This is a genomic window from Sphingomonas sp. BL-S-28, from assembly GCF_055521515.1.
The window spans coordinates 2,142,182-2,369,804 of sequence record NZ_CM145484.1 but is presented as its reverse complement, the minus strand read 5'-3'; the positions used below and the strand labels follow the sequence as shown (position 1 = coordinate 2,369,804).

The following is a 227,623-nucleotide window of genomic DNA, read 5'->3' as shown; positions in this document are numbered from 1 at the left end:
TGTTCGGCCGCAGCTACGGCGTGGAAGCGGAGCGCCATGTCGACCGGATGTGGGGCGATCTGATGGACGCGCCCTCCTCCAACTGGTCGGAGCGGATGTACCAGCGCCTGCTGCCGCCGGTGCCACACCTGCCCGAGAACCGGCAGCGCCACTGGCTCTATTTCAAGCTCTGGCCCGGCGTCGCCTTCGACATCTATCCGGATCAGGTCGATTTCATGCAATGGCTGCCCACCGGCCCGGAAACCTGCATGATCCGCGAGATCAGCTACGTCTTCGACGATGACCGCCGCGAGATGCGCGCCGCGCGCTATCTCAACTGGCGCATCAACCGGCAGGTCAATGCCGAGGATACCCAGCTCATCACCCGCGTGCAGGCGGGCATGGCCTCGCGCACATTCTCGGTCGGACCGCTGTCCGACAAGGAAGTGTGCCTCCGCCACTTCTGCAAGCGCATCCGTGAACTGATCCCAGAGGCCCGCCAAAGCGAGCGGCCCGCATCCGGCTGGAGCCAAAAATGACCCAGAAATACGATGCTGTAATTATCGGCGGTGGCCACAACGGCCTCGTCTGCGCGTTCTACCTCGCCCGCGCGGGGCTGAGGGTGCGCATTCTGGAACGCCGCGACGTGGTCGGCGGCGCAGCGGTGACCGAGGAATTCCATCCCGGCTTCCGCAACTCGGTGGCCAGCTACACCGTCAGCCTGCTCCAGCCCAAGGTCATCGCCGACATGCGGCTGGCCGACTATGGCTATCGCGTGATCGAACGCCCGATCTCCAACCTGCTGCCGCAGGAAGACGGCGGCTATCTCAAGCTGGGCGGCGGGCTGGAACGTACGCAGGCGGAGTTCCGCCGGTTCTCCAAGCACGATGCCCATGTGCTGCCGGCCTATTACGATTCGCTGGAAGTCGTGGCCGAAGTACTGCGCGATCTGGCGCTGAAGTCGCCGCCAAATGCCGGCGATGGCTGGCGCGGACTGATCGACGCGGCGCTTCAGGGCCGCAAGCTGGCGGGCCTTTCCATCAAGTTGCAGCGCGATGTGCTGGATCTCTTCACCAAGTCCGCACGCGGGCTGCTGGATGGCTGGTTCGAGAGCGAGGCAGTGAAGGCCGCCTTCGGCTTCGACGCGGTGGTCGGCAACTACGCCTCGCCCGATACGCCGGGCAGTGCCTACGTGCTGCTGCACCATGTCTTCGGCGAAGTGAACGGCAAGAAGGGCGCCTGGGGCCACTCGGTCGGCGGCATGGGCAACATCACCCGCATCATGGGCGAAGTCTGCCGCAAGCTGGGCGTGGAGATCAGCCTGGAAAGCCCGGTGGATCAGGTCCTCGTCGATGGCGACAAGGTTGCCGGCGTCCGGCTTGAAAGCGGTGAGGAGATTGCCGCAACCCGCGTGATCGCCAATGTCGGGCCCAAGCTGCTCTATGGCAAGATGATCGCGCAAAGCGACCTAAAGCCCGATTTCCAGCGCCGCATGAAAAGCTTCAAGGCGGGCAGCGGCACGTTCCGCATGAACGTGGCGCTTTCCGAACTGCCGAAGTTCACTTGCCTGCCGGAGCCGGGGGAGCATCACCAATCCGGCATCATCATCGCGCCGACGCTCGACTACATGGACCGCGCCTTCCTGGACGCGAAGACCTATGGCTGGTCGAAGAAGCCGATCGTGGAGATGCTGATCCCCTCAACCGTGGACGACAGCCTCGCGCCCGAGGGCCAGCATGTCGCCAGCCTGTTCTGCCAGCAATTCGCGCCGGAGCTTCCCGATGGCCGCGACTGGGATGCCGAGGAAGACAAGGCGGCGGACACCATCATCGATACGGTGGAGGAATATGCACCGGGCTTCCGCGCCTCCATCCTCGGCCGGCAGGTGCTCAGCCCGAAGGGGCTGGAGCGCAAGTTCGGCCTGGTGAACGGGGACATCATGCATGGCAATCTGACGCTCGATCAGATGTGGTCGGCGCGGCCGGTATTGGGCCACGGCGCCTATCGCGGGCCGATCAAGGGGCTCTACATGTGCGGTTCGGGCGCTCACCCCGGCGGCGGTGTGACCGGTGCGCCCGGCCACAACTGCGCGCATGAAGTGATCGCGGACAAGGGCCGTTTCGGCCGCTTCCGGACCTGAAATCGGGCAATTCGTCCGTTCGAGGGGGCAGTCCACCGCTTCCACGATTGGGGTTTAGGGCAAACGACATCAGGTAGGCCGCAAGGTCGCCAACTAACCGGATTGTCGTTTGCCCCAATCATTCATTGCCGATGCGCCGCGCAAATCCGCCGCGATTTCGATCGCACGGGTTATCTGCATCCTCGGCGTCGTCTACGTCCATGCGTGGACCGGCCTGACCGGTTACGACCTGCAACTGGCCAAGGGTTCGCCGCAGGAAGATTTGCGCTGGGTGTTGATGGACGTGTTCGGACGCAGCGCGGTTCCGCTGCTGGGCCTGATATCGGGCTGGCTGGTCGCTTCGTCCAACCGCACGCGGGACTGGCCCACGCATGTGGCGCGCAAGGCGCGGACGATCCTGCTGCCGATGGTGCTCTGGAACGCGCTGGCGCTGGTGCTGGTATCGGGTACGGCATGGTTGCTGAACCTGCCGGCGCCGACGCCGCATTCGCTGGACTGGATTTTCGAGGAAGTCTTCGTGGCCAGCCGCAATCCGGACATCAATGTGCAGATGCCGTTCCTGCGCGACCTTTTCGTCTGCATGATCGCCGCACCGCTGCTGGTAAGGTTGGCCAATCCGTGGCTGGTGGCGCTCGCATCGATGGCGGCGGTCTGCCAGATCCTTGGCCTGGGCGCGCCCGTGTTCATGCGCGCGTCGATCCCGTTCTTCTTCCTGCTGGGCATCCTTGCACGGCGGGGGCATGTGGCGGACCGGATCGCCGCGTGGCCGCTGGGAACGGCGCTGTTGCCCTTCGCACTGCTCACCTGCGTCCAGCTCTACGGATCGCTGCGGCTTGACGTCGATCCTGCTACGCCGGAAGCGGCGATGCTTGATCTGTCGGTCAGGATCGCGGCGGCCGTGGCCTACTGGCGCGTGGCATGGGCGCTTTCGAACAGCCCTGCCCGTGCGTTCCTGCTGCGGATCGAGCCCTTCGCCTTCTTCCTGTTCTGCTCGCACCTGATCCTGATCTGGCTGGGCGGGCCGGTGCTGGGGGCGCTGTTCGGCAAGCTGGGGTCGCCGCTCTATCCGGTCTACCTGCTGACCCAGCCGCTGATCCTCTTGCTGACCGTGATCGTACTGGGCACTCTGCTGGTTCGGGCAGCACCGGGCCCGGCGCGAGTGCTGAGCGGAGGCCGCCTGACCGCGGCGTAAGCCTCCATCAGGCGGTCAACGCGCAATCGCCCGTAACCCACGTGCATCCTTCAGCACGACCAGGCGCATCCAGCCTTTGCGCTCCGGCACGATGGGGCAGACCCTGAAGTCGCCCCAGAGATCCCGCTCGAACCCCGGCTGAAAGCGGCGAACGGACGGCGGGAGAATGTCCAGGCTCTCGCTATCGTCCTCTCGTTTGGCCGATGTCACGCCCAGAATCCGGCGCGTGCCCTTCGGCCAGATCCGAAACGTGGGATTGCCGTTGTAGGTCGAAAGGCGACCGGAAACCCATTCGCAAGGGAACGGGGCGGATTGTGGAGTCACGACACCGGCCGAAGCCAGTGTAGGCCCCAAAAGCAGGCCCAAAAGCAGGCCTAGATGAGAGATCGCCGAAATCCGATACTGCATCCGCGATCGCCTCCCTGCCCTATTTCTCCAGCACGCCCGCCTTCATCACGTGAGAAACCTTTTCCAGCACACTCACATCACGAAGGGGATCGCCCTCCACCGCGATCATGTCGGCATATTTGCCCAGCGCGATGGAGCCCAGTTCGCTTTCGTGTCCGATCAGGGTCGCCGCATCGATAGTTGCGGCCCGGATCGCCTGCATCGGCGTCATCCCGTACTTCACCATATAAGCGAACTGTCGGGCATTAAGGCCGTGCGGATAGACGCCCGCATCGGTGCCGAAGCCCAGCTTCACACCCATCTTCACCGCTTTTTCAAAGCCGTCGCGCTGCGTCTGCGTGGTCTCGCGGTTCTTGCGCAAGTATTCGGCGGGCCAACCTTCCTTGGTGCCCTGCTGGTCGATCCAGTCGCCATCGTAGATATCCATCACCAGCCAGACGTCCGCGTCCTTGGCCATCTTCAGGCCTTCATCGTCGATCAGGCTGGCATGCTCGATCGAGTGCACGCCCGAACGGATCGCCGCCTTGATCCCTTCCGCGCCGTGGGCATGGGCCGTGGCGTAGGAGTGATGCTCCTTGGCGACCGCCACCACCGCGCGCATTTCGTCCTCGGTCAGTTCCACCTGCCCCGGCTCGGTACCGATGGCGAGGACCGCGCCGGTGGCGATCATCTTGATGAAATCCGCCCCGTGCTCGAACAGGAACTCGGTCTTTTCGTGCGCTTCCTGCGGATTGCGGATCACGCCGTAGCGCATGTCCGAAGGGAGCTGGTCGTTGGGGATCACGCCGTTAAGCTCGCCCCCGCCGCCCGGCTTGGTGATGTAGGCGCCCGCCACGAACATGCGCGGCCCCGGCACGTCGCCCTGGGCAATCGCATCGCGCAGGGCGACATCGGTGAGGCCGCGATAGGTGCCGACATCGCGCACGGTGGTGAAGCCGGCGTCCAGCGTCACCTTGGCATTATGCGCCCCGATCAGCGCGGTAAGCTGGGGCGAAGTCCTGTAAGGCGCCGCAACATCGGCGCTCTGCCCGGCATCGGCAAGGTGGGTGTGCAGATCGATCAGCCCCGGAAGCACCGTATAGTTCGACCAGTCCACTTCCTTCGCGCCCGAAGGCGTCTTGCCGCAGGCGTCGATACGCGTGACGCGGCCGTCAGTCACCGTCACGCACTGCCCCGTGCGCGTGGTCTGGTAATCGACGTCGATCAGCCGCCCCGCGCGGACATAAAGCGTTTCCGCCGTGGCGGGCATTGCCAGAATGCCCGCCATGAACCCCGCAAGAAGCGCCCCCCGCTTCGCCCCGTTTATGCTCACTTGCTTGCCAGATCCTTGTACATCGACAGGTAGTAGGTGATGCCCGGGCGGATATTCAGCAGCGGAATACGCTCATTGAGGCCGTGGGAGAACTCGTCCGAATCCTTGATCATGGAGGCGGCAGCGCCGTAGCTGGGCACGCCGAGCGCGCGATACCACATCGAATCCGATGCGCCCGAAGCCTGCGAGGGGATGATCGCCACCGGTCCCCAGGCCGCCGTCACCGCCTTGCGCGTGGCGCCGATGAAATCCTGCCGCATCGGCGAGGCGGGGGCCATGGTGGAATCGTCGCCCGTCACATCGGTGAACTTGGCGGCGGGCATGGCTGCCACTTTCTCCAGCTTCGCCATGATCTCCTCGCGCGTGTGACCCGGGAAGATGCGGCAGTTGATGTTGGCGGTAGCCCGCTGCGGCAGGGCGTTGCGGGCATGGCCGCCCGACAGCATCGTAGGCACGCAAGTCGTGCTGACCCGGCCGACATTTGCCGGATCGGCGCGCAGCACGGCCAGCGCGGCGGGATCGTTGGGGTTTGCCGCGAAGTCACGCATCGCCTTGGCCTTCTTGGGATCGGATTCCAGCCTGGCTGCCTCCGTCCAGTAGGCGCGGGTCACGTCGTTGAGTTCGGGTTTGAACTTGTAGGCGCCGATGCGCGTCAGCACTTCGGAAAGCTGGACGATGGCATTGTCCGGACGCGGGGCTGAGCTGTGGCCGCCGGGATTGGTCACTTCGATCTGGTAGTCGATGTAAGTCTTCTCGGCGCCCTGCCATGTCCAGAAAAGCGGCTTGCCGGTCTCTTCGGACAAAGTGCCTGACGAGCCATCGACATTGAGCACCATTTCGGCGTTCTTCAGCTTTTCGGCGATCAGCTTGGAGGTTGCCATCGTGGTTTCCTCGTCGCCCGAATAGGCGATGACGAGGGTGCGCTTGGGCTTGAAGCCCTCCTTGCGCAGCTGGATCATCGATTCCATCGCCAGCACCGCTTCGAACTTGGTGTCGCTGGCGCCCCGGCCGTAGAGGTAGCCGTTCTCCACCACGGGCTTGAACGGATCGCGCTCCCAGTCGGCCGGCTTGGCTTCCACCACGTCCATGTGGGCGGAGACGACCAGCGGCTTCAGCGACGGGTCGCTGCCCTTCCACGTGGCGATCAGGTAGGCGGTGTCCTTGTAGGGGACGATCTCGATGTCGCTGGCGCTCCAGCCCGCTTCGATCAGGCGCTGCTTGAACAGCTCGGCCACTTGCGGGGTCTGGTTGCCCTCCCCTTCCACCGATCGCAGGGCGATGGCTTTCTTGGCCATGTCCAGCACGTGTGCCTCTGCGTCCGGATAGGCCTTGGGAGCGGCCTCTGCGCCCGATGCAAGCGCCATGGCGCCGAGGGAAGCCACGGTGAAAAGGATATGCCTCATGGAAATTGCCCTGCCCTGAATTGCGATTTTGCCCGAAGGTTTTGTTGCCCGGGGGCCGAGAGAATCGGCCCGGAAGTCAACACTCTGTCGCATTCGCAGGGGCGGCGCACCTGTTTTGGTGCGCCGCCGGAAAGTTCGAAAAGTTTTACGCGATGTCGAGCGCGCCGGTCAGGTCTCCGGGGGCGACGCCGCCTGCCGCGAGCATCGCATCTTCGCGCATTTTCAGGCCTTCAAGCTTCTCCAGCCCAAAGCGGCGGGTGAGGAAGCGGGCGATGGAGCCGGTGTCGTAGATCGTGTGGTCCACCGTACCCTTCGTCGCGTGGGGAGAGACGATCACGGCGGGGATGCGCGTGCCCGGGCCCCAGCGGTCGCCCTTCGGCGGGGCGACGTGATCCCACCAGCCGCCGTTCTCGTCGAACGTGATGACGATCAGCATCTTTTCCCACTGCGGGCTGGCGCGCAGGGCATCGATAACGGCAGCGATATGACGGTCGCCCGCGTCGATGTCCGAGTAGCCGGCATGCATGTTGAGGTTGCCCTGCGGCTTGTAATAGCTGACCGCAGGCAGCTTGCCCGCCGCGGCATCGGCCAGGAACTTGTTGGTGCGCGCAGTGCTGCCCTCACCGCCGTCCCGCAGGAACTTCGCGCGGTCGGCGGTGCCGGGGGCGAAGCGGTCGTAATAGTTGAACGGCTGGTGATGCGGCTGGAAGTTCGGGCGCGACGGGAACGAGGCATCGTTCATGTGCCCTTCCAGCGCGGCATTCCATCCGCCTGCGTACCAGGCCCAATCCACCCCCTTGGCGCTAAGCATGTCGCCGATGGTCTTGTGCTTCTGCGGCACCAGCGTGTGCGCGCTGTCGGCATTGGCATAGCCGGGCTTGTCGGGATCCAGCTCATAGGTCGGTGCGTAAGGGGGCAGCATCGTGTTGACCGCCCAGAAATCCGGCGAAAGCGTGTTGGGGCCGAATACCGCCGGGCCGTCAATCGCGCTGGCCGGCGTCTTGGGATCCAGTTTCAGGCGCGTGCCCTTGGGATCGTTGCCCTCCAGCTTGGCGATACGCTTGGCGGCGGGGCTCTTGTCCGCATCCGGATAGAACGGCGGCTGCGCGGCGATCAGGTACTGGTGGTTGAGGAAAGACCCACCGAAAGCCCCCATGAAGAAGTTGTCGCAGAGCGTGAACTCACGGGCGATCTGCCAAAGGCGAAGCTGCGCACGCATGTCGCCGTAATGGCCCATGACCAGCGCACCGCTATCGCCCCAGGCCACGAACTGGTCGTTGGCGCCGCCATTGATTTGCATCTGGTTGTGGTAGAACGCATGGACCAGATCGCGGGTAACAAGGCCGTGCGGCAGCGGATCGCCCTCCGGCGTTTTCAGCGCGAAGGGACCGTTGGGTATCGGCGCAAGGTCGTCCGGCCCGATCTGGTATTCGGTATGCTCCACCACCTGTTTGGAGGGCACGAGGCCTTCCCAAATCTTCGGCAGCTTTTCCATGACCTTGCCGTCGCGGTCGCGTTGGAGAGTGCGTTCGGCGGGTACTTTGGAAAGCGGCTGCTGCAGGCCGGGGAAATCCGCAAAGAGGTTGTTGAAGCTGCGGTTCTCCGCAAAGATCACCACGACCGTATCGATCGCCGCACGCAGCTTCGCATCGCTGACCGGGCCCGAGGACGATCCCTTGGCCGGTTTCGCCTCCGCCGATTCGACCGCGCCGCCGGCAACGGCAGCAGCGCCGAGCGCGGCAGCAAGGCCGCCGAGGAAATCGCGGCGGTCGGGATTGCCGGACTTGGGATCGGCGGGATCGAAATCGGACATAGGGGGTGCCTCGAAAGGATTGGAAATCTGGCACTCTGTGGGACGGTGACTGCCCCCGCGTCAACCGTCCCACCCGTCAATTACGTAAATGCAATCAGGCCTTGGCGAAGCGACGCTCGCCCCATTTGACCGCCAGCGTGGTGCTGTCCGTGCCCGCCGTGGTGCGCTGGGCGATGGTGGACATGAAGTGCCAGGTGCCGCGCACCTGATCCGAGGTCACATCCAGAGAGACATAGCCACGGCGGCTGACGTCGGTGAACGCCAGCTGCGGGTTGGCCTCGCGCATCGAAGTGGCAAGCGCCTTGGGCGTGGCCGAAGGCAGATAAGCCTCGTAGCCTGGAGAAGTGACCGAGTGTCCGGCGTACTCGACACCCGCCGCCACGCCGCCGCTCGAAAGCTCGTTGCCCCAGGCATTGTGGCTGTCGCCCGAGAGCACGACGAGGTTGCAATCCGCCTCTTGCGCCGCCTTCAGCAAGCGTTCGCGGGCAGCGGGATAGCCGTCCCACGAATCCATGTTGAACGGCAGGCCCACCTTGGCAGCGGCGGCAGCGGCCATGAGCTGCCCGCGCACTTTGGCATCGCCGCCAGCCGGCACGAAATCGGCCAGCGCGGCGGGAGACTTCAGCGATCCCATGACGATCTGCTGGGCCAGGATCTGCCAGCGCGTGCCCGCCTTGGCCGAAGCCGCAAAGCCCTTGTAGAGCCAATCCTCCTGCACCGCGCCCATCAAGGTGCGCTCGGGCGACATCCACGGCCCGTCGCGGAACGCCAGCAGCGCCTTGGCAACGTCCGGGCCCTTGAATGCCGCTGCCAGATCGAGTTGCTTCATGCGGGAAGATACGCGCGTTTCAGGGCGGAACAGCGTGGCTAGCGAACCGATCTCATAGCTGCCCCAGTCCGCGTCGGAGATCGGCATCCATTCGCGATAGGCCTTCTCCGCCGCCGCCTTGCGCGCGGGCCAGGGGCCTTCGGTTTCAGGCTGATGATTCTCGGCACCGTCCTTGTAGGCGTCGTTGGCGAACTCGTGATCGTCCCACTGGACGATCATCGGGAAGCGGCGATGGAGCGCACGCAAGTCCGGATCGAGGCGATAACTGGCGTAGCGCAGGCGATAGTCGACCAGGCTGACGATCTCGTTCGCCGGCTCGATCGGGCGGCCGGCCATCGGATGCTCGGGATATTCGCCCAGCTTATATTCGTAGAAATAGTCGCCGACGTGGACGATCAGGTCCAGATCGTCTCGCGCGGCGGCGTGGGCATAGGCGTTGAACCAGCCGAACGGCATGTTCGAGCAGGAGAACAGGCCAATGCCGAAGCGGTCCACCTCACCCACCGGCAAGGTGCGCGTGCGGCCGACTTCGCTCATGGTGCCGTCCGGCGCGATGAAGCGGTAGAAGTACCACTTGCCCGGTTGCAGCCCGCCGACGACCAGCTTGGCGCAGTTGTCGCGGGCGGGAGAGGCGACGACCTCGCCCCCGCTGGCTACCTTGCGGAACTGGTCGTCCTCGGCCAGTTCGCAGCGCAGTTTCGTTTCGCCGCTGCCGACATAACGCGTCCACAGCAGAACCGAATTCGCGGCCGGCTCACCGCTGGCGACGCCGTGGGTGAAGCCGCGCGCGGTGAGGATCTGGGCAATGCCGGGCGTCGAAAGCGCGGCAAGGCCAAGCGCGCCGGCCTTGATGAGGAGGCGGCGGTCGAGAGCAAGGGTCATGGGGGGATGTCCTGTCTTCGAAAGGTCAGTAACGCGCGGTGAATTCGATGCCGTACGTGCGCGGCTCGGCCGGGATGAAGGTCGGGTGGCCGAACGAACCGCCGGTGTTGCCGGCATCCAGCAGGTACTTCTCGTCACCCAGATTGCGCGCGAAGCCCGCCACCTGGAAACGCCCGTCCATGAACGAGACGCCGCCACGCACGTTCACCAGCGTCACCGCGTCCTGGCTGATCGCTTCGGTGTTCGGGATCTCGAAATAGATCTTGCTGCGATAAGTCACGCTGGGCGTCAGGAACACGCTGGTGCTCTGGGTCACCGGCACGTTCAGGTTGAGGCCCGCCGCCCACTGCCACTTGGGCTGGAGGCGGAACTGGTCGCCCGCATAGGCGCCGTTCGAGGCATTGTCGTCGATCCCGCCGCTGATGAAGCCGACATTGCCGAAGGCGCTCAGCCAATCGGTGAACTTCGCTTCCAGTTCGGCTTCCACGCCCAGGTTCGATGCCGAACCGGCGCTGCGGGTGACGTTCTGCCCGTTCTCGATCACCGAGACCTGGAAATTGCTGTAATCGTCATAATAGACACCCAGCGATCCGGAGAAGATCCCCGCCGAGCCCTTGATGCCCGCTTCATAGTTCCACACCGTCTCCGCCCGGATTAGGTCGAGATCGGCAACCGGCCCGGCAGCCGCCGAAAGCTGCACCACCGGCGAGCGGCGGCCTTCGGAAATCGTGGCGTAGAGGTTGAAGTTCGGCGTAAGGTGGTAGAGCGCATTGAAGCGCGGCAGCACGGCGGCGTAGGAGCGCTGGGCATAGTAAGTCTGGCCATCGGTATCGACCAGCGGCAGCAACGGCTGGCCATAGACCGGCGCATCGGGCTGATAGGCGGCATAGCCCGAACGGCGCTTCTCGATCAGCACGCGCGCGCCGGCGGTCAGTTCCAGTTGCGGCACCGGCTTGAAAGTCACGTCACCGAACATCGACCATGACTGGTTGCGGCCCTTGTTCTCATACCAACTGTTATAGGGAACGGCGGTATAGGCGCCGCCCGTCAGGTAGGAGGTTGCCAGCGCCCCCGTCGCCACATTGGACGAATTCACGCAGCCAAGGCCTGGGATCAGGTTCGCCGTGCACTGGAGATAGGTGCCCACTTCGGAAGAGAGCGGCACGTACTGGTAGCTGTCCTCGATGAAGTAGTTCCACCCGAACGAAGCGCGCCACTGGTCGTCGCTGTAGGTGAAGCGGCCTTCGTGGCTGGCCTGCCAGCCCTTGGCGCGTTCTGCGAACTCCAGATACCAGGCGGCCGAGCCATCGGCATCGAACACTTCCAGCGCGTCGAAATGGCGATAGCCATTGACGGTGGTGAAGTTCCAGCCGTCCGCGAAATCCCAGCTTGCCGTGAGGTTCACGTCATAGACGTCGCGGTTGAGGCCCAGCTTGTCGCTGCCCAGCACCTCAGCCGAATAGGGCGAACCGCCGAGATAAGCCGGGCCGTAAAGTCCGTCGACCGCCGTGGAGCCAAGGTCCTTGGACAGGAACGGCGTGCCCGAATTGCGCTGGCGGTCGTAGGTGAAGATCAGGTCGGCGGTGAAGTTGCTGGCCGGCGTGAAGCGCAGCGAACCGCGCAGGCCAAGCTGGTCCTGCCCATAGAGATCGTCCTGATCGGGGGCGAGGTTCTTCACATAGCCATCGCGCTTCTTCCACTGCCACGCGATGCGCCCGGCGATCACGTCATTGCCGGCGTTGACGAAGCCTTCCAGTCGATAGGCATTCAAGTTGCCATAGCCGCCGGTGACTTCGGCCGAGAGTCCCGGCTGCGGCTTGGCCGAAACGAGGCTGATCGCGCCGATCGTGGCGGCCGTGCCGAACAGCGTCGCCTGCGGCCCCTTCACCACTTCGATGCGATCAAGGTCATAATTGCCCTGATAGGCCCCGCGTGAGCGGGAGATGTCGACGCCGTTGTAATAGAGCGTCACGCGCGGCCCCTGCTGGGCCGAACCGCTGTCGGAGGTGATGCCGCGGATCACGAAGCCGGGGTTATTGGCGCTCTGGATCTGGATGTTGAGGCCCGGAACATAGGCCGAAAGCTCGCCTATATCGGTCACGCCAAGCTGGCGCATCCGCTCTCCGCTCGCGACCGAGAGCGTGATCGGCACGTCCACCGCACGCTGTTCCACCTTTTGCGCGGTAACGACGATCTGGTTGGAATTACCATCTGCAGCATTCGCCGTGTCTGCCGCAGCCTCTTCGGCAAATGCCGCGCCCGGAATGCTGGCCAGAGCCGTGCCCGCCATCAGTGATGCGATGCAAATACCGAATTTCATTGCCATTTCCCCTGAGCCCTGAAGCGATTTCACGACCCGGGCGTTAACGGCTGGAAATGAAGCTTCAATGGCGATCCGTCCCTCTCGGCGCAATCGACGATGCAAGGAACGCAAAGCAACCAGAAAACGAGACCATCGTTATCCGTCCATTTCTGAAAAGCCTCAAAAGACTTGCTATTGAGAATGAATATCAATAATCTGAACCCCAACGGAAACGCGAGAGGAACTGATACCGTGAGATGCCCTGTCGCTCGTCCCGCCTTTCATAATTCTACGGCTATCCGCCCTCTGCTCCTTTATCGAAGGAGGGCGGCATGAAGCCGATCACCGGTCTTGCGCCGCTGCTGGCCTTGCTTTCCGCAGGCCCGCTGGGGGCGACGGCATGGACGCTGCCCAATTCGGACGTGCAGTTCGTCCCGGCGCCAGACGGTCACGTCTATCGCCTTCTGGTTTCCTGGCCCGAAGGACCGCCGCCAAGGCAAGGTTGGCCAGTACTCTGGCTGCTTGATGGTGAGGACAACTTCGCCGTCGCCACCATGACCGCGCGGCGAATGTCCCGCACAGATGGACTGATCGTTGCCATCGAATGCGATCATCGACCCCGGCGGACCGAAGACTACACCCCCGCCGTTCCGGGCTACCGGATACCCGAAGGCTTTCCCGCATGCGGACTTCCAACCGGTGGGGCGGAGCGCTTCCTCGATCTGATCGAAGAGGTGTTCCGCCCACTGGTCGAAGGCCGCTGGCACCTCGATCCGGCACGCCAGACGCTGGCCGGGCACGGCCTTGGCGGTTTGCTGGCGCTCCATGCGATGTTCACCGGCAGGCCCTACTCGGCCATCGTCTCGGTCAGCCCGTCGCTCTGGTACGGCGACAACAGCGTGGCCGCAGGTGAGCGCACGGCAGATCCTCGCCTGAAGACGCGGCTGCTGATCGTCAACGGCGCAGAGGGGAACGATTTGGACGATCACGGCGGGGCAGCTGCGGAGGCGCTTGCCACGCGCTGGCAGCGGCGCGGCGCCGAGGCGGAACACCTGTCCCTGCACGGGAAATGCCATGGCTCGACAATGCTGGCCGCAATGGGGCCAACGGTAACTACGGCGTTTTCGGCAAGTCGGTATCGGGCCTGATCGCCCGAAAAATAACGCTATTTTCCATAATGTTGTCGATCTTTCGGTCCCTCGTGGGCCGGCAGATCGGCAACGCCTGTTTGGCAAGCGGCGGATGTTGGAGTATGGAACATATAGAGAACAATTGAGCGATTCGGATCATGCCCGTCAAGACCTTCAAACTGGCGGAAAAGGCCATCGAACGGCTCCCTCAAGCCGATGGAGGAGCCCTGCCGGCCATGGACGCCTGCCGGCTGCATGAGATCCACGCGAATGGGGATGATCGGGCCACCGCCCTCGCCTTCGCGCTGTGCAAAAGCGGCATCGGCCCGAACGGCGCGGCAGTGCTGGTGCGAATGTCCCGCGCACAGCTGCGGACGCTGCCCTATGGGCAAGGATTGGTATCGCTCGGCCTGAAACCGGCCCGCCTGCTCCTGGTGGAAACCGAAAACGAACTCGACCTCCTGCGCGCCGGGCTGGAAGCCGCACGTTGTCCCGGCGTGGAATTGGTTCTGCTGGAAACGAACGGGGCTTTCGCGAAGTACGACCTCACCGCCAGCCGAAGACTGGCGCTGGCGGCGGAACAATCGCGCAATCGGGTGATCGTGCTGCGCCAGGATGCGGAACCCCGGTCCAGCGCCGCGCAGACCCGCTGGTCCATCTCCAGCGCGCCTTCCATCCCGCTTGAAGCCGATGCGCCGGGATGGCCGGCGATGGAGGCCAGACTGCTGCGCTGGCGTGGGGGTGCAGCAGGCCGCACGTGGCGGCTGGAATGGAATACGGACGATGGAACATTCCGCGATACGGGCTGGAATACAGGCGAAGGGAGCGGCAAGGATGGAGGCGAAGTCGCGCCAGTGTCTGGCGCTGTGGTTCCCCTATTTCGCATGCGAGAGAGTGCGGATGGCGGCGGGCCTGACTATCCACGCGCCGCCTGAACCACTCGCCCTCGTCTTGCGCACCGGCAATGCCCTGCGCCTCTCCGCCGTGGATGGCTTCGCCGTAAAAGCCGGGCTGGAAGCCGGGATGACGCTCGCCGATGCGCGGGCACGCTGCCCTACGCTGGTGACCCGGCCCGCCGATCCGGTGCTGGACGCGCGCGAGCTTGACCGGCTGGTCAGGGCGATGGTGCGCTTTACTCCCATGGTCGCAGCCGACCCGTCCGACGGCATCGTGCTGGACGTAACCGGCTGCACCCACTTGTTCGACGGCGAAGGGGAACTGGCACGACAGGCAGTGACCTTGGCAGGCTACACCGCGCGCCATGCCTTGGGCCCGAACGCCACGGCGGCGCGGGCTCTGGCGCGGCATGGGACCGGAAACGGGGATGTGCAGGCGCTGCCGGTTTCCGCTCTGGAACTGCCCGATGATGCTCTGGCCGCCTTGCGCCGTGCCGGCCTGCAGCGGATCGGCGACCTTTCCAGACGCCCGATGCAGACGCTGGCGGCGCGCTTCGGGGAGGAAATGGTCACCCGCCTGCGCCAGATCCTGGGCGAAGCCGCCAGCCCGATCGCTCCGCGCCACATCACCGCGCCGATCCGTCTGGAAACGCGCTTTCCCGAACCGCTGATCCGCACCGACGACGCACTCGATGCCGTGGAAGACCTGCTGGAACAGGCCGCGCAGGATATGGAAGCGCGCCAGTTGGGCGGCCGCCGTTTCATCGTCACGCTCTGCCGCAGCGACAATGCGCGGCGGCGGCTGGCGGTCGATACCGGCCGCCCCGAACGCGATCCGGCCATCGTCCTGCGGCTGCTGCAGGAGCGGATCGATACGCTGTCGGACCCACTCGATCCCGGCTTCGGCTTCGATTCGATCGAACTGGCCGTATCCCGCACCGATCCCCTGCCCGCCCGCCAGATCGCGCTGGAAAATTCGCGTGAGGAAGCCAGCGACGATCTTTCCGCGCTGATCGATCGGCTGAGCGTCCGCCTCGGCCCCAATCGCGTCCGCCGCCTGACACCGTGCGACCGGCATCTGCCGGAAGTCGCGCAAAGGCTGCTGCCCGCGATGGAGGTAAAGCCCGCCGATTGGCCGATGCAGGAAGGCCAGTTGCCGCGCCCGGCGCTGCTGCTCGATCCTCCGCAGCCGGTGGACGTCATCGCCGGCGTGCCTGACGGTCCGCCGCAACGGTTCCGCTGGAAAGGCAAGCTGCACGAAGTCCGCCTTGCCGAAGGGCCGGAACGCATCGGCGCGGAATGGTGGCGCAAACGGACCGGCCACCTTTCTGAAGGCAAGCAGCCGACCCGCGACTACTACCGGATCGAGGATGCCGAGGGCCGCCGCTACTGGATCTTCCGGCACGGCCTGTTCGAGGAAACCGCCAGCCCGAAGTGGTATCTCCACGGCCTGTTTCCATGACTGCTTCCCCGACAGATCAGCCGCCCTTCATGGAGCCGGTCGCCGCCAGCAATTTCAGCTTCCTGCGCGGCGCTTCCCATGCCGAAACGATGGTCGCCCGCGCCCATGCACTGGGGATGACCGGGATCGGCATTGCCGACCGCAACACCGTGGCAGGCGTCGCCCGCGCGCAAAGGGCCTGGGAACAACTGGGCGGTCCGTCCGGCGGGTTTAGGCTTATCGTCGGTGCCCGGCTGGTCTTTGCCGACGGCACGCCCGATATCGTCGCTTATCCCATGACCCGCCACGGCTGGGGCCGACTGACGCGCCTACTCACCCTCGGCAATCTTCGCGCGGACAAAGGCAGCTGCATCCTCCATCTGCCGGACCTGCTGACCCATGCGCAGGATATGGCGCTGATCGCGATGGATGGCGATGCCGCCCTGCTCGAAACCCTGCGCGCAGCAGCGCCCCGGCTCTGGCTTGCCGCCACCATGCCCCGCGCCGGCAGTGATGCCCGGCGTCTGGCGCAGCGGATGACGCTTTCCGCACGCACCGGCGTGCCACTGATCGCGACCAACGATGCGCTGTTTGCCACGCCCGAGGACCGGCCTATGCAGGACGTTCTCACCTGCATTCGGGAAGGTGTAACGATCCAGGCCGCCGGCCGCCGCCTTGCCCCAAATGCGGAACGTCACCTGAAGCCCCCGACGGAAATAGCACGCCTGTTCCGTGTCTGTCCGGAGGCCCTGACGGCAACACAGGACTTGCAGAACTGCATAGAGTTCACACTGAAGCAGTTGGTCTACGAATATCCGCACGAGCCGGTGCCGGAAGGCTGGCAACCGCAGGAGTGGCTGGAACATCAGGTGATGGAAGGCGCACGGGTGCGTTTTCCGGAAGGACTGCCGCCGGAATACCGGGCTGTGCTCGATGAGGAATTCCGGCTGATCCGGGGCAAGAACTACGCCTGCTATTTCCTCACCGTTCACGACATCGTGCGATACGCCCGCAGCCTCAGTCCGCCGATCCTGTGTCAGGGGCGCGGATCGGCAGCCAATTCGCTGGTCTGCTTCCTGTTGGGCGTCACCCCGATCGATCCAGTGGAGCAAAAGCTGCTGTTCTCCCGCTTCCTTTCCGAGGAGCGCGACGAGCCGCCGGACATCGACGTCGATTTCGAACACGAACGGCGCGAGGAGGTGATCCAGTACATCTACAAACGCTATGGCCGCCATCGAGCGGGGATCGCCGCTACCGTCATCCGCTATCGCCAGCGCAGCGCCATTCGTGAGGTGGGCAAGGCGCTGGGCCTGACGGAGGATGTGACCAGCCGCCTGTCCGGCACCGTGTGGGGCAGTTGGGGCGGGGAGGAACTGCCCGAGAGCCGCCTTGCGGAAGCCGGATACGATCCCGGCAATCCCGAACTTGCCCGCCTGCGCGACATGGTGGGCCAGTTGCTGGAATTCCCGCGCCACCTTTCGCAGCATGTCGGCGGCTTCGTGCTGAGCGAAGGGCCGCTTGAGGAACTGGTGCCGATCCACAATGCCGCGATGGAAGATCGCACGTTCATCGAGTGGGACAAGGACGATCTGGAATCCCTGGGGCTGATGAAAGTGGATGTGCTGGCGCTCGGCATGTTGACCGCGATCCGCAAGAGCTTCGATCTGCTGCGCGATCATGGCCTGCGCGACCTGACGCTGGCAACCGTCCCGCGTGAGGACCGGGCGACGTACAAGATGCTGCAAAAGGGAGACAGCATCGGCACCTTCCAGGTCGAAAGCCGCGCCCAGATATCCATGCTGCCGCGCATGAAGCCTGCGGAACTCTACGATCTGGTCATCCAGGTTGCCATCGTGCGGCCCGGCCCGATCCAGGGCGGCATGGTCCATCCCTACCTGCGGCGACGCAACGGGGAGGAAAAGGTCGACTTCCCGGGACCTGAAGGCGAAATGGAAAGCGTCCTTAAAAGAACGCTGGGCGTGCCGCTGTTTCAGGAACAGGCGATGAAACTGGCCATGGTCGCAGCAGGTTTCACGTCGGCCGAAGCGGACGGGTTACGCCGCGCCATGGCCACGTTCCGGCATAACGGCACCGTCCATCATTATCAGCCCCGACTGATCGAAGGCATGGTGAGCCGCGGCTACCCCCGCGAATTTGCCGAACGCTGTTTCGAACAGATCAAGGGCTTCGGCGAATACGGCTTTCCCGAAAGCCATGCGCAGGCTTTTGCCTGGCTGGCCTACGTCTCCTCATGGCTGAAGTGTCACTATCCGGCAGTGTTCACCTGCGCCTTGCTCAATAGCCAGCCCATGGGCTTCTATGCCCCCGCACAATTGGTGCGCGACGCACAGCAGCATGGGGTTGAAGTCCGTCCGATCGACGTCAACGCCAGCGAATGGCACAATACCTTGGAAGGAGAGCGCGTGCTGCGCCTGGGCCTGCGTCAGATCGACGGTTTTCGCAAGGAATGGGCCGAAAAGCTGAAGGAAAAGCGCGCGGAACGCCCCATCGCTTCCATGGAAGACATCGCCCGCCGCGCCGAATTGCCCTCTCGCGCGCTGCGCCTGCTGGCGGATGCCGATGCGCTCGGGTCGCTGGGACAAAGCCGGCGTGAGGCGGGATGGGAAAGCCGCCGCGTTCCGCCCATGCAACTGCCTTTGTTCGCCGCGCTGGATAGTCCCGAACTGGGCAAGGAGCCTGAGGCACCGCTTCCCGTCATGTCGCCTTCGGAAGAAGTGATCGCCGATTACCAGACGCAGCGCCTCTCGCTGAAAGGCCATCCCATGCAGTTTCTGCGCGGCCATTTCACGCGGCGCGGTGTGGCCGATTGCGCCACGATCAATGCCGCGCGCGACGGTACGAAAGTGCGCGTGGCGGGCGTGGTTCTGGTGCGACAGCGGCCGGGCAAGGGCAATGCAATCTTCATCACGATCGAAGATGAGACCGGCGTGGTCAATGCGCTGCTATGGGCGCGTGAAATGGAACCACAGCGCCGCGCGCTGATGGCGGCCCGCCTGATGGTGATCGAAGGGGAAGTGCAACGCAGCAAAGAAGATGTGGTTCACCTGATCGTCAAGACCATCACTGACGCCACAGATGCCTTGGATATGCTGTCGCACACGCAGAAAGGCAAGTTCGACCACGGACACGGCGACGAGATCGATCACCCGGGCCATCCTCGTGGGCCCGGTTATCCTCCCGGGACAAACCATCCTGGTGGGCAAGCCACCGGATCCAGCGTGCGCCATCCCCGCAACGTACGTATTCTGCCCCGGTCGCGCGATTTCCACTAGCGCCGAAAAGGCGATGGGGCAGGTAACCAGGCGGATAGGATCAGGGACTGATCGGCGCCGCTCCATTCTGTTCCGCTGCGATAACCGCCGATCCCTGAAACAGGTCGATTGCCATCTGGACGTGCACGGCAATTCGTTCCTGGCCCGCTTCATCCAGCAGATGCAGCGCTTTCTCCAAGTGCTCCAGAATATCTCGCGCATCATCCAGCGAGATTTTTTGTCCGCCCATTTTCGACCTTTCGATATGCGTATCGGGGGCTAACACGCATACCGCGGGAGCGCGACCCACACCCGTGGTATATTTAGATATTCAGGTAATTCTGAAGATATTCGGTCATTATGGTGTACCCCTTTGGGGTAAGATTCACAAAGGTGCGCCTGCCATCCGTGTGATCCACCGTCCGGATCACAAAGCCCGCATCCACCAGAAGCGATATCCAGCGAAGCGCTGTGGTCGATGGAACCGATGATGCGACGCACGCGGAGGTTATCGAAATCTTGCGCCCCTCACACGTTGAAGCGAAGAGATCGAGGAGAAGATCCCAAGCCGGCTCACCAAACAAGTGAGCGGGCATCAAGGCATCCCGTTTTCGGCGACTGCGGTAAATCTGCCGCGCGGCCCTTCCCAATTTTTCTGCGTCGAATTCGCCGCACCCTGAAATTTGCCCAAGAACATCGGGAACATATCGCTCCCTGTCATGTTCTCGAAGCATCGGTGTCAGGATTTGTAAACCACCTACAAGGCTGGAAAGGCTTTTCTCTATCGCATCAAGCCTGTGATGGAAAACATGCTCACTGCCATGAGCCATGCCCTCATCCTGATTCCCTGTTTGATTATTTTCTAGTGAGCTCAATAGATCAGTCCCGACTGTCGCACGCGCAAATGCAAGGGCGAGATTGCACACCAGGTACAACGATCAGAACGCGAATAGGATGCTGAGTGTCAGAAAGTTAATCCGCAAGGGCCCATCGCAGCAATAATTGCGGGAACTATCCTGGCGGTCGCACGCTTTCCCCCACCCGGCAAAGCCCGCGATGTCAGCTTTTTATTCGCCTCCAGTAGGGATGCAGGGGTGCCTGAAAGTCGCAATCGGCGCATGGCATGCGTCCTGTGGACCTAGCTGTTGAGTGCCGCCGACAGCCGGACGTCCCCGCCACACGGGCAGGTTCATCTCAACAACCCGGAAAACCACCGTTACCGGCAGAAATTGCACACCAAAATTCGCATGATTTGGCATTTGCGGTGCAATCCGGGATTGATCGCACGAGAGCGGGTAGTTATCGGATTGCCCACGGAATGTGATCAGTTCCCCACTTTCGCCTTCAAGGCGGATCGCGGAGAGCCCGGCCATTTTCCGATGCGGCACAAACCGCAGTGGCCCCGTAGCTCAGCCGGATAGAGCGACAGATTCCTAATCTGTAGGCCGCGCGTTCGAATCGCGCCGGGGTCACCACTTTCCCTCAGACTACATATCGCGCCCTCACCCGTCGCCGGAGCCACCTCACCCATGCCCCGGATTGGCCGGAGCATGGGCGTGGATTGGCGCGACTTATGCCGTGGCCGGTTGCGGGCGATTGGCGATCAGGTTTTCGACGACCGAGGGATCGGCCAGCGTAGAGATGTCGCCAAGGTTGGAGAAATCGTTCTCGCCGATCTTGCGCAAGATGCGGCGCATGATCTTGCCCGAACGGGTCTTGGGTAGGCCCGGCGCGAACTGGATCACGTCCGGCGTGGCGATCGGGCCGATCTCGTGGCGGACCCACTTGATCAGTTCCTTGCGCAGCGCCTCGTCCGGCTCGACTTCGGCGTTGCAGGTGACGAAGGCATAGATGCCCTGCCCCTTGATCTCGTGCGGCATGCCGACGACCGCCGCCTCCGCCACGGCCGGATGGGCGACGAGCGCGGATTCGATCTCCGCCGTGCCCATGCGGTGGCCGGACACGTTGATGACATCGTCGATGCGGCCGGTGATCCAGTAGTAATCGTCCGCATCGCGGCGGCAGCCGTCGCCCGTGAAGTAATAGCCGGCAAATGTGGTGAAATAGGTCTGGAAGAAGCGTTCATGATCGCCCCAGACGGTGCGCATCTGGCCCGGCCAGCTATCGGCGATGACAAGGCAGCCATCGGTTGCACCGTCCAGCACCGTGCCGTCGTTGTCGAGTAGCATCGGTTTCACGCCGAACATCGGCTTGCTGGCGGAACCGGGCTTGAGCGCGGTGGCGCCGGGCAACGGGGTGATCATGGCGCCGCCGGTCTCGGTCTGCCACCAGGTGTCGACGATCGGGCAGCGCCCCTCGCCCACGACCTTGTGATACCATTCCCACGCCTCGGGATTGATGGGCTCGCCCACCGAGCCGAGCAGGCGCAGGCTCTTGCGGCTGGTCTTCTTCACGAAGTCATCGCCCTCGCGCATCAGTGCGCGCAGTGCGGTGGGGGCGCCGTAGAAGATCTCCACCCGGAACTTGTCGACCACCTGCCAGAAGCGGCTGGCGTCGGGGAAGTTGGGCACGCCTTCGAACATCACCGTGGTCGCGCCGTTCATCAGTGGGCCGTAGACGACGTAGGAATGCCCGGTCACCCAGCCGATATCGGCCGCGCACCAGTAGATCTGGCCGGGGCGGTAATCGAAAACGTATTCATGCGTCATCGATGCCCAGACCGAATAACCGCCGGTGGTGTGGAGCACTCCCTTAGGCTTGCCCGTGGAGCCGGAGGTGTAGAGGATGAACAGCGGATCCTCGGCGTTCATCTCCTCGGGCGGGCAATCGGCGGACTGCTGCGCCACGGCCGAGGCCCAGTCGATATCGCGGCCTTCCACCATCGGTACGCCGGCGCCGGTATGGCTGAGCACGATCACGCTCTCCACGCCCGGGCAGGCCTTCAGCGCTTCGTCGACATTGGCCTTGAGGGCGACCTTCTTGCCGCCGCGCAGCCCCTCGTCGCTGGTGAGGACGATACGGCTGTCGCAGTCCTGAATACGGCCAGCGAGAGCGTCCGGAGAGAAGCCGGCGAAGACGATCGAATGGATCGCGCCGATGCGCGCGCAGGCCAGCATGGCGACGGCAGCCTCAGGCACCATCGGCAGATAGATGGTGACGCGCTCACCCTTCTTCACGCCGCGCGCCTTCAGCAGGTTGGCGAAGCGGCAGACCGATTCGTGCAATTCGCGATAGGTGATGCGGCGTTCGGGGTTCTTTGGATCGTCCGGTTCCCAGAGGATCGCAATATCATCGCCGCGCGTCGCCAGATGCCGGTCGAGGCAGTTGGCGGAGAGATTCAGCGTGCCGTCGGTGAACCAGGAAATGCCGAAGTCCGCCTCATGAAAGCTGGTCTGCTTTACGACGCTGAATGGTTTGATCCAGTCGAGACGCTGGGCTTCCTCGCGCCAGAAACCATCGGGATCGTCGATCGAACGCTGATACAACTCAAGGTAGCGCGCCTCGTCGATCAGGGCGTTCTTCGCCCATTCCGTGGGCACGGGGTAGATGGCCTCGGCCATGATGCATTTCTCCTCTCCGGTGGAGCTTTTCCGGCAATTGCGGACCTTCTGCCAGCATCTGGCAGGCCCGCGCAATCGCTTCGACAACAGACATTAGAGATTGGCGGAACGAGTGCCAGTTGCAACCGGCCAATTCGGCATTTCCGTCCGCCCAATGGTGTCCCGCAGTCGAGACGAAACGCAGCGGATTCGTGCACTTGCGCACCGGTCCACGCGGCCGTGGGCGACATGCGGCGCGGCCTGTGCTATCCCCGCACCCGCGTCGCGACCACAGCGGCGGGATCGTGAGGGGAATGGAACTGATCCAGATCAAGGCCCTGCCCCTCGCCGCGATCCAAGGTACCGGCACTTCTCGACCCAGCACTTTTCTGCGGAGTCTCGTCCATGTCCCTCAATGACGTCATCACCCTTCCCACCCGTTCCGGCATCGAACTCGAAGTCCGCCCCGCCAACGAGAGCGACGAAGCGGATCTGACATCCTTTTTCGAACAGGTGACCGACGAAGACCGGCGCTTCCGCTTCTTCGCAGCGGCAGACCGGGTGAGCGCGCAGCAGATCGCGCCGCTGGTCACCGCCGATCACTTCCGCACCGAATCGTGGCTGGGCGTGAACAAGGCCAGTGCCGAGATCGTGGCGTCCGGCGTGCTGGCCTATGACGATTCGCTGGAAACCGCCGAAGTGGCGATTTCCGTGCGCGCCGATCACAAGGGTAAGGGCGTGGGCTGGGCCATGCTCGATTTTCTGGGCAAGCAGGCCGAAGCCCGCGGCTGCAAGCGCGTGATGTCGATCGAAAGCCGCGAGAACAGCGCCGCCATCGAAGTGGAGCGCGACAAGGGTTTCAGCCCCGAATCGTTCCCCGGCGATCCGACGCTGGTGGTGCTTTCCAAGACTTTCGGCTGACGGGTTTGCTCCAGTCTGGCGCTATTCGTCAGCGGCGCTAACCCCTTGGTAAGCCTCGAACTTGCAAGACAGCTATCCATTTGGCGGAGGTTGTCTTGCAAATCGTTTCCCCCCACGACGTGGATCAGCTTGAACGCGGGGCCCGCGTGGACCTTTCGCTCCTGTGCGAAGTGCGTCAGGGCACGCGCCCCTGGAAGGTTGCCCGTCTGGAGGATCTTTCGCCCGGCGGTTTCCGCATCGCCTGGCTTCCCGATGCGCGCGAAGACATGCCGCTGCGCATCCGCATTCCCGGCCTTCAGATGCTGAGCGCGCGGATCTGCTGGACCAGCGGCAACACCATCGGCTGCGCTTTCGCAGAACCACTCCACACCGCCGTGTTCGAACACATTGCCCGCGCTGCAGGGGCCGGGAGCACGGTCTGAGCTCAAACGAAAAGGGCGAGCCTTCGCAGGCCCGCCCTTCGCATTTCCGCTACTGGTCGCTGCCTCAGATGTGAAGCGCGCGGCCGTAAGCTGCCAGAACCGATTCGTGCATCGCTTCCGAGATCGTCGGGTGCGGGAACACGGTCTGCATCAGTTCGGCTTCGGTGGTTTCCAGCGTCTTGCCGACGACGTAGCCCTGGATCATCTCGGTCACTTCCGCACCGATCATGTGGGCGCCCAGCAGTTCGCCGGTCTTGGCGTCGAACACCGTCTTCACGAAGCCTTCCGGCTCGCCCAGCGCGATGGCCTTGCCATTGCCGATGAACGGGAAGGTGCCGGCCTTCACGTCGTAGCCCGCTTCCTTCGCCTTCGCTTCGGTCATGCCGACCGATGCGATCTGCGGGTGGCAGTAGGTGCAGCCCGGGATGTTGTTGCGATCAAGCGCGTGCGGATGGACGTCCTTGTTGCCCAGTTCCTGAGCGATCGCCTCAGCCGCGGTAACGCCTTCATGGCTGGCCTTGTGTGCCAGCCAGGGGCCGTCCACGCAGTCGCCGATAGCCCAGATGCCCTTGACGTTGGTGCGGCCGTAGTCGTCCGTCTTGATGTGGAAGCGCTTGTCCGGCTCGATGCCCAGATCTTCCAGACCGATGTTCTCGACGTTCGGCACGATGCCGATGGCGACGATCATGTGGCTGAATTCATGCGCAGCGGCCTTGCCGGCCTTGTCGGTGATGGTCACCTTCACGCCGTCCTTGCCAACGGCCAGATCGCTGGTCTTGGCGCCGGTCATGATCTTCATGCCCTGCTTGGTCAGCTGCTTTTCGAGGAAGGCCGAAACGTCGGCATCTTCCACTGGCACGATGCGGTCCATCATCTCCACGACCGTGACGTCAACGCCCATGTCGTTGTAGAAGCTGGCGAATTCGATCCCGATCGCGCCCGAGCCGATGACCAGCAGCTTGCTGGGCATTTCCTTGGGCGTCATCGCGTGGCGATAGGTCCACACGCGCTCACCGTCCGCCTTGGCGTTCGGCAGGTCGCGGGCGCGGGCGCCGGTGGCGATGATGATGTGCTTGGCGGTGAGGGTTTCGGTGCCCTTCTCGCCGGTCACTTCCAGCTTACCGGGCGCGACAAGCTTGCCGGTGCCCATGTGCACGGCGATCTTGTTCTTCTTCATCAGGTGCGTGACGCCCTGATTCAGCTGCTTGGCAACGCCGCGCGAACGCTGGACGACGGCATTCAGGTCCGCCGTGATGTTGTCGGCGGCAAGGCCGTAGTTCTTGGCGTGCTTCATCTGGTGGAACACCTCGGCCGAGCGCAGCAGCGCCTTGGTCGGGATGCAGCCCCAGTTGAGGCAGATGCCGCCGAGCAGTTCACGCTCGACGATGGCGGTCTTCAGGCCAAGCTGCGCGGAACGGATCGCCGCGACATAGCCACCGGGGCCCGAGCCGAGGACGATGACGTCATAGGTATCAGCCACTGTCTTACTTCTCCTGATCGATGACGCGCGGTTTGCCGAATTCGTTCACCGCGACGAAGGTGAACACGGCCTGCGTCACCTTCACTTCTTCTTCTTCATGCCGATGGCGGCGCCACGCCTCGATGGCGATCGTCATCGAGGTGCGGCCGACCCGCTTGATCTCACCATAGACGGAAACCTCGTCACCTACCTTTACGGGCAGGTGGAACTGGGTGCCGTCCATGGCGACGGTGACCGCGCGGCCGCGCGAACGGCGGGCGGCGATCAAACCGGCCCCCATGTCCATCTGGCTCATCAGCCAGCCGCCGAAGATGTCGCCATAGGCGTTGGCATCGGCCGGCATTGCCGTGACCCGGATCACCGGGTCACGCGGGCAACCGCTGGTCTTGTCTTCCATCTCAGGCAACCATGCCCAGCGGCGTTTCGATATATTCGCGGAAGGCGGCCATCAGGCGGGCACCGTCGGCACCGTCCACCGCACGGTGGTCGAAGCTGCCGGTCGCGCTCATGACGGTGGCGACGCCCAGCGAATCGTCGGGCATGACCCACGGGCGCTTCTCACCCGCGCCGACGGCGATGATCGTCGCCTGCGGCGGGTTGATCACGGCCGTGAACTGCTTGATGCCCATCATGCCCATGTTCGAGATCGAGGCGGTACCGCCCTGATACTCGCCCGGCTGCAGCTTGCCTTCCTTGGCGCGCTTGCCAAGGTCCTTGGTCGCCTTGGCGATTTCGGAGAACGACTTGCCGTTGGCGTTCTGGACGATCGGGGTGATCAGGCCGCCCGGGATCGAAACGGCAACCGAAACGTCGGCACGGGCATACTTGATCAACTCGTTACCCGCGAAGGTCACGTTGCACTCCGGCACGTCGATCAGCGCGCGGCCAAGGGCCTTGATCAGCATGTCGTTGACCGAAACCTTCACGCCCTGCTTTTCGAGCATGGAGTTGATCTCGGCACGCAGGGCCATCAGCTTGTCGAGGCGCACGTCCACGGTGAGGTAGATGTGCGGCGCTTCCTGCATCGACTGGGTAAGGCGACGCGCGATGGTCTTGCGCATGCCCGACAGCTTTTCGACGGTGTGCGGGATGCGGTCGTCAAGCAGAGCGCGGGTTTCGGCCGCCATTTCGACCGAAGCGGGCTTCGCTTCGCCAGCAGGAGCGGCAACGGGTGCAGCAGTCGGAGCCGGAGCGGCAGCCTTCGGCGCGGCGGTGCCGGGCTGAGCGGCTTCAACGTCGGCCTTGACGATGCGGCCCTTGGGGCCGGTGCCGGAAACCGAAGCGAGGTCGACGCCCTTGGCGACGGCAACGCGCTTGGCAAGCGGCGAGGCGACCACGCGGCCGTCCTTGCTGGCCGGAGCAGCAGCCGGTGCCGAAGCGGCGGGAGCCGGGGCAGCAGCGGCAGCAGGCGCAGCGGCCGGAGCCGGAGCCGGAGCGGCAGGCGTATCGGCCTTGGCGGGGGCGGCGGCAACGGCGCTGGCGTCTTCGCCTTCACCGGCGATCACGGCGATCACGGTGCCGACCTTCACGCCTTCGGTACCTTCGGGCACCAGAATCTTGCCGACGACGCCTTCGTCGACGGCTTCGAATTCCATCGTGGCCTTGTCGGTTTCGATTTCGGCCATGATGTCGCCGGAGTTGACGGTATCGCCTTCCTTAACCAGCCATTTCGCCAGTTTCCCCTCTTCCATCGTGGGGGACAGGGCGGGCATCTTGATCTCGATGGGCATGGAAGCTTGTGAGTCCCTTGTTATCCTGGGGAGGTGTGCGGGGTTGGCCTTTCCTTGGACAAGTTGCGCGCAGCATACAAGCGCCTTCGCAATCCTTTCGCCATTCGTGATCCCTTGCGCAGAGACCTGAATGGCCTGATAAGCGCATCCCAAGGGGATCAAGGCTAAAAATCATGCGCGTCTATCTGGTTATTGTAGACGAGACGGAAGAGGCGCTGGTCGCCCTTCAGTTCTCCGCCCGCCGCGCGGCCAAGACCGACGGCGTGCTGCATCTTCTCGCTCTGGTACCGCCGCAGCCGTTCAATGCCTTCGGCGGCGTACAGGCCACGATCGAGGAAGAAGCCCGCGCGCGCGCGGAAACGCTGGTGACGGCGGCGGCCGGAAACCTGCTTTCCCAAGGTGCAAAGATGCCGGTGATCTCCGTCCGCATGGGCGAGGATATCAAGATCGTGCGCGAATACCTGAAGGAGCATCCGGAGGTTTCCGCACTCGTTCTGGGCGCGGCGAAGGAAGGCGGTCCGGGGCCGCTGGTCGCGCACTTCACTGGGGCCGGCCTTGGCCACATGCCCTGCCCCGTTTTCGTGATCCCGGGGACGCTCGATGCCGAAGCGATCGAGCGCCTGAGCTAAGCCCCAGATTTATCGGCTCCGGATCGGAGCCGATTGCCTCACTTCTTCTTCCGGCCTTGGTGCCGGATGTTGCCGGGCCGCCCGCGCTGGCCGACGAAGTGCTTGCCCTTCTTCTTGAGCGGCTGCGCCTGCGGCCTGCCGCGCTGTTCGATGCGGCCGCCGCCTTCTTCCAGTTCGAACTTCAGCGCGCCGGTCAGCGGATTCGCTTCCGCCAGTCGCAGACGCAAGATCTGGCCGACGGCGTAGCTGGTGCCCGTGCTTTCGCCTTGGAGGACTTGCGCCTTCTCGTCATAGGCGAAGCGCTCGTCGCCCAAGGTCGAGACCGGGACGAGGCCATCGCCGCCGAGGCTGATGATCGTCGCGAAGAAGCCGAACTTCTGCACGCCGGTGATGCGGGTGTCGAAGACCTGCCCGACGCGGCCGGACAGCCAAGCCGCCACATAGCGATCGATCGTCTCGCGCTCTGCCTCCATGGCGCGGCGTTCGGCGGTGCTGATTGCCTCACTGACGCGACCGAGATCGTCGCGGTCGCGATCGGACAGGCCCGAAGTCGCCGGGATGTCGCCATCCGGCTTCGGCTGCTCCAGCCCATAGGCATCGACCAGCGCGCGGTGGACCAGAAGGTCCGCATAGCGGCGGATCGGCGACGTGAAGTGCGCATAGGAGCCGAGCGCAAGGCCGAAGTGCCCTTCATTGCGCGGCCCGTAATAGGCCTGCGTCTGGCTGCGCAGGACGGCCTCCATGATCAGCGCCTTCTCGCTCTCGTCCGCGATGTCCTTGAGCATGCGGTTGAACAGGCCCGGCGTGATGACCTGCCCCAGCGAGAGCTTGCGGCCGAACGTCGCCAGATAGTCCTTCAGCGTGGTCAGCTTCTCGCGGCTCGGCGTCTCGTGGATGCGATAGACGACCGGCGCGACCTTGGCTTCCAGCGCCTTCGCAGCGGCGACGTTGGCGGCGATCATGAAATCTTCCACCACGCGGTGCGCATCGAGCCGTTCGCGAATGGCGATTTCGGCGATGCGTCCCTGATCGTCCAGCTTCACGCGGCGTTCGGGCAGTTCGAGTTCCAGCGGGTCGCGCGCGGCACGGGCTTCGGCCAGCAGCTTCCAGCAGGCCCAAAGCTGCTTCAGATGCTCGGGCGCGCGGTCTTCGTCGATGCGGGCCTGCGCCTCTTCATAGGCGATCACCTCATCGATGCGGACAATGGCGCGGGTGAAGCGCCATTCGGTCACCTTGCCCTGCGCGTCGACCTTCATGTGGCAAGCCATCGCCGCGCGATCTTCGCCCGAACGCAGCGAGCAGACGTCGGCACTCAGCACTTCGGGCAGCATCGGCACGACGCGGTCCGGGAAATAGACCGAATTGCCGCGCCGCCGCGCCTCGCGGTCGATATGGCCGCCGGGGCGGACATAGAACGAAACGTCGGCAATGGCGACGAGCGCATCGAAACCGCCCTGCTCGTTCGGCGCCGCCCAGATCGCGTCATCATGGTCGCGCGCGTCGGAGGGGTCGATGGCGACGATGGGCAGGTGCCGCAGATCCTCGCGCTTTTCATGGCTGAGCGGCATCTTCGCTGAGCGCTCTGCCTCGGCAATGGTATCGCCGTCGAAGTGGTTGGGAATGCCGTGCTTGTGGATCGCGATCAGGCTGAACGCCTTGGGCGCGAGCGGTTCGCCCAGCACTTCGGTAACCTTGACCGAAGGCCGCGCGGAACGGCCGATAGGCTCGGCCAGCACCAGTTCGCCCTTCTCGGCACCGCCAAGATCGGAAATCGGTGAGGAGTTGCGGATGCGCTTGTCGACCGGGGCCAGCCAGGCCTTGCCCGCAGCGTCGATCTCGACCACGCCCAGCATCTGTTCGGAGCGCAGCATCAGCTTCTTCATCGGATAGGCACGCCAGCCGGTGGGCGTCTCTTCCGTGCGGGACAGCACACGGTCGCCCTTCTTCAGCGCCGAGCGGCCCTTCTCGATCAGGCGAATGCGCGGCGGGGGGGTGGCGTCGTCCGGCGTCCAGGTGTCAGGAATGGCGATGGGCTCGCCCTCGTCCACATCGACGATGCGCAGCACGGTCACCTTGGGCAGGCCGCCCATGCGGTGGAAAGCCGTGCGCTTTCCGTCGATCAGGCCTTCCTCGGCCATATCCTTCAGCAGTGCCTTGAGCTGGATCTTCTCCTGCCCCTTCAGCCCGAAAGCGCGTGCAATCTCGCGCTTGCCGGCCGGCTCCGTGGCGTTCTGGATGAAATCGAGCACCTGCTGGCGCGTGGGCAGGCCGGGCTCATGGCGCGGTTTCGACGACTTGGGCGTCTTGTTCATGGGGCGAGGCATAGTACCGCACTTGGCGGCAAACCAAGGCAATTACAATCCATGTCAGCCTGGCTGCACCTGCGCGCTCTCCGTGCACTCCATATTTGTGCGGATTGGCGGAATGGCCATACAACAGTATTGTTGGATTATTGCCGAACGGGGGATCGTCATGCGCCATCAGCCACAGTCACGCAAATACGCCATTCTTCTGGCCGGAGCCGCGATTTCGCTTCCCGGCACCGCCTTGGCCGAGCCCAATGCAGTGGACGGCCTTGTCGGCCCGGTATTGGCCGGCGCACCGGATGCAGCGACGATCAAAGCGCGATGCGATAGCCTGATGCAAGCGATCGACGCCCGCACTGCCCAACTGGAAGCCGAAAGCGGACCGGCGACTATTGGCGGCACGCTCCAGAGATACGATGATATTTACGATCTCATTTTGGCGGGCGCGGGCGAATCCGTTCTCTATCGCCAAGTCATGGCTGATGCCCCGCGGCGTGATGCAGGCGCAGCCTGCGAGGTTCGGATGCAGGCGGCGACCAACCGGATCGGCCTGTCGCGCCCCATCTACGATCGCCTCAAAGCCATTGATGCCTCGCACGAGGATGCGGCAACGCGATATTACCTCGCCAACATCCTACAGAATTTTGAAATCGCCGGCGTCGGCGAACCAGCGGATCGCCGCAAGGCCGTCCAGGCCTTGCAAGATCGTATTTCCGCCAATGGAACCGCTTTTGAAAAGGGCATTGCCGACGCCAGAAAGACGATAGAGGCAACCCCATCCGAACTGGCTGGACTACCCGCCGATTTCATCGCGACCCACCCGCCCGGCCCGAACGGCAAGGTCATCCTGTCGACCGACTACACCGATGTATTTCCGGTGATGTCCTATGCTCGCAGCGATGCCCTGCGCGAACGACTGCAACGCGCCAATCGTACGCGCGGCTATCCGGAGAACGATGTCCGCCTGACAGCCATGCTGAATGACCGAGCGGAGCTGGCCGCAGATCTTGGCCGCAGCGATTTCGCGACGCTGGTGCTGGAGGACAAGATGCTGAACACACCAGCCAAAGTGGAGGGTTTGCTTTCAGGGGTCGACGAAGTCGCGCGCCCTGTCGCTCAGCGAGACTATGATCGCCTGCTCGCCGAACGGCGGCGGGACGAGCCCGGCGCCAAAGAGGTCGATCTTTGGCAGTACGGGCTCTATTCGCAGCGCGTGCTGCAGCGGGATTATGCTTACGACGCGCAGGAAATGCGCAAATACTTGCCTTATGGCAAAGTGCGCGACGGCATCCTGAAACTGACGTCAGACCTCTTCGGCGTGCAGTTCCGTCCATGGACTACCGCCAAGTGGGATCCGGGTGTCGAAGCCTACGAGATGTTGGAAAACGGCACGGTGATTGGCCGGTTCTACTTCGATTCCCACCCACGCCCCGGCAAATACGAACACGCGAACATGATAGCGCTGCGCGTTGGCCTTTCCGACAGGACCGTCCCCATGGGAGCGCTGGTCACCAACCTTTCCGCCGGCAATAGTGGAGAGGCGCTTATGGAGCATGACGACATGGTCACGTTCCTTCACGAGTTCGGTCACATGCTACACCACATCTTTGGCGGCCAGCAGCAGCGCTGGGCCGGGCAATCGGGCGTCGCCAACGAATGGGACTTCGTGGAAGCGCCGTCACAGATGCTGGAAGAGTGGGCATACGATTACGACACGCTGGCCACTTTCGCCGCCGATGGTTCGGGCAAGCCCATACCGCGTGATCTGGTTACCCGGCTCAATCGGGGACGCTACTTCGGGCGTGGCTTCGACGCCCTGCGCGAAGTCGGCTATTCGACGATTTCCCTGCGCCTTCATCAGTCGCCGGCACCTGCAGATCTTGGTGCGAAAACGCGCGCGCTCTACGCGGCCTACGTCTTCGGTCCGGTGCCGGAGTGGTATCAGATCCAGGACAGCTTCAGTCACCTCAACGGCTATTCGGCGATCTACTACACCTACACCTGGTCGAAAGTGATCGCGGACGACATGTTTACCCAATTCCAGACGCATGGCCTGCGAGACCGGGCGACGGCGAAACGGTATCGCGATATCGTGCTGGCTCCCGGCGGAACACGCCCTGCCGCGCAACTGGTGGAGGCATTTCTGGATCGCCCGATTGGCCTGGACGCATTCAAAGCCGAACTTGCGAAGGATATGTGACCGGCAGCGCTTACACGCTGAGGCCGGCTTTTAGGGCAGTCGATCCAACCGCGTCGGATAGACTGCTCTAAGTTTTTGGTTTGGCGTTTTTCCCAGCCATCAGGTGATCCCACCCGATTGGAGAATGCTCTAGTGAACCGGCTCTTTCGCTACAGCCTCGATCGGGGATTTCACCTTCTCGGTCATCTGCGATTTGATCATGAGCTGCCAAGAAGACACCGCCAACACGCAAGCCAGCAGCGGTTGCAGCACCTTGTCCGGTGCGTGGGATGAAAGGTAGCTGCCCACGATCACGCCGGGGATCGAACCGATCAGCAGATTGCCCAGCAGCACCAGATTGACGTCGCCGATGATCCAGTGCCCCGCACCCGCGATCAGCGCCAGCGGAACGGCATGGGCGATGTCGGAGCCCACCAGGCGCGAAACCTGCAGGCGGGGATAGAGCACCAGCAGAACGGTAACACCGATGGCGCCCGCGCCGACCGAGGAGATCGACACGGCAAGGCCAATTACTGCCCCCAGGATAATGGTCCCGGCGGCAACCTTGCCGGCAGGAACCGGTGGCTTGTTTTCGGAAACGAAGCGCGTCAGCCACTTGCGCGATGCCACGGCGACGGCGGTGACGAACAGCAGCAGCGCCAGCGAAAACAAGATCACGTTCTCGGTCGATTTGCCGATCTTGCCGATGTAGGCCAGTACCAGCAGCGTGACGATCGCGGCGGGAATGCTGCCGGTGGCCAGGCGGCGAACGATCGTCCAATCCACCGTTTCGCGCTTTCCGTGAACAACCGATCCGCCGATCTTGGTAATCGCCGCGAACAACAGATCTGTACCCACGGCCGTCTGCGGGTTCACGCCGAACATCAGCACCAGCAGCGGCGTCATCAGAGATCCGCCGCCCACGCCGGTCAGACCCACGAGCACGCCGACCAAAAGGCCCGCAATCGCGTGCATCATGTCAAAAGGGTGGGTCATAGGCCGTTAACTCTTTCCAACGCTCGTCACTCCCCCGCCCGTGCATCGAGAAGGATGTGCCACGCAGCGAAACACCAGGATTTCCGGCCACTTCAAGGGCCAGCATGCCTGGAGCTGGGATTTTCTACTCATTCACTAGAGAATGACAATAGGGGCGAAATTGCCAAACTGCTCCGGTTTGATCCCTATTCCGGAGAAGCAAGAGGATTATATCCTCCGCCCGGAACTGCAGCGGCAACCGGGCTTTCGCTGCCATCGGCAGCTATCGCATTCACGCCGAGAATCCAGTCATCGCCGCGCAGCCCGTCGAGTTTAACACTCGTCGCGGCGGTTTTTGCGACCACGGGCTGCGCTTCCCAGGCCGCTGCATCGGTGCGGCGCCGCCATACGGAATAGGCAACCGCGCCGGGCACTGGCTTCCAGGTAACGTCCGTCCAGGTCTTCACCGCAGCATCGGCGGTCGGCGTCGGCGGCATGGGCGCCTTCGCCAGAGCCGCCAGCGCGGCGATGTTGAGACGGGTCACGCGGGCGAGATAGGGGAAATCCATCTCGTCGATCGTGTCACCGAACTTAACGCCGTTTTCGGTGCGCAAATCCTGGTGCTGATGGTTGTAATCCTCAATGGCGACCGAAAAGCGTACGGCCGGGTTGCCCTGCTCAAGGAACGGCAATTGATCGCCGCCACGGCCCATGCGGTCCGCCCGCCAGACCTGTCGCACTTCCAGATCGTCCTGCACGCCGCCGGCAAGCCCGGCAATGAAGCGCGAGATGTTGCGCGAAGGGCTGTCGTTCTCACCACCGAAACGGCGTGCATCGGCGCGAGTCTTGTCCGTGGCATCGGCGCGCGGGCCTTCGGAGAACAGGCGCACATGCGTATCGTCGACAAGCCCGTCCGCCCCGCGGCTGCCGCCGACGATGTCGTTGTTGAGCACCGCCTTGACCGTCCAGCCCTGCTTCTTCGCATAGTCCGCCAGCAACTTGCCGCCGTACAGCCCCTGCTCCTCGCCCGAGAGCGCGGCATAGACGATCGTGGTGGGGAACTTGCGCTTGGACAGCACCCGTGCGGCTTCGAGGACCAGCGCGGTGCCCGAACCATCGTCGTTGGCGCCGGGGGCGTCGCTCTTGATATCCATGACATCGGTCACGCGGCTGTCGATATGCGCTTCGACGATCACGACTTCGTTCGGGCGTTCGGTGCCCCGCTGGATGGCGACCACGTCGACCATCTTTACCGGCGTCGGAATGCGCGTGCCGCTGACCATGCTTTCGGGCATGACGACTTCCAGGCAGTTCCCGCAGGCCTTGGACGTCTTGCGGAATTCATCGGCCGCCCAGCGCCGTGCCGCGCCAATGCCGCGCTTGGGGTCGGTGTCCGACGACAGCGTATGGCGCGTGCCGAAGGAGACCAGCTTCTCCACATCCGCATGCATCCGCGCTTCCGAAACGTCCGCCGTGGCAGCCGGAGCGTCGGCCGCCATTGCGGCGATCGGGCTGAAAATGCTGGATGAAAGCGAAAGTGCGACCAGGATCTTGTTGTTCATGGCGCGCTTGTCGGGCCTTGCGCCGCGCTTGGCAAGACCCGAGCCGGCATCAGAACCGAACCGGAGCCGCTCCATAGCGATTGGCGCCGGGCGTGGAAGGCCAGACGCCGAAGACGATCACGATCAGCAGCGCGGCCCAACCCATCAGGCTGGCGCCGACGAACTTGGACTGAAAGCCGAGGATACCAGCCGGATCAGCCTCCGACATCCGGCTCATCGCGCCGATGATTTCATCCATCTTCGACCAGACGAGCGCCGTCGAAGCGAAGGACAGGGCCAGGGCGATCAGCGCGATCCAGCCCGGTCGGTTCGAATCGTGCAACCTGCGCATGAAGGCGGCCAGCAGCAGAAGCCCGGCGATAACCGACACCACGGCGCTCAGCGTCATCGAGGTGCGCATGTAACCGGCCATCTGCGCCATCATGCGGGCCTGAAGCTCGGTCTCCGACGCGCCCTGCTGCGCAGCGCTGAATGCACCGCGCATCATGCCGCCCATCATCGGCATGGAGATCAACATGCCGGCGGCATATCGAATGATGAACAGGAAGAGGACGTAGAACCAGAAGGTCTGCCGCGCATCGCGGCCCTTGAAGTTCAGGAGGTTCGACAGGTTGTACTTGATCGATCTCAGCACGCCCTCTTCCTTTCAGTTCATCGGTTGCACCACATCAGTAAGAGCGCGCCACGTAGATGCGCTCAACAGCCGGGCGGCCGGTGAACACGCACGTGCCGGTGGCCGCTTCCTCACCCAGCGGCGTGTTGCGCATCGTCAGCTTCAGCGTCTTGAGCTTCTGCACGACGGCTTCCAGTTCGGCGCCGGTGGGGCGGGCCCATTCGACTTCGACCCAGCCCGGATAGCGCTTGTCGTCCGAGAAGAACGCCGAAAGCTCGTCAAAGCTGCCCAGGCGGGTGACGTTGGCATCGCGGCGGCTCTTGGCTTCTGCATAGAGCGACGCCTGGAAGTCCTCGATCTCCGCCGCGGCGCGGGCGATGAAGTCGTCCTTTGCCATGGCGACGAAGTTGGCCTTGGCCGCTTCGTTCCACAGCTTGTCGCGGCGCAGCATCGAGATCTGCCCACCCGCAGCATCGCGGCCGCCGATTTCGAGGATCAGCGGAACGCCCTTCTTCACCCAGGCCCAGCGCTTCTGCGTGGCCTTGCCCGGGCGCTTGTCCAGCAGGACACGCACGGATTCGCCCAGCGCGGACTGCTTGACCAGAGCCTTGCGCAGTTCCTCGCAATAAGCGAGCAGCGCTGCGTCCTCGTCATTGTCGCGCAGCATCGGCAGGATCACGATCTGGTGCGGCGCCACCATCGGCGGCACGCGCAGGCCGTCATCGTCGCCATGGACCATGATCATGCCGCCAACCATGCGGGTGGACGTGCCCCAACTGGTGGTGTGGGCGTATTGCTGCGTGCCTTCCTTGTCCTGATACTGGATGCCGGAAGCCTTGGCGAAGCCGGTGCCGAGGTAGTGCGAGGTGCCGGCCTGCAGTGCCTTGCCATCCTGCATCATGGCTTCGATCGAGTATGTGGCAACGGCGCCGGGGAAGCGTTCGTTCTCCGGCTTTTCGCCGGCGATCACCGGCATGGCCAGCTCGGTCTCGGCAAAGTCGCGGTACATTTCCAGCGCGCGCAGCGTCTCTTCCATCGCGTCTTCGCGGTTGGCGTGGGCGGTGTGGCCTTCCTGCCAGAGGAACTCGCTGGTGCGCAGGAACATGCGGGTGCGCATTTCCCAGCGCACGACGTTGGCCCACTGGTTGACCATCAGCGGCAGATCGCGCCACGACTGGACCCAGCGCGCCATGGCCGCACCGATCACCGTTTCCGAAGTGGGGCGAACGATCAGCGGCTCTTCCAGCTTGGCTTCGGGATCGGGCACGAGGCCGCCCTTCCCGTCACCGATCAGACGGTGATGGGTGACGACTGCCATTTCCTTGGCAAAGCCTTCGACGTGCTCGGCTTCCTTGGAGAAGAACGAAAGCGGGATGAACAGCGGGAAGTAGCAGTTGGTGACGCCGGCTTCCTTGATGCGGTCATCCATCAGGCGCTGGATACGTTCCCAGATGCCATAGCCCCATGGCTTGATGACCATGCACCCGCGAACACCGGATTCCTCAGCCATTTCAGCTTCGGAAATCACTTCCTGGTACCACTGGGCGAAATCGTCCTCGCGCTTGACGGAGAGGGCGTGGCGAATGGCGGACACTGAGGCTCTTCCTGCTTGCATCGATGCGGGCGGACCATCCGCCGCATTCGGGCCCGTCGCGCCGGAAAATCACCGGCGCATCGGGCCCTTGCGCAGACCCTTATTTGCCCAGCGCGTCAAGCCTCTTCTGGATTTCCGCCATCTGATCGCGCAGCGCGGACAGATCGCTCTTGTCCTCGGCGGGCGGTGCCTTGGGCTCCGGCTTTTCGGCGCCGGGCATGAAAGCGGCCGCGGCAGCCTTGAACATCGCCATGTTCTGTTCGGCGAGCTTCGCCAGCGGATTGTTGCCAAGGCTGTCCTCGAACGCCTTGTGCAGCTTACTCTGGTTGGCGCGGAAATTGTCCATCGACGCTTCGAGGTAGTGCGGCACCAGCGACTGCATCGAATTGCCGTACATGCTGATCAGTTCGCGCAGGAAGTTGACCGGAAGCATCTGCTCCCCGTTCGATTCTTCTTCCATGATGATCTGCGTCAGGATCGTGTGCGTGATGTCGGTTCCGGTCTTGGCGTCCAGAACCTTGTAGTTCACACCCTCACGCGTCATCTTCGCAAGATGGTCAAGCGTGATGTAGCTTGAAGATCGTGTGTTGTAGAGGCGACGGTTAGCGTATTTTTTGATTATTACGGTGTCGTCTTCGTGCGAACCCGCTTCTGGCATGACCAATCCCCGATTATCCTGGGCCAACCCCCAATTGATTTAGAGTTGCACGATACCACTCCGCATTGTCGCAACGCAACACAATTTGCTGCGCAGCAAAATCCGAATCAGCGTCCAAAACGGCGGCCGAGCGTGGTCAGCAATTCATATTGCGAAAGGCCGGAGATCGCGGCGGCTTCAGGCAGGGCATATTGTGCAGTCACCCAATCGCCCTCGCCAATGTCCGGCGCGGCGGAAAGATCGATCGCCGACATATCCATGCTGACGCGGCCCAACACCGGCAGCCTTATGCCATCGGCCGCGAATACGCCCTTGCCCGACCAGCAACGCAGATAGCCATCCGCATAGCCGATCGCGATCGTGCCCACGCGCATGGCGCGGGGTGCGGTGAAGGTGGCGTTGTATCCCACCGTCTCGCCCGCCTGCACTTCGCGCACCTGCAGCACTGCGGCCTGCGGGCGGACGACCTGGCGCAGCAAAGGTGCCATCTCTCCGCGCGGAATGCCGCCGTAAAGCGCGATCCCGGGGCGCGTCAGATCGCCGTGGTAATCCGGGCCCAGCGCAATGCCGCCACTGTTGGCAAGACTGGCGCGCGAATGCCCCACCATGCCACGCGCCTCATTCCAGAGCGCGCACTGGCGGGCGTTGAGATCGGTTTCCTCTTCGGCGGAAACGAGGTGCGATAGCAGCACATCGATATCCAATCCCTGCACTGCCGCATCAGCCAGTTCGCCCAGCGACACACCCAGGCGGTTCATGCCGGTATCCACCATCAGGTGACAGCGGCCGCCGCCTCCCGCCATCCAGCGCTGCGCCTGCGCCTGCGAATTGAGCACCGGCACCACGCCCGACGCGCGCGCGAAAGCCATGTCTCCATCATTCAGCGGCCCATGCAGCACCGCGATTCTGCTGGGATCGACAAGGCCGATCAGTTCGGCGGCCTCCCCCCAGTGCGCCACAAAGAAATCCCGACAGCCAGCCTTGGCCAGCACGGGAACAGCCTCTCTTGCACCCAGGCCATACGCATTGGCCTTCACCGCCGCCCCCGCCTGCGCTGCGCCCGACAATCCGTTCAGCGCACGCCAGTTGGCGGCAAGAGCTTCGCGGTCGATGTCGAGACGAAGGGCAGGCGTCGGAAAGTCAGGAAGCCCAGGAATGTTTAGCATGGTCACCATAATCGCGCGGAGGGCCGCCCCGCAGCCCCCACAGCGAGACCACGAGGGCGAGTGCAACCACCCCCCAGGTGTACCAGAGGCCCTGGTAAGGGTTGCCGCTGCTGGCGACCATGTAGCTGGAAATCAGCGGAAGGAAACCGCCAAAGCATCCCGTGCCAATGTGATAAGGGATCGACATCGAGCTATAGCGGATTCGCGGCGGGAACATTTCCGAAAGCAGCGCCGCCACCGGGCCGTAAGTGGCGCCGGAAAGCGCCATCAGCACGATCAAGACCCCGCCGATCGTCAGCGCTTCCCCGATGCCGGGGCGGACTTTCGCGAAATCGTATCCGGATTGGCCCAGCCAGTGCTGCAGCATTTTGCCACGCGCCACTTTGTCATCCCACGGATAGTGCTCAAGCGGCAGCCTTCTTTCCGCGACCAGCATCTTCAATTCCGGCGCCGCATCCAGCCGGTAGGAGACGCCGATACCGGCCAGATCCCCCAGCAATCTTGCGCAAGGCGTCGCCTGCTCCGCCTTGAACGGATTGTAGCGGCAATCCGGCCCGGCCACGAAAACCGGTGCCTGTTCCGCCGCGTTGGCCAGCCCCGGATTGGCGTAGTTGCCGATCACCCAGAACGCCGGGAACAGCAGCAGCAGCGTCAGTACATAGCCGATGACGATCGGCTGCTTGCGGCCGACGCGGTCGGAAAGGCTGCCGAAGATCACGAAGAATACCATGCCCACCGCCGCCGAGATGCCGACGATGATCTCGGCACTGGTCTCCTCCAACCGCATGGCGCCTTTCAGGAAGCCCAGGGCCGAGAACATGGCGGTGTACCAGATCACTGTCAGCCCGGCGGCAATGCCGAATAGCGCGATAAAAATCCGCTTGGGATTGCCGGGGTAGGTGAAGCTTTCCTTGAACGGATTGCCGGAAATCTCCCCCTCTTCGCGCATCGCCTTGAACACCGGGCTTTCGGAGAGCTTCAGGCGCATCCACAGCGAAACGCCCAGCAGCACGATCGACAGCACGAAAGGCAGGCGCCAGCCCCAGGCTTCCCAGGTTGCCGTGCTCATCGCCGCCTTGCAGGACAGCACGACGATCAGGCTGAGCACGAAACCGCCCACGACGCTGGCCTGGATGAAGCCGGTGTGAAAGCCGCGCCGATGCGGCGGGGAATGTTCCGAAACGTAGATCGCCGCGCCGCCGTACTCGCCGCCAAGGGCAAGGCCCTGCAGCACGCGCAGCAGCAGCACGATGGCGGGCGCGGCCATGCCGATGCTCGCGGCCGAGGGGATCAGGCCGACACCGGCCGTGGCAACGCCCATCAGGGTGACGGTGACGAGGAAGGTGTACTTGCGCCCCAGTCGGTCACCCAGAAAGCCGAACAGGATCGCACCCAGCGGCCGGAACCCGAAGCCCACCGCGAATCCCGCCCATACCAGCAGCGTTTCCAGCGTGACGTTGCCCGATGGAAAGAAGGTCTTGCCGATCACCGCGGCGAGCGTGCCGTAGATGAAGAAATCGTACCATTCGAACACGGTGCCCATCGACGAGGCAGCGATGACCAGCCTGATGTCGGAGGCGCTCGGTTCCTCTGCATGCGAAAGCTGCGCGGCTTGTGCCATAGATCCCCCAAGCCCTTTCCCCGGGCCCATTCCCCGGGGCCGTTCGACCAGTCTAGCCCGTCGCGCCGTCCCCGGAAAGCGCCGAAAGAGCGGCCTTCCACGGCAGCATCACGGCACCGTGCCGCGCCGGATAATCGCGCGCCGCAGCGATGCTGGAAAGGCCCGGCCAGTCGGGCAGAGGCGCTTCACCGCCAAGCCAGTTGGCGATGGCCTGCGCGGCTTGCGCAAGGTCTGCCTGCGAGCGGCCCTGCGCGGCATCGGCAAATATCGCCGCCGCAGCCTGCCCGATGGCGCAGGCCTGACTGCGCACACCGATCCGCTCAACCCTGCCCGCCTCATCCAGCGCCAGACCTAGGGCGATGGTGCTGCCGCAACTGGGGGAGCGCGCTTCCGCCTGAAACGGTAGATCCCCGTCCCAGCCATGTGCCGCCAGCCGTATGGTTAGGCCCAGAACTTCGGGCGTGTAGAGAACCGCGGTGGACACCGGCCCGCTCAGGCCCCGCTGTCCTGCGCCGCCTCTGCCGCGTGAGCCTCACGCCGGCGTTCGGCCAGCATCTTCACCAGCGCTTCGCTGCTGGCGTTGATGAAGGAATAGGTGCGCGCCTGCTTGATCCAGTCGGGCCGTCCAGCCGCACCCCAGATCGTGTCGTAGCCCAGCACCAGTACGGAGAAGCCCAGTACCGCGATCAGCACGCCCTTCACCGCGCCGAAGCCGAAGCCCAGCACGCGGTCGATAGGGCCCAGCAGCGAGGCACGGCTGGCGCGGCCCGCCCAGTTCGCCACCAGCTTCACCGCCGCGAACGGCACCAGCAGCAGGATCGCAAAGGCCAGCACCGGCGTAGCCGATCCACTGCCGGTATGCGGCTCCAGCCAGTGGGCCAGCGGCGTATGCATCGTGCGGATGGCGATGACGGCGAAAACCCAGGCGCCCAAGGCAAGGATTTCCTGCACGAAACCGCGCATGAACCCCGTGATGGCGCCAACGCCGACGATGACGAGAACTGCAATATCGAAACCGGTCATGGTATCCGCGAAACTAGAGCCTGCATTGCCGAAGAGGAAGCACCCAGATGTCCTCCGGCTTTGCCGCAGGCTCTAGGCATCTGCCAGAATACGGTCAACGAGGTTGGGCAACATGGAAAGCCCTGTGAAATCCAGCCCCTTTTCGGGATTGGCGGTCGCCACCGGGCCATAGGCGCGACCGAAACCGAGCTTGGCCGATTCGCGCTGTCGGATCGATGAATGGGCCACGGGGCGAATTTCACCCGCCAGCGAGACTTCGCCGAACCAGACGGTGTTCTTCGGCAGCGGCCGGTCGCCCAGCGCCGAAACCAGCGCAGCTGCCACGGCCAAGTCCGCCGCCGGATCGGCCAGACGATAGCCCCCGGCCACGTTCAGATAGACTTCCGCGCTGGAGAAATTGAGCCCGCAGCGCGCCTCCAGCACCGCCAACAGCATCGCCATACGGCCCGAATCCCAACCGACCACGGCACGGCGCGGTGTGGCCCCGCTCTGCAACCGCACGATAAGCGCCTGAATTTCGATCAGTACCGGCCGCGTGCCTTCCATCGCCGCGAAGACCGCACTGCCCGCCATCGCGTCCTCTCGGCCGGACAGGAACAGGAGCGAAGGGTTGCCCACTTCGGCAAGGCCGGCACCTTCCATGGCGAAGACGCCGATCTCATCCACCGGGCCGAATCGGTTCTTCAGGCTGCGAAGGATGCGATACTGGTGGCTGCGCTCCCCCTCGAAGCTCATCACTACGTCCACCATGTGCTCCAGCACGCGCGGGCCGGCGATATTGCCGTCCTTGGTGACATGGCCGACAAGGATCAGCGTAACGTCGTTTTCCTTGGCATAGCGGATCAGTTCGAAGGCGCAGCCGCGCACCTGACTGACCGTACCCGGCGCACCCTCGATCGTGTCCGAATGCATGGTCTGGATCGAATCGATCACCAGCAGCGTGGGCGCATCCATCATGCCCAGCGTCGTCAGGATGTCGCGCACCGAAGTCGCCGAGGCGAGCTGGATCGGTGCCTTGGACAAGCCTAGGCGTTCGGCGCGCAGACGCACCTGCCCGGCCGCTTCCTCGCCGCTGACGTAGACCGCCGCACTACCCGAATTGGCGATATGCGCCGCCGCCTGAAGCAGCAGCGTGGACTTGCCGATGCCCGGATCGCCGCCCAGCAGGATCGCGGATCCGGGAACAAGGCCGCCACCCAGCGCGCGGTCGAACTCGGCAAGGCCGCTAGCCCGGCGCTTGGGCAGTTCGCCCGGGGCATCGAGCGGCGTGAACAGGATCGGCCGCCCGCCGGACGAGAGATCGTGCTTCGAGGAGAACACCGTCTGCGGCGCCTCTTCGGCCAGGGTGTTCCACTCTCCGCAATCGGCGCACTGGCCCTGCCAACGGGTAGTGACGCCTCCACAGGCCTGACAGACATATCGACGTTTGGGCTTTGCCATGGCGCATCGATTATCTGGAACGGAATGAGAACGCAATTGCCTTTCGCCACGCCTCGCTCCACATTAAGTCCATGCGCCAGAAGGAACTGCGGATCGCGCTTGTCTGCTACGGCGGCGTCAGCCTTGCCGTCTACATGCATGGAGTCACCAAAGAGCTGTGGAAGGCCCTGCAGGCCAGTCGCGCCTATTGGGCGGATGACCTGGCGCCCACCGGCACCACGGCCATTTACCTGAAGCTGCTGCGCCGGCTTGAGCAGGCCGGGAACCTGCGCCTGCGCGTGCTGTGCGATATCGTGGCTGGGGCCAGCGCGGGCGGCATCAACTCGATCTTCCTCGCGCAGGCGATCCACTCGGGACAGTCGCTGGAACCGCTCACCGACCTCTGGCTGGATGTGGCCGATGTGGACGAACTGCTCGATCCCGAGGCACGGCCATGGTCCGGGCGCTCCAAGTTCTGGGCGCATCCCATCGCTACCTACTTACTGAACCGACCGGGCAACGCGGTCAGCGCCAGCGTCGCGCCGGAAACGCGACAGGAAGTGCGCGACAAACTTTCGCGCCTGATCCGGTCGCGCTGGTTCGAACCGCCGTTCAGCGGCATTGGATTCTCTCGCCTGCTCTATCGCGCGATGTCGGCGATGAAGGACACCAGCGGCCCTGCCCTGCTGCCCATGCGCCACCCGATCGACCTGTTCGTCACTGCCACGGACTTCAAGGGTCATCTGGAAACGCTGCGGCTGCACTCGCCCGAACTTGTGCTGGAAAGCGAACATCGGCTGACCTTCGGCTTCCGCGCACCCGGCGGCGCGCAGGAACTGGCAGCACTGCCCGAACTGGTCATGGCCGCGCGTTCCACCGCCAGCTTCCCGGGGGCCTTTCCGCCGCTCCAGCTGGAGGAAATCGACCGGCTGGTCGCCGAAAACGGCATCGACTGGCCGGGACGCGATGCCTTCTTGCGCCGGATCATGCCCGAGCATGCGGCGCGCGGCGATCTCGATTCGGTCTCGCTTATCGATGGCTCGGTGCTGGTGAATGCGCCTTTCGCCGATGCCATGCGCGTGCTGCGCAGCCGGCCCGCCACGCGGGAGGTGGACCGCCGCTTCGTCTACATCGATCCCGCTCCCGACCGTGTCGGCGCCGACTTGCGCCGCGACACGCGCCCCCCGGGCTTCTTCACGACGATCTTCGGATCGCTCTCTTCGATCCCGCGCGAACAGCCGATTCGCGACAATCTGGAAGCGCTGGAGGAAGAATCGCGCGAAATGGCGACGCTGCGCGCCATCGTCCGCGCCCTGCGGCCGGAGATCGAAGAGACCGTCGGCAGCCTGTTCGGGCATACACTGTTCCTCGACCGGCCGACGCCCAAGCGGCTCGCCGCGTGGCGCGCGCGGGCGCAGCAGGCGGCGTTCGAACAGGCGGGCTTTGCCTATCACGGCTATGTGCAGGTGAAGTTCACCGGCGTCGTCACCATGCTGGCGCGTCTGGTGTTCGAGGCGGCACCGGCGCTGGGCGTGGGATCCACCGCGCCGATCGCGGACCGGCTCTACGCCTATCTCTCCGAAAACGGCATCGACCGGATGCAGCCTTTGCGTGGCGGCACATCGCCGGGCATGGCTGCCTTCTTCCGGATGCAGGACATCTCCTTCCGCATTCGCCGCCTGCGCCTGCTCGCCCGGCGAGTCACGCAGGAATGGAGCCTCGACGGCGACGTCGACGAGAGCCAGCGCGATGCCGCGCGTGAGGCGATCTACGGCGCGCTGGCGCTGTGTATCGAGGCTGAAGCGGTCTCGTTTCTGGGCAAGGAATTCGTCGAACGGGCCGAAAGCGTGTTCGAGGATCCGGGCGCCCTGCTCGATCACGTGGCAGACCGCCGCAACCTGCTGGAGATCGATGCCCGCGTGGACGAAATCCTGGCCGAGATGCTGTCCACGATGCCGGCCGGGCTGCGCAAGCGACTGCTCCTCGCCTATCTGGGTTATCCCTTCTACGATACCGTGACGCTGCCTTTGCTGCGCGGCGAAGGGCTGGACGAATTCGATCCCATCCGCGTCGACCGTATCTCGCCAGAGGACTGCCATGCCATCCGGCAGGGGCCGATGCTGCGCGGCAGCGAGTTCTACAACTTCGGCGCCTTCTTCAGCCGCGCCTATCGCGAGAACGACTACTTGTGGGGGCGCCTGCATGGGGCGGAGCGGATGGTGGAGCTGCTCGCTTCCACGCTGGAAGGCGAACATGCGCTGGACGAGCGGGAACTGGACGGCTTCCGGCGCGAGGCATTCCTGGCCGTATTGGCCGAGGAACAGGGGCGGCTGAATGCCGATCCGGCGCTCGTGCGGAATATCCGGATCGAAGTGCTGCGCCGGGTTTGATCGGAAATACCCTACTTTCGTCATTGCGAGCATAGCGAAGCAATCCAGAGCGGCGCGGAACTGCCCTGGATTGCTTCGCTATGCTCGCAATGACGAGAGCGGGTAGAGCAGGAAGCGCCTGTACCTACCCCAAAAAGATCACGCCGCCCTCGCGTGGGCGAGGACGGCGTGACGAAATTCATCGGTGAAGGACCTTGCCGAAATTACTCGGTCAGATCGTTCCACGCTTCCTTGATGCGGTCGAAAAAGCCCTTTGAGCCGGGGCATTCGTCGCCCGTCTCGGTGGACTGCAGTTCGCGCAGCAGTTCCTTCTGGCGCGCGGAGAGCTTGGTGGGCGTTTCCACCGTGATCTCGATAACCAGATCGCCGCGGCCACGGCCTTGCAGCACGGGCATGCCCGCGCCGCGCTTGCGCAGCTGTTTGCCGGACTGGATGCCCGCCGGAATATCCAACGTGATCGGCTCGCCATCGATACCCGGGATCTCGATCGATCCGCCCAGTGCCGCCGTGGTGAAAGTGATCGGCACGCGCGTCAGCAGCGAAGTGCCGTCACGCTCGAACACCTTGTGGCGCTTTACATGGAGGAAGATGTAGAGATCGCCCGGAGGCGCGCCGAACGGCCCGGCCTCGCCCTTGCCGGCAAGGCGGATGCGGGTGCCCGAATCGACGCCCGGTGGAATTTCCACTTCCAGCGTCTGCGGACGATCCACGCGGCCTTCGCCGCCGCAGGCGCGGCACGGCTTTTCGATCACTTCGCCGCGACCGTGGCAGGTCGGGCAGGTCCGCTCCACCACGAAGAAGCCCTGCTGCGCGCGCACCTTGCCGTGGCCGGCGCACATATTGCAGGTGCGCTTGCCGGTGCCGGGTTCGGCGCCGGTGCCGTGGCAGGGATCGCAGCTTTGCGAAACCTCGATGGTGATCTCGGTGGTCTTGCCGTGGAACGCTTCGTCCAGGCTGACTTCCATATCGTAGCGGAGGTCCGCGCCGCGGCGCGCCTGCTGACGCCCACCGCCACCGCCACCGAAGGCGCTGCCGAAGATGGATTCGAAGATATCGCCGATGTCGCCGAATTCGGCACCCATGCCGGGGCCGCCGCCGCCACCCATGCCCTGCTGGAATGCGGCATGGCCATAGCGATCGTAGGCCGCCCGCTTCTGCGGGTCCTTCAGGCAGTCGTAAGCCTCGCTGATCTGCTTGAAGCGCGATTCGGAATCGTCACAGCCCGGATTCTTGTCCGGATGGAAACGCATGGCGAGCCGGCGGTAGGACGACTTGATCGTCTTGTCGTCGGCGTCACGCGATACTTCGAGCAGTTCGTAATAGTCGATTTCGGTAGCTGACACGTCTCGTTATTCCCCGCGTGCGACCTGGCCGCCACCGTCACATTGGGTAACGATGGCGGCCACGCTTGTCATGAGGACTGGTCAGCCCTTGTTGTTTTCGTCGACTTCCGAGAACTCGGCGTCGACGACATCGTCGTCACCACCGGCCGGAGCGGCGTCCGGCGAAGCAGCCGAAGCCTGCTCCTTCTCGTAGATGGACTGACCCATCTTCATCGCGACTTCGGTCAGCGCCTGCGACTTGGCCGTGATGTCGGCGGAATCGCCGCCTTCGATCGCTGCCTTGGTCGCGGCGATGGCCGCTTCGACTTCCGACTTCAGGCCGGCGTCGATCTTGTCGCCATGTTCGGCGATCTGCTGCTCGGTCGCGTGGACGAGGCTGTCGGCGTTGTTCTTGGCCTCTGCGGCCTCACGACGCTTCTTATCCTCTTCGGCGAACTTCTCGGCATCCTTGACCATCTGGTCGATGTCGTTGTCCGACAGACCGCCAGAAGCCTGGATGCGGATCTGCTGTTCCTTGCCGGTGCCCTTGTCCTTGGCAGAGACGTTGACGATGCCGTTGGCGTCGATGTCGAAGGTCACTTCGATCTGCGGCACGCCGCGACGTGCCGGCGGAATGCCGACGAGGTCGAACTGGCCGAGCATCTTGTTGTCCTGCGCCATCTCGCGCTCGCCCTGGAACACGCGGATGGTCACCGCCTGCTGGTTGTCCTCGGCAGTCGAGTAGACCTGGCTCTTCTTGGTCGGGATCGTCGTGTTGCGGTCGATCATCTTGGTCATGATGCCGCCCAGCGTCTCGATACCCAGCGACAGCGGGGTAACGTCCAGCAGCAGCACGTCCTTGACGTCGCCCTGAAGCACGCCGGCCTGGATCGCGGCGCCCATGGCGACGACTTCGTCAGGGTTCACGCCGGTGTGCGGATCCTTGCCGAAGAAGTCCTTCACGACTTCGCGCACCTTGGGCATGCGGGTCATGCCGCCCACCAGCACGACGTCGTCGATATCCTTGGCCGAAAGGCCGGCATCGGCGATCGCCTTGCGGCAGGGTTCCAGCGTGCGCTGGATCAGGTCCGCAACCATCTTTTCAAGGTCGGCGCGGGTAACGGTTTCGACGAGGTGCAGCGGAGTGGTGGCGCCGCCTTCCATGCGTGCGGTGATGAAGGGCAGGTTGACCTCAGTCGTCGCGGTGGACGACAGTTCGATCTTCGCCTTTTCGGCCGCTTCCTTCAGACGCTGCAGAGCGAGCTTGTCGCTGCGCAGGTCCATGCCTTCCTTGGCCTTGAACTTGTCGGCCAGCCATTCGACCAGCTTGGTGTCGAAGTCTTCGCCGCCCAGGAACGTGTCGCCGTTGGTCGACTTCACTTCGAACACGCCGTCGCCGATTTCGAGGATCGAAACGTCGAAGGTGCCGCCGCCAAGGTCGTAGACGGCGATGGTCTTGCCGTCCTGCTTGTCCAGACCATAGGCCAGCGCAGCCGCAGTCGGCTCGTTGATGATGCGCAGCACTTCAAGACCGGCGATCTGGCCGGCGTCCTTGGTCGCCTGGCGCTGCGCGTCGTTGAAGTAGGCGGGCACGGTGATGACGGCCTGCGTCACGGTCTCGCCGAGGTACGATTCGGCGGTTTCCTTCATCTTCTGCAGAGTGAAGGCAGAGATCTGCGACGGGCTGTAGTCTTCGCCCCCGGCCTGGACCCAGGCGTCACCGTTCTTGCCCTTGACGATGTGGTAGGGAACCAGCTCGGTGTCCTTCTTGGTCACCGGGTCGTCGAAGCGGCGGCCGATAAGGCGCTTCACCGCGAAAATCGTGTTGTCGCCGTTGGTCACGGCCTGGCGCTTCGCCGGCTGCCCGATCAGGCGCTCACCATCCTTGGTGAAAGCGACGATCGAGGGCGTCGTGCGCGCGCCTTCGGAATTCTCGATAACCTTCGGCTTGCCGCCGTCCATCACGGCCACGCAGCTGTTGGTGGTGCCGAGGTCGATACCAATTACTTTTGCCATTATCCCCATTCCTCACGTCAGTGGATGACACCGCACGGATGGCCTCCCTCAAAAGAGGCAAGGCGGCTTGCACGGCTCGATGACGTTCAAAGTCGTCGATCGGGCATATAGGAGCGGTTTGTGTTGGAACAAGAGCGTTGCAATGGCATTAGGCATGCGAAATTTTCATGGCCCGGCAAAACCATGGCGCACCAATCCATGAACGGGCCGACCAAAGGATGCCCTCGCGTGAACAAGACCCGTTCGCTTAGCCTTATCGCTGTTGCCCTGTTGACGTCGCTTGCAGCCTGCAATCAGGAAACCACCGGATCTCAGGCCGCTCCCAGCGCCGCCGCCAGCGATGCGAATGCCGGAATTTCCGCGCGCGATGGCAAGCTGATGCTTCCGGCAGTGGCCGGACGCCCCGGCGCGGCCTATTTCACCGTTCGCAACGACAGCGCCAGCCCGGTAGCACTCACCGCGGTCGAAATCGTCGGGGCCGGCAAGACGCAGATGCACGAGACCAGCGGCGGCACGATGAAATCGGTCGATTCGCTTCCCATCGCGCCGGGTGCCGAGATCGAATTCTCGCCCGGCGGCCTGCACGTCATGGTCTTCGATATCTCGGGCGGCCTGAAGCCGGGACAGACGACCGACCTGACGCTGATTTTCGCGAATGGCGAAAAACTGAAGATGCCGGTGATGGTGGACACCATCGGCGGCAGTGACGACATGGATGGAATGGGCCCAATGGCGCCGACCAGCAATGGCGGCGCAACGACCGGTGGCGATGGTGCACCGGCGTCGGGCGCGATGCCCGGAATGCATCACTGAGCCTCGACCAGATGGCCGCTTGCCCTGCCGGCGGCGAACGGGAACTTTCCGCAGGAGAGCGCGCGCTTATCGCCGAAGTTTTCGGCGCTGCGATCGACTGCACGTTCGTTCGCGTGCGCCGCCGCCGGTGGTTTCCGTTTCAGCCTCAAAACGTGGTCATGGCGCCTTGCGGCCACTTGCATTTCCACCCCCGCTCGCCGCTCTATACGGACGATTTCGCGGCTGCATCGATCGTGCTGCAGGGACTATTCATCCATGAGATGGTTCATGTCTGGCAAACCCAGCGAAAAGGGCGCTGGTATTTGCCGCTCATGCGCCATCCGCTCTGCCGCTACGACTACAGCCTGAGACCTGGATGGCCGCTGGAGCGTTACGGCATCGAACAGCAGGCCGAGATCGTACGCCACGCCTTCATGCTGGCGCGGGGATGGCAAGTGCCCGGCGCGCCGTCACTGGACAGCTACCGGGCCATATTACCATTCACGAGCGGCGATCAGCAGTCGCGATCCCAGTAGCGGTTGCCATTGCGGTCATAGCGATAGCACCCATTATGCTTCTTCTGGGTCGAGCCCACGACGGCGCCGGCCGCAGCGCCAACGGCTGCACCGGCAGCGGCATCGCCGGCAATTGCGCCGACACCCGCGCCCAGCGCACCACCGGCAAGGGCTCCCTCACCGCCATAGTTGCTGGCGCAGCCGGCCATCCCGAGCGCCGCGACGGCAACGATGGGAATCATGAACTTGCGCATCAGATTTCTCCCGTTTCAGGTTCCATGCCTGAGCAACGGGCTGCCTGCGGCGCAGGTTCCTTCGAAATGTGCAAATAGTCGACAATGTGATGCCGCTCGTCGCCCTTATACCCCGCGCAGTTGCTCGATAAGATTGCAAAAACTGCCGAGAAAATCCGTGGAATCCGACACCTTCTCACTGTTCGGATAGTATCGATCAACTCCGAAGCCCATGCCGAGCGCGCCCATCGAAACAGCTTTGCGGGCCGTAATCTCGGAAATCGTATGCAGTATATGCCGCTCAAGAAACCCGGCGCCATTCTCGGTCAATGTTGAATCGTCTACGGGAGCACCATCGGAAACCGTGATCAGCAGTCGCTCTGCCTCTCCCCGCGCGGCCAACCTCGCTTCGGCCCAAGCGAGAGATTCTCCATCAACATTCTCAAAAAGCGTGGCTGGATCATGCATGGCAGACCAGCGCTCCGCATAGTTAGGCTCATCGAAATCCTTGTCGATGGAATGCAGCAACGCGCAAAGTCTGCCCGGATATTCAGGTTTCCCTTCCTCTATCCAGGTCAATCGAGGTGCTCCGCCCCGCCAGCCGAATGTCGTAAAACCATAGATTGCGAGCGCGACGCCGACAGATTCGCAAATTTCTGCTATAGCGCGCAACTGCCCGGAAAGCGGCGCGATCTGATTTCTCATCGATCCGGATCGATCCACGAGAATGCAGATGGCCGTTTTTCCACTGCACTGGTCGAGCAGTCTACTAAGGCGCCGAGCTGCAACACTGTTGCTCGCGTCGTGAAATGCCTTGTTGGCAAGCTCGTCACGTTCGCCCGGAGAGCCTAGCGCCCATGCGGAATTTTCGTGCCACGCGCCGACTTCCGCCAACGCCGCCTTTACGGCATCGCCTGGCAAGATCCGGTCGAATGCCGTCGTGTAGATACGATAGGGTAAATCAGGCCGGTCAGGCTTCGGCCCACTTTTAGGACGAAGCCTGCGCGTAAGCTCGTGCTGCAGCCACGCGGCGCACAGCACAACCAGGAGGATAGCAAGCCAACTTTCCATCCTCCCGGCTGAGGATCAGTCCGGCTTCTTGGCCACAGCCACCATGGCTGGGCGCAGCAGACGGTCCTTGATCATGTAGCCCGACTGCAGTTCCTGAATAACCGTGCCCGGCTCGGCATCCGCCGAGGGAACTTCGATCATCGCCTGATGCTGGTTGGGGTCGAGCGGCAGGCCCATGGCCGCCACGCGGGTGATGCCGTGGTTGCCGAAGACCTTCTCGATCTCGCGGCCGGTCGCCTCGATACCGGCGATGACGCCCTTCAGCTTCTCGTCCTCGCGCAGTTCGGCAGGAATCGCCGAAAGCGCGCGCGAAAGGTTGTCGGCCACCGAAAGGATATCACGCGCAAAACCCGTTGCAGCATAGGCGCGGGTATCGGCAATGTCCTTTTCGAGACGACGACGCACGTTCTGCGTTTCGGCGCGTGCGTAGAGAGCCTCTTGCTTTGCCGTTTCGAGTTCTTCGCGCAGTTTGGCGAGTTCGGGATTGTCGATCATATCCGCGGGCACACCCTTCAGTTCTTCGGCGATGGCCGATTCTTCTGTCGACTGCGTCTTTTCTTCGGTCATTATTGTTTGGTTCCAGCTATCCGATGAGCTTGCCCAGGCTCTGGGCAGTGAAGTCCACCATGGGGACTACGCGCGCATAATTCAACCGAGTCGGTCCGATAACCCCCACCACGCCGACCACCCGCCCATCACGATCGCGATAGGGAGAGGCGATCACGGAGGAGCCGGAAAGCGCGAAAAGCCGGTTTTCCGATCCGATGAAGATGCGCGTCGATTCGGCCTCCCGCGCGATGTCCAGCAGTTCGGCGACGGACTGCTTGTTCTCCAGATCGTCCAGCAGCGAACGCACACGCTCCAGATCGGAGAGCGCGGTTTCGTCCAGTAGATTGGCCTGCCCGCGCACGATCAGCACCGGGCGGGCCAGTGCATCCTCGCTCCACACGGCAAGGCCGCGCTCGACCAGATCGCGGCTCGCCGCATCCAGCGCCGATCGACCCGAGGCGATATCACCCCGCATCGCCCGCGCCGCCTGCGCCAGCGTGCGGCCGGACAAGTGGGCGGAAATGTAGTTGGAGGCCTCTTCCAGCGCGCCTGAGGGCAAGTCGGGAGGTAAATCGAGCACCCGATTTTCCACCACGCCATCCTCGCCCACCAGCACGGCGAGCGCCCTGCCAGGCCCAAGCCCCACAAGCTGAAGCTGCATGAGTCGCGGCTCCCGCTTGGGCACCATGACCACGCCGGCACCGGAAGACATGCTGGACAGCAGCGTGCTGGTCGCCTCCAGCGCGGCCTCGATCGGACCGGGAGCGGCGATGCGGCTTTCGATCGCGAGCCGTTCCTCCACCGTGGGTTCGGCCACTTGCATGATGCCATCCACGAACAGCCTAAGGCCTGCCTCAGTGGGCAAACGCCCCGCGCTAGTATGCGGCGCGGCCAGCAATCCGAACGATTCGAGATCCGCCAGAACCGAACGGATCGAGGCGGAGGATAGGTTCACGCCGCCGGCCCCGGTCAGCGCCTTCGATCCCACCGGTACGCCAGTGGCAAGGTAACCCTCAACCACGAGACGGAAAATCTCGCGTGCGCGGGTGGTCAGTTCGGTTATCGGCGGGCTTGGCATCTCTCTTACAATTTAGGCAATGCTCTTGCAGCCTCAAGCCTATTCCGCCTAGGGGCCTCTGGTAATCCACGATCCGAATTCGAGCAGAGGAAAATCCATGCGACCTTCCGGCCGTGCGCCCGACGAGATGCGCGCTATCGACATCCAGACCGGTTTCACCAAGCACGCCGAAGGGTCGGTGCTGATTTCCTTCGGCGATACGCGCGTGCTGGTCACCGCCTCGGTCGAGGAAAAGGTGCCGCCGTTCCTGCGCGGCAAGGGTGAAGGCTGGGTAACGGCCGAATACTCGATGCTGCCCCGCGCCACCCACACGCGCGGTTCGCGTGAAGCGGCCAAGGGCAAGCAGTCCGGCCGCACGCAGGAAATCCAGCGCCTGATCGGCCGTTCACTGCGTTCCGTGGTGGACATGAAGAAGCTGGGCGAGCGCCAGATCGTGCTCGACTGCGACGTGATCCAGGCCGATGGCGGCACCCGCACCGCCTCGATCTCCGGCGCATGGGTTGCCCTGCGCCTTGCCGTCGACAAGCTGATGGCCGAAGGCAAGATCAAGGAAGACCCGATCCAGGGCCGCGTCGCTGCGATCTCCTGCGGCATCTGCGATGGCACCCCGGTGCTTGACCTCGATTACATCGAAGACAGCTCGGCCGATGCCGACGCCAACTTCGTGCTGATCGAAGGCGGCAAGATCGCCGAAGCGCAGGCCACTGCCGAAGGCGCGACTTATGACGAGGAAGGCCTGCTGCGCCTGCTGCGTCTGGCCCGCATCGGCTGCGACCGCATCTTCGCAGAGCAGGCCAAGGCCGTCGGCCGCTAACTACCCAAATCCTCCCGCCGAACTCGCTCAAGCGGGCGCAGCGGGAGGAACACCGGAAGCACACATGACCCGCAAGCTTGGAAACACCCGCCTTGTCATCGCCACGCACAATGCGGGCAAGCTGAAGGAAATCGCGGCCCTGCTCGCGCCCTACGGCATCGATTGCGTATCGGCGGGCGAACTCGGCCTGCCCGAGCCGGAAGAGACCGGCACGACTTTCGTCGAGAACGCGCTGCTCAAGGCCCATGCCGCCGCCAAGGCCGCCAATCTGCCGGCGCTGGCCGACGACAGCGGCCTTTCGGTGGTCGCGCTGGACGGGCGCCCCGGCGTCTACACGGCGGACTGGGCCGAACGGCAATGGTTCGAAGGGCCTTCCGGTCGCGACTGGTTCATGGCGATGGGCAAAGTGGAAGGCCTGCTGTGCGAACAGGGCGCGGACGTGGACCGTTCCTGCTGGTTCTCTTGCGTGCTCGCCATCGCCTGGCCGGACGGGGAAGAGGCTGTCTATGATGGCCGCGCCAACGGCACGATCACCTGGCCGCCGCGCGGCAAGATGGGCTTCGGCTACGATCCGGTCTTCGTGCCGGAAGGCCATGAGATGACCTTCGCCGAGCTTGCCCCCGAGGATAAGCACAAGATCAGCCACCGCGCGGATGCCTTCGTAAAGCTGGTCGCGGTGCAGTTCGCGGACTAAACTGCCGTTCCATGGCCCGCGCGCTCTACATTCACTGGCCGTTCTGCCTCGCAAAGTGCCCCTATTGCGACTTCAACAGCCATGTCCGCGAACGGGTGGAGCATGATCGCTGGCAGGCTGGCCTGCTGGCGGACATGCGGCACGAACACGAAGTGGCAGGCGGAGAGCCGCTGTCGTCGATCTTCTTCGGCGGTGGCACCCCTTCGCTGATGCCCCCTGCCCTCGTCGCGCGCCTGCTGGACGAAGCGCAGAAGCTCTGGGGCTTTGCCGAGGGGATCGAGATCACGCTGGAGGGCAATCCGTCCTCTGTCGAAGCGGCGAACTATGCCGCGCTGGCCGATGCGGGCGTCAACCGCGTCTCGCTGGGGCTTCAGGCGCTGGACAACGATACGCTGCGCTTTCTTGGTCGACTTCACGACGCTTCGGAAGGGCTGAAGGCGCTTGAAGTGGCACAGAAGCAGTTCTCCCGCGTCAGCTTCGACCTGATCTATGCCCGTCCGGGCCAGAGCCTCGACGCGTGGCAAGCCGAACTGGCGCATGCGCTATCCTACGGCACCGGACACCTCTCGCTCTACCAGTTGACCATCGAACCGGGCACGAAGTTCGCGACGATGGTGCGCCAGCATGAGTTCGAGCCGCTGGACGAGGATGCCTGTGCGGACATGTTCGCGTTGACCCGCGAAATGACCGCCGCCGCCGGCCTGCCCGCCTACGAGATCAGCAACCACGCCCGCCCGGGCGAGGAAAGCCGCCACAATCTGACCTATTGGCGCTATCAGGACTATTGCGGCATCGGCCCCGGCGCCCATGGTCGTCGCGGCGGTGTGGCGACCACGCGGCATCGCAAGCCGGAAAACTGGCTCGAAGCCATCGACCGCTCCGCGCACGGCATCAACGAAACGCGCGATCTTGGCCGCCGCGAACAGGCGAGCGAGGCCATGTTGATGGGCCTGCGGCTTGACGAAGGCGTCGATCTGGACGCTCTGGCCGCGCGCTTCGGCCTTGCCACGGCCGACCTTTGCGTGGCGTCCAAGGCTGCGTTCTATGAAATGCAGGGCCTCGTCTGGCGCGAGGGCAGCCGCCTTGGCGTGACAAATCAGGGCATGGCGCTCCTCGACGGATTGCTCGCCGAACTCGTCCCGGCCGATCTCGTCGAGATATGACGGCGAAGGCGGATCTGCTCGAAGCCTGGGGCGATCACCTCACCCACGCCCGGCGGCGCAGCCCGCACACCTGCCGCGCCTATATCGCCACCGCCGCGCGGCTGATCGACGGGATCGGCGGAGAGATCGATTGGAACGCGCTTTCCCGGCTCGATGCCGGCACCCTGCGCCTGCATCTGGCCGAGCGGCGCGGCGACGGGATCGGCAACGTTTCTGCCGCGCGCGAACTTTCCGCGATCAAGAGCTTCCTTGCCTTTGCGCGTGAGCAAGCAGGCGTGCCGGAACGTGCCGGGCCACGCGTGCGGGGGCCGCGCGTCAAAAAGGGCATCCCGCGTCCGGTCACTCCCGACGAAGCCGTGAACCTTACCGCCATGGTGGAGGAAGACGCGCGAGAGGAATGGATCGGCGCGCGTGATCGGGCCGTTCTGCTGCTGCTCTACGGCGCGGGGATGCGCATTGCCGAGGCGCTCTCGCTGACCGGCGCGGCACTGCCGATGGGCGAGACGATCACCGTCACCGGCAAAGGCAACAAGCAGCGCGTCGTGCCGCTTTTGCCGATCGTGCGCGAAGGCGTTGCCGATTACGCAGCCAAGTGCCCTTGGCCGCTGGGCCGAGACGATGCGCTGTTTCGCGGCGCCAAGGGCGGCCCGCTGTCTCAGGGTATGGTCCAGAAGGCGATGGCCCGTGCGCGCATCGTGCTGGGGCTGCCCTCCACCGCGACGCCGCACGCGCTGCGCCACAGCTTTGCAACGCACTTGCTGGGCGCCGGCGCCGACCTGAGAAGCCTGCAAGAACTGCTCGGCCATGCCAGCCTGGGATCGACGCAGATCTATACGAAAGTGGACGCGGCAACGCTTCTGGACGTCTATCGCAACGCCCATCCGCGCGGACAGGACTAAAGCAAGGCCCGCCTCCAGAGGAAAGCGGGCCTTGCTTTAGGATAGTCAGATCGCGCCTTCGTCCGGCGCCAGCAGGAAGCGCCAGATCACCGCGCCGATAGCCGCACCGATCAGCGGCGCCACCCAGAACACCCAGAGCTGGCTCACTGCCGCCGTTTCGGCAAACAGCGCCACGCCGGTAGAGCGCGCCGGGTTTACAGAGGTATTGGTGACGGGGATCGAGATCAGGTGGATCAAGGTGAGCGCAAGGCCGATCGCCAGCGGCCCGAAGCCTGCCGGCGCGATCCGGGAGGTGGAGCCGAGGATCACGATGATGAAGCCCGCGGTCAGGATCATCTCGATCAGCAGTGCGGAGTGTAGCGAATAGCCGCCGGGCGACAGTTCGCCATATCCATTGGTGGCAAAGCCGCCGGGCGTCCAGCCCGCCTTGCCCGAAGCGATCGCATAGAGCGCGGCGGCGGCCACGATGGCGCCGATCACCTGCGCGATCCAGTAAGGGATCAGGTCCTTCCAGTCGAGCCGGCCGCCAACGGCCATGCCCAGCGAGACCGCCGGATTGAAATGTCCGCCGGAAATCGCGCCGACTGCATAAGCCATCGTCACGACAGTAAGCCCGAAGGCCAGTGCCACACCGGCAAATCCAATGCCAAGTTCAGGAAAGGCCGCTGCAAGGACTGCCGAACCGCAGCCCCCGAAAACAAGCCAGAACGTACCGAAGAATTCAGCTGCCAGTCTCTTGGACATAACGCCTGCTCCCCAATGGTTGCGGGCGAAGAATACGTCAGTATCCTTAATCAAGATAGCCGGGAATTACACTAAGCCGATAAACAGCTTCATTTTTTCAACTTGGGGATCGTTTGGCCTGTTTGAAAATTCGCTTAAGGCGAATTTTGCGGCACCGGCCCACTCCCCCACCCGACCTCCCACGAGTGTATCCTGATGGGAGGTCGGGTGGGGGAGTGGGCCGGTGCCGCTCAAAAATGCCCCTCGGGCATTTTTCAATCCAATTATCAGCGCGTTGGCTTCCAGCTTATTACACGCCAAAGATACCAAACGACCGTTACCGCTGCGAGCATCAGCGTCGCCCAGCCGATCCACGTCGCAGCCTCCGAAAAGCGCCGGCCCAGCCACAGCCCGCCCATCAGCAGCAGCGTGTTCCACACCGCCGCGCCGGCAGCCGTGTAGACCAGAAACCGCAGGTGCTTCATGTGCGATAAGCCGGCAGGAACGGAGATCAGGGTGCGGAACATCGGCATGAAACGCATGACGAAAACCACCCAGTGCCCGTGGCGCCGGAAGAACTGCCCGGCCCGTTCTACGTCATGCCATTCCATCGTCAGCCAGCGGCCCCAGCGGTCCACCAGGGGCTTGAGGCGCTCATAGCCGAGGCGATCGGCGATCAGGAACAGGATATAATTGCCCAGCGTGCAGCCGGCGGTTCCCGCCAGCAATACGGGGCCAAATGTCATCGTCCCGCGTGCCAGCGCGATCCCGGCGACACCCATGATGAGTTCGGACGGGATCGGCGGCACCAGGTTTTCCAGCATCATCAGGAAGGCGATGCCCCAATAGCCGCCGCCCTCGATCAGCCGGATAACCCATTCATCCATGACGGCGTTCCCGCAGCTTCACATCACCATCACATCGCGGCGTGGCGGACCTCGATCGCGTCCCAGATCAAGGCGCCGGTATCGGTGCCGTTGAAGCGATCGATGGCTACGATGCCGGTGGGCGACGTCACGTTGATTTCGGTCAGCCACTTTCCGCCGATCACGTCGATCCCCACGAAAACCAGACCGCGCGCCTTCAGTTCCGGGCCCATCGCGGCGCAGATTTCCTCTTCGGTCGCCGTCAGCTGCGTCGCTTCGGCCGAACCGCCGACGGCAAGATTGGAACGGAATTCGCCTGCGCCCGGCTTGCGGTTGATGGCACCGGCGACCACGCCGTCCACCAGCACGATGCGCTTGTCGCCCTCCGAAACGTCGGGGAGGAAGGGCTGGACCATGAACGGCTCCACCCAGGCGTTCTGGAACATTTCCACCAGCGCGCCCAGATTGCTGCCGTCTGCCGGTACGCGGAACACCGCCTTTCCGCCATTGCCGTGCAGCGGCTTGACGACGAGATCGCCGCCAAGACCGGCCGCGACCTGACGTTCCTGGAATGCGCGCACATCCTCGATCCTGCGGGCGATCAGCGTCGGCGGCATGAAGCGCGCGAAATCGAGCACGAAGACCTTCTCCGGCGCATTGCGGACCGAAGCGGGATCGTTGGCCACCAGCGTCTTGCCGGCCAGCCGCTCCAGCAGGTGCGTTGCAGTGATGTAGCCCAGATCGAACGGCGGATCCTGCCGCATCAGCACCACGTCGATATCGTCGACAAGGTCGATCAGGCGATAGTCGCCGCGCGTATAATGCGCGCCTGCAACGCGCTGCACCGTCACCGGCGCGCCCCAACAGGTCAGCCTACCCCCGGCGCCATAGGAGGCGTCATAGGCCAGCGTGCGCACATCGTAATGGAACAGCGTATGCCCGCGCGCCTGCGCGGCCAGCATCAGGGCAAAGGACGAATCGCCCGCGATGTTGATCTTCTCAAGCGGGTCCATCTGGACGGCGATGCGCAGGGTCATGAAATTGGTTCCTTGGGGGAATTACGGGGGTGGCACTTAATGAAATTCACCGTGGCTTGCGAATAGTTTCGTTGTTGTCCCTTTTCGCATTTCCATGATCGCAACCAGACCCCCCGCTGTTACCCGTGGGGTTGCCATGCATTGACGATCCTGCGCGGCCAGCACCCCGGCGCCAGCAACAGGACATCTATCCTGAGGCTGTCGCCGGGTTTCTGGTATCGCGCCGCCAGCCCTTCGGCAGCGGCGGCCACGCGGCGCAGGCGATAGGCATCGATCGCCTGATCAAGGTCTTCTGCTCGGGCCCGCCACTTCACTTCGACGAAGCACAGCGTCCGCCCCCGCCGCGCGACGAGATCCACCTCGCCCCGCGCCGTCTTCGCGCGCCGCGCCACGATGCGCCAGCCGCCGAGCCGCAAGTACCAGAGCGCCAGCGCCTCGCCGCGCCGGCCCTGCCGCTCCGCATGGGCGCGCCGCTCGCTCACTTCAGTTCGAGCGCCCGGGCATAGAGCGTCTTGCGATCAAGCCCCGTCGCCTTGGCAACACTGGCCGCCGCCTGCGAGGGCTTGGCTTCCTCCAGCGCGGCGCGCAGCAGTGCATCGACATCGATCTCGCCGATTGGCTCGTCACCCGGTGGGGCCACCAGCAGCACGATCTCCCCCTTCGGAGGATGCGCGGCATAGTGCGCGATCAGGTCCTGCGGTGAACCGCTGCGGCATTCCTCGAACTTCTTGGTCAGTTCGCGCGCCACGGCCACCTCGCGCCCCGGCAGCACCGAATCGATGGCGGTCAGCGAATCTTCCAGACGCGGCGCGGTTTCGTAGAAAATCAGCGTGGCTGGAACTTTCGACAGTTCCGCCAGCACACCCTCGCGCGCCTTGGCCTTGTTGGGCAGGAAACCGGCGAACAGGAAGCGGTCGTTGGGCAGGCCTGAAAGCGTCATCGCCATCACCGCCGCATTGGCGCCGGGCAGGCTGGTGACGGCAATCCCGCGCTCCCGCGCGATGCGCACCAGACGGTATCCGGGGTCCGAAATCAGCGGAGTTCCGGCATCGCTGACCAATGCCACCGGCGCATTTTCCATCAGCGCCAGCAACCGCTCGCGATCACCCTCCCCGGCATGATCGTCATAGCGGATCAGCTTCTGCTTGATGCCCAGGTGGTGGAGCAATTTGCCCGTCACCCGCGTATCCTCGCAGGCGACCGCACTCACGCCTCGCAGCGTCTCCACGGCGCGCACTGTAATATCCCCAAGGTTGCCAATGGGGGTTGCCACTATGTAGAGCCCCGGCGAAAGACTGTTTTCCATCATCGGCCTCATGGCCCAAGGACCACGGGAGCGGCAAGCAATGTTCGACAAGAGCCTGAATGGGCGACCCAATAGGCGTAATTTTCTGGCCGGGGCCGCCATGGCGCTGCTTGCCGGTTGCGCCGTCGTTCCCAAGGCTCCCGCGCCCGCCCCGGCGCCGACGCCCGCCCCTAGCGGCGACAATGTGATCGCCAGCGACAACGAACGCCACCGCATCGCGCTGCTGGTGCCCACCACCGGCACGAACGCCGGCGTGGGCCAGTCGCTGGCCAATGCGGCGAACATGGCGATTCTCGATACCGGCGCGAAAGACTTGCGCATCACCGTCTACGACACCGGCACCAATCCCGGCGATGCCGCGCGGCGCGCCGTGGCGGACGGCAACAAGCTGATTCTGGGCCCGCTACTGTCTGACGATATCGCCGCCGTGCGCACGGTCGCCAAACCGGCGAAAGTGCCGATCATCTCCTTCTCCAATGATGAGAAGGCGGCCGAGGCGGATGTCTTCATCATCGGCAACCTGCCCGGCCAGTCGGTCGCCCGCACGGTGGCTTATGCCCGCCAGCAGGGCATCTCCAGCTTCGCCGCACTGGTCCCGCGCGGCGAATATGGCGAGCGGGTAAGCAGTTCGCTGCTCATCACTGTGCGCGCCAATGGCGGCACCGTGCTGGCCATGGAAAACTATGACCGTACCGCCGCCTCGATCAGCGCCGCGGCGACGCGCATCAAGGCCAAGGGCGGCTTCGGCGCGCTGCTGATCGCCGACAGCGGCAGCCTCTCCGCCCGAGCGGCAACCACGTTCCGCGCTGCCGGCGGCGGCACCGGCGTTCGCCTGCTGGGCACCGAACTGTGGAGCGGCGAGAAGGAACTGGCGACCTCCCCCGCGCTGAACGGCGCGTGGTTCTCCACCGTGTCCGACGCGCGTTTCGGCCAGTTCGCCAAGAGCTATCGCGCCCGCTTCGGCACCCAGCCGTTCCGCATCGCCACGCTCGGCTATGACGCGGTGCTGCTGACCCTGCGCGTCTCGCGCGACTGGAAGCCGGGCACGATCTTCCCGACCACCGCGATGTTCGCGCCGGACGGCTTCCTGGGCGTGGACGGCGCATTCCGCTTCAATCGCAACGGCCTGATCGAACGCGCGCTGGAAGTTCGCGCGGTGCAGGCGGGTGCGGTCAAGGTGATCGACGCCGCCCCCACCGGCTTCGCCAAGGGCAAATAAAAGGGTGAAGCGGGGCGCCATGGCGGCGCCCTGCCCCTTTGTTCTCTTTTTATTCCAGTTTTCCCCAAGCCTCTGCGGAAAAGCGTGACCTGCCCGCTTGATCGCGGATTTTCCGCCTGCCTATAGTCGCGCCCATGTCCGACGACCTCTTCGACAAGCTCCCCTCCGCGGGCGGTGAAACCTACGACGGTTCGGCGATTGAAGTGCTGGAGGGGCTTGAGCCCGTCCGCCGTCGCCCGGGCATGTATATCGGCGGCACGGACGAGCGTGCGCTGCACCACCTCGCCGCCGAAGTGCTCGACAACGCGATGGACGAAGCCGTCGCCGGGCACGCCAACCGTATCGAAGTGACGCTGGAAGAGGAGCCGGGCACCGCCGGGCGCCTGACCATCACCGATAACGGCCGCGGCATCCCGGTGGACGAACACCCGAAGTATCCGGGCAAGTCGGCGCTGGAAGTGATCCTTTCCACCCTTCACTCGGGCGGCAAGTTCTCCGGCAAGGCCTATGCCACCTCGGGCGGTCTGCACGGCGTCGGCATCTCGGTGGTCAACGCGCTTTCGGTGAAGACGCGCGTGGAAGTGGCGCGCAACAAGGAGCTGTTCGCACAGGAATTCTCGCGCGGCGAAACGCTGGGTCCGCTTCAGAAAGTGGGCGCCGCACCCAACCGCCGCGGCACGGCCGTCACCTTCACGCCCGACACCGAGATCTTTGGCGATCAGAAGTTCAAGCCCGCGCGCCTGTTCAAGCTGGTGCGTTCGAAGGCCTATCTCTTCGCCGGCGTCGAAATCCGCTGGAAGTGCGCACCCGCGCTCGCGGTGGACGGCATCCCGGCCGAGGCTACCTTCCAGTTCCCCGGCGGCCTTGCCGACCATCTGGCCGAGCAGATCGGCAGCCGCGAATGCGTGACCACACAATTCTTTTCCGGCAGCCAGGAATTTCCGCGCGGTGAGGATGGCTCCGAACAGGGCCGCGTCGAATGGGCGATCGCCTGGCCGCTCTATTCGGACGGTTCGTACTCCTGGTACTGCAACACCATCCCGACGCCCGATGGCGGCACCCACGAACAGGGCCTGCGCGCCGCGCTGACCAAGGGCATCCGCGCTTTCGCGGATCTTGTCGGCCAGCAGAAGAAGGCCAAGGACATCACGCCGGACGATGTGGTGACCGGCAGCGAAGTCATGCTCTCGGTCTTCATCCGCGATCCGCAGTTCCAGAGCCAGACCAAGGACCGCCTCACCAGCCCCGAAGCTGCGCGCATGGTGGAAGCGGCCGTGCGCGATCACTTCGACCACTTCCTCACCGACAATATGGAGCGCGGCAAGGCGCTGCTGGGCGCGGTGATGGAGCGCATGGACGATCGCCTGCGCCGCAAGGCGGAGCGTGAGGTAAAGCGCAAGACCGCCACCAACGCCAAGAAGCTGCGCCTGCCCGGCAAGCTGACCGACTGTTCGGGCGAAGGCGACGGCGAGACCGAACTGTTCATCGTCGAAGGCGATTCGGCAGGCGGCTCCGCCAAGCAGGCGCGCAACCGCAAGACGCAGGCGATCCTGCCGATCCGTGGCAAGATCCTGAACGTCGCCAGCGCCACGGCGGACAAGATCCGCGCCAATCAGGAAATCGCCGATCTTGGCCTTGCGCTAGGCTGCGGCACCCGCAAGGACTGCAACGCGGACGACTTGCGTTACGACCGCATCGTCATCATGACTGACGCAGACGTTGACGGTGCGCACATCGCCACGCTGCTGATGACGTTCTTCTTCCAGGAAATGCCGGATATCGTGCGGCGCGGGCACCTCTACCTCGCCCAGCCGCCGCTCTATCGCCTGACCTCGGGCTCCACGTCCGCCTATGCGCGCGACGACGAGCACCGCGCAGAGCTGGAAAAGACCGTGTTCAAGAACAAGAAGGTGGAAGTCGGCCGCTTCAAGGGGCTGGGCGAAATGAACCCCCAGCAGCTTCGCGAAACGACGATGAGCCCGGACAGCCGCTCGCTGATCCGCATCACCCTGCCGCCCGAATACGAAGGCCGTGCGGCAGTGAAGGACCTTGTCGACCGCCTGATGGGCCGCAACCCCGAACACCGCTTCATGTTCATCCAGAACCGCGCGGGCGAGATCGATCCGGAACTGATCGACGCCTGAGGAAGTCTTCCCGTGCCCGTTATCAAGTTCACGATCCTTTCCGGCGTAGCGTTGGGCGCATTCGCATTCACAGGCCCTGCGCTGGCTGCCGCGATGCCGGATGCGCCAGCATCGTTTCCCGAGCTGGCGACTATGCCGCCGCGGGCATCTGCGGAACTGATGCCTGCCAACGGCAGCCCTTACATAGTCGCCGTGTCGGTAGTGGTAGACGGCACGGGTGCGCCCGGAACATGCACCGTCACCCATTCGAGTTCCTCGCAGGCGGCAGACGACGACGCCTGCCGCCGGATCATCAAAGCGGGTTTCACGCCTGCCCATGACGGCCAAGGCCATGCCGCCGCAGGCACATGGACAGGCTACATCAGTTCCGGCACGCGCGAGCAAATAGCGAACGCAACGCCTTCCGGCCTGCAGACTGCGGCGGACGGCCAGAATGTATCTGCGCGGATCAAGATGATCTACCCGCCTGCGTCCCTCAAGAAGGGGCATGAGGGAGCGACGCAAATCAATGTCGTTCTTTCCAGGATGGGTTTCCCGGTCATTTGCCAGGTGCTCCAATCCTCCGGCTACGACGATCTCGATCAAGCCAGTTGCGATGACGTCTTGGAATACGGCTGGTTTCAGCCGGCCATCGACGCCAAAGGGCAACCATTGCCGAGATCGTTTGCAACGGTGATCAACTGGAAGCTGACGTCCTAACAGCCCGTTCGTCCGATCAGCCCGGCACAGTGCCCCGTGCCGGGCGTGGATAATGCCGCAGCCAGAGTTCCGCCACGATCAGGTTCGGCACCCAGCACAGCCACGCAATGGCGATATAGGCCGTCAGGAAATCGATCCCGATAATCTGCGAAAGCGGCAGATAGAGGCGCAGGGTTACGGCGGCGAAAGTCAGGGCGAAGCTGCGAATCATCCAGCGCCGATGCCGCACGAAATCGCGCCTTAAGGCAGCCAGCCAGCCCAGCGCAGTGCACGTTAGCCAGCTCAAGGCAAGAAGGAAGAAGCCCGTACCGGCAACCGGGCCGGCCGTCGTGCCCCACGCCAACGCTGCGCCCGCCAAACCGCCCCCCACGCAGGCGCAGACGTAGATCCTCCCGATCCAGCGATGGAGACCGCGCGCCCGGCTCCGCCATTTCGCGATGAACTGCCACGGCCCGGCCAACAGCGCGACGCCGGCGAGCGAGGCATGGGCAATCAACACCGACACACCTGCACGGTTATGCGCAAGGTTCGAGCCGATCGCCGCAGTGTCACGAAACAGGTAACTCAGTCCCCAGAACGCCACCGCCGTCGCCAGCAGCCCCGCCAGAACCCGGCCCGAAAGGCCGATCCAGCGCATGGGCCGGGCGGGTGCGATACTCATCGCCGACTCAGCGCATCCGCTTGATGAACAGCCCGCTCTCGCGCTTCTCGGTCGCGAAATTGGGAAGCGTCTGCACGAGTTCGGACAGGCGAGAGAAGCCGTAGCTGCGCGCATCGAAGCTGGACCGGTTGGCCACCCGTTGGCCGACTTCGGAGAGGCTGGCATAGCCATTCTCGTCCCGCTTGCTGGCCTTCCAGCCCTCCCCGATCAGCTTGACCAGATCGGCATCGACCGGCGGCGCGGAAGTTTCGGCCTCGCTGTCCTCGGCATCGGCGGCAGGCAGCGCTTCGAGGTCGATGAAGCGGGTGCAGGCCTCGCGAAAGGCCTCGGGCGTGCGGCTGGTGCCGAAGCCATAGACCGGCGTGCCGTTCTGGCGGATGCGGATGGCGAGCGGCATGAAGTCGCTATCGCTGGTCATCAGGCCGAAGCCATCGATATGGCCGCCGTAAAGCAGATCCATCGCGTCGATGGTCATCTTCATGTCGGTGGCGTTCTTGCCCTTGGTCACGTCGAACTGCTGCTGCGGCTCCAGCGCGTGGCGATGCACCAGCTTCGACCAGCCCTTCAGCGAAACCTTGCTCCAATTGCCGTAGACCCGCCGCACATTGACCGAGCCGAGATCGCCAAGAATGGTCAGCGCCGCTTCCAGATTGGCGGGCGAGGCATTGTCGGCATCAATCAGCAGCGCGATGTTGCGCGCGGCGCGCGGCTTGGTCTCGGGCAAGTCAGGCTCCTTCCGGTTGGGGCTCCTCGTCGCAATGCGCGTGGGCGCGCGAGGTTGCCCGCCGCCAGATTACCGCGAAAAAGACCAGCAGCACCAGCGGCATGATCGGAAGCGAAAGGTTCATCGCCAGCGGTCGCGCGAAGGCAGGGGCGATGAAAGCCAGCAGCAGGGCCAGCTTTTCGTAAGGTGCGAAGCCGCCACGCAGTCCTTCCCCCACCAGCCAAAGCATCGGGAAGGCAAGCAGCACCATGTCGTAATCGAGCACGAAAGGCGTCGCCAGCGGAGCCCCCGCCAGCACCAGCGCGGCAAGCCCTGTTCCCCAACGCCTGCCCCACGCGGCCATGACCACGAGGGCGGCCACTATGGCCGTGATCACCCCTTGCACCGCATAGGCCGCGACCGTCGCCACACCCAACAGACGCAGAGCCGCGAACGGGCTGACCATCTTCCCGAAGCCCACGGCCCCATCAGCCATGGCCGCCTGCGCCCGCGTGGATGCACCCAGCCAATGCACCCACAGCTCAGACCCGAAAGCCAGTGCGGAGAGCCCGGCCAGCGTCAGCGCGGCAAGGCCCGCAAGAAGAATCACCCGCCATTCGCGAGAGGCCAGCAGCGCCAAGGGGACCAGCAGGCCGAACTGCGGCTTCACCGTCGCCAGCCCAAGGCAAAGCCCGGCCAGCAGCGGTTGCCGCCGGACCATGACCACTCCCGTGCCCAGCAGTGCGGCGACCAGCCAAGACGTCTGCCCATGGGTAATGACGATCGGCATCGTCGGGAACGCCGCCAAGGGCAGCCAGAACGGCAACCGGCTTTCCAAGCTCCGCCACCAGACCCGTACGGCGGCGCAGTAGAGCATACCCGTTGCCAGCAACCATGCCGCCAGCGCCGGGAAATACCCCAGCCAGCCCAGTGGCCAGCAGAACGGCAGAAACGAAGGCGGGTAAAAGAATGCGGTATAGCCGGTCGGCGAGGCGAAAAATGTCCGCTGCGCGGCGATATGCGCCGCTGCATCGTAAGGATCGCCATGCCCGATCAGCATCCGCCCGGTCGTCCAGAAACTGATGAAGTCGCTGCCCAGAAGGAAGCCGTTGGCGTCCACCCCGCCATGCGACGTGGCCAGCAGCCAGACCACCATCGCCGCGTTGAGCAAGGCGAGCAGGAGCAGGTATCCCCGCACCCGGTCCGCGCCCAGCCAGTTCATTTCGCGCAAGAAATCAGCCCCCATAAGCGGGTTGATTGCAACGCCCCGGCGGCGAAGTCCATGGGCTCCGCACATCGCTTGATCACCAGCGCCAGCCCCCTGCATCCTATCGCTCTGCACTCCATGCCATTAGCCCCGAAAACGTAATGCCTCGATCAGCAACGCAAAAGCAGGCTTGGGCTGCCGCCGGCTCGGATAGTAGAGATGATAGCCGGCGAAGGGCTCGCACCAGTTTTCCAGGACGCGGACGAGTTGCCCACGATCGATCGCATCCTGCACATAATCGGCGGGAACGAATGCCAGCCCGAAGCCATCGATCGCAGCATCGATTATCACGTCGACATTATTGGAGGTGAACTGCCCCTCGACGCGAACATTGAGTTCGCGACCGCCCTTCTCGAACTCCCAGGCGTAGAGGCCGCCCGCAGTGGTCAATCGCAAGTTGATGCAGCTGTGCGCTGCCAGGTCCTGCGGCACTCGGGGAATACCACGGGCTTGCAAATAGTCCGGAGAGGCGACTGCGGCCATCTGCAATTCCGGCCCAATTCGCACCGCGATCATGTCGCGCGCCACCTGCTCACCCAAGCGCACGCCGGCATCGAATTTGTCCTCGACGATATTCCGTAGCCCGGAATCGACACTGAGTTCGACCTCGACCTCAGGGTAGTCGCGCATCAGCTTCGCAACGGCGGGCCAGAGCACTGTCCGTGTGGCATGACTCGGCGCGGTAATGCGGATCAGGCCCGCCGGCTTCTCGCGAACTTCCCCCAGAAGGTCCAGTTGATCCTCGATCTGAGCGAAGGCCGGTGCAATTCCCGCAAGCAACCGCTCTCCTACATCGGTGGGCGATACACTCCGTGTGGTGCGCGAAAGCAGGCGCACGCCAAGTCTGGCCTCCAGCCGCCGGATCTTGTGGCTCAATGCCGACTGCGAGATACCCATCTTGGCGGCTGCGCGCGTGAAGCTGCGTTCGTCGGCAATGGCGATGAAGGCATTCAGGTCGTTCAGTTCGTCGCGCTGCATTGATGACTCATATCGATAGCTGCATGCGGCAATGATGCACTAATCATCAGGCTGATCGCAACGTATCTTCGGATCGTCCACCAGGCGTGCCCGGCACTACCGGCCGGCGGCAATGGATCATCAAGGAAGGACTCCCCCCGATGAAACTCATCCGCAACGGCACCCAGCCCTCGATCAAGGGCCCGGCCGACTGGTTCACCGGCAACGTGCGTATCGACAGCTCGTTTCAGGGTGAAGCGCCTGCGCGCGCCGGCGGCGCCATCGTGACGTTCGAACCCGGCGCGCGCACCGCGTGGCACACCCATCCGCTCGGCCAGACGCTGCTCGTCACGTCGGGCTGCGGCTGGACCCAGTGCGAAGGCGAGGCAATCGTCGAGATCCGCGCCGGGGATATCGTCTGGTGTCCGCCGGGCCACAAGCACTGGCACGGCGCCACTCCGACCACCGCGATGACCCATGTCGCCATCGCCGAAATGCTGGACGGCCGCGCGGTAGACTGGCTCGAACATGTGACCGACGAGCAGTATCTCGCCGGCCCGGCACAGGAATAAACCCAAGACATGACCGGTACTACGGCGCCGGCCGGCCTTTCCCCGCACAGTGTGGGAGAAGCCGGCGATCACGGTTGGCGCGTCCTTGGCATTCTCTGCCTACTGATGGGCTTCGCCTCGATCTCCACCGACATTTACCTGCCCGGCATGCCGACGATGTCGCGCGCACTCGGCGCGGACATGGGGACGGCCGAGTGGACCGTTTCCGGCTACCTGATCGGGTTCGCGCTGGGGCAGTTGTTCTGGGGCCCGGTGGGCGATCGCTTCGGACGCAGGCTGCCGGTCGCGATCGGCATCGTCCTGTTCGTCCTCGGCTCTGCCGGCTGCGCGTTGGCGACAAGCATCTGGTGGGTGATTGCCGCGCGCGTGGTGCAGGCGGCAGGTGCATCGGCCGGCGTCGTGCTGGGCCGCGCGATGGTGCGCGATCTCTATCAGGGCCCACGCGCCGCCAGCATGATGTCCACCCTGATGACGGTCATGGCCATCGCTCCGCTGATCGGCCCGCTGCTGGGCGGACAGGTCCTGCTGGTCATGGGCTGGCGCGCGATATTCTGGGTGCTGGTGGGGATCGGCACAGTCACGCTGGCCCTGCTGAGCACCCTGCCCGAAACACTGCCGCCAGAGCGCCGTCACCGCGTCAGCGCGGGTCAGGCGATCGCCCGCTACGCCGCCCTGCTGCGCAATCGCCGCGCCATGGCCTATGTCGGCGCAGGCGCGTTCTACTACGCCGGCATGTTCGCCTATATCGCGGGATCGCCCTTCGCCTACATTACCTATCACGGCCTGCCACCGCAGTATTACGGACTGCTGTTTGGCCTCGGCATCATCGGCATCATGGGTTCGAACATGGTCAATGCCCGGCTGGTTCATCGCTTCGGCGTCGATGCGATGCTCAAGGCCGGAATCGCATGGGCAGCGGCAAGCGCGCTGCTGGTCGCGATAGCGACATGGACGGATTTCGGCGGCCTTCCCGGTCTCGTGCTGGCGCTGTTCCTCTACATCTCGGCAACCGGGCTGATCGTCGCCAATTCCATCGCCGGCGTGCTGGAGCAGGCACCGCAGGGGGCCGGCGCGGCCTCTGCGCTGGTCGGTGCGGTCCAGTATGGCAGCGGCATCTTCAGTTCGGCCCTGATCGGCGGCTTCGCCAACGGTACGCCCGCGCCGATGGGGACGATGATACTGGTCACCGCCCTCGCCAGCCTTGCCTGTCTGGCAGGTCTGCGCACTTATGACTCGTCGTTATAAAAGCATGCCGGATACTGCGGATAATCGCCTGCCGCGCCCTGCATTACTCTCCGCCGCGAACGGAAGGAGCGGACTACCATGAAGACCCGCAAGCTGGGACAGCTCGAAGTCAGCGAACTGAGCTATGGCACCATGAGCTTTGCCGGCACTTACGGCGCATCGCCCGCCGAAGACGAAGCGATCCGCGTCATTCGCGGCGCGCACGAACTGGGCGTGACGATGTTCGATACCGCCGAAGTCTACGGCCCGTGGACTAATGAAGTGCTGGTCGGCAAGGCACTGGCACCGATACGCAGCGAAGTCGTCGTCGCCACCAAGTTCGGCTTCGATGTCGATCCCGACAGCGGCGAACGCCGCGGCGGCCTCAACAGCCGGCCCGAGCAAATCCGCAAGGTTGTGGACGCCAGCCTCTCACGGCTCGGCATGGACCACATCGACTTGCTCTACCAGCACCGCGTCGATCCCGAAGTGCCGATCGAGGACGTCGCCGGAACCGTGGCGGAACTGATTGCGGCGGGCAAAGTGGGCCATTTCGGCCTGTCCGAAGCCGCCGCCGCGACCATCCGCCGCGCTCATGCGGTATGCCCGGTCGCCGCGATCCAGAGCGAATATTCCCTCTGGACCCGCGAACCCGAGCCCGAAGTCCTGCCGCTGTGCAAGGAGTTGGGGATCGGCTTCGTGCCGTGGAGCCCGCTCGGCGCCGGTTATCTCACCGGCAAGATCGACGCTGCCACTCCCATCGGCGAAACCGACTTCCGCGCCGCTTCGCCCCGCTTCACCCAAGAGGCGCGCGACGCGAACCAGGGCCTTGTCGAACTACTGAAGCAGATCGCCGAAGCCAAGAGTGCGACGCCCGCACAGATCGCACTGGCATGGCTGCTCGCCCGCGGACCGTTCATCGTCCCCATCTTCGGCACTCGCCGCCTCGAACGCATCGAGGAAAACCTGGGCGCCGCAAACGTGGAGCTGACAACACAAGACATGGCACACATCGAGCAGGCCTCGGCTGCCATCACGATCGAAGGCGCGCGCCTGCCCGCCGCCGTGCTCCAGTTCTCCTATCGCTGAGTCCCTCGGGTCGCGCCAGGATTCGCGAAAATCCGGGGCTTTCCTGCGGGAATGCCCCGGCACGTATTCTGAAAGGAAGCGCCAATGGCCGAAGTCATAGTCGTCATCGGTGCCGGCTCGATCGGCATCGCCATTGCCCGGCGTATCAGCACCGGCAAGCATGTGCTGCTGGCGGACCTCCGCGATGAACCGGTCGCGGCAGCCGCCAAGGTCATGGCCGATGCAGGGTTCGTGACGAGTACGGCCACCGTGGACATTTCCTCGCGGGCCTCGGTGGAAGCGCTGGTGGCTCAGGCCACTGCCATTGGCGACGTCAGCGGCGTCATTATCGCTGCGGGTCTCTCGCCCTCGCAGGCACCGGCCGAAAAAATCCTCGCGGTCGATCTCTACGGATCGGCGCTGGTGCTGGAACTGTTCGGCGATGTGATGGCCAAGGGCGGCAGCGGGATTGTCGTCGCCTCGCAGTCGGGGCACCGCCTGCCTGCGCTTACGCCAGAGGAAGACCGCCTGCTGGCGACCACTCCGGTCGAGGATCTGCTGGCACTGCCGATGCTCCAGAGCGACCGGATCACCGATCCCCTGCTCGCCTACCAGTATTCGAAGCGCTGCAACGCCCTGCGCGTGAAGGCCGAGGCGGCGACGCGCTGGGCAGCACGTGGGGCTCGGGTTAATTCGATCAGTCCCGGCATCGTCATGACCCCGCTTGCCCGCGATGAACTGTCCGGCCCGCGCGCGGGCGGCTACCAGCGCATGATCGACGGCTCCCCCGCCGGGCGCGCCGGAACGCCGGACGAAATCGCCTCGCTCGCTGCCCTGATGATGGGGCCGGACGGGGCCTTCATCAACGGCGCGGATTTCCTCATCGATGGCGGCGTTACCGCATCGTGGTTCTACGGGGCGCTCCAGCCGGAGTAACCCGGGCGCCCCCGGCGCGAACGGCTCAGATGAGCGGGTCAGTCGTCAGGCAGGTTCAGGCGCCGTCATCGATGTAGCCACGCGCCATCGACCGGTTCGAGATAGCAGTACCGCTCACGTTTTCGCGGTGACGACGCCGATACTGCGAACCGCTCGGGGGGTCGGCGGAACGCTAACGCCACACCCCCACCAACGAACCTTCACCAATCAAGACAACCCCTTGCACCATGTCGCGACAGGTCTGTCGGACAGCGAATATAGACGTTGCTACAATGTTGCATTTGCAAATCATTCGCATTAGGTGCCGCCCGACTTAACGACGCCGGCTTCTCCAGCGCGCCGACTCAGGGGGCTTAAAATGATCACCAGAACCACAAATCGCATGCGCTATTGCGTCTCATCCGCACTGGCGCTCGGCCTGCTGAGCTTCGGCAGCGCCCACGCCGAAACCGCGCCAGAGGATCCGGAGCAGGACTCGATCGTGGTGACGGGCGAAACGGAAACCACCGGCCTCAGCCTCTCATCGCGCGAGACCCCGCAGTCGGTCACCGTGCTCGACAGCGTCCGCATGGAAGAGCAGGGCCTCTACGATATCTCGGCCGTGATGGAGCAGATCGTCGGCATCCAGTCGAACCGCTCCAGCGCGCTCGGCACCGACGGTACCAACTATACCGCGCGCGGATTCGCCGTGCAGAACTACCTTGTCGACGGGATCGCCCGCCCCACCAATCTCTACGGCTTCACCGAAGATACCGCAGACATGATCGCCTATGATCGGATCGAGGTGATCCGCGGCTCGGCAGGCATGATGACCGGCACCGGCCAGCCTTCGGCAGCAATCAACATGATCCGCAAGCGCCCCAGCACGGACTTCAAGGCCAGCGCCGCCGCAACCGTCGGTTCCTGGGACATGTATCGCATCGAAGGCGACGTAAGCGGAAAGGTAACCTCGGACGGACGCATTCGCGCGCGCGTTGCCGGGGCCTGGCAGGACAACGACACTTTCATCGACCGTGAACATGCCAAGCGTCAGGCGCTTTATGGCATCGTCGAGGCCGATCTGACGCCCACCACACTGCTTACCGCGGGAGTCGAGTACCAGAATTTCACCAACACCGGCGCCTCGCGCGGCGGCCTGCCGCTGTTCTACACCGATGGCACCAAGACCGACTTCGCCCGTTCGACCAACGGCGGCGCCGACTGGTCCGATTTCAACCGCAAGAGCGTGAACATCTTCGCCTCGATCGCACATGATTTCGACAAGAACTGGCACCTCCAGATCGACGCCGAGCACAAGTCCGGCTCTTATGACGAGACCATCGGCTATTTCTTCGGCACCGCGATCGACAAGGACACCGGCCTTGGCGGCACGCTCTATTCCACGCGCTGGGCGTCCGATCTCACCCTGAACGCCGTCTACGCCAACTTGCGCGGCAGTTTCAAAGCGCTGGGCCAGGAACAGCACATCGCGCTGACGCTGAGCCATGCCCAGTTCGATGACGACCAGACGCTCTATCCCGGCTGGTGGTCGGGCGGCGACTACATGAAGTCGGTCGATGCCTTCGATTTCTTCGCAACCGGCGAAACCACCAAGCCCGACCTGACGACCATCCAGGGCTATGGCGGCAACCGCATCCGCACCACCGCCGCTTCGGGCGTCGCGCGGCTCAAGCCGATCTCGCCGCTGTCGGTGATCGTGGGCGGACGCTTGACCTGGTGGGAGCAGGACAGCTACTCCCAGGATCTCACGGGCCCCCGCACCTGGACGCAGGGAACGCACGAAAAGGCCGTGCTGACCCCTTACGCCGGCCTCGTGCTGGACCTGACCAAAACCGTCTCGGCCTATGTCAGCTACGCCAGCGTTTTCGAGCCGCAGACCCAGCGCACCGTCGATGGCGACATGATCGCCCCGCTCGAAGGCAATACCTACGAAGCGGGCCTCAAGGCCGACTTCCTCGACGGCAAGCTGAGTGCCAGCGCCGCCGTCTTCAAGATGAAGCAGGACAACTACGCGCTGGCAGACGGTCCCGGCATCTTTGCGCCGGACGGCAGTGCCGCCTATCACGCAGTCTCCGGCATGAAGTCGTCGGGCTTCGAACTCGAAGTCAACGGTGAGATCCTGCCCGGCTGGCGGGTCGCGGGTGGCTTTGCCAATGCCCGGGCCGAGGATCGCGACGGGGTTCGTCAGATTCCACAGATCCCCAAGAACACCTTCAAGATGTTCACGGCCTACAGGCTGCCCGGCGCACTCGACGCCTTGATGGTGGGCGGCAACCTGAAGTGGCAGAGCAAGACCACGGCAGATGGCACGGGCCCCAATGGGGAGCTTTACACGCAGGGCAGCCTTGCCACGCTGGACCTGCTGGCGAACTACCGCTTCTCGGAACACTTCTCGCTTGCCGCGCATCTCGATAACGTCTTCGACAAGAAGTACTATTCGGGCCTTTATATCGGCAGCGCCCGCTATGCGACGCCCCGCGCCTTTACGCTGACGCTGCGCGGCACGCTGTAAGGACCGCGCAGTAACCATCACTCACCACCGCGCGTGACCCCGCCGCCTTTCCTTTGCCGCGTGCACCGTTCCCACCGAAAGGGTGGGCACGGTGCACCGGTGCGCGCGGTCGCCCTGGTCATCACGGCAGGGGTTCACCTGGCGGCAGCAGCCGTTGCCGCCATCACCTTCGGCTGGCTGCAAGCGGGCCCCCGGGACCACACGGCGGCGGTGCCCAGGCTCGTGACGTTCGACGTACATGCGCCGGCACCATTACCCGAAAAACCGAGTGCCCACGCGGTTCGCCGACGACATTCACCGGCATCGGTCAGCGCAGAGATCGCCCTGCCCCTTCCCGCCCGCACCGTGGCGATGCTCCAGACAAACGCCTCCGACGCGCCCACCGCCGCCGGCGGCAGCCTGTCGGACAATCTGCCCGACGTCGCCCTGTCCTATCGCCGGGCACTGATCGCGCAGCTGGAAAGCCAGCGCCGCTATCCCTCAGGATCGCTTCGCCATAACGCGCAAGGGACCGGCTCCCTGCTCTTCCGCATCGACCGTGAAGGGAATCTGCTCGATGCAGTGATCGTTTCCGGCACGGGACATGCCGCCCTCGACCAGGCAGCGCTCGGCATCGTTTCGCGAGCAGCGCCGTTCCCGCCGATCCCGACCGGGCTTCCCGACGAACTCGCCATAACCCTGCCAATCGCCTTCCTCATCGATGATGCGCTGGCCTCGCCGGTCATGCCGTGACCGGGGGCGATGCGGCCATCGTCGGTTGCCATCAGGCGGCTCTGTCCGCCTATGTGCGCTCGCTCGTGAATTCGCCGCCGGTTGCCGCCGATATCGTGCAGGAGACCTGGGCGCGGGCCATTCCGTCGCTGCGTTCGGGCCGGGTCGAGAACCCCCGCGCCTTTCTCTACCGCGTGGCCCGCAATCTGGTGAACGACCGGGCGCGGGACAACGGCAAGTGGCGGCCCTGGCTGGCGGAGGAAGAAGCCGGCATCGCCATTGCCGATGACAGCCCCGACGCCGAACGCCACGTCCTTGCGGCAGACCGCCTGCGCATGGTGCGCGAATTGGTCGACGGGCTGCCAGCCCGGTGCCGGGAAATCTTCATTTTGCGCAAGTTCGATGGCTTCGATCAGGCCGACATCGCCGACCGCCTCGGCATCACGCGGGGCGCGGTCGAGAAGCAGTTGCGGATCGCCCTGCTGACGCTGGCCACCCGCCTCGGCGAAATCGAGGAGGAGGAAGCGTGATGGCCGATGCGCTCCGCAAGATAGACTGGTTCGTGTCTGGCGTCGTGTTTGGGGGCTCCGTTCCGTCATGGTCTATGACGACACCCAGCGAAGGGACGGAACCGTGACCGAAACCGCGCCCCGCGCCGCCATTCCGGCCGCTATTGCCGAAACCGCCGCCGACTGGATCGTCCGGAGGGACGGGGGAGAATTGTCGGCCGAGGATGAGCAGGCCTTTCAGGACTGGCTCACCGATCCTGCCCATCGCCGCGCCTTCGAACGACTGGAAGACCTCTGGGGCCTGATGGACAGCGATCCGGCGCCTTCCTTGCCTTCGCTCCCCGCCAAGCGCCGGAGCCTGCTGCGCCGCAAACGCGGTTCCGCCGTGGCTCCCGCACGCAAGCCGCAGCGCTGGGCCGGTGCCGCCGTCGCCGCATCGATAGCGCTGGTGGCCTTCGTCTCGTTCGGCGACTGGCCGACCCGCCTGCGCGCGGACTATGCCACTGGCGTGGGCGAACGGCGTATGCTGACGCTGGAAGACGGCTCACGCATAACGCTGGGCAGCAGTTCGGCCATCGTTCACGACTTTTCCGGCGCCAGCCGCACGGTTCGCCTGCTCGAAGGCAGCGCGTTCTTCGAAGTTGCGCCAGACCGCAGCCGCCCCTTCACCGTCGAGGCTGCAGGCGGCAGCGCCACCGCGCTGGGCACGGCTTTCGCAGTGCGCGAACGGGACGGCACGGCCGAACTCGTGGTGACCGAACACCGCGTCCGGGTCATCGGAGGCGGCCGTTCCGGCATCGTCGATGAAGGCCAGCGCGTCGATTTCGGCGCGGAGAAACTGGGCGCTATCGAAGCCGCCGGACATGGCAGCACTGCCTGGACGCAGGGCCAGCTCGTTGTGGTGAACCGCCCCTTGCGCGAGGTCGTCGCGGAAATCGCGCGCTATCGGCATGGCTATCTCACCGTCGCTGGGCCCGCGGCGGACGTGAAGGTCAGCGGCGTCTACGATCTCGACCACCCGCTCGCCGCCGTGGACAGCATCGAGCGCAGCCTGAAGCTCAGGTCTTTCCGGCTTTCGGACCGGCTGATCGTGCTCCACCGCTGAGGGGCGCAAAAAACTTTGCAGCCCTTAGTCGTGTTTTCCCGCCCCACCCCGTCTCCATTATTGAGAATGGATCGCAACATCGTGATTGCGCCGTCTCGCAACCATGTGGGGGTCAATTCGATGTACGAGAAAACGGGTCATGGCGGCGCACGCCTGCTGATAGCCGCACTGCTTGCCGGCACCACGCTGACCGGCGGCATGACCATGTTCGCATCCAGTGCGATGGCGCAAGAGAATCGAATCGTGAAGGGCGGCGCGAACGCCTATGCCATTCCCGCCGGATCGCTGAGCGACGCGCTGAACAGCTTTGCCCAGCAGAGCGGATTGCAGCTGAACTACGACGCCTCGCTCACGCAAGGACGCCAGTCGCAAGGCCTGAACGCGACGCTGCCGTGGCGCGACGCGCTGGCGCGGCTGCTGTCCGGCACCGGTCTGGTGGCGCGCGCCAACGGCCCCGCCGCCGTGACGATTGCCCGCGCCACCACCGGGGCAATGACGCTCGATACACTGCTCGTCTCCGCCAGCACGGAGCCCGCCGTGGCCGCCGCCAGCGAGGAACGCACTTTCGACGCAGGGGACGACGCGCAGCGGGGCGATGCCATCCTCGTGCTCGGCCATGACGACAGGATCGACGCGCGCTCGGCCTCCGGCCCCTGGGGCGACAAACTCGTCATCGATACGCCCTATGCGATCAGCGTGCTTTCGCAGGATCTGATCGAAAGTGTCGTGGCCGGCGACATGGACCAGATGTTCAAAATGAACCCGGTGGTCCAGAATTCCGCCCCATCGACCGTCTACGGCACGCCCTATGTCACCATACGCGGCTTCGATTCCCAGAAGGGCGTGGTCGACGGGGTCCGACTCTCCTCCACGCTGACCGGCATTTCCATGGAGGAACTCGCCAATGTCGAGATCATGAACGGCCTGTCCGGCTTCCTATACGGCGTCGGCAACCCGGGCGGCGTGACCAACTACGTGCTCAAGCGGCCGACTTACACGCCCACGCGTGACATCACCGTAGGCGACTATGGCAACAGGCAATTCTTCGTCCACGCCGATCTGGGCGGCAAGATCGACCGGGACGGCGTGTTCGCCTACCGGCTGAACCTCTCCTATCAGGACGGTGAGACGGCGAAGAAGAACCAGAACATCGCCCGCAGCCTGTTCAGCGGCGCGGTGGACTGGAACGTCACGCCGGACCTGCTGCTGCAAGTGGAAGCGGCGCATACCTATTACCGCATCGACGGCATCGATTCCCGCTTCTACGCCTATGCCGACACCAATTATACGGCGATCGACCATTGGATCGAACCGCTGGACGCCAGCAAGACCTGGACGCCGGACTGGACTTATCTCCAGATCAAGACAGACCGCATCGGCACCAATGCCAAGTGGAAGCTGAACGACACTTTCAGCCTGCGCGCGGCCTATCTCTACAAGCGCGATGCGCAGGAATCGATCAACGTCTATCCCGCCTATTTCGAGGACGTGGGCTGGAAAGTCGGCTGGGCCTCGCGCAGCGCGCCGTCCTACAACATTGCGCAGGGCGCCTATGCCTATCTCGACAGTGAGTTCGAGACGCTGGGCATCAAGCACCGCCTGACCCTGGGCGCTTCGGGCGACATCCTGCGGGTGAAGCGGCACGTCACCAACTCGGTCAGCGCCGGTTTTTCGCCGGCCTTCACCGACCCGAACGACATGAACAGCTGGGCCATGCCCGATACGCTGAACACTTATTCGTGGGGCGCGCTCTACAAGTCCAGCCAGTCGCAGAACACCAACGTGATCCTGGGTGACGACATCCAGTTTACCGACCAGCTCAGCGCAATGCTGGGCGTAAACCGCAGCACCGTGAAGGCCCGCAACTTCGGGGCGACCGGCGCGCGCACGTCCAGCTACAACGAAAGCGCCTATACGCCCACGGTCTCGCTGGTGTTCAAGCCGGTGGCGCGCGTGACGACCTACGCGACGTACATGGAAGGGCTTGAGCAGGGCTCGACCGTCCCTGACGACGCCGCGCTCTACAACAATCCGGGCGAGATCATGAAGCCCTACGTCTCCAAGCAGTACGAGGTGGGCGCCAAGTACGCCCCGATCGACGCGCTCATCATCACCGGCGCGCTCTATCGGATCGAGAAGGCCAATTCTTACGACGAGACGGTGAACGGCAAGATCACCCGCACGCAGGACGGTGTGGAGGTCCACCAAGGCGTGGAACTGACGGTGACCGGGCATGTCACGCCCCGGCTCAACGTGATGCTGGGCGGCACCGTGATGGACCTGAAAGTCACCAAGACCAGCACAGCCTCGCTCTTGGGCAAGAAGCCCACCGGCGTCAGCGACATGCTGGCGAAAATCTACGCCGATTACGAGATTCCGGGGCTGGACGGGTTCTCGATCAGCGGCGGCGTCTACCACGCCGGCAAGATGTACAAGGACAGTGCCAACCTCCAGAAGATCGACGGCTACACGATCGTCGACCTGGGCATGCACTACAAGACCGAGATCGACGGCCACCCGATCCGCTTCGACCTCAACGTCGCCAATCTGGGCGGGCTCGATTACTGGGCGACCTCGTCCCAGCTCGGCGGCCCCCGCAATGTGGCCTTTGCGGTCAAGTACGGGTTCTGAGTGATGACGGACCGGGATAGATACGCGGTGGCCGCGTCATGAAGCAGAGCCTGCGCCAGTCGATGGCATGGCTGCACACCTGGGCCGGACTGGTGCCGGGCTGGGTACTCTACGTCATCTTCGTGTTCGGAACGGCAGCGTTCTTCCAGCACGAGATCGACGCCTGGATGCGGCCCGAGCTGCCTTCCGAAACGCGCGTGTCCCCGCGCGCCTTCGCCTCTGCCGACGCGGTGCTCCATTCCCGCGCGGCAGGGGCGGAGAGCTGGTCCATCTCGCTGCCCGCTGCGCGCGGCGGCAGCGGGCTGGACGTTTCGTGGCAGATGCCCGGCCAAGGTCGCCGCGAAGGGACGCGGATCACGCTGGATCCCGCGACCGGCGCCGAAATCCCGGTTCGCGAGACGCGGGGCGGTTTCTTCCTCTACCGCTTCCACTTCGACCTCCATTTCATCTCGGTCATGTGGGCGCGCTATCTGGTCTGCGTGGCGGCCATGGCAATGCTCGTCGCGATCCTGTCCGGCGTGGTGACGCACAAGAAGATCTTCACCGACTTCTTCATGCTGCGCTTCCGCAAGGGGCAGCGCAGTTGGCTGGACGCGCACAACGTGACTGCCGTGCTGGCCCTGCCCTTCCACCTGATGATCACTTACACCGGCCTTGCCACGCTGCTGTTCACGCTGATGCCCTGGGCGATTTCGGCGAACTTCCCGGACCGGCAGGCCTTCTATGCCACCACTTATCCGCAAGGACCGGAGCGTGAGGCCAGCGGCGAACCCGCGCCGATCGCCCCGATCGGCCATATGATCGCGACTGCCCAGTCCCGCTGGGGCGGCGCGATGCCGACCTATCTTTCCATCGACAACCCCGGCGACAAGGCCGCCATGGCTACGCTCTATACCGCCAAGTCCGATTGGGGGAACGGCCGGTCGGACACGGTCTATCTCGATGCCACGAACGCGGCAGTGCTGCCGTCCACGCCGGCATCGCCCGGCGGCGCCACCGCGACGCACCGCGTCATGGTGGACCTGCACACGGCGTGGTTCGCGGGTTACGGTCTGCGCTGGCTCTACTTCCTTTCCGGCCTTGGCGGTGTGGCCATGGCGGCGACCGGGCTGTGCCTGTGGTGCGTGAAGCGGCGTCTGAAGCTGCCCGATCCAAATCACCCGCATATCGGCTTCCGACTGGTGGAACGGCTCAACATCGGCTTCATTACCGGAGCACCGATCGGGATCGCGGCCTATTTTCTCGCCAACCGGCTGCTGCCCGTTTCCAAGGCCGACCATGCGGACTGGGAAATCAACGCCCTCTTCATCGCCTGGGGCGGAACGCTGGTCTGGGCCTTCCTGCGCCAGCCGCGCCGCGCATGGCTGGAGACGTTGGGTGTTGCCGCCATGCTCTACGCGGCCATCCCATTGGTCAATGCGGCAACCACCCCGCGCGGCCTTGCCCGCAGCCTGATGGCGGGCGACTGGACGTTCGCCAGCTTCGACCTTGTGATGCTGGCGCTGGCCGCCGGTTTTGCCTTTACAGGCTGGACACTTGCCCGCCACAAACCGCGAGCGATGCCCGCGCGAAAACGGCGCAGCGGCGAGGAGGCAACTGCATGACCCATTTCATCGTCGCCGCCATGACGCTCGCGGGCTTTGCGCTCCTCCTCATGGCGATGGCGCGCCACCAGCAGGACTGGCTGCGCCGCAAACTGCCGGCCCAGACCGGTCGCCTGCTCCGCCTTGGCGGTCTTGCCGTTCTGATCGCCGCGTTCGCCGTGGCGGGCTTCGGCTTCGGCTGGGCCTACGGCACAGTCGCGTGGTTCGGCTGGCTGTCGTTCGGTGCCGCCCTCACGCTCACCGCCCAGACCAATCGCGAGCGTATCCTCGCCCGACTGCGCCGATGAAAGGCTCGAAAAACCCATGATCAAGCCCTTCGGCCAGTTTCCGCTGCGAGAGGCCACGCGCCACCGCTGGTCGGTCGCCTCGCGCACAATCGCCGGAACGCTCGGCGCTTATGGGGTGACCGCGCTTGGCACCGTGGCGCTTTCGCTGGTCCTCGCCGCACTCGGCATGGCCCGCGCCGAGGCGGTTACCGCCGCCACGCTGGCGAGCTACGCGGTGTTCGCGGTGGTGGCCATGGCGGTGTTCCACGCCGCCAGTCCCGTGCGGGCCTGGGCCTGGCTGATCGGCGCGGCCGTGCCGCTGGCCCTGATTTGCTGGCTGCTGGCGGCCACGCGATGAACCCGTTTTCCCTGCTCATCGCCGGTGCCGCGGCAATGGCGTCCGGCACGCCCGGCGAAGAGCCCCAGGCCGGCGATCCCGCGCCGACCAGCACGGCCCATGCCGTCACGCCCGCCGGGCCCGATCCGGTCTACCCGGCCGCGTTCTACAAGGCTTTCCAGCCCCAGACCGCGCTGGACATGTTGGAGCGCACGCCCGGCTTCATCCTGAGCGAGGGCTCCTCGCTGCGCGGTTTCGGCGCAGCGGCGGGCAATGTGCTGATCGACGGCCAGCGGCCAACCGTCAAAGGCGGCGGAATTACCGAAGTGCTGCGCCGGATCGCCGCCTCGCGCGTGGAGCGCGTCGTCCTCCTGCGCGGCAGCGATGCGGCAGAGGCGCAGGGCCAGACACTCGTCGCCAACCTGATCCTGCGGGCCGATGCCGGCGGTTCCGGCAATGCCTCGCTCGCGCTGGCGCACACGGCCGATGGCCATATCTCGCCCAACGCGCGGGTCAGCTACGCCCGGCGGGTCGCGGGTTGGCAGACGAACGTCGAACTGTCCGCCGAAACGGTCCGCTACCCCACCCACGCCGTCTATCTGGAGCGCGATGCCAACGGCACGCTGACCCGCACCCGCAACGAACGGATTTCGGCGAACGCGCCGCAATACGGCTTTGCCCTGTCCACCTCCGGCGACGTCGCGGGGGGCACGCTGACCGTGAACTTGCGGCTCGGCAAGGACGGCTATTCGTCCCACACCGACTACGACATCTTCGCCGGTACGGCCGACGGCCCGCCCGATTCCACCCGCAAGATCGCCTACCGTGAGAACGGCCGCAGCGGCGAACTGGGCGCGGACTGGACGCGCCGGCTGGGCAACGACTGGAGCACCAAGCTGGTCGCGCTTGGCACCATCGAACGCTATGTCACGGCGGACGATCTGGCCGATCCCGGCTATCGCAGCGTGTCCGAACAACGCGAGAAGCCGATCGAACTCGTCGGCCGCGTCACCGTCACGCGGGAGGGCGATCATCCGGTCCGCCCCGAACTGGGCGCGGAAGTCGCGTACAATCGCCTTACCAGCACGCTCGACTATGCCGAGGATACCGGCGCCGGGCTTGTCCCCATCCCGCTCAGCAATGCCGATACCCGCGTGTCGGAACAGCGTGCAGAGGCTTTCGCGAATGTGACGGTGGGGGTGGCCAAGCGGCTGTCGCTGGAAGCCGGCATGGCCATCGAATTGTCGCGCATTACCGTCAGCGGAGAGGCTGCCAGCCAGCAGAGCCTGTCCTACCTGAAGCCCTCCGCCGCGCTGGTCTGGTCGCCTTCGGCCGAAACACAAGTGCGCATCGGCATGCGGCGTACCGTCGATCAACTCGATTTCAGCGATTTCGCCGCTTCGGTGAATCAGACCGATGGCCGGCCGCTGGGCGGCAATTCCCAACTTCGTCCGGCGCGCATCACGCGAGCCCTGGCGCGGCTCGACCATCGCTGGGGCAAGGGCGGCGCACTGGCGCTGGAAGCCTGGTACCAATGGCACACCGGCCTGCTCGGCTATGTCCTGCTCCCCAGCGGGGACGAAGCGCTGGGGACGATCGGCAATGGGCGCCAATGGGGCGTTACCGCACAGGGCACGCTGCCGCTCGAAGCGGTAGTGCGCGGCGCGCGGCTGACCGTGGACGCGACACTGCGCCGCTCGCGCATGCGCGATCAGGTTACCGGCCAGATGCGGCCCATGGATGACGTGATCCCCCGCAGCGTCAGCGCCGAATTTCGACACGATCTGCCGAAACTCAAGTCATCATGGGGCGTTACGCTGGCCGCCGCCGAATATGGCGACGTCTTCTACACCGCAGAACAACTCCGATGGCGCGATGGGACGAGCTGGGGCGGCTATGTCGAGACGACGGCACTCGCCGGGTTCAAGACGACATTGGCCGTCGCCGCGCTGGGCGGCCAGGATTTCTATCGACTAAGACGCTTCTACAACCCCAGCCGCGCCGCGACCTATACCGGCAGCGAAGAACGCCGCCGCCACCAAGGCGCGACTGTAACCCTGACAGCAGCGCGATCGTTCTGAGCACGTTCCTGAGCGTGCCAGGCCGTTAACATCGCCCGGCGGCGTACAATCCGTAATGCACACGAGCTGCCTTGATCGCAGCGGCAAACGAGAGTGTGCCTTCCAAAATTTCGTCATCGGCCGGGCCCAGCGGCGCTTGCTTGTAGCCCACCCCGACGCGCCAACACACCGGTAAAACGCCCCCGCGCTTCCCGCGCCGGTATCCTAAATGCACTTGCGTATCGACACCCCGCCAGTGCACACCCTCGGGCAACTTGGCCCGCGCAGCGCGGGTTGTCAGCGGGGCTCTTTGAGCGTTTTCGCCATATCGTTCACGTCAAACCATCACATATGCGTCAAATATACGTGCCCGCACGACACTAGACATTCACGAACGAAATTGGCGGAAATTCAGCGTTTTTTTGGGATAATTACGGATGAGCGTGGATCATAAGACCGGCAATTCACAGCGTTTCGAAGGCACCAGCAGCTACGTCGCCACCGACGATCTGAAAGTCGCAGTGAACGCCGCCGTCCTGCTGCGCCGCCCGCTGCTGGTGAAGGGAGAGCCCGGCACCGGCAAGACCGTGCTGGCCGAACAGATCGCTGCCTCGCTAAACGCACCGCTGATCACCTGGAACGTCAAGTCCACCACCAAGGCGCACCAGGGCCTCTACGAATACGATGCGGTAGGCCGCCTGCGCGACGGGCAGCTTGGCGACGCCCGCGTCCACGACATCAACAACTACATCCGCAAGGGCAAGCTGTGGGAGGCGTTCACCTCGCCCCGCCTGCCCGTGCTGCTGATCGATGAGATCGACAAGGCCGATATCGAGTTTCCCAACGACCTTCTGGCCGAACTCGATCGCATGGCCTTCGATGTCTACGAAACCGGCGAGCACGTTGCCGCTGCCGAGCGCCCGATCGTCGTCATCACCTCTAACAATGAGAAGGACCTGCCGGACGCCTTCCTGCGCCGCTGCTTCTTCCACTACATCAAGTTCCCGGATCGCGAGACGATGCAGGCCATCGTCGACGTCCATTTTCCCGGCATTCAGAAGACGCTCGTCACCAAGGCGATGGAGATCTTCTACGAGTTGCGCGAAGTGCCCGGCCTGAAGAAGAAGCCCTCCACCAGCGAGTTGCTGGACTGGCTGAAACTGCTGCTGGCCGAGGATATGCCGCTGGACGTGCTGCAGAACCAGGACGCGACCAAGGCGATCCCGCCGCTTCACGGCGCCTTGCTGAAGAACGAGCAGGACGTCATGCTGTTCGAAAGGCTCGCTTTCATGGCGCGCCGGGGGAACTGACAAGATGACAGCACCTTATACCGGACGCTGCGCCTGCAGCGCCGTCACGCTCGACATAGTGGGCGAGCCCATTGCCACGCGCCAGTGCTGGTGCCGCCAGTGCCAGCAGCTGGCGGCGGGCAGCCCGACCAATAACGCCATCTTCAAGGTTGAAGACGTCGCGATCGAGGGCGATCTTGCTTCGTCCACGTGGAAGGCCGCCAGCGGCAATACGCTCACGTTCCATTTCTGCCCCAAGTGCGGCACCCAGATTTTCGCACAGAGTTCGGCGCGTCCGCACTTGCAGACCATGCGCCTCGGCGCGCTGGACGCGGGGCATGGATTGAAGCCGGAAATGGTGATCTGGACCGACGACGCGCCGGAATGGGCCCATTTCGATACCGCGCTGGAAACATGGCCGCAGCAACCGCCTCCGCCGCCGTCCGCCACCTGATAGGGTAGGCATGACGGGCTCGCATACCCGCTTTGCCACCATCCGCGTGCGGCTCGAAGCGTTCGAGCCGCGCGCCGGCTGGCGGGCTTGGCTTTATGAATTCCTGCTGTTCGGCTTCAAGCAAGGCTGGGCCTGCCTGTTCGGCGGACTGCTGCTGGCGCTGCTGGTGGCCACCCACTTGTTCTATCCGGCCGATGCGCCGCTGGCCCGTTACGATTTCCTGACGCTGGCGGCGCTGGCGATCCAGATCGCCATGCTGGCGCTGCGGCTGGAGACCATGGACGAGGCCAAGGTGATCCTTGCCTTCCACGTGGTCGGCACCGTGATGGAACTGTTCAAGACGGCGCATGGGTCATGGGAATATCCCGAGGCAAACCTGCTGCGGATCGGCGGTGTACCGCTGTTTTCCGGCTTCATGTACGCCGCCGTCGGCAGCTATATCGCCCGCATCTGGCGCATCTTCGATTTCCGCTTCACCGGCTATCCGATCGAGGCGGCATCGGTGGCGCTGGCCGTGGCGATCTATGTCAACTTCTTCGCGCATCACTGGTTGCCGGACGTGCGGATCGCGCTGTTCGCGCTACTGGGCGCGCTCTTCCTGCGCACGCGCATCTGGTTCCGCGTCTGGCGGGAGGATCGCTGGATGCCGTTGCTGCTGGGCTGGTTTCTGGTCGCGCTGTTCATCTGGTTTGCCGAGAACCTGGCGACGTTTTCACAGGCCTGGATCTATCCGAACCAGCGGCACGGCTGGGCCATGGTCCACTGGACCAAGCTGGGCGCGTGGTATCTGCTGATGTACATTTCCTTCGTGCTGGTGGCGCTGGTCCATCGCCCGAAGGCCCGCGCGGTTTCCTACCCAAGCCCGGAGGGTGTAGGTTCCGCATCATGAGCCTTTCTCACTTCATCGCCGCCCTGGCCCACTTTGGACCGTCATTTTCGCAAGGTGACACTTCGGCCCGAAAGGTCTCACACGGATGCACAAAGTGACACTTAAACCTTTGATTTCACAACAAGGTGACAGTTCGCTTCACCATGCGTTTCGTGTCAACCAAAGCGGAGCGTCGCCATGCTGCTGAACTTCGTGGAGGAGCTGCGCGCCGCCGGTATTCCCGCCTCCCTGAAGGAGCATCTGGTGCTGCTGGAAGCGCTGGAGCGTGACGTTATCGAGCGGACGCCCGAGGCGTTCTACTACCTCAGCCGTGCGACCTTCGTGAAGGATGAGGGCCTGCTCGACCGGTTCGATCAGGTGTTCCAGAAGGTCTTCAAGGGCGTGCTGAGCGACTACGGCCAGCAGCCGGTCGACATCCCAGAGGACTGGTTGCGCAAAGTGGCGGAGCGCTACTTCTCCGAAGAGGAGATGGAGCAGATCAAGGCGCTCGGCTCCTGGGACGAGATCATGGAGACGCTGAAGAAGCGTCTGGAAGAACAGGAAAAGCGCCACTCGGGCGGCAACAAGTGGATCGGCACCAACGGCACCTCGCCGTTCGGCCATTCGGGCTACAACCCCGAAGGCATCCGCATCGGCGGTGAGGGCAAGCACGGCCGCGCGATCAAGGTTTGGGAAAAGCGCGAGTTCGCCAATCTGGACAACACCCGTGAACTGGGCACGCGCAACATCAAGGTGGCGCTGCGGCGCCTCCGCCGTTTCGCCCGCGAAGGCGCGGCCGAGGAACTCGATCTGGACGAGACGATCCGCGGCACCGCCAAGCAAGGCTGGCTGGACGTGGTCATGCGGCCGGAGCGGCACAATGCGGTGAAAGTGCTGCTATTCCTCGATGTTGGCGGATCGATGGACCCGTACATCGAGATGATGGAAGACCTGTTCAGCGCCGCCAGCGCCGAGTTCAAGAACATGGAGTTCTTCTACTTCCACAACTGCCTCTACGAAGGCGTGTGGAAGGACAACCGCCGCCGCTGGTCTCAGCGCACGCCGACCTGGGACCTGCTTCACAAGTTCGGGCATGACTACAAGGTGATCTTCGTGGGCGACGCGGCGATGAGCCCTTACGAAGTCAGCCATCCCGGCGGTTCGGTGGAGCACATGAACGATGAAGCCGGCGCGGTCTGGCTGCAGCGTGTGGCGCAGACATATCCCGCAACCGTCTGGCTCAACCCCACACCGGAGATCCAGTGGGGCTATTCCAGCTCCACGCGGATGATCCGAGACCTGATGGGCGGGGCGATGTTCCCGCTGACGCTGGACGGGCTGGACGCGGCAATGCGGGAACTGACGCGCAAGAAAGCCTGATCGCGCTTTCCTACGCGAACGGATTGGGCAATTATCCACCGCAGACGGAATATTGGAGTGCGACGATGAAGGAAGCCCTGCTGATCCTCGCCCTTGGTGCCCTAACTATGGGTGCCGCTCCGCCAGCCGGCTTGGACAAGTCCGCCAAAGCCAAGGCGACATGCGCCTACACCATCCAGCAAGCCAATGCGGCAGCGGGCCACGCCACGCCGCGTGCGGATGAGCCCAAGCCCGGCCTGATCCGCGCGGTGGACAAGCGTCTGGGCGGTTGCCCCGTTCTGGTGCTGGCCGACGGCAAAATGATGGCCCCGCCCGCCTTTACCGACGGGCCGGCCCGCAAATCACCGGCTCAATAGAGCAGCAAGTCGGCGATCTCGGCCTTCCACGCCGCCTCGTCCGCGCCAGCCGCGGCATCGAGGTCGCCCGGAAGCGCATCGGGATTGTCGACCCACTCGCGCAGGCCTGGGCCGCCATTGATGACGTCGATGGCAAGGCGCGTGAACTCGTACTCGTATGGGAAGTCGCGCCAGATCGGATAGTCGGGATAGAGGTTTCGGATCGCCTTGAACGCCAGCGCCTGCAGCCGCCAGGGACGGAAGGCGTGATGGTCGTAGAACTTGCCTTCCGCATGGATCATCAGGCCGCTGCACAGGGTCTTGGCATGCTTGTGGAAGGTCGGTTCGAACCAGCATTCGCGCAGGGCGCAGCCTTCGAGCCACTCGGGCGCAAAGCGCTGCATTTCGGCCAGAACCGCCTTGGCATCGATATCGGGCGCGCCGAACAGCACTTCCAGCGGGCGGGTGGTGCCGCGGCCTTCCGACAGCGTCGCGCCCTCGATCATGACCGTGCCGGCATAGGCGCGGGCCATGTTGAGGTTGGCGGCATTGGGGCTGGGATTGATCCAGATACGGTCCTGCGGCCATCCGAAGCCGGGGCCTTCAGGCTGCCAGCCTTCCATCGCGACCACGCGGTAATCGACATCGAGCTTGAAATGGCGGACGAACCAGTGGCCCATCTCGCCAAGCGTCAGGCCATGGCGCATCGGCATCGGGCCGGCGCCGACGAAGCTCTCCTGCCCCGGCAACAGCGTCAACCCCTCGACCGGGCGGCCGGCGGGGTTGGGACGATCGAGCACCCAGACGCTCTTGCCCTGCTTTTCGGCGGCTTCCAGCAGGTAGAGCAGCGTGGTGACGAACGTGTAGATGCGGCAGCCAAGGTCCTGCAGGTCGAACAGGAACACATCGGCACTGTCCATCATCGCCTCGCTGGGGCGGCGGACTTCACCGTAGAGGCTGTAGACGGGGATGCCGTAAGTCGGATCCAGCTCGTTGGCGGTCTCGACCATGTTGTCCTGCTTGTCGCCCTTCAGCCCATGCTGCGGGCCGAAAGCGCTCGTGACGTTCACGCCCGCCGCGATCAGCGCGTCAAGCGAGTGGACGAGGTCTTCGGTCACCGAAGCGGGATGGGCGACAAGCGCGACGCGGCGCCCTTCAAGGGGTTTGCGGAGTTCAGGGTCTGCCAGCAGGCGGTCGATACCGAATTTCATGGCGCGGTGGGTGCCGCAAGCGGGAGTGCGAAGCAAGACGGATCGTGGAAATCGGGCGCATCGCCGCTGTGGGAAAGCGCCCAATAACTCTTAATGCCACCCTCCTCCTCGATCACCGCCGTGAAGCCGTGGTTCTGCGGCAGCGCGGGCAGGCCGCCGACCGGGATGGCGGCATCAAACACGGCGATGTCCGATCCCTTGCGCATCGTGCACTCGGGCTCACGCGGCATCGGCCGCTCGGTCATGCCCTCGCGGCGGCCGGTGAAGTCGTAGACGTTCCAGCGTTCGGAGGGCGATAGGTTGATCTCGACGTAGGATTGCTCACCCGGTGGCTGCAGGAACAGTTCGAAACAGGTGGTGTTCCAGAGCCCCTCCGCCCTGCCCTTGCCCGCGAATGCCGGCACCACCAGCTTGCCCGCGCCCAGAATCCGCCAGCGCACGCGCAGCCAGGTATCGTCGAAGCCGATGACGCGGGCTTCGACCGAGCGGACGAGAACGGGTGGGTGTGCCGGGTGGCAGATAAGGTCGGACATGGCGGCCTCCGTAATGGCCCGTGTGACGGGCTGGCAATCCGGATTGCGCCGGATTCGGCCGGATATCACCACGCACGCGACCAATCGCTTCATATCCGGCGCCCCTCATGCTAGGCGCCCCGCTCCCATTAACAAGAAGCACGGTCATGACCTACAAATCTTCCCTGCTCCGCGTCCTCGAAGAGCGCGGCTACATCCACCAGACGACGGATGCCGAGGGCCTCGACGCTCTCGCAGAGAAGCAGATCGTGCCGGGATATATCGGCTTCGACGCCACCGCAGCGTCGCTCCACATCGGCAGCCTTGTGCAGATCATGATGCTGCGCCGCCTCCAGCAGACCGGGCACAAGCCGATCGTGCTGATGGGCGGCGGCACCACGCGCATCGGCGACCCGACGGGCCGCGACGAGAGCCGCAAGATGCTGTCTGACGAGACGATCGAGACCAACATCAAGGGCATCTTCTCGATCTTCTCACGCCTGCTGAAGTTCGGTGACGGGCCGACCGACGCGGTGATGGTGAACAACCAGGACTGGCTGGGCCAGCTGGGCTACATCCAGCTGCTTCAGGAAGTCGGCACGCACTTCACCGTGAACCGCATGCTCTCGTTCGATTCGGTCAAGCTGCGCCTTGAACGCGAGCAGCCGATGACTTTCCTCGAATTCAACTACATGATCCTGCAGGGCTACGACTTCCGTCACCTCTGCAAAGACAAGGACGTGCGCCTGCAGATGGGCGGCTCCGATCAGTGGGGCAACATCATCAACGGCGTCGAACTGACCCGCCGCATGGACAGCAAGGAAGTCTTCGGCCTGACGACGCCGCTGCTCACCACGGCGGACGGCGCCAAGATGGGCAAGTCGGCCGCCGGCGCGGTCTGGCTCAACGAGGAAATGCTGCCCAGCTACGACTTCTGGCAGTACTGGCGCAATTGCGACGACCGCGACGTGGGCAAGTTCCTGCGCCTGTTCACCGACCTGCCTCTGGACGAGATCGCCCGCCTCGAAGCACTCGAAGGCGCCGCAATCAACGATGCCAAGGTCGTGCTGGCCAACGAAGTGACCAAGCTGTGCCGTGGTGAGGATGCCGCGGTTGCTGCCGAAGCCACCGCGAAGGCCACTTTTGCCGGCGGCGGACTTGGCGAGGACCTGCCCACGCTGGAAGTCTCCGGCGAAGGCGTTCGCGTGGGTGCGGCGCTGACCGAACTCGGCTTCACCGCCTCCAATGGCGAAGCCAAGCGCAAGATCGGCGAAGGCGCCGTGAAGCTTGACGATCTGACCATGGACGATCCGGGCTTCCTGATCGAAGTCGGCACCGGAGAAACCCGTAAGCTGAGCCTCGGCAAGAAGAAGCACGCAATCCTGCGCGGCGCTTGATCGCTGACAAGGCACGTTTCACCCCGGCGGATATACAATATTCGCCGGGGTTTACGGATTGTTTGCCATTTTGATGCACTTTGCTGCCTCACGGCCATAACCAGAGGCGGACAAGAAAATGAGTGCAGGAGCACAGCTCTCTGTAACCGACAAACGGCGCGCGGCGCGCCACCCTGTCGATCACAAGCTGATTGCCGAACATCGCCGACTGGGCGACGTTCATCTGCATATCGTCAACTTTTCGGCCCAGGGCTTCATGTGCAAGGGCGAACTGGACCTCGATCGCGGTGAGCGCGTTGTGATGCGCCTGCCCGTCGTCGGCCGCATAGAGGCCCATATGATCTGGTCGCACGAAGGCCGATCCGGCTTCCAGTTCGAGCGAATCATCCGCATCGACGACTTCCTCAAGCTGGTCGACACCACCCAGCCCAATCCCAGGTTGCGCCCCCGCCGCTGACGCTTCGCCGCGCCCCAGCGCAGCCACGTATCGCGATTTGAAAGGTCGCCTGGATCGCTTCGGGCGGCTTTGGCGCGTGATGAAACTCGATCCGCGAGACCGGCCGCGTCACGCCAATTCTCTGGCAGGCACCTTGCCCGGCATGCGCGTCACCGCGTGCCTTGCTTATTGATAGTAAAGAGAACCTATCGACGGGATTTGCGGCGTGGCTTGGCAAGCCCGCGTCATGCTGCCATGCACCCGATCGTGAATACGCCTCCCGACTCTGCGGGCGCCACCGCGCAGCCCACGCCGCCCCCCAGTTCGCCCTTACGCATCGCCGACTATCGCAAGTTCTGGCTGGCCCGGTTCTTCCAGGTGCTGGCGTCGACCGGCATGGTCGTCATCATCGGCTACCAACTCTACGACGTTGCCCGGTCCGACTATGCGATGTCGATCACGCAGGCTTCTTTCCAGCTCGGCCTGCTGGGCTTCGCGCAGTTCCTGCCGATCTTCCTGCTGACGCCGATCTCCGGGGTGATCGCGGACCGGTTCGACCGGCGGCGCGTGGCCGGACTGGCAATGGCTATCGACATCATGGTCGCGGTGGGGCTGGGCATTGCCACCACGCTGGAATGGCGCAGCCTTCCGGTACTTTACGTCTTTGCCGCAGTGCACGGTGCCGTCCGGGTCTTCGTTTCCCCGTCGATGAGCGCGATCGCCCCGAACATCGTGCCTTCGAACCTGATCCCGCGCGCGATCGGCTTCAACTCGATCGCCATGCAGGCCGGCACCATCATCGGCCCGGCCGCTTTCGGCTTCCTCTTCGCAAGCCACCACGCGCTGCCTTACTGGATCGCCGCCATCCTCACAGCAATGTCTGCCTGCAGCATCCTTGCGATCCGCAATATTCCGCCGGTCGCCACGGACGCGCGCAAGGCGCATCCGCTGCGCCAGATCGTCGATGGCTTCAATTTCATCTGGCACGAACGCTTCCTGCTCGGCTGCATCACGCTGGACTTGTTCGCCGTGCTGCTGGGCGGTGCGACCGCGCTGATGCCGGTCTTCGCACGCGACATCCTGCATGTCGGGCCGGAGGGCCTTGGCCAGATGCGCGCGGCGACGGCCGCCGGTGCCGCTGTCGTGGCGCTGTGGCTCTCTTTCCGTCCGTTGGCCAGCAATGTCGGCGTGAAGATGCTGGTCTCGGTCGCCGCCTATGGCGCGATGACGGTCGGCTTCGGGCTTTCGCGCAGCTTCGTGGTCTCGCTGGGTTTTCTGGCGCTGATCGGCGCGGCGGACATGATCTCCGTCTTCATCCGCAGTTCGCTGGTTCAGCTTCGCACCCCAGACGACAAGCGCGGCCGCGTATCGGCCATCTCCGGCCTGGCCATCTCCGCCTCGAACGAATTGGGCGAGATGCAGTCCGGCGTGGCGGCCGCCCTGCTCGGCGCAACCGGCGCTGTTGTCTTCGGCGGGACCGCTGCCATAGTCATTACCGCCATCTGGGCCTGGGGCTTCCCTGAGATCCGCCGGGCCCGAACCTTCGCACCACGTTGGGAGCACGCATCATGAAGGCCGAAAGCATTCTCTCCACGATCGGCGATACGCCGCACATCCGCCTGTCGCGGCTGTTTCCGGACCATGAGGTCTGGGTCAAGGCGGAGCGCGGCAACCCCGGCGGTTCGATCAAGGACCGTATCGCCCTTGCCATGATCGAAGCTGCCGAAGCCGACGGCTCACTGAAGCCCGGCGGCACGATCATCGAACCTACCTCGGGCAATACCGGCATCGGCCTGGCCATGGTGGCGGCGGTCAAGGGTTACAAGCTGATCCTCGTCATGCCCGAATCGATGTCGATCGAGCGTCGCCGCCTGATGCTGGCCTACGGTGCCACGTTCGACCTCACTCCCCGCGAAAAGGGCATGAAGGGCGCGATCGAACGGGCCAAGGAACTGATTGCGGAAACGCCCGGCTCCTGGATGCCGCAGCAGTTCGACAATCCGGCAAACGTCGCCGTCCATGTCGAAACGACCGCGCAGGAAATCCTGGCCGATTTCGCCAGCGATCCAATCGACGTGCTGATCACCGGCGTTGGCACCGGCGGCCACATCACCGGCTGCGCCGAAGCACTCAAGAAGGCATGGCCTTCGCTGAAGGCCTATGCGGTAGAGCCCACGCTTTCCCCGGTCATCTCGGGCGGCCTGCCCGGCCCGCACCCGATTCAGGGGATCGGCGCCGGCTTTATTCCCGGCAACCTTCACACCCAGTCGATCGACGGCGCGATTCAGGTGGATGCAGCCGACGCCAAGGACTGGGCGCGCCGCTGCGCCACCGTGGAAGGCATGCTGGTGGGCATCAGTTCCGGCGCTACGCTGGCCGCCATCGCGCAGAAGCTGCCCTCGTTGCCCGCCGGTTCGCGCGTGCTGGGCTTCAACTACGACACCGGCGAGCGTTACCTCTCGGTGCCGGACTTCCTCCCCGAGTAAAGAGACGGCCGGAGCAAATTGATGGACGCTATTGCCTATACCCACGCAGGCGTGGACCTTACCGGGTGGCTCGCCCGCCCGGAAGGAACGCCCCGCGCGGCCGTGATCGTATTTCCCACCATTGCCAACTACAACGCGCCCATGGAAAAGCGGGCCCGAATGCTGGCGGAACGCGGATACCTCGCGCTGGTGGCGGATTTCTATGGCGAGCCGGTGGAAAGTTTCGAGGCGTCGTTTCCGCTTGCGGAGAAGCTGCGCAGCGATCTCGACCATTATCGCGGCCGGATTGCGGCCGCGATCGATACCCTGCGCAGCTTGCCTGAAGCGGCGGACCTGCCGCTGCTGGGCATCGGATACTGCATGGGCGGCCAGGCCGTTCTCGAAGCCGCGCGCGATGGACAGGACCTGCTGGCCGCCGTCAGCTTCCACGGCACGCTTTCCACGGCCCGGCCGGCCGAACCCGGCACGATCAAGCCGCGCATCCTCATCTGCCACGGCGATGCGGACCCGCTGGTCCCGCGTGAGCAGGTTGTCGGATTCTGGGAAGAGATGGACCGTGCCGAGGCCAACTGGCACTTCCATTCCTATTCCGGGGTTCGCCACGGCTTCACCGATCCCGGCAGCGACGCGCGCGGCATGGCGGCGATCAGCTACGATGCCAGCGCCGACCGCCAGAGCTGGGCGGCCATGGTCAGCCTGTTTGACGAAATCCTGGGCTAGAGCGGTTTCCGACCCATCAGGTGATTCAACCTGAATGGAAATGCTCTAACTGAAACGCTCACGAAGCAAGATCGTGGCCGCCGCATTCGGGCGGCCACGATCCCATCATCCGGCCTTAGCAGCCGTGCGACTTGTCGCCACCGCCGTGATGGCCGTGGTCGTGGTCGTCATCATCGTGACCCCAACCCCAGTGGTTGCCGCGATCGCGGCCCCAGCGGTTGTCATTGTCACGACCCCAACCCCAGCGGTTGCCGTTGTCGCGGTCGCGACCCCAGCGGCTGTCGTTGTCGCGACGGTCGTTGTCCCTGCCGAAATAGCTGGCCAGATTGTACTTCTGGCTGCTGACGACAGAGTTGGCGGGTTTCTGATCCGCCATCGCTACGGTTGGAACGCCGGCCAGGAGGCCGACGGTCATTGCAACGATTGTCACTCGTCGGTTCATGACATTTCCCTTCCTTCAAATGCCCCGCGGAGCCCATCAGGCTCCCCTCTCCCTCATGCCGACGCCGGGAGGGCAAACGCTTCCGCTGCTAGGCCCCGCCGCAGGCATGCGCACCCGTCGGCTGGTGACGGGGCAGGACACCAGCCTCGAGCAGCCACGCGATCATTCGTTTTCTTCGTGGGACAGCGAAATTTCGCAAGAAATCAGCACCGTCGCGGAAGAGCTTTGCCTTCCGGCATCATCCATACGAGCCCATTGCGTTCATCCGGACGAATGATGGGCTAAGCCGAAATTGCCACGCTCACGGCTGCTTTGCACAACTTGCCGAAAGGCAAATCAAATCACCATTTTATATGGTTAACAAAGCGGTAGCCATAATTTCGACCTTTGCCGCTGTACAACAGGGTTGTCGAACGCGAACTTCAGCTTTCGAATGATTCGAGAACGTTACCGTCGAGTCGGCGGTAGAAGCAACTGCGCGCACCGGTATGGCAGGCCGGGCCCTCGGGCTGCACCAGCAGTTCCAGCGCGTCCTGATCGCAATCGACTCGAATTTCCTCGACGCGCAGGAAATGCCCCGAAGATTCCCCCTTCAGCCAGAGCCGCCCGCGCGAACGGGAATGGAAGTGGGCAAGCCCCGTCTCCCGTGTCTTGGAAAGAGCCTCTTCATCCATGTACGCGACCATCAGGATTTCGCGCGTGCGGGAGTCGACCGCGATCGCGATCAGCAGTCCATGTGCATCGAACTTTGGAAGAAATTCACGACCTTGTTCGCGTTCTGCCTTGCTGATCTCTCGCATTCTGGAAATTTCCCTCCGCTTTTCCTGCAGGCATCGAATGTTGCAGGATAACCACAGCCGGTGATCAAAATCCCCCTAACGCCCTCAAGCCTCTTTTCAACCCCCGGGTTTACGTCGATTGTCGCCTTGCAGCTGGGGGGCTGCTTCCGACCATCAGGTCGCTGACCGGTAACTTAGCCTCGGGCCAAAGTTATCAGGAAACAAGCGCCACGGTTCAGGGAATGTTGGCCGATCTGGCCGACGCAGAATGAGGGATCGGACTAGGCGGCCTGCAGGGGGGCCGCCGAACCGCGAAAGCGGGGTCTACCAGTTTCGTCACGAGAACGCCCGGAGCCTTATGGTTCCGGGCGTTTTCGTTTGCCGATTACGCGATATCCAGCGCCTCATCCAGCACACGGGCAAAGCACGCGATCACAACCCGTTCGGCACCGCCACGCTTGAGCGCGGACACGCAGGCCTCGCTCGTCGCCCCACTGGTGAGAACGTCGTCCACCAGCACGATCCGCGCGCCTTTCACTCTGGCCCGATGACGCGAAGGAATGGTGATCGCTCCGGACAGCGCACGCTGCCGCGCCTTGCGGCCCAGGCCACCCAGCGAAGGCGTGGCCTTGCGCCGTTCCAGCAGATCGACGGCAAGCCGCGCGCCCCTCAGCCGTGCGATCGTCCGGCCGAGCTCTGCCGCCTGGTTGTATCCACGATGCCAGATCCGCCAACGATGCAGCGGTACCGGCACGACCATCCACTCGTCGTCGATCTGCGGCAGACGCGCGGCCATGAAGCTGCCCATCATGCCTGCCAGCGCAAGGCGGTTTCCGTGCTTGAGCCCAAGGATCAATTTGCGGGACGTGGCATTGTACAGCGTGGCCGCCGCAATCCCGTCGTGACGCGGCGGCTGCGCCATGCATGGCGCACAGATCGCTCCATCGGGAATATCGTCAGGAAATGGCCGTGCGCAGGTGGCGCAGCACGGATCCCCAGGTATCGCCAGCGTTTCCCAGCACGCCGGACACAATCCGATCTGCGCCGCGATTGCCGCCCCGCAAAGGGGGCAGCGCGGCGGATAGATCAGATCGATCACGGGAGCAAAGGCGGCGAACAGCGACATCGGTTCGCCAACCTATGGCGGCACGCGCCAAGCTCAAGCTACAAGCTGTTCATCCGGCTCTTGCGCTTCTGGATGGTTGCGCGAGGCGCGCCGACACGGCAGGGAGCGCGGGATGGCTGAAACTGCTCCCCCCGCTCCGCCGCGCATCTTCGCTCCCGCCCGCCGCATCGCCGCCCGCCGCCGCGCGCTGGCGCTTCAGCAGTTGCCGGACGCTCCGCACTACCTACTCGACGACATGGTCGAGGATGTCGAGGAGCGCCTCTCCTTCCTCCGATTCGAACCAAAGCGCGCGCTTGTCATCGGCGACTGGACCGGAGCCTTGGCACGTTCGCTCACCGCCCGCGGCGTCGAAGTCATCGAAGCCGAACCGGCAACGGGGTTCAACGAAGAGACCCCCTACCCCTTCGATGGCTTCGACCTGATCGCCAGCCTTGGCACGCTGGATACCGTGAACGACCTGCCCGGCGCGCTGATCCACGCCCGCCGCGCCTTGGCGCAGGGCGGAATGCTGATTGCCAGCTTCCTGTCATCGGGCAGCCTGCCGCGACTGCGGGAGATCATGCTGGCCGCCGATGGCGACCGCCCTGCCGCCCGCATTCACCCGATGGTCGATGTGCGCGCGGGCGGACAATTGCTCCAGCGCACGCTTTTCGCCGATCCGGTGATCGACCAGCGCCCGCTTCAGGTCTCTTTCCGCAGCCTGGAGCGCCTGATCGGTGATCTTCGGGCCCAGGCGCTCGGCGGCGTCCTCGCAGACCCCGGCGCGCCGCTCGGAAAGGCGGCACTGGCCCGGGCACGCGATGCCTTCTCGGCCGCCGGCGAGAACGGGCGGACTACCGAGACTTTCGAGATCCTCACCCTATCGGGTTGGAAGAAATGAGAAAAAGGCCGGGATTTCTCCCGGCCTTTTCATTTTCCAATGCGGCGATCTCAGGCCAGTGCAGCCTGCGCCGCAGCCAGTCGCGCGATCGGCACGCGGAAGGGCGAGGCGCTGACGTAGTCGAGGCCCACCTTCTCGCAGAACGCGATCGATGCCGGATCGCCACCATGCTCACCGCAGATGCCGAGCTTGAGATCGGCATAGGTCGCGCGGCCACGCTCGGCGCCCAGCTGCACGAGCTGGCCGACACCCTCGATATCGAGGCTGACGAACGGATCGCGCGGATAGATGCCCTTTTCAACGTAGGGGCTGAGGAAGCGCGCGGCGTCGTCGCGCGAAACGCCCAGCGTGGTCTGCGTCAGGTCGTTGGTGCCGAACGAGAAGAACTTGGCCTCTTCCGCGATCTCACCCGCCATCAGGGCAGCGCGCGGCAGTTCGATCATGGTGCCGACCATGTAGTCGAGCGTGCGGCCCTTCTCGGCGAAGACCTTAGCCGCCGTCTCGTCGACGACCTTCTTGAGGATCTGCAACTCGCGCTTGGTGGCGACGAGCGGGATCATCACTTCCGGCACGATGGCCTCACCCGAAGCGGCTGCGACTTCGCAGGCGGCTTCGAAGATCGCACGAGCCTGCATCTCGTAGATTTCGGGGAACGTGATGCCCAGGCGGCAACCGCGATGGCCGAGCATCGGGTTGAACTCGTGCAGTTCGTCCGCACGGCGCTTCAGCGTATCGATGCCGATGCCGATCGTTTCCGAAAGCTCTGCGAACTCGGCATCGCCGTGCGGCAGAAACTCGTGGAGCGGCGGATCGAGCAGGCGGATGGTGACCGGCAGGCCGGCCATCACCTCGAAGATCGCGATGAAGTCGGCACGCTGTTCGGGCAGCAGCTTTTCAAGCGCGGCACGGCGGCCGGCTTCGTCTTCGGCCAGGATCATCTGGCGCACGGCCGAAATGCGGCCGGCGTCGAAGAACATGTGCTCGGTACGGCAGAGGCCAATGCCTTCGGCACCGAACTGGCGGGCCATCTTGCAGTCGGCCGGGGTCTCGGCGTTCGTGCGCACCTTCATGCGGCGGTGCTTGTCAGCCCAGACCATCAGCGTGGCGAAATCGCCGGCCAGTTCCGGCTCGATGGTCGGCACTTCGCCGGCCATGATATCGCCGGTCGCGCCGTCGAGCGTGATCACGTCGCCTTCCTTCAGCTCACGGTTGCCCATGCGCAAGGTGCGGGTCTTCATGTCGATCGACAGGCCCGAAGCGCCGGAAACGCAGGGACGGCCCATGCCGCGCGCCACGACCGCCGCGTGGCTGGTCATGCCGCCACGCGCCGTAAGGATGCCCTTCGCGGCGTGCATGCCGTGAATGTCCTCAGGGCTGGTCTCGACGCGGACGAGCACCACGGCCTCGCCCATTTCCGCACGCTTTTCGGCAGTGTCAGCATCAAGCACGATCGCGCCCGAAGCCGCGCCCGGCGAAGCGGGAAGACCCTTGCCCAGAATGTCGCGAGCCGCCTTGGGATCGAGCGTGGGGTGCAGAAGCTGGTCGAGCGCCATGGGATCGACGCGCTTGATCGCGGTTGCCTCGTCGATCAGGCCTTCTTCCACCATGTCCACCGCCATCTTGAGCGCGGCCTTGGCAGTGCGCTTGCCCGAACGGGTCTGCAGCATCCACAGCTTGTTGCGCTCGACGGTGAACTCGATGTCCTGCATGTCGCGGTAGTGCTTTTCGAGAAGCTCGAACACCGCGGCAAGCTCGGTGTAAGCCTCCGGCATTGCCTCTTCCATCGACAGCGGCTTGGCACCGGCCCGCTCACGCGCGGCCTTGGTCAGGTACTGCGGCGTGCGGATGCCGGCGACGACGTCCTCACCCTGCGCGTTCACCAGCCATTCGCCGTAATAGGCCTTTTCGCCGGTCGCCGGGTCGCGGGTGAAGGCGACGCCGGTGGCCGAGGTATCGCCCATGTTGCCGAAGACCATGGCCTGCACGTTGACGGCAGTACCCCAGTCGCCCGGAATGTCGTTCAGGCGGCGATAGACCTTGGCACGGTCCGAATCCCAGGAATCGAACACCGCCTGGATCGCGCCCCAAAGCTGCTCATGCACGTCCTGCGGGAACGGGCGGCCGAGTTCTTCCTCGACGATACCCTTGTATTCCTTGACGATGGCCTTCCAGTTCGACGCCGTCATCTCGACGTCGTTCATGTAGCCGTTGTCTTCCTTGGCGATCTCCAGCGCTTCTTCGAAGCGGCCATGATCGAGGCCAAGCACGACGTCCGAATACATCTGGACGAAGCGGCGATAGCTGTCCCACGCGAAACGCTCATCGCCCGAGGTCTGCGTCAGGCCCTCAACCGTGGCATCGTTGAGGCCGAGGTTCAGGACGGTGTCCATCATGCCCGGCATCGAAACGCGCGCGCCCGAACGGACCGAGACGAGCAGCGGATCGGCGGCATCGCCGAAGTTCTTGCCCACGGTCTTTTCGATATGCGTCAGCGCCTCGGCAACGTCGGCGCGCAGTTCGGCCGAGAAATCGCCGCCTTCGGCAAGGTATTTCACGCATTCTTCAGTGGTAATGGTAAAACCCGGAGGAACCGGCAGGCCGATCCCGGCCATTTCGGCAAGATTAGCACCCTTGCCGCCGACTACGACTTTGTCGCGCGCGCGTGCGTCTTCATTTTTGACACCGCCGCCGAACGTGTAGACCTGCCTGCTCATCTATCCCCTGACTTTCCTGTCCTGGTTGATAAAACTCTTCGAGAACCCGGTCCGAAGTACTGTGGACCGCTCCCTAGCCTTCGATCTTCGAAAAATCCGCCACGTTGTGCACTGCAGCACGGAATCGATCAAGCAAGGCCAGCCTTGAATGGCGCTTGACCGCGTCCGCGTCGTTGACGGTGACATGTTCGAAGAAAGCGTCAATTGGTGCCCGCAGCGTGGCGAGCGCGGACATCGCGGAAGCGAAGTCCTCACCCTCAACCGCCTTGCCGGCCTGGGGTTCCGCCGCCGTCAGCGCGTCGATCAGCGCCTGCTCGGCAGGTTCGGCGGTGTAAGGCAGCGCGCCTTGCGCCGCGTAGACCCCCTGCATGTCCGGATGATCGACGTTTTCGAGCGGGTCTTCGTCACCCGTGTGCTCGATCGCGCCAGTGCCGTTCCAGTCTTCTTTCTTCAGGATGTTGGCGGCACGCTTGTAACCGGCGAGCAGGTTCACACCGTCGTCAGTCTGCACGAAAGCCTGAAGCGCATGAACACGGGCGAGCAGGCGAACGAGATCGTCCTCGCCGCCAAGCGCAAACACCGCGTCGATCAGGTCATGGCGGACGCCGGCTTCCTTCTGTTGAACCTTCAAACGCTCATCAAGGAAATCAAGGAACCAAGCCAGAGCGCCATCATCCAGTTCACGCTTCCGGGCAAGTTTCGTGAATGGTACGCGAAGACCCGACTTCAGGATCGTCGCAATCACCCCGAGCATAGCGCGTCGAAGGGCAAATGGGTCCTTAGAACCTGTCGGATAGAGGCCGACAGAGAAGAAGCTAAACAGCGTGTCCAGCTTGTCCGCCAACGCGACGGCCACCGTCACCGGGGCGATGGGCACCTCATCGCCCTGCCCGACCGGCTTGTAGTGATCGCGGATGGCATCGGCCACGGCGTTCGGCAGACCTTCGGCGCGGGCGTAGTATCCGCCCATAAGCCCCTGAAGTTCCGGGAATTCGCCAACCATCTCGGTAACGAGATCGGCCTTGGAGAGTTCCGCTGCCTGACGCGCCAGTGCAGGTTCGCAGTTCGGCACCACGCCTTCGCTCGCCAGCCATTCGGCCAGCTTGGCGACGCGCTCGACCTTGTCGGCGACGGTGCCCAGCTTTTCGTGGAAGGTGATGCGCGCCAGCTTTTCGGCGTGGACCGAAAGCGGGGTCTTGCGATCCTGCTGCCAGAAGAACCGAGCGTCGGACAGGCGCGCGGCCAGCACCTTGCGGTTGCCGTCGACAATGGCAGTGCCGCCATCGGTCGCGACGATGTTCGCGGTGCAGATGAAGGCGTTCGCCAGCGAGCCCGAAGCGTCCTCGCAAACGAAGTACTTCTGGTTCACGCGCGCGGTAAGCTGGATGGTTTCGGGCGGAACTTCGAGGAAATCTTCCTCGAAACGGCCGAGCAGCGGCACCGGCCATTCGGTGAGGCCGGCGTTCTCGATAACGAGGCCCTCGTCCTCCACCAGCACCAGACCAGCAGCGGTGGCCGCCTCGCGTGCCTTGGTGCGCACGATGTCCTGACGTTCCTCATGGTTGACGAGGACATGAGCGATCCGCAGCTTGTCCGCATAGTCATGCGCGCCGCCGATGGTGATCTCACCCGGAGCATGGAAGCGGTGGCCCTTGGTGACGTAAGCGGAGGCAACGCCGCCAACCTCGCACTCGACCAGATCCTCACCCAGCACCGCAACGATACCCGAGAGCGGACGCACCCAGCGCAGCGATTCGGTGGAGAGCGAAGCCGCGCCCCAACGCATCGACTTCGGCCAGGGAAACGCGCGCACGATGGCCGGGATCGCCTCTGCCAGCACGTCCTTCACCGCACGGCCGGGCTTTTCGACCACCGCGAAATAGGTGTCCTTGCCCTTGAGGTCGCGGACTTCGAGCTGGTCTTTGGTAAGGCCGGTCTTACGCAGGAACCCTTCGAGGGCCTGCTCGGGCGCGCTGGTGGCGGGGCCCTTGGTTTCCTCGTGGACGGCTTCGGTCGCCAGCGGCAGGCCATGGGCGATCAGCGCAAGGCGGCGCGGGGTCGACCAGACGGTGACGTCGCCCACGGCAACGCCGGCCGCTTCCATTTCCTTGCGGAACAGCTTTTCCAGATCGGCACGGGCGCCGGCCTGCATGCGCGCGGGGATTTCTTCGCTGCGCAATTCGAGAAGGAAGTCGGTCATGCGCTCCACCCCGGGAACTTGGCTTCCCACTGGTCCTTGTTCTTGTCGATCCAGGCCTTGCACGATCCCTTGGCGAGTTCGCGCACGCGGCCGATGTAGCTGGCGCGCTCCTGCACGGAGATCACGCCGCGCGCCTGCAGCAGGTTGAAAAGGTGCGAAGCCTCGATCGCCTGGTCATAGGCGGCCAGCGGGATTTCCGCCTCGATGCAGCGCATGCATTCCGCCTCAGCGGCCTTGAAGCCGGCGAACAGCGCATCCGTGTCCGCGATCTCGAAGTTGTACTTCGACTGCTGCTGCTCGTTGGCGAGGAATACGTCGCCGTACGTCACGCCTTCGTTGTTGAACTTGAGGTCGTAGACCCAGTCCACGCCCTGAATGTACATGGCAAGGCGTTCGAGGCCGTAGGTCAGTTCACCCGCGACCGGCTTGCAGTCGTAACCGCCGACCTGCTGGAAATACGTGAACTGCGTCACTTCCATGCCGTCACACCAGACTTCCCAGCCAAGGCCCCAGGCGCCCAGCGTCGGGCTTTCCCAGTCGTCCTCCACGAAGCGGATATCGTGCGCCAGCGGATCGACACCGATCGCGACAAGGCTCTGCAAGTAGAGTTCCTGCAGGTTCTCCGGATTCGGCTTCAGGATCACCTGATACTGGTAATAGTGCTGAAGGCGGTTCGGGTTCTCGCCATAGCGACCGTCCGTGGGGCGGCGCGAAGGCTGGACGTAGGCCGCCTTCCAGGGCTCGGGACCGAGCGCGCGCAGCGTGGTCGAGGGGTGGAACGTGCCCGCCCCCATGCGCATATCGTAGGGCTGAAGGATAAGGCAGCCCTGCTTGCTCCAGAAATCATGGAGCGTCAGGATCATGTCCTGAAAGCTGAGCGGCTGTTTGGCGGGGGTCGACATCGAAATTCCGTCAAAACTCTTGGGCTCGCGGCCTTTGGCGGATCGAACCGGGCAAATCAACCGCGCAAAACGACGGTGTGATGACTGAGAGCGCTACCCTGAGGAGGCCGGGCCCGCTAAGGCCATCCCCAACGCGCCGTTAATGCCGCGTTTGTTCCTGGCGCTTCATGGAATAGCGATGAAATTCTCCCGAAAGTTCCGCCTTCGCCTTGCCGTAGCAGGTCTGCTCGGCCTGTTTGCCACTGCCCCCTCGCTGGCGCAGGAAGAGGCGCCCGCGCGCCCGGCAATGTGGAAGATCGCGGACAAGGACACCACGATCTATCTCTTCGGCACGATCCACATCCTGCCTGAGGGCACCAACTGGTTCACAGGCCCGGTGAAAGATGCGTTCGATTCGTCCGATCTGCTGGTGACGGAAACCAAGGTCGATTCGCCTGATGCGCTGCAAAAGCTGTTCGTCGAAAAGGGAATGCGCGCCGACGGCACGACCCTGCGCGCCAGCCTGCCGGCCGATGAACGCGCCGCGTTCGAGAAAGCGCTGGCCGGCATGGGTCTTCCGGCCGAAGCCTTCGATTCCTTCGAGGCATGGTATGCGGGGCTGCTGCTTTCACTGTTGCCGCTCAAGGCCGCCGGCTTCGACAAGGCCAACGGCGTGGAGACCCTGATCGACGCCAAGGCCGACGACGCACACAAGGCGCGCCAGACGCTGGAAACGCCGGAATACCAGATCGAACTGTTCGACGACATGCCGGTGGACAGCCAGAACCGCTATCTGGGCGAAGTCCTGGACCAGCTTCCCACCCTGCGCGAGGATGTCGCCAAGGTCGTGGCAGCATGGAAAGCCGGCCGGGCGGACGAGCTTGCCAAATTGCTGAATGAAGACGAATCCGACTTAGCCATGCGCAAGGCCTTCATTACCGACCGAAACGCGGCCTGGGCGAAATGGCTGAAAATGCGGATGGCGCAGCCTGGCACGGTCTTCGTTGCCGTCGGCGCCGGGCATCTTGCCGGCGAGGGCAGTGTGCAGGACCAGCTTGCAAAGGCCGGGATCAAGGCCACGCGGGTTCAATAAGAGGGTGCAATAACAAGATGATGCGCTGGCTTCTGGTCGCCCTGACACCCATTCTGCTGGCCGCGTGCTCCCCACAGCCGGAGCCCGCCACCCCCGCTCTTTGGCGCGTGGAAGGTCCGGGAGGTCAGCAGGCATGGCTGTTCGGCACGATCCACAGCGTGAAGCATCCGCTTGCCTGGAAAACCCCGGAGGTCACCAAGGCGCTTGCCGGTTCTGACACGATCATGGTCGAAGTGAGTAACCTTGCCGACGAGAAGGCTGTTGCCGCAACATTTGCACGCCTTGCCAGAAGCTCCGATGAACCCATTCTTTCACAAAGAATTTCTCCGGATAGGCGCCCTGCACTCGCCGCCCTTCTCAAGCGCGGCGGCTATTCCGATGGCGACTTTGCACAGGTCGACACATGGGCGGCCGCGCTCACCCTCGCCCGTATCGGCGCCAGCGATGATGAAAGCCGCAACGGCGTCGATCGGGCAATAATGGAACAGGCCAGCGGCAAGCCCGTGGTCGAACTCGAAGGCGCCGAACGACAATTGGGCCTGTTCGACAGCCTGCCCGAAACCGACCAGCGTGATCTGCTCGCCTTCGTGGTAACCGATCAGCAGGGCGACGACGATAGCCGCCTTGCCGAAAGCTGGCGCAAGGGAGACATGGTCGCCATCGAGCAGGAAACGCGGCGCGGCATGTTGGCCGATCCGGAATTGCGCGCGGTGCTGTTCACCGGCCGCAACCGCGACTGGACAGGCAAGATCGCACAGGCCATGCAGGACGGGCAGCATCCGTTTGTGGCCGTCGGCGCGGCACACATGGCAGGTCCCGAGGGACTGCCCGCAATGCTCGCTGCACAAGGCTACAAGGTCACCCGCGTTGAGTGACGGCAATGAACAGCCCGCGCCTGAGCCCCTCGATTCAGGACCATTCGACATCATTGGAGATGTCCATGGTTGCGCGGATGAACTGGAAGACCTGCTTACCAGCCTGGGATACCGGGTCACTTGGAGCGATCGGCAAGTAACCGTTACGCCGCCATCGGGCCGCCGCGCGATATTCCTGGGCGATCTGGTCGATCGCGGGCCACGATCGCCGGACGCATTGCGCATCGCCCGGCACATGGTGGAGGCCGGAAAGGCCCTGGCGGTGGTCGGCAATCACGACGACAAGCTCGCGCGCTATCTCGCGGGACGGAAAGTTATGATTGCCCACGGACTTGCGGAGACTATCGAGCAGTTGTCCGAGGAAACGCCCGAATTCCTGACCGAGATGCAGGCATGGCTCGGGGAACTGCCCAGCCACCATATTCTCGACGACGGAAAGCTGATCGTCGCCCATGCCGGCTTCAAGGAATCGCTGCTTGGCCGCACCGGCAAAGCGGTGCGTGCCTTTTGCATGTATGGCGAAACGACCGGCGAGATCGACGATTTCGGGCTTCCCGTTCGCGGCGATTGGCCCGCCGGCTACACCGGTTCCGCCACGATCGTTTACGGCCACACACCTGTTGCCGATGCGATATGGCGCAACAGAACGATCTGCATCGATACGGGGTGCGTATTCGGCGGCAAGCTCACGGCCCTGCGCTATCCCGAACTCGAACTGGTTTCCGTTCCAGCCAGACGCACATATTATGAGCCGAGCCGCCCACTGCCGAAGTGAGCCACCCTGCACAGGGCCACCGCGCTTGCATTTCCGCCGATTTCGCATTAAGGGCGCGCTTCCCGTCATGGTCATCCCTGGAGGCGTGGCGGGAACGGCGCGGGCCGATGAGCGGTCCGATGCCGATCTATATCCAGTTTTGAAAGGCAAGTCCCATGAGCGATACGCTTAACCTGCCGGCCGAGACGCGTGAACGGGCTGGCAAGGGAGCCTCCCGTGCTCTGCGTCGTGATGGCCGCGTTCCCGCCGTCGTCTACGGTGGCAACGAAGAACCCATCGCGATCCACGTCGAGGAAAAGGAGCTGGTCCGCCAGCTCATGACCGGCCACTTCTTCAACTCGATCATCGAAGTTGAAGTTGGCGGCAAGAAGCTGCGCACGCAGCCCAAGGACGTTGCCTTCCACCCGGTCACCGACCGTCCGCTCCACGCCGACTTCCTGCGCCTCGCCAAGGGCGCGACCGTGCACGTGAACGTGCCGGTGGTCTTCGCCAACGAAGACGCTTCGCCGGGCCTGAAGCGCGGCGGCGTGCTCAACGTCGTCCGTCACGACCTTGAACTGGTCTGCGACGCCGACAAGATCCCGCACGAAGTCACCATCGACGTGACCGGCTTCGACGTGGGCGAATCGATCCACATCAGCCACGTGAAGCTGCCCAAGGGCGTTGCTTCGGCGATCACCGACCGCGATTTCACCATCGCGACGATCGCTGCCCCCTCGGCTCTGAAGAGCGCCGAAGGCGACACGACCAAGGAAGAAGCCGAGTAATCGGATAATTCCAGAGATTGGCCCCTCCCGCCCCGGCATGCCCGGCGCGCGGGTGGGGCCTTTTGCTTTTTCGGGATCAGTTACGTCATGCAGCTTTGGGTCGGCCTCGGTAATCCCGGACCGCAATATGCGATGAACCGCCACAACGTCGGCTTCATGGCCGCGGATGCGATTGCCGAAATCCACCGCTTCGGCCCGATCCAGAAGAAGTTTCAGGGCTGGCTGCAGGAAGGCCGCATCGGTACGGAGAAAGTGCTGCTGCTGAAGCCCGCCACGTTCATGAACGAAAGCGGCCGCGCCGTGGGCGAAGCGATGCGCTTCTACAAGCTGGCGCTCTCCGACCTTACCGTATTCCATGACGAGCTGGATCTTGCCCCCTTCAAGGTAAAGGTGAAGCAGGGCGGCGGCCATGCCGGGCACAACGGCCTGCGCTCGATCGATCAGCACCTTGGCCCCGATTTCCGCCGCGTTCGCCTTGGCATCGGCCATCCCGGCCACAAGGACCGCGTCCACGGCTATGTGCTGGGTAACTACGCCAAGGCCGAAATCGATCCGCTGGCAGACATGCTGGGTGCCGTGGCCGCGGAAGCCGACCGCCTTTCCGCCGGTGACGACGTCCGCTTCATGAACGACGTGGCCCTGCGTCAGCAGGACTAAGGCCAGACTCGCTATCCGTCGCGACTGACGCTAAGGCGCGGCCAAACATTTCTTCCGGAGTTACACATGGGTTTCCGTTGCGGAATCGTGGGCCTGCCGAATGTCGGCAAGTCGACCTTGTTCAATGCGCTCACCGAAACGCAGGCAGCGCAGGCGGCCAACTATCCGTTCTGCACCATCGAGCCCAACGTCGGCCAGGTCGGCGTGCCCGATCCGCGTCTGGACAAGCTGGCCGCGATCGCCGGTTCGGCCAAGATCATCCCGACGCAGCTGTCCTTCGTAGACATCGCCGGCCTCGTCCGCGGCGCCTCGAAGGGTGAAGGCCTGGGCAACCAGTTCCTCGGCAATATCCGCGAAGTGGACGCCGTCGTCCACGTGCTGCGCTGCTTCGAAAACGACGACATCCAGCACGTCGACAACAAGGTCGATCCGATCGCGGATGCCGAAACGGTAGAGACCGAGCTGCTGCTCTCCGACCTCGAAAGCCTGGAAAAGCGCGTTCCCGCCGCCCAGAAGAAGGCTGCGCAAGGCGACAAGGAATCGAAGATCATCGCTTCGGTGCTCGGCCAGACGCTGGAACTGCTGCGCGACGGCAAGCCCGCCCGCCTGACCCAGCCCAAGGACGACGACGAAGCCCGCGTCTTCGCGCAGGCCCAGTTGCTCACCGCCAAGCCGGTGCTTTACGTCTGCAACGTAGAGGAAGAAGCGGCCGCCGAGGGCAACGAGTTTTCGGCCCGCGTGTTCGAGAAGGCCAAGGCCGAAGGCGCCACCGCCGTCATCGTTTCCGCCGCGATCGAATCGGAACTGGTCGGCATGGAGATCGAGGAACGCATGGTGTTCCTCGAAGAAATGGGCCTGCACGAAACCGGCCTCGCCCGCATCATTCGCGCCGGTTACGACCTGCTGGGCCTGCTGACCTTCTTCACCGTCGGCCCCAAGGAAGCGCGCGCGTGGACCGTGCACAAGGGCGCCAAGGCACCTGATGCGGCCGGCGAAATCCACTCGGACATGCAGCGCGGCTTCATCCGCGCCGAAACCATCGCCTATGACGACTATGTCGCACTGAACGGCGAAACTGGTGCCAAGGAAGCCGGCAAGCTGCGTCAGGAAGGCAAGGAATACATGGTGCACGACGGCGACGTCATGCATTTCAAGTTCAACGTCTGATGCGTCAGGCGGCGCAGGTTTTCGAACTTGCGCCGCCACATGATCCGGTTTCCTCGAAAGATTCGAGGATCGGGCAAGGCCCCTCGTCCGACCCCGCACATTCGTGGGCAAGCCGGCGCAGCGACTGACGGGCCGTTTCCAGCTGCGCGATTTCCCGGTCCAGCGCCGCCAGGCGCACTTGCGCCATCTCCCGCGCCCTCGGCCGGTCTCCCGTGTGATCCAGGCTGATCAGTTCGGCGATCTCATCAAGGATGAAGCCCGCCGCCTTGGCAGAGCGGATGAAACGCAGCCGCCGCACGTCCTCCTCGCCATAGTGCCGCTGCCCCTTCGCGCCGCCAGTCGAAGCCGGGCGAGGGTCATTGAGCAGCCCCTTGCGCTGGTAGAACCGCACCGTCTCGACACCTACGCCGCCCGAGCGGGCCAATTCGGAAATCGTCAGGGCCATGCTTGACTCCGTACCATGGTACGGAAGGTATAGCCTTCTCCATGACGCAGCAACAGACCGGAAAACCGACGGCGGTACTCCACCGCATGGTCATGGAAAAGCACTCGTGCCCCTGGGGCATCAAGTCGAAGCACTTGCTCGAAAAGCTGGGCTACAAGGTCGAGGATCACTGGCTCACCACGCGTGAGCAGACCGATGCCTTCAAGGCCGCGAACGATGTCGCCACCACCCCGCAGATCTTCATCGGCGGTGAGCGGATCGGCGGCTATACCGACTTGCGCGCCTATGTCGGCCTCAAGGTCCACGATCCCAAGGCCAAGACCTATCGCCCGGTTATTGCCGTGTTCGCCACCGGGCTTGGCCTTGCGCTGGCGGCAAGTTGGGCTGCGTTCGATACGCCGTTCACGCTGCGCGCAGCCGAGTGGTTCGTGTCGATGACGATGATGCTGCTGGCCATGCTGAAGCTGCAGGATGTCGAACAGTTCTCGACGATGTTCCTCGGCTACGACCTGCTGGCCAAACGGTTCGTGCCTTACGCCTACGCCTATCCGTTCCTGGAATTCGCGGCGGGTGCGTTGATGACGGCGCATGCCCTGCCCTGGCTCTCGATCCCCATCGGCCTTGTGATCGGCGGCATCGGCGCGGTTTCGGTGTTCTATGCGGTCTATATCCAGAAGCGCGAACTCAAGTGCGCCTGCGTCGGCGGATCGGGCGCGGTGCCGCTGGGCTTCGTTTCGCTGACCGAGAACCTGTTCATGGTCGCCATGGCGCTCTGGATGCTGGCGCGGATGGCATAACCCGCCATCGACCTGTCATGATCGGGGGGCTAAGGGCGCGGCATGAAGACGCTCCTCCCCCTGATCGGCGCGCTTGCCGCGCTTTCTTCGCCTGCCATTGCCAAAACCCCGCCCAAGGACAGCCGCGAGCCGGTCGTCATCCTCGTCTCCATCGACGGATTTCGGGCCGACTACCTCAATCGTGGGATCACGCCGAACCTCTCGGCGCTTGCCGCCAAGGGCGTGAGCGCGGCCATGCGCCCCTCGTTCCCCAGCAAGACCTTTCCCAACCACTGGGCGCTGGTGACCGGCAAAGTGCCGGACCGTAACGGCATCATCGCCAACGGCTTCGAGGATCCGGCCCATCCGGGCGAGAAGTTCACGATGTCGAGCGACGAGCCCTATTGGTGGGACGAAGCCGAACCGATCTGGGTCACCGCCGAAAAGGCCGGCATCCGCACGGCAACGATGTTCTGGCCCGGCTCCAACGTGGCATGGGGCGGCACCTGGGTGACCGAGCCGTGGAAGGAAGCCGTGGGCGGCACACGGCCAAGCGACTGGCAGCAGTACAACCGCGCCGTCTCACCGTTGCAGCGCGTCAATGTCGTGCTGGACTGGCTGCGGCGCCCCGCCGCAAATCGGCCCAAGCTGGTCACGCTCTATTTCGACGATGTGGACACCGCCGGCCACCGCTATGGCCCGGACGACGCGCACACCAATGCGGCGGTGACCGAAGTGGACGCAGACATCGGCAAGCTGGTCGCCGGACTGCGCGAACTCGGCCAGTCCGCCAACGTGATCGTCGTGGCCGACCACGGCATGGCCGCCGTATCGAGCGAACGCAGCATCGTGCTCGATCAAGTGGCCGATCCGGCGCTCTACAAGGCGGGTGATACCGGGCCTTTCGCCGCGCTCACACCGACCGAGGGCAACGACGCGAAGCTCGCCGCTGTGCTGCTGAAACCGCACGATCACATGCAATGCTGGCGCAAGCAGGACATTCCCGCCCGCCTGCACTATGGCCGCAACCCGCGCATCGCGCCCTTCTTCTGCCTTGCCGAGACGGGCTGGATGATCAACGCGACCAAGCCGGACAAGCCCTCGACCGGAGGCGCCCACGGGTTCGACAATGCCGCCCCGGAAATGGCAGCGCTGTTCGTCGCGTCCGGTCCGGCCTTCGCGGCCAACCGCAAGCTGGCGGCGTTCGACAATGTCGATGTGGCCCCGCTGCTGCGCGATCTGCTCGGCCTGCCGCAAGCCACGGACGGCGATGGCAATGACGCTCCGTTCAAGCCGGTGCTGAAGGCGAAGTAGGCGAAACCTACCTCGCCTTCCAAGACGTCATCAGGCGTCTGAAGCCTCGCTGCCGGCCGGCTCGCCCCGGTCGGTAGCCGCGCGGCGGCCGAACAGGCCGCCGATCTTCTTGCGCAGCACGGCAAAGCCGGCGATCACGGCCACCGCGATCGGCTTCAGGAACTTCAGCAGGATCGCAAGCAGGCCGAGTTTCTTGGCAACGGCCACACCCACGCCCGCGGCGACCAGACCACCGATGCCGTATTCGGCCGTCTTGTCGGTGGAGGAATTGTAATCCTGATAGCGCGAGCCCGCATCGAAAGCCGCGTGATCGGCAAATGCCGTCGCCGCCTGCCGCACATCACCAAGATGGTCCATCGATGAAACCAGATTGAGGCTCAGCACGCCGCGCCGCCCCAGCGTGCGCACATCGTAATTCAGGCTGTGAACCTTCGCGTCACCGAAAGCGATATCCTGCGCCCAGACTACCGAATGCGTGCCGGCGTCATACTTCGGCTGCTCCGCCCAACCGGCCAGATGCATCGGCGAATAGCCGTCCGCCTTGCGCTGTTCGTTACGCTCGTCCTCACCCTCGCGCATCTGTGACAGCAGCTCGGTATAGTCCACCTTGCCGGCATCTTCGTCGTTCACGAAGCCCGTGTCCTCGTATGTGACGACCGCGCCCCAGGCGTCGCTCAGCGGCGATGTGCCGGCCGGCATCACCAGCCCCAGCACGCCTTCGGCCACCTTCGGCGGATTGCCCCAGATTTCGACGATGATCTTCCGGGCGTCTTCCGGCCCATAGAAGTCATAGGCAGATCCCAGATCCAGCGTCGCGTGGGCCGCTGCGATGGCGATCTTGCCGTGCTGCGGATGAAGCGATTTCGCTGCCGCCACTGCGGCGGGCGGCAGGTTGGCCTCCTTTTCCGCCGCCCATGCCGGCGAACCGGCAACACCAATGAGCGCCGCAACCGCGACGCCCAGCAAACGCACCTTCATGAAATACCCCCATTCAATGAACCGGCATAATGCCGATACAGCCAAACGGGTCAATCGGCGGTGGCGGTTTCCCCGGCACTTTCAGATGCTTGCCCCGGCGTGTCGGTGCACGTCACCTCCCCATCGGCAAGGAAGGCCACACGCTCCTGCGAATCGTGGAGGACCAATCGCGCCGGCCAGTGCCTATGGTTCGATCCGCCGACGCGATCGGGCAAGCTCACCAGATCGACCCATGTTGAGAGCCCGACGTAAGTTGTGCGTGCATTGCCCGGTAATTGCGCGCTTTCCAGCTTCGCAGCGTAGCGCTTCAGATCGCCTTCGATGCGCATGAAGCCTTCTTCGGCATTGCCGATGAAGATCGGGTCCGCCTCCCCCTGCTTGCGGAACCTGCAGCCGGGCTTGTCGAGGCCATAACGCTCCACATCCACGCTGGTGATCGGCTTGGGAACGATGGGCTTGAACGGTTCCTTGCTCATCCGCTCGACCATCGCGATGTCATGCGCATCCTCGGCGTCCTTGCGGGCCGGATCCTCCCGGCCGCAAGCGGAGAGGGAGGCCATGGCGGCAAGAGCGAGGCCGGGGGCAAGCATCGTGGATCGCGTCATTTTCGTCCGAACAGCTTCTCGATATCCTGATGTGCCAGCTTAACCCACGTAGGGCGGCCATGGTTGCATTGCCCCGAACGCGGCGTTCGTTCCATTTCGCGGAGCAGCGCGTTCATCTCGGCCACCGAGAGCGAGCGCCCTGCCCGCACCGATCCGTGGCAGGCCATCGTCGCCAACACCAGATCGAGCTTTTCGCCCAGCAGCAGCGCATCGCCGTTCTTGGCCAGATCGTCGGCAACGTCCTGCACCAGCGCATGGACATCGCTCTTGCCGAGGACCGATGGCACCGCACGGACCAGCATCGCACTGGGGCCGAAACGTTCGAGCGCCAGACCGAATTTCGCCAGATCGGCAATCTTGTCCTCCAGCGCGTCGCAGGCCGCTTCTTCCAGTTCGACGACTTCGGGCAGCAGCAGCGCCTGGCTGCGCACCATCGCATCCTCGGCGCCGGCCGCCTTGAGCCGTTCCAGCACGAGCCGTTCGTGCGCGGCGTGCTGGTCCACGATGACAAGGCCGTCTTCAGCTTCGGCGACGATGTAGGTTCCCGCCACTTGCCCGCGCGCAACGCCCAGCGGGTAGCTGATCTCTTCCTGCGGCTCCTCGGGCGCCACTTCGGCGCGGCCCGAAGGTTCGGCCATGACTTCGGCCTCGTAGGAACGCCATGCCGTGCCCGCCTCGGACAGTCGCGGCGCGGCAGGGCGCAGCGTGGGCGCATATTCGCGTGCGAACAAGGAACCCAGCGCCGGCGCCGGTTCCGGCGCGCGCGGCGCTACCGGCTCGACCTGCCACATGTTCATCGCTGCAGCCTGCGGCGGCTGGGCACTCTTCTGTCCGGACGATTCGAGCGCATGGCGCAGCGCGCCAACCAGGAAACCGCGAATGAAGGCCGGATCCCGGAAGCGCACTTCTGTCTTTGCGGGATGGACGTTTACGTCGACTTCTTCAGGTGGAAGCTCAAGAAACAGCGCCAGCACCGCGTGCCGGTCACGCGCCAGCATATCCGAATAGGCGCCCCGCACCGCGCCGACCAGCAGGCGGTCCTTCACCGGGCGGCCGTTGACGAACAGATATTGGTGATCGGCGACGCCGCGATTGTAGGTGGGCAATCCGGCCACGCCCGTCAGCCGCGCCGTGCCGCGCTCGGCATCGATCAGCACGCCATCGTCGGCCAGTTCGCGGGCGACAAGCCGCGCCACGCGCGATGCCAGTTCCTCGCGCGGCTGCACCGCCAGAACGCGGCGGCCTTCATGCTCCAGCGTGAAGCCGATGTCCGGTCGCGCCATGGCGAGCCGGCGCACCACATCCTGACAGGCGGCATATTCGGAACGGGCCGAGCGCAGGAACTTGCGGCGGGCGGGAACCTTGCCGAACAGATCCTCCACCCGGATGCGGGTGCCGGGCGGCAATGCGGCCGGCGAATCGACCGCGACCTGTCCGTGATCGACCACGCGCTTCCAGCCCTCGGCGGCATCGTGAGGGCGGCTTTCGATCGTCAACCGCGCCACCGATCCGATGGAGGGCAGCGCCTCGCCCCGGAATCCCAGCGTGGTCACCAGTTCGATCGCCTCGTCCGGCAACTTCGACGTGGCGTGACGCTCCAGCGCCAGCGCGATTTCGTCGGGCCGCATCCCGCAGCCGTCGTCGGTCACCTCGATCAGGTCGAGCCCGCCCGAGGCAAGCCGTACCGTGATCTCGGTAGAGCCCGCATCTATGGCGTTTTCGACCAGTTCCTTGAGGGCCGCTGCAGGCCGTTCCACCACCTCGCCCGCGGCGATGCGATTGACGAGATGCTCGGGTAGGCGGCGGATCGTGGGCATCGGATAGTCTCTGGTTCGGCCTGTTGCTTGGGGGCGAAGGAGGCGCTCTGCGCCGCGCAGATCATTGACGCGAAGCGGCATTCACGAACTGTTCCACTCCCTAGCGACGAACCGCGAGGATTTCGAGACGGAGCCCTGCGGATTCCCACGAAAAATCGTCACAAAATTTTGGCGTTTCGCAAATCGATCGGCTAAGGGGCTGTCTCTCCTTCAAACAAGCCGGCCACGCCGTCCCCCAACAGGGCGGCAAGCGGCCTGAAAGACAACGGATTACTGATGGCTTCGCTCGTCTCGCGATTCTTCAAGCTCGGCTCCCAGAACATGGCTATCGACCTGGGCACCGCCAATACGCTCGTCTATGTTCAGGATCGCGGCATCGTGCTGAACGAACCGTCGGTGGTCGCCATCGAGACGCTGAACGGCGTCAAGAAGGTCAAGGCCGTGGGCGATGACGCCAAGATGATGATGGGCAAGACGCCCGACAACATCGAAGCCATCCGCCCGCTGCGCGACGGTGTGATCGCCGACATCGAAATCGCGGAAGAGATGATCAAGCACTTCATCCGCAAGGTGCACGGCAAGAAGAACCTGTTCCGTTACCCGGAAATCGTGATCTGCGTGCCTTCGGGCTCGACCTCGGTCGAACGCCGCGCGATCCGTGACGCCGCCTCGAACGCCGGCGCCAGCCAGGTCTACCTGATCCTCGAACCGATGGCTGCCGCGATCGGCGCCGACATGCCGGTTACCGAACCGGTCGGCTCGATGGTTGTCGACATCGGCGGTGGCACCACCGAAGTCGCCGTGCTGTCGCTGCGCGGCCTTGCCTACACCACTTCGGTGCGTGTCGGCGGTGACAAGATGGACGAAGCGATCGTTTCCTACGTTCGCCGCCACCACAACCTTCTGATCGGAGACGCCACGGCGGAACGCATCAAGAAGGACTACGGCATCGCTACCATCCCGGCGGACGGCATCGGCGAAACGATCCACATCAAGGGTCGCGACCTTGTGAACGGCGTGCCGAAGGAAATCACCATCAGCCAGGCGAACGTCGCCGAAGCGCTGGCGGAACCGATCGGCGCCATCATCGAAGGCGTGCGCATCGCGCTTGAGAACACCGCTCCGGAACTCGCGGCAGACATCGTCGACCAGGGCATCGTGCTCACCGGCGGCGGCGCGCTGATCCAGGGCCTGGACGACTATCTGCGCGAAGAGACCGGCCTGCCGGTCAGCGTCGCCGAAGATCCGCTGTCCTGCGTCGCACTCGGCACCGGCCGCGCGATGGAAGACCCGGTCTATCGCGGCGTCCTGATGTCCGCATAAGCGTTCGCGCGGGCGGCGCGGCCAACAGGGCCCGCGCCGCCCGCATTTGATTCCGGCGAGGGTTTCGTCGGCAAGGCCATTAACGGCGGTCCGTCCGCCCTTGTTTCAGGAGTGCATGGCGCATGGCGCCGCCCGCAAACAGGCGCTCCAGCTATTCGCGCAGAGCGCAATATTCCACCTTCCTGAGCTATTCCGCGGGCGTGTTGGGCGCTGTCGTGGGGTTGGGGCTCGTGGTGGTCTCGCTGGTCAACCCCGATGTGTTCTCCCCGCTGCGCGGCCTTGCCTCCGATGCGACGGAGCCTGCCAGTCAGGCCGTCGCAGGCGGACGCGACTTGGGCCGCGACGCGGTTGCAAGCGTTTCCGGCTTCTTCCATTCGGGGAGCGAGAACGCGCGCATCCGCCGCGAACTGGCTGAGGCGAAAGTGCGCCTAGTCCAGGCAGACGCCACGCGCGTCGAGAATCAGCGGCTGAAGGCGCTGATGGGCATTCCCGAAGCGGACGCCACACCGGTCGCCTTCGCGCGCCTTACCGCGTCGACCGGCAGCAGCACCCGTCGCTATGCCACGCTGGGCGCCGGCCGTGATCGCGGCGTAGTCACCGGAATGCCGGTGCGTTCGCCGATGGGGCTGGTCGGCCGCGTGCTCGAAGTGGGTGCATCCAGTTCCCGCGTGCTGCTGATTACCGACAGCGAGAGCCTGGTCCCGGTCCGCCGCTCCACCGACGGCGTGCCCGCCTTCGCGCAAGGCGCGTCGGACGGTACGCTGCGGATCCGCCTGATCAACCTTGGCATCAATCCGCTGAAGAAGGGCGACGTGCTCGTCACCTCGGGCTCCGGCGGGCTCTATCGCCCCGGCACGCCGATGGCGATCGTTACCGAGCTGCTGCGCGACGGCGCCATTGCCCGCGTGCTCAGCAACCCTTCGGATACCGATTACGTCATGGTCGAAAGGACCTGGGCTCCGCCGCCTCCGCCGCCGCCGGCCCCCACCACCGATGGCATCAAGCCGGCGGGCAAGCGATGAACCTGTTCCGCGCGCCGCACAGCCACACCCACCGTAGCATCAACCGCGCGCCGTGGCCGCCGTTGGCGCGCGCCTTCCCCTGGCTGACGATCCTGCTGGCCTCCATCGCCCCGTCGTGGCTGATGATTGCATCGGCCCCGGTGATGCCGCCGCTCGGCTATCTGGTCTTCCTGTCCTGGCACCAGTTGCGCCCCGGACTTTTGCCGATCTGGGCCGGCCTGCCGCTGGGCCTGTTCGACGATCTGTTCTCGGGCCAGCCCTTCGGCTGCGCGGTGTTGCTCTGGTCCGCCTCCTCCATCGTCCTCGACCTTGTCGAAACCCGCCTTCCCTGGCGTAATTTCGTGATCGAGTGGCTGGTGGCGAACGGCCTTATCCTCGCCTATATCGTGCTGTGCCTGGGCCTCGCCAATGTCGGCGGGGCGGACGCCCCCCTCCGTGTGATCGTGCCGCAAATCGTGATTTCCGTGCTTGCCTATCCCCTTGTCGACCGCTTTGTCGCCATTGCCGATCGCTTCCGCCTGAAGCCGTTTCTGGTCGCGCGATGAAGATCAATTTCCGGCGCCTTATCCAACCGCGCCACGTCAGTGCCGGCACCCTGCGCAACAGCTTCGACCGGCGCAGTTTGGTCATCGGCGGCATTCAGGGCGGCATCGGCGTGCTGCTGGCCGGACGCATGGCCTATCTCGCCATCGGCCAGAACGAGAAATACAAGCTTGAGGCGGAGAGCAACCGCGTCAACCTCTCGCTGATTCCGCCGCGCCGCGGCTGGATTCTTGACCGTAACGGCACCCCCCTCGCCTCCAACCGCGCCGACTTTCGCGTCGACGTGGTGCCGGAACGCATGGAGGACAAGGCCCATACCCTGAATGTGCTTGGCCAGCTCCTCAGCATGACGCCCATCGCCATGCAGGATCTGGAAGACAAGATCGAGAAGTCGCGGGGGTTCGCCCCGGTCGAAGTCGCCAGCGGCCTCGATTTTGAGCGATTTGCCGCCGTCAGCGTGCGTCTGCCCGATCTTCCCGGCGTGGTGACGCAGCGCGGCTATTCGCGGTTCTACCCGCTGGGGCCTTCGGTCGGCCACCTGATCGGCTACGTCGGCCCAGCCTCGGCAGAGGAATATGAAAAGGATCACGATCCCGTCCTGATCACGCCGGGCTACAAGGTCGGCAAGGACGCGCTCGAAAAGTTCTACGAGAAGGACCTGCGCGGCACCCCCGGTGCCCGGCGCGTCGAGGTTACTGCATCGGGCCGCATCGTCCGCGACCTCGACACGCGTGAGGATGTTCCCGGCAAGACCATCAAGCTCACCATCGATGCCGGCATCCAGGATTATGCCTCGCGCCGGATCGGCATCGAATCGGGCGCCGCTGTCGTCATGGACTGCCAGACGGGCGACATCCTGGCGATGTGCTCGATGCCCAGCTTCGATCCCAACAGCTTTTCGGACGGCATCGGCCGCCTCGAATGGAAGATGCTGTCGGACGACGACCATGTGCCACTGCGCAACAAGGTGCTGCGCGGGCTCTATCCGCCGGGCTCTACGGTCAAGCCGATGGTCGCGCTCTCGTTTCTGGAAGCCGGGCTGGATCCGAACGAATCGGTATTCTGCAGCGGCGGCCTGCGTGTGGGCAACCGCGTGTTCCACTGCTGGCAGCATCGCGGCCACGGCCAGGTCAACATGGCCAAGGGCGTCTACCAGAGCTGCGACGTCTACTTCTATCACTTCGCCCAGCGCATGGGCATGGACCCGATCGCCGCGATGGCAAGCCGGCTTGGCCTCGGCCACGATTTCCCGCTGCCGGTTTCCGGCCAGTCCTACGGCACCGTGCCCAACCCCGCGTGGAAGCTGAAGAAGTACGGCAAGGAATGGCAGACCTTCGACACGGTCAACGCCACCATCGGCCAGGGCTACTTCCTGGTGAACCCGCTGCAGCAGGCGATCCAGGTTTCGCGAATCGCCAGCGGCAAGATCATCATGCCGCGCCTGATCCACGGCAGTGACTACGTACCACCCAAGCCCCTCGGCATCCCCGAGGAGCATCTGGCCTATATCCATCAGGCCATGTCCGACGTCGCCAACGGCCCGGGTTCGGCGCCGCACGCCCGCCTGCCGTTTCCGGACATCAAGCTGGCCGGCAAGACTGGTACGGCGCAAGTCGTCGGCCTCAATATCGGCAACGGCAAGGGTGGCCTGTGGAAGCACCGCGATCACGGCCACTTTATCTGCTTCGCCCCTGCGGATAACCCCCGCTACGCGTGCTCGGTGGTGATCGAGCACGGCGGCGGTTCGGGCGCCGCCTATCCGGTCGCCCGTGATATCCTGACCTATATCTTCGACAAGCAGAAGGGCATGGATATCCTGACCGAGCTTGAAAAAGGCTGGGGCGGCACGCCCAAGGAACGCCTCGACGCGCGGTATCGCAAGTATTCCGCGGAATACGGCGTGGGCGCGCCTGCGGTGTCTCCCGAACAGGAAAGCGCGGCCGTCGATCAGGCCGATGCCGCACCCGAAGCGCAGCAGCCGATCGTCCGCGATGCCCAGTCGCCCGCGCCCGAACCGGCTGCCGCGAACGCGGCTCCGGCAGGCTCGCCCCCGCCCGCCGCAACGGCACCTGCAACGCCGGCCGCCGTACAAACTCCCGGAACTCCGCAATGATCAGCCGTTCCATCGTCCCCGATACCATCGCCCGCCAGCCTTGGGGGATGCTGGTGCCGCTGATGGGGCTGGTATCACTCGGCGCGGCAGTGCTCTATTCGGCCGCGGGCGGCAGCCTTCAGCCCTACGCGCTCAGCCACGTGCTGCGTTTCTTCGTATTCCTGGGCATGGCCATCGTGATTTCCCGCTTCAGCCGGGATTTCTTCCGCATGGCGGCCTATCCGATCTATGGCGCGATCGTTGTCCTGCTGGTGCTGGTGGAGGCGATCGGCGCGGTCGGCGGGGGTAGCCAGCGCTGGCTCAACCTGGGCTTCATGACGCTGCAGCCATCGGAACTGATGAAACCGGCCATCGTGCTGGTGCTGGCCCGATTCTACGAAACCCTGCCCCATGCCATGACGGCAAGCTGGCGCGGACTGGTGCCTGCAGGCGTGCTGATCCTGCTGCCAGTGGCCTTCGTTGCCATCCAGCCCGACCTCGGTACGGCGCTTGCGATCTGCTTCGGCGGCGGCGTCACCATGTTTCTGGCCGGCCTGCCTATGTGGTGGTTTGTCGGCGCCGGCCTTACCGGGCTTATCGCGGCGCCGATCGCCTTTTTCACGCTGCTGCACGATTACCAGCGCAACCGCGTGTTGACCTTCATGGATCCCGAGAGCGATCCGCTGGGCACCGGCTATCACATCACCCAGTCCAAGATCGCGATCGGGTCGGGCGGCATCTTCGGCAAGGGGTTCGGCAACGGATCGCAAAGCCACCTGCAATATCTGCCCGAACCGCATACCGACTTCGTCTTCGCCACGATGGCGGAAGAATGGGGCATGGTGGGCGGATACTTCGTGCTGTTCGTTTTCGCCGTGGTGCTGACCTGGGGTACGCGAGTCGCCCGCAACGCGCCCGACCGCTTCTCCAGCCTGCTGGCCGCCGGCATGACCGCGACGATCTTTTTCTACGTTGCGATCAACCTGATGATGGTCATGGGGCTGGCGCCGGTGGTGGGCATCCCGCTGCCGTTCATGAGCCATGGCGGCACGTCGATGATGACGAACATGATCTGCATCGGCACGCTGATGGCCGTCCGCCGCTGGAGCAAGCGGCCGAGCAGCCTTTCCTGAAAAAAATCTGGACCTACCCCCTTCCCATCCAAAATTTTGCCGTTATAGGGGCCTCTCCGCCGCCGAGGAGGAGCCCACAAGGCTCTGAAACGGCAGCCCGGCCAGGGCAAAGTGTGGACGCATAGCTCAGTTGGTAGAGCAGCTGACTCTTAATCAGCGGGTCCTTGGTTCGAGCCCAAGTGCGTCCACCAGTCCTGTCCTTACGCGGAAACGCGTGGACGCATAGCTCAGTTGGTAGAGCAGCTGACTCTTAATCAGCGGGTCCTTGGTTCGAGCCCAAGTGCGTCCACCATTTCCGTACCTTACGCGGCAACGCGTGTGGACGCATAGCTCAGTTGGTAGAGCAGCTGACTCTTAATCAGCGGGTCCTTGGTTCGAGCCCAAGTGCGTCCACCACCGCGTAACTTCCCAGTATAAGCCGTAACGACGCCTTCCAGGCCGCCTCTCCCATCTACATCGCTGCATCAACAGCCGTGCGACTTCCATTCGCCTTCGAAACTGTGATGCGCGCCATTGCCAGGCTGGCCCCTGTCTCGGGCCCCGTCTCCGGCATTGTCACGACCACGCGAATCACGCGCGTGAAAATCGCGATCGCTGGCACCGCGCCTGCCGGCATCGTCTGTAACCGCGTGGGCGGGCCGCATAGCGGGCACCGAAGTCGATGCCTTTATGCCTGCATATGCCTGTCCGGCACTTCCCAGCGCCAGAGCGCAGAGGAACGCCGAAGCCAACCTCTTCTTCATCGGGCACCTCCATTAGAAACCGTTGCAACGGAGCGGGACCATCCCGCTTCGATCGCCGGCTGACGGGGGATGCACCGAATCTGGTTAAGGGAGCCTTGAGCGAGCCTTAAGGGACGAACGCCGCGTCTTGCGCCGCGACCCGAACATGCCCGCGACCCGAACATGCAGGGCGCGGTGCAGACCTAGCCTACGCAGACCCAGCCTATTTCGCCTCGCCATCGTCCTCTTCAGCGGCAGGAGGCGCACCGGTGCCCATCGCTTGCGCATCGATCTCGTGCGCCTTCTTGTCGATTTGCGTGCGCGCGGCCTCGTATCGCTCGTCGAACGTCGGTTCGCGGTGACACGCGCCCAGTGCCAGCAATGCGGCGGCAAGGAACAGCCCCCGCATCAATAGTCCTTCTTGATCTTCACGCTGACCGAGTTGACGCCCGAACCACCGGCCTGGCTGAGCACCGAAAGCCAGCGCGTCACACTCACTTCGATCTGCGTGGCGGTGAAGCCGCGCGCGTCGGTGATCAGTTCGACGTAGATATCGTCCGTCAGGTACTGGCCTGCAGCAAGCGCAGTGCCGCGCCCGCTCGCCTCATCGGGGCTGAGGATGCGAAGCCGGTCGATGCCCGTCGCCGAACGCAGCTTGCCCAGCGGGTTAAGCCCGCCGCCGCTGCCGCGCAGGGTATTGAGCGATGTCGCCAACTGTACCGCCTGGATCGCCGAAAGGTTCGCGATCGAACTGCCGAACAGGATGCGCGACAGGATTTCGTCATCGGGCAGGCTTGGGTCGGAGCTGAACTCGATCTGCGGATTGTAGGCCCGGCCACTCACCGAGACGGTGACGTTCACGTCCTCGATGGTTTCTTCCGCCTTGATGGAGACCGAGGGATCGATCGTGCGGCCACCGTTGAACGAGATCTTGCCTTCCGAAATGCTGAACGATCGCCCGGCGAAATCGAGATTGCCGCGCACCAGCGTAACGTCGCCCGTCAGGCTGGGCGCCGAACTGGTGCCCCCAACGGTGAAATCGGCACTCCATTCCGAATCGAGTCCCATGCCCGAGACATAGAGCTTGTCCGGCGCCCTCAGATGCAGGTCGAGCCGCAGCGATGAGAACGCGGAACTGATCTGCTCCACTTGCTCATCCCCCGTCACGCGGGTCGGGCCGGTCTTCGGCTTGAAGCGAACGCCGGTCAGATGCGGCACTTCCACCGCGCCTTGGCGAACGATCTCGTACCGGGTTTCCGGAAGCCGCAACTGGCCCGACAGGAGTGCCGTCTCGCCCGCGTGCTTGGTCAGGTTCAGCGTGCCAGTGGCGCTGGCGGACAGCGATGCGCTGCGTGCGAGCTGCGCACGGTCCAGCTTCACGGTCAGATCCATCGGATAGCCTGCCGCAGCGGCAAGGCTCATGCGGCCACTGGCGCTCACCGTGCCGGCGCCCGCATTGGCATTGAGCGACTGCAGTTCGAAGCTGTTGCCGGTGAAGCGCCCCTCCAGGCTCATGTTGGTGAGCTTGGTGCCATAGGCCAGGTTCTCGTACGTAAGATCCCGCCCCTTCACGAGGCCGTTCACGCATGGGTCGGACAGCTTGCACGAGAAGTCCGCCGCCAGTCCGATCGGGCCGCTGAGCGTCTGCCCCGCCTGACCGACGAAGGAGAACAGCGTGTCGGCCGGGCCGTTATAGCGGATGCCGCCACCAAGGGGCGCTTCCATCAGCCGCGTCGCCCATGAGCCTTCCCCTGCCGGAAGCGGCCGCAAGGTCGCCTCCATGCGGCCGATCACGCTGCCGCGCTTGCGGATCACGGCATGAGCTTCCGCCCCGTCCGACACCAGCTTGCCCAGGAAATTGATGTCCACCGGCTGGCTGACCGTGCTGGAACTGGTACGGGTAAAGTCGTTGATCGACAGGCGCGCATCGGCAAGCGGGAAGGCCGTCGAACTGGCCTGTTCGAAATCGAAGCTACCGTTGGCGGTGCCGCCCAGGCCGTAGCCGGGGACGAAGGCGTTGAAGACGCCGACGTCGAAGTTCTCGAACCGGCTCTCCAGCTTCATGCCGGCGCCATACTTGCCGGCAACGCGCGCGGTTCCGCGACCGACCGACAGAGTGGTGGGAAGCAGTTCGTAACCGTCCTTGCCCGGAACGATGCGTGCCGGGCTGAGCGTGCGTACCGACTGGCCGCGCACACGGCCGGACAGGGCCACGCGCCACAGTTCAGGAGCCAGATCGGCATTCACGCCCAGACGAAACGGCACGCCGCTGACGCCTTCGATCAGCGCCTTGGCCTGCCCGCGCCCGTCGCGATAGTCGACCAGCACGCGCGCGGCAGCCAGATCGAGCGCGCCGAGCGAGGTTCCCGCAAGCTGGGCATCCGCGATCACCAGCGGCTTGTCGTAAAGGACTGCCCGGCCATCGATCAACGCGGATCCGATCGTCAGCTTCGCCGCCCCCGGGAACACCGCATCCTTGGCGCGCAAGTTGAAGTCCACCGCCTGGTATTTGCCCTCGGCCGAAAGCCGCAGAGCGCCGCCAATGCCGTTGCCTGCCGCCGTCAATTCGCCGGCAAAGGGACCGGCCGGGGTCTGCGTAAGCTGTCCGGCGAAATCGACGCCGGAAAGATTGGCGCTGTTGATCTGCACCGCCAGTTGGCGGCCCGTTTGCAAGGTGACATCGGCCGTAAGCGGCCCGTAGTCGGTGTCGCCCTTCACATCGAAGCGATAGCCACCGCGCACGCCGGTGATTCGGGCATCCAGATTGGCAAGGCCGATGCCGAAGCCGGGATGCTCGGCGGTAAGATGCGCGTCGGGATTGGCGATGGTGCCCGTTACGCGCACACCCAGTGCGCCATAGCGATCGGATGCCCCGCGGGCGACCAGGGAAATCCGGCCGCCCGGCGACCAGCTGCCCTGCCCATCCACGATCCGGAGATCCGGCGCGTTCATCCGCAACGCGGAGAAATGCACGATCCCGTCAGACCCATATCGAACACGCGAGGATGCCGCGAAATTGCCGCCCAGATAGCTTTCGAGGCTGGCATTGAACAGCTTGCGGGAACGGGCATGAACCGTCCCTTCCAGCGCGAAGCCGTTCCGCTCGCTCTTGAGGTCCATGTTCGTGCGAATGTCGAACACGCCCACGCTTTCAAGGCGATAGTTGTCGATCTTGCCGTCGATGGCGCCGGTGTAGAAACCCTTCGAGATATCCGCAGCCAGGATCAGCTTGGCATCGATGCGGTCCGATCTCAGGCGCATGTTGTCCGACAGGACACGGGTGCCGTCGATCGCCAGATCGCCATTGAGACTGACGTTGTTCAGCGTGCCACCGGCAACGGTATCCAGCCCGACGATCCGGTTCACGCGGGCAGCCACGGGAATCAGGATTTTATCCGCGTCAACCCTTGCCGCGCCTTGAGCGCTGAAGCCTTCCAGCCCCATGTCGTTCATCCTGACACGTGCGGCATTGATGCGATAGGCCGCCTTGGGCCGGGTGAAGGCACCATCCAGCGCGAGCGAGGCCGTCAGCCCCGCGCCGCTCAGGTTCTTGGCGATGGCCGCCGGCTTCAGCAGAGCGAATTGCAGGCGCAGATCGTCGAAGGTGTTCTGCGACAGATCGATGATGCCATCCGGTCGCAGTGTGAAGGCATCGCTGGAAACCAGGCCGGAGAGCTTCGCCCGCCGCTTGTCGAGCACGGCGGTAAGGTCGAGATTGGTGATCGGCCCGAGCAGCCCTGCCGTCGGCCCGGTGAACAGGCGCGCAATCCGCGTCGGCCCCTTGATCGCGAACGTGCCATCACGTGCCGACAGCGCCAGGCGGGCCATCTCGCCGCCGCCAAGATCGGCGTCGAACTTGCCGTCCCACGCCTTCCAGTCCCCCTTGCCATCAAGACGGAGCGCCAGCGGCTGCTTGAAGCCGCCCAACGCCGCGATGACGCCGCCGGTTGGCGCATCGAGATCGACCTTCAGTGCCAACCGGTTCTTGGCCGGCACCGCATCCAGTACAAGATCGAAACGATCGCCGCCCTGCTTGCCATCGATGGCGATCGTGCCGCCCTTGGCAAAGACCTGCGCGCGGCCATCGGCGATGTGTGCGCGGCCATCGACCGTTAGGATGCGGCGCACGCCGGCAACCGGTGGTTCGGCGATGAAGCGCGCAATCCGCAAGCGGCCAACGTCGATATCCAGATTGGGCAACAGCGGTTCGTTGCTGGGCGGCGTCGGGTTGAACTTCGGGGTGCGGCGCAGGATCATGCGCTCGGTAGTGGCGCTGCGCACGTCCACATGGTTACGCAGATAGGCAAAAGGCCGCCAATCGACCTCAATCTCCGGTGAAAACAGGAATTCGCCGCGCGGATCGCTGACCGAAAGGTCATGCAGCGTCATCTTGCTGTAGAGCGACCCCTCGATCCGCCCTACCTTGATGCGCATCCCGTTCTCGAACCGCAGCGCCGCGATCTGTTCGGCAACGAAACGGTGGCCCGGCCCGGTATCGATGCCGAAGATCACTGCTGCGGCAAGCACCACCGCGCCCAGGAACAGGCCGACAACGGTCTTCAACGCGCGGATGCGCAGGCGCCGGCCCAGCGTAGGCCGCTTGCGCGCCGGTTCCGATGCGCCGTTTTCGCCTTCGGGCGGCAGGACTTCGTCGTTCTCTTCCATCAGAACGCCTGTCCGATCGATACGTAGATATTGATGCGCGATTCCCCGGGCTGCCGGTCGATCGGCGTCGCCACATCGAGGCGGACCGGGCCGAAGTTGGTGTAAAAACGCCCGCCGAGACCGACGCCGTAGCGCAAGTTATTGAACTGCGGCATCTTTTCCCGATAGGCCTGCCCGGCATCGACAAAAGCAACCACGCCGTAAGTGCCAAAGCGATAGCGCACCTCGGCCGAGGCTTCGTTGAGGCTGCGGCCGCCCACTGCCTTGCCGTCCGGCGCCTGTTCGCCCAGCGCCTGATAGCTGTAACCGCGCACCGAGCCGCCGCCGCCGGCATAGAGCCTGCGCGAAGGTGCGATGTCGAACAGTTGCGCGCCCTGGATAGTGCCCAGCCGCACACGGCCCGCCAGCACCAGTCCATCGGTTACGGGATAATAGCCCGAAGCGTCGATCCGGCTGCGGACATAGGGATTGAAACCACCCTTCACCGTGGCTTCCGGCTGCACCAGCGCGGTGAAGCGGTAGCCTCTTGTGGGGTCCAGCAGGCTATCCGTCCGATCGAAGCCAGCCTGCCCATTGACGCCCACCACATAGTAGAGCTTGCGATCGCGTGTTCCGGTGTCGACGTTGTAGTCGGTTTCTCCGGTGATCAGCGCTTCGGCGCCATAGGCGTAGGTGAATTTCTTCTGCCACAGAGGGGTCGAGTCGCGCGCCATCCGCACGGCGATGCGGCCGGTGTAGGCGCTATAGGCGTCGTAATCGTTGTGAAACGCTTCGGCCACGAGTTCGAAAGTGCGATCCCGCTTGCCCGCGTTGGACCGGCGGAAAGTCGAACTCACCCCCTGCTGGCGCGTGCCGGCAATCCCGCTGAAGATCAGCGCGCCTTCGGGCGGGAACATGTTGCGATTGGTCCAGCTGGCCTGTGCGCTGAGCCCCTCACCCGTGGCATAGCCCACCGTTCCCGCGATCGTGCGCGGCGGCCCGGCATCCTGCTGGACGTGCAGCGTCACATATTCCGTGCCGTCCGGCCCCGCCGATTCGCCGGTCTTGCGCGGTTCGACGGAGACGGTGGAGAACAGGCTTGTGGCAACGAGCGCCTTGCGCAGATCGTCCACCTTGCGGCTGTCGTAAAGCTGGCCCTTCTTGAAGCGGGCCAGCACGGCCACGTGGTTCACGTCGAAGGCCAGATCGCCCGCCGTGGTGAAGCCGCCGAAGCGACCGCGCGGACCGACATCGACAGGCAGCGTATAGACGCCATCGCCGCTATCCTGATCCAGCAGGATGTCGCGATCGCCCACTTGCGCAAAGGCATAGCCGTTTTCAGGCAAGGCCAGCGCCACTTGCGCTTCCGCCCCCTGCACCTTCTCCGCAATGATCGGATCGCCGACTTTGAGAGCCAGGTTGTCCGCGATCAGCGTGGAGGGAATGGTCGGATCCGCCTTCACCACGATATCGGAGAAGACGTAACGCTTGCCCGGGGCAACGGTGATCACCGCCGTCAGCGGCGGTCCTTCGTCTCCATTGCGATTGCGCTCGATCCGGGTGTTGATCGTGGGCGAATACCAGCCCTCGGACGCGAGCACGGTCTGCATCAGCGTCGCATCTTCCGTCAGGCGCGCGCGCAGCATGGCGATGTTCGCTGCTTTTCCGGTCTTCCGCAGGGCGGAATGCGTCTTGAATTCGCTCTTCAGATCGATGTCGGTCGCGTCATCGGCGCTTTCGAGCCCGTCGATCCGGACGGCGTAGGCCACCTCGGTATCTTTCGACGATTCCTCGCTCTCCGCGAACTGCACCGGCGTAACTTCGAACTGATCGATCGGCGGCAGTGGCGTGTTCAGCTCCGGATCGCGAGCGGGAGCCTGACCGATCGACTCGGCTGCAGCAGTGCCGACAGCCGCGGCCGAAGCACCCGCGCTGACGGCCGGCTGGGCAGTGCCATTTGCGGCGGCCGAACGGGTAGCGTTCTGCTCCGCCCGTTCCTCGGGCTTGCCGCCCGCCTTGTTGCCCGCCTGATCGCCTGCCTGTTCACCCGCCTCATCGCTGGGCTTTTGGGTCGCCAGACGCTGCTCGAATGCTTCGATCGATTCGAGCGGCTTGTCGAGTTCCGGATCGTCCGCCGCGTCCAGCTTGGGGATGGAGCGGTTGAATTCGTCGTCCGGGATGATCGGCTTGACCTCCGGCAGGGGCACATCGGCCGGGGGAGCGGGAACCTCCATCTTGCCGGCCTGCAGGTCATCGCCAACCTGGGAAGCCTGCCCTGCACCTGATTGGGCCGCCCCGGCTTGGCCCGCACCTTGAGGTGCACTGGCCTGGGGCGCACCAGTTTGGGCAGTGCCCGCCTGGCCGACTTTGTTCACAGCCTCGCCCGATTGCGGCGTAGATCGGGAATCGGACTGGCCAGCAGCCTTAGCCGCTTCCTGTGCCACCGCCGGCACGGAAGAGGCAGCCAGCACCAGAGCCAGCGTGACCAGTCCCGCACCTTCACGTACAAGCCGGGAACCGACGAGGTCGTGATGGCTTAGCATTGGCATGAACGGCGCGATGAAACATCCCCCTGTCGAGACTGGGCAGCAGGCCCCCTCGTGCTTTACCGTATCGCATTGCAACAGCGAAAGTTCCCGCCTGCAAGGGGGTACGTAAATGGATACCCACGAAGGATCAACCGACCGTGACCTTATGGATACGGTTTCCGACGCCAAAGAAGCGGCATCCGTCGATGGGAAGACGCCCCATACCCACCCCGGTGCCGATGCGAACGCGCCGTGGGCATTGTCCGGCCGCGCCTGGTGGCGCGTGGTGCGCCGCGTCTGGGTGATGAGCGGCTTTCACGAACTGGGCCTGCTGGCAGCGGGCCTTGCCTTTTACTGCTTCCTGGCGCTTACCCCGCTGATCGCGGCCACTGTGATGACTTATGGCCTGATCGGCGACGTGAACACCGTGCGCGAACAGATGCAGAGCATTGTCGAAGTCGTCCCGCCCGAAGTCGCCAAGATGCTCGAACAACAATTGATCCAGATCGTCACCACCAGCCGGGGCGTCACCGGCTTTGCCCTGCTGATCGCGCTGTTCTTCGCGATCTACGGCGGGATGCGCGCGGCCAGCGGAATGATCAGCGCCCTGAACGTCATCAATGAAGAGCGGGAGACGCGGGGCACGATCTCTCTCACCTTCCGCGCGGCGGGGCTGACGCTCTCGGCCGTGCTGATCGCGCTGACCGGGATCCTGTCCGGCGGCGTCTTCGCGTGGCTGCAAACGCAGGCGACGACCTACCTTGGCAGTGCGACGCAGACCTTGTTCAACTGGCTGACATGGATTGCCGCCATTCTGCTGGGCAGCCTGGGATTTGCGCTGATCATGCGCTATGGACCGGATCGACGCCCGGCCAAGTGGCGCTGGCTCGCGCCGGGCGCCTTGCTGGCAACGCTGCTGTGGATTGCGGTATCTTTCGGCTTCTCGCTCTACGTTGCCTATATCAGCGATTACAACGCCACCTACGGATCGCTTTCGGCTATCGTCGTCTTCCTGATGTGGCTGTTTCTATCGGCCTATGGCGTGCTGCTGGGAGCATTGCTCAACGCCGAAATCGAACGCCAGACCTTCTGCGACACCACCGGCGGGCCTGCCCGCCCACCGGGTCAGCGCGGCGCGGTGCTGGCCGATGTGATCGATGATCGCGTACCCTCGCTCGAAGACTTGCAGCGCAAGCGCAATCGCCGGGCCGACAAAGTGCGACGCGAGGCCAGCTAACGCGCCACGATTTCCTGCGGATGCCGCTTCTCGTCCAGCCGGATCACAAGGTCCGCGCGGGGCGGCATCTCGGCAAGAATGGCGCGAGTGATGCGTTCGTAATGGCCAATGAAGCGGGCGATTTCCGCCTCGCCCATCACATGGGCGCCCGCTCCGCCATTTTCAGCAAGATCCCGTTCCTGTTCGCTCCGCCAGCGATGGACCACGTCGAACCCCGGCGCTGCGAGCAGCACCAGCCGGTCCAATCGGGCAAACAGGCGCTGATACGAATCGCCCAGCATGTCGTTCACCCAGCGCCGCCAATGCCCATCCGCATCCTCCCGGGCTTCCAGTGCGTTGACCGGATCGGCCAAGTCGCGGGTCCGCTGCGGAAAGGCGCCCACGCACCAGCCCTCTAACAGCAGCACCTCGCAACCCGGCGCGACGATAGGCCAGTCGCGCTCCGCAACACGGTCATCCTGCGCCTTGTCGAAACGCGGCAGAGCCACGGGCCCGCCGCCTTCCAGCTGGTCGAGAACCTCCAACCCCAACGCGACATCGTGCGTCCCCGGAACTCCGCGCGTGGCGAGTAACGGATGGACGTCACGGGCCAGCATCTGCCGCTCGCCGCGCGTGAGGTAGAGATCGTCCAGCGATAGCACCGCACCGGCCAATCCCTCGATGCCGCACCGTTCCTGCACGGCCTGCGCCAACGTGGACTTGCCCGAACCCTGCGCGCCGCAGATGCCGATCACCACCGGGCGCAGCCGTGCTGCGGCCAGCGCGCCGCGCACTTGCTGCATGACGGCCTCCACCACGCGCGGATCGATCTTGCTCATGGCGCGAAAGTCGCCGCCTGTCCGCGACAGATGCCGCCCGCGTCGACAAGATTCCAGACGATCGCCGGCCCAATGCGGAACCTTCGCCCCGACGCGCTGATGCGCAGGCCGGAATAGTCATCGATAAAGCCATGCGCCGTCACGCGATCGAGCAGCGCCTGCCGCTCCTCCCGCAAGGGCGCTTCGGCCGAAAGCCGCGACGGCATGCCCACGAATTGGTCGGGCTCGCATTCGAACGCGGCCAGCGCCATGGCATTGCCGAAAAAGAACAGCGGATCGGGTTCCGTTCCATGGGCGACCACGGCAAACGGCGCCTGCCACAAGGCCTCCACCGGATCGTCACCGTGCGGAACAAGCGGCCTGCGCAACAGACGCTCAAAGCTTTCCGCCACCAGCGCAATCCGTCCGGCGCGTTCCGCCGCGCGATAGAGCGCGGGGACCGGCCCTGCCTCGATTGCCGCGTCCTGCCCGTTCACCACATTCTCCCGCCAATCTTCGCCATCTCGCCTAGCAACAAGATGGCGGTTTTGCGACCCATCCGGGACCATCGTACCGGCGATCAGCCCGGTCCACAGTTGAAGCCCCCACCCCACTGCGACTAGCTATCCCGCAACAAGAGATTGGGGCCGGTCCTGCGTCCGCGCCCGAGAGAGGAAGGATAAGCGGATGACCGACATTCTCGGCTACAAGGGCAAGCGCGTAATCGTCAGCGGCTGCTTCTCGGGCATGGGCGAAGCGACGGCGAAGCTGCTCGTCGAACTCGGCGCCGAAGTCCACGGATTCGACTTCAAGGAAAGCGCGGTGCCGATGGCATCATTCACGCAGATCGACCTGCGCGATCCGGCTTCGATCGAAGCGGCCGTCGCCGGCGTCGGCGGCAAGATCGATGCGCTGTTCAATTGCGCGGGCCTTGCCGGCGGCGGCGGTTTCCCGGCGCTGGACGTGATGAAGGTCAACTTCCTCGGCACCCGTCATCTGACCGAACAGGTCGTGCCGCTGATGAGTGCAGGCGGCGCCATCGTCTCGATCGCCTCCACCGGTGGCCTCGGCTGGAGCCGCCGCATCCCCGTTCATATGCAGCTGCTGATGACGCAGGGCTTCGATGCCGGCCTCGCCTGGTGCGAAGCCAACATGGATCAGGTGAGCGAGGGTTACGCCTTCTCCAAGGAAGCGGTGATCGTCTGGACCCAGTTCATGGGCGCGCAGCTCATCAAGAAGGGCATCCGCATCAACTGCTCGCTGCCCTCGCCCACGCAGACGCCGATGATGGCGACCTTCCACGCCACCTCGGGCAAGGAAGTGGTGGACGCCGCTGCCGAGCCGCTGGGCCGCTACACCACGCCCGCCGAACAGGCCGGCCCGCTGGTGCTGATCTGCAGCGATCTTGCCGGCGTGGTGAATGGTATCGTCATGCCGGTGGACGGCGGCTTCATGGGTGGCCTTGCCACCGGTCAGGTCGATATCACCAAGATGATGAGCGCGGCCGCCAAGCAGCCCGCCTGATCCTGCTCCGCCGATAAATTTCCAGGGGGGCCGGACGCGATTGCGCTCGGCCCCTTTTACGTATGCGTCAACCTGCTAAGGCGGATGCAAGAACAAGGAGCAGGACTAACAGCATGACCGACGCCGTACTTTACGAGATCGACGCCGAAGGCATCGTCACGATCACGCTCAACCGGCCGGAACTGCGCAATCCGATCTCCGATCCCGAAGTGATCGAAGGCCTGCTTGGCGCGCTGGAACGGCTCGACAGCGATCCCGCCGCGCGCGTCGCCATCCTGACCGGTGCCGGCAAGGGCTTCTCCTCGGGCGGCAACATCAATGAGATGAAGCCCGGCGGCAACGTCAACGGCGGCGAACCGATCCGCACCCGCCTCAATTACAAGCGCGGCATCCAGCGCCTGCCGCTCGCTTTCGCGGCGCTCGAGGTGCCGGTGATCGCCGCCGTCAACGGCGCGGCGGCCGGCGCGGGCTGTGACCTTACCTGCATGTGCGATCTGCGCATTGCCGGCGAGAGCGCGCGCTTTGCCGAAAGCTTCGTGAAGATCGGCCTGATTGCCGGCGATGGCGGCTCGTGGCTGCTGCCCCGCGTGGTCGGCTGGTCGAAGGCTGCCGAAATGGCACTGACCGGCGACATGATCGATGCCGCCGAAGCGCTGGCCTGCGGCCTGGTCTCCAAGGTCGTGCCCGATCATCAGTTGATGGACGAAGCCCGCGCCCTCGCCCGTCGCATCGCCGCCAACCCGCCGCACGCCGTGCGCATGACCAAGCGCCTGCTATGGGAAGGCCGCCGCGCCGATCTGGCCACGCTGCTGGAAATGGCCGCCGCCATGCAGTCCGCCGCCCACGCCACCCACGATCACGCAGAAGCGGTGGACGCGTTCCTGGAAAAGCGACGGCCGGAGTTCAAAGGCACTTGAATTTCGATGTGATGGGTTCATATCGCGCTCACACCACAATGTGAGAATGGATACTCCAATGGCAGGCAATGTGATCGAACAGGTCCGCAAGCTCGTCGCCGAAGGCGGCATGAGCAAGTCGGGCCTTGCCCGCGCAGCCGGGCTTCACGCCAACACGCTGCGCGACTGCACCGAGCCGGACTGGAACCCCACCGCCGATACGCTGACCAAGCTGGAGCGCGTACTGTTCTCCAACGACGACCGCCAGATGCTCGTCCCCATCGAAGAAATCATCGATGAGGCGCGCAACGGCCGCATGTTCATCCTGGTCGATGACGAGGATCGCGAGAACGAGGGCGACCTCGTGATCCCGGCCCAGATGGCGACCCCGGCGGCAATCAACTTCATGGCCACCCACGGCCGCGGGTTGATCTGCCTGACGCTCACCAGCCAACGCGTCGACGAACTCGGCCTGGACCTGATGAGCCGCCACAACGGCACCCGCCACGAAACCGCCTTCACCGTTTCGATCGAGGCCCGCGAAGGCGTGACCACCGGCATCTCCGCCGGAGACCGCGCGCGCACCATCTCGGTCGCCATCGACGGCACCAAGAGCAAGGCCGATATCGTCACCCCCGGCCACGTCTTCCCGCTGCGCGCGCGTGACGGCGGCGTACTGGTCCGCGCCGGCCACACCGAAGCCGCCGTCGACATCTCGCGCCTTGCCGGCCTCAACCCCTCCGGCGTGATCTGCGAGATCATGAAGGACGACGGCACCATGGCGCGCATGGACGACCTGATCGGCTTCGCCCGCATCCATGACCTGAAGATCGGCACGATCCGCGACCTCATCGCCTATCGCCGCAAGCACGATCGCATGGTCGAAAAGAAGAACGAGATCACCTTCCAGAGCCGCCACGGCGGCCAGTGGCTGGCCCGCAGCTACTACAACAAGGCCACCGGCGACGAGACGATGGCGCTCATCAAGGGCCGCATCGATCCCGCCAAACCCACGCTGGTTCGCATGCACACGCTTTCGATGTTCACCGACGTGTTCGGCGAGGAATCGCCGGAGCGCGGCAATCTGCTGCACCGCTCGATGGAAATGATCGCGGAAGAAGGCACCGGCGTCATCGTCGTGATCAATCGCCAGATCGGCAGCTCCATGTCCAAGGTCATGGACATCAAGCAACAGATCCGTGCGGGTGAAATGCCTGACATCGAAGAACTTCGCGACTATGGGGTGGGTGCGCAGATTCTCGCGGAACTTGGCGTCCACGACATGATCCTGCTCACCAACACGCATCATTCGCTTGTCGCGCTGGAAGGCTATGGCCTGAACATCGTGGACGAGCGCCCCATCCCCTGCGCCCCCGAAGGAGCGAACTGACATGGCCCGTTTTCTCATCGTCGAAGCCCGCTTCTATGACCATCTCAATGACCAGCTGATCGCAGGTGCCAAGGCCGCCCTCAAGGCCGCCGGCCACAAGGGCGAAGTGATCACCGTGCCCGGCGCGCTGGAAATCCCGGCCGCCATCTCGATGGCCGATGCCACCGGTGACTATGACGGCTACGTCGCCATCGGCGTGGTCATCCGCGGTGAAACCTACCACTTCGAAATCGTCGCAGGGGAATCGGCACGCGGCATCATGGCGCTGACGATGGACGGCATTGCCATCGGCAACGGCATCCTTACCGTGGAGAACGAGGAACAGGCGCTGGTCCGCGCCGATCCCGCACAAAAGGACAAGGGCGGTGAAGCCGCCAAGGCCGCAATCGCGCTCTACGACCTGAAGGAGCGCTTCGCCTGACGGAGAGTTGAATGGCTGATACGATCCCGGTCGCAGACCCGAAGGAAGCCCCCAACCTCGGGCACCCGTCTATCGGCGGCATCCGCCTGGTACTGGGGGGCAACGTCTTTGGATGGACAATCGACCGGGATCGCAGCTTTGCGGTTCTCGACGCCTTCTATGAAGCAGGCGGCCGCATGATCGATACGGCAGAGGGCTATTCCAACTGGGTTCCCGGCCATGTTGGCGGCGAATCCGAAGCGATCATCGGCGAATGGCTGGAAAGCCGCGGCATACGCGCCGAAATGCGCATCGCCACGAAGACCGGTCAAGGCGGCGCGCCGGGCCTGCTCGCCGCCGACAAAGTCCGTGCGGCGCTGGAAGCCTCACTGGAACGTCTGCGCACCGATTACGTCGACCTCTATTATGCCCATCGCGATGACGGCACCACGCCGCTGGATGAAGTCGCAGGAGATCGTGTCCCGGGAGGTGGTGTAGCTGAGGGTTGAGGTGGTCACCGTGATTTTCGGATAGGTTTGGGTTGCGAAACTCGAACCTGACGGAAGGAATCACGATGACCGATCCGATGATGCACCTGCGTTCGCTGGTAGAGAAGACCCCGGACGCGGATATTCTACGCGAGATGATCTCGTTTGCCGCCGAGCGGCTGATGGAGATGGAAGTCGGCAACCTGACTGGCGCTGGCTACGGCGAGAAGTCTCCCGACCGGCTTGTTCAGCGCAACGGGCACCGCGAGCGCGACTGGCAGACGCGGGCCGGCACTGTCGAGCTGCGGATCCCAAAGTTGCGCAAAGGCAGCTACTTTCCCGTTTTCCTCGAACCACGTCGGATGGCGGAGCGGGCGCTGACTGCGGTGATCCAGGAGGCCTACATCCAGGGCATTTCCACCCGCTCAGTGGACGATCTGGTCAAAGCGCTTGGCATGGACGGCATCTCCAAGAGCCAAGTGAGCCGCCTATGTGAGGAGCTCGACGAGCGCGTGCATACCTTCCTGGACCGCCCGATCGAAGGGGATTGGCCGTACCTTTGGATCGACGCAACCTACGTGAAGGTTCGGCAGAATGGGCGGATCGTCTCGGTGGCGGTGATCGTCGCGGTAGGCGTGAACAGCGACGGTCGCCGCGAAGTGCTGGGCATGGACATCGGCGCCTCGGAAGCCGAGCCTTTCTGGACCGCCTTCCTGCGCAAGTTGACGCGCCGAGGACTGCGCGGCGTCAAGCTGGTCATCTCCGACGCGCACGAAGGCATCAAGGCAGCCGTCTCCAAACTGCTCTGTGCCACGTGGCAGCGCTGCCGGGTTCACTTCATGCGCAATGCGCTGGCTCATGCCGGTAAAAGCGGCCGCAGGGTTGTCTCCGCCTTCATCGCCACCGCCTTCGCTCAGGAAACACCCGAGGCCGCCAGCCAGCAATGGCGTGCCGTGGCCGATCAGGTGCGACCCAAACTGCCCAAACTGGCAAACCTGATGGATGAAGCCGAACCCGATGTGCTGGCCTACATGACCTTCCCGCGCGAGCATCGCGCCAAATTACACAGCACAAACCCCATCGAGCGCCTCAACGGCGAAATCAAACGCCGCACGGATGTCGTCGGCATCTTCCCCAATGAGGCTGCCATCACCCGACTCATCGGCGCTATCCTCATGGAACAGTCAGACGAATGGGCCGTCCAGCGTGCCCGCTATATGACCCTTGAAACCATGGCGCCGGTCAGCGACAATCCAATCACCATGCTCTCAGCAGTCCCAGGAGCATGAACGGCCCAGACGGATGCCGAAATGCGCGGCGCCTCGGCTTCAGCTACACCACGCCCCGGGACACAGTCTCGCAGGAGTTTACGGGGAGCTTTTCGGCGCCGGCAAAGCGCGCGAACTTGGCGCATCCAACTACACCCCGGAACGCCTTTCCAGCATCTGCACCGCGGCGGAAAGGCTGCAGGTCAGAGGCTTCACGGTGCTTCAGCCCTTCTACAACCTGGTCCACCGCGGCGAATTCGAGGGACCGTTGCAGGCGGTGTGCCGGCAGTTCGGCATAACCGCCCTGCCTTATTACGGCCTCGCTGCCGGCTTCCTGACCGGCAAATACCAAAGCCCCGCGGATTGGCAGGGCACGGCCCGCGCGCATTCGCTGGAAGCGGCGGCCGCCGAAGGCGGGTGGGATGTCCTGAAGGCCCTTCGCAAAATAGCCGCCGACGCGAACGCCAGCCCCGCGCAGGTCGCACTCGCCTGGATCAACGCACAGGCCGGGATAGCCGCGCCGATCGCGAGTGCCACCAGTCCCGAGCAAGTGCATGAACTGGCTGGAGCCGCACGGCTCATACTTTCTGCCGATCAATGCCAAGCACTGTTTGCCGGCGCTTAATAAGTACAATTGCGTAGAAAAATTCCTACATTACTGAATTTACACAATCAGTCCACGAACATGGAAGCTCCGAAACGTTAGTCATCAAAGAAACGAGTGTACCCAAGTTGGACAACGCCGATTCCGCGATTTCAATTTGTTCATAGTGCTGTAGCGGTATGGCAGAAATATCCGATATCGACCGTATTGGGAATGCAAGTCCAACTCGAACACCTCGTCCACATGATGCGAATCGCAGCCCTTGGCCCAGGGGAAACGGGTCCTGACGGGCCTTTCGCCCGATCGGCGGAGTAAATGCCAGTGAACACGGAACGGAAGCGCGCTGTATTGATCGCAGCGCTCATGACAGAACTATCGGCACTTGATGAGTTTGGCGCCATGGTGGCAGCGGCCCATCTCCAGGCCGCGATCGACGCCCTGCGGTCAACCTCCAGCGCGGAGCTAGATCCGTCCAATTTGGAATAAGCTGCGCAAGACGACCTGCCCCCACCATGCCACAACCCATGCATGGAAGTTAACTGTCGCACCAATCATCTGCTTATCTAAAAGACGAAGGCATTTGATTGGCGACACTTGACGATCTTCTGGAGTAATTTCTGCCCTTGATCTTTGCAACCGCCCCCAAAGGCGGCGCAAAGCATTTTCGGCGGACGTTGGGCGGGCTCTAATATATGGAGAAAACCGATCAATTGATGCGCGGCCGGGCGAAGGCTATTCGCCTGATTGGCATTGCCAACGAACTTCTCGCCATGGCGCGAGAACTCGAAATCGGACAGACCATCGCCACGGAAACTCCGACCAGCACGGAACGCGATGGCGCCAAGGGTGCAAGTCAGGACCACCCCATCTGGGTGGAACTGGCACGGCAGACTTACGACGATCGCCGTCGGCGCACCAAGATCTTCGGGTCAGAAGAGCTTTTCGGCGAACCCGCCTGGGATATCCTGCTCGATCTGTTCATTGCCGCCAAGGAACGCCGCCGGGTTTCCGTGACGAGCGCGTGCATCGGCAGCGCAGTGCCATCCACCACGGCGCTGCGTTGGATCACGATCCTGGAAAAACAGGGCTTGCTCGTACGCGAAGCCGATCCCGGCGATGCCCGCCGCGTCTACGTCAAGCTGAGCGCGCGGGGGTATGCCGCGATGCTCGAATATTTCGCCTCTGCATCGCGCTCCGTCGTGCTGCTCGACGATCCCCGCATGGAGTTCTCGTCAGCGCGCTGAATTGCCGGTAGCCAACCCGTTCTGCCCCTGGGGGTGGGGATCCGGGCACGGAACCGACAGAGGCGACCGGGTGGCTGGCTGTCCCTGACCGGAGCCGGCCACCCGGCATCAATTCCCCCGAAAGCTCCCGCTTATGCGAGCCGGTGACAGCATGACGTCAGCCGCGCCGAGCAAGCAAAAAGGCCCGGCTCCCAATGGGAACCGGGCCTCTTGCTTCATTCGGATCGAACGATCAGCGCGTAAGGCGGCCGAAAGCCGATGCGCCGGCGAACTTCGCCGCCTTGCCCAGCTCTTCCTCGATGCGGATCAGCTGGTTGTACTTGGCAAGCCGGTCCGAACGGGCGAGCGAGCCGGTCTTGATCTGGCCGCAGTTGGTGGCAACGGCGAGGTCGGCGATGGTCGCGTCCTCGGTTTCGCCCGAACGGTGCGACATCACGGCGGTGTAGCCGGCGCGGTTGGCGATCGAAACCGCTTCCAGCGTCTCGGTCAGCGTGCCGATCTGGTTGACCTTCACCAGCAGCGAGTTGGCCATGCCCTTCTCGATGCCCATGGTCAGGCGCTTGGGGTTCGTCACGAACAGATCGTCGCCCACCAGCTGCACCTTGTGGCCCAGCTTTTCGGTCAGCGCGGTCCAGCCTTCGAAATCGTCTTCGGCCATGCCGTCCTCGACCGAGATGATCGGGTAGGCGCCGCAAAGGTCCACCAGGTAGTCGGCGAACTGGATCGGGCTCAGCGAAAGGCCCTCGCCGCAGATCTCGTACTTGCCATTCTTGAAGAACTCGGTCGCGGCGCAGTCCAGCGCCAGCTGCACGTCCACGCCGGGCTTGAAGCCTGCCTTTTCGATCGAGGCGAGAACGAAGTCCAGCGCCGCGCGGGTGCTGGCGATGTTCGGCGCGAAGCCGCCTTCGTCACCCACGGCGGTGGCCAGACCCTTCTCGTGCAAGCCCTTCTTCAGCGTGTGGAAGATTTCCGAGCCCCAGCGCACGGCTTCGGCGATCGAGCCGGCGCCAACGGGCATGATCATGAATTCCTGGAAATCGATCGGATTGTCCGCATGCTCGCCGCCGTTGATGATGTTCATCATCGGCACCGGCAGGACATGCGCCGAAACGCCGCCGACGTACGAATAGAGCGGCAGGCCGCGCGCATTGGCGGCAGCCTTGGCCACCGCAAGGCTGACGCCGAGAATGGCATTGGCGCCAAGGCGGCCCTTGTTGTCGGTGCCGTCCAGCTCGATCATGGCAAGGTCAAGGTCACGCTGGTCTTCGGCATCCATGCCGACGAGTTCCTCGGCGATCTCGGTATTCACCGAATCGACCGCTTTCAGCACGCCCTTGCCAAGGTAGACGTTCTTGTCGCCATCACGCAGTTCCACCGCTTCATGCGCACCGGTCGATGCGCCCGACGGCACGGCCGCGCGGCCGAAACTGCCATCTTCAAGAAGAACGTCGACTTCAACGGTCGGGTTGCCGCGGCTGTCGAGAATCTGGCGGCCGTGGATATCGATGATCGCGGTCATGCTGAGATTTCCTCTTGAACGGCGCCAATGAAATAAGCCCTGGCGCTCTTGAGGGCGTCTTAGCAGGGGAACTTGATGTTACAAGTTGCGTTGCAGCAACCAGGACAACTTGTGTTACCCTGTCGGCACATCGCATATAGGCGAAAAACCGGGGTACCCCGAGAACAAGGAGGATTACGCCATGGCCGAACCTACAAGCGGCACCGGAAACGGAACCGAAAACGCTAAGGGCCACTTCAGCAAGGCCGTGGAAGAAGCCCGCGCCGGCGCAATTGCACTGGGCAAGGAAGCCCAGGCCGCGGCTGAAGGCTATCTCGGAAAACTGAACAGCGCCAAGGATGAGTGGTCGAGCGAGGCCAAGGTCCGTTCGGAAGACGCCAAGACCAAGGCCAGCGCTTTTGCGGACGATGCCAAGGTGAAGGCGACCGATCTTGCCAACCAGGGCAAGGCCAAGACCAGCCAGGCGATGGTCGGCCTGTCTAAGCTGATCGACGACAATGCCGGCCTGATCGACGAGAAGGCAGGACCCAAGTATGGCGACTACGCCCGTTCCGCCTCGAAGTCGGTAGCCGATGCAGCGGCGCGTCTGGATGAAAAGTCGCTCGACGAACTGGGTGACGAGGCTCGCGAATTCGTGCGCAAGAGCCCGGGCGCGGCGATCGGCATTGCGATTGCGGCAGGCTTCCTGTTCGGCCGCCTGTTCAAGAAGAGCAGCTGATTCAGCCCACCCCGGCACGAAAGGCGCCAATGCTCGATCCCGCACCGTCCCTCGAACTTGAGGTTGAGGACATCTCATTCGCCCAGGATTTGCGCCTCCTCGCCGAGGAGGCGCGAACGCTTGCGCAGGCGGAACTTGCCTTTCAAAAAACCCGGGCCGCCTATGTCGGTGCCGAAGTCCGTACCATTGCGATTTTCGGTGCGATGGCTGCGGTGTTCGTGTTCTTCGCACTGATGGCGCTTGTATTCGGGCTGGTGCTCTCCCTGGCATCGGTGATCGGCCCCTGGGCCGCGACTGCCGTGGGGACACTTGTGCTGCTTGTCATTGCCGTGATTCTGGGCCTCGGCGCGCGGGCCCGTGTGCGGCGGATGCGCGCAGCGATCGGGAACGATGGTGGGAGCGACATCTGATGGCCTCGCTCGCCACCCAACTCGCCGAACGACGTGCCTTACGCAACAGCGCGAAGGCCACGTTCGATGCACATTATGCCGCACTCAAGGCGGACATCGAGGAACGCGGCATTGCCGGCCGCCTTGCCGACGAAGCGATCGACAAGGCGCTGGACGTTCTGGATGAGGCTGTCGCCGTCGTGGAAGAACACCCCGCCGTGATCGGCGGAACTTTCACGGCCTTGGTGCTTTGGCTTCTGAGAAACCCCATCCTTGCCTGGATCACCGATATATTCGGCGCGGTCTCTGGCGAGGACGATACCGACTAAAAGCGAAAAGGAGCCTCACGGTGAGCGACGCTGACACCAAAAAGCCCGCCCAATCCGCAACCGATGGCAATCTGGGAGCGGTCGTGCCGATCCGGCCGACGCCTGAGGCCGACAGCCCATCGCGCAAGGTAATCGCGTTCGTGAAAGAACACCCCGTTCTCGTCATCGCCGGCGGTATCGCGGCCGGCGCGATTGTCAGTGCCCTGCTTCCGCGCCGCATCACGCGCGGGGCCGCATCGCGCACGGCGGAACTGGCCGAAGCGGCTGGAAGCGCAGCCCTGCTTTTCGGGCGCACCGCCTCCAGCAAGGCGCATGACCTGGGCCTGGGCGCCAAGCGTGAAGCCGGGCATCTCGCCGAACGCGCGGAAAAGGCCGGCGGCCATGCGGCGGAACGGCTGGAACGCTATGGCCTTGCCGCCCTCGCCGCCGCCACTGCCTTGGGCAAGGCGACCGCCGACCGTGCAGAGAAAGTAAGCGGCGTCGCGGCGAAGAAGGCGGGCAAGATCAGCCACGATGCGGCTGAAACAGCGAGCGAGAAGTCGTTCCGTTTCGCTCAGCGCATGCAGGATTTCGCTCAACGCATCAGTCATTGAAAAATTGTTGCTAATGATTTAAAGGAGCATCTTGAGCCGTGTCGCGCAAGCGATCGGCTCTTGCTCTGCGCACCGTCTGGACTTATGGGGACGCTCGTCTCTCCCAAAGGAAAGCGGTCTCTCCCCATGCAGAAACTTCACCTCGTGATGGGTGGTCGGGTCAAGGATCCGCGCAGCCTCGAATTCGCCGATCTCGACGCAATGGATCTGGTCGGTGTCTACCCGGATTACGCCTCGGCCGAAGATGCCTGGCGTTCGGCTGCCCAGCGCACGGTCGACGATGCGGAAATGAAGTACGTGATCGTCCATCTCCACCGCCTGCTCCAGCCGGATCAGTCGGAAGCCTGAACAGGCTCCCCGTCACCATACGGCGGCGGAATCGAAAAAGGCCGGCTTTCGCCGGCCTTTTCTTTTGTCCTCGGCACAAGTCCGAATTCAGATGAATTCGATCTGCTGCACAAGGTAGAACTTGTCGCCCGACGGCACGGTAACTTCGACCTCTTCCTCGACCTTGCGGCCGATCAGCGCCTTGCCGAGCGGTGAGTTGTAACTGATACGGCCGACACGGGCGTCCGCCTCGTAGGGACCGACAATCTGGTACTTCACCGGCTTGTCGTCTTCATCGAGCAGCGTCACCGTGGCGCCGAAGATGATCTTGTCGCTGGTCAGAGTGGCCGGATCGACGATCTGGGCGCGCGTGATCTTGTCTTCAAGGTCGGCAATCGTCGCCTCGACCTGGCCCTGACGTTCCTTGGCGGCGTGATACTCTGCATTTTCCGAGAGATCGCCATGCGCGCGCGCTTCCTCGATCGCATCGACGATCCGGGGGCGCTCTTCGCGCAGCGCCTTGATCTCGGCGGTAAGCTTCTCATACCCTTCGGCGAGCATGGGGAGCTTTTCGATACTGGCCATCTAACACTTCCTTCCTGCTGCCTCCCCGCTCGCGAAACCAGTCGGGGGAGACTAGTTTCCTTTCCCGTCCCCCAGGTCATTTCCGGGGGCTGGGCCGATCCGCAGCGATGTGGGGAGGCTAGATCGATTTCAGCTATAATAATCCTGCAACGAACGCACTTCAAGCTGGCTCCCGCGTTGCGCAGAAATTGCCTGTGCAGCGGCCACGCTGGCGGCAGCGGTCGTGAAGTACGGCACCTTGCCGGTAAGGGCGGAAGCGCGGATCGATTGCGAGTCCTTCAGGCTCTGCCAGCCTTCGGTGGTGTTGAAGATCAGCGCAATCTCGCCATCGACGATCTTGTCGACGATGTGCGGACGGCCTTCGGCCACCTTGTTCACCAGTTCCACCGGCAGCGCGGCCTCGGTCAGGTACTTGTGCGTGCCAGCCGTCGCGACGATGCGGAAGCCTTCCTTCACCAGCATCTGCACCGCAGGCAGGATCACTGCCTTGTCGCTGTCCTTCACCGAGACGAACACGGTGCCGCTATCCGGCAGGCGCATGCTGGCGCCCAGCTGGGCCTTGAGGAAGGCGCGCGGGAAGTCGGCATCGATGCCCATGACTTCGCCGGTCGACTTCATTTCGGGGCTCAGCACCGGATCGACGCCGGGGAAGCGCGCGAAGGGGAACACCGCTTCCTTCACCGCCATGTACGGCAGGTCGCGCTTGAACGGCGGGAAGTCCGCCAGCTTTTCGCCCGCCATCACGCGCGCGGCGATCTTGGCGACCGGCTGGCCGAGGGCCTTGGCGACGAAGGGCACCGTGCGCGAGGCGCGCGGGTTGACTTCGATCAGATAGACCTCGCCATTCTTCACCGCGAACTGGATGTTCATCAGGCCGCGCACGTTGAGCCCGAAGGCCAGCGCTTCGGCCTGGCGTTCCATCTCGGCGATGATCTCGGCAGGCAGGCTGTAGGGCGGCAGGGTGCAGGCGCTGTCGCCCGAGTGGATACCCGCTTCCTCGATGTGCTGCATGACGCCGGCCACGACGACCTGATCGCCGTCGCAAAGGGCATCGACGTCGCACTCGATCGCGTCGCGCAGGTACTGGTCGATCAGCACCGGGCTGTCGCCCGACACCTGAACGGCGGTGGCGATGTAGTCGTCAAGCTGCTGTTCGCTGTCGACGATTTCCATGGCGCGGCCACCCAGCACGTAGCTGGGACGCATCAACACCGGGTAGCCGATGCGGTTGGCGACGTTCACCGCTTCGTCGCGGCTGCGGGCAATGCCGTTGGCCGGCTGCTTCAGGCCCAGCTTTTCCACCAGAGCCGAGAACCGCTCACGATCTTCGGCAAGGTCGATCGCGTCGGGCGAGGTGCCGAGGATCGGGATGTCGGCATCTTCCAGCGCCTGTGCCAGCTTCAGCGGGGTCTGGCCGCCGAACTGCACGATCACGCCGACCAGCTCACCCTTCGACTGTTCGACGCGCAGGATTTCCAGCACGTCCTCGCCGGTCAGCGGTTCGAAGTAGAGGCGGTCGGAGGTGTCATAGTCGGTCGACACGGTCTCCGGGTTGCAGTTGACCATGATGGTCTCGTAGCCGACTTCCGCAAGCGCGAAGCAGGCGTGGACGCAGCAGTAGTCGAACTCGATGCCCTGGCCGATGCGGTTGGGACCGCCACCGAGGATCACGACCTTCTTGCGATCCGACGGGTTGGCCTCGTTCTCCGGCTCACCGAAGATCGGGGCTTCGTAGGTCGAGTACATGTAAGGCGTGATCGCCTCGAACTCGGCCGCGCAGGAGTCGATGCGCTTGAACACGGGGTGCACGCCCAGCTTGGTGCGCAGCTGGCGCACTTCCTCTTCGCTGGTGGCGCCGGCCATGGCGCGCAGTGCGTCATGCAGCAGGCCCGAGCGCTTGGCCTGGGTCTCACCCATGCCGCCGGCAACGCCAACCGAACGCACCGCCAGAGTGGCAAGGCGCTTGTCGGAGAAGCCCATGGCCTTCACGCGGCGCAGGCCCTGCGCATCGACCGGCAGGCCATGCTTCATGATCTGCGCCTCTTCGGCGATGATCTCTTCGATGTGGCGCAGGAACCACTTGTCGTAGTGGGCGATGGCGTGGATCTCGTCCACGGAGAAGCCTTCGCGGAAGGCCTGAGCGGCCACCAGCAGACGGTCCGGCGTCGCCTTCGACAGCGCGGCGGTGATGACGTCGCGGCCCGCGCCTTCCAGCTCGACCACGCGGTTGAAACCGTCCAGGCCGGTTTCCAGGCCGCGCAGGGCCTTCTGCATCGATTCCTTGATGTTGCGGCCGATCGCCATCACTTCGCCGACCGACTTCATCGCGGTGGTGAGGTCGTTCTTGGCCCCCTTGAACTTCTCGAAAGCGAAGCGCGGGATCTTGGTGACGACGTAGTCGATGGTCGGCTCGAACGCGGCCGGCGTGGCGCCGGTGATCTCGTTCATGATCTCGTCGAGCGTGAAGCCCACGGCCAGCTTCGCCGCGACGCGCGCGATCGGGAAGCCGGTGGCCTTCGACGCGAGTGCCGAGGAGCGCGAAACGCGCGGGTTCATCTCGATCACGATCAGGCGGCCGTCCTTCGGATTGACCGCGAACTGGACGTTGGAACCGCCGGTTTCGACGCCGATCTCACGCAGCACCTCGATCGAGGCGTTGCGCATGATCTGGTATTCCTTGTCGGTCAGCGTCAGCGCCGGGGCGACAGTGATGGAGTCGCCGGTGTGGACGCCCATCGGATCGACGTTCTCGATCGAGCAGATGATGATGCAGTTGTCGTGCTTGTCGCGCACGACCTCCATCTCATACTCCTTCCAGCCGAGCAGCGATTCCTCGATCAGCACTTCGGTGGTGGGAGAGGCATCGAGGCCCGAGCGGACGATCGTCTCGAACTCGGCCTTGTTATAGGCGATGCCGCCGCCAGTGCCGCCCATCGTGAAGCTGGGGCGGATGATCGACGGCAGGCCGGTGGTTTCCAGCACCTTGAACGCTTCGTCCATGGTGTGCGCCACGCCCGAACGGGCCGAGTTGAGGCCGATCTTGTCCATCGCGTCGCGGAAGCGCTGGCGATCTTCGGCCTTGTCGATGGCGTCGGCATCGGCGCCGATCATCTGCACGCCGAACTTCTCCAGCGTGCCGTCGTTGAACAGCGCCAGCGCGCAGTTTAGCGCGGTCTGGCCGCCCATCGTCGGGAGCACCGCATCCGGGCGCTCCTTCTCGATGATCTTGGCGACCACTTCCGGCGTGATCGGCTCGACATAAGTGGCGTCGGCCATGTCCGGATCGGTCATGATCGTCGCCGGGTTAGAGTTCACCAGGATGACCCGGTAGCCCTCTTCCTTCAGCGCCTTGATCGCCTGCGTCCCCGAATAGTCGAATTCGCAGGCCTGGCCGATGATGATCGGGCCGGCGCCGATGACGAGGATCGAGGAGATGTCTGTGCGCTTGGGCATGGGCTGTCCTGGGGTGTCCTGTGTGTCTTGTATGTCGGACTGGCGGCCTAGGCCACCAGTTCGCCAAACGCCTTGTCCCAGTAATCCGGGCCTTCGGCTTTGGCTTTGAGAATGATCGGGTTGCTGTCCTGCTCTTCGCGGATCACCGCCTTGAACCGGTCAGCCTGAAACTGATGCATCGAACCGCCGTACTCGCCTTCCGTGGTCGACCAGGCGCCCGTTTCGAGCATCCGGTCGATGAAGGCCTTGCCGGCTTCCTTGGAATGCTTGCGCACCTTGGGGCCGAACTTGCGGACGGCTACCGAGATCTTGTCCTCGAAGATGAGCTGCAGTTCACCGTAAGGGTAGAACCGCGGCGCAACCGAGAGTTCGGCAGCCTGTCCGGCAATATAGTAAGCGGTCATGTGGTCGATAAGGTCGGTCATTATATGGCACCTTGCTTTGCACGGAATGCCGGCGCGAAGGCCGGGCTTCCCAGTGCATAGGCAAAGCGACATGCCGGGTCGAAATCTCGCTGGTCCGCATCGGCAATGATCGCCGATGCGGGATACGGCGCCAGCGCCGCAGCAAGAAACCGACCCGTGACGCCCATCAGGCCAGCATCCCCACGAACTTTTCGAAGAGGTAGAAGCTGTCCTGCGGACCGGGGCTGGCTTCGGGGTGATATTGCACGCCGAAGGCCTTCTTGCCCTTGATCGAGATGCCGCAGTTCGAACCGTCGAACAGCGAGACGTGCGTCTCTTCGACGTTTTCGGGAAGCGACTGGTTATCGACCGCGAAGCCGTGGTTCATCGAGGTAATCTCGACAACCGCGTCGTCAAGGCGCTTCACCGGATGGTTGGCGCCGCGATGGCCCTGATGCATCTTCGAGGTCTTGGCGCCGGCCGCAAGGCCCAGCATCTGGTGACCGAGGCAGATGCCGAAGATCGGCACGTCACGGTCGAGCAGCGACTTGATGACGGGCACGGCATATTCGCCGGTCGCCGCCGGATCGCCCGGACCGTTCGACAGGAACACACCCGCCGGCTCCAGCGCGAGGATCGCGTCGAGCGAGGTTTCGGCGGGAACCACCGTCACGCGCGCGCCGGCCTTCACCAGATTGCGGAAGATGTTGTCCTTGGCGCCGTAGTCGATGGCGACGACGTGCGGCAGGGCATCGCCCGCAGCAGCGCCGAAGCCCTCACCGAGTTCCCAGGTCGAGCCTTCCCAGCCCTCCTGGATTTCGCGGCTAACGATCTTGGCAAGATCCATGCCTTCAAGGCCCGGCCATTCCTGCGCACGCTTGATCAGCGCGGGAATGTCGAATTCGCCTTCCGGGTTATGGGCGATCACCGCATTGGGCGCGCCCTGAAGGCGGATGCGGCGGGTCAATGCGCGGGTATCGACCCCGGCAAGGCCGACCTTGCCCTTGGCGGCAAGCCATTCGCCGAACTCACCCGCAGCGCGGAAGTTCGAAGGTGCGGTCACGTCCTCACGAACGACGCAGCCAACGGCGCCATCGACTTTGGATTCGAGATCCTCGTCGTTGACACCGACATTACCGATGTGGGGGAACGTGAACGTGACGATCTGGCCCGCGTAGGACGGGTCGGTCATCACTTCCTGATACCCGGTCATCGCGGTGTTGAAGCAGACTTCGCCGACTGCTTCGCCAACGGCTCCAAAGCCGCGGCCCCAGACCACGTGTCCATCGCTCAGGACGAGAACGCCTGTCGCCCCTTCAGGTTTGGGCGCAAGCGTATATGCGGCGTCGGCCATGGTGGGTCGCTCCGTTTACGGCGTTTCTGACTATGTGTGCTAAGGCCCGCCCGCTAGACAGGGTTGTGCACCGCGTCAAGGCGCGACAGGTGCAATTTGGCGCACGGCTTGCTACTTTTGCGCCATCACCCTTTTCCAAAACCAGCAGAACAGCAGGAAAACAATGCTTCGTGATTCGATCAAGGCCGCCCAGATCACCGCGATGAAGGCAGGCGACAAGCCGCGCCTCGCCGCGGTTCGCCTCATCCTTGCCAAGATCAAGGACCGCGACATCGAACTGCGCACCGCCGATTCTCTTCCGGACGACGATGCCATGGTCATCGACGTGCTGCAGAAGATGGTGAAGCAGCGCCGCGAATCGATCCAGCTCTTCGAAGAAGGTGGCCGCCCCGAGAAGGCCGCCGAAGAAAAGGCCGAGCTGGACGTGATCGAAACGTTCCTGCCCGCGCAGCTCTCCGAGGAAGAGACCAAGGCCCTGATCGAGGCGATCAAGGCCGAAGTCGGTGCCGAGAGCATGAAGGACATGGGCAAGGTCGTCGCCGCGCTGAAGGCGCGCCACGGCACCCAGCTCGACATGGGCAAGGCTTCGGGCTGGGTGAAGGCGGCACTGGCCTGACCTGATACGAGATCGGGCGGCAGGACCGTGCTTACCCCTCAATGGCTTGACCAGCTTCGCACGCGGATAACGCTTTCCGCGCTGATCGGTCGCTCCACCCGCCTGCAAAAGGCGGGGCGCGAGTTCAAGGCCTGCTGCCCGTTCCACAACGAGAAGTCTCCAAGCTTCACCGTCAACGACGAAAAGGGCTTCTATCACTGCTTTGGCTGCGGCGCACATGGAGATGCGATCCGCTGGATGACCGACCATCAGGGCCTGTCCTTCATGGATGCGGTGAAGGAACTGGCGGCCGAAGCGGGGATGGACGTCCCTGCCCCCGATCCGCGCGCGGCCAAGGCGGCGGAGAAGCGCGATACGCTTCACGACGTGATGGCCGCCGCGCAAGGCTGGTTCGTGCAGAACCTGTCCTCCCCCGGTGGAGAAGCGGCGCGCGCTTATCTGGCGACGCGCGGGTTTGACGCCCACACCCTCCAGCGCTTCGGCTTCGGCTATGCGCCGGAGGGCCGGCAGGCGATGAAGGAAGCGCTCGGCAAATTCCCGGAGCCCATGCTGATCGAGGCGGGCCTTCGGATCGAGGTGGAGAACCGCGATCCCTACGACCGTTTTCGCGGCCGCCTGATGCTGCCGATCGAGGACGCCCGCGGCCGCGTGATCGCGTTCGGCGGCCGCATTCTCACCAAGGAGAAGACGGATGCGCCGAAGTATCTGAACTCTCCGGACACCCCCCTCTTCGACAAGGGCCGCACCCTCTACAACCTGCACCGCGCCGCACCCGCCGCGCGCCAGTCGGGCCGGATGGTGGTGGTCGAAGGCTACATGGACGTGGTCGCGATGGCGGCGGCGGGCATCGGCGAATGCGTCGCTCCGCTGGGCACCGCACTGACCGAACAGCAGATCGAGATGCTGTGGCGCCATGTCGAAATGCCGGTTCTCTGCTTTGACGGCGATGCCGCCGGCCAACGCGCCGCTATGCGCGCCGTTACCCGCGCCCTGCCCTTGCTGCGCCCCGCCCACTCCCTGCGGATCGTGCGCCTGCCTGAGGGGCTGGACCCGGACGACCTCATCAAGCAGCGCGGCGCGCAGGCGATGGGAGAAATACTCGGCGCCGCGAAAAGCCTGATCGAAGTTCTGTGGGAAGTGGAGCGCGATGCCCAGCCATTGACCACGCCCGAAGACAAGGCCGGACTCAAGGCCCGGCTGATGGCGCACGTCGATACGATCCAGCACCCCGATATCGCCAGCCTCTACCGCCGCGAATTGCAGGATCGCTATTCCGAATTCGCCTTCCCCAAGCGCGAAAGCCGCTGGCAGCAAGGTGGCGGTGGTCAAGGCGGACAATTCCGCCCCAACCAGCCGCGCGGCGGCGGAAGGGGCAATTTCCAGAAGGGACGCTGGAGCCCGATTCCCGAATCGGATCCCGAATCGCTGGAACGCCTGCGCCGCGCCATGGCGGGCGGCGCCCGCGATGCCCTGTCTTCCGCGATTCTCGCCGGGCTGATCCAGTGGCCGGATCAGATCACCCGCCATGCGGAAGCGCTCGCCCGCACGCCGAACCTCGATCCGCGCTTTGCCTTGCTGCTCGATTGCCACGATGTGAGCCACCGTGTCCACGAACCGCTTGAAAGCGATGTTCTTGCTACCATATTGGCGAATAACGGCCTGGAGATCCCCGGCACCGCAGAATATTCAGGATTGCGCTTCGGGTTCCTGAATCCCGATACCGGCGCGGACCAGGCGGCAGAGGATCTTGCTCAGGCGATCGACCTCTTGGTGGAACGTCCGATTCTGGAGGCGGCATTGGCGCAGGCGACAGCCCGATTTGAAAGCGAGCTGTCGGAAGAAGCTTTTGCCGAACAGCAACGTCTTCTCAAGAGAAAGCTGGAATTCGATAGTCGCCTAAGGCAAATGGCGACAAGACAGGCGGCGTCTTTCTGATTGTATAATCAGGACGAATGCACGGGGAAAACGGCGAAGAATGAGCAAGAACGACAACACCGGCGACACCAACGACGATGCGCCGCTGATCGACCTCAATGAAGCGTCGATCAAGAAGCTGATCGCCCGCGCCAAGCGTCGGGGTGTCATCACCGTTGACGAACTGAACGAAGCCCTGCCGCAAGATCAGATGTCCACCGACCAGATCGAGGACATTATGGCCGCGATCTCGGAAATGGGCGTCAATATCGTCGAGAGCGACGAAGACGCCGACGGCCAGGCCGATTCCGACGACGATGATGGCGATGAAGTCGATTCGGACGACGCCGCCCCGCGCATGGTCGTGGACGCGAAGAAGAAGGAAACGGTCGAGCGGACCGACGACCCTGTGCGCATGTATTTGCGCGAAATGGGCGCGGTGGAACTGCTCAGCCGCGAAGGCGAAATCGCCATCGCCAAGCGCATCGAATCCGGCCGCGACATGATGATCCTGGGCCTCTGCGAGAGCCCGATCACCTTCCACGCGATCATCCAGTGGTCCGAAGCGCTCAACAACGGCGAAATGCAACTGCGCGAGATCCTTGATCTCGACGCCATGCTGTCCAAGGAACCCGCGCCCGAAAGCCTCAATGAGGACGGCGAGAGCGACGACGACGAGATCAGCGAAAAGACCGCCGGCCCCTCGTTCAAGGAAGAGGACGAGGTAGAGGAGGACAACTCCGAGGAACTGGACGAGGACGGCAACCCGATTCCGAAGCGTGAGGCCGAGGAAGAGGAAGAAGACAACACCCTCAGCCTTGCCCAGATGGAAGCGGCCCTCAAGCCCGAAGCGCTTGAGAAGTTCCTGCTCATCACCGAATTGTTCCAGGCTTTCGAGCGCCTGCAGTCGGAGCGTCTCGACGCGCTGGCCCTCGGCATCGACTTTCCGGCCGCCAAGGAAGAGCAGTACCAGTCGCTGCGCGAGGAACTGACCGCGCAAGTGGAATCGGTGAAGTTCCACGCGACCAAGATCGAATTCCTGGTCGACAACCTCTATGCCTTCAACCGCCGCCTGACCGCCCTTGGCGGCCAGATGCTGCGTCTGGCAGAGCGCCACAAGGTCAAGCGCGCCGACTTCCTCGACACGTACGTCGGCCGCGAACTGGACGACACGTGGCTCACCGACATGTCCAAGAAGGACAAGAAGTGGGCGGCCTTTGCTGAGGCAGAGGCCGATTCGGTCGAACGTATTCGTTCCGAAGTCTCCGATATCGCCGCCGCCACCGGCATGGCGCTTCCAGAATTCCGCCGCATCGTCAACATGGTCCAGAAAGGCGAGCGCGAGGCGCGCATCGCCAAGAAGGAGATGGTCGAGGCGAACCTGCGTCTGGTGATTTCGATAGCCAAGAAATACACGAACCGGGGCCTTCAGTTCCTGGACCTGATCCAGGAAGGCAACATCGGCCTGATGAAGGCGGTCGACAAGTTCGAGTACCGTCGCGGCTACAAGTTCTCGACTTATGCGACCTGGTGGATCAGGCAGGCGATCACGCGCTCGATCGCGGATCAGGCCCGCACGATCCGCATCCCGGTGCATATGATCGAGACGATCAACAAGCTGGTCCGCACCAGCCGCCAGTTCCTGCACGAGCAGGGCCGCGAGCCCACGCCCGAGGAAATGGCCGAGCGTCTGTCGATGCCGCTCGAAAAGGTGCGCAAGGTGATGAAGATCGCCAAGGAGCCGATCTCCCTCGAAACGCCGATCGGCGACGAGGAAGATTCGCACCTGGGAGACTTCATCGAGGACAAGAACGCGATCATCCCGGTCGACGCGGCGATCCAGGCGAACCTCAAGGAAACGGTCACCCGCGTCCTTGCCTCGCTCACCCCGCGTGAGGAACGCGTGCTGCGCATGCGCTTCGGCATCGGCATGAACACCGATCACACACTGGAAGAAGTGGGCCAGCAGTTCTCGGTCACTCGCGAACGTATCCGCCAGATCGAGGCAAAGGCGCTGCGCAAGCTCAAACATCCGAGCCGCAGCCGCAAGATGCGCTCGTTCCTCGACCAGTAAGTCGGCCAAATCGAACGACTTTCGAAACGCCCGCGACCGTGGTTGCGGGCGTTTTAATTTGTCCTCAATCCAGCCGCCGCATAGCGAAGCGAACCGCCGCGCCTTTGCGCGGTTGGAATGGGGAAAATATCTGATGTTCCGTGCTTCGTGCGCAGCGGCCGTTCTTGGCCTTTCCACCCTTGCCGCCATTGCTCCGGCGCAAGCTCAATCCTCCTCTACTACCGCGCCTTCTTCGGCCATTCCCGCTGCTTCGCAGCCCGCGGACCCCGCCCGCCTCGCCGTGGCGCACGATATCGTCACGCTGGCGTGGCCGCCGGAACAGCGCGACGCGATGATGCAGAAGCTGCTGACCACGATGAGCGCCCAGTTCAAGTCCAGCACTCCGCTGGAAACCATCCATGATGCCGGCCTGAAACGGATCCTCGAAGACTACTTCACCGACATTCCGCAGCTTCTGAAGCCGGCCGTCAGCACGTTCCTGCCCAAGCAGATGGACGCCATCGCCAAGGCCTATGCACGCAAGTTCACCCTGACCGAACTTCAGGACGTGCGCGCATTCGCCAAGACGCCCAGCGGCTCACGTTTCCTGCAGCAGAGCACGGAAGTGATGTCCGACCCCGATGTGGCCGCCGTCAACACCGCCTATTTCAAGGACGTATCCGTGCTTTCACAGCAGATTGCCGCGGATCTCAAGACGAAGGTGGAAGCCTACCTGAAGGCCCACCCGCAGGCCGCTCCCAAGAGCTGATCCCCTTGTTCAACGCCGACCAGTGTTCTTGCGCTGGTCGGTGTAGGCGGCAATCGACGGCGCCGGCGCGTCGAGCCGTACCCACAGCGCAACCGCGATCGCCGCCAGCAACAGCAGCGCCGCCAGCACGCGGGACCCGCGCAGCGAAAACGGCGGACGCAAGGGCACCAGCGCACATACGGCGATGACCAGCGGCAGCACGGCGACCGCTGGCATGGTCGGCCCCACCGCCTGCATCAGCGAATAGCCCAGCATCAGCGCATAGCCGGTCACCACACCGGCAACCACCACGCCGGCGGCCCGAGTCAGGCTGTCGGGGCCAAACGCGCGCAGCAGCGCCACCGTGCCGCCCAGCAGGAGTGGCACGGCCAGAACATAGGCCGCAGTCGGTGCGAAAGCCTGAAATGCCGCCCCTGCCAGCAGAACCGGCAGGACCAGCCCCGCCTCGCCCGCGACACCGTCCGGCTTCCTGCCCAGCACGACCAGCGCAACAGCGATGCTCGCGAAAAGCGCCATGATCTGCAGTCTGGGGATCGCGACAAGTCGGTCGTAATAATTCACCGGGCTGCCGTTCGACAGCAGGTTGAGCAGCATAAGAACGCCGCCCGTCACCACGATCAGCCCCAACATCCGCGCTGCGCCGCCAAGAAAAGCGCGCCCATCGAAACGGCGCAGCGCCAAAGCGCCATAGCCGACGAAGCCAGTGATCAGCATCGCCCAGCCCCACCAGGCGGCGTAATGCACGGCGAACAGACCGAACACGTCGAAGAACACGATATCGGGCGACTTGCCCGGCAATTGCGGAGCCTTCGCCATCGCACGCGCCAGTCCCAGCGTCTGCTCGCCCATCTGCTGCAGTGAACCGCGATCGAGGTTGGTCGGCGTCGCCATCGGCGAATGGTAGAGCCCCGGCCGGCCGATGAACGCGAAGTTCCATGCCGCGTATCCATGCGGCAGGGCCACCGTCAGGTCGGTATCGTTGGGCAGCACGCTGTAGATGAACGTCGCCAGTGAAGTTCCGGCCGGATGCGGCGCGGTCGCAGCCCAAAGCCGTGCGACATCGCCGTTCATTGCCGAAGTCTGGAACAGGTTGGCCTTGCCCCCTCCCCCGCGCGTTTCGAGATTGATCAAAGCGCCGATCCGCTTCGCCTCCGGCACCTGCCCAAAGAACAGCTTTGCACCGTTGAGCCCGGCTTCCTCGCCGTCGGTGAGGATGACGATCACGTCGCGGCGGCGGTCGCGATCCTGCGAAAGCGCTCGCATCGTCTCAAGAATCGAAGCAACACCCGCACCGTCGTCGGCCGCTGCGGGTGAGCCCCAGACGCTGTCGTAATGCGCCATCAGCGCCACCGCCGGCAGATCGCGATCCTTGCCGGGCAGAACAGCGACTATGTTGACCAGCGGGATCTGCGACATTTGCGCGCCGCTGCGATGGTTCAGAACATCGCGTGCTTCGGCAGGGAAAAGCGCCTCCTGCGTATGCACCGCCATGCCGAAGGAGCCGAGTCGGTTCATCAGATAGCCGCGCAATGCCGCAAGCTGTGGCGATCCGCTTGGGTGCGGGGCACGCCCGATCTCCGCCACATCGGTCATGACCCGGCCGACGGCGAAGGCCTCTTGCGGCGCGGTGGACGGCGCTGGCCGGGGCGGCGTGGTTCCCATTATCGCAAGAACGACCGCCAGAAGCAGCGAAACGATCAAAAGCTTTGCCGACTTCACCACTAACCCCTTCGCAGAAAGGGAGAACATCCGCCGGGCCAGCACCGCTGTCAATCGCAGGGCGATGCGTCCCAAAAGCCCAAAAAGGAATGGAAATGCCGCGCAGGTTGCCCGGATCGGCATCGATTTCCGCGAAATACCGCGGAAATTCCATTTAAAACGCCCACTTCCGGCAATTGCATACCTGCATCGCCAACAATGGTGGCATTGCGACGAACTCGCGACTAAGGGGGTGCGCAAACGACTCCCCGCATCAGGACAGGCAAACCGATCCCATGCGCATTGCGATTGCTTCAGACCACGCCGCCGTCGACCTAAAGGCGACCCTGCGTGAATACCTCATCGAACTCGGCCACGAAGTTGCCGATCTCGGCCCCGAAACCGCCGACCGCGTCGATTACCCCGACTACGGCTACAAGCTGGCCTCAGTCGTTGCCGACGGCACCGCGCAGTTCGGCGTCGCCCTCTGCGGATCGGGCATCGGCATTTCGATCGCGGTGAACCGCGATCCCGCCTGCCGCTGCGCGCTCGTTTCCGAGCCGCTCTCGGCCGCGCTCGCGCGTGAGCACAACGATGCCAACGTCATCGCCATGGGCGCGCGCCTGACCGGCGAAGACATGGCCAAGGCCTGCCTCGATGCTTTCCTTTCGGCCGAGTTCGGTGGCGGACGCCACGCGGGCCGCGTCGAAAAGCTTTCCAACCCCGTCTTCTGAAACGGAGAAGCCCGAACATGACCGTAGACACCGCCATCCGTTCCGCCGGCTTCTTCACTGACGGCGTTGCCGAAAGCGATCCCGCCGTCGCCAAGGCCATCGGCCACGAACTGAAGCGTGAGCGCAAGCAGATCGAACTGATCGCCTCGGAAAACATCGTTTCCAAGGCCGTGCTCGAAGCCCAGGGCTCGGTGCTGACCAACAAGTACGCCGAAGGCTACCCCGGCAAGCGCTACTATCAGGGCTGCGAGCCTTCGGACGAAGTCGAAACGCTGGCCATCGAACGCGCCAAGCAGCTGTTCGACTGCCAGTTCGCCAATGTGCAGCCCCACTCAGGCGCGCAGGCCAACGGCGCCGTCCTTCTGGCGACCGTGAAGCCCGGCGACACCATCATGGGCATGAGCCTCGATGCCGGCGGCCACCTTACCCACGGCGCCCGCGCCGCGCTTTCGGGCAAGTGGTTCAAGGCCGTGCAGTACGGTGTGACCAAGGACACCCACCTGATCGACTACGATGAGGTTGAGGCCCTGGCCAAGGAACACCAGCCCAAGCTGATCATCGCCGGTGGCTCCGCCTATCCGCGCGTGATCGACTTCAAGCGCATGCGCGAAATCGCAGACGCCGTGGGCGCGCTGTTCCAGGTGGACATGGCGCACTTCGCCGGCCTCGTCGCCGCCGGTCTGCACCCCTCGCCCTTCCCGCACGCGCACATCGCCACCACCACCACGCACAAGACGCTGCGCGGCCCCCGTGGCGGCATGATCCTCACCAATGACGAGGCGCTGGCCAAGAAGATCAACTCGGCGGTGTTCCCCGGCCTTCAGGGCGGCCCGCTGATGCACGTCGTCGCCGCCAAGGCGGTCGCCTTCGGTGAAGCGCTGCGCCCCGAGTTCAAGGACTACGCCGCGCGCGTGATCGAGAACGCGCAGGTCCTCGCTGCAACTCTGAAGGAGCGCGGCGCCGCGATCGTTTCGGGCGGCACCGACACCCACCTCGCGCTGATCGACCTCTCGCCGCTGGGCGTGACCGGCAAGGATGCGGACGAGGCGCTGGAGCGTGCGGGCATCACCTGCAACAAGAACGGCATCCCCTTCGATCCGCTGCCGCCGATGAAGACCAGCGGCATCCGCGTGGGCTCGCCCGCCGGCACCACCCGTGGTTTCGGTCCGGCCGAATTCCGCGAAATCGGCAACATGGTCGCCGACGTGCTCGACGGCCTTGCCAAGTGCGGCGAAGCGGGTGACGCTCAGGTGGAGCAGAACGTGCGTGCGCGCGTTGAAGCCCTGTGCGATCGTTTCCCGATCTACGAGGACTGATTCAGGAGCCCTAGTGCCATGACCGACCCGAACCGCCCCAACGACACTGGTGATTTCATTTCCGACGCACGCCATGAGCTTGCAGGAATGCTGCAGGATGGCCTCGACCACCCTTCGACCAAGCCGGTGCTCGCCTGGGGCGCGGCCGGGGCGGTCGCGGGCTTCGTGCTGCCGTTCGTGTCTATCCCGCTCGGCCTTGCGGTCGGTGCGGGATATCAGTTCTACAAGCGCGTGCGCCCCTGAGCACACGAAGCAGACTGTTTCCTAGAAATTGAAAGTAACTGACTGAATGCGCTGTCCTTTCTGCGCCCACGACGATTCCCAGGTCAAGGACAGCCGCCCGACCGAGGACAACACGGCGATCCGCCGCCGCCGCCAGTGTTCCAGCTGCGGCGCGCGGTTCACCACGTTCGAACGCGTCCAGCTTCGCGAAATCACCGTTGTGAAGAGCGACGATGCGCGTGAACCGTTCGACCGCGCCAAGATCGAGCAGTCGGTTACTCTTGCCTGCCGCAAGCGCGGGATCGAGCGGGAGAAGATCGACCAGCTCGTCTCCGGCGTGCAGCGTCAGGTCGAAACCCTGGGCGAATCCGAAGTCCCCTCGCGCGAAATCGGCGAGATGGTGATGGAAGGCCTGCGTCAGCTCGACTCGGTCGCCTACATCCGCTTCGCCTCGGTCTACCGCGCCTTCAACGAAGCGCGCGATTTCGAGGCTTTTGCCGGCACCGTACGCGATGTCGCCGGACAAGGTGCGGCCAAGGGCGCAACAAAGGACGCCGACAATGGCTGACGTGAACAAGCCGGTCATCGTGCTGGTCCGCCCGCAGTTGGGCGAAAACATCGGCAAGGCCGCGCGCGCCATGCTCAACTTCGGCCTGACCGAGATGCGCCTCGTCGCCCCGCGCGACGGCTGGCCCAATCCCTCGGCCGGCCCTGCCGCTGCCGGTGCCGACGTGGTGCTGGAACACGCGAAAGTTTACGAGACGCTGGCTGAGGCAGTCGCCGATTGCGCCAACGTCTATGCCACCACCGTCCGCAAGCGCGGCGTTACCAAGCCTGTCGTCACGCCCGAACAGGCCGCGCGCGAAGTGCATGAAGCGCAAGGTCGTTCCGCCTACGTATTCGGCCCGGAGCGTTCTGGGCTGGAAACCGAAGACGTCGCGCTTGCCCGCGCGATCCTGACGGTGCCGATCAACCCGGAGTTCGCCTCGCTCAATCTGGCGCAGGCGGTGATCCTCTGTTCCTACGAATGGTCGAAGGGCGCCGCGCACTCCGGCGAACTGGCGCAGCCGACCGTTGAGGAACTGCTCCCCCCTGCCCCGCAGGACGAATTGGAAGGCCTTATCGGCCACTTCGAGCAATTGCTCGAACCCAAAAACTATTTCTGGCCCGAAACGCGTGCGGCGGCCAACCGGCTGACCTTGCGCAATCTTCTCACGAAGCCGGGTTGGAATCACCTCGAAGTGCGCACCCTTCGCGGTGTGCTCTCTGCCCTCGGAAACGAGCGTCGCCCGCGTAGTTGAGCCGTTTTTCGGCTTATCCGCTTGACTTTCACCCCCGAGCCCGTATGGGGCACCCCTTCACATGGCGCCTGCCTTCTTGAGCAGGTCTGTCCATTCGGCCCCGCACCCCGGTGAAGCGGCGGCCGCATTCCGCGAAATAGGCGGAATGGTGCGCCCCGGGAAAACATGGACCGCGTCCACAGTGGAAGCGGCAGCAGAAAAGGAGACGACTTATGTCGAAGCGTAAAAGCGCCAAGTATAAACTCGACCGCCGCATGGGCGAGAACATCTGGGGTCGCCCCAAGAGCTCGGTCAACCGCCGCAGCTACGGCCCCGGCCAGCACGGCCAGCGTCGCAAGAGCAAGATCTCGGACTACGGTCTGCAGCTCCGCGCCAAGCAGAAGCTCAAGGGCTACTACGGCGACGTGACCGAGAAGCAGTTCAAGGCTACCTACCAGGAAGCCTCGCGCATGAAGGGCGACACCGGCCAGAACCTGATCGGCCTGCTCGAACAGCGTCTCGACATGGTCGTGTACCGTTCGAAGTTCGCTCCGACCATCTTCGCGGCTCGCCAGATCGTTTCGCACGGCCACATCCGCGTCAACGGCGTGAAGTGCAACATTGCTTCGCGTCGCGTGAAGGTCGGCGACGTCATCAGCCTGGGCAACAAGGCCAAGGAAATGGCGCTGATCGTCGAAGCTCAGGCCCTGCCCGAGCGTGACGTTCCCGACTACGTCGCTCAGGACGGCACCGACAAGGTGACCTTCGTTCGCGTTCCCACGCTAGACGAAGTGCCCTACCCGGTGAAGATGGAACCGAACCTGGTCGTCGAGTTCTACTCGCGCTAAGTTTCGGGTCTTCGGGCCAGAAATAGGAAGGGCGGCTCTTCGGAGCCGCCCTTTTTGTTTGTGAGCAATTGTTGCCTTGCGGCGAAGTGCCTGAATTTGCGCCGAGACGAGCGGACTGTCAGGGAACCGACACGGTTTGCAGGCATTGGACCAGCACCATGTCTCGATTCCGATACGTCACTCCGCACCACACCGGTAAATGGTACGCCACGCTCGAAATGGCACAGCGCTTCGCAAGCCGCATCGGCGCCGGTTTCCTTGACTCCCGCTCAGGCCGTTTCGTGGCCTATCCCGAAACGACACTGGAATGCAGCAAGGCCTGACCTGAGGCGGTGGAATCGCCACCGGCTCCATAGCCCTCCGCAGGAAGCTATCGCCCTGCCCCGGTAACCGTGGTTCGCGCCGCCTTGCCGTCCAGCGAGTGAGAGCCTGCCAGGGAAGGTCACACCAGCACATCGTTCCGGCATTGGCGTACGTTGATCCGCTGATCCACCCGTAAGGCGATCACGATCAAGGTGATCCTACCGCAAGGAGCCGGTCACCCTCCGAAGTAATCGCGCCGGAAATCGGCAGCAAAGGCGGCAAAGCGGCTTTCGGCGATAGCGTCGCGCATGGCCTGCATAAGCTGCTGGTAGAACGAGATATTATGCTCGGTCATCAGCATGGAGCCGAGGATCTCGCCCGACTTCACCAAGTGATGCAGGTAGGCGCGGCTGTAGGTCGCGCAGGTCGGGCAATTGCAGCGCTCATCCAGCGGGCCATTGTTTTCCGCATGCTTGGCATTGCGCAAGTTCAGCGGGCCGTTCCACGTGAAGGCCTGCCCGTTGCGGCCGGAACGGCTAGGCAGGACGCAGTCGAACATGTCCACGCCGCGCTCCACCGCGCCGACCAGATCGTCCGGCTTGCCCACGCCCATCAGATAGCGCGGACGGTCCGCCGGCAGCTGCTGCGGTGCGAATTCCAGCGTGGCGAACATCGCCTCCTGCCCCTCGCCCACGGCAAGCCCGCCGATGGCGTAACCGTCGAAGCCGATGTCCGTCAGCGCATCGGCCGATGCCTTGCGCAGTCCTTCATCCAGCGCGCCTTGCTGAATGCCGAACAGCGCCGAATTGGCCGCGTGCTCGCCGCCGCTGTCGAAACCGTCGCGGCTGCGCTTGGCCCAGCGCATCGACATTTCCATGGAGCGGGCGATCACGTCGAGCGGCTGATCGATCTTCGGACACTCGTCGAAGCACATGACGATGTCCGAACCGAGCAGGCGTTGGATCTCCATCGAGCGCTCAGGCGTCAGCAGATGGCGCGAACCGTCGAGGTGGCTGGCGAAAGTCACCCCGTTCTCGGTGATCTTGCGTAAGTCCGACAGGCTCATCACCTGATAGCCACCGCTGTCCGTCAGGATCGGGCGATCCCAGTTCATGAACTTGTGCAACCCGCCCAGCCGCGCCACGCGTTCGGCGCCGGGGCGCAGCATCAGGTGATAGGTATTGCCCAGGATGATGTCGGCGCCAGTGGCGCGCACATCCTGCGGCTTCATCGCCTTCACGGTGGCGGCAGTGCCCACCGGCATGAAGGCGGGCGTGCGGATTTCGCCGCGACGCATCTTGATGACGCCGGTGCGGGCCTTGCCGTCGGTGGCGTGGATGGAGAATTCGAAACGGGGGTTCATGCCCGCCCGTTATCGAATTCAGAAGCCGTAGACCAGCGAGAAGCGCGAGATCGTATCGGTCTTCAGCGTTCCGATGGGCGGCGACGTCTCATGCTCGAACGAATAGGACAGCTTGGCCTTCAGATGCTTCGACATGCCGGCCTCGATTCCGGTGAGCGTCGTGAACGTGCTGTTCCCGGTCTCGATGTAAGAGGAGGCCGTCTGCGTGAACTTCAGCGCATCGTCGAGCGCCCAGGCGAAATCGAACGATGCCAGCGTCGACCAGGTCGTTTCCGCCGGATCGGTGACGTAGATCGTGCGACGGGCAGCCGGCCCCAGTTCCATCGAAAGCGTCAGGTCCTTGCGCTTGATGACGCGGTAGCCAAGCCCGCTCGAAATCGAATAGCGGTCGTAATAACCCTGGATCTTGTTGCTTTCCCACTGCCCGCGCCCGAACGTGAACAGGCCGTCGTTCAGGGTGTAGCGCGCCTGATAGCTGGCCAGGTATTGCTCGCGCGTGACCGCACCACGATCCTTCTGGTAATCGGCCGTGGCCTGGATCGTGTGCTGCCAGTTGATGCCCTTGCGATCGAGGTTCAGCGCACCGCTATAGCCAAAATTACTGGTGTTGCCGGTAGCGCGGAAAGCGCCCAGTTCCACTTTGCCGGTCCAGAGTTCCAGAATGTCCGAATTACGGATGCGCTGCGTTTCGGCATTGGCCTTGGCGGCAAGCTGGCGGGCGGCCTCATCATTGAAGGCCCTCTGCATCGCGCGGATTTCGTCCTTGTCGTACGGCTGCGTGTCGATCGCAACTTTCACGACGGCGGCCACGGTGGCCGAATCGCCGGTGCGCATCGCCGATTCGAGCATCGCCCGCACATTCTCGGCCAGACGCGGCGGGCCGGCGGGAACGAACGGGAGAGCCCAGGGATAGGCCGGCAGCGCGACCGGCACTACCGGCACGATGAACGGCACCACTTCCGGCGCGGGGGGGAGATGAATCAAGGGCTGCGCCTGTGCCGGGACGGCAGCGAACAGCAGTGGCAGACCCATCAAACGCATCGACATAACAATCAAGTATCCACTCAGATCCTTGCCCCGTCAGGCTGCCTCCCCTCAGCCGTTCAATTCGGGCCCTAGCCCGTCAGGCGCGCAAACGCCAACCCGTCCGGAAAATCCACGCGATCAGGATCACGCACGCCGCCAGAAAGCTCAGCGTCATCGCCAGCGAAATGAAGATCGGAAAGTCCGACTTGCCGTAGAAGCACCAGCGCAGCCCGTTCACCAGATAGACGACCGGATTGATCATCGCCACCGAGCGCCACGGTTCCGGCAGCATGTCGATCGAATAGAACGTGCCGCCCAGAAACGTCAGCGGCACCATGAACAGGGCCGGGACGATACCCAGCTTCTCGAAACTGTCCGCCCAGATGCCCAGAATGAAGCCGAAGAGCGAAAACGTGGCCGAAACCAGCAGGATGAAGCCCAGCGTATAGAACGGATGGACGATCGTGTAATCGACGAAGAAGGTCGCCGTCGTCAGGATGATTGCGGCCAGGATCAGCGACTTGGTGGCCGCCGCGCCGACGAAGCCGATCAAGGTCTCACCCACGCCCACCGGGGCGGAGAGCAGTTCGTAGATCGCGCCGGTGAAGCGCGGCATGTAGATGCCGAAGCTGCCGTTGGAGACGCTCTCCGCCAGCAGGGTGAGCAGCAGCAGGCCCGGCACGATGAAGGCGCCGTAGTTCACATCGCCCATGCCCGAAGGCATCCGCCCGCCGATCGCGGCGCCGAAGACGACGAAATAGAGCACCGTCGTCAGCACCGGCGCCAGGATGGACTGCATCGCCGTGCGCAGGGCGCGCATCACTTCGCGCTTGTAGATGGTCCAGGTGCTGCGTGCGTTGAAGGCGATCATGCCGCCGCTCCTTCCAGAAGATCGACGAAGATGTCTTCAAGGCTCGATTCGCGGATGTCGATCGAGGTGTAGTCGATGCCGGCGCCGACCAGGCGCTTGGTCAGTTCAGCCACTTCCGCCTTGCCCTGCCCGGATCCGTCACCACCGCGATAGACCAGTTCCTGCCCGTCTTCGGCCAGCGAGACGTTCAGCCCTTCAAGCACCGGAGGCACGGCCGAGAGCGGCGCGGCAAGCGCGATGTGCGCTTCCGTGCGGCCCAGCCGCTTCATCAGCGAGCGCGTTTCCTCCACCATGCGGATGCGGCCATCCTGGATGATGCCCACGCGATCGGCCATTTCCTCGGCTTCTTCGATGTAGTGGGTGGTAAGGATGATCGTGGTGCCGCGATCGCGAAGCTGGGCGATCTGGGCCCACATGTCGCGGCGCAGTTCCACGTCCACGCCGGCGGTCGGCTCGTCCAGGAACAGCAGTTCGGGTTCATGCGCCAGAGCCTTGGCGATCAGCACGCGGCGCTTCATCCCGCCGGAGAGCGCGCGGATCTGGTCGTTTCGCTTTTCCCAAAGGCTCAGCGCGCGCAGGATTTCCTCGATCCGCGCCGGATCGGGCGCCAGGCCGAAGAGACCGCGCGAATAGTTCACCGAATGGATCACGGTCTCGAACATGTCGGTCGCCAGTTCCTGCGGAACCAGACCGACCTTGGCGCGCAGGCGGCGCCAATGGCGACCCATATCCTCACCGAACGCCCGGATCGTGCCGCCCGAAGGCCGCACCAACCCGCAGACGGCGCCGATCAGCGTCGTCTTGCCGGCACCGTTGGGGCCGAGCAGAGCGAAAATCTCGCCCTTGTTGATCGCAAGGTCGACACCGTGCAGTGCGGTGAAGCCGCTGTCATAGGTCTTTGTCAGACCTTCAATTTCGAGAATGGCATCCATGGACCGCGTGATGCGCGAAACCGATGACGGTTCCAAGTCCCTTCACGGCAAAAGAATGCTCGAATCCCCATAGGAATAGAAACGATAGCCGTCCGCGATGGCATGGGCGTAGACCGCCTGCATCCGTTCCAGCCCCATCAGCGCCGAAACCAGCATGAACAGCGTGGATTTGGGCAGGTGGAAATTGGTCATCAGCCCGTCGATCGCCTTGAAGCGGTATCCGGGGGTGATGAAGATCGCGGTGTCGCCTTCGAAGGGACGGATCACGCCGTCCTCTCCGGTAGCGCTTTCCAACAGGCGCAGGCTGGTGGTGCCCACGGCGATCACCCGGTTGCCTGCCGCCCGCGCGGCGTTGAGCCGGTCCGCCGTCGCCTGATCGATGCTGCCCCATTCGGCGTGCATCTTGTGGTCCTGCGTATCGTCGGCCTTCACCGGCAGGAACGTGCCCGCGCCCACATGCAGCGTCAGCGTTTCGCGCAGCACGCCGGCCGCCTCCAGCCGCTCCATCAGTTCGGGCGTGAAATGGAGCGAGGCGGTGGGCGCCGCGACCGCACCGTCCTTATCCGCAAACATCGTCTGGTAATCGCTGCGGTCCGCTTCGTCGGTGTCGCGCTTGCCGGCGATGTAGGGGGGCAGCGGCATCCGCCCTGCCCGCTCCAGCAGCACTTCCACCGGCTCGTCGCCTTCGAACAGCAGAATCCAGCTGCCGTCGTCCAGCCGCTCTTCGGCGATGGCCGTGACCCCGGCAGGAAATTCGATGCGGTCGTTCGGCTTCAGCCGCTTGGCATTGCGCACGAAAGCCTGCCAGCGGCGCAAGTCGACGCGCTTGTGCAGCGTGGCGCCGATCTTCGCCTCTCCGCGCCGGCCCTCAAGCTGTGCGGGAATGACGCGAGTGTCGTTGAACACCAGCACGTCGCCGGGGCGCAGGATGTCGGGAAGCTCGTGGACGTGGCGATCGACCAGCGGGCCTTCGCCAGCCCCTTCCACCACCAGCATCCGCGCGGAATCGCGCGGGCGGGCGGGGCGCAGGGCAATATTCTCTGGCGGCAGATCGAAATCGAAAAGGTCAACGCGCATGGCGCGCGTCTAGGCGCGCGCCATCGTCAAGTCACCCTCTTTCGGGGAAATCAGTTCGACTTCGACTTGCTCAGCTGATCGGCCGTGATCGTCGAGGCTGCCGGAACGGCAGGCGCAGCTGGCGGCGGCGCCTTGTTCTCGGAAGCCATCGATGCCTGGATGATCTTGGTCGGGTTCGCGGGCGGCTCGCCGCGCTGGATCGCGTCGACGTATTGCATGCCGCTGATCACGCGGCCGAACACCGTGTACTTGTGATCGAGCGAGAAGCGCGGATAGAACACGATGAAGAACTGGCTGTTCGCGCTGTTCGGATCGTTCGTGCGGGCCATCGCCACGGTGCCGCGCACATGCGGCATCGCGTTGAATTCCGACTGAAGATCGGGAAGCTTGGAGCCGCCCTGGCCGGTTCCCGTCGGGTCACCGGTCTGCGCCATGAAGCCGTCGATCACGCGGTGGAAGATCTGGCCGTTGTAGAAGCCCTGCTGGGTCAGCGTCTTGATACGCTCCACGTGATGCGGCGCCCACTGCGGCATCAGGCGAATGGCAACGCGCCCGCCGTCGGACAGATCCAGCAGCAGCACGTTTTCAGGTTCGTGGCTGATGTCGGGGTCAACGATGGTGGGCAGAACCGTCGGGATCGGCACGGCAGCAGGCGCGGGAGCCGGCGCTTCCTTCTTCTTGGCCATCGCAGGCGTAGCCGCCAGCGCAAGGCCGATCATTGTCGTGGCAAGAGTCTGGCGAAACGTCATCGATTACTCACAGAAGGAAGCCGTGCAGGCTCGCGGCGATAGAGCGCGCGGGCTGACGTGACAATGAATGAATTTGTCGCAAGCGTTCTCAGTAGTCGCCCTGAAGACCTTGAGCGGCAATGCGGGCAACAACGTCCTCGCGCACGGCGGGACTGACGAAGCGGGAAATATCGCCGCCGAACGTGGCGATTTCCTTGACCAGCTTCGAAGCGATCGGCTGAAGGCCGACATCGGCCATCAGGAACACGGTTTCGATGTTCGGGTTCAGCTGCTGATTCATCCCGGCCATCTGGTATTCGTACTCGAAATCCGCCACGGCGCGCAGGCCACGCACGATCACCGTCGCACCCTGCTTCTGCGCGAACTTCATCAGCAGCGCGTTGAAACCGACCACGGTCACGTTGTCGATCCCCATGGCCGCGGCTTCGCGCGCGACCATGGCCATGCGCTCTTCAGGCGTGAAGAGCGGGTTCTTGGACGGATTGGTCGTCACGCCGATGATCAGCCGATCCACCAGCTTGGAACCGCGCCGGATGATATCGGCATGGCCCAGCGTGATCGGATCGAAAGTGCCGGGATAGACCCCGATTCGTTCAGACATTTTTACCCCGCTCCGCGCCCCTTCCCGGGCGATCTAGTTCCGCGTCAGAATTCCGCGTTATCGACGTAATGAATTGCAGGTGTGGCCGAAGGATGGCGCCGACTGATGGCAATTGCATCCTCCCGACTGCCGGCAATCAGAAGTGTCAGCAGCAGCGAAGCACGGATCAATGATCCCGCTCAACGATGTAACGTGCCACCGCCCTCAGCAGATCGGCCTCCTTGCCGTGCTGAGCGAGGTGACCGATGGCCTGTTCCACCAGCATCCGCGCCTGTTCGCGGGCACGTTCGGGGCCCAGCAGTGAGACGAAAGTCTCCTTGCCGGCCGCCGCGTCCTTGCCCACTGCCTTGCCGGCGACTTCGGCATTCCCCTCATGATCGATGAGATCGTCGGCAATCTGGAAAGCCAACCCGATGTCGCGGGCATATCCGCGCAGATGCGTGCGGCCTTCGGGCGGAATGCGGCCCAGGATCGCGCCCATCTCCACCGACGCCGCCAGCAACGCGCCCGTCTTGAGCTGCTGAAGCCGGGTGACCGTCTGCAGATCGAACTCGCTGTTTTCGGCAACGAGGTCCATCATCTGCCCGCCGGCCATGCCCTGCGCGCCACTGGCATGGGCCAGTGCCTGAACAAGCTCGATCCGCGTGAACGGATCGGCGCTGGTGCCCGGATCGCCCAGCACTTCGAACGCGAAGGAAAGCAGGGAATCGCCAGCCAGAACGGCCGTCGCTTCATCATAGGCGATGTGGACGGTCGGCTTGCCATGGCGCAGGGCGTCATCGTCCATGCACGGCAGATCGTCGTGGATCAGCGAATAGGCATGGATCGATTCGACCGCGATGGCGGCTCGAATCGCCGCTTCTCGAACGACGCCGTACATTTCGGCAACCCCGGTCAGCAGCAGCGGCCGCAGCCGCTTTCCGCCGCCGATCGCCGCGTAGCGCATCGCCTCGATCAGGCGGCCACGCGCATCGTCCGGCACTGGTAGCAATGCATCGAAAGCGCGGTCGATCTCGTCCGCAATCCTCGCCAGCCCTTCGGCCAGCAGCGGGTCGCTCACCACGACCTCGGTCACGGTATCAGCGATCCGCCGCGTCGAACGGCTGAACGCCGGTCGGCACACCGTCGGGCCCTGCAACGATTCGCTCGATACGGGCCTGCGCGGCGTCGAGCCGCTTCTGACAGTGCTGCCGCAACCGCTCGCCCTTTTCGTAAAGCGTGATCGAATCCTCAAGCGGCACGTCGCCGCTTTCAAGGCGCCGCACGATACCCTCAAGCTCGCGCAGCGCGTCTTCGAAGCTCAGGCTTTCGATGGTTTCTGTATCTTCGACCATCGCCCAGCAATGGCCCTGCCGCATCACACGGTCAAGGGAGCAATCCGCGCTTTTCCGGTTTCCTTGCCGATGGTTGCCGGAAGCGGCGGCTCGCTACCGGGAAACACCCTATTTTCGCGCTATTGCGCTGGCTCTTCCTGGTAAATGTAGGTCTTGAAGGTGGACATCGTATCGGTCCAGAATTCCAGCGTATCCAGGAACAGCGCCTGGCTCATCCCGCCCTCGTCCAGATCGAGGTCGTACTGGATCACGCAGTCCTTGTCGCTATCCACCAGCGGCGTGACGAAGCGGTACTTCTGGGCGAAGGTGTTCATCGTATCGAGGGTGCAATGCGTCGCCTCGGTCCATCCGGCATAGAACTGCACGCTGGTGCAATCGGCGCCTTCGGTGCAGCCGTAGAACATGATCGTGAAGTTCGATCCTGAAGACGCGCTTTTGATCAGCGGGTCTCCGGTCGAATCCTTCGACAGTTGCGCGCGGTATCCGGCATCCTGCAGTGCCTTCACGATGCTGTCCGGAGACTTGGCAGTGACCATCTGCGTCTCGGCCTTCGCGTCAGCCGGGGCCTGCGCCGCCTGCGCGGTGCCTGCGGCCACCAGCCCGTATACCATGACGAGAGCTGCAAAGATTTTCCGCATAAATCCCCTGAATCATTCGGACAATCGCTATCCTTCGTGTGACACATCGCCCCTGCGCCCGAAAGTGAAAGTTGATGTCAGGGTCCGTGCCGTCTAGCGCTCTGCGACGGACATGGCTAAGGCGCCTCGCATGAGCGGAATCACCCCTGACGTCGTCGAGGCGCATGGCCTCAATCCCGAAGAATACGAGCGCGTTCTGAACGCCCTTGGTCGAGAGCCGAACCTTGTCGAACTCGGCATCTTCTCGGTCATGTGGTCGGAGCATTGCTCGTACAAGTCGAGCCGCTTCCACCTGAAGAAGCTGCCGACCAAGGCCCCCTGGGTCATCTGCGGCCCGGGTGAGAACGCCGGCGTGATCGACATCGGCGATGGACAGGCTGCCATCTTCAAGATGGAAAGCCACAACCACCCCAGCTACATCGAGCCTTTCCAGGGCGCGGCCACCGGCGTCGGCGGCATTCTGCGCGACGTCTTCACCATGGGCGCCCGCCCGGTCGCCAACATGAACGCGCTGCGCTTTGGCCGCCCCGATCACCCGAAGATGAAGCACCTTGTGCAGGGCGTGGTCGAGGGCATCGGCTCCTACGGCAACTGCGTGGGCGTGCCCACCGTCGGCGGCGAAACCAACTTCCACAAGGCGTATGACGGCAACATCCTCGTCAACGCCATGACCGTGGGCGTCGCCGAGACGGACAAGATCTTCTACTCGGCCGCCACGGGTCTGGGTAACCCGATCGTCTACGTCGGTTCGAAGACCGGCCGCGACGGCATCCACGGCGCCACCATGGCCTCGGCCGACTTCGACGAGAATTCGGACGAGAAGCGCCCGACCGTGCAGGTGGGCGACCCCTTCACCGAAAAGCTGCTGATCGAGGCCTGCCTCGAACTCATGGCCACCGACGCCATCGTCGCGATCCAGGACATGGGTGCTGCCGGTCTCACCTCCTCGTCGGTCGAAATGGCCAGCAAGGGCGGCGCTGGCATTCGCCTGAACATGAACAACGTGCCCTGCCGCGAAGAGGCGATGACGCCTTACGAGATGATGCTCTCGGAAAGCCAGGAGCGCATGCTCATGGTGCTTCAGCCCGGCAAGGAAGCCATGGCCGAGGCGATCTTCAAGAAGTGGGAACTCGATTTCGCCGTAATCGGCGAAGTGACCGATACCGGCCACATGGTTCTGGAATTCAACGGCGAAGTGGTCTGCGACATTCCGCTGGGCCCGCTGGCCGACGATGCACCGGAATACGAGCGCCCCTACGTCACGCCTGAGGAATACAAGGCCTGGGCCAAGGTTCCGGCTATGGGCGACGTGGCGGAAAGCGCCGACGTGGGCGCCGACCTGCTCAAGCTGATGGGCACGGTCGACCTCGCTTCGCGCAAATGGATCTGGGAGCAGTACGACAGCCAGGTCGGCGGCGACACGATGCAGAAGTCCGGCGGCGACGCGGCCGTGGTGCGCATCCACAATACGCCAAAGGCGCTGGCGATCAGCACCGACTGCTCGCCCCGCTATTGCTATGCCGATCCCTACGAGGGCGGCAAGCAGGCCGTGGCCGAAACCTATCGCAACATCAGCGCAGTCGGCGGCCTTCCGCTCGCCATCACCAACTGCCTGAACTTCGCGAACCCGCAGCGCCCTGAAATCATGGCGCAGATCGTCGGCTGCCTGAACGGCATGGGCGATGCCTGCCGCGCGCTCGACTATCCGATCGTTTCGGGCAACGTCTCGCTCTACAACGAGTCGAAGGCGACCGGCGGCGGCTCGGCGATCCTGCCGACCCCTGCCATTGGCGGCGTAGGCCTGCTGGCCGACCATGAGAAGATGGCGACCGTCGCGTTCAAGAACGCCGGCGACGACGTCTTCCTGCTCGGCAGCAAGGGTTCGCACCTCGGCCAGTCGATCTGGCTGCGCGAGATCGCCGGTCAGGAAGCCGGTGACGCGCCGAAGGTCGACCTCAAGATCGAAGCCGAGAACGGCGCCTCGATCCGCGACTGGATCGCGGCCGGCAAGGTCACCGCCGTGCACGACGTCAGCGATGGCGGCCTGCTCGTCGCGCTGGCCGAAATGGCGCTGGCCAGCGGTCTTGGCGTCGAACTCGACGCCGCGCTGACCACGGCGGAAGCCTTCGGCGAAGACCAGTCGCGTTACGTCGTCACGGCCAAGGCCGGCACCGCCCTGCCCGGCGCGGTGAAGATCGGCACTGTCGGCGGCACCAAGGTTGCCGGCGTCGAAATCGCCGCCCTGAAGCAGGCCAACGAAGCCTTCTTCAAGGACTGGATGGAAGCCTGATCCGGTGCCAGCGGGATACTCCAGTACTCCGCTGGCCCAGAAACTATCGCTGAAGCCCGCCTCACCGTCTGGTTTCACGACATGCCCGAGAGCGTGTTCGTGGACATCGGTGAGGCCGGGCTTCGGATTCTGCCCGAGCCTTCGCCGGGCCTGCAGGCCGCGCACATTTTCACGACAAGTCACGCCGAGATGGAGAGCCTGCTCTCCGGTTTGCGCCGCACGATTGCCCCGGACGGTTTCGTCTGGGTGAGTTGGCCCAAGAAGGCATCCAAGGTCCCCACCGACATCACCGAGGATACGATCCGCGAAGTCTGCCTGCCGATGGGCTGGGTGGATGTGAAAGTCTGCGCGGTGGACGCGGTGTGGTCCGGCCTGAAGCTGATGATCCGCAAGGAACTGCGCTAGGCAGCGTTCGTAAAGCGTATACGTCCCCACTCCCCACCGACCTCCCCGCCAATAAAACACTCCGTCATCCCCGCGAAGGCGGGGATCCCGCTTGTTCTTCGCGGCAAGGAGGAAAGGAAGCGGGGGCCCCGCCTTCGCGGCGACGACATGTTGTGACGCGCAGCCAATTGCCGATCGATCCGCAATTCCGCCGCGAATTCACCCGCCGGTGGACGACGCCAGCACATTCACCGTCAGCGCCAGAATGCCAAGGTTGAATGCAAACGCGAACAACCCGTGAAACGTGGACACGCGCCGCACGCTCGTTTGCGTGATCTCGATATCGGCAGTCTGGCAGGTCATGCCGATCACGAAGGCAAAGTTCACGAAATCGGAAAAGTCCGGCACGCAGTCGCCGGGAAAATCCAGCCCCTCATGATCCCCGCCAGCGCGTGACGAGTAGTAGAGCCGCGCATAGTGGAAGGCGTAGATCAGATTGACGAACGTCCAGCAGGACAGCAGCGTCACGACCAGCAGCGCGATCTCGCCCGCCTTCAGGCTCTTGTTGTCGAGAACCAGCGTACCCAGCGCGGCAAGGATCACGGAAGTGATCACCGCCGTCAGCATCAGCAGCATGATCTGGCCGGCATCGTCCCGCCTGGCCTGCCGACGCATGATATCGGCATTTCCGTGGCGCCAGAGCGGCACGCAAGACAATACGAAGGCAATCACGCCAAGGTCGAACGCCGTGACTATCGCCTCTACGGCTGGCGCCAACGAAAGCAGCGGAACGACCGATATCGCCATCACGCCCAGAAACAACAGATAGCGGGGGTGCGACAGCCGGCTGAAGATCGTATCCCGCTCACCGGCCATTCGCATTCCCCCGCTTATCTATGGCCGGATCAGACCCGAACCCACTCCTGCTCGTCAATACCCAGCAGACGCAACACGCTGGTCAGGTCGCCCCGGTCGATCCAGCCATTGGCCGCCGCACGCGCCTTGGGCTTGGCGTGATAGGCAATGCCGTAAGTCGCCGCTTCCAGCATCGGAATATCGTTGGCGCCGTCACCGGTGGCAAGGCTGGTGACATCGCCGCCCAGCATCTCGATCTCGGCGAGCAGCGTCGCCTTCTTGACGGTGCTGTCGACGATCGGGCCATCGAGCCCGCCCGTCAGCTTGCCATCCTCGACCGCCAGACGGTTGCCGACGACATATTCGAAGCCCAGCGAAGCCGCGACCGGATCGGCGAAGTGATGGAAGCCGCCGGTCACCAGCACGGTGCGGCAGCCGAACTTCTTCAACGTCTCCACCAGCGTGCGTGCACCCGGCATCGGGCGGATGCGACTGGCAAGGCATTCCTCGATCGCATCGACCGAAAGGCCCTTGAGCAGGCCGACACGCTCACGCAGCGCCTGTTCGAAATCGAGCTCGCCCTGCATCGCCCGCTCGGTGATGTCGGCAATGCGCTCCTTCAGACCGGCGAAGTCGCCCAGTTCATCGATGCATTCCTGCCCGATCATGGTCGAATCCATGTCGGAGATGAACAGGCCGGGGATCACCGGCTCATGATCGCAGACAAGGCCGTCGGTCGGCGCGAAATGGTCATCCAGCGCCTTGCGCAGTGCCGCGGCATCGCTGTCCGGAGAGGCGATCTGCATCGTCTGTTCGCAGAAATCGAGCATCTCCGCCGAAGCGAGCCGCACGCCGCTCTCTTTCATTTCGGCACGGGCCGCATCGATTCTTGCCGAGAGGTGGTCCGGTTCTGCTATCAGCCGCGCAATGAGCACTGCGAATTCCCTTGAAGCTGCGTATGAAAATTCCACTGGCAGGCCTGCCGACGACAGCAGGCCACCGCTCGCGCTAATCGCAGGGCCAACCGCGAGCGGCAAGAGCGATTGTGCCGTCCGGCTAGGCCAAGAGCTAGAACGGCGCGGTCGTCGCGCCGTCGTGGTCAATGCCGACAGTTCCCAGGTCTATGCCGATCTGGCGGTCCTGAGCGCCCGCCCTTTGCCCGATGAAATGGGCGGGATCGAACATCGCCTGTTCGGCGCGTGGGACGGCGCAACCAGCTGTTCCGCCGCCGACTGGGCCAAGGCGGCGCGCGAAACCATCGCCGCAATCCATGCCGAAGGCGCGGTGCCGATCCTGGTCGGCGGCACTGGCCTCTATATCCGCACCCTGCTGGACGGCATCGCCCCGGTGCCGGAAATCGACGCGGCCGTGCGGGAGGCCGCGCGCGCCCTGCCCGTGTCCGAAGCCTATGCCGCGCTCCAGATCGAAGACCCGGAACGCGCCGCCCGCCTCGCCCCTGCCGACTCGGCCCGTATCGCGCGCGCGCTTGAAGTCGTCCGCTCCACCGGAAAGCCGCTTGCGCACTGGCAGGCGGAACTGACCGGTGGGATCGGTCACACCCTCGGCCTGTTCCCGGTCGTGCTCCTGCCCGAACGGCAGGCGCTCTATCGCCGCTGCGACTTGCGCTTCGAACGCATGATCGAACGCGGCGCGCTGGGCGAAGTGGAGGCTCTGCTGGCCCGCAATCTCGATCCAGACCTGCCGGTCATGCGCGCTATCGGCGTGCCCGAACTGGCAGGAGTCGTGCGCGAGGAATGGAGCCTGGATGACGCCATCGCCCGCGGCTCTCAAGCGACCCGCAATTACGCCAAGCGTCAGTTCACCTGGCTCCGTCACCAGCCCCCGCAAGAATGGGTCAGGCTTGAGTACGAAAATTTCGATCAAAAAACTCTTGAAGATAGATTATTTCAGGTTATGGGGTTGACGTAACATTTTCGTCCCCCTAGAGCCCGCATCGTCCTGCCGTGGAAGTGATGCAGGAGGAGAGGGAGACCCGGCACGGCGTCCGTCGTGTCGGGTCGGTTTCATTATAGTGCGCGAAACGGCGTACTAAGTGTTGTGTCATGCGGCAAAGAGCGTATCGAGCCGCAACATTCGAAGGCGCCCTACCCCCGGGGTCTGCCGAGAGTCGTAAAGGAACGTATTGTGACTGAAGAGCGCAGCGGCGCGAACATCCTGGTCGAAAGCCTGGTCAAGCAGGGAGTCGAATTCGTATTCGGTTACCCTGGCGGCGCCGTGCTACCGATCTACGATGCCCTCTTCGGTGACGAGCGACTTAGGCACATCCTCGTGCGTCACGAGGCTGGTGCGGCTCACGCGGCCGAGGGTTATGCGCGTTCGACCGGCAAGCCCGGCGTCGTGCTGGTCACGTCCGGCCCGGGCGCGACCAATGCCGTCACCGGCATTGCCGATGCCTTCATGGATTCGATTCCGCTGGTCGTCATTACCGGACAGGTCCCCACCGGGCTGATCGGTTCGGACGCGTTCCAGGAAGCCGATACCGTCGGCATCTCGCGCCACTGCACCAAGCACAACTATCTCGTGAAGGATCCGGCAGACCTTGCCGCGATCATCGACGAGGCGTTCGAAATCGCCACCACCGGCCGCCCCGGCCCGGTGCTGATCGATATTCCCAAGGACGTGCAGATCGCGATGGCCCCGTGGCACGAAGGCCCGGTCCAGCGGCGCAAGCGCTACGATCCGCGCACCGAAGGCACGAGCGACGAAATCGCCGAAGCGGTCGAGATGATCGCCAGGGCCAAGGCTCCGGTGCTCTACACCGGCGGCGGCGTCATCAACTCCGGCCCGCGCGCCACTGCGCTGCTGCGTGAGCTTCAGGAAAAGACCGGCGCGCCGGTTACCTCCACGCTGATGGGCCTTGGCGCCTTCCCGGCCGACCATGCCGACTGGCTGGGTATGCTGGGCATGCACGGCACCTACGAAGCCAATCTGGCGATGAACCAGGCCGATCTCGTGATCTGCGTCGGCGCGCGTTTCGATGACCGCGTGACCGGCCGCCTCGACGCATTCGCGCCGAATTCGAAGAAGATCCACATCGACATCGACCGCGCCTCTATCAACAAGACCGTGCGCGTCGACCTGCCGATCATCGGCGACTGCGCGACCGTTCTGGCGCAGATCCTTGAGCTGTGGGGCAACCGCAAGCCGCAGGATCTGGCGCCGTGGAAGGCGCGTGTCGAAACGTGGCGTGAGAAGAAGAGCCTCTCCTTCCCGGAGAATCGCAACGCGATCATGCCGCAGCTCGCGATCCAGCGCCTGTTCGAACTGAGCAAGGACAAGGATCCGATCATCTCGACCGAGGTGGGCCAGCATCAGATGTGGGCGGCCCAGCACTTCCACTTCTTCGGTCCGAACAAGTGGCTGACCTCGGGCGGTCTCGGCACGATGGGCTATGGCCTGCCTGCCGCGATCGGCGCGCAGCTTGGCAATCCGGACAGCCTCGTCGTCGATATCGCCGGCGATGCCTCGATCCAGATGAACATCCAGGAACTGGGCACCGCCACGCAGTATCGCCTGCCGGTGAAGATCTTCATCCTCAACAACGAGTGGATGGGCATGGTCCGCCAGTGGCAGGAACTCACTTATGAGAGCCGCTACTCGCAGTCCTATTCGGACAGCCTGCCGGACTTCGTGAAGCTGGCCGAGGCATACGGCTGGAAGGGTATCCGCATCGAGAACGAGAGCGAACTCGATGCCGGCATCCAGGCGATGATCGACTACGACGGCCCCGTCATCGTCGATTGCCTGGTCGCCAAGGAATCCAACTGCTTCCCGATGATCCCCTCGGGCGCATCGCATGTCGAAATGATCCTCTACGGCGATACCGTCGCCGGCACGATGGACGATGCCGCCAAGGCGCTGGTCTGAGACCGCGAGAGATCAGAGAAAAATCATGATGCATATCAAGCACGAAGCCGAGGAACGGCACGTCCTGACCGTGACGGTCGACAACGAGGCCGGCATTCTCGCCAAGATCGCGGGCCTGTTCACCGCGCGCGGCTACAACATCGACAGCCTGACCGTGGCCGACATTACCGAGAACCACTCGGTAAGCCGCATCACCATCGTGACGCACGGCCCGCCCAGCCAGATCGACCAGATCCACGCCCAGCTTGAGCGTCTGGTGCCGGTGCACAAGGTGACCGATCTTACCGAAGTCGGCCCTTACGTGCAGCGCGAACTGGCACTGATCAAGGTGACGGGCGTGGGCGAAAAGCGGGTGGAAGCCCTGCGCATCGCCGACGTGTTCCGCGCCCGCCCGGTGGACACCACCACCAGCAGCTTCATTTTCGAACTGACCGGCGCACCGGACAAGATCGACAGTTTCGTGGCGCTGATGCGCGAACTCGGCCTTGTCGAGGTCGGCCGCACCGGCATCGTCGCCATGATCCGTGGGCCCGAAGGCGCCTGACGGAAACCCATACCTCCAGCCCCTGAAAGACTTGGGCGCTGGAATTGAACCACGCGCTGCAAGGCGCACCCCAAATCCGGCCCAGCCTCTCAAGCGATCGAGGGGCCGGGTCCTCGAAAGGATAGTACGATGAAGGTCTATTACGACGCCGATTGCGACATCAACCTGATCACCAGCAAGAAGGTCGCGATCCTCGGCTACGGCAGCCAGGGCCACGCCCACGCGCAGAACCTGCGCGATTCGGGCGTCAAGGAAGTGGCCATCGCGCTGCGTCCGGGTTCGCCCTCTGCCAAGAAGGCTGAAGGCGCCGGCTTCAAGGTGCTCGCCAACGCCGAAGCGGCCGCATGGGCCGACGTTCTCATGATCCTCGCCCCCGACGAGCATCAGGCCGCGATCTACGCCGCCGACATTCATGAGAACCTGAAGCCCGGCGCGGCGCTGGCCTTCGCCCACGGCCTGAACGTCCACTTCGGCCTGATCGAGCCCCGCGCCGACATCGACGTGATCATGATCGCGCCGAAGGGCCCGGGCCACACCGTTCGCGGCGAATACGTGAAGGGCGGCGGCGTGCCCTGCCTCGTCGCGATCCACCAGGACGTGACCGGCAACGCGCAGGACGTGGCTCTGGCCTACGCTTCGGGCGTCGGCGGCGGCCGTTCGGGCATCATCGAAACCAACTTCCGCGAGGAATGCGAAACCGACCTGTTCGGTGAGCAGGCCGTGCTCTGCGGCGGCACCACCGCGCTGGTCCAGGCTGGCTTCGAAACGCTGGTGGAAGCCGGCTACGCGCCGGAAATGGCCTACTTCGAATGCCTCCACGAGCTGAAGCTGATCGTCGACCTGATGTATGAAGGCGGCATCGCCAACATGCGCTACTCGATCTCGAACACCGCCGAATACGGCGACATCAAGACCGGTCCGCGCATCATCACCGAAGAAACCAAGAAGGAAATGAAGCGCGTTCTGGAAGATATCCAGTCGGGCCGCTTCGTGAAGGACTTCGTGCTGGACAACCGCGCCGGCCAGCCGGAACTGAAGGCTTCGCGCATCGCCGCCAAGCGTCACCCGATCGAGGAAACCGGCTCGAAGCTGCGCGCCATGATGCCCTGGATCGGCGCCAACGCGCTGGTGGACAAGGAAAAGAACTGATCGGATTTTAATCCGGTTACGCAATTCCCCGTTTGACGGTGAAGCGAAGGCGGCGCAGAAATGCGCCGCCTTTTTCTTTGCCTTAATGGGAGTTGCCCATGCGTCCTTCGTTCATTGCGTTCCCGCTTGCCGTCGCAGCCGCTATCGCAGCCCCCGTCATTGCCCAGCCCGGCCCCGGTGGCCCCGGCGGCCGGATGGAAATGCTTCACGGCGCCGGCACTCCGGCCGATGTGAAAGCCGGCACTTACGCGGTTGAGCCCGCGCATACGCAGGTAACCTTCAGCGTCTCGCACATGGGCATTTCGCCTTTCGCCGGCACCTTCTCCGGTGCCAGCGGCTCGATGACGCTCGATCCCAAGAACCTTGGCGCCACCAAGCTCAGCGTCACCATCCCCACCTCGTCGGTGCAGACGACCAGTTCCAAGCTTTCCGAAGAACTCGTCAGCGCCGACTGGCTGGACGCCGCCAAGTTCCCCACCGCGACCTTTGTCGCCACCTCGGTCACGCCGCGCGGGCCTGACTCGGCGGCGATCGACGGTACCCTGACGCTCCACGGCGTCAGCAAGCCGATCACGATCATGGCGCATTTCTTCGGCGCCGCCGCAAACCCGATGAGCAAGAAGGACTCCATCGGCTTCCTCGCTCGCGCGATGATCAAGCGTTCGGATTTCGGCGTTTCCAAGTACGTGCCGCTGGTCTCGGACGAAACGGTGCTGGTCATCAACGCCGCCTTCGAAAAGCAGTAACTTTTCGCGCCGTGCGGGCCGTCATCGACTGTTGCGGCATTTTGTAGCATTCTCCCTTCAGGCAAAATTCCGATGGGAGAATGGCATGATGCGCAAATCGACCACGATGATGGCCCTCACCGCAGGCCTGATGGCCCTTTCCGCCTGCACCACCGCCAAGAACGATAAAGTGGCCGAAACCACGCCCCCGGCGGAAGCCCCGCCCTCAATGGAACCCAATTGCGGTGCCGAGCAGTACGCCGCCTATATCGGCCAGCCTGCCAGCGACGAAGTGATCGCCGCCATCACCCGGTCGCGCGGGGACAAGCCGATGCGCGTCATCAAGCCGGGCATGGCCGTGACGATGGACTACATGCCGGAGCGGCTGAACGTGCAGGTGGGCGATGACGGGAAGATCAAGGGCTTCAACTGCACCTGATTCCCGGGCCAAACTCTGCCGCTGCACCTTGATCCTGATCCCTGCCTCATCCAAGCATGAGGACAGGTGATCAGCAGGGGCCCGCATGACCGAAGCCAACGATATCGAACGCGAAGACAGCCTGACGCGCGTGGAGGCGTTTTCCGACGGCGTTCTGGCGATCATCATCACCATCATGGTGCTGGAACTGAAGACCCCGGTGACCGAAGGGCTTTCGGCGCTCTGGCCGCTATGGCCGATCTTCATCGCCTATGTGCTGAGCTATGCCTACGTCGCGATCTACTGGGTGAACCATCACCGCCTGCTCAGCCATGCCCGCGTGGTGACGAGCGGACTCCTTTGGGCGAACATGCTGCTGCTGTTCACCCTGTCACTGATCCCCTTCTCCACCGCCTATCTGGGTGAGCATCACTTCAGCCGCGAAGCGACGCTGCTCTATCTGGTTACCATGACGGTGCCGGCGCTCGCCTACGTCCTGCTGCAGGGCCGGATCGCCGCCACCGGCGCGCGAACCTCGGCCAGTCGCCGCTATCACAAGGCGTCGCACCGCAAGGGACTGGCCGCGGCGGCGGTCTACGCCCTTGGCATTCCGCTGACTTTCGTATCGCCCTGGCTGGGCGTTGCCTGCGCGGCGCTGGTCGCGGTGTTCTGGATGCTGCCGTGGAGCGGGCTGGACCGCCTGTTCCTCGATCGCCACCCGCCCGCCTGACGAACTTGCGGGGTTTGCCGGCAAGTTTGTTGCGCCGCGAACCCCATAGATCGCAACAGGATGGGCCTTTTCGCTTTACAAGCATCCACTCAATGCGCATAGGCACCCGCATGATCTTTCGTCTTGGCCTTACCCTGCGACTTACACGCCCTTGGGCGTGAGTTGACGCGTCGGTCCTGCGGCGCGCTCGGCGCTCAAGGGGACCCTGCCAGAACGGGCCGGAATATCGGCCCACCCGACGAAGACGAAAATCCGAGCGAGAATACCCATGACCATGCTGCAAGACCCTTCGGTCAAGTACCGCCCTTTCCCGCAGATCGACCTGCCGAACCGCCAGTGGCCCTCGCAGGTCATCACCAAGGCGCCGCGCTGGCTCTCTACCGACCTGCGCGACGGCAATCAGGCGCTGATCGATCCGATGGGCGCGGAGAAGAAGAACCGCTTCTTCGATCTGCTGGTCAAAGTGGGCCTCAAGGAAATCGAGGTCGGCTTCCCCTCTGCCGGCGCCACCGAATACGACTTCATTCGCGGACTGGTCGATAACGACCGTATTCCCGAAGACGTGCTGGTGCAGGTGCTGACCCAGTCGCGCGAAGATCTGATCAGCCGCTCTTTCGAGAGCCTGGCCGGCGTCCATTCGGCGATCGTCCACCTCTACAACGCGGTATCGCCGCTGTGGCGCACCGTGGTGTTCGGCATGGAGCCGCACGAGATCAAGGGCATCGCCACAAGCGGCGCCAAGATTCTGCGCGATCAGGCCGCCAAGTATCCGCAGACCAAGTGGCAGTTCGAATACTCGCCCGAAACGTTCTCGACCGCCGAACTCGATTTCTCGATCGAGGTTTGCGAAGCGGTGATGGATATCCTGCAGCCCACGCCAGAAAACCCGATCATCCTGAACCTGCCGGCAACGGTGGAAGCGGCCACGCCCAACGTCTACGCCGACCAGATCGAGTATTTCTGCCGCAACCTGCCGAACCGCGAATCCGCCGTGATCTCGCTGCACACGCATAACGACCGCGGCACCGGCGTCGCCGCCGCCGAACTGGGCCTGATGGCCGGCGCTGACCGCGTGGAAGGCTGCCTGTTCGGCAATGGCGAGCGCACCGGCAACTGCTGCCTCGTCACCGTGGCGCTGAACATGTATACGCAGGGCGTGAACCCGGGCCTGGACTTCTCGGACATCGACGAAGTGATCCAGACCGTGGAGTACTGCAACCAGCTGAAGGTCGCAGAGCGCCATCCCTATGGCGGCGAACTGGTCTTCACCGCCTTCTCCGGCAGCCATCAGGACGCCATCAAGAAGGGCTTCGCCGCGCAGGAAAAGCGGAACGACGAACTCTGGGCCGTACCCTACCTGCCGATCGACCCCGCCGATCTGGGCCGCGATTACGAGGCGGTGATCCGCGTCAACTCGCAGTCCGGCAAGGGCGGTTTCGCCTGGGTGATCGAGCAGGATCAGGGCCTGAAGCTGCCCAAGCGCATGCAGGCGCACTTCTCCAAGCACGTGCAGAACCTGGCCGACGAACTGGGCCGCGAACTGCAGGCTTCGGACATCTGGGAAGTGTTCAAGCAGGCCTACCGCCTCGATGATCCGCAGCACTTCGCGCTGATCGATTACGAGGAAGCCAAGCGGCCTGACGGCACCCGCGTCTTCGCCGGCAAGATCGGCGTGGACGGCAAGGAACAGACCGTTTCGGGGCGCGGCAACGGGTTGATCTCCTCGGTCACCGCAACGCTGGCCGAAAGCTTCGGCGTCAGCCTGGAAGTGCGCGACTATGCCGAGCATTCGATGGGCAAAAGCTCCGACGCACGCGCCGCCGCCTATGTGGAATGCGTGACGCCGGACGGGCGCACCATCTGGGGCGTGGGTATCGACGAGGATGTGGCCACGGCTTCCGTCCGCGCCGTGCTCAGCGCTGCCAACGAAGCCCGAATCTGATATTCACCGAACGCCGGGGATGGCTTTCGTCCCCGGCGATTCGCGTTACCAAGAGACATAACCGCACGGCTGACCACGCGGCTTACACGGCTGGTCTGGCAATCATGGCTTAACCGTGTTTTTTGGGGTTTCATTTAGAACTGCTGTCATCCTACCCCGAAAAACGTAGCATTATCGGGTGCCTATGCAGTTCTACCTTGCAACCTCTTTCATCTTTCCCCGCTCCCTGCGACTGAGGCTTTTCACCCTCTGCTTCGTCGCCACGCATCTGCCGTTGATCGGTTACTGCATCTGGGGATTTTCGACTGGGCGCATCGCCCTGGCCGAATTCGTGCTGCTCACGCTGGCGACCGTCACCGGCACCGCGTTGGCCTTGTTCGGCATCGGCGCGCTGCTTAATCCAATCCACGCATTGGCAGCCGCGCTCAGCAACGAGGAAGAGCCTGCCCCGCTTACCGAGGTGGGCGATGTGATCCAGACGCTCTATGCCGGCGTCCACCGCGCCGCCACGGTCGCCAGCACGCAGATGAAAGACCTGAGCATTCGCGGCGCTTGAGGATCCGCTCACCGGCATTGCCAATCGCCGCGGCTTCCTTGACCAACTCGCCGCCCTCGCGCCCGAGCAGCGCAAGGGCTGCGTCGCCATCGTCGACATCGATTTCTTCAAGCAGGTAAACGACCGCCTGGGCCACGATCAGGGCGACCGCGTACTCTGCGCCTTTGCCGATCGCCTTTCCGCCCAGATCCGCCGCGTGGACGCGGTCGCGCGTTGGGGCGGGGAGGAATTCGCGATCCTGTTCCGCGACAGTCTTGAGGAAGAAGCCGACTGGATCCTCTCCCGGATCGCCACGCAAATGCGTCAGGATCCCATCGGTGACGTCGATGGCCGCCAGATCACGTTCTCGGCCGGGCTGTGCCGCTGGGACGGCGGCGACATCGAAGACGCCATCCACCTCGCCGATCAGGCGCTCTATGATGCCAAACGCGCGGGGCGGGATTGCATCTGCCGCGCCAATCACAGCAGAACCGGCATCGCCGGCTGAAATCAGTCACACCAATGGACATGAAAAAAGGGCGGCTATCGGGCCGCCCTTTTCTTATCTGCCAGCTGTGCCGGTCGGAACTCAGTCGCCCGTCAGGATGCGGTCGACCAGTTCCTTCACGGTGGGCGTGAAGCCGTTCGAATAGAACGGGTCCTGCTTGAACTTGTACGCGGCGTGGCCGGCGAACATCAGGTTCTGATCGACCGGACCGCCATGGGCGATGTCCTGAAGGGTCTTCTGGATGCAGAAGCTGCGCGGATCGGCAAGGCGGCCGGTGGTGTAATCGTCATGGTCCTTCCACGACGAGAAACCGCAGTGCGAAAGGCAGCCCATGCAATCAGCCTGATCCTGACGGATCTCGTCACGCTCGGCCGGGTTCACGAAGATGATCGTGTCGTCCGGCGTGCGCAGGCCATCGGTGAAGCCCTGTGCCGACCACGAACGCGCACGGTCGAGATCCTTCGGCGCGACCCAGAAGTTCTTGCCCTTCACGCCGACGTCAAGGCGCACGGTATGCTCGCCCGCTTCGACCTTCGAGTAGGGAATCTGGCGCTCCGAACGGGCTTCCAGATTGCGCAGGAACGGGTTGCGCACGGCCGAGGAATAGAAACCGGTCGGCGAGAAGCGATGAAGCAGCACATCGCCGGGCTCCAGCGTGCGCAGATGCTCCTTCCACTCCATCGGGATCGGGCTTTCCTTGGTCAGCAGCGGACGCGTGCCGTACTGGAAAGCGATAGAGCCGAGTTCCGGATTGTCGATCCAGTTTTCCCAGTCGCGCAGGAACCACACGCCGCCGGCCATGACGATCGGCACCGCATCCGAAATGCCTTCGGCGCGCATGGTTTCGCGCAGGGCCTTCACGCGGGGGTACGGATCTTCCGGCTTCAGCGGATCTTCGGCGTTCGACAGGCCGTTGTGGCCACCGGCCAGCCAGGGGTCTTCATAGACCACGGCGGCCATCAGGTCCGAAACCTTGTGATACGCACGCTTCCACAGCGCGCGGAACGCGCGGGCGGAGCTGACGATCGGCAGGTAGTTGACGTTGAAGCGGGCCGCGATCTCTGACAGCTTGTAGGGCATGCCCGCGCCGCAGGTGACGCCGGCGACCATACCCTTGGTCTTTTCCAGCACGCCTTCCAGCACGGCCTGCGCGCCGCCCATTTCCCACAGCACGTTGATGTTGATCGCGCCGTTGCCGTTCGAGATCTCATAGGCCCGGCGGACCTGTTCGACCGCGCCGTCGATGGCATAGTCGATCAGTTCCTGGTGGCGTTCCTTGCGGGTGAGCGCGCGGTAGATCTGGGGGACGATCTTGCCTTCCGCATCATAGCTGTCCGCATTGACGGCACTGACGGTGCCGATGCCGCCAGCCGCCGCCCAGGCGCCCGAGCTCATGTGGTTGGTCGCGGCAACACCCTTGCCGCCCTCAACGAGCGGCCAGACTTCGCGTCCACCATAGACAATCGGCTTGAGACCCTTGAAACCCATCTTCTCTTTCAACTTTCCCCCGGCGCGGCGGGTCGATCAGACCTGCCTTATACGCCCTGTGTGACTGACGCTCACCTGTTTTGCGTCGTGGATTTGCCGGATAGTCGACACGGCACGATACTGGCCGGATCGGGCCGCTCCCCGGTGGCTTCGAACTGTGCGAGATAGCCTTGAAGCTCCGGCTTACGGACAAATTCCGTCAAGCGGAAGCCCACTGCGCCAAATTCGCAGAAAAGCAGCTGTGGCGGGATGCCATGCCTGTCGCTCGACCGATCTGCCTCCACCACCACGACCTTGCCGCCGGGCCGCAGCGCCGGCCACAGCCGCCAGAGGAAGGCATATGGCTCGCTCACTTCGTGATAGACGTGAACGAGGAAGATACGATCGAAACTGTTTTCCGGCAGACTGGGATCATCGATCTTGCCCAGCTTGATGGACACATTATCGAGCTGTTCGCGCAGCACGCGCTGACCCAGGCGTTCGTTGGCGGCGTGGTCGATATCCTCGGCCAGTACCCTGCCCTTGGCGCCCACCCGCTTGGCAAGGCGGACCGTGTAATACCCCTCACCCGCGCCGATATCGGCGACGGTCATGCCCGGCGTGATCCGGGCAAGATCCATCACCACTTCGGCTTCGTGCAAGGAATCGCGCTGGATTTCGCTGCCGAAATCGCTGTCGCTGGCCTTGGAGACCGGCCGGTCCGCTACCGGAAAGGCGCGCGCTGTCTCCGGCCGCCCGTCATCAGGCGCCTTCTGGTGGCACGCCGCCAGCGCCAGCAAAAATGCCAGCGAAGCGGTTCGACCGAAAGGGGAACGGGGCAAACGCATGCGGCCCTTTAGCGGTTCGGCCCGCGCTTGGCAAAACAGTCTGCCGCAAGCGCCGGGCCTGTCCCGCTACGGATCAGTCGACGTCTTCGACTTCGACCTTTTCACCCGTCACGCGCTGGGAAAGCGCGGCGGCCATGAAGGGGTCGAGCGCGCCGTCGAGCACGTCACCCGGCGCAGTGGAAACCACGCCGGTGCGCAGGTCCTTCACCTGCTGATAGGGCTGAAGAACGTAGGAACGGATCTGGTGGCCCCAGCCGATATCGCTTTTCGAGGCATGTTCCGCGCTCGCCGCTTCTTCGCGCTTGCGCATTTCTTCCTCGAACAGGCGCGCCTTCAGCATGCCCATGGCGATTTCGCGGTTCTTGTGCTGCGAACGGTCGATCTGGCTCGCCACGACGATGCCCGAAGGCGCGTGGGTGATACGCACCGCCGAGTCCGTGGTGTTAACGTGCTGACCACCCGCACCCGAAGCGCGATAGGTATCGATCTTCAGGTCGGCCGGATTGATGTCGATCTCGAAGCTGTCGTCGATCACCGGGTATACCCAGACGGACGAGAAGCTGGTGTGGCGGCGCGCCGAGCTGTCATAGGGGCTGATGCGGACCAGGCGGTGCACGCCGCTCTCGGTCTTGGCATAGCCATAGGCGTTCTCGCCCTTGATCAGCAGCGTGCAGCTCTTGATGCCTGCGGCTTCACCGGCGTGATAGTCCACCAACTCAACCTTGTAGCCGTGACGCTCCGCCCAGCGCGTGTACATGCGCTGGAGCATTTCGGCCCAGTCCTGGCTCTCGGTGCCGCCGGCACCGGCGTGGACTTCCAGGTAGGTGTCGTTGGCGTCGGCCTCGCCCGAAAGCAGCGCGGTCACCTTGTCGTGATCGGCACGCTCGGCCAATGCCGCCAGCGCCGCGATACCTTCATTGATGGTATCCTCGTCGCCTTCCATCTCGCCCAGTTCGACGAACTCGATGGCGTCCTGCATCTCGCGGCTGATCTCGTTCACCGCGCCGATCGAGGCTTCAAGGCGGCGACGTTCCTTCATCACCGCTTCGGCTTCCTTGGGCTTGTCCCACAGGGTGGGATCTTCGACGCGCGCGTTCAGCTCGTCGAACCGGCGCAAAGCGCGGTCCCAATCGAGGAACTTGCGGACCAGCGCGAGGGCCTTCTCGATACGCGCAATGTGGGCCTGCCCTTCGGCACGCATGACTTGAAACTCCCAAGAAACGAGCGCCGCGCATAGCGCAGTGGCTACGTAAGTAAAGCACGCGCGACGCCGGATACCGGCGCACGACACGGGAAAGCGGCGCTATTACCCGCTGATGGGGGTACTGTTCAAGTGCCGTGAAGGGCTCTCTCAGCCCTTCAGCTTCTTAACCGCCTCAAGCGTGAGCTTCACATGGTCACGATAGTCGAGATCGGAATGGACCATCACGATCTTTCCGTCCTGCGCGATCACATAACTGGTGCGGTCGGTCATGCCCGCAGGCGCGCCTTCGCGCTTCAGCGCGACGTCATAGGCCTTGATCACCGCCGGCGAGGCGACGGCCACCGCGAACTTATCCCGGCAGGCCTCGGTCGAGAATTTCTGTAGCGTGGGCAGATCGTCGTTCGACATGCCGACCACGGTCGCGCCCAGCTTGGCGAAATCCTCGGTCGCGTCGGCGAAAGCGTGCGCTTCCAGCGTGCAGCCCTGCGTGAAGGCCTTGGGGTAGAAGTAGAGGACGACCGGGCCTTTCTTCAGCGCCGCCTTGAGATCGAACGACATGACCTTGCCGCCCTTCGCGCCCTGCGTCGAAAAGGCGGGCGCCTTGGCACCGACCGGCAGCGCCGCATCGGCCGCACCAGCGGAGAAAGCGAGGGCCAGAACGGCGGCGACGGCGGGAAGAGTCTTGCGCATGGCGCGCAATCTGAACCTCGGAAGGGAACCTGTCCAGCCCCCTTCCCTGTTCCGATTATCGGATGCGTTTACCGCAGCTTACTCGATGTAGCCGAGGACGGTTCCGACCTCGTAAGTCTCGCCGATGGCGGCAACGATCTTGAGCGTACCCGAAGCAGGCGCCTCGACCTCGTTGGTGGACTTGTCGGCTTCCAGAGAGAACAGCGGCTGGCCTTCGGCAACCTGGTCCCCATCATTGGCGAGCCACTCTGCGATCTGTCCCTCCTGCATGGAGAAGCCGATCTTGGGGAGCAGGATTTCAACGGCCATGGTCTTTCTCGATCCTTTGCGAATATGTTTGTCCGTTGCCTATCGCGCGCCCGCGCACCGGCATAGGGCCGACGGTGCGGGCGCGTGCAGGTTTCGCCGGTACGATCACATCGCCAGTGCCGCGTTTTCTCGCGCGCAGTCCGGCACGGGCAAAGAAGCACGCTTTTCCGCCAGTTCCGCACGCGCGGCAGCCACGTCTGCCGCAAAAGCCGGTTCCGCATTGAGACGGGCGAAGACGGTGGCGGCAACGATCCGCCCTTCCTCGATATCGCTCAACCAGTGGACGTTGCAGATCCTGCGGCTCTCCCCGAAGGAACGGCCGCGCGCGACCAGTTCGCCGGCACGATCGGGCACCAGATCGGCAAGGATCAGCCCCATACCGAAACCGATGGCGCTATGGCCGGATGGGTAGGAGCCATCCTTGCGCAGGATCGCCTCCTGATCGGGTGTGCAGGTAGCCTTGCCGTTTTCCATGAACGGACGCGCGCGCTGATAGCGGTTCTTGGTGGGATAGCTGGCAAGTCCGAAGTCCATCATCGCCTTGAGCAGCAGCGCCTGAACCTTGGGCGTGGTGTCTGCGCCGATGCGGAAGCCGGCGGCGCAGGAAAATGTGTCGGTGACTTTCGGTGTGAAGAGATCGGCATCGATCTTCGCCTGTTCCCAGCGCGGCGTTCCCTGCATGGCGATGGCGGCCTTCGCAGCCTCCTCGTCACGCGCCTTGGCTGCGGAGCCGGGCGCAGGCGGTGCCGGATTGTAGAGCAGGCTGTTCGGCGCGCCGCCGCGCGGGAGATAGCTGCCGTGGCGCATGATCTCCGCCATGGCCGCCTTGGTGGCATCAGGCAGGGAAGCGGGTGCCTGCCCTTGAGCGGGTACGGGTGCCGCGACTTGCGCTTGGCCTATGGCCATGCCCGCGGCCCCAGCCGCGATTGCGATCACTCCGCAGACACTCGCTGCCAGCTTTGCGCCCTTCATTGCCGATCTCTCTTTCCTGCTATTCACGCATTTTCAGCGTGAATAGCAGGATCGTGCCGGCGGGCCACCGGGCATGGCGCCGGTATCGCCCCGGCAATTCCCGCGCCAATTATCTCAGCCGGGCGCCTTGCCGTCCTCGTGCGCCATCCAGTGAACAAAGCGGTGGAGCGGGTACATCGCATCGTGCGGGTTGCCGATGGTCGACGGGCCCGCCTCGCCCAGATGAACCACGCGCTGGGCGCCGCCGGCCGCCAGCCGGTCGCGATAGTCGGCCATGCGGTCGAAGGGATAGAAGCCCACCGTCTGGGTGGCGACGTTGATCCACTTCACCGCCTGATCGAGGCTATCCACGCGCACGACATTGGCCGTCTTGTTGATCGGGTGGAAATCGACCGGTTCCTCCGACCGGATGACAAGTCCCTTGCCGTCGGTCCGCCCCCAGACGCCATAGTCATCGTCCATCAGCATCATCGTATCGACCGCCTCGCGCATGTCGCGGTCGAGCGGGCGGAAGTCCCCGCTTTCGGCCGCGCGGCGGGCGATGTGGTGGTGCAGGCGGGCGCAGAAGCGGTCCACTTCCTCCTCGCTGCCTTCCACGAACTGGAAGCGGCTGGCGACGCAGGCCTCCTGGTTCAGCGTCATGACGTCAGCGGAGCAAAGGTCCGCCACGCGATCGACGGTTTCCTCATCCACCAGCCCTTCGCGCCCGACCATCGAGATCGAGGTCTTGGGATCGAAGGAAACGAGCTGAAAACCGGGGCCCAAGTACTTGATGACATTGTTGATCGCATCGCCCCCGCCCCAGGCGACGATCTTGTCGAAGTACTGCGGGCGATAGAGCACGCGCTCGGTCGCATCGTCGCCGCCGCGCCAGTAGACGGCCGACATCGAACGCACGATCGGGTGGTTCGCGTCGATATCCGCCATAGTCCGCAGGATCGCGACCATGGTGAAAGGGTCGGCACTGCTCATCTTGAACAGGTTGATGCCCTTCACCATCGATCCCTGCGCCACCGACTTCACGGCAACGCCCGGCGAATTGCCCGGCAACACGTGGATCAGACGCGGCGCAAAAGCGCGCACGAAGCTCTTGCGGCCGGTGAAGTCCTGCTTCGGCACCCATTCGTCGAGCACGCGGGGATCGGGGAAGTTCTGCTCCACTTCCGCCATGAGCACGCGCTTGTCGAGATAGGCGGCAGCATGGCGCGCGGTATTCTCGACGACGGCGCGCGGCAGGATGTGCGTGCGGCACATCCGCTCGATGCATTCCTGCATATGGTCGTTGTCGGAGGCGACGAGACGCTGGCCGGTTTCGACGAGGAAATCGATGATCTCCGCCAAGGGCACATTGAGCAACGGCGGCACTTCGGTGCGCGGCGGCACCGCGCGATCGAACGGTATTTTAGGTGTCGCGAACGTCACGCCAAGGTCGCGCGATGTCTGGATCACGTCAGTGCCATGGAGCACCTCACCGCGCAGGAAGAACGGAGCCGAAACAAGTTCTTCTGTTTCAGAATGTTGCGTTATGGAGTTCATGCCACACCTCGCACATAAGCGTCGACCGTGCCGGCGCAGCCGATCTTGTCGTCACCTTCCAGATCCGCGTAGCGAACGATGTTGTCACGGATCGAAGGACCGTGGTTCCCGCAAGTGCAGGGGCTGTAATCGAGCGAGATCCGGTCGCCGGTAATCACCCCGCCCCAGCGCCCATCGAGCGAGAGGTCGAAGAAAGCGGCGCGACCTTCCATTTCACCTGAAGTGTGGTCGAGGGCCCCCTCCACTACAGCGTCACCTGACTTGTCGAGCAGCACCGGCACGATCCACGGCGGCACGTGATAACGCCCGCCCTCGCGGCACTTGGGCATGCCCGAATTCAGTTCCTGCATCGAATAATTCTGGAAGTGGCGATCTTCAGGAATGTTGAAGGTATCGAACACATATTCCTGATAATCATCAGGAAGTTGCGCGCGCTTCAGCCCGCCGCCGACATAGATCGAGTTATCCGGATCGAAATCGGCGCGGCCATAGCCAGCATCGCGCACGGCCTTGGCAACCTGCCACAACCCGCTCCACAGGCCGGAAAGCTGAAGCTTGCGATGGCGGTTCTCGATGATGAACTGCGCCGTTGCCGGGATCGCATCGGCCACGGCCTTGGCACGCGCGGCGGAGGTTTCCTCGAAAGCGGCGATCTCATCGGGGCGAGCGGTGCCCTCGGCAATCTTCTTGCGCATGACCACCATCGAGGTGAGCGAGCCCACGGTGATCGGCGGCACCGGATAGTGCCAGCGCGGCGCCGAAGGATCGGCAAACGCCTCATACTGCGCCTGCGCGATGGTGGCGTTCTTCGGCACCGTGGCGACCGGCGCACAGCCGACGATCACCCGGTCCTGCGCCGGAACCACGCCCGATCCCCAGGCGAAGACATTGACCGTATCGATCTTCGACCAGTCCATATCCTTCTGCGAGGCGATCAGCATGGCCGACTTGCCGGTGGTGCCACTGGAGCAGGAAATGAAGTAGCCCAGCGCCGCCAGCCGTTCGATCCAGTCGTCGATACCTTCGACGTTTTCGAGGTTCAGCCCGTCGATCGGATAGGACGAGATCGTGCCGAGCCACTTGGTCAGCTTGTCCCATCGCTCCTCCATCAGGAAGCTCTCGGGATAGGACTTGTAGGCGGTGTGCGGGAACAGCAGCGGCACCATGTCCGCGACGGATTCGATCTTCTCGATCCCGGCATCGCGGGCACGCAGGCTCAGCAGCTTGATGCGGTCCTTCCGCTCCTGAAAACGCTCATCGAGCGCGGCGACCTGCGTTTCGCGCAGTTCCTCCGCGCTGAAACTGAAGCGCTGCGGATCGGCGACCAGCGCCATAAGCTTGTCGGCGGCTTCTCCCATTCGTTCTCTCCCAAATCCTGCCGGCCAAAGGTCGCGACTGGACGCCGGGCCTCGACTCGATTAATGGCAACTTGTGCGTATCATTATTCACGATTCTCTTGGCAGGGCAAGCGAGATCGGTTCCTATGGTTCGATGAGCGAGCCTGCCGACGTTATCGACAACCCCGCCCCTCCAACCAGCGTGCGCGCCGGGCGCCCCACGCGTGAACAAGCGCGCGCTCGTCATGAGCAATTGCTGGACTGCGCGTTCGAGAACTTTCTGGACAAGGGCTACGAACCCACCACGATCGAGGGGATCGCCGCCGAAGTCTCGATGACCAAGCGCACCGTCTATGCGCGCTATCCGGAGAAAGCCGCGCTGTTCCGCGCGGCGCTTCGCCGGGGGACCGAACGCCGCGCGGCCAGCCCCGCGCGGATAGAGGGGACGAGGGTGAAAGACCTGCAAGCCACTCTGATCAATATCGCCATGCTGCGCATCGAACTGGCCGGCACCGAGGAAGGCGTGAAGATGCAGCGCCTTATCAATACCGAGGCCTATCGCTTCCCGGACATCTTCCAGACGTATTACGAGATCGCCGCGCTGCCAACGGTCGAGTTCCTGGCCGCCATCCTGGCCGATGAAACCAAGGCCGGACGGCTTGCCGTGGACGATCCGATGCTGGCGGCCAATGTCTTCATGAGCATGGTGGTCAGCGGCCCGGTGCGTTTCCTCGTTTCCGGCAATGCGCTGAGCGAGGCGGACGTGCGCACCCGCGTAGATTTCGCGGTTCGGCTGTTCCTCAAAGGGGCGGAGCCGCGCTGACGGTAAACGAACAAAATGGGAGAGAAACGGGAATGTCCGGAAACGCGGAACCGATACAAGCGCCACAACGCCAGCGATGCGTCGTCCTGACCGGGACCAGTTCCGGCATCGGTCTGGCAAGCGCGAAGGCTTTCATCGGCATGGGCTGGCATGTGATCGGCACCGGCCGCGACGAGGCGCGCTGCGAGGATGCGGCCGGGCAGATCGCCGCTGTTGCCAGAAATGGGGGCCGCGTGGACTTTCTTCGCGGGAATTTCAATGAGATGGGTGATGTATTTCGCATCGCGCGTGAGATCGCGGACCTGACCGACCGGGTCGACGTGCTCGTCAACAATGCCGGTGGCGTGCGTGATGGTCAGTATCGCACCTCGGAAGGGCTGGAGGCGACATTCGCTGCCAATCACCTCGCCCCGTTCCTGCTGACGCGCGAACTGATGCCACTGCTGGAGCGCGCGGCGGGGGAATGCCCGCCGGGGCTGGTGCGCGTCATCGCCGTATCCTCGGCCGGGCACGCAGCCTGTCAGGGCATGCGGTGGTACGATCTCAACATGGACACCGCGTTCGATGCCAACGCTGCCTATTGTCAGGCCAAGCTGGCCAACCTGCTGTTCGCACGCGAACTGGATCGGCGCGTGAGGAACCGGGGCGTGATCTCGCTGGCGATGCATCCGGGCCGCGTCGCGTCCAATTTCGCCAGCCATGCGGACAAGAACATGCAGGCGTGGATGGCCGCGAACGAAAGCGTGCCGTCCGAACAGCCCGCGCGCACCATCGTATGGCTGGCGACAGCGGTGGAACTGGGCGGCATGGGCGGGCGCTATTTTCATGAACTGGCGGAAGAGATGCCCGCGCCGCAGGCCCTGGACGATGCCGCCGCCGCCAAGCTGTGGAGTGAAAGCGAAAGGATGCTCGACCGCATCCTCGCCACCACGAACTGACTGCCCTTTTCGGAGAATTGCCGCCCCGTAACCGCGCCGCTCGAGGGTTTATGATGGGCGCGTTTACGGGGCGGCGAGTTGCGACCCGGTCGTTTGTCGTCATTTTATACGCGGAAAGGGGAATTCCGCGCCTTGTCCCGATCGCCAAGGCAGCAGGCGATCGCTGGTGACAAGGGCAAGTATACGCCCCCAGGCAATCGATTACATCTGGACTTTAGGCCAATGTAATAACCCTCATATGGTGGACCACCGGTAAGCAACCGTGATTACTCCGCCACGGCATCGCCCCCGGGCAATGCTCCCGCTTGACCGGAGCAGCCCCCTCACGCCAAGGAACCCGTCCGCTGCCGAGGAGCCCGACAGGATGACCGCTACCCACAATGATCGCCCGAATGATCGGCCCAATGATCGCCCCCGGCGCAGCGCGCTCTATCTGCCGGCGTCGAATGAGCGGGCCATCGCAAAGGCGCGCACCCTGCCCTGCGACGTCGTGATCCTGGACCTTGAGGATGCCGTCTCGCCGGAAAGCAAGGATGCGGCACGCGATGCGGCGGTGAAGGCGGTTTCGGAAGGCGGCTTCGGCCACCGCGAAGTGGTGATCCGCGCCAACGGGCTGGACACCGAATGGGGCGCGGCAGATCTTGCCGCGATTGCCGGTTCGCCGGCCGATGCCGTGCTGGTGCCCAAGGTCAACGATGCCGCAGACATCGCCCGCTATGAGGAAGCGCTGGCTGGCGCACCGCTGCACATGCGGCTTTGGGCCATGATCGAAACCTGTGCGAGCGTGGGCAACCTGCCCGCCATTGCCGCCATGGCGCAGACGACGCGGCTTTCGCTCTGGATCATGGGAACCAACGATCTCGCCAAGGAAATGCGCGCGCAGCTTACGCCGTGCCGCACGCCGTTCCTGCCGTTTTTCTCGATGGCCGTGGCTGCCGCCCGCGCGCACGGCATCTCCATCCTCGACGGCGTCTGCAACGAGTTCCGCGATCTCGATGCGTTCGAGGCGGAAGCGCGTCAGGGCCTGATGTTCGGCTTCGACGGCAAGAGCCTGATCCACCCCGCGCAAGTCGAGCCTTGCAATGCGGTGTTCTCACCCGGCGAGGCGGATCTGGCATGGGCCCACAGCGTGATCGAGGCTTTCGCCCTGCCCGAAAATCAGGGTAAGGGCGCGATCCGCGTCGATGGCAAGATGACCGAGCTGCTCCATCTCGATCAGGCCCGCCGTCTTGTTGCCGTGGCGAAACAGATCGCGACGACAGGCTGACACGAAAAAGGGCGGGAATGCCCGCCCTTTCCCTTCGTTCAAATGGCGCGCGTCATTCGCCGTGGGCCGGAACCTTGGCAATCTCGCCCGCTTCGTTGGCGACGACCTTGAGCACCGCCGTCCAGGCATCGACGTTCTGCTGCAGCGCCGCCGGGTCCACCTTGTCCAGCGTATCGTCGGGCGTGTGGTGCAGGTCGAAATAGTGGGTGCCGTCCTGCCCCAGATCGATCACCGCCAGATTCTGCGCCTGAATGATTCCGGACACGTCCTCACCGCCATCGGCAGCACCCGCATGCGGGGTGATGCCCATCGGCCAGAGCGCCGCCTTCACCTTGTCCACCATGGCCTGGTTCTGCTGTGCGGCGGAGAACTTCACCTGCCACACCTTGTCCGCGCCGAAGTCGCTTTCCATCGCCAGCGCATGCGGCTCGGACCCGTGCATTCGCACATAGGCCGCGTTGCCGCCGTTGCTCAGGCCCATTTCCTCATTACCGGCCCAGAGCACGCGGATCGTGCGCAGCGTCTGCCCGTCCTTCTGCGCGGCAAGCGCGGCGGCAGTCACGATCGCGCAGCCCGAGGCATCGTCGATGGCGCCAGTGCCAAGGTCCCAGGAATCGAGGTGGCAGGCCAGCACGATCTTCGGCAGCGAGGGATCGCGGCCCGGCAGTTCGGCGATGACATTGCCCGAAGGCGCGTTGGGGAACGGCTTGCCGGCCAGCGTCAGATCCATCTTCATCGGCTGCCCGCGCTTGGCGACGCGGGCGATCAGATCGGCGTCGGGGTTGGAGACGGCGCCAGCCGGGATCGCGGTCACGCCCTTCGGGAACACGGTCACGCCGGTGTGCGGATTGCGGTGGCTGTCCGTACCCGCCGAGCGGATGACGATGGCGGAGGCGCCCTTCTGCGAAGCCAGCGCCGGTCCCTTGCGGCGCACATCGCCATAGGGGCCGTAGCCGGAACCATCCTGCGCGGCACGCATGGCGTGGTCTACGAAGGCGATCTTCCCCTTCAGCGAGCCATCGGGCGCGGCCTGCAAGGCGGCCAGCGTCGGGAAATAGACCAGTTCCGCCTTGAGACCGCCCGCCGGCGTCGGCACCGACATGCCCAGCGCTGCAATCGCCAGCGGTTGATGATACGGCGCGGTCAGCACCGCCTTCTCCTCACCGCGCGTCCAGGCGAGCGTGGTGAACGGCTCCACCTTCACATTCTGGAAGCCCAGCGCCTTCAGCTTGGCATCGGCCCATGCCCGCGCACGGCCTTCCGCATCCGACCCGGCGATGCGCGGGCCGATCTCGGTCGTCAGACCCTCGACGATATCCCAGGCAACGCCCGAACCTTCCGTCGGCGTGGCGAATGCGGGAGCAGCGACAAGCGCGGCGGCGGAAGCGGCGAGAAGCGCCGCGCGGGTGAATGTGCGTTGCATCTCAACTGGCTAGCCCGGCTTTTTCGTTCTGCCAACGGGGCCGTCGTGAAAATTGGGAAAGCTTTCCCGAACCGTTCGAACACGCTCTTGAAAAATGCCGGTCGGCGCCCGATTTCAAGGTTTCGTGTCAGGCGGGACGCCGCACGCGCCGGTTCCCCGCCCCTGCCCTTGGCAACGCGGGCGCGCGCCTGTAGAGCGGCGCCCAAGACACCCGACATTTCGATCTTACAGACTTTCCATCCAGAGGAATCCGATGGCCGCGCAATACGCCTTCGTCATGAAGAGCATGACCAAGACCTTCCCCGGCGCCCAGAAGCCGGTGCTGAACGACATCAACCTGCAGTTCTATCAGGGTGCCAAGATCGGCATCGTCGGCCCGAACGGCGCCGGTAAGTCGACCCTGATCAAGATCATGGCCGGTATCGACACCGATTTCACCGGCGAAGCCTGGGCGGGTGAGAACATCTCCGTCGGCTATCTGGAGCAGGAACCGGAACTCGATCCGACCAAGACCGTGCTCGAAAACGTCAAGGACGGCGCCCGCGCGACCGCCGACATGGTCGATCGCTTCAACCAGATCGGCATGGAAATGGGCGAGGAAGACGCCGATTTCGAAGCTCTCGGCGCCGAGATGAGCGAACTGCAGGACAAGATCGACGCGGTCGATGGCTGGACGCTCGACAACCAGCTTGAAATCGCGATGGAAGCGCTGCGCTGCCCGCCGGGCGACTGGCCCGTGGACAAGCTTTCGGGCGGTGAAAAGCGCCGCGTGGCACTGACCCGCCTGCTGATCCAGAAGCCGTCGATCCTGCTGCTCGACGAACCGACCAACCACCTTGACGCCGAATCCGTCGAATGGCTGGAAAACCACCTGAAGGAATACGCGGGCGCGGTGCTGATGATCACCCACGACCGTTACTTCCTTGACCACGTGGTGGACTGGATCCTCGAACTCGACCGCGGAAAGTACTTCCCCTACGAAGGCAACTACTCGACCTACCTCGAGAAGAAGGCCAAGCGCATGGAGCAGGAGGACCGCGAGGAATCCGGCCGCCAGAAGGCGCTCAAGGACGAGCTGGAGTGGATGCGGCAGACCCCCGCCGCCCGCCAGACCAAGTCGAAGGCGCGTATCCGCAAGTTCGAACAGCTTCAGGAAGCACAGGCCGGCCGCAAGCCCGGCAAGGCGCAGATCGTCATCCAGGTGCCTGAGCGTCTGGGCGGCAAGGTCATCGAGGTGAAGGGCATCTCGAAGGCGTTCGGCGACAAGCTGCTGTTCGAAGACCTGTCGTTCATCCTGCCGCCGGGCGGCATCGTCGGCGTGATCGGCCCGAACGGCGCCGGCAAGTCCACGCTGTTCAAGATGCTCACCGGCAAGGAAACCCCGGACGAGGGTACGATCGACATCGGTTCGACCGTGCACCTGGGCTTCGTGGACCAGAGCCGCGATCACCTGGACCCCAAGAAGAACGTCTGGGAGGAAATCTCCGACGGGCTCGATTACATGAAGGTCAACGGCCACGACATGTCGACCCGCGCCTATGTCGGCGCGTTCAACTTCAAGGGTGCGGACCAGCAGAAGAACGTCGGCAAGCTTTCGGGCGGTGAGCGCAACCGCGTGCACATGGCCAAGATGCTGAAGGAGGGTGGCAACGTCCTCCTGCTCGACGAACCGACCAACGACCTTGACGTCGAAACGCTGGGCGCGCTGGAAGAAGCCATCGAGAACTTCGCGGGCTGCGCCGTGGTCATCAGCCACGACCGCTTCTTCCTCGATCGCCTCGCGACTCACATCCTGGCGTTCGAGGGCAACAGCCACGTCGAATGGTTCGAAGGCAACTTCGAGGCTTACGAAGAAGACAAGCGCCGCCGCCTTGGCGATGCGGCCGACCGTCCGACCCGTCTTGCCTATAAGAAGCTGACGCGCTGAACTTAGCGATTTAGCTTACAAAAAGCTGACAAAAAAGACCGCCGTCCGGCTTTCCGGGCGGCGGTTTTGTTCATTTTGAAAACTCATATTATGAACGAATGGCAACAGCCCGGTTCACGGATTCGACAGCACGCTTCGTATATCCAAAGCCTTAGGATAAGCCGCGAAGGGGTGCGGCAAGTCCGGTTTTGGAGACCGGAAATGTTTACGAAGGGTACGACACTGAAGACCAAGTTCCTCAAGAGCGCCGGTGCGGCAGGTGCCATGGCGGTGGTGCTGACGGCGCTGGCAAGCCCGGCCATGGCCGACGATCGCCCGCGCTCCAACACGCGCCCGGAAGTCAACGGCCGCGAAGGCCGCAGCGCGCCCCAGCCGCGCCCCGCCCCGCAGGCGCAGTTCCGCCCGCAGATGCAGCAGCAGGCCCGTCCGCAAGCTGCGCCGCAGGGCCAGCCGCAAGCGCAGCCGCGGCCTGAGCATGCATGGTCGGGCTCCCGGCCGCAGGCGCAGGCTCCTCAGCAGGCACGCCCCCAGAACCGTCCCGACTGGAACGGCAATCGCGGCAACGACAACCAGCGTCCGCCTCAGAACCCCAGTTGGGCCGGACGTCCGCCGCAGCAGGACAACCGCGGCCCGAACGACCGTGGCCCTGGTTCCGGCCCCGATCGTCGCCCCGACTGGGCGCAGAACGGCAATCGTCCCGGGGGGTATAACCCCGGACGTCCGCCGCAAGGCGGGAACAATCCCGGGCGCCCGCCGCAGGGCGGGTACAACCCCGATCGCCCGTCTCCGGGCGGCCCCGGTCGCCCCGGCAATATCGCGCCGGATCGCAACCGCCCGTCCTGGCAGGGCAACAATCCTTCGTGGAAGGGCAATGGCTCGCGCTGGAGCAACGACGACCGCCGCTGGAACAACAACTGGCGTCAGGATCGCCGCTATGACTGGCGCGACTATCGCAACAGCCATCGAGACGTCTATCGCGGCCGGCCGTACTATTCGCCCTATCGCGGCTACGCCTATAGCCGCGTGAGCATCGGCTTCACGCTGGGATCGCTGTTCTACGGCAGTTCCTACTGGCTGGACGATCCGGGCATGTACCGCCTGCCGCCGGTCTACGGCCCCTATCGCTGGGTCCGCTATTACGACGACGTGCTGCTGGTGGATGTCTACACCGGCGAAGTGGTCGATGTGATCTACGACTTCTTCTGGTAACGCCTTGATGCCTCCCGAAACTGCGGTTTCGGGAGGCATTTTCGCAGCATCCTCTCTGCGGATTGATCTTGCCCGCCGCTAGGTTAGTCTACCCGTCAATGCGGGGAGAACGACATCCGGACAGTGAGGCGCTTGCGCGGATCGGCGCCGACGTTCGCAGCCGCCTATCGCGCCTGCAATCGGTCCACCGCGCGCCGGTGGACGGCGCCGAAATCTATACCGTAGACAACTTCGTAGCCGCCGAAACCTGCCGCTGCCTGACCGGGCTGATCGACGATGTCGCCTGCCCGTCCCGTCTGGTGGAGGAAGATGACTGGGCCGGCTATCGCACCAGCTATTCAGGGGACATAGACCCTGCCGATGCCACGGTGCGCGCGCTGGAAGGGCAGCTCAGCCGCCTTACCGGGCTGGATGCTGCCCGCAGCGAATGCGCGCAAGGCCAGCGCTACCTCACCGGCGAATACTATCACGAGCATTGCGACTGGTTCGACACCGGCGCCGCATACTGGCCCTATGAGGACGGTAATGGCGGCCAGCGCAGCTGGACGGCGATGATCTACCTCAATGCCGTGGAGGAAGGCGGCTATACCGACTTCACCAAGCTGGGCCTGCGGGTCCGCCCCCGGCCCGGCACCCTGCTGCTCTGGAACAACGCCTGCCCGGATGGATCGCCCAATCCATGGACCTTGCACGCCGCGCGCCCGGTGGAGCGCGGCGTAAAGTACGTACTCACCAAATGGTACCGCGCGCGCAACTGGCAGTGAGCGCCGCTCAGCACTCCTCGCCGTCTTCAACCGCCTGCCGCGTCTCCAGATACTCGAACAAGTGATCGAAGCGCCGGTGCAGCCGGATGATTTCCAGCTGCGTGCGCAAGTTCACTTCGTAATCGTGGCGGGCGGTGATGCGGTCTTTGTCCGACTGGCGGTTCTGGCTCATCATGATCACCGGCGCCTGGATCGCCGCCAGCATAGAGAGCATCAGGTTCAGGAAGATGTAGGGATAGGCATCGAAGGGCTTGATACCCAGCATCTGAAGCACGCTGGAATTCAGCAGCATCCACGTGAACAACACCACCGCGAACGCGATGATGAAGCCCCAGCTGCCGCCCACCGCCGCCACCTTGTCGGCAATGCGGTCGGCATGGGAAGCGTGCATCGCCGCCAGTTCATCGGCATCCGGGCCGACCAGCGTACCCGCCGCCAAGCGGTCGAGCACGCGGCGATCCTCGGGATCGAGTTCGTCCAGCTTGCGCCCGAGGAGTTCTTCGGCAAGTTCCTCGGGCGTTCGCGGATTTTTACGCATTCAGGCTAGACTCCGACCTCAAGCGGCCGAAAGGGCCTCGGCAATCAGTTTGCGCGTTTCGGGCACGCCGTAAAGGGCGATGAAGCTGCCCATGCGCGGGCCCTGCGGCGAACCCAGCAGGGTTTCATAGAGCGCCTTGAACCAGTCGCGCAGCGTCTCGAAGCCATAGGCCTCATTCTTGCCGATTTCGTAGACGGCATTCTGCAGTTCTTCGGCAGAAGCGCCGGCTCCGGCCTTTTCCAGCTGCGCATCCAGCACCTTGAGCGCTTCGGCCTCATTGGCAGTCGGCGCGCGGCGCTTCAGGGTCGGCGCGATGAAGTCGCGGTTGGTGGCGAGCGCGGCGCGAACCATCTCGCCCAGTTCCGGGTGCGCTTCGGGGCGGGCATCCTCGATATAATTGCCGAGGTAGGACCAGACCTGCTCCGCCGTCGCATCCGCGCCCAGCACGCCTACGAGGTTGAGCAGCAGCGAGAACGTAACCGGCACGGTATCACCGGCGCCCTCACCTTCACCGCTGGTGCGCAGCAGGTGCCAGACGGGGTTGCCAAGCTGCTTGTCCAGAGCCTGGTCGGCCAGATTGCCGCGGAACTGCCAGTACTCGTCAACCGCCTTGGGGATCACGCCGACGTGAAGCTGCTTGGCGCTCTTCGGCTCGCGGAACAGGTAGAAGCCCAGCGATTCCTCGGTGCCGTAAGTCAGCCACTGCTCGATGGTGAGGCCGTTGCCCTTGGACTTCGAGATCTTCTCGCCGTTCTCATCAAGGAACAGCTCATAGATCAGGCCTTCCGGCTTCCGGCCGCCCAGCACCTGCACGATCTTGCCCGACTGGGTGACGGAATCGGTAAGGTCCTTGCCGCACATTTCGTAGTCGACGCCCAGCGCATACCAGCGCATCGCCCAGTCGACCTTCCACTGCAGCTTGGCCTTGCCGCCGAACACAGACTGTTCGACGACCGAGCCGTCCTCATCGGTGAAGCGGACCATGCCGGTGGCCGGGTCGATCACTTCGACCGGAACCTGCAACACCACGCCGCTGGTGGGCGAGACCGGCAGGATCGGCGAATAGGTTTTGCGGCGCTCCTCGCGCAGCGTCGGCAGCATGATGTCCAGAATGCCCTGGTTACATTCCAGCACGCGGGTCAGCGCGGCATCGAAAGCGCCCGAGTTGTAACGGTCGCTGGCCGAGACGAATTCGTAGTCGAAGCCGAAACGGTCGAGGAAGTCGCGCAGCATCGCGTTGTTGTGATGCGCGAAGCTTTCGTGCGTGCCGAAAGGATCGGGAATGCGGCTGAGCGGCTTGCCGAGATTGGCAGCCAGCACATCAGCATTGGGAATGTTGTCCGGCACCTTGCGCAGGCCGTCCATGTCGTCCGAAAAGGCGACAAGGCGCGTCGGCGCGCCGCCGGTCAGCGCTTCGTAGGCGCGGCGGACCAGCGTGGTGCGCAGCACTTCCTGGAACGTTCCGATATGCGGCAGGCCCGAGGGACCGTAACCCGTCTCGAACAACACCGGCTCGGGTTTTCCGTCCGGGCCAGCTTTTCCATTCGGGAAACGCTTGAGCAGCTTCTGGGCCTCCTGGAAGGGCCAGGCCTTGGACACGCGTGCGGCTTCGATCAGGGCTTGTTCAGTCATGCGCGCGCTATGACGCGAAATTGCCGCATTTCGCAAGCGCGAAGCTATGCGGGGAACCACTGGAACGGGAACCCGTTCTGAATCCCTGGGTCGAAAAAGGACATATTACGCCGTGAAGTACGTCGATACCCTGCAAAGGCAGCTTGAAAGCATGGCCGATGGCTTTGTGCAGGCCCTGCCCAGCCTCGTGATCGCGCTGATGGTGCTGGTCGCCACCTGGGCCGTCGCCCGCTTTGCCGTGCGCATCGCCGATAAACTGACCGGGCGCACCAGCATCCGCAACGATCTGAAGCAATTGTTCGATACGCTGGTCCGGCTGTTGGTCTGGATCTTCGGATCGCTGATCGCACTGACGGTGGCGGTGCCCAGCTTCACCCCCGCCGGCGCCTTTGCCGGCCTCGGCGTCGGCGCCCTGGCCATCGGCTTCGCGTTCCAGGACATTTTCGAGAACTTCCTGGCCGGCGTGCTGATCATGCTGCGCGACAAGATGAACATCGGCGATTCGATCGATTGCAACAAGATCCAGGGCAAAGTGGAGCGCATCACCCTGCGCGAAACGCATATCCGCCAGTTCACCGGCGAACTGACCGTCGTGCCCAACTCCATGCTGTTCAAGAATCCGGTTCGCATCCTGAATGACGAACCGATACGGCGCGACGAACTCGTCGTCGGCATTTCCTACGACGCCGATCTGGACCGCGCGGAAACCCTGCTTCGCGACGCCGTAAGGAGCGTGGAGGGCGTGGATTCCAGCAAGACGGTGCTGGTGGTGGCACAGTCCTTCAATTCCAGTTCGATCGATTTCCTGATCCAGTGGTGGGCCGATTCCAGCCCGCGCGACATGCGCCTTACCAAAAGCGATGCGATCAAGGCGATCAAGGCGGCGCTTGACGGTGAAGGGATCGAGATTCCCTACCCCTACGTCACCAACACCTTCAAGGAAGCACTGCCGATCGATCGCGCGCCTTTGCAAAGCAAGCGCGCCGCGTAATCCGCGCGTTCCCGGAACGGAAAACAAGATCGGCCCGCCCTCCGGATGGAGAGCGGGCCGATGCTTTACCGGGATCAGCGGATCACTGTGCCGCCGTTTCCTGCCACTGCCAGTCATAGGCCAGCGGCGCCTCACGAAAGGCGAAGCGGTCAATATGGCGGGCGACCACGTCGGTCAGCTGCTCGACCTCGGCGCGATCCTCGCCGGTGATGGCGATGGCAATGCCCTCGTCATCGGGTGCCATCGTCGCCACCGCCTTGGGGAAAGTCACCGTGCCGGTGCTCCCTTCCACGACGGTTTCCAGCTTGTGGCTCCAATGCTTGCAAAGCTGTAGCACATACTTTGCGCCGTTCGGCGTTGCGACATCAGCCGCGATCGTGTGGCTCAACCTTCGATCCTTTCGATCTTGCGGGTGGCTTCGTCCAGCGCATCGGCGATCTGCAGGATCACCTCGCGATTGCTGCCATCCTTGGAAAGGCGATCATGCATCGCGGTTCTCAGCGCATGGATCGCGCGGCGGACGGGAGCGGGATCGACCTTGTCACGCGCCTCGGCCAGCAACGAAAGGCGGGCCTTCAGTTCCACGGCCTTCTCGGCATCGGTTGCCGCCTGCGTGCGGCCTTCCTCGGTCGCCTGATAGGACTTGCGCGCGCCGCCCTCGGCCTGTGCCGCGATCAGGCCCGCTTCTTCCATATAAGTGAGCGCGGGGTAGACCACACCCGGGCTGGGCGCATAGTCGCCGCCCGAAAGCGTCTCGATCTCGCGGATCAGTTCATAGCCGTGGCGCGGAGCCTCGACGATCAGCGCCAGCAGCAGGATCTGCAGCTCGGCCTGATCGAACAGACGCTTGCGACGTCCGCCGCCCATGCGGCCGCCACCGGGGCCGAAGCCACCGAAACCGCCGCCGAAGCCCTCACCCCGGCCGCCGCGACCACGCCCACGGCCTCCGGGGAAACCCTCGCCGAAATCGTCGCCATCACGGCCGAACGGACCGCGCTCCATACCGAAGCCGCCGCGACCGCGCATGCCGCGCGGACCGAAACGATCACGGCCGAAGCCTTCGCCCTCAAAACCTTCGCGGTTTCCGCCGCGGTCGCACCCGTGGCCATGGTCGCGGCCATGACGGCGCTTATGGTGGAAGTTCATCATTTTCATCTCTCTGTGTGTCTTCATGATGGCTACAAGATATATCTTAAAACGAACTTCACAAGAGATAAAAATATATCTTGATGCATTTTTCGATGAAGCGACTGGATTCTGACGAAACCTGCCGCCGCACGGTTCCCCTCGCTGCCCACCGCGCCTAAGACGGGACGATGGTCGCCCTCCCCCTTCCTGCGCTGCACGCCAGCCATGCCGGTTCCTGGCTTCGGGATGCCTCCGGCGCGACTCGCCCGGTGTCGAAAGGAGAATCCGTCACGGCGGCTGCCGATACGCCGCTGCTGATCCTGAATGCGCCGCTGGTGGCGACGCGCCTTGGCTATCCCGACTTGTCCGGGCTCGATCTGCTGGAACTCTTCGCCTTCATCCATCCGGCGCGCTTCGTGGTGCCGACGCCCAAGGGCCTTGCCCATGCCCTCGGCCTTGAAGAGCCGAGCGGCGACGCCGATGTGCCGCGCCTGCTGCAGGAAGCGGCCGGCGCGCTGCTGGAAACTTGCGAAAGCCCCAACTGGGCCGAACGCGAAGGCGCATGGACCGGGCTGCAATCGTTGGTCCGCATGCGCTGGCCATGGTCCACGCTGCTCAGCGGCCGCATCGCCAAGCCGCAGCAGGCCGAACGCTGGCTGTTCACGCGGCTTCCCGAATGGGAGGAAAGCCCGGAAGCCCCTCAGCCCCGCCAAGTCACGCTCCAGCCCGCCGAAGTGCTGCAACGCCTTGCGCAGCTGACCGGAAGCAATGCCGAACAGCGCCAGAGCCAGCGCGCCTATGCGGTGGAGGCGTCCGAAGCCTTCGCCCCGCGTGAGGCGCGCGGACGCCCGCATGTGGTGCTGGCGCAGGCCGGCACCGGCATCGGCAAGACGCTGGGCTATCTGGCCCCCGCCTCGCTCTGGGCGGAGCAATCGGGCGGAACCGTATGGGTTTCGACTTATACCAAGGCGCTACAACGCCAGCTCCGCAAGGAAAGCCGCCGCGCCTGGCCGGAGTACCGCCCGGATGGCAGCCAGCCCGTGGTGGTGCGCAAGGGGCGCGAGAATTACCTCTGCCTGCTGAACCTTGAAGACGCACTGCAAGGCGGCTTCGCCGGGCGCGCCGCGATCATGGCGCAATTGGTCGCGCGCTGGGCCGCCTACTCGCAGGACGGCGACATGATCGGCGGCGACTTGCCAGGCTGGCTGGGCACGCTGTTCCGCCAGCGCGGCATCACCGCCCTCACCGACCGGCGCGGCGAATGCGTCTATGCCGGCTGCCCGCATTTCCGGAAGTGCTTCATAGAACGCGCCACACGGGCCAGCGTCGGCGCCGATCTGGTGATCGGCAACCATGCGCTGGTCATGATCAATGCCGCGCGCGGACGCGATCAGGCATCGCGCCCTACCCGCGTGGTATTCGACGAAGGCCATCACGTCTTCGATGCCGCCGATTCGACTTTCGCCGCCGCGCTTACCGGGGCCGAGGCGATCGAACTGCGCCGCTGGGTGATCGGTCCGGAAAAGAACGCGCGCGGCCGCCGCCGCGGCCTCTCCGCGCGGCTTGCCGATGTCGCCAGCTATGACGAGGCGGGCGCCAAGGCGATCACCGCCGCCGTGGCCGCCGCCGAAGCCCTGCCCGGCGACAGTTGGATGCAACGCATCGTCGATGGCGCCCCGTCCGGCCCGCTGGAGGAGCTGTTCGCCGCCGTACGCGCCACCGTCTACGCCCGCGACGAAAGCGGCGGCCAGGAAGCCGGCTATGGCCTTGAAACCGAAGCGGCCGGCCTCGACGGCACTTTCGTGGAAGCCTCCGAGGCTGCGCGAGAATCGCTGGCGGAACTGCGCCAGCCCCTCATGCGCCTTAGCCTCAGGCTGGAAGCGCTACTGGAAGACGGTCCGGACTGGCTGGACGGCCCCGGCCGCGCCCGCATCGAGGGCGCACGCCATTCGCTGAGCTGGCGAATCGACCTGCTGGCGGCATGGGAAGCGCTGCTTGCCCGCCTCGCCGGTCCGGCCGATCCCGAATACGTCGACTGGCTGGCCCTCGAACGATCCGAAGCGCGCGAATACGACACCGGCATCCATCGCCATTGGCTGGATCCGATGAAGCCCTTCGCCAGCGTGGTACTGGAACCCGCGCATGGTGTCGTGATGACTTCGGCCACCTTGCGCGACGGCGACACCTGGGATCAGGCGATCAAGCGCTCCGGCACGCCCTATATCGACGTCGCGCCCAAGCTTTCCGAGCATCTGAGCCCCTTCGACTATGCCGCGCAGGCCGAAGTGCTGATCGTCAACGATGTGCCGCGGGGCGATATTCCCGCGCTCGCCGGCGCTTACGGCCGACTGATCGAGGCCTCGGGCGGCGGGGTGCTGGGCCTGTTCACCGCGATCCGCCGCCTGCGCGCGGTCCATGGCCGCATCGCCGATCGCTTGGCGCGCGGGGGCCTGCCGCTTTATGCGCAGCACGTCGATCCGATCGACACCGGCACGCTGGTCGACATCTTCCGCGACGATCCCAAGGCCTCACTACTCGGCACCGACGCCTTGCGGGACGGTGTGGACGTGCCCGGCCATTCGCTGCGTCTTGTCGTCATGGAGCAAGTGCCATGGCCGCGACCGACAATTCTGCACCGCGCGCGGCGCGTTGCCGGCGGTGGCTCCGCCTATGACGACAGCCTGATCCGCGCCAAACTGGCGCAGGCCTTCGGCCGGTTGATCCGCAGCCGCGACGACCACGGGCATTTCGTCGTATTGTCCTCCGCCTTCCCTTCCCGCCTGCTCAGCGCGTTCCCGCAAGGGACCCCGGTGCGTCGCATTTCGCTGGAGGAGGCCTTGCATCGCGTGGCGGCAAGTGTTTCAGGGGAAACCGTGAAGGACGGCGATCCCGTCCGCCCCCCAATGTGAGCGCATCATCCGCATGAAGACTCTCGGCATTTTCAGGCACGCCAAGTCCGACTGGAACGATGCGCGCCTGCGCGACTTCGACCGCCCGCTGAACAAGCGCGGGCGCAAGGGCGCGGCGCTGATGGGCTTGCATATCCGCGATCACAAAGTGAAGTGGAACCGCATCCTGGCCTCCCCCGCGGTGCGCGCGGCGCAGACCATCGAACTGGCGGAAGAAGCAGCCGGCGAATCGCCCCCGATCACCTGGGATCGCCGCCTCTATCTCGCCAGTTCCGCGACGCTGATCGACGTGCTGCGCGAACAGAAGGGCGATCCGCGTACGATCATGCTGGTAGGCCACAATCCGGGGCTGGAAGATGTGATCTTCGACCTCGTGCCCGATGACGGATCGAGCCCGATGCGCGACGTGGTGGAGGAGAAATTCCCCACCGCCGCCTTCGCGGTGATCGAACTGAACATCGAATCGTGGAGCGAGCTTACGGACGGCTGCGGACGGCTCGTTCACCTCACCCGCCCGCGCGATCTGGACCCCGAACTGGGCCCGCAAATCGAAACGTGAAACAAGGTCGGACAGGCCGGAGCAGCTTCCGATCCGACTGCGTCGGCTTGATTAGAAAACGCTCCAGACTGCGACCATCAAGCGGCCTGAAGTGCCTCTGCCAGATGCGCGCGGATGGCGCGCAAACGATCGATCATCTCGCTGCCGAAAGCCGCCGCCGGCGCGGATTGCACGGGCGAAGCGGGTTCGGTCGGTTCCACCGCCGGCATCGCGGGCGTATCGGCTTGCGCCTCGATCGCCTGACGCGCGCCGCGCAGCGTATAGCCCTCGCGGTGAACGAGACGGTCGATTTCCGCAATCAGCGCAATGTCTTCGGGACGGTAATAACGCCGGCCACCAGCGCGTTTGATCGGCTGAAGCGCGGGAAACTGCTCTTCCCAATAGCGCAGAACATGCTGCCGGACGCCAAGCGCCTTGGTGACTTCGCCGATGGTGCGGAGCGCCTGCGCGTCCTTTCCATCGTCGAAATGGGCGATTGAACGGGTTTTCCCCGTGCTGCCGGACATCAAACTGGCTCCTTTGGGCGTTGCCGCCCCGCGGGAGCGGCCTGAATCACAATTCCGCGATGCGATCCTTGAGCATCTGGCTGGCGCGGAATGTCATGACCCGGCGCGGGGTAATGGGCACTTCCACCCCCGTCTTCGGGTTGCGTCCCACACGCTCGCCCTTGTCTCGCAACAGGAAAGTACCGAAGCCGGAGATCTTCACGTTCTCCCCCTCGGTAAGTGCTTCCGACATATGCTGAAGAATGGCTTCAACCATCCCGAGCGACTCGGACCGAGAAAGGCCCAGCCGCCGGTGAATGGCTTCGGCGATCTCCGCTCTCGTCAGTGTTTCTGTGGAGCGCATCAAAACCGCATCCCCTTCGAGCCCTAACCCCCATGACGATAATATGAAAAAATGAGGGAAAAGCAATGCTCGAGGCAGTAAACGCCGCGATAGTGTAAAGCGCCGCGCAAATTTACATGCGGACCAGGCTGGCGCCCCATGTAAAGCCGCCGCCCATGGCTTCCAGCACGACCAGATCGCCCTGCTTGATTCGCCCGTCACGCACGGCCTGATCAAGGGCTAGCGGGACCGAAGCCGCGGAAGTATTCGCATGCTGGCCAACGGTCTTCACAACCTTTTCAGCCGGCATGTTCAGCTTCTTCGCAGTAGCATCCAGGATCCGGGCATTGGCCTGATGCGGCACCAGCCAGTCGATATCCTGCGAAGAATGGCCGGTTTCAGCGAGCACTTCTTCAAGCACTTCAGCCAGATTCACCACGGCGTGGCGGAATACTTCGCGGCCCTTCATGCGCAGCTTGCCCACGGTGCCGGTGGTCGAAGGACCGCCATCGACGTAGAGCAACTGGTTATGCGCGCCGTCGGCATGGAGCCGGGTGGCGAGAACGCCACGCTCTTCAGTGCCGTCCTGCTCCTGCGCTTCCAGCACGATGGCGCCGGCGCCATCGCCGAACAGCACGCAGGTCGTGCGGTCTTCCCAGTCGAGAATGCGGCTGAAGGTTTCGGATCCGATCACCAGCGCGCGCTGGGCCATGCCCGAACGCAGCATCGAATCGGCTACACCCACGGCGTAGAGAAAGCCCGAGCAGACTGCCGCAACGTCGAAAGCGATACCGCCACGGCAACCTAGATTGGCCTGAACCAAAGTCGCGGTGGCCGGAAACGTCTGGTCCGGCGTCGCAGTCGCCAGCACGATCAGGTCGATCGCGGAGGCATCCATGCCGGCCGCTTCGATCGCCTTGCGGGCGGCATCGGTGGCCAGGCTGGAGGTAGTTTCGTCGTCAGCGGCGATGTGGCGGTTGGAAATACCGGTACGCTCGACGATCCACTCGTCGCTCGTATCGACCTTTTCCGCGAGTTCGGCGTTGCTGACCGCGCGGCGCGGCAGGGCAGAACCCGTGCCGACGATGACCGAACGGCGCATCAGGCGCTCTCTTCCTGGACGCGCGGCTTGCGCAAGGAGGCACCGCCCATGCGGGCAAGGTCAGCGGAGATCCGCTCGGTCACGTTTTCCTCCAGGAGCCGCGCGGTAACCGCCACGGCATTCGCGACGCCGGCAGCATTCGCGCTGCCATGGCTTTTCACGACGATACCGTTCAGACCCAGGAAAACCGCGCCATTATGATTATTGGGATCGAGATGGTGCTTCAGCAGCTCTGTCGCCGGCTTCGAGATCAGGAACCCGATCTTCGATCGCAACGAACTGGAAAAGCCGCGCCGCAGCAGGTCCGCCACGAAACGCGCCGTGCCTTCCACTGCCTTCAACGCCACATTGCCCGAGAAACCGTCGGTAACGACGACATCCATGTCGCCGCTTCCCAGCTTGTCGGCCTCCGTAAATCCGTCGAAGGACATCGACAGATCGCCAGCAGCCGCCTTGAGCATCGAGGCCGCATCGCGCAGCATGTCCGTGCCCTTGGTCTCTTCGGAACCGATATTCAGCAGACGCACGCGCGGCTGCTCGCGCCCCGTGGCGACGCGTGCATAGGCAGCGCCCATGATCGCGAACTGCACAAGGTTGCGTGCATCGCACTCGGCATTGGCGCCAAGATCGAGCATCACGATGTCATTGTCGCCCAGCGTAGGCAGCAACGCAGCCAATGCAGGCCGATCGATGCCGGGCATCGTGCGCAGCGCCAGCTTGGAAATCGCCATCAACGCGCCGGTATTGCCGGCACTGACGGCGGCTCCGGCGTCACCCGCCTTCACCGCCTCGATAGCGCGTCCCATCGAGGTGCCCTTGGCCCGGCGCAAGGCCTGGCTGGGCTTATCCTCGCCACTGATAACGCCCTCCGTATGGAGGATCTCGGAGCTGGCCCTGAGGTTGGGATGATTTTCCAGCGCGGTTTTGATCCGCGCTTCATCCCCCACCAACAGGAACTTGAAACGTTCATGACGACGGCGCGCGAGCGCAGCGCCTTCAATCATGACGCGCACGCCCTCGTCGCCGCCCATCGCATCGATCGCGATACGCGGCAGACTCATGGCACTCTCCGAGACTCGTTCGTGGTCTTAGACTTCGACCGCGACGATCTCACGACCGTTGTAGTGGCCGCAAGCGTTGCAGAGGTTGTGCGGACGCTTCAGCTCGCCACAGTTCGGGCATTCGTGGAAAGCCTCGACCTTCAGCGCGTCATGGCTGCGGCGCATGCCACGGCGGGAAGGGGTGGTCTTTCTCTTAGGGACAGCCATTTCGGCACCTGTTCCTGGAATAAATGAATGTCAAAAACGCCGCCGAGACCGTCATTACCCGGACCGGCGGCTTGCGAAGGCGCGCCTATAACCGATTTCTGACGAGTTGCAACCCGTTCCTCCCCGTCGCATGAACGCGGAACATTCAAGTTCCCGGGATCGGAGAGAAACCCCGCATGATTCTTCAGACGACATTGTGCCTGGCAGCCGCGGCCGCCGTCATCACCTTCTGGCATATAGTACGTATCGGGCAAGTGCGCACCAAGGCAAAGGTGCTGCACGGCGATGGCGGCGACGTCCTGCTGAGCCGCCGGATGCGCGCGCAGCTCAATTTCGTGGAGAGCACGCCTTTCGTGCTGATCCTGGTCGCCGCGATCGAGATGACCGCCAAGGCCGGTGCCTGGCTTGCCATCGTCGGGTCGATTTTCATGCTGGGGCGCGTGCTGCACGCCTTCGGGATGGATTCGGACCGCCCCCACCCGCTGCGCATGGCAGGGGTCGCCATCACCGTACTGACGCTGCTGGGCCTCTCGGTCGTGGCCGTGCTGATCGCGCTGGGACGATTCTGATTCTCTTATAGGTATGGGAGGCACCGGCGTTTCGGCCGGTGCCGTCCTCCTTCAGGCCGGCAGGCCGCGCTCCAGCGCAGCATCGCCGACAAAAGGATTGCTCCGGCGTTCATCGCCGAAAGTGCTGATCGGGCCATGCCCGGGCACGAAAGTCACATCATCGCCCAGCGGCCAGAGCCCCTGCGTGATCGAGTTCACCAGATCCTCCAGATTGCCGCGCGGGAAATCCCAGCGACCGATGCCGCCGTTGAACAGCACGTCGCCCACCATGGCGAACTTGCTGGGCGCGTGGTGGAAGATCACGTGCCCCGGCGTGTGCCCCGGGCAGTGGACAACATCCAGTTCCAGTTCACCCACCGTAACCTTGTCGCCATTTTCCAACCAGCGATCGGGCTCGAACGTGTGCGCTTCCATGTTCCAGCGCGGGCCATCGTCGTTGAGCTGGGCAATCCAGAAGCGGTCTTCTTCCTGCGGCCCTTCGATCGGCACGCCCATTTCCTTGGCGAAGACGCCGGCCATGCCGCAGTGATCGAGGTGCCCGTGGGTGACGAGAATCTTCTCCAGCGTCACCCCGGTCTTTTCCAGCGCCTGCCGCAGCTTGGGCAGATCCCCGCCCGGATCCACGAAGGCCCCGCGCATCGTCTTGGTGCACCACAGAAGCGTGCAGTTCTGCTGAAGGGGCGTGACGGGAATGATCCCCACGCGCATCGGGCGGTCGTCGGCAGTATCGGTCATGCCTGCGGAAATGGCGGCAAGCCGCCCCGAATGCAACGCCTCTGGATGCGCCCCTAGATCCGGCCGCCCTTCCACACGACGCGCCCGATCACCGCCACTTCGTCCAAACCGCATTCGATCGGGCGATAGGCGGGATTGTCGCTGATGAGCGCGATCCGCTCCGCCCCCAGCACCCCAACCCGCTTGACCAGCACGGCATCGTCCAGCCGCACGACATGAATGCCTTCGCGCAGCGGCTGCCAATTGCTGTCGACGAGGATCTCGTCGCCATGCCGCAGTGTCGGCTCCATCGAATCGCCCGTCACGGTGATTGCCGAAAGCGTATCGGGTCGCAGCCCCATTGATCGCAGCCAACGGCCCGAGAATCGCAGCGTTCCGAAAACTTCCTCCGCTCCGGCGTGCGCGCCCGAGCCGGCGGAGGCACCAACCGCAAGGCGCGGAACGTCCATCCAGCCGCCCTCGCCTCGAATATTCTCGGCGCGGTATTTTTCCTTTACCTTGCCAAGCTCGCTTTCCTCCACGCCAAAGAACCGGGCCAGCGCGCCGCGATCGGCCTCCTCCAGCTTGCGAGGGCTGCCTTTTCGGATGAACTGTTGGAGATAACTCGCATTCTTGCCGATCATGCGGGACAAGGCGGACAGGCTTACTCCCCGCCCATCGGCGAGTTCCAGCAGGCGGGCACGGGCGTCTGGGCTTTCCACAATGTAATCCTACGTGAAGGAAATTTCCTAGACAAGTAGGATTTCAGTTGGAACATTTGGCGAACAAAAGCCCCACCCCGATAGGAGGACACCCGGAAAATGCTCCTGCGCCACATCGAAAATTTCCTGAGAATCACGCACATGCCCTGCACGAAGTTCGGCCGACTCGCTGCCCATGACCCTCGCTTCGTGGGCGACTTGCGCAATGGCCGCGTGCCGCGTGCGGGCACCGAAGCGCGCATAGAAAACTTCATGACCAGCTATCTGGAGGCCCGCCATGCACGCTGATGCTGCCCAGACCACATCGCCGCTCGACACCGCCCGCGCCGCCGCGCGGCAGGCCTTCGGTTCCGAAAGGCGCGCACGGGGCCCCTGGCTGGCGCTACTGTCGGAAGTCCTGACGCTGGCGGGGCACCACGCCGAATTCCGCCATCATGCTGAACGTCCGTGGAGCAGCGCGACCTTTTCGGGATCGCGCCACACCATCGCGCTGGAATTCACCGGGCAAGTGGCGGTGGACAGTGCCGAAGCGCTGATCGCCGCCCTGCCCGATCACGAATTCACGGTGCCCGGCCAATTGGTCGCCGACGCCACGATTGCCTCGGTCGGGCACGAAACCGGGCCGCCGCCGCATATGATCGTGGAAGTGGAACTGCTGCTGCTCGACGAAAGCTAGGTTCAATAACCCCGAGACAGGTCGACCACGTGCGCGAGCGATTCACCGCGCACGAATCGGCCCAGATTGTCCAGAAACCGCGCCGCCCCCCGCTGACACAGCGCATCCTGCGCCCGGCCGGACAAATGCATCGAGACATGCACGTTCTCGCGCGACCAGAGGGGGTGGTCGGCGGGAAGCGGCTCCGGATCGGTAACGTCCAGGAATGCGCCGCCGAGATGGCCCGAATCGATGGCCGCCAGCAGCGCTTCCTGATCGATAACCGTGCCACGCGCGAAGTTGAGCAGCACTGCGCCCGGCTTCATTGCCGCAAGCTCCGCCGATCCGAACAGGCGATAGGTCTCCGGGGTCGAGGGGACGATCAGAATCACCCAATCGGAGCGCCCCAGCGCGCCGCGCCATTCGTCCGGGCCGAGTTCGCCAGCACCGGCACGCCGACGGGCAACGGTCACGTCCGCGCCGAACACCCGCAGGATTTCGGCGATCCGCCCGCCGATTTCCCCGGCGCCCAGCACCAGGACTTTCGAATCGAGCAGTTCCGCCTTGCCAGGCGGTTCCGAAAGCCATTCGTGACGATCCTGCGCACGCACCACCTGACGCCAGCCCTTGGCCGTGGTCAGCATCCCCATCACCGCATATTCGGCCACACTCTGCGCATGGATGCCTGCGCCGTTGGTGAGCGTGACGCCGCGTTCGCGAAACAGATCGAGCGGCAGCCAATCCACGCCGGACGACATCGCCATATACCAGCGCAGCTTCTCCATGCGGGCGATCGCCTCGGCCGCGAGCGCCGGACGCACCGGGTCGAGCCACGCCAGATCGGCCTGCGGCGCCTTGGCGATGAGGTCTTCCTCACCCTCCCACCACAGCGCCTCCACACCATCCGGCAACTTGCCTTCCAGCAGCGCGCGGGACTGGGCATTTATGAGGGCGATGGTCATTGACAGGCTCCGATGCAACGTAACAACTTGATCGAGGCTGAAATTGGCAGGGGGAGCGGGCATGGCAAGGCGGGAATGGGCATTCGCGGTTGCGTTTCTGGGATCGATCGTCCCGGTCGGCGCAATGGCGCAGGACGAAGGATCGCAGGAAGTGGTCGTCACCGCCATGCGGCGCGACGCGGATGACTATTCGGCGGACATGCCCGCGGTGGGTCTACGCCGCAAAGCCGACTTCGCCGTGGTGGAAGTCACCGTTTCCGGCGACAGCCGCGACAAGGCGCAGCGCGAGAGCGAAATCTACGACATGATCCGCGGCGCCATCGCTGCCGCCCCGCGCGCCGGCGTGCAACTGGCTTATGGAGAGCGCACGCTGCAGCCGCTAACCGTGCAGAACTATCGCGAACTGTCGCTCCGCAACGATTCGCGGCCGGATAGCCAACGCACCGGCTTCCTTGTGAAAGTGCCGCTGACGGGATCGATGGACGCACAAGGCGCGCAGGCTGCGATTACGATCTTCGTCAAATCGGTGAAGCCGGTGGGCCGCGCCCTGATGAGCGAGAGCGACGACCTCTCGCTGTCGGTCGTTGCACCGGACCAATATCGCGGCCAGATTGCCGATGCCATCGCGACCGATGCCAAAGCCATGGCGGCGCGCCTTGGCGATGGCTACGGCGTGGAGATCGAAGGTCTCAACCGCCCGGTGGAATGGGCACGGTCAGGACTCTCGGAAGTCCTGCTCTACATGCCCTATAAGCTGACGGTCGTGCCCCGGCGCTGAACCCTCAGCCCAGCTTCCATTCCCAGCCGAGCGGATCGCCGTCCATCGCCTCCACGCCCTTCGCCGCGAGTTCGTCGCGCAGCGCGTCGGACGTGGCGAAGTCCTTTTCGGCACGCGCGGCCTTGCGGCGGGCAAGCACGTCCTCGATCTCGGCCTCGGTGATTTCGGCAGCCTTCGGCCGGATGCGCAGATCGGCGCGGCCGGTTCCAAAGAGGTCGAGGCCGAGAACCGCATCCATGCGCTCGACGACGGCACGCTTGACCGCAGGGTCCACCTTCTTGGCGGCCAGCACATCTTCCAGCGCCGTCAGTGCGACGGCGGTGTTGAGATCGTCCCCAATCGCCTTCTCGAACGTTTCGAGCATCGGCGCGAGCTTCGGATGGCTGGGATCGCCAGCTTCCACATCGCCCAGACGCTCCACCACCATGATCATGCGCTTCAGACGCACGAGCGCGGCGGCAAGGCCCTCCCATGAGAACTCAAGCTCCGACCGGTAATGCGCCTGAAGGCACATCATGCGGTAACCGAGCGGGTGGTAGCCCTTGTCGATCAGCAATTGCAGCCGCAGGAACTCGCCCGAAGACTTGCTCATCTTGCCGGAACGCTCGACGAGGAAATTGTTGTGCATCCACACGTTGGCACCCGAATTTGCAGGCACGTCGAGACCGCAAGTGTCTTCGGGCTTGCAGCAAAACGCCTGGTTCTGCGCGATCTCGTTGGGGTGGTGGATCTCGCGGTGGTCGATGCCGCCGGTGTGAATGTCGAAAGGGAAGCCGAGCAGGTCACCCGACATCACCGAGCATTCGAGATGCCAGCCGGGAGCGCCCCTGCCCCACGGCGAATCCCATTCCATCTGCCGCTTCTCACCCTCCGGCGTCTTGCGCCAGATCGCGAAGTCTTCATCATTCCGCTTACCGTCAACAGCTTCAATGCGGCCGTCACGAACCTTCGCGCGGGTTATTTGAACCGTTTCCTGCAACCGAACAGTGTCGAATACAGCCGCCTCATCTTCCACCCATTGCCAAAGCTGGATGAGGTCGCCGTACTTCGAGAGCGGTTTGCGAACGTGAAACTCGCGAAGCGTTGTCAGAAAGCGAATGGCCGCCTTCTTCAATATTTGATTCGGCTCGACCCCGCCGCCTGCGCGAGATGCCTCTCTCAAATCTCGCCCAATTTGTATGACCTCGGTGAGCAGATCGTCTTCGCGCGCAAGGCGGCCGTAGTCTGCGACGGTGGAAACGTCGAAGTAGAGGCCGCTCTCCAGTTCGTAGCAATGCCTTGGCGCGATCTTCTCGGCGAATTCGATCATCTGCGGAACGTAGTCCGTCGCGATCGACCACTTGGCCGGCTGACGGATGTTCAGCGCCTTGATGTCGGCCCAATAGGCCTGCGTGTAATGCGCGGCGATGTCCCAGATCGACTGCGCTTGCTGGCGCGCCATCTTCTCCATCTTGTCCTCGCCCGCGTCGGCATCGTCGGTCAGGTGACCGACATCGGTGATGTTGATGACGTGGGTGAGCTTGTAACCCGCATGGCTGAGCGTCCGCCCCAGAATGTCCGCGAAGACATAGGCGCGCATGTTGCCGATGTGGGGGTAGTTGTAGACCGTCGGCCCGCACGTATAGACCCGCGCCTCGCCGGCGTGGACGGGCTGGAACGGCTCCAGCTGGCGGGTCAGGCTGTTGAACAGCGTCAGGGACTTCGTTTCGGTCATGACGCAGGGCAATTAGGCAGGAGCCGGGCGCAGTCAAGCCACGCCCGGCATCCCGTCATTCGAATCCGAGGAACTTCACCTGATCGTCCAGCGCCACGCGCGGGCGATCGAAGGCGTTCACCGGCACGTCGAGGCGCTTGCCGATGGACAGGCCGCAGAACAGCAAGTGCGTTTCGTCCGACACGCCGATGTGGTCCTTGATCAGGCGGGCATAGAGGCCCATCCATTCCTGCGGGCAGGAATCGAGCCCTTCCTCGCGCAGCAGCAGCATGATCGTCTGCAGCCACATGCCCACGTCCGACCACTGCGGCGATCCCATGAAACGCTCGAAATAGCAGACCAGCAGCGCCGGTGCGCCGAACGAGGTGACGTTCTGGTGCATGAACGCCTTGCGGCCTGCGCTGTCGTCACGCTCGATGCCCATCGCGCCGTACATGAAGCCGCCCAGTTCCTGCAGGCGCGCAGCATGGCGGGGCGACTGCATCGGAGCGGACCAGTTGTATTCCTCAGGATCCTGCGGCTGACTGGCCAGCATCTTGTCCTGCAGCGCCTTCAGCGGTTCGCCGGTCAGCACGGTCGCCTCCCAGGGCTGGAAGTTGCAGCCCGAAGGCGCCATGCGCGCCTTGTCGAGCACGCGGCGCAGCACGTCGAGGCTCACCGGCTCGTCGCTGAATGCGCGGATCGAGCGGCGGCTGAGGACGGCATCGGTAACGTTCATGAATTTCCCTTCGCTGGCTGCAGTTTGCAAACCGCCGCCGAACTTGGGATCGGCCATGGAAGATTCAATACCGACCGGTAGAAAATCGGCGGGACGGAAAAAGGAACCTCACTCTTCCTCGAAAAGACCGGCCAACTGCTCGATCATCGTGCCGCCTAGCTGCTCGGCATCCATGATGGTGACGGCGCGGCGGTAATAGCGCGTGACATCATGGCCGATGCCGATGGCGACAAGCTGGACCGGGCTCTTCGCCTCGATCCATTCGATCACGCGGCGAAGGTGCGCCTCAAGATAACCGGCCGAGTTCACCGACAGCGTCGAATCGTCCACCGGCGCGCCGTCGGAGATCACCATGAGGATGCGGCGATCCTCCTGCCGGGCGAGCATGCGGTTGTGCGCCCAGAGCAGCGCCTCGCCGTCGATGTTCTCTTTCAGCAGACCTTCGCGCATCATCAGACCAAGGTTCTTGCGCGCACGGCGCCAGGGCTCGTCGGCCTTCTTGTAGACGATGTGACGCAAGTCGTTCAGGCGCCCCGGATGCGCGGTGCGGCCGCCGGCCAGCCATGCCTCACGGCTCTGCCCGCCCTTCCACGCGCGGGTGGTGAAGCCAAGGATTTCCACCTTCACGCCGCAGCGCTCCAGCGTGCGCGCCAGCACATCCGCGCTGATCGCCGCGATCGAGATCGGCCGCCCGCGCATGGATCCGGAATTGTCCAGCAGCAGCGTGACGACGGTGTCCTTGAACTCGACATCGCGCTCGATCTTGTAGGACAGCGACTGGCCGGGCGAGACGACCACGCGGGCCAGCCGCGCGGCATCCAGCATGCCCTCTTCCTGATCGAAGTCCCAAGACCGGTTCTGCTGCGCCATCAGGCGGCGCTGCAGACGGTTGGCAAGCCGCGTGACGACGCCCTGAAGCCCCTTCAGCTGCGCATCCAGATAGGCGCGCAGGCGGGTCAGTTCCTCATCGTCGCAAAGGTCGGCGGCACCGATCACTTCGTCGTAAGCCTCGGTGAAGACCTTGTAGTCGAAGCTGTCGGGAATGTCGGTCCACGGGCGGTTCGGGCGAACGGGCAGCATGCCCTCCTCGCCCTCTTCGCCGTCCTGGCCCTCATCCATGTCGTCCGGGTTTTCGCCCTCGGCCTCGCTCTCGCCCTCGTCTTCGCCCTTCGAGGGTTCGGCGGCGGCTTCGGCAGGCTGCTCCTCACGCCCGCTTTCGTCGCCGGTCTCGTCTTCCTCGGTCTGCTCATCGCCGTCCATTTCGTCGGCGTCTTCGGGCGGCAGGTCGACTTCATCGGCCTGCGTCATTTCGAGGTGCGCGAGCATGTCGAGCGAGAGCTTCTGGAAGGCCTTCTGGTCCTCCAGCAATCCGGCGAGCGCATCGAAGTCGTCACCCGCCTTCGATTCGATCCAGCGGCGGACCATTTGCACGCCTTCGTGCGCCACATCGGGCACGGGTTGGCCGGTCAGACGCTCGCGCAGCAGCAGCGCCAGCGCGGTCGGCACCGGCACCTTGTCCGGCGCATCGGCGCGCGCAATCGGGTCGCTGGCGATGCGTGCTTCCAGCGAGGCGTCGAGATTGTCGCGCATGCCGGCATAGGCATTGGCGCCCAGTGCTTCGTAACGGACCATCTCCACGGCGTCATAGCAGGCGCGGGCAGAGGGTTCGGACGGGGCGTTGCGGCGGTGCAGCGCCTCGTTGTGGTGGCGCAGCTTCAGCGCAAAACTGTCGGCATAGCCGCGTGCCTGCATGGCGGCGGCGCGGGGCACGGAGCGGCCCGGCATCGGGATGCGGAACGTGCCACCGGTCGCGCTGGGGGCATCGGCGGTCCAGTTGACCTCTACTTCGGCATCGTGGGCGATGGCGCGCGCGGCGCCGGTCAGCGCGAACTTGAAGCGGTCGACGGGTGTTTCATCGGACATGACCGCTCAATGGCGGCATAGCCGCGCGGGCGCAAGACGCTGCAATGCAAAACCCCGGACACGCGATGCGCATCCGGGGTTTGAAATCCTGGCCGGGAAACGCCCAAAAAGGGCATTTCCCTCCAACAGATCAGAGGCTCTGGCCGGTCTTGGCCCAGTCGGCCATGAAGCCTTCGATGCCCTTGTCGGTCAGCACATGCTTCACCAGGTTCTTGATGACCGCCGGCGGCATCGTCGCAACGTCCGCACCGATGCGCGCGCATTCCAGCACGTGGACGGGGTGGCGGATCGAGGCGGCGAGGATCTCGGTCTCGAACGCGTAGTTGTCATAGATCAGGCGGATGTCGCGGATCAGGTCCATGCCGTCGAAGCCGTTGTCGTCATGACGGCCGACGAAGGGCGAGATGAACGAAGCGCCGGCCTTGGCGGCGAGCAGCGCCTGGTTGGCCGAGAAGCACAGCGTGACGTTCACCATGGTGCCGTCGCTGGTCAGCGCCTTGCAGGTCTTCAGGCCGTCGAACGTCAGCGGCACCTTGATGCAGACGTTGTCGGCGATCTTGCGGAGGATTTCGGCCTCACGCATCATGCCGGCGTGGTCGAGCGCGACGACTTCGGCGCTGACCGGACCATCGGTGAGGCCGCAGATTTCCTTGGTCACTTCGATGAAGTCACGGCCGGACTTGGCGATCAGCGAGGGGTTGGTGGTCACGCCGTCGAGCAGGCCGGTGGCGGCAAGCTCAGCGATTTCGGCGGTGTCGGCGGTGTCGACGAAGAACTTCATGGCGGGGTTCCTGTAATGGCTATCGCCACCGGGAAGCACCTGCCCGGGGCGAATCTGGCGCCCCTATAGGCAAGCACGGCCTTTCTGGATACCCCGCCCGAACCTCAGGCGGCCTTGAAGACGCCCATCAGCAAGGGATCGTTGGTCTGCGACGGATCCTGCCGGATCGACGCCTCTGCCGAGCCGATCTCGTACCAGATTGAATTGTCTGCTTCGAGCGCCAGCGCATGCGCGGCATCGGTAACGGTTACGCCGTTCAGCGAGGCGATCGCCTTGGACAGCGTGGGATCGGTGGTCTGCTGCATGGCCGCTTCGATCTGCGGCATCATCGCATTGACCAGCGCCGGGCCCATCGACTTGCGGAGCAGCGTCGTCGCTTCCGTGCGGCCGCCGCGCAGCACGCCGGCGGGATCGGGAATGGGGACCTGCTTGGTCGCCTGCGCCACCAGGGGTGCCGCCGCGCCCGCGCTCTTGCCGGCAATGGTGTTTAGCTGGTGCTGAAGCTCCAGCTTGAACTTGGGATCGCGCAGGCTGGCGGAGCTGGTCTTGCCCGTGCGCGTGAACAGCACCGGCAGCGGAATGCGCGCGACCGGGCTGGTCCAGAAGCCATCGGGCTGCACCAGCCAGGTGAAGGCGCGTTCGGAGGAGAAGCGCATCAGGCGGCGCACCGGCTCCGCATCGCTGGCGCTGCCGCCCGTCAGCGCACTGCCGATCCCGCTTGTGGCACAGCCGGAAAGCACCAGCGCCCCCACGGCCACCAGCCCGCCCAGAACCGTGCGGCGGGCCATCATATAGTCGTCCTGCTGCCCGACGGATTCAGGCGATCCCCAATTCACCATCATCATCTCCTTCACGTGCCCTTACCTCGATGCCTATATGCATTTCAGATGAAACGCATTCGAATCCTTGTCTTCAATGCCGCGCTGGGCGTGCTCGACTACCGCGTGCCCGAGGGTAAGCAGGTCGAATACGGATCCGTGGTGATCGCGCCGCTCGGCCCCCGTCAGGTTCTGGGGATCGTGTGGGAAGCAGAACGCCTGAGCGCGCAGGAAGTGCCTGAAAGCAAACTCAGACCGATTCTGGAAGTGCTGCCGGTGCCCCCTATCCCCGAACGTCTGCGCCGATTGATCGAGTGGACGGCGGACTATTACTGCGCCTCGCTCGCTTCGGTGGCGCGGATGTCGCTGGGATCGATGGCGGCGCTGCGCGGCGGCGGGACGACCACCGAGTACCGGCTGACCGGCGAGGAACCGGCCCGCCTCACCCCGCAGCGCGCGGCCGCACTGGATGCCTTGCAGGGTGAGCAGGCCTCGATCAAGGAACTGGCGGAGCTGGCCTCGGTCTCCGAAGGCGTGCTGCGCGGCATGGTCGGGGCGGGACTGCTGGAGCCGGTGGTGGTCGATCTCGACCGGCCCTATCCGCGCGCCAATCCCAAGTTCGCGGAACCGCAACTGTCGGAAGGCCAGCAGGCGGCGGCCGACGTATTCGTGGAAGCGGTGCAGACGCACAAGTTCGCGCCCTTCCTGCTCGACGGCGTGACCGGATCGGGCAAGACCGAAACCTACTTCGAAGCCGTGGCCGAAGCGCTGCGCCTCAATCGGCAAGTGCTGGTGCTGCTGCCGGAGATCGCGCTCACCGAAAACTTCCTGCGCCGCTTCGAACATCGCTTCGGGGTGCCGCCGATCCTCTGGCACTCCTCGCTCAAGTCCAGCGAGCGGCGGCGTGCGTGGCGCTCTATCGTTCTAGGGGACGCTCAGGTCATCGTAGGTGCCCGCTCGGCGCTGTTCCTGCCTTATGCGAATCTGGGCCTGATCGTGGTGGACGAGGCGCACGAAATCTCGTTCAAGCAGGACGACGGCGTGCGCTACAATGCCCGCGACGTGGCGGTAATGCGCGCCAAGTTCGAGGCATTTCCGGTCATCCTGGCCAGCGCGACCCCGGCGCTGGAAACGATGCAACTGGCCGAGGCCGGGGTCTACCGGAAGATCGACCTGCCCGCCCGCTTCGGCGGCGCGCAATTGCCCGATATCCAGATCGTCGACTTGCGCAAGGAAGCCCCGGAGCGCGGCAAATGGCTCGCCCCGCGCCTTGTCGAGGAAATGAAGGCCCGCCTTGCCCGCGGCGAACAGTCGCTGCTGTTCCTCAACCGCCGGGGCTACGCACCGCTAACGCTATGCCGCCACTGTGGCTACCGCTTCCAATGCCCGAACTGCACGGCCTGGCTGGTGGAGCACCGCTTTTCCAAGCGCCTTGCCTGCCATCACTGCGGCCACGAAGTGCCGGTGCCCGAGGCGTGCCCCGAATGTGGCACCGGCGACTGCCTTGTCGCCTGCGGCCCCGGCGTGGAGCGTATTGCCGACGAAGTCGCGGAAATCCTGCCCGAAGCGCGCGTGGCGCTGGTTACGTCGGACACGATGAACACGGCAGAGGCGATGAACGAGTTCGTCGCCAAGGCGGAGAACAAGGCGATCGACGTGATCGTCGGCACCCAGCTCGTCACCAAGGGCTATCACTTCCCCGAACTGACGCTGGTAGGCGTGGTCGATGCCGATCTGGGCCTTGAAGGCGGAGACTTGCGCGCGGCGGAACGGACCTACCAACAGGTCGCGCAGGTTGCCGGACGCGCGGGCCGCGGCGAGAAGCCGGGCGAAGTGCTGATCCAGACGCGCCACCCCGAAGCCTCGGTGATCGCCGCGCTGGCCGCCGGTGATCGCGACGCCTTCTACGCCGCCGAAATCGAGGCCCGGCGCGACGCCAACGCGCCACCCTTTGGGCGCTGGGCCGCGATCATCGTATCCTCGGAAGATCAGGCCGAAGCGAAAGCCGCCGCCCGCGCCATCGGCGGCACCGCGCCCAACCTGCCGGACATGCTGGTGCTGGGCCCTGCCCCCGCACCGCTGTCGCTGCTGCGGGGGCGCCATCGTTTTCGCTTATTAATCAATGCAAAGCGCTCGGCCGAACTTCAGAGGGTGCTGCGCGAGTGGCTGGAACCGCTCCAGTTCCCGCGCGGCGTGCGCGTGCATATCGATGTGGACCCCTACAGCTTCGTCTGAGCGCTCTCCCGCCGCAGCAGTTCGCGTTTGATCTTCTCGCCATAGGCATAGCCGCCGATCGATCCGTCGGAGCGGATCACCCGGTGACATGGGATCAGCACGGCGACATTGTTGGCGCCATTGGCAGATCCGGCAGCGCGAACGGCGCCGGGCTTGCCGACGGCGGCGGCGATCTGCGCGTAAGTGCGGGTCTCCCCGGCCGGAATGCGCTGCAACTCACGCCAGACCGCCTGCTGGAACGCGGTGCCCTGCACGTCGAGAGGGATCGCCCGCGATTGGCCGGGTTGCTCGACCTCGGCAACGACATCCCTTGCGATCCGGGCGAAATCCTCCCCGCCTTCGACCAGCTCGGCCTTGGGGAAGCGCTCGGCCAGTTCCTCGCGCCCCTCACCGAACGACAGGCGGCACACGCCCTTGTCGGTGGCGGCGACCAGCATCGGCCCCAGCGTGGTCGGCACCACGGACCAGTGGATCGCCACCCCTGCCCCGCCGCCACGCCAGGCCGAAGGCACCATGCCCATCCGCCCATCGCTGCCCTCATAGAAGCGCGAGGCGGCACCGAAACCGGCTTCGTAGATGGCCTCGGTCACACTTGCACCGCCGCTCAGCGCCTCCCCGGCGCGGTCGAAACGCCGGGCGCGGGCATATTCGGCGGGTGAAAGCCCGACCGCCCGCTTGAACACGCGCTGGAAATGCGTGGGGCTGTAGCCGACCGCCTCCGCCAATTCGGAAAGCCCCGGCGCGACATCGGCCACTTCGTCCAGCATCGCCAGCGCGCGCGTCACGGCCTCTTCGTCGCGGGAGACTTCGTTGGGCCTGCAGCGCAAGCAGGCGCGCAGGCCGGCGTGCTCCGCCTCGCCAGCCTCAGCAAAGAAGCGGACGTTCTCCCGCTTGGGATGGCGCGCCGAACAGGACGGGCGGCAATAGATCCCGGTCGAGAGCACCCCGGTGACGAAGCGCCCATCGAAGGACTTGTCCCGCGCAAGCACCGCCTGCCAGGCGCGATCGTCGTCGACGGGGCTATGGTCCATATGCGCACTCATCAGAGTCATATTCATATTCACAGCGCGTCTCCCTCTCTCTCGATCCGGGCCGCGAAGCAGCCATAGGCGGCATTGTGCGCGTGAATGCAAGCGACGCGCGGCTCGGCAAAGAGCGCGGCGATGCCTGCCTCTACCTCATCGGGCCCCGCAAGCACCGCGCGGACCATCATGCCCTCATCATCGAATCCACGCAGCGACATCGTCCGTCCAGTGAACACCGGCGGCAGCCGATCGACCAAGGGCTCGACCTGCGACGCGCTCTCGCGAACATATATCGCATGTGCGGTTCGATAGGGATTGGCCACGTCGTGACTGGTAAAGTTGACGAGCAGAACCCGCTCTCCCGCCCGCGCATCCTCCAGGCTGACCCTGCAGGGAAAGCCGGGATGCGCATCGGCGACAAGCAACCGGGCGCCGGAACGCCTCAGTTCCGCGTCACTCATGAAAGAAATAGTGGGCGAAACGACCCGCATCCAGGCCAACGATTCGAAAAGACACTGCCACACTCCTGCCACGCTTCGCCCGAAGTTCTGCAGCACCTGCACCGCCCTCGCTTCCCGCACCTTGCTTTCAAACCGCTTTTTTGGGCATTGTCCCCAGGCGTCCTCCCGCACCTTGCATAGTAACACTATCGTCGCTATGCGCGCCCCGTCTGCGGGCCGGGGGGCACGGCAAAGTCGTGTACCCAAGTGCCTCAGCCCACCCGATGTAAGGATAGGACACGCGTGGAGAATTCCGGCGGCATCAAAGCCAGCTTGCAAGGGCGCTACGCTTCGGCGCTGTTTGACCTTGCCAGCGAGAACGGCGTCGTAACGAACGTCGAGGGCGACCTCGACCGTATCGGCGCTGCGATCAAGGAAAACGGCGACCTCGCCGACCTGATTCGCAACCCCGAAATCAGCCGCAAGGCGGCCGGTGCGGCCATGGAGGCTGTTGCCGACGTGCTCGGCCTCTCCGCCCTGACGAAGAACTTCGTCGGCGTGCTGGCGGCCAATCGCCGCCTTTCCGCGCTGCCCGAGATCATTCGTGCCTTCATCGCGATCGCCGCCGCCCAGCGCGGCGAGGCGACTGCCGAAGTCACCACGGCGCACCCGCTCAGCGACGCTCAGGTCGAAGAGCTGCGCCAGAAGCTGGAACTGCGCGAAGGCCGCAAGATCAGCGTGAAGACCAATGTCGACGCCGATCTGCTCGGCGGCCTGGTCGTCACCATCGGCTCCAAGCGCATCGACAGCTCGATCCGCACCCGTCTCAATTCGCTCGCCCAGGCCATGAAGGGCTAAGAAAGGCACCACAATGGACATCCGCGCCGCAGAAATCTCGAAGGTCATCAAGGACCAGATCGCCAATTTCGGCACCGAAGCCCAGGTTTCGGAAGTCGGTTCCGTGCTCTCGGTGGGTGACGGCATCGCCCGCATCCACGGCCTCGACAAGGTCCAGGCCGGCGAAATGGTCGAATTCTCCAACGGTGTGCAGGGCATGGCCCTCAACCTCGAAGCCGACAACGTCGGCGTCGTGATCTTCGGCTCGGACGCCGAGATCAAGGAAGGCGACAGCGTCAAGCGCACCAACACCATCGTCGACGTTCCCGTCGGCAAGGGCCTGCTCGGCCGCGTGGTGGACGCCCTTGGCAACCCGATCGACGGCAAGGGCCCGATCGTCGCTGAAAAGCGCGCCCGCGTCGAAGCCAAGGCTCCCGGCATCATCCCGCGCAAGTCGGTGCACGAACCCGTGCAGACCGGCCTGAAGGCGATCGACGCCCTCGTCCCCGTCGGCCGTGGCCAGCGCGAGCTGATCATCGGTGACCGCCAGACCGGCAAGACCGCCGTCGCCATCGACACCTTCATCAACCAGAAGGAAGCGAACAAGGGCGACGACGAGTCCAAGAAGCTCTACTGCATCTACGTCGCCGTCGGCCAGAAGCGCTCGACCGTTGCGCAGATCGTTCGCCAGCTCGAAGAAAACGGCGCGATGGAATACTCCATCGTCATCGCCGCAACCGCTTCGGAACCGGCTCCGCTGCAGTACCTCGCGCCCTACACCGGCGCCGCGATGGGCGAATTCTTCCGCGACAACGCGATGCACGCCGTGATCGTGTACGACGACCTTTCGAAGCAGGCCGTCGCCTACCGTCAGATGTCGCTGCTGCTGCGCCGCCCGCCGGGCCGCGAAGCTTACCCGGGCGACGTGTTCTATCTCCACAGCCGCCTGCTTGAGCGCGCTGCGAAGATGAACGACGAGAACGGCAACGGCTCGCTCACCGCGCTTCCGATCATCGAAACGCAGGCCGGCGACGTCTCGGCCTACATTCCGACCAACGTGATCTCGATCACCGACGGCCAGATCTTCCTTGAAACCGGCCTGTTCTACCAGGGCATCCGTCCGGCCATCAACGTCGGCCTGTCGGTGTCGCGCGTCGGCGGTTCGGCCCAGACGAAGGCGATGAAGAAGGTTGCCGGCTCGATCAAGCTGGAGCTGGCGCAGTACCGCGAAATGGCGGCATTCGCCCAGTTCGGTTCGGACCTCGACGCCTCGACCCAGAAGCTCCTCAACCGCGGTGCGCGCCTGACCGAGCTGCTCAAGCAGAAGCAGTTCTCGCCGCTGTCGTTCGAAGAGCAGACCGTGTCGATCTTCGCCGGCACCAACGGCTACCTCGACGCCCTGCCGGTTTCGAAGGTCACCGAGTACGAAGCCGAAATGCTCGACTTCATGCACGAGAAGCACGCCGACGTCCTCGCGCTGATCCGCTCGACCAAGGACTTCGGTGACGAAGCCAAGGCGAAGACCAAGGCTGCGCTCGACGCGTTCGCCAAGCAGTTCGCCTAATTTGCGTCACCCCGGCGAAAGCCGGGGTCGCTCTCGGCCAGGCTTTGCTTGGTTGCCAACGGTCCCAGCTTTCGCTGGGATGGACGAATGGAGAAAATTGAGTGGCTTCGCTCAAGGAACTCAAAGGCCGCATCAACTCGGTCAAGTCGACCCAGAAGATCACCAAGGCCAAGCAGATGGTCGCCGCGGCCAAGCTGCGCAAGGCGCAGGCCGCCGCGGAGTCCGCGCGCCCCTACGCCGCGCGTCTCGCCGAGGTGATGGGTTCGCTCGCCAGCAAGATCACGGTCAGCGAGAACAGCCCCAAGCTGCTCGCCGGCACCGGCAGCGACAAGGTGCACCTGCTCGTCGTCGCGAACTCGGACAAGGGTCTGTGCGGCGCGTTCAATTCGAACATCGTCAAGGCCGCGCGCCTGAAGGCGAAGGAACTGGAAGCACAGGGCAAGACCGTCCTGTTCTACCTCGTGGGCCGCAAGGGTCGCGCGCCGCTGCGCCGCGAATTCCCGAAGCAGATCGCGCACATGTTCGACACCACCGATGTGCGCGATCCCGGCTTCAACGAAGCCGAACGCGTCGCCGATGAACTCGTCGCCATGTATGAGGCCGGCAAGTTCGATGTGGCGCACCTGTTCTATTCGAAGTTCCGCTCGGCGCTGCTTCAGGAACCGACCGATCAGCAGATCATCCCGGTGCCCGCCCCCAAGGCGGTCGTTACCGGCGATGCCGTGACCGAATACGAGCCGGAAGAGGAAGAAATCCTCGCCGCGCTGCTGCCGCGCTATCTGCGCACGCAGATCTTCGGTGCCCTGCTGGAAAACGCCGCGTCCGAACAGGG

211 protein-coding genes, 4 tRNA genes and 1 pseudogene (2 of these 216 cut by a window edge) are annotated in these 227,623 nt (G+C 64.1%); 115 read left to right on the top strand and 101 right to left on the bottom strand.

Features of this window, described 5'->3' with window-relative positions:
* The 3 genes from ACZ1JC_RS19940 to ACZ1JC_RS19930 form a co-directional block, all read left to right on the top strand.
* Positions 1-518, top strand: partial view of an aromatic ring-hydroxylating oxygenase subunit alpha gene (locus ACZ1JC_RS19940; protein WP_465135229.1) — the 3' portion only. Its footprint begins 649 nt before the window's first position; only the last 518 of its 1,167 coding nucleotides appear in the window; its start codon lies beyond the left edge, outside the window; it ends in the stop codon at positions 516-518.
* Positions 515-2,119: a phytoene desaturase family protein gene (locus tag ACZ1JC_RS19935; protein ID WP_465135230.1), complete on the top strand. Its 1,605-nt coding sequence runs from the start codon at positions 515-517 to the stop codon at positions 2,117-2,119. Before ACZ1JC_RS19940 ends, ACZ1JC_RS19935 begins: the two co-directional genes overlap by 4 nt.
* Before the next feature lie 109 nt (positions 2,120-2,228).
* Positions 2,229-3,311: an acyltransferase family protein gene (locus tag ACZ1JC_RS19930; protein WP_465135231.1), complete on the top strand. Its 1,083-nt coding sequence runs from the start codon at positions 2,229-2,231 to the stop codon at positions 3,309-3,311.
* Between the two features lie 15 nt (positions 3,312-3,326).
* On the opposite strand, the gene ACZ1JC_RS19925 is transcribed toward ACZ1JC_RS19930, so the two are convergent.
* The 6 genes from ACZ1JC_RS19925 to ACZ1JC_RS19900 form a co-directional block, all read right to left on the bottom strand.
* Positions 3,327-3,719, bottom strand: coding sequence for a hypothetical protein (locus ACZ1JC_RS19925; protein WP_465135232.1), 393 nt, complete (start codon positions 3,717-3,719; stop codon positions 3,327-3,329).
* A gap of 19 nt (positions 3,720-3,738) precedes the next feature.
* Positions 3,739-4,986 (bottom strand): Xaa-Pro dipeptidase, encoded by a 1,248-nt coding sequence (locus tag ACZ1JC_RS19920; RefSeq protein ID WP_465135233.1) that lies wholly within the window; start codon positions 4,984-4,986, stop codon positions 3,739-3,741.
* A 41-nt stretch (positions 4,987-5,027) separates the two neighbouring features.
* Entirely contained in the window at positions 5,028-6,434 is a 1,407-nt protein-coding gene (locus ACZ1JC_RS19915) for a M20/M25/M40 family metallo-hydrolase (RefSeq protein WP_465135234.1), read from the bottom strand.
* Positions 6,435-6,579: 145 nt separating this feature from the next.
* Positions 6,580-8,247 carry an acid phosphatase gene (gene acpA, locus ACZ1JC_RS19910; RefSeq protein ID WP_465135235.1) on the bottom strand — a complete coding sequence of 556 codons (1,668 nt, stop codon included), beginning with the start codon at positions 8,245-8,247 and terminating at the stop codon, positions 6,580-6,582.
* 94 nt (positions 8,248-8,341) lie between these two features.
* Positions 8,342-9,958: an alkaline phosphatase D family protein gene (locus ACZ1JC_RS19905; RefSeq protein ID WP_465135236.1), complete on the bottom strand. Its 1,617-nt coding sequence runs from the start codon at positions 9,956-9,958 to the stop codon at positions 8,342-8,344.
* Between the two features lie 25 nt (positions 9,959-9,983).
* The gene (locus ACZ1JC_RS19900; protein WP_465135237.1) at positions 9,984-12,278 is read right to left on the bottom strand and encodes a TonB-dependent receptor; all 2,295 of its coding nucleotides are present in this window, start codon (positions 12,276-12,278) and stop codon (positions 9,984-9,986) included.
* A gap of 314 nt (positions 12,279-12,592) precedes the next feature.
* Here ACZ1JC_RS19900 and ACZ1JC_RS19895 point away from each other — a divergent pair, with 314 nt between their 5' ends.
* The 4 genes from ACZ1JC_RS19895 to ACZ1JC_RS19880 all read left to right on the top strand — a co-directional run bounded on the left by ACZ1JC_RS19895 (position 12,593) and on the right by ACZ1JC_RS19880 (position 19,020).
* Positions 12,593-13,408, top strand: a complete 816-nt coding sequence (locus ACZ1JC_RS19895; protein WP_465135238.1) for an alpha/beta hydrolase — start codon at positions 12,593-12,595, stop codon at positions 13,406-13,408.
* A 140-nt stretch (positions 13,409-13,548) separates the two neighbouring features.
* Positions 13,549-14,325, top strand: coding sequence for an ImuA family protein (locus ACZ1JC_RS19890; protein WP_465135239.1), 777 nt, complete (start codon positions 13,549-13,551; stop codon positions 14,323-14,325).
* 34 nt (positions 14,326-14,359) lie between these two features.
* Entirely contained in the window at positions 14,360-15,748 is a 1,389-nt protein-coding gene (locus ACZ1JC_RS19885; RefSeq protein WP_465148469.1) for a Y-family DNA polymerase, read from the top strand.
* Positions 15,745-19,020 carry an error-prone DNA polymerase gene (locus tag ACZ1JC_RS19880; protein ID WP_465148383.1) on the top strand — a complete coding sequence of 1,092 codons (3,276 nt, stop codon included), beginning with the start codon at positions 15,745-15,747 and terminating at the stop codon, positions 19,018-19,020. Before ACZ1JC_RS19885 ends, ACZ1JC_RS19880 begins: the two co-directional genes overlap by 4 nt.
* Before the next feature lie 40 nt (positions 19,021-19,060).
* On the opposite strand, the gene ACZ1JC_RS19875 is transcribed toward ACZ1JC_RS19880, so the two are convergent.
* Together ACZ1JC_RS19875 and ACZ1JC_RS19870 are read right to left on the bottom strand one after the other, a co-directional pair.
* Positions 19,061-19,249 carry a hypothetical protein gene (locus tag ACZ1JC_RS19875; RefSeq protein ID WP_465135241.1) on the bottom strand — a complete coding sequence of 63 codons (189 nt, stop codon included), beginning with the start codon at positions 19,247-19,249 and terminating at the stop codon, positions 19,061-19,063.
* A 73-nt stretch (positions 19,250-19,322) separates the two neighbouring features.
* The gene (locus ACZ1JC_RS19870) at positions 19,323-19,874 is read right to left on the bottom strand and encodes a MarR family transcriptional regulator (RefSeq protein ID WP_465135242.1); all 552 of its coding nucleotides are present in this window, start codon (positions 19,872-19,874) and stop codon (positions 19,323-19,325) included.
* Between the two features lie 523 nt (positions 19,875-20,397).
* On the opposite strand from ACZ1JC_RS19870, the gene ACZ1JC_RS19865 reads away from it, so the two are divergent.
* Positions 20,398-20,474 (top strand) — tRNA-Arg (locus ACZ1JC_RS19865).
* Positions 20,475-20,570: 96 nt separating this feature from the next.
* On the opposite strand, the gene acs is transcribed toward ACZ1JC_RS19865, so the two are convergent.
* Positions 20,571-22,520, bottom strand: a complete 1,950-nt coding sequence (acs, locus tag ACZ1JC_RS19860; RefSeq protein ID WP_465135243.1) for an acetate--CoA ligase — start codon at positions 22,518-22,520, stop codon at positions 20,571-20,573.
* Positions 22,521-22,904: 384 nt separating this feature from the next.
* On the opposite strand from acs, the gene ACZ1JC_RS19855 reads away from it, so the two are divergent.
* Both ACZ1JC_RS19855 and ACZ1JC_RS19850 read left to right on the top strand, forming a co-directional pair.
* On the top strand, positions 22,905-23,420 hold the full coding sequence (locus ACZ1JC_RS19855) for an N-acetyltransferase family protein (protein WP_465135244.1): 516 nt from the start codon (positions 22,905-22,907) through the stop codon (positions 23,418-23,420).
* A gap of 95 nt (positions 23,421-23,515) precedes the next feature.
* Positions 23,516-23,842 carry a PilZ domain-containing protein gene (locus tag ACZ1JC_RS19850; protein WP_465135245.1) on the top strand — a complete coding sequence of 109 codons (327 nt, stop codon included), beginning with the start codon at positions 23,516-23,518 and terminating at the stop codon, positions 23,840-23,842.
* Positions 23,843-23,906: 64 nt separating this feature from the next.
* Here the strand turns inward: ACZ1JC_RS19850 and lpdA are convergent, their stop codons facing one another.
* Genes lpdA through ACZ1JC_RS19835 form a run of 3 tightly spaced genes read right to left on the bottom strand, consistent with a single transcriptional unit; the run spans position 23,907 to position 27,052 of the window.
* The gene (lpdA, locus tag ACZ1JC_RS19845; RefSeq protein WP_465135246.1) at positions 23,907-25,322 is read right to left on the bottom strand and encodes a dihydrolipoyl dehydrogenase; all 1,416 of its coding nucleotides are present in this window, start codon (positions 25,320-25,322) and stop codon (positions 23,907-23,909) included.
* A 4-nt stretch (positions 25,323-25,326) separates the two neighbouring features.
* Positions 25,327-25,719 carry an acyl-CoA thioesterase gene (locus tag ACZ1JC_RS19840; RefSeq protein ID WP_465135247.1) on the bottom strand — a complete coding sequence of 131 codons (393 nt, stop codon included), beginning with the start codon at positions 25,717-25,719 and terminating at the stop codon, positions 25,327-25,329.
* A gap of 1 nt (position 25,720) precedes the next feature.
* A complete protein-coding gene (locus tag ACZ1JC_RS19835) occupies positions 25,721-27,052 on the bottom strand; it encodes a pyruvate dehydrogenase complex dihydrolipoamide acetyltransferase (RefSeq protein ID WP_465135248.1) in 1,332 nt (443 codons plus the stop codon).
* Positions 27,053-27,225: 173 nt separating this feature from the next.
* Between ACZ1JC_RS19835 and ACZ1JC_RS19830 the strand changes: the two genes are divergently transcribed.
* Complete coding sequence (locus ACZ1JC_RS19830; RefSeq protein WP_465135249.1) at positions 27,226-27,681, top strand: universal stress protein; 456 nt, start codon at positions 27,226-27,228, stop codon at positions 27,679-27,681.
* Between the two features lie 38 nt (positions 27,682-27,719).
* Here ACZ1JC_RS19830 and rnr read toward each other — a convergent pair whose 3' ends face one another.
* Positions 27,720-29,993: a ribonuclease R gene (gene rnr / locus ACZ1JC_RS19825; protein WP_465135250.1), complete on the bottom strand. Its 2,274-nt coding sequence runs from the start codon at positions 29,991-29,993 to the stop codon at positions 27,720-27,722.
* On the opposite strand from rnr, the gene ACZ1JC_RS19820 reads away from it, so the two are divergent.
* On the top strand, positions 29,977-32,187 hold the full coding sequence (locus tag ACZ1JC_RS19820; protein ID WP_465135251.1) for a M3 family metallopeptidase: 2,211 nt from the start codon (positions 29,977-29,979) through the stop codon (positions 32,185-32,187). The two genes, rnr and ACZ1JC_RS19820, sit on opposite strands and share 17 nt — an antisense overlap.
* Before the next feature lie 129 nt (positions 32,188-32,316).
* Here the strand turns inward: ACZ1JC_RS19820 and ACZ1JC_RS19815 are convergent, their stop codons facing one another.
* From ACZ1JC_RS19815 to radA, 10 genes are all read right to left on the bottom strand, one after another.
* Positions 32,317-33,162, bottom strand: a complete 846-nt coding sequence (locus ACZ1JC_RS19815) for a sulfite exporter TauE/SafE family protein (RefSeq protein WP_465135252.1) — start codon at positions 33,160-33,162, stop codon at positions 32,317-32,319.
* 185 nt (positions 33,163-33,347) lie between these two features.
* Entirely contained in the window at positions 33,348-34,703 is a 1,356-nt protein-coding gene (locus tag ACZ1JC_RS19810) for a M28 family peptidase (RefSeq protein ID WP_465148384.1), read from the bottom strand.
* A gap of 49 nt (positions 34,704-34,752) precedes the next feature.
* The gene (locus ACZ1JC_RS19805) at positions 34,753-35,337 is read right to left on the bottom strand and encodes a DUF805 domain-containing protein (RefSeq protein WP_465135254.1); all 585 of its coding nucleotides are present in this window, start codon (positions 35,335-35,337) and stop codon (positions 34,753-34,755) included.
* A 34-nt stretch (positions 35,338-35,371) separates the two neighbouring features.
* Positions 35,372-36,931, bottom strand: coding sequence for a proline--tRNA ligase (proS, locus tag ACZ1JC_RS19800; protein WP_465135255.1), 1,560 nt, complete (start codon positions 36,929-36,931; stop codon positions 35,372-35,374).
* 79 nt (positions 36,932-37,010) lie between these two features.
* Positions 37,011-37,568, bottom strand: a complete 558-nt coding sequence (gene phaR / locus ACZ1JC_RS19795) for a polyhydroxyalkanoate synthesis repressor PhaR (RefSeq protein ID WP_465135256.1) — start codon at positions 37,566-37,568, stop codon at positions 37,011-37,013.
* 107 nt (positions 37,569-37,675) lie between these two features.
* On the bottom strand, positions 37,676-38,734 hold the full coding sequence (alr, locus tag ACZ1JC_RS19790; RefSeq protein ID WP_465135257.1) for an alanine racemase: 1,059 nt from the start codon (positions 38,732-38,734) through the stop codon (positions 37,676-37,678).
* The gene (locus tag ACZ1JC_RS19785) at positions 38,709-40,355 is read right to left on the bottom strand and encodes an MFS transporter (protein WP_465135258.1); all 1,647 of its coding nucleotides are present in this window, start codon (positions 40,353-40,355) and stop codon (positions 38,709-38,711) included. The genes alr and ACZ1JC_RS19785 overlap by 26 nt, the downstream gene beginning before the upstream one ends.
* 52 nt (positions 40,356-40,407) lie before the next feature.
* Positions 40,408-40,839, bottom strand: a complete 432-nt coding sequence (locus ACZ1JC_RS19780) for an iron-sulfur cluster assembly scaffold protein (protein ID WP_465135259.1) — start codon at positions 40,837-40,839, stop codon at positions 40,408-40,410.
* 8 nt (positions 40,840-40,847) lie between these two features.
* Positions 40,848-41,378 carry a CvpA family protein gene (locus tag ACZ1JC_RS19775; RefSeq protein ID WP_465135260.1) on the bottom strand — a complete coding sequence of 177 codons (531 nt, stop codon included), beginning with the start codon at positions 41,376-41,378 and terminating at the stop codon, positions 40,848-40,850.
* Positions 41,379-41,450: 72 nt separating this feature from the next.
* The gene (gene radA / locus ACZ1JC_RS19770; protein ID WP_465135261.1) at positions 41,451-42,818 is read right to left on the bottom strand and encodes a DNA repair protein RadA; all 1,368 of its coding nucleotides are present in this window, start codon (positions 42,816-42,818) and stop codon (positions 41,451-41,453) included.
* Between the two features lie 71 nt (positions 42,819-42,889).
* On the opposite strand from radA, the gene ACZ1JC_RS19765 reads away from it, so the two are divergent.
* Positions 42,890-45,187: a patatin-like protein gene (locus ACZ1JC_RS19765; protein ID WP_465148385.1), complete on the top strand. Its 2,298-nt coding sequence runs from the start codon at positions 42,890-42,892 to the stop codon at positions 45,185-45,187.
* A 203-nt stretch (positions 45,188-45,390) separates the two neighbouring features.
* Here the strand turns inward: ACZ1JC_RS19765 and dnaJ are convergent, their stop codons facing one another.
* Together dnaJ and dnaK are read right to left on the bottom strand one after the other, a co-directional pair.
* Positions 45,391-46,530, bottom strand: a complete 1,140-nt coding sequence (gene dnaJ / locus ACZ1JC_RS19760) for a molecular chaperone DnaJ (protein WP_465135263.1) — start codon at positions 46,528-46,530, stop codon at positions 45,391-45,393.
* Between the two features lie 81 nt (positions 46,531-46,611).
* A complete protein-coding gene (dnaK, locus tag ACZ1JC_RS19755; protein WP_465135264.1) occupies positions 46,612-48,525 on the bottom strand; it encodes a molecular chaperone DnaK in 1,914 nt (637 codons plus the stop codon).
* Positions 48,526-48,753: 228 nt separating this feature from the next.
* On the opposite strand from dnaK, the gene ACZ1JC_RS19750 reads away from it, so the two are divergent.
* Both ACZ1JC_RS19750 and ACZ1JC_RS19745 read left to right on the top strand, forming a co-directional pair.
* A complete protein-coding gene (locus tag ACZ1JC_RS19750; protein ID WP_465135265.1) occupies positions 48,754-49,338 on the top strand; it encodes a copper chaperone PCu(A)C in 585 nt (194 codons plus the stop codon).
* 11 nt (positions 49,339-49,349) lie between these two features.
* Positions 49,350-49,853, top strand: a complete 504-nt coding sequence (locus ACZ1JC_RS19745; RefSeq protein ID WP_465135266.1) for a vgr related protein — start codon at positions 49,350-49,352, stop codon at positions 49,851-49,853.
* Here the strand turns inward: ACZ1JC_RS19745 and ACZ1JC_RS19740 are convergent.
* From ACZ1JC_RS19740 to hrcA, 4 genes are all read right to left on the bottom strand, one after another.
* On the bottom strand, positions 49,832-50,086 hold the full coding sequence (locus ACZ1JC_RS19740) for a hypothetical protein (protein ID WP_465135267.1): 255 nt from the start codon (positions 50,084-50,086) through the stop codon (positions 49,832-49,834). The two genes, ACZ1JC_RS19745 and ACZ1JC_RS19740, sit on opposite strands and share 22 nt — an antisense overlap.
* 105 nt (positions 50,087-50,191) lie before the next feature.
* Positions 50,192-51,136 (bottom strand): cobaltochelatase CobT-related protein, encoded by a 945-nt coding sequence (locus ACZ1JC_RS19735; protein WP_465135268.1) that lies wholly within the window; start codon positions 51,134-51,136, stop codon positions 50,192-50,194.
* Between the two features lie 15 nt (positions 51,137-51,151).
* Positions 51,152-51,703 carry a nucleotide exchange factor GrpE gene (grpE, locus tag ACZ1JC_RS19730; RefSeq protein ID WP_465135269.1) on the bottom strand — a complete coding sequence of 184 codons (552 nt, stop codon included), beginning with the start codon at positions 51,701-51,703 and terminating at the stop codon, positions 51,152-51,154.
* Positions 51,704-51,719: 16 nt separating this feature from the next.
* A complete protein-coding gene (hrcA, locus tag ACZ1JC_RS19725) occupies positions 51,720-52,763 on the bottom strand; it encodes a heat-inducible transcriptional repressor HrcA (RefSeq protein WP_465135270.1) in 1,044 nt (347 codons plus the stop codon).
* A 97-nt stretch (positions 52,764-52,860) separates the two neighbouring features.
* On the opposite strand from hrcA, the gene rph reads away from it, so the two are divergent.
* The 4 genes from rph to ACZ1JC_RS19705 all read left to right on the top strand — a co-directional run bounded on the left by rph (position 52,861) and on the right by ACZ1JC_RS19705 (position 56,333).
* Positions 52,861-53,577, top strand: a complete 717-nt coding sequence (rph, locus tag ACZ1JC_RS19720) for a ribonuclease PH (RefSeq protein ID WP_465135271.1) — start codon at positions 52,861-52,863, stop codon at positions 53,575-53,577.
* Between the two features lie 64 nt (positions 53,578-53,641).
* The gene (rdgB, locus tag ACZ1JC_RS19715; RefSeq protein WP_465135272.1) at positions 53,642-54,271 is read left to right on the top strand and encodes an RdgB/HAM1 family non-canonical purine NTP pyrophosphatase; all 630 of its coding nucleotides are present in this window, start codon (positions 53,642-53,644) and stop codon (positions 54,269-54,271) included.
* Between the two features lie 11 nt (positions 54,272-54,282).
* Positions 54,283-55,434, top strand: a complete 1,152-nt coding sequence (gene hemW / locus ACZ1JC_RS19710; protein ID WP_465135273.1) for a radical SAM family heme chaperone HemW — start codon at positions 54,283-54,285, stop codon at positions 55,432-55,434.
* Positions 55,431-56,333, top strand: a complete 903-nt coding sequence (locus tag ACZ1JC_RS19705; protein ID WP_465135274.1) for a tyrosine recombinase XerC — start codon at positions 55,431-55,433, stop codon at positions 56,331-56,333. Before hemW ends, ACZ1JC_RS19705 begins: the two co-directional genes overlap by 4 nt.
* A gap of 45 nt (positions 56,334-56,378) precedes the next feature.
* Here the strand turns inward: ACZ1JC_RS19705 and aqpZ are convergent, their stop codons facing one another.
* The 5 genes from aqpZ to rsmI form a co-directional block, all read right to left on the bottom strand.
* Complete coding sequence (gene aqpZ / locus ACZ1JC_RS19700) at positions 56,379-57,077, bottom strand: aquaporin Z (RefSeq protein ID WP_465135275.1); 699 nt, start codon at positions 57,075-57,077, stop codon at positions 56,379-56,381.
* A gap of 266 nt (positions 57,078-57,343) precedes the next feature.
* Positions 57,344-57,943 (bottom strand): DedA family protein, encoded by a 600-nt coding sequence (locus ACZ1JC_RS19695; protein WP_465135276.1) that lies wholly within the window; start codon positions 57,941-57,943, stop codon positions 57,344-57,346.
* A 29-nt stretch (positions 57,944-57,972) separates the two neighbouring features.
* A complete protein-coding gene (gene gshB, locus ACZ1JC_RS19690; protein WP_465135277.1) occupies positions 57,973-58,959 on the bottom strand; it encodes a glutathione synthase in 987 nt (328 codons plus the stop codon).
* A gap of 119 nt (positions 58,960-59,078) precedes the next feature.
* Complete coding sequence (locus tag ACZ1JC_RS19685) at positions 59,079-59,441, bottom strand: YraN family protein (protein ID WP_465135278.1); 363 nt, start codon at positions 59,439-59,441, stop codon at positions 59,079-59,081.
* Complete coding sequence (rsmI, locus tag ACZ1JC_RS19680) at positions 59,438-60,265, bottom strand: 16S rRNA (cytidine(1402)-2'-O)-methyltransferase (protein WP_465138539.1); 828 nt, start codon at positions 60,263-60,265, stop codon at positions 59,438-59,440. The genes ACZ1JC_RS19685 and rsmI overlap by 4 nt, the downstream gene beginning before the upstream one ends.
* Positions 60,266-60,305: 40 nt before the next feature.
* Here rsmI and ACZ1JC_RS19675 point away from each other — a divergent pair, with 40 nt between their 5' ends.
* The 3 genes from ACZ1JC_RS19675 (at position 60,306) to ACZ1JC_RS19665 (ending at position 64,327) form a co-directional block, all read left to right on the top strand.
* A complete protein-coding gene (locus tag ACZ1JC_RS19675; protein ID WP_465135279.1) occupies positions 60,306-61,484 on the top strand; it encodes a penicillin-binding protein activator in 1,179 nt (392 codons plus the stop codon).
* Positions 61,485-61,618: 134 nt separating this feature from the next.
* Complete coding sequence (parE, locus tag ACZ1JC_RS19670) at positions 61,619-63,628, top strand: DNA topoisomerase IV subunit B (protein ID WP_465135280.1); 2,010 nt, start codon at positions 61,619-61,621, stop codon at positions 63,626-63,628.
* A gap of 12 nt (positions 63,629-63,640) precedes the next feature.
* The gene (locus tag ACZ1JC_RS19665) at positions 63,641-64,327 is read left to right on the top strand and encodes an energy transducer TonB (RefSeq protein WP_465135281.1); all 687 of its coding nucleotides are present in this window, start codon (positions 63,641-63,643) and stop codon (positions 64,325-64,327) included.
* Positions 64,328-64,343: 16 nt separating this feature from the next.
* On the opposite strand, the gene ACZ1JC_RS19660 is transcribed toward ACZ1JC_RS19665, so the two are convergent.
* The 4 genes from ACZ1JC_RS19660 to ACZ1JC_RS19645 form a co-directional block, all read right to left on the bottom strand.
* Complete coding sequence (locus tag ACZ1JC_RS19660; protein WP_465135282.1) at positions 64,344-64,988, bottom strand: DUF2306 domain-containing protein; 645 nt, start codon at positions 64,986-64,988, stop codon at positions 64,344-64,346.
* Positions 64,989-64,995: 7 nt separating this feature from the next.
* Positions 64,996-65,712, bottom strand: coding sequence for an NYN domain-containing protein (locus ACZ1JC_RS19655; protein ID WP_465135283.1), 717 nt, complete (start codon positions 65,710-65,712; stop codon positions 64,996-64,998).
* Position 65,713: 1 nt separating this feature from the next.
* Positions 65,714-66,913 (bottom strand): glycosyltransferase family 87 protein, encoded by a 1,200-nt coding sequence (locus tag ACZ1JC_RS19650; RefSeq protein WP_465138540.1) that lies wholly within the window; start codon positions 66,911-66,913, stop codon positions 65,714-65,716.
* A gap of 129 nt (positions 66,914-67,042) precedes the next feature.
* Positions 67,043-67,936 carry a LysR family transcriptional regulator gene (locus ACZ1JC_RS19645; RefSeq protein ID WP_465135284.1) on the bottom strand — a complete coding sequence of 298 codons (894 nt, stop codon included), beginning with the start codon at positions 67,934-67,936 and terminating at the stop codon, positions 67,043-67,045.
* A gap of 140 nt (positions 67,937-68,076) precedes the next feature.
* Between ACZ1JC_RS19645 and ACZ1JC_RS19640 the strand changes: the two genes are divergently transcribed.
* The 18 genes from ACZ1JC_RS19640 to ACZ1JC_RS19555 all read left to right on the top strand — a co-directional run bounded on the left by ACZ1JC_RS19640 (position 68,077) and on the right by ACZ1JC_RS19555 (position 87,797).
* Complete coding sequence (locus tag ACZ1JC_RS19640) at positions 68,077-68,487, top strand: (R)-mandelonitrile lyase (RefSeq protein ID WP_465135285.1); 411 nt, start codon at positions 68,077-68,079, stop codon at positions 68,485-68,487.
* A gap of 9 nt (positions 68,488-68,496) precedes the next feature.
* Positions 68,497-69,732 carry a multidrug effflux MFS transporter gene (locus ACZ1JC_RS19635; RefSeq protein ID WP_465135286.1) on the top strand — a complete coding sequence of 412 codons (1,236 nt, stop codon included), beginning with the start codon at positions 68,497-68,499 and terminating at the stop codon, positions 69,730-69,732.
* A 78-nt stretch (positions 69,733-69,810) separates the two neighbouring features.
* Positions 69,811-70,800, top strand: coding sequence for an aldo/keto reductase (locus tag ACZ1JC_RS19630; protein WP_465135287.1), 990 nt, complete (start codon positions 69,811-69,813; stop codon positions 70,798-70,800).
* Positions 70,801-70,884: 84 nt separating this feature from the next.
* Positions 70,885-71,715 (top strand): SDR family oxidoreductase, encoded by an 831-nt coding sequence (locus tag ACZ1JC_RS19625; protein WP_465135288.1) that lies wholly within the window; start codon positions 70,885-70,887, stop codon positions 71,713-71,715.
* Between the two features lie 358 nt (positions 71,716-72,073).
* Positions 72,074-74,227, top strand: coding sequence for a TonB-dependent siderophore receptor (locus tag ACZ1JC_RS19620; protein ID WP_465135289.1), 2,154 nt, complete (start codon positions 72,074-72,076; stop codon positions 74,225-74,227).
* Between the two features lie 99 nt (positions 74,228-74,326).
* Complete coding sequence (locus ACZ1JC_RS19615; RefSeq protein ID WP_465135290.1) at positions 74,327-74,959, top strand: energy transducer TonB; 633 nt, start codon at positions 74,327-74,329, stop codon at positions 74,957-74,959.
* On the top strand, positions 74,956-75,468 hold the full coding sequence (locus ACZ1JC_RS19610) for an RNA polymerase sigma factor (RefSeq protein ID WP_465135291.1): 513 nt from the start codon (positions 74,956-74,958) through the stop codon (positions 75,466-75,468). The genes ACZ1JC_RS19615 and ACZ1JC_RS19610 overlap by 4 nt, the downstream gene beginning before the upstream one ends.
* A gap of 103 nt (positions 75,469-75,571) precedes the next feature.
* Entirely contained in the window at positions 75,572-76,552 is a 981-nt protein-coding gene (locus ACZ1JC_RS19605) for a FecR family protein (RefSeq protein WP_465135292.1), read from the top strand.
* A 120-nt stretch (positions 76,553-76,672) separates the two neighbouring features.
* The gene (locus tag ACZ1JC_RS19600) at positions 76,673-79,183 is read left to right on the top strand and encodes a TonB-dependent siderophore receptor (RefSeq protein ID WP_465135293.1); all 2,511 of its coding nucleotides are present in this window, start codon (positions 76,673-76,675) and stop codon (positions 79,181-79,183) included.
* A gap of 38 nt (positions 79,184-79,221) precedes the next feature.
* A complete protein-coding gene (locus tag ACZ1JC_RS19595) occupies positions 79,222-80,787 on the top strand; it encodes a PepSY-associated TM helix domain-containing protein (RefSeq protein ID WP_465135294.1) in 1,566 nt (521 codons plus the stop codon).
* Positions 80,784-81,074: a DUF3325 domain-containing protein gene (locus tag ACZ1JC_RS19590; RefSeq protein ID WP_465135295.1), complete on the top strand. Its 291-nt coding sequence runs from the start codon at positions 80,784-80,786 to the stop codon at positions 81,072-81,074. Before ACZ1JC_RS19595 ends, ACZ1JC_RS19590 begins: the two co-directional genes overlap by 4 nt.
* A 16-nt stretch (positions 81,075-81,090) precedes the next feature.
* Positions 81,091-81,411, top strand: a complete 321-nt coding sequence (locus tag ACZ1JC_RS19585) for a hypothetical protein (RefSeq protein WP_465135296.1) — start codon at positions 81,091-81,093, stop codon at positions 81,409-81,411.
* The gene (locus ACZ1JC_RS19580) at positions 81,408-83,471 is read left to right on the top strand and encodes a TonB-dependent receptor domain-containing protein (RefSeq protein WP_465135297.1); all 2,064 of its coding nucleotides are present in this window, start codon (positions 81,408-81,410) and stop codon (positions 83,469-83,471) included. Before ACZ1JC_RS19585 ends, ACZ1JC_RS19580 begins: the two co-directional genes overlap by 4 nt.
* 416 nt (positions 83,472-83,887) lie before the next feature.
* Complete coding sequence (locus ACZ1JC_RS19575) at positions 83,888-84,760, top strand: AAA family ATPase (protein WP_465135298.1); 873 nt, start codon at positions 83,888-83,890, stop codon at positions 84,758-84,760.
* A 4-nt stretch (positions 84,761-84,764) separates the two neighbouring features.
* Complete coding sequence (locus ACZ1JC_RS19570) at positions 84,765-85,193, top strand: GFA family protein (protein ID WP_465135299.1); 429 nt, start codon at positions 84,765-84,767, stop codon at positions 85,191-85,193.
* A gap of 10 nt (positions 85,194-85,203) precedes the next feature.
* Entirely contained in the window at positions 85,204-86,082 is an 879-nt protein-coding gene (locus ACZ1JC_RS19565; protein ID WP_465135300.1) for a DUF817 domain-containing protein, read from the top strand.
* A 177-nt stretch (positions 86,083-86,259) separates the two neighbouring features.
* The gene (locus tag ACZ1JC_RS19560; RefSeq protein WP_465135301.1) at positions 86,260-87,441 is read left to right on the top strand and encodes a vWA domain-containing protein; all 1,182 of its coding nucleotides are present in this window, start codon (positions 86,260-86,262) and stop codon (positions 87,439-87,441) included.
* A 65-nt stretch (positions 87,442-87,506) separates the two neighbouring features.
* A complete protein-coding gene (locus ACZ1JC_RS19555) occupies positions 87,507-87,797 on the top strand; it encodes a hypothetical protein (RefSeq protein ID WP_465135302.1) in 291 nt (96 codons plus the stop codon).
* Here the strand turns inward: ACZ1JC_RS19555 and ACZ1JC_RS19550 are convergent.
* Both ACZ1JC_RS19550 and ACZ1JC_RS19545 read right to left on the bottom strand, forming a co-directional pair.
* The gene (locus ACZ1JC_RS19550; RefSeq protein ID WP_465135303.1) at positions 87,791-88,987 is read right to left on the bottom strand and encodes an exo-beta-N-acetylmuramidase NamZ family protein; all 1,197 of its coding nucleotides are present in this window, start codon (positions 88,985-88,987) and stop codon (positions 87,791-87,793) included. The genes ACZ1JC_RS19555 and ACZ1JC_RS19550 overlap by 7 nt on opposite strands.
* Positions 88,984-89,520, bottom strand: a complete 537-nt coding sequence (locus ACZ1JC_RS19545) for a DOMON-like domain-containing protein (protein ID WP_465135304.1) — start codon at positions 89,518-89,520, stop codon at positions 88,984-88,986. The genes ACZ1JC_RS19550 and ACZ1JC_RS19545 overlap by 4 nt, the downstream gene beginning before the upstream one ends.
* Before the next feature lie 146 nt (positions 89,521-89,666).
* On the opposite strand from ACZ1JC_RS19545, the gene tyrS reads away from it, so the two are divergent.
* The 5 genes from tyrS (at position 89,667) to ACZ1JC_RS19520 (ending at position 94,538) form a co-directional block, all read left to right on the top strand.
* Positions 89,667-90,896 (top strand): tyrosine--tRNA ligase, encoded by a 1,230-nt coding sequence (gene tyrS, locus ACZ1JC_RS19540; protein WP_465135305.1) that lies wholly within the window; start codon positions 89,667-89,669, stop codon positions 90,894-90,896.
* Between the two features lie 118 nt (positions 90,897-91,014).
* A complete protein-coding gene (locus ACZ1JC_RS19535) occupies positions 91,015-91,353 on the top strand; it encodes a PilZ domain-containing protein (RefSeq protein WP_465135306.1) in 339 nt (112 codons plus the stop codon).
* Positions 91,354-91,587: 234 nt separating this feature from the next.
* Positions 91,588-92,904: an MFS transporter gene (locus tag ACZ1JC_RS19530; RefSeq protein ID WP_465138541.1), complete on the top strand. Its 1,317-nt coding sequence runs from the start codon at positions 91,588-91,590 to the stop codon at positions 92,902-92,904.
* Positions 92,901-93,818 carry a cysteine synthase A gene (gene cysK, locus ACZ1JC_RS19525; RefSeq protein ID WP_465135307.1) on the top strand — a complete coding sequence of 306 codons (918 nt, stop codon included), beginning with the start codon at positions 92,901-92,903 and terminating at the stop codon, positions 93,816-93,818. Before ACZ1JC_RS19530 ends, cysK begins: the two co-directional genes overlap by 4 nt.
* A 21-nt stretch (positions 93,819-93,839) precedes the next feature.
* Complete coding sequence (locus ACZ1JC_RS19520) at positions 93,840-94,538, top strand: dienelactone hydrolase family protein (protein ID WP_465135308.1); 699 nt, start codon at positions 93,840-93,842, stop codon at positions 94,536-94,538.
* A 115-nt stretch (positions 94,539-94,653) separates the two neighbouring features.
* On the opposite strand, the gene ACZ1JC_RS19515 is transcribed toward ACZ1JC_RS19520, so the two are convergent.
* The 3 genes from ACZ1JC_RS19515 to ACZ1JC_RS19505 all read right to left on the bottom strand — a co-directional run bounded on the left by ACZ1JC_RS19515 (position 94,654) and on the right by ACZ1JC_RS19505 (position 96,885).
* Positions 94,654-94,968 (bottom strand): hypothetical protein, encoded by a 315-nt coding sequence (locus ACZ1JC_RS19515; protein WP_465135309.1) that lies wholly within the window; start codon positions 94,966-94,968, stop codon positions 94,654-94,656.
* Positions 94,969-95,402: 434 nt separating this feature from the next.
* Complete coding sequence (hisI, locus tag ACZ1JC_RS19510; RefSeq protein WP_465135310.1) at positions 95,403-95,780, bottom strand: phosphoribosyl-AMP cyclohydrolase; 378 nt, start codon at positions 95,778-95,780, stop codon at positions 95,403-95,405.
* A 364-nt stretch (positions 95,781-96,144) separates the two neighbouring features.
* A complete protein-coding gene (locus tag ACZ1JC_RS19505) occupies positions 96,145-96,885 on the bottom strand; it encodes a double zinc ribbon domain-containing protein (RefSeq protein ID WP_465135311.1) in 741 nt (246 codons plus the stop codon).
* Between the two features lie 112 nt (positions 96,886-96,997).
* Here ACZ1JC_RS19505 and ACZ1JC_RS19500 point away from each other — a divergent pair, with 112 nt between their 5' ends.
* A complete protein-coding gene (locus ACZ1JC_RS19500; RefSeq protein WP_465135312.1) occupies positions 96,998-97,765 on the top strand; it encodes a methyltransferase domain-containing protein in 768 nt (255 codons plus the stop codon).
* A 50-nt stretch (positions 97,766-97,815) separates the two neighbouring features.
* Here ACZ1JC_RS19500 and ppdK read toward each other — a convergent pair whose 3' ends face one another.
* From ppdK to ACZ1JC_RS19485, 3 genes are all read right to left on the bottom strand, one after another.
* The gene (gene ppdK / locus ACZ1JC_RS19495) at positions 97,816-100,479 is read right to left on the bottom strand and encodes a pyruvate, phosphate dikinase (protein ID WP_465135313.1); all 2,664 of its coding nucleotides are present in this window, start codon (positions 100,477-100,479) and stop codon (positions 97,816-97,818) included.
* A 73-nt stretch (positions 100,480-100,552) separates the two neighbouring features.
* Positions 100,553-102,679 (bottom strand): glycine--tRNA ligase subunit beta, encoded by a 2,127-nt coding sequence (gene glyS, locus ACZ1JC_RS19490; RefSeq protein WP_465135314.1) that lies wholly within the window; start codon positions 102,677-102,679, stop codon positions 100,553-100,555.
* Complete coding sequence (locus tag ACZ1JC_RS19485) at positions 102,676-103,581, bottom strand: glycine--tRNA ligase subunit alpha (RefSeq protein WP_465135315.1); 906 nt, start codon at positions 103,579-103,581, stop codon at positions 102,676-102,678. The genes glyS and ACZ1JC_RS19485 overlap by 4 nt, the downstream gene beginning before the upstream one ends.
* Positions 103,582-103,759: 178 nt before the next feature.
* Between ACZ1JC_RS19485 and ACZ1JC_RS19480 the strand changes: the two genes are divergently transcribed.
* From ACZ1JC_RS19480 to ychF, 6 genes are all read left to right on the top strand, one after another.
* Positions 103,760-104,653 (top strand): TraB/GumN family protein, encoded by an 894-nt coding sequence (locus tag ACZ1JC_RS19480; RefSeq protein ID WP_465135316.1) that lies wholly within the window; start codon positions 103,760-103,762, stop codon positions 104,651-104,653.
* Positions 104,654-104,670: 17 nt separating this feature from the next.
* Positions 104,671-105,528 carry a TraB/GumN family protein gene (locus tag ACZ1JC_RS19475; protein ID WP_465135317.1) on the top strand — a complete coding sequence of 286 codons (858 nt, stop codon included), beginning with the start codon at positions 104,671-104,673 and terminating at the stop codon, positions 105,526-105,528.
* Positions 105,521-106,303, top strand: coding sequence for a metallophosphoesterase (locus ACZ1JC_RS19470; RefSeq protein WP_465135318.1), 783 nt, complete (start codon positions 105,521-105,523; stop codon positions 106,301-106,303). Before ACZ1JC_RS19475 ends, ACZ1JC_RS19470 begins: the two co-directional genes overlap by 8 nt.
* Positions 106,304-106,458: 155 nt before the next feature.
* Entirely contained in the window at positions 106,459-107,070 is a 612-nt protein-coding gene (locus ACZ1JC_RS19465; RefSeq protein ID WP_465135319.1) for a 50S ribosomal protein L25/general stress protein Ctc, read from the top strand.
* Between the two features lie 87 nt (positions 107,071-107,157).
* On the top strand, positions 107,158-107,727 hold the full coding sequence (pth, locus tag ACZ1JC_RS19460) for an aminoacyl-tRNA hydrolase (RefSeq protein WP_465135320.1): 570 nt from the start codon (positions 107,158-107,160) through the stop codon (positions 107,725-107,727).
* A gap of 66 nt (positions 107,728-107,793) precedes the next feature.
* Positions 107,794-108,894, top strand: coding sequence for a redox-regulated ATPase YchF (gene ychF / locus ACZ1JC_RS19455; RefSeq protein ID WP_465135321.1), 1,101 nt, complete (start codon positions 107,794-107,796; stop codon positions 108,892-108,894).
* Positions 108,895-108,898: 4 nt separating this feature from the next.
* Here ychF and ACZ1JC_RS19450 read toward each other — a convergent pair whose 3' ends face one another.
* Entirely contained in the window at positions 108,899-109,339 is a 441-nt protein-coding gene (locus ACZ1JC_RS19450) for a MerR family transcriptional regulator (RefSeq protein WP_465135322.1), read from the bottom strand.
* 41 nt (positions 109,340-109,380) lie between these two features.
* Between ACZ1JC_RS19450 and ACZ1JC_RS19445 the strand changes: the two genes are divergently transcribed.
* Both ACZ1JC_RS19445 and ACZ1JC_RS19440 read left to right on the top strand, forming a co-directional pair.
* Complete coding sequence (locus ACZ1JC_RS19445; RefSeq protein ID WP_465135323.1) at positions 109,381-110,136, top strand: glutaredoxin family protein; 756 nt, start codon at positions 109,381-109,383, stop codon at positions 110,134-110,136.
* 42 nt (positions 110,137-110,178) lie between these two features.
* Positions 110,179-111,429, top strand: a complete 1,251-nt coding sequence (locus tag ACZ1JC_RS19440; protein WP_465135324.1) for an alkaline phosphatase family protein — start codon at positions 110,179-110,181, stop codon at positions 111,427-111,429.
* 30 nt (positions 111,430-111,459) lie between these two features.
* Here the strand turns inward: ACZ1JC_RS19440 and ACZ1JC_RS19435 are convergent, their stop codons facing one another.
* Genes ACZ1JC_RS19435 through mutL form a run of 3 tightly spaced genes read right to left on the bottom strand, consistent with a single transcriptional unit; the run spans position 111,460 to position 114,829 of the window.
* Positions 111,460-112,407 carry a DUF2167 domain-containing protein gene (locus ACZ1JC_RS19435; RefSeq protein ID WP_465135325.1) on the bottom strand — a complete coding sequence of 316 codons (948 nt, stop codon included), beginning with the start codon at positions 112,405-112,407 and terminating at the stop codon, positions 111,460-111,462.
* 50 nt (positions 112,408-112,457) lie between these two features.
* Entirely contained in the window at positions 112,458-113,012 is a 555-nt protein-coding gene (locus tag ACZ1JC_RS19430; RefSeq protein ID WP_465135326.1) for a hypothetical protein, read from the bottom strand.
* Positions 113,009-114,829, bottom strand: a complete 1,821-nt coding sequence (mutL, locus tag ACZ1JC_RS19425) for a DNA mismatch repair endonuclease MutL (RefSeq protein ID WP_465135327.1) — start codon at positions 114,827-114,829, stop codon at positions 113,009-113,011. The genes ACZ1JC_RS19430 and mutL overlap by 4 nt, the downstream gene beginning before the upstream one ends.
* A 276-nt stretch (positions 114,830-115,105) precedes the next feature.
* On the opposite strand from mutL, the gene ACZ1JC_RS19420 reads away from it, so the two are divergent.
* The 8 genes from ACZ1JC_RS19420 (at position 115,106) to ACZ1JC_RS19385 (ending at position 121,338) form a co-directional block, all read left to right on the top strand.
* Positions 115,106-116,152: a rod shape-determining protein gene (locus ACZ1JC_RS19420; RefSeq protein ID WP_132385298.1), complete on the top strand. Its 1,047-nt coding sequence runs from the start codon at positions 115,106-115,108 to the stop codon at positions 116,150-116,152.
* A 122-nt stretch (positions 116,153-116,274) separates the two neighbouring features.
* Positions 116,275-117,174 carry a rod shape-determining protein MreC gene (locus ACZ1JC_RS19415; RefSeq protein ID WP_465135328.1) on the top strand — a complete coding sequence of 300 codons (900 nt, stop codon included), beginning with the start codon at positions 116,275-116,277 and terminating at the stop codon, positions 117,172-117,174.
* On the top strand, positions 117,171-117,719 hold the full coding sequence (locus ACZ1JC_RS19410) for a rod shape-determining protein MreD (protein WP_465135329.1): 549 nt from the start codon (positions 117,171-117,173) through the stop codon (positions 117,717-117,719). Before ACZ1JC_RS19415 ends, ACZ1JC_RS19410 begins: the two co-directional genes overlap by 4 nt.
* A complete protein-coding gene (gene mrdA, locus ACZ1JC_RS19405; RefSeq protein WP_465135330.1) occupies positions 117,716-119,830 on the top strand; it encodes a penicillin-binding protein 2 in 2,115 nt (704 codons plus the stop codon). The genes ACZ1JC_RS19410 and mrdA overlap by 4 nt, the downstream gene beginning before the upstream one ends.
* The gene (gene rodA, locus ACZ1JC_RS19400) at positions 119,830-120,942 is read left to right on the top strand and encodes a rod shape-determining protein RodA (protein ID WP_465138542.1); all 1,113 of its coding nucleotides are present in this window, start codon (positions 119,830-119,832) and stop codon (positions 120,940-120,942) included. Before mrdA ends, rodA begins: the two co-directional genes overlap by 1 nt.
* Before the next feature lie 115 nt (positions 120,943-121,057).
* Positions 121,058-121,133, top strand: a tRNA-Lys gene (locus ACZ1JC_RS19395).
* Positions 121,134-121,158: 25 nt separating this feature from the next.
* Positions 121,159-121,234: transfer RNA gene (locus ACZ1JC_RS19390), tRNA-Lys, on the top strand.
* Positions 121,235-121,262: 28 nt separating this feature from the next.
* Positions 121,263-121,338 (top strand) — tRNA-Lys (locus ACZ1JC_RS19385).
* Positions 121,339-121,887: 549 nt separating this feature from the next.
* Here ACZ1JC_RS19385 and ACZ1JC_RS19380 read toward each other — a convergent pair.
* The 3 genes from ACZ1JC_RS19380 to ACZ1JC_RS19370 are packed head-to-tail and all read right to left on the bottom strand — an operon-like array spanning position 121,888 to position 128,857.
* Positions 121,888-122,073: a hypothetical protein gene (locus tag ACZ1JC_RS19380; protein ID WP_465135331.1), complete on the bottom strand. Its 186-nt coding sequence runs from the start codon at positions 122,071-122,073 to the stop codon at positions 121,888-121,890.
* Positions 122,073-126,329, bottom strand: a complete 4,257-nt coding sequence (locus tag ACZ1JC_RS19375; protein WP_465135332.1) for a translocation/assembly module TamB domain-containing protein — start codon at positions 126,327-126,329, stop codon at positions 122,073-122,075. The genes ACZ1JC_RS19380 and ACZ1JC_RS19375 overlap by 1 nt, the downstream gene beginning before the upstream one ends.
* The gene (locus ACZ1JC_RS19370; protein ID WP_465135333.1) at positions 126,329-128,857 is read right to left on the bottom strand and encodes an autotransporter assembly complex protein TamA; all 2,529 of its coding nucleotides are present in this window, start codon (positions 128,855-128,857) and stop codon (positions 126,329-126,331) included. The genes ACZ1JC_RS19375 and ACZ1JC_RS19370 overlap by 1 nt, the downstream gene beginning before the upstream one ends.
* 109 nt (positions 128,858-128,966) lie before the next feature.
* Here ACZ1JC_RS19370 and ACZ1JC_RS19365 point away from each other — a divergent pair, with 109 nt between their 5' ends.
* Entirely contained in the window at positions 128,967-130,073 is a 1,107-nt protein-coding gene (locus tag ACZ1JC_RS19365) for a YihY/virulence factor BrkB family protein (RefSeq protein ID WP_465135334.1), read from the top strand.
* Here ACZ1JC_RS19365 and ACZ1JC_RS19360 read toward each other — a convergent pair.
* Positions 130,070-130,891: a kinase gene (locus ACZ1JC_RS19360; protein ID WP_465135335.1), complete on the bottom strand. Its 822-nt coding sequence runs from the start codon at positions 130,889-130,891 to the stop codon at positions 130,070-130,072. The two genes, ACZ1JC_RS19365 and ACZ1JC_RS19360, sit on opposite strands and share 4 nt — an antisense overlap.
* Positions 130,888-131,367 (bottom strand): MEKHLA domain-containing protein, encoded by a 480-nt coding sequence (locus ACZ1JC_RS19355; RefSeq protein ID WP_465135336.1) that lies wholly within the window; start codon positions 131,365-131,367, stop codon positions 130,888-130,890. Before ACZ1JC_RS19355 ends, ACZ1JC_RS19360 begins: the two co-directional genes overlap by 4 nt.
* Before the next feature lie 190 nt (positions 131,368-131,557).
* Between ACZ1JC_RS19355 and ACZ1JC_RS19350 the strand changes: the two genes are divergently transcribed.
* The 8 genes from ACZ1JC_RS19350 to ACZ1JC_RS19315 all read left to right on the top strand — a co-directional run bounded on the left by ACZ1JC_RS19350 (position 131,558) and on the right by ACZ1JC_RS19315 (position 138,684).
* Complete coding sequence (locus ACZ1JC_RS19350) at positions 131,558-132,394, top strand: coniferyl-alcohol dehydrogenase (RefSeq protein ID WP_465135337.1); 837 nt, start codon at positions 131,558-131,560, stop codon at positions 132,392-132,394.
* A 113-nt stretch (positions 132,395-132,507) separates the two neighbouring features.
* The gene (locus ACZ1JC_RS19345; protein ID WP_465135338.1) at positions 132,508-133,311 is read left to right on the top strand and encodes a crotonase/enoyl-CoA hydratase family protein; all 804 of its coding nucleotides are present in this window, start codon (positions 132,508-132,510) and stop codon (positions 133,309-133,311) included.
* Positions 133,312-133,369: 58 nt separating this feature from the next.
* Positions 133,370-134,680, top strand: a complete 1,311-nt coding sequence (gene ribB / locus ACZ1JC_RS19340) for a 3,4-dihydroxy-2-butanone-4-phosphate synthase (RefSeq protein ID WP_465135339.1) — start codon at positions 133,370-133,372, stop codon at positions 134,678-134,680.
* Position 134,681: 1 nt separating this feature from the next.
* On the top strand, positions 134,682-135,101 hold the full coding sequence (ribH, locus tag ACZ1JC_RS19335) for a 6,7-dimethyl-8-ribityllumazine synthase (RefSeq protein ID WP_395333409.1): 420 nt from the start codon (positions 134,682-134,684) through the stop codon (positions 135,099-135,101).
* An 11-nt stretch (positions 135,102-135,112) separates the two neighbouring features.
* Positions 135,113-135,589, top strand: coding sequence for an aldo/keto reductase (locus tag ACZ1JC_RS19330; RefSeq protein WP_465135340.1), 477 nt, complete (start codon positions 135,113-135,115; stop codon positions 135,587-135,589).
* A gap of 65 nt (positions 135,590-135,654) precedes the next feature.
* The gene (locus tag ACZ1JC_RS19325; protein ID WP_465135341.1) at positions 135,655-136,857 is read left to right on the top strand and encodes an IS256 family transposase; all 1,203 of its coding nucleotides are present in this window, start codon (positions 135,655-135,657) and stop codon (positions 136,855-136,857) included.
* A 13-nt stretch (positions 136,858-136,870) separates the two neighbouring features.
* Positions 136,871-137,461, top strand: coding sequence for an aldo/keto reductase (locus ACZ1JC_RS19320; RefSeq protein ID WP_465135342.1), 591 nt, complete (start codon positions 136,871-136,873; stop codon positions 137,459-137,461).
* 671 nt (positions 137,462-138,132) lie between these two features.
* A complete protein-coding gene (locus tag ACZ1JC_RS19315; protein WP_465135343.1) occupies positions 138,133-138,684 on the top strand; it encodes a MarR family transcriptional regulator in 552 nt (183 codons plus the stop codon).
* Between the two features lie 232 nt (positions 138,685-138,916).
* Here the strand turns inward: ACZ1JC_RS19315 and eno are convergent, their stop codons facing one another.
* Positions 138,917-140,203: a phosphopyruvate hydratase gene (gene eno, locus ACZ1JC_RS19310; protein WP_465135344.1), complete on the bottom strand. Its 1,287-nt coding sequence runs from the start codon at positions 140,201-140,203 to the stop codon at positions 138,917-138,919.
* 181 nt (positions 140,204-140,384) lie between these two features.
* Here eno and ACZ1JC_RS19305 point away from each other — a divergent pair, with 181 nt between their 5' ends.
* From ACZ1JC_RS19305 to ACZ1JC_RS19285, 5 genes are all read left to right on the top strand, one after another.
* Positions 140,385-140,921, top strand: a complete 537-nt coding sequence (locus tag ACZ1JC_RS19305; RefSeq protein ID WP_465135345.1) for a hypothetical protein — start codon at positions 140,385-140,387, stop codon at positions 140,919-140,921.
* A 29-nt stretch (positions 140,922-140,950) separates the two neighbouring features.
* Positions 140,951-141,331: a phage holin family protein gene (locus tag ACZ1JC_RS19300; protein WP_465135346.1), complete on the top strand. Its 381-nt coding sequence runs from the start codon at positions 140,951-140,953 to the stop codon at positions 141,329-141,331.
* On the top strand, positions 141,331-141,639 hold the full coding sequence (locus tag ACZ1JC_RS19295) for a hypothetical protein (RefSeq protein ID WP_465135347.1): 309 nt from the start codon (positions 141,331-141,333) through the stop codon (positions 141,637-141,639). The genes ACZ1JC_RS19300 and ACZ1JC_RS19295 overlap by 1 nt, the downstream gene beginning before the upstream one ends.
* A 20-nt stretch (positions 141,640-141,659) precedes the next feature.
* Positions 141,660-142,232, top strand: a complete 573-nt coding sequence (locus ACZ1JC_RS19290; protein WP_465135348.1) for a hypothetical protein — start codon at positions 141,660-141,662, stop codon at positions 142,230-142,232.
* A 126-nt stretch (positions 142,233-142,358) separates the two neighbouring features.
* Positions 142,359-142,580 (top strand): DUF4170 domain-containing protein, encoded by a 222-nt coding sequence (locus ACZ1JC_RS19285; protein ID WP_395333428.1) that lies wholly within the window; start codon positions 142,359-142,361, stop codon positions 142,578-142,580.
* An 87-nt stretch (positions 142,581-142,667) separates the two neighbouring features.
* Here the strand turns inward: ACZ1JC_RS19285 and greA are convergent, their stop codons facing one another.
* From greA to carA, 4 genes are all read right to left on the bottom strand, one after another.
* Positions 142,668-143,144, bottom strand: coding sequence for a transcription elongation factor GreA (gene greA / locus ACZ1JC_RS19280; RefSeq protein WP_465135349.1), 477 nt, complete (start codon positions 143,142-143,144; stop codon positions 142,668-142,670).
* Between the two features lie 129 nt (positions 143,145-143,273).
* Complete coding sequence (gene carB / locus ACZ1JC_RS19275; RefSeq protein WP_465135350.1) at positions 143,274-146,597, bottom strand: carbamoyl-phosphate synthase large subunit; 3,324 nt, start codon at positions 146,595-146,597, stop codon at positions 143,274-143,276.
* Between the two features lie 47 nt (positions 146,598-146,644).
* On the bottom strand, positions 146,645-147,022 hold the full coding sequence (locus ACZ1JC_RS19270) for a hypothetical protein (RefSeq protein WP_465135351.1): 378 nt from the start codon (positions 147,020-147,022) through the stop codon (positions 146,645-146,647).
* A gap of 166 nt (positions 147,023-147,188) precedes the next feature.
* Positions 147,189-148,355, bottom strand: coding sequence for a glutamine-hydrolyzing carbamoyl-phosphate synthase small subunit (gene carA / locus ACZ1JC_RS19265; RefSeq protein ID WP_465135352.1), 1,167 nt, complete (start codon positions 148,353-148,355; stop codon positions 147,189-147,191).
* A 163-nt stretch (positions 148,356-148,518) separates the two neighbouring features.
* Between carA and ACZ1JC_RS19260 the strand changes: the two genes are divergently transcribed.
* The 4 genes from ACZ1JC_RS19260 to ACZ1JC_RS19245 all read left to right on the top strand — a co-directional run bounded on the left by ACZ1JC_RS19260 (position 148,519) and on the right by ACZ1JC_RS19245 (position 153,707).
* Positions 148,519-148,971, top strand: coding sequence for a GatB/YqeY domain-containing protein (locus ACZ1JC_RS19260; protein ID WP_277667693.1), 453 nt, complete (start codon positions 148,519-148,521; stop codon positions 148,969-148,971).
* A gap of 27 nt (positions 148,972-148,998) precedes the next feature.
* Positions 148,999-150,906 (top strand): DNA primase, encoded by a 1,908-nt coding sequence (dnaG, locus tag ACZ1JC_RS19255; protein WP_465135353.1) that lies wholly within the window; start codon positions 148,999-149,001, stop codon positions 150,904-150,906.
* Between the two features lie 40 nt (positions 150,907-150,946).
* Positions 150,947-152,959: an RNA polymerase sigma factor RpoD gene (gene rpoD, locus ACZ1JC_RS19250; RefSeq protein WP_465135354.1), complete on the top strand. Its 2,013-nt coding sequence runs from the start codon at positions 150,947-150,949 to the stop codon at positions 152,957-152,959.
* A gap of 133 nt (positions 152,960-153,092) precedes the next feature.
* On the top strand, positions 153,093-153,707 hold the full coding sequence (locus tag ACZ1JC_RS19245) for a DUF2059 domain-containing protein (RefSeq protein ID WP_465135355.1): 615 nt from the start codon (positions 153,093-153,095) through the stop codon (positions 153,705-153,707).
* Positions 153,708-153,716: 9 nt separating this feature from the next.
* On the opposite strand, the gene ACZ1JC_RS19240 is transcribed toward ACZ1JC_RS19245, so the two are convergent.
* The gene (locus ACZ1JC_RS19240; protein WP_465135356.1) at positions 153,717-155,426 is read right to left on the bottom strand and encodes a M28 family peptidase; all 1,710 of its coding nucleotides are present in this window, start codon (positions 155,424-155,426) and stop codon (positions 153,717-153,719) included.
* A 275-nt stretch (positions 155,427-155,701) separates the two neighbouring features.
* Between ACZ1JC_RS19240 and rpiB the strand changes: the two genes are divergently transcribed.
* From rpiB to ACZ1JC_RS19205, 7 genes are all read left to right on the top strand, one after another.
* Complete coding sequence (rpiB, locus tag ACZ1JC_RS19235) at positions 155,702-156,139, top strand: ribose 5-phosphate isomerase B (protein ID WP_159827962.1); 438 nt, start codon at positions 155,702-155,704, stop codon at positions 156,137-156,139.
* A gap of 17 nt (positions 156,140-156,156) precedes the next feature.
* Positions 156,157-157,455, top strand: coding sequence for a serine hydroxymethyltransferase (glyA, locus tag ACZ1JC_RS19230; RefSeq protein WP_086490302.1), 1,299 nt, complete (start codon positions 156,157-156,159; stop codon positions 157,453-157,455).
* A gap of 18 nt (positions 157,456-157,473) precedes the next feature.
* A complete protein-coding gene (locus tag ACZ1JC_RS19225; protein WP_465135357.1) occupies positions 157,474-157,698 on the top strand; it encodes a hypothetical protein in 225 nt (74 codons plus the stop codon).
* Between the two features lie 46 nt (positions 157,699-157,744).
* Positions 157,745-158,245 carry a transcriptional regulator NrdR gene (gene nrdR / locus ACZ1JC_RS19220; protein ID WP_465135358.1) on the top strand — a complete coding sequence of 167 codons (501 nt, stop codon included), beginning with the start codon at positions 157,745-157,747 and terminating at the stop codon, positions 158,243-158,245.
* Positions 158,238-158,978 (top strand): RNA methyltransferase, encoded by a 741-nt coding sequence (locus ACZ1JC_RS19215; protein ID WP_465135359.1) that lies wholly within the window; start codon positions 158,238-158,240, stop codon positions 158,976-158,978. Before nrdR ends, ACZ1JC_RS19215 begins: the two co-directional genes overlap by 8 nt.
* Positions 158,979-159,190: 212 nt before the next feature.
* On the top strand, positions 159,191-159,805 hold the full coding sequence (gene rpsD, locus ACZ1JC_RS19210; protein ID WP_465135360.1) for a 30S ribosomal protein S4: 615 nt from the start codon (positions 159,191-159,193) through the stop codon (positions 159,803-159,805).
* 158 nt (positions 159,806-159,963) lie between these two features.
* Positions 159,964-160,128: a hypothetical protein gene (locus ACZ1JC_RS19205; protein WP_465135361.1), complete on the top strand. Its 165-nt coding sequence runs from the start codon at positions 159,964-159,966 to the stop codon at positions 160,126-160,128.
* 215 nt (positions 160,129-160,343) lie between these two features.
* On the opposite strand, the gene tgt is transcribed toward ACZ1JC_RS19205, so the two are convergent.
* From tgt to ACZ1JC_RS19155, 10 genes are all read right to left on the bottom strand, one after another.
* Positions 160,344-161,471, bottom strand: a complete 1,128-nt coding sequence (gene tgt, locus ACZ1JC_RS19200; protein WP_465135362.1) for a tRNA guanosine(34) transglycosylase Tgt — start codon at positions 161,469-161,471, stop codon at positions 160,344-160,346.
* An 18-nt stretch (positions 161,472-161,489) separates the two neighbouring features.
* The gene (locus tag ACZ1JC_RS19195; RefSeq protein ID WP_465135363.1) at positions 161,490-162,518 is read right to left on the bottom strand and encodes a DUF481 domain-containing protein; all 1,029 of its coding nucleotides are present in this window, start codon (positions 162,516-162,518) and stop codon (positions 161,490-161,492) included.
* 76 nt (positions 162,519-162,594) lie between these two features.
* Entirely contained in the window at positions 162,595-163,368 is a 774-nt protein-coding gene (locus tag ACZ1JC_RS19190; RefSeq protein ID WP_395333469.1) for an ABC transporter permease, read from the bottom strand.
* Positions 163,365-164,300, bottom strand: a complete 936-nt coding sequence (locus ACZ1JC_RS19185; RefSeq protein WP_465135364.1) for an ABC transporter ATP-binding protein — start codon at positions 164,298-164,300, stop codon at positions 163,365-163,367. Before ACZ1JC_RS19185 ends, ACZ1JC_RS19190 begins: the two co-directional genes overlap by 4 nt.
* 42 nt (positions 164,301-164,342) lie before the next feature.
* Complete coding sequence (gene queA, locus ACZ1JC_RS19180) at positions 164,343-165,377, bottom strand: tRNA preQ1(34) S-adenosylmethionine ribosyltransferase-isomerase QueA (RefSeq protein ID WP_465135365.1); 1,035 nt, start codon at positions 165,375-165,377, stop codon at positions 164,343-164,345.
* A gap of 50 nt (positions 165,378-165,427) precedes the next feature.
* On the bottom strand, positions 165,428-166,126 hold the full coding sequence (locus ACZ1JC_RS19175; RefSeq protein WP_465135366.1) for a peptidylprolyl isomerase: 699 nt from the start codon (positions 166,124-166,126) through the stop codon (positions 165,428-165,430).
* A gap of 88 nt (positions 166,127-166,214) precedes the next feature.
* Positions 166,215-166,727 carry a pantetheine-phosphate adenylyltransferase gene (coaD, locus tag ACZ1JC_RS19170; protein ID WP_395333477.1) on the bottom strand — a complete coding sequence of 171 codons (513 nt, stop codon included), beginning with the start codon at positions 166,725-166,727 and terminating at the stop codon, positions 166,215-166,217.
* Between the two features lie 166 nt (positions 166,728-166,893).
* Positions 166,894-167,802: a polyprenyl synthetase family protein gene (locus ACZ1JC_RS19165; RefSeq protein ID WP_465135367.1), complete on the bottom strand. Its 909-nt coding sequence runs from the start codon at positions 167,800-167,802 to the stop codon at positions 166,894-166,896.
* Between the two features lie 4 nt (positions 167,803-167,806).
* On the bottom strand, positions 167,807-168,061 hold the full coding sequence (locus ACZ1JC_RS19160; protein ID WP_395333483.1) for an exodeoxyribonuclease VII small subunit: 255 nt from the start codon (positions 168,059-168,061) through the stop codon (positions 167,807-167,809).
* Between the two features lie 119 nt (positions 168,062-168,180).
* Positions 168,181-168,699, bottom strand: a complete 519-nt coding sequence (locus ACZ1JC_RS19155; RefSeq protein ID WP_465135368.1) for a YbjN domain-containing protein — start codon at positions 168,697-168,699, stop codon at positions 168,181-168,183.
* A 130-nt stretch (positions 168,700-168,829) separates the two neighbouring features.
* Here ACZ1JC_RS19155 and purL point away from each other — a divergent pair, with 130 nt between their 5' ends.
* Together purL and ACZ1JC_RS19145 are read left to right on the top strand one after the other, a co-directional pair.
* Entirely contained in the window at positions 168,830-170,989 is a 2,160-nt protein-coding gene (gene purL, locus ACZ1JC_RS19150; RefSeq protein WP_465135369.1) for a phosphoribosylformylglycinamidine synthase subunit PurL, read from the top strand.
* An 81-nt stretch (positions 170,990-171,070) separates the two neighbouring features.
* Entirely contained in the window at positions 171,071-171,394 is a 324-nt protein-coding gene (locus ACZ1JC_RS19145; protein ID WP_465135370.1) for a hypothetical protein, read from the top strand.
* Positions 171,395-171,592: 198 nt separating this feature from the next.
* Here the strand turns inward: ACZ1JC_RS19145 and ACZ1JC_RS19140 are convergent, their stop codons facing one another.
* Together ACZ1JC_RS19140 and serB are read right to left on the bottom strand one after the other, a co-directional pair.
* Positions 171,593-172,249 carry a DUF1345 domain-containing protein gene (locus tag ACZ1JC_RS19140; RefSeq protein ID WP_465135371.1) on the bottom strand — a complete coding sequence of 219 codons (657 nt, stop codon included), beginning with the start codon at positions 172,247-172,249 and terminating at the stop codon, positions 171,593-171,595.
* Positions 172,250-172,278: 29 nt separating this feature from the next.
* The gene (gene serB, locus ACZ1JC_RS19135; RefSeq protein ID WP_465135372.1) at positions 172,279-173,163 is read right to left on the bottom strand and encodes a phosphoserine phosphatase SerB; all 885 of its coding nucleotides are present in this window, start codon (positions 173,161-173,163) and stop codon (positions 172,279-172,281) included.
* Here serB and miaA point away from each other — a divergent pair.
* From miaA to ACZ1JC_RS19090, 9 genes and pseudogenes are all read left to right on the top strand, one after another.
* Complete coding sequence (miaA, locus tag ACZ1JC_RS19130) at positions 173,156-174,157, top strand: tRNA (adenosine(37)-N6)-dimethylallyltransferase MiaA (protein WP_465135373.1); 1,002 nt, start codon at positions 173,156-173,158, stop codon at positions 174,155-174,157. The two genes, serB and miaA, sit on opposite strands and share 8 nt — an antisense overlap.
* Positions 174,158-174,373: 216 nt before the next feature.
* Positions 174,374-176,116 carry a biosynthetic-type acetolactate synthase large subunit gene (ilvB, locus tag ACZ1JC_RS19125; RefSeq protein WP_465135374.1) on the top strand — a complete coding sequence of 581 codons (1,743 nt, stop codon included), beginning with the start codon at positions 174,374-174,376 and terminating at the stop codon, positions 176,114-176,116.
* A 25-nt stretch (positions 176,117-176,141) separates the two neighbouring features.
* Positions 176,142-176,660 carry an acetolactate synthase small subunit gene (ilvN, locus tag ACZ1JC_RS19120; protein WP_465135375.1) on the top strand — a complete coding sequence of 173 codons (519 nt, stop codon included), beginning with the start codon at positions 176,142-176,144 and terminating at the stop codon, positions 176,658-176,660.
* Between the two features lie 129 nt (positions 176,661-176,789).
* Positions 176,790-177,809, top strand: coding sequence for a ketol-acid reductoisomerase (gene ilvC, locus ACZ1JC_RS19115; protein WP_465135376.1), 1,020 nt, complete (start codon positions 176,790-176,792; stop codon positions 177,807-177,809).
* Between the two features lie 98 nt (positions 177,810-177,907).
* On the top strand, positions 177,908-178,555 hold the full coding sequence (locus ACZ1JC_RS19110; protein WP_465135377.1) for a YceI family protein: 648 nt from the start codon (positions 177,908-177,910) through the stop codon (positions 178,553-178,555).
* Positions 178,556-178,640: 85 nt separating this feature from the next.
* A complete protein-coding gene (locus tag ACZ1JC_RS19105) occupies positions 178,641-178,973 on the top strand; it encodes an I78 family peptidase inhibitor (RefSeq protein ID WP_465135378.1) in 333 nt (110 codons plus the stop codon).
* An 85-nt stretch (positions 178,974-179,058) separates the two neighbouring features.
* Positions 179,059-179,682, top strand: coding sequence for a TMEM175 family protein (locus ACZ1JC_RS19100; RefSeq protein WP_465135379.1), 624 nt, complete (start codon positions 179,059-179,061; stop codon positions 179,680-179,682).
* Positions 179,683-179,950: 268 nt separating this feature from the next.
* A complete protein-coding gene (gene leuA / locus ACZ1JC_RS19095) occupies positions 179,951-181,624 on the top strand; it encodes a 2-isopropylmalate synthase (RefSeq protein ID WP_465135380.1) in 1,674 nt (557 codons plus the stop codon).
* Between the two features lie 184 nt (positions 181,625-181,808).
* Positions 181,809-182,667: pseudogene (locus ACZ1JC_RS19090) on the top strand (GGDEF domain-containing protein).
* Positions 182,668-182,748: 81 nt separating this feature from the next.
* Here ACZ1JC_RS19090 and ACZ1JC_RS19085 read toward each other — a convergent pair.
* The 8 genes from ACZ1JC_RS19085 to ACZ1JC_RS19050 form a co-directional block, all read right to left on the bottom strand.
* Positions 182,749-184,155: an NAD(P)H-dependent flavin oxidoreductase gene (locus tag ACZ1JC_RS19085; RefSeq protein ID WP_465135382.1), complete on the bottom strand. Its 1,407-nt coding sequence runs from the start codon at positions 184,153-184,155 to the stop codon at positions 182,749-182,751.
* Between the two features lie 71 nt (positions 184,156-184,226).
* A complete protein-coding gene (locus tag ACZ1JC_RS19080; RefSeq protein ID WP_465135383.1) occupies positions 184,227-184,976 on the bottom strand; it encodes a class I SAM-dependent methyltransferase in 750 nt (249 codons plus the stop codon).
* A gap of 79 nt (positions 184,977-185,055) precedes the next feature.
* Positions 185,056-186,183 carry a peptide chain release factor 2 gene (gene prfB / locus ACZ1JC_RS19075; protein WP_465135384.1) on the bottom strand — a complete coding sequence of 376 codons (1,128 nt, stop codon included), beginning with the start codon at positions 186,181-186,183 and terminating at the stop codon, positions 185,056-185,058.
* A 150-nt stretch (positions 186,184-186,333) separates the two neighbouring features.
* Complete coding sequence (locus tag ACZ1JC_RS19070) at positions 186,334-186,876, bottom strand: peroxiredoxin (protein ID WP_465135385.1); 543 nt, start codon at positions 186,874-186,876, stop codon at positions 186,334-186,336.
* 78 nt (positions 186,877-186,954) lie between these two features.
* Positions 186,955-187,185, bottom strand: coding sequence for a biotin/lipoyl-containing protein (locus tag ACZ1JC_RS19065; protein WP_395394710.1), 231 nt, complete (start codon positions 187,183-187,185; stop codon positions 186,955-186,957).
* A 105-nt stretch (positions 187,186-187,290) separates the two neighbouring features.
* Positions 187,291-188,091 carry an acid phosphatase gene (locus ACZ1JC_RS19060; RefSeq protein WP_465135386.1) on the bottom strand — a complete coding sequence of 267 codons (801 nt, stop codon included), beginning with the start codon at positions 188,089-188,091 and terminating at the stop codon, positions 187,291-187,293.
* A 180-nt stretch (positions 188,092-188,271) separates the two neighbouring features.
* A complete protein-coding gene (locus tag ACZ1JC_RS19055; RefSeq protein ID WP_465135387.1) occupies positions 188,272-189,693 on the bottom strand; it encodes an acyl-CoA reductase in 1,422 nt (473 codons plus the stop codon).
* Entirely contained in the window at positions 189,690-191,051 is a 1,362-nt protein-coding gene (locus ACZ1JC_RS19050; RefSeq protein WP_465135388.1) for a hypothetical protein, read from the bottom strand. The genes ACZ1JC_RS19055 and ACZ1JC_RS19050 overlap by 4 nt, the downstream gene beginning before the upstream one ends.
* 133 nt (positions 191,052-191,184) lie before the next feature.
* Here ACZ1JC_RS19050 and ACZ1JC_RS19045 point away from each other — a divergent pair, with 133 nt between their 5' ends.
* From ACZ1JC_RS19045 to ACZ1JC_RS19035, 3 genes are all read left to right on the top strand, one after another.
* Positions 191,185-191,853, top strand: a complete 669-nt coding sequence (locus tag ACZ1JC_RS19045) for a TetR/AcrR family transcriptional regulator (protein WP_465135389.1) — start codon at positions 191,185-191,187, stop codon at positions 191,851-191,853.
* 32 nt (positions 191,854-191,885) lie between these two features.
* A complete protein-coding gene (locus tag ACZ1JC_RS19040) occupies positions 191,886-192,791 on the top strand; it encodes an SDR family NAD(P)-dependent oxidoreductase (protein WP_465135390.1) in 906 nt (301 codons plus the stop codon).
* Positions 192,792-193,155: 364 nt separating this feature from the next.
* On the top strand, positions 193,156-194,058 hold the full coding sequence (locus tag ACZ1JC_RS19035; protein ID WP_465135391.1) for an HpcH/HpaI aldolase/citrate lyase family protein: 903 nt from the start codon (positions 193,156-193,158) through the stop codon (positions 194,056-194,058).
* 52 nt (positions 194,059-194,110) lie between these two features.
* Here the strand turns inward: ACZ1JC_RS19035 and ACZ1JC_RS19030 are convergent, their stop codons facing one another.
* The gene (locus tag ACZ1JC_RS19030) at positions 194,111-195,481 is read right to left on the bottom strand and encodes a M20/M25/M40 family metallo-hydrolase (RefSeq protein WP_465135392.1); all 1,371 of its coding nucleotides are present in this window, start codon (positions 195,479-195,481) and stop codon (positions 194,111-194,113) included.
* A gap of 253 nt (positions 195,482-195,734) precedes the next feature.
* Here ACZ1JC_RS19030 and ettA point away from each other — a divergent pair, with 253 nt between their 5' ends.
* The 3 genes from ettA (at position 195,735) to ACZ1JC_RS19015 (ending at position 199,381) form a co-directional block, all read left to right on the top strand.
* Complete coding sequence (gene ettA, locus ACZ1JC_RS19025) at positions 195,735-197,408, top strand: energy-dependent translational throttle protein EttA (protein ID WP_465135393.1); 1,674 nt, start codon at positions 195,735-195,737, stop codon at positions 197,406-197,408.
* A 201-nt stretch (positions 197,409-197,609) separates the two neighbouring features.
* Entirely contained in the window at positions 197,610-198,617 is a 1,008-nt protein-coding gene (locus ACZ1JC_RS19020; protein WP_465135394.1) for an RcnB family protein, read from the top strand.
* 98 nt (positions 198,618-198,715) lie between these two features.
* Positions 198,716-199,381 (top strand): prolyl hydroxylase family protein, encoded by a 666-nt coding sequence (locus ACZ1JC_RS19015; protein WP_465135395.1) that lies wholly within the window; start codon positions 198,716-198,718, stop codon positions 199,379-199,381.
* A 7-nt stretch (positions 199,382-199,388) separates the two neighbouring features.
* On the opposite strand, the gene ACZ1JC_RS19010 is transcribed toward ACZ1JC_RS19015, so the two are convergent.
* Both ACZ1JC_RS19010 and ACZ1JC_RS19005 read right to left on the bottom strand, forming a co-directional pair.
* Positions 199,389-199,919 carry a DUF1003 domain-containing protein gene (locus tag ACZ1JC_RS19010; protein WP_465135396.1) on the bottom strand — a complete coding sequence of 177 codons (531 nt, stop codon included), beginning with the start codon at positions 199,917-199,919 and terminating at the stop codon, positions 199,389-199,391.
* Between the two features lie 18 nt (positions 199,920-199,937).
* Entirely contained in the window at positions 199,938-201,551 is a 1,614-nt protein-coding gene (locus ACZ1JC_RS19005; RefSeq protein ID WP_465135397.1) for a lysine--tRNA ligase, read from the bottom strand.
* A gap of 112 nt (positions 201,552-201,663) precedes the next feature.
* Between ACZ1JC_RS19005 and ACZ1JC_RS19000 the strand changes: the two genes are divergently transcribed.
* Positions 201,664-202,542 (top strand): mechanosensitive ion channel family protein, encoded by an 879-nt coding sequence (locus ACZ1JC_RS19000; RefSeq protein ID WP_465135398.1) that lies wholly within the window; start codon positions 201,664-201,666, stop codon positions 202,540-202,542.
* An 82-nt stretch (positions 202,543-202,624) separates the two neighbouring features.
* Here the strand turns inward: ACZ1JC_RS19000 and ACZ1JC_RS18995 are convergent, their stop codons facing one another.
* On the bottom strand, positions 202,625-202,930 hold the full coding sequence (locus ACZ1JC_RS18995; protein WP_465135399.1) for a DUF2218 domain-containing protein: 306 nt from the start codon (positions 202,928-202,930) through the stop codon (positions 202,625-202,627).
* The gene (locus tag ACZ1JC_RS18990) at positions 202,927-203,691 is read right to left on the bottom strand and encodes a PadR family transcriptional regulator (RefSeq protein WP_465135400.1); all 765 of its coding nucleotides are present in this window, start codon (positions 203,689-203,691) and stop codon (positions 202,927-202,929) included. The genes ACZ1JC_RS18995 and ACZ1JC_RS18990 overlap by 4 nt, the downstream gene beginning before the upstream one ends.
* 167 nt (positions 203,692-203,858) lie before the next feature.
* On the opposite strand from ACZ1JC_RS18990, the gene ACZ1JC_RS18985 reads away from it, so the two are divergent.
* Together ACZ1JC_RS18985 and ACZ1JC_RS18980 are read left to right on the top strand one after the other, a co-directional pair.
* Positions 203,859-206,579: an ATP-dependent DNA helicase gene (locus ACZ1JC_RS18985; protein ID WP_465135401.1), complete on the top strand. Its 2,721-nt coding sequence runs from the start codon at positions 203,859-203,861 to the stop codon at positions 206,577-206,579.
* 13 nt (positions 206,580-206,592) lie between these two features.
* Positions 206,593-207,138 (top strand): SixA phosphatase family protein, encoded by a 546-nt coding sequence (locus tag ACZ1JC_RS18980; protein ID WP_465135402.1) that lies wholly within the window; start codon positions 206,593-206,595, stop codon positions 207,136-207,138.
* A gap of 77 nt (positions 207,139-207,215) precedes the next feature.
* Here the strand turns inward: ACZ1JC_RS18980 and ACZ1JC_RS18975 are convergent, their stop codons facing one another.
* The 5 genes from ACZ1JC_RS18975 to rpmF form a co-directional block, all read right to left on the bottom strand.
* The gene (locus ACZ1JC_RS18975; protein ID WP_465135403.1) at positions 207,216-207,644 is read right to left on the bottom strand and encodes a MerR family transcriptional regulator; all 429 of its coding nucleotides are present in this window, start codon (positions 207,642-207,644) and stop codon (positions 207,216-207,218) included.
* 46 nt (positions 207,645-207,690) lie between these two features.
* On the bottom strand, positions 207,691-207,987 hold the full coding sequence (locus ACZ1JC_RS18970; protein WP_395333562.1) for an integration host factor subunit alpha: 297 nt from the start codon (positions 207,985-207,987) through the stop codon (positions 207,691-207,693).
* A gap of 112 nt (positions 207,988-208,099) precedes the next feature.
* Positions 208,100-209,068: a beta-ketoacyl-ACP synthase III gene (locus ACZ1JC_RS18965; RefSeq protein WP_465135404.1), complete on the bottom strand. Its 969-nt coding sequence runs from the start codon at positions 209,066-209,068 to the stop codon at positions 208,100-208,102.
* Positions 209,068-210,129: a phosphate acyltransferase PlsX gene (gene plsX, locus ACZ1JC_RS18960; RefSeq protein ID WP_395333566.1), complete on the bottom strand. Its 1,062-nt coding sequence runs from the start codon at positions 210,127-210,129 to the stop codon at positions 209,068-209,070. Before plsX ends, ACZ1JC_RS18965 begins: the two co-directional genes overlap by 1 nt.
* Before the next feature lie 27 nt (positions 210,130-210,156).
* A complete protein-coding gene (gene rpmF / locus ACZ1JC_RS18955; RefSeq protein WP_031342399.1) occupies positions 210,157-210,336 on the bottom strand; it encodes a 50S ribosomal protein L32 in 180 nt (59 codons plus the stop codon).
* A gap of 176 nt (positions 210,337-210,512) precedes the next feature.
* Between rpmF and ACZ1JC_RS18950 the strand changes: the two genes are divergently transcribed.
* A complete protein-coding gene (locus tag ACZ1JC_RS18950) occupies positions 210,513-210,905 on the top strand; it encodes an MAPEG family protein (RefSeq protein ID WP_465135405.1) in 393 nt (130 codons plus the stop codon).
* Between the two features lie 51 nt (positions 210,906-210,956).
* On the opposite strand, the gene ACZ1JC_RS18945 is transcribed toward ACZ1JC_RS18950, so the two are convergent.
* Positions 210,957-211,640: an MBL fold metallo-hydrolase gene (locus tag ACZ1JC_RS18945; RefSeq protein WP_465135406.1), complete on the bottom strand. Its 684-nt coding sequence runs from the start codon at positions 211,638-211,640 to the stop codon at positions 210,957-210,959.
* A gap of 53 nt (positions 211,641-211,693) precedes the next feature.
* Positions 211,694-212,341, bottom strand: coding sequence for a S24 family peptidase (locus tag ACZ1JC_RS18940; RefSeq protein ID WP_465135407.1), 648 nt, complete (start codon positions 212,339-212,341; stop codon positions 211,694-211,696).
* 99 nt (positions 212,342-212,440) lie between these two features.
* On the opposite strand from ACZ1JC_RS18940, the gene ACZ1JC_RS18935 reads away from it, so the two are divergent.
* Both ACZ1JC_RS18935 and ACZ1JC_RS18930 read left to right on the top strand, forming a co-directional pair.
* Positions 212,441-212,629, top strand: a complete 189-nt coding sequence (locus tag ACZ1JC_RS18935; RefSeq protein WP_465135408.1) for a hypothetical protein — start codon at positions 212,441-212,443, stop codon at positions 212,627-212,629.
* Positions 212,619-213,017: a hypothetical protein gene (locus tag ACZ1JC_RS18930; protein WP_465135409.1), complete on the top strand. Its 399-nt coding sequence runs from the start codon at positions 212,619-212,621 to the stop codon at positions 213,015-213,017. Before ACZ1JC_RS18935 ends, ACZ1JC_RS18930 begins: the two co-directional genes overlap by 11 nt.
* A gap of 2 nt (positions 213,018-213,019) precedes the next feature.
* On the opposite strand, the gene ACZ1JC_RS18925 is transcribed toward ACZ1JC_RS18930, so the two are convergent.
* Positions 213,020-213,958: a D-2-hydroxyacid dehydrogenase gene (locus ACZ1JC_RS18925; RefSeq protein ID WP_465135410.1), complete on the bottom strand. Its 939-nt coding sequence runs from the start codon at positions 213,956-213,958 to the stop codon at positions 213,020-213,022.
* Between the two features lie 61 nt (positions 213,959-214,019).
* Here ACZ1JC_RS18925 and ACZ1JC_RS18920 point away from each other — a divergent pair, with 61 nt between their 5' ends.
* A complete protein-coding gene (locus ACZ1JC_RS18920; RefSeq protein ID WP_465135411.1) occupies positions 214,020-214,736 on the top strand; it encodes a TonB-dependent receptor in 717 nt (238 codons plus the stop codon).
* Positions 214,737-214,740: 4 nt separating this feature from the next.
* Here ACZ1JC_RS18920 and ACZ1JC_RS18915 read toward each other — a convergent pair whose 3' ends face one another.
* The 5 genes from ACZ1JC_RS18915 to ACZ1JC_RS18895 all read right to left on the bottom strand — a co-directional run bounded on the left by ACZ1JC_RS18915 (position 214,741) and on the right by ACZ1JC_RS18895 (position 220,717).
* Entirely contained in the window at positions 214,741-216,450 is a 1,710-nt protein-coding gene (locus tag ACZ1JC_RS18915; protein WP_465135412.1) for a cysteine--tRNA ligase, read from the bottom strand.
* Between the two features lie 55 nt (positions 216,451-216,505).
* On the bottom strand, positions 216,506-217,225 hold the full coding sequence (locus ACZ1JC_RS18910) for a nitroreductase (protein ID WP_465148388.1): 720 nt from the start codon (positions 217,223-217,225) through the stop codon (positions 216,506-216,508).
* Between the two features lie 51 nt (positions 217,226-217,276).
* A complete protein-coding gene (gene cobT / locus ACZ1JC_RS18905; protein WP_465135414.1) occupies positions 217,277-219,091 on the bottom strand; it encodes a cobaltochelatase subunit CobT in 1,815 nt (604 codons plus the stop codon).
* A 130-nt stretch (positions 219,092-219,221) separates the two neighbouring features.
* Entirely contained in the window at positions 219,222-219,872 is a 651-nt protein-coding gene (gene fsa / locus ACZ1JC_RS18900) for a fructose-6-phosphate aldolase (protein ID WP_142633328.1), read from the bottom strand.
* A 104-nt stretch (positions 219,873-219,976) separates the two neighbouring features.
* The gene (locus ACZ1JC_RS18895) at positions 219,977-220,717 is read right to left on the bottom strand and encodes a DUF4197 domain-containing protein (RefSeq protein WP_465138543.1); all 741 of its coding nucleotides are present in this window, start codon (positions 220,715-220,717) and stop codon (positions 219,977-219,979) included.
* Positions 220,718-220,759: 42 nt separating this feature from the next.
* Between ACZ1JC_RS18895 and ACZ1JC_RS18890 the strand changes: the two genes are divergently transcribed.
* Positions 220,760-222,925 carry a primosomal protein N' gene (locus tag ACZ1JC_RS18890; RefSeq protein ID WP_465135415.1) on the top strand — a complete coding sequence of 722 codons (2,166 nt, stop codon included), beginning with the start codon at positions 220,760-220,762 and terminating at the stop codon, positions 222,923-222,925.
* Here the strand turns inward: ACZ1JC_RS18890 and ada are convergent.
* Both ada and ACZ1JC_RS18880 read right to left on the bottom strand, forming a co-directional pair.
* Entirely contained in the window at positions 222,910-223,977 is a 1,068-nt protein-coding gene (gene ada / locus ACZ1JC_RS18885) for a bifunctional DNA-binding transcriptional regulator/O6-methylguanine-DNA methyltransferase Ada (RefSeq protein ID WP_465138544.1), read from the bottom strand. The two genes, ACZ1JC_RS18890 and ada, sit on opposite strands and share 16 nt — an antisense overlap.
* Before the next feature lie 8 nt (positions 223,978-223,985).
* Positions 223,986-224,513, bottom strand: a complete 528-nt coding sequence (locus tag ACZ1JC_RS18880) for a DUF1203 domain-containing protein (protein WP_465148389.1) — start codon at positions 224,511-224,513, stop codon at positions 223,986-223,988.
* 180 nt (positions 224,514-224,693) lie between these two features.
* On the opposite strand from ACZ1JC_RS18880, the gene ACZ1JC_RS18875 reads away from it, so the two are divergent.
* The 3 genes from ACZ1JC_RS18875 to ACZ1JC_RS18865 all read left to right on the top strand — a co-directional run.
* Entirely contained in the window at positions 224,694-225,248 is a 555-nt protein-coding gene (locus ACZ1JC_RS18875) for a F0F1 ATP synthase subunit delta (protein ID WP_465135417.1), read from the top strand.
* A 13-nt stretch (positions 225,249-225,261) separates the two neighbouring features.
* Complete coding sequence (gene atpA, locus ACZ1JC_RS18870; RefSeq protein WP_465135418.1) at positions 225,262-226,791, top strand: F0F1 ATP synthase subunit alpha; 1,530 nt, start codon at positions 225,262-225,264, stop codon at positions 226,789-226,791.
* 101 nt (positions 226,792-226,892) lie between these two features.
* Positions 226,893-227,623, top strand: the 5' portion of a protein-coding gene (locus ACZ1JC_RS18865; RefSeq protein ID WP_465135419.1) for a F0F1 ATP synthase subunit gamma. It continues 142 nt past the right edge of the window; the window shows 731 of its 873 coding nt (coding positions 1-731); its start codon is at positions 226,893-226,895; its stop codon lies beyond the right edge, outside the window.

Coding starts and splice junctions, on each gene's coding strand:
- ACZ1JC_RS19935 (WP_465135230.1), top strand. CDS start 515: ATGACCCAGAAATACGATGCTGTAATTATCGGCGGTGGCCACAACGGC.
- ACZ1JC_RS19925 (WP_465135232.1), bottom strand. CDS start 3,719: ATGCAGTATCGGATTTCGGCGATCTCTCATCTAGGCCTGCTTTTGGGC.
- ACZ1JC_RS19920 (WP_465135233.1), bottom strand. CDS start 4,986: ATGGCGGGCATTCTGGCAATGCCCGCCACGGCGGAAACGCTTTATGTC.
- ACZ1JC_RS19915 (WP_465135234.1), bottom strand. CDS start 6,434: ATGAGGCATATCCTTTTCACCGTGGCTTCCCTCGGCGCCATGGCGCTT.
- acpA (WP_465135235.1), bottom strand. CDS start 8,247: ATGTCCGATTTCGATCCCGCCGATCCCAAGTCCGGCAATCCCGACCGC.
- ACZ1JC_RS19905 (WP_465135236.1), bottom strand. CDS start 9,958: ATGACCCTTGCTCTCGACCGCCGCCTCCTCATCAAGGCCGGCGCGCTT.
- ACZ1JC_RS19900 (WP_465135237.1), bottom strand. CDS start 12,278: ATGAAATTCGGTATTTGCATCGCATCACTGATGGCGGGCACGGCTCTG.
- ACZ1JC_RS19895 (WP_465135238.1), top strand. CDS start 12,593: ATGAAGCCGATCACCGGTCTTGCGCCGCTGCTGGCCTTGCTTTCCGCA.
- ACZ1JC_RS19890 (WP_465135239.1), top strand. CDS start 13,549: ATGCCCGTCAAGACCTTCAAACTGGCGGAAAAGGCCATCGAACGGCTC.
- ACZ1JC_RS19880 (WP_465148383.1), top strand. CDS start 15,745: ATGACTGCTTCCCCGACAGATCAGCCGCCCTTCATGGAGCCGGTCGCC.
- ACZ1JC_RS19875 (WP_465135241.1), bottom strand. CDS start 19,249: ATGGGCGGACAAAAAATCTCGCTGGATGATGCGCGAGATATTCTGGAG.
- acs (WP_465135243.1), bottom strand. CDS start 22,520: ATGGCCGAGGCCATCTACCCCGTGCCCACGGAATGGGCGAAGAACGCC.
- ACZ1JC_RS19855 (WP_465135244.1), top strand. CDS start 22,905: ATGTCCCTCAATGACGTCATCACCCTTCCCACCCGTTCCGGCATCGAA.
- ACZ1JC_RS19840 (WP_465135247.1), bottom strand. CDS start 25,719: ATGGAAGACAAGACCAGCGGTTGCCCGCGTGACCCGGTGATCCGGGTC.
- ACZ1JC_RS19835 (WP_465135248.1), bottom strand. CDS start 27,052: ATGCCCATCGAGATCAAGATGCCCGCCCTGTCCCCCACGATGGAAGAG.
- ACZ1JC_RS19830 (WP_465135249.1), top strand. CDS start 27,226: ATGCGCGTCTATCTGGTTATTGTAGACGAGACGGAAGAGGCGCTGGTC.
- rnr (WP_465135250.1), bottom strand. CDS start 29,993: ATGAACAAGACGCCCAAGTCGTCGAAACCGCGCCATGAGCCCGGCCTG.
- ACZ1JC_RS19815 (WP_465135252.1), bottom strand. CDS start 33,162: ATGACCCACCCTTTTGACATGATGCACGCGATTGCGGGCCTTTTGGTC.
- ACZ1JC_RS19810 (WP_465148384.1), bottom strand. CDS start 34,703: ATGAACAACAAGATCCTGGTCGCACTTTCGCTTTCATCCAGCATTTTC.
- proS (WP_465135255.1), bottom strand. CDS start 36,931: ATGCAAGCAGGAAGAGCCTCAGTGTCCGCCATTCGCCACGCCCTCTCC.
- phaR (WP_465135256.1), bottom strand. CDS start 37,568: ATGCCAGAAGCGGGTTCGCACGAAGACGACACCGTAATAATCAAAAAA.
- alr (WP_465135257.1), bottom strand. CDS start 38,734: ATGCTAAACATTCCTGGGCTTCCTGACTTTCCGACGCCTGCCCTTCGT.
- ACZ1JC_RS19785 (WP_465135258.1), bottom strand. CDS start 40,355: ATGGCACAAGCCGCGCAGCTTTCGCATGCAGAGGAACCGAGCGCCTCC.
- ACZ1JC_RS19775 (WP_465135260.1), bottom strand. CDS start 41,378: ATGACCGGTTTCGATATTGCAGTTCTCGTCATCGTCGGCGTTGGCGCC.
- radA (WP_465135261.1), bottom strand. CDS start 42,818: ATGGCAAAGCCCAAACGTCGATATGTCTGTCAGGCCTGTGGAGGCGTC.
- ACZ1JC_RS19765 (WP_465148385.1), top strand. CDS start 42,890: ATGCGCCAGAAGGAACTGCGGATCGCGCTTGTCTGCTACGGCGGCGTC.
- dnaK (WP_465135264.1), bottom strand. CDS start 48,525: ATGGCAAAAGTAATTGGTATCGACCTCGGCACCACCAACAGCTGCGTG.
- ACZ1JC_RS19745 (WP_465135266.1), top strand. CDS start 49,350: ATGGCCGCTTGCCCTGCCGGCGGCGAACGGGAACTTTCCGCAGGAGAG.
- ACZ1JC_RS19740 (WP_465135267.1), bottom strand. CDS start 50,086: ATGCGCAAGTTCATGATTCCCATCGTTGCCGTCGCGGCGCTCGGGATG.
- ACZ1JC_RS19735 (WP_465135268.1), bottom strand. CDS start 51,136: ATGGAAAGTTGGCTTGCTATCCTCCTGGTTGTGCTGTGCGCCGCGTGG.
- grpE (WP_465135269.1), bottom strand. CDS start 51,703: ATGACCGAAGAAAAGACGCAGTCGACAGAAGAATCGGCCATCGCCGAA.
- hrcA (WP_465135270.1), bottom strand. CDS start 52,763: ATGCCAAGCCCGCCGATAACCGAACTGACCACCCGCGCACGCGAGATT.
- rph (WP_465135271.1), top strand. CDS start 52,861: ATGCGACCTTCCGGCCGTGCGCCCGACGAGATGCGCGCTATCGACATC.
- rdgB (WP_465135272.1), top strand. CDS start 53,642: ATGACCCGCAAGCTTGGAAACACCCGCCTTGTCATCGCCACGCACAAT.
- hemW (WP_465135273.1), top strand. CDS start 54,283: ATGGCCCGCGCGCTCTACATTCACTGGCCGTTCTGCCTCGCAAAGTGC.
- ACZ1JC_RS19705 (WP_465135274.1), top strand. CDS start 55,431: ATGACGGCGAAGGCGGATCTGCTCGAAGCCTGGGGCGATCACCTCACC.
- aqpZ (WP_465135275.1), bottom strand. CDS start 57,077: ATGTCCAAGAGACTGGCAGCTGAATTCTTCGGTACGTTCTGGCTTGTT.
- ACZ1JC_RS19695 (WP_465135276.1), bottom strand. CDS start 57,943: ATGGATGAATGGGTTATCCGGCTGATCGAGGGCGGCGGCTATTGGGGC.
- gshB (WP_465135277.1), bottom strand. CDS start 58,959: ATGACCCTGCGCATCGCCGTCCAGATGGACCCGCTTGAGAAGATCAAC.
- rsmI (WP_465138539.1), bottom strand. CDS start 60,265: ATGGAAAACAGTCTTTCGCCGGGGCTCTACATAGTGGCAACCCCCATT.
- ACZ1JC_RS19675 (WP_465135279.1), top strand. CDS start 60,306: ATGTTCGACAAGAGCCTGAATGGGCGACCCAATAGGCGTAATTTTCTG.
- parE (WP_465135280.1), top strand. CDS start 61,619: ATGTCCGACGACCTCTTCGACAAGCTCCCCTCCGCGGGCGGTGAAACC.
- ACZ1JC_RS19660 (WP_465135282.1), bottom strand. CDS start 64,988: ATGAGTATCGCACCCGCCCGGCCCATGCGCTGGATCGGCCTTTCGGGC.
- ACZ1JC_RS19650 (WP_465138540.1), bottom strand. CDS start 66,913: ATGAACTGGCTGGGCGCGGACCGGGTGCGGGGATACCTGCTCCTGCTC.
- ACZ1JC_RS19645 (WP_465135284.1), bottom strand. CDS start 67,936: ATGCAGCGCGACGAACTGAACGACCTGAATGCCTTCATCGCCATTGCC.
- ACZ1JC_RS19640 (WP_465135285.1), top strand. CDS start 68,077: ATGAAACTCATCCGCAACGGCACCCAGCCCTCGATCAAGGGCCCGGCC.
- ACZ1JC_RS19635 (WP_465135286.1), top strand. CDS start 68,497: ATGACCGGTACTACGGCGCCGGCCGGCCTTTCCCCGCACAGTGTGGGA.
- ACZ1JC_RS19630 (WP_465135287.1), top strand. CDS start 69,811: ATGAAGACCCGCAAGCTGGGACAGCTCGAAGTCAGCGAACTGAGCTAT.
- ACZ1JC_RS19625 (WP_465135288.1), top strand. CDS start 70,885: ATGGCCGAAGTCATAGTCGTCATCGGTGCCGGCTCGATCGGCATCGCC.
- ACZ1JC_RS19620 (WP_465135289.1), top strand. CDS start 72,074: ATGATCACCAGAACCACAAATCGCATGCGCTATTGCGTCTCATCCGCA.
- ACZ1JC_RS19600 (WP_465135293.1), top strand. CDS start 76,673: ATGTACGAGAAAACGGGTCATGGCGGCGCACGCCTGCTGATAGCCGCA.
- ACZ1JC_RS19595 (WP_465135294.1), top strand. CDS start 79,222: ATGAAGCAGAGCCTGCGCCAGTCGATGGCATGGCTGCACACCTGGGCC.
- ACZ1JC_RS19590 (WP_465135295.1), top strand. CDS start 80,784: ATGACCCATTTCATCGTCGCCGCCATGACGCTCGCGGGCTTTGCGCTC.
- ACZ1JC_RS19585 (WP_465135296.1), top strand. CDS start 81,091: ATGATCAAGCCCTTCGGCCAGTTTCCGCTGCGAGAGGCCACGCGCCAC.
- ACZ1JC_RS19580 (WP_465135297.1), top strand. CDS start 81,408: ATGAACCCGTTTTCCCTGCTCATCGCCGGTGCCGCGGCAATGGCGTCC.
- ACZ1JC_RS19575 (WP_465135298.1), top strand. CDS start 83,888: ATGAGCGTGGATCATAAGACCGGCAATTCACAGCGTTTCGAAGGCACC.
- ACZ1JC_RS19570 (WP_465135299.1), top strand. CDS start 84,765: ATGACAGCACCTTATACCGGACGCTGCGCCTGCAGCGCCGTCACGCTC.
- ACZ1JC_RS19565 (WP_465135300.1), top strand. CDS start 85,204: ATGACGGGCTCGCATACCCGCTTTGCCACCATCCGCGTGCGGCTCGAA.
- ACZ1JC_RS19560 (WP_465135301.1), top strand. CDS start 86,260: ATGCTGCTGAACTTCGTGGAGGAGCTGCGCGCCGCCGGTATTCCCGCC.
- ACZ1JC_RS19555 (WP_465135302.1), top strand. CDS start 87,507: ATGAAGGAAGCCCTGCTGATCCTCGCCCTTGGTGCCCTAACTATGGGT.
- ACZ1JC_RS19550 (WP_465135303.1), bottom strand. CDS start 88,987: ATGAAATTCGGTATCGACCGCCTGCTGGCAGACCCTGAACTCCGCAAA.
- ACZ1JC_RS19545 (WP_465135304.1), bottom strand. CDS start 89,520: ATGTCCGACCTTATCTGCCACCCGGCACACCCACCCGTTCTCGTCCGC.
- tyrS (WP_465135305.1), top strand. CDS start 89,667: ATGACCTACAAATCTTCCCTGCTCCGCGTCCTCGAAGAGCGCGGCTAC.
- ACZ1JC_RS19535 (WP_465135306.1), top strand. CDS start 91,015: ATGAGTGCAGGAGCACAGCTCTCTGTAACCGACAAACGGCGCGCGGCG.
- ACZ1JC_RS19530 (WP_465138541.1), top strand. CDS start 91,588: ATGCACCCGATCGTGAATACGCCTCCCGACTCTGCGGGCGCCACCGCG.
- cysK (WP_465135307.1), top strand. CDS start 92,901: ATGAAGGCCGAAAGCATTCTCTCCACGATCGGCGATACGCCGCACATC.
- ACZ1JC_RS19520 (WP_465135308.1), top strand. CDS start 93,840: ATGGACGCTATTGCCTATACCCACGCAGGCGTGGACCTTACCGGGTGG.
- hisI (WP_465135310.1), bottom strand. CDS start 95,780: ATGCGAGAGATCAGCAAGGCAGAACGCGAACAAGGTCGTGAATTTCTT.
- ACZ1JC_RS19505 (WP_465135311.1), bottom strand. CDS start 96,885: ATGTCGCTGTTCGCCGCCTTTGCTCCCGTGATCGATCTGATCTATCCG.
- ACZ1JC_RS19500 (WP_465135312.1), top strand. CDS start 96,998: ATGGCTGAAACTGCTCCCCCCGCTCCGCCGCGCATCTTCGCTCCCGCC.
- ppdK (WP_465135313.1), bottom strand. CDS start 100,479: ATGAGCAGGCAGGTCTACACGTTCGGCGGCGGTGTCAAAAATGAAGAC.
- glyS (WP_465135314.1), bottom strand. CDS start 102,679: ATGACCGACTTCCTTCTCGAATTGCGCAGCGAAGAAATCCCCGCGCGC.
- ACZ1JC_RS19485 (WP_465135315.1), bottom strand. CDS start 103,581: ATGTCGACCCCCGCCAAACAGCCGCTCAGCTTTCAGGACATGATCCTG.
- ACZ1JC_RS19480 (WP_465135316.1), top strand. CDS start 103,760: ATGAAATTCTCCCGAAAGTTCCGCCTTCGCCTTGCCGTAGCAGGTCTG.
- ACZ1JC_RS19475 (WP_465135317.1), top strand. CDS start 104,671: ATGATGCGCTGGCTTCTGGTCGCCCTGACACCCATTCTGCTGGCCGCG.
- ACZ1JC_RS19465 (WP_465135319.1), top strand. CDS start 106,459: ATGAGCGATACGCTTAACCTGCCGGCCGAGACGCGTGAACGGGCTGGC.
- pth (WP_465135320.1), top strand. CDS start 107,158: ATGCAGCTTTGGGTCGGCCTCGGTAATCCCGGACCGCAATATGCGATG.
- ychF (WP_465135321.1), top strand. CDS start 107,794: ATGGGTTTCCGTTGCGGAATCGTGGGCCTGCCGAATGTCGGCAAGTCG.
- ACZ1JC_RS19450 (WP_465135322.1), bottom strand. CDS start 109,339: ATGGCCCTGACGATTTCCGAATTGGCCCGCTCGGGCGGCGTAGGTGTC.
- ACZ1JC_RS19445 (WP_465135323.1), top strand. CDS start 109,381: ATGACGCAGCAACAGACCGGAAAACCGACGGCGGTACTCCACCGCATG.
- ACZ1JC_RS19440 (WP_465135324.1), top strand. CDS start 110,179: ATGAAGACGCTCCTCCCCCTGATCGGCGCGCTTGCCGCGCTTTCTTCG.
- ACZ1JC_RS19435 (WP_465135325.1), bottom strand. CDS start 112,407: ATGAAGGTGCGTTTGCTGGGCGTCGCGGTTGCGGCGCTCATTGGTGTT.
- ACZ1JC_RS19430 (WP_465135326.1), bottom strand. CDS start 113,012: ATGACGCGATCCACGATGCTTGCCCCCGGCCTCGCTCTTGCCGCCATG.
- mutL (WP_465135327.1), bottom strand. CDS start 114,829: ATGCCCACGATCCGCCGCCTACCCGAGCATCTCGTCAATCGCATCGCC.
- ACZ1JC_RS19420 (WP_132385298.1), top strand. CDS start 115,106: ATGGCTTCGCTCGTCTCGCGATTCTTCAAGCTCGGCTCCCAGAACATG.
- ACZ1JC_RS19415 (WP_465135328.1), top strand. CDS start 116,275: ATGGCGCCGCCCGCAAACAGGCGCTCCAGCTATTCGCGCAGAGCGCAA.
- ACZ1JC_RS19410 (WP_465135329.1), top strand. CDS start 117,171: ATGAACCTGTTCCGCGCGCCGCACAGCCACACCCACCGTAGCATCAAC.
- mrdA (WP_465135330.1), top strand. CDS start 117,716: ATGAAGATCAATTTCCGGCGCCTTATCCAACCGCGCCACGTCAGTGCC.
- ACZ1JC_RS19380 (WP_465135331.1), bottom strand. CDS start 122,073: ATGCGGGGGCTGTTCCTTGCCGCCGCATTGCTGGCACTGGGCGCGTGT.
- ACZ1JC_RS19375 (WP_465135332.1), bottom strand. CDS start 126,329: ATGGAAGAGAACGACGAAGTCCTGCCGCCCGAAGGCGAAAACGGCGCA.
- ACZ1JC_RS19370 (WP_465135333.1), bottom strand. CDS start 128,857: ATGCCAATGCTAAGCCATCACGACCTCGTCGGTTCCCGGCTTGTACGT.
- ACZ1JC_RS19365 (WP_465135334.1), top strand. CDS start 128,967: ATGGATACCCACGAAGGATCAACCGACCGTGACCTTATGGATACGGTT.
- ACZ1JC_RS19360 (WP_465135335.1), bottom strand. CDS start 130,891: ATGAGCAAGATCGATCCGCGCGTGGTGGAGGCCGTCATGCAGCAAGTG.
- ACZ1JC_RS19350 (WP_465135337.1), top strand. CDS start 131,558: ATGACCGACATTCTCGGCTACAAGGGCAAGCGCGTAATCGTCAGCGGC.
- ACZ1JC_RS19345 (WP_465135338.1), top strand. CDS start 132,508: ATGACCGACGCCGTACTTTACGAGATCGACGCCGAAGGCATCGTCACG.
- ribB (WP_465135339.1), top strand. CDS start 133,370: ATGGCAGGCAATGTGATCGAACAGGTCCGCAAGCTCGTCGCCGAAGGC.
- ribH (WP_395333409.1), top strand. CDS start 134,682: ATGGCCCGTTTTCTCATCGTCGAAGCCCGCTTCTATGACCATCTCAAT.
- ACZ1JC_RS19330 (WP_465135340.1), top strand. CDS start 135,113: ATGGCTGATACGATCCCGGTCGCAGACCCGAAGGAAGCCCCCAACCTC.
- ACZ1JC_RS19325 (WP_465135341.1), top strand. CDS start 135,655: ATGACCGATCCGATGATGCACCTGCGTTCGCTGGTAGAGAAGACCCCG.
- ACZ1JC_RS19320 (WP_465135342.1), top strand. CDS start 136,871: ATGCCGAAATGCGCGGCGCCTCGGCTTCAGCTACACCACGCCCCGGGA.
- ACZ1JC_RS19315 (WP_465135343.1), top strand. CDS start 138,133: ATGGAGAAAACCGATCAATTGATGCGCGGCCGGGCGAAGGCTATTCGC.
- eno (WP_465135344.1), bottom strand. CDS start 140,203: ATGACCGCGATCATCGATATCCACGGCCGCCAGATTCTCGACAGCCGC.
- ACZ1JC_RS19305 (WP_465135345.1), top strand. CDS start 140,385: ATGGCCGAACCTACAAGCGGCACCGGAAACGGAACCGAAAACGCTAAG.
- ACZ1JC_RS19300 (WP_465135346.1), top strand. CDS start 140,951: ATGCTCGATCCCGCACCGTCCCTCGAACTTGAGGTTGAGGACATCTCA.
- ACZ1JC_RS19295 (WP_465135347.1), top strand. CDS start 141,331: ATGGCCTCGCTCGCCACCCAACTCGCCGAACGACGTGCCTTACGCAAC.
- ACZ1JC_RS19285 (WP_395333428.1), top strand. CDS start 142,359: ATGCAGAAACTTCACCTCGTGATGGGTGGTCGGGTCAAGGATCCGCGC.
- greA (WP_465135349.1), bottom strand. CDS start 143,144: ATGGCCAGTATCGAAAAGCTCCCCATGCTCGCCGAAGGGTATGAGAAG.
- carB (WP_465135350.1), bottom strand. CDS start 146,597: ATGCCCAAGCGCACAGACATCTCCTCGATCCTCGTCATCGGCGCCGGC.
- ACZ1JC_RS19270 (WP_465135351.1), bottom strand. CDS start 147,022: ATGACCGACCTTATCGACCACATGACCGCTTACTATATTGCCGGACAG.
- carA (WP_465135352.1), bottom strand. CDS start 148,355: ATGGCCGACGCCGCATATACGCTTGCGCCCAAACCTGAAGGGGCGACA.
- ACZ1JC_RS19260 (WP_277667693.1), top strand. CDS start 148,519: ATGCTTCGTGATTCGATCAAGGCCGCCCAGATCACCGCGATGAAGGCA.
- rpoD (WP_465135354.1), top strand. CDS start 150,947: ATGAGCAAGAACGACAACACCGGCGACACCAACGACGATGCGCCGCTG.
- ACZ1JC_RS19245 (WP_465135355.1), top strand. CDS start 153,093: ATGTTCCGTGCTTCGTGCGCAGCGGCCGTTCTTGGCCTTTCCACCCTT.
- rpiB (WP_159827962.1), top strand. CDS start 155,702: ATGCGCATTGCGATTGCTTCAGACCACGCCGCCGTCGACCTAAAGGCG.
- glyA (WP_086490302.1), top strand. CDS start 156,157: ATGACCGTAGACACCGCCATCCGTTCCGCCGGCTTCTTCACTGACGGC.
- ACZ1JC_RS19225 (WP_465135357.1), top strand. CDS start 157,474: ATGACCGACCCGAACCGCCCCAACGACACTGGTGATTTCATTTCCGAC.
- nrdR (WP_465135358.1), top strand. CDS start 157,745: ATGCGCTGTCCTTTCTGCGCCCACGACGATTCCCAGGTCAAGGACAGC.
- ACZ1JC_RS19215 (WP_465135359.1), top strand. CDS start 158,238: ATGGCTGACGTGAACAAGCCGGTCATCGTGCTGGTCCGCCCGCAGTTG.
- rpsD (WP_465135360.1), top strand. CDS start 159,191: ATGTCGAAGCGTAAAAGCGCCAAGTATAAACTCGACCGCCGCATGGGC.
- ACZ1JC_RS19205 (WP_465135361.1), top strand. CDS start 159,964: ATGTCTCGATTCCGATACGTCACTCCGCACCACACCGGTAAATGGTAC.
- tgt (WP_465135362.1), bottom strand. CDS start 161,471: ATGAACCCCCGTTTCGAATTCTCCATCCACGCCACCGACGGCAAGGCC.
- ACZ1JC_RS19195 (WP_465135363.1), bottom strand. CDS start 162,518: ATGTCGATGCGTTTGATGGGTCTGCCACTGCTGTTCGCTGCCGTCCCG.
- ACZ1JC_RS19190 (WP_395333469.1), bottom strand. CDS start 163,368: ATGATCGCCTTCAACGCACGCAGCACCTGGACCATCTACAAGCGCGAA.
- ACZ1JC_RS19185 (WP_465135364.1), bottom strand. CDS start 164,300: ATGGATGCCATTCTCGAAATTGAAGGTCTGACAAAGACCTATGACAGC.
- queA (WP_465135365.1), bottom strand. CDS start 165,377: ATGCGCGTTGACCTTTTCGATTTCGATCTGCCGCCAGAGAATATTGCC.
- ACZ1JC_RS19175 (WP_465135366.1), bottom strand. CDS start 166,126: ATGACGTTTCGCCAGACTCTTGCCACGACAATGATCGGCCTTGCGCTG.
- coaD (WP_395333477.1), bottom strand. CDS start 166,727: ATGTCTGAACGAATCGGGGTCTATCCCGGCACTTTCGATCCGATCACG.
- ACZ1JC_RS19160 (WP_395333483.1), bottom strand. CDS start 168,061: ATGGTCGAAGATACAGAAACCATCGAAAGCCTGAGCTTCGAAGACGCG.
- ACZ1JC_RS19155 (WP_465135368.1), bottom strand. CDS start 168,699: ATGCGGAAAATCTTTGCAGCTCTCGTCATGGTATACGGGCTGGTGGCC.
- purL (WP_465135369.1), top strand. CDS start 168,830: ATGAGCGGAATCACCCCTGACGTCGTCGAGGCGCATGGCCTCAATCCC.
- ACZ1JC_RS19145 (WP_465135370.1), top strand. CDS start 171,071: ATGCCCGAGAGCGTGTTCGTGGACATCGGTGAGGCCGGGCTTCGGATT.
- ACZ1JC_RS19140 (WP_465135371.1), bottom strand. CDS start 172,249: ATGGCCGGTGAGCGGGATACGATCTTCAGCCGGCTGTCGCACCCCCGC.
- miaA (WP_465135373.1), top strand. CDS start 173,156: ATGAGCACTGCGAATTCCCTTGAAGCTGCGTATGAAAATTCCACTGGC.
- ilvN (WP_465135375.1), top strand. CDS start 176,142: ATGATGCATATCAAGCACGAAGCCGAGGAACGGCACGTCCTGACCGTG.
- ilvC (WP_465135376.1), top strand. CDS start 176,790: ATGAAGGTCTATTACGACGCCGATTGCGACATCAACCTGATCACCAGC.
- ACZ1JC_RS19110 (WP_465135377.1), top strand. CDS start 177,908: ATGCGTCCTTCGTTCATTGCGTTCCCGCTTGCCGTCGCAGCCGCTATC.
- ACZ1JC_RS19105 (WP_465135378.1), top strand. CDS start 178,641: ATGATGCGCAAATCGACCACGATGATGGCCCTCACCGCAGGCCTGATG.
- ACZ1JC_RS19100 (WP_465135379.1), top strand. CDS start 179,059: ATGACCGAAGCCAACGATATCGAACGCGAAGACAGCCTGACGCGCGTG.
- leuA (WP_465135380.1), top strand. CDS start 179,951: ATGACCATGCTGCAAGACCCTTCGGTCAAGTACCGCCCTTTCCCGCAG.
- ACZ1JC_RS19085 (WP_465135382.1), bottom strand. CDS start 184,155: ATGGGTTTCAAGGGTCTCAAGCCGATTGTCTATGGTGGACGCGAAGTC.
- prfB (WP_465135384.1), bottom strand. CDS start 186,183: ATGCGTGCCGAAGGGCAGGCCCACATTGCGCGTATCGAGAAGGCCCTC.
- ACZ1JC_RS19070 (WP_465135385.1), bottom strand. CDS start 186,876: ATGCGCAAGACTCTTCCCGCCGTCGCCGCCGTTCTGGCCCTCGCTTTC.
- ACZ1JC_RS19065 (WP_395394710.1), bottom strand. CDS start 187,185: ATGGCCGTTGAAATCCTGCTCCCCAAGATCGGCTTCTCCATGCAGGAG.
- ACZ1JC_RS19060 (WP_465135386.1), bottom strand. CDS start 188,091: ATGGCCATAGGCCAAGCGCAAGTCGCGGCACCCGTACCCGCTCAAGGG.
- ACZ1JC_RS19055 (WP_465135387.1), bottom strand. CDS start 189,693: ATGAACTCCATAACGCAACATTCTGAAACAGAAGAACTTGTTTCGGCT.
- ACZ1JC_RS19050 (WP_465135388.1), bottom strand. CDS start 191,051: ATGGGAGAAGCCGCCGACAAGCTTATGGCGCTGGTCGCCGATCCGCAG.
- ACZ1JC_RS19045 (WP_465135389.1), top strand. CDS start 191,185: ATGAGCGAGCCTGCCGACGTTATCGACAACCCCGCCCCTCCAACCAGC.
- ACZ1JC_RS19040 (WP_465135390.1), top strand. CDS start 191,886: ATGTCCGGAAACGCGGAACCGATACAAGCGCCACAACGCCAGCGATGC.
- ACZ1JC_RS19035 (WP_465135391.1), top strand. CDS start 193,156: ATGACCGCTACCCACAATGATCGCCCGAATGATCGGCCCAATGATCGC.
- ACZ1JC_RS19030 (WP_465135392.1), bottom strand. CDS start 195,481: ATGCAACGCACATTCACCCGCGCGGCGCTTCTCGCCGCTTCCGCCGCC.
- ettA (WP_465135393.1), top strand. CDS start 195,735: ATGGCCGCGCAATACGCCTTCGTCATGAAGAGCATGACCAAGACCTTC.
- ACZ1JC_RS19020 (WP_465135394.1), top strand. CDS start 197,610: ATGTTTACGAAGGGTACGACACTGAAGACCAAGTTCCTCAAGAGCGCC.
- ACZ1JC_RS19015 (WP_465135395.1), top strand. CDS start 198,716: ATGCGGGGAGAACGACATCCGGACAGTGAGGCGCTTGCGCGGATCGGC.
- ACZ1JC_RS19010 (WP_465135396.1), bottom strand. CDS start 199,919: ATGCGTAAAAATCCGCGAACGCCCGAGGAACTTGCCGAAGAACTCCTC.
- ACZ1JC_RS19005 (WP_465135397.1), bottom strand. CDS start 201,551: ATGACTGAACAAGCCCTGATCGAAGCCGCACGCGTGTCCAAGGCCTGG.
- ACZ1JC_RS18990 (WP_465135400.1), bottom strand. CDS start 203,691: ATGATGAACTTCCACCATAAGCGCCGTCATGGCCGCGACCATGGCCAC.
- ACZ1JC_RS18985 (WP_465135401.1), top strand. CDS start 203,859: ATGGTCGCCCTCCCCCTTCCTGCGCTGCACGCCAGCCATGCCGGTTCC.
- ACZ1JC_RS18980 (WP_465135402.1), top strand. CDS start 206,593: ATGAAGACTCTCGGCATTTTCAGGCACGCCAAGTCCGACTGGAACGAT.
- ACZ1JC_RS18975 (WP_465135403.1), bottom strand. CDS start 207,644: ATGTCCGGCAGCACGGGGAAAACCCGTTCAATCGCCCATTTCGACGAT.
- ACZ1JC_RS18970 (WP_395333562.1), bottom strand. CDS start 207,987: ATGCGCTCCACAGAAACACTGACGAGAGCGGAGATCGCCGAAGCCATT.
- ACZ1JC_RS18965 (WP_465135404.1), bottom strand. CDS start 209,068: ATGCGCCGTTCGGTCATCGTCGGCACGGGTTCTGCCCTGCCGCGCCGC.
- plsX (WP_395333566.1), bottom strand. CDS start 210,129: ATGAGTCTGCCGCGTATCGCGATCGATGCGATGGGCGGCGACGAGGGC.
- rpmF (WP_031342399.1), bottom strand. CDS start 210,336: ATGGCTGTCCCTAAGAGAAAGACCACCCCTTCCCGCCGTGGCATGCGC.
- ACZ1JC_RS18950 (WP_465135405.1), top strand. CDS start 210,513: ATGATTCTTCAGACGACATTGTGCCTGGCAGCCGCGGCCGCCGTCATC.
- ACZ1JC_RS18945 (WP_465135406.1), bottom strand. CDS start 211,640: ATGACCGATACTGCCGACGACCGCCCGATGCGCGTGGGGATCATTCCC.
- ACZ1JC_RS18935 (WP_465135408.1), top strand. CDS start 212,441: ATGCTCCTGCGCCACATCGAAAATTTCCTGAGAATCACGCACATGCCC.
- ACZ1JC_RS18930 (WP_465135409.1), top strand. CDS start 212,619: ATGCACGCTGATGCTGCCCAGACCACATCGCCGCTCGACACCGCCCGC.
- ACZ1JC_RS18925 (WP_465135410.1), bottom strand. CDS start 213,958: ATGACCATCGCCCTCATAAATGCCCAGTCCCGCGCGCTGCTGGAAGGC.
- ACZ1JC_RS18920 (WP_465135411.1), top strand. CDS start 214,020: ATGGCAAGGCGGGAATGGGCATTCGCGGTTGCGTTTCTGGGATCGATC.
- ACZ1JC_RS18915 (WP_465135412.1), bottom strand. CDS start 216,450: ATGACCGAAACGAAGTCCCTGACGCTGTTCAACAGCCTGACCCGCCAG.
- ACZ1JC_RS18910 (WP_465148388.1), bottom strand. CDS start 217,225: ATGGCCGATCCCAAGTTCGGCGGCGGTTTGCAAACTGCAGCCAGCGAA.
- cobT (WP_465135414.1), bottom strand. CDS start 219,091: ATGTCCGATGAAACACCCGTCGACCGCTTCAAGTTCGCGCTGACCGGC.
- fsa (WP_142633328.1), bottom strand. CDS start 219,872: ATGAAGTTCTTCGTCGACACCGCCGACACCGCCGAAATCGCTGAGCTT.
- ACZ1JC_RS18895 (WP_465138543.1), bottom strand. CDS start 220,717: ATGATGATGGTGAATTGGGGATCGCCTGAATCCGTCGGGCAGCAGGAC.
- ACZ1JC_RS18890 (WP_465135415.1), top strand. CDS start 220,760: ATGAAACGCATTCGAATCCTTGTCTTCAATGCCGCGCTGGGCGTGCTC.
- ada (WP_465138544.1), bottom strand. CDS start 223,977: ATGACTCTGATGAGTGCGCATATGGACCATAGCCCCGTCGACGACGAT.
- atpA (WP_465135418.1), top strand. CDS start 225,262: ATGGACATCCGCGCCGCAGAAATCTCGAAGGTCATCAAGGACCAGATC.